We start from the raw sequence: 230,686 nt of genomic DNA, 5'->3' as shown, positions 1-230,686 counted from the left end.
GTGCTTGCACATATCGCACAGGATGAAAAGCTGATTACTGCCTTTAAAGAAGATATGGATGTTCATACGAAAACGGCCATGGATGTATTCCATGTAAGTGAAGAAGATGTTACTTCAATGATGCGCAGAAGTGCTAAAGCAGTTAACTTCGGAATTGTATATGGAATTAGTGATTATGGACTATCACAAAGCCTGGGGATTACTCGTAAGGAAGCAGCAAAATTTATTGAGCGTTATTTAGCGAGTTATCCGAATGTAGCAGAATATATGGAACGAATTATAGAAGAGGCGAGAGAAAATGGTTATGTATCTACATTGCTTAACAGACGCCGTTATCTCCCTGAATTAACAAGCCGTAATTTCAATCAGCGCAGCTTTGCTGAGCGAACCGCAATGAATACACCTATTCAAGGAACCGCAGCAGATATCATTAAAAAAGCCATGGTCGAGATGGCTCTTCGTTTAGAAGAGGCAAACCTAAAGAGCAGACTGCTTTTGCAAGTGCATGATGAACTAATATTTGAAGTGCCGCCTGAAGAGGTGGACGAGATGATGAAAATAGTTCCTGAAGTGATGGAGAATGCAGTAGAGCTGGCTGTTCCCCTAAAAGTTGATATATCAGCCGGTGATACTTGGTATGATGCGAAGTAAGGAGAGAGGACAACATGCCTGAATTACCTGAAGTTGAAACGGTCAAACGGACGTTAACAGAATTAGTGATCGGTAAAACGATAGCCGGAATAACCGTTAAGTGGGCAAATATAATTAAAGAGCCGGCGGATGTTTTGGAGTTTGAAACACTTCTTATGAATCAAACGATTCGGAGCATACGAAGAAGAGGGAAGTTTTTACTTTTTGAGTTCGATGATATCGTAATGGTTTCTCACCTTCGAATGGAAGGTCGTTATGGTCTATATGAAAAAGAAGAGCCGCTGCCTCCTCATACTCATGTTATTTTCCATTTTACAGATGGGGAAGAGCTAAGGTATCAGGATGTGAGGAAGTTTGGCACGATGCATCTATTTCCAAAAGGCTCAGAAGAGAAGGTCCTGCCTTTAGCTCATTTAGGGGTAGAGCCATTTTCTGAGCAATTTACCTCAGAGCTTTTAATGAACGCATTTCAGAAAACCAATCGGAAAATAAAGGTTGCTCTCCTAGACCAAAAAACGGTGGTAGGGCTTGGAAACATCTATGTCGATGAAGCATTATTTAGAGCTCGTATTCATCCTGAGAGATTAGCACATTCTTTAAGCAAAGAGGAAATGGCTGTATTGCATAAGGCGATTGTTTCCACTTTAGAAGAAGCAGTTGAAATGGGAGGAAGCTCGATTAAGTCCTATGTGAATGGTCAAGGTGAAATGGGAATGTTTCAACAGAAATTAGGTGTGTACGGAAGAAAAAACGAACCTTGCCGTCAGTGTGGTACGGACATTTTAAAGACCGTTGTGGGAGGCCGAGGCACTCATTTTTGTCCAAATTGCCAATTGTAACGTACATCGGATAGGCTTTTGCCATATACTATCGTATCGTCTAGGTGGGAGGAGCTTATCACGATGGTTGAGATTCTTTCATTACTTGCGCTCGCACTTGCTGTGAGCTTAGATAGTTTCGGTGTAGGGTTAACGTATGGACTTAGGAAAATGAAACTGCCATTCAAATCTTTACTTTTTATTGCTTGCTGCTCTGCAACCTCCATTTTACTAGCTATGGCATTTGGAAGTGTAATCCAGCGAGTTCTGCCAGCTGAGGTCGCGGGCTCTATCGGCGGGATGATCTTGATCTTGATTGGAGCTTGGGCCATGTATCAAGTGTTCAGGCCGGCAAAAGCTTCCGAGAAAACAAAAGAAGATGAGATCATTATGAACTTTGAAATTAAAATGTTTGGTGTCGTTATTCGAATACTGAGAAAGCCGATGGTTGCTGATATTGACAATTCCGGTACCATTACTGGCCGTGAAGCCGTGTTGCTTGGGATTGCTCTGTCCCTTGATGCGTTTGGGGCGGGGATAGGAGCGGCTTTAATTGGTTTTTCTCCGATTCCAATGGCTGTAAGTGTGGCCTTAATGAGTGCTTTATTTGTCACGCTCGGCATGAAGAGCGGATTCCGTTTTTCAGAGTCGCGCATGATGAAGAAATTTTCATTTATTCCTGGGTTGCTTTTAATTGTTTTAGGAATTTTAAGTCTGTAAGGAAGAAAGGGTACGGATATGCTGATTGGATTAACAGGGGGTATTGCCAGCGGGAAATCTACCGTTTCCAACTGGCTGAGTGAACACGGTTATCCCATAATTGACGCGGATAAAATTGCAAGAGATGTGGTAGAGCCAGGCATGGGTGCTTACGAAGCGATTGTAGGGCAGTTTGGACGTGAGATATTATTTGAAGATGGCACGATTAATCGCAAAAAGCTAGGTTCTATAATATTTAAGGATGAGAAAAAGCGGTCGGAATTAAATCAAATTGTTCATCCTGCGGTTCGGCGTGAAATGCTTGCCCAAAAAGGCAGGTATGAAGCCGAAGGTCACGAGACAATTATTTTTGATATTCCGCTTTTATTTGAGAGTAACTTGTTTCATCTTGTTGATCGGGTGATGCTTGTGTATGTTGATAAACAAACACAACTGAACCGTTTGCTAGACAGAGACCAGGCAGGAAGTGAAGATGCAAAAGCAAGAATCGCCTCGCAGCTGCCATTAGAGGATAAAAAATCGCGTGCAGATTACATTATAGATAACAGCGGGTCACTTGAAGAAACCTTTCAACAATTACAAAATGTGATACAACATTGGTCAAAAGAACCCTTCTAATCAGTTAGAAGGGTTCTTTTTATAGTCAGACACACATTTTCCACAGTTTTTTTCAAAAAGTAATCGTCCTTTTATGGTATATATGATATACTAATTAACATAAAAACAATATTGAGTATAACATATATTTGGAGAGGGGAATTCTAATGAAGGTTAAAGTTGCCATCAATGGATTTGGTCGTATTGGCCGTATGGTATTTCGTAAAGCAATGCTTGAGGATGAAGTGGAGGTTGTTGCGATTAATGCGAGCTACCCGGCAGAAACACTTGCTCACTTAATTAAATATGACAGTATCCATGGAACATACACTCTTCCTGTAGAAGCGAAAGACGATACGATTGTAGTTGATGGAAAAGTAGTCCAACTGCTTCATTCACGTGACCCTCGTGAGCTGCCATGGGCAAAGCTTGGAGTAGACATTGTTATTGAAGCTACTGGTAAATTTAAAACACAAGAAACGGCTGGATACCATATTGAAGCTGGTGCAAAGAAAGTATTAATCACAGCTCCAGCAAAAGATGAAGATGTAACGATTGTGATGGGTGTAAATGATCATGAATATGACCCAGGTAATCACCATATTATTTCTAACGCATCATGTACAACAAACTGCCTTGCACCTGTTGCAAAGGTTATTGATGAGACGTTTGGAATTGAAAGCGGTTTAATGACAACGGTACACGCTTATACAAATGATCAAAAGAATATTGATAATCCGCACAAAGACCTTCGCCGCGCTCGTGCATGCGGACAATCAATTATTCCTACTTCAACAGGGGCTGCAAAAGCAATTGCTAAAGTTCTTCCGCAGCTTGAAGGCAAATTAAACGGGATGGCATTACGTGTTCCTACACCTAACGTGTCTTTAGTGGACTTAGTAGTTCAAGTGAAAAAGGACGTGACTCAAGAAGAAGTGAATACTGCTCTTAAGATGGCTGCAGAAGGATCACTTAAAGGTATTTTAGGTTTCTCTGACGAACCGCTTGTTTCCATTGATTTTAACGGTGAAGAGCAATCATCTGTAATTGACGGTTTATCAACAATGGTGATGAGCGATCGTCAAGTGAAGGTTCTTGCTTGGTATGATAACGAATGGGGATACTCTTGCCGCGTAGTCGATCTCATGAATCTTGTGGCAAAAAAAATAGCTGAACCTACTCATGTGAGCTGATTTTAACGTTTGTACGATTGCTTTATCGTATATAAGCTCATAGCAATGTCCTGTTTGGTTACCCTAACAAAAGAGAAGTGCTCATGAAATGAATGTATACCTATGTTTGCACAAATCCTGGTTATTGTTTCACTGCACATTAAAAAATGTAGCAAAAATTTCTTTTAAAAAAATGACAAGGATTGGTTGCATTCAATTTATAAAACAAGTATACTGATTTTCGTGAACTTCAATTAAAGCAAACCAGGATGCGTTTACTTGCAGAAAGGGTTAGGACCTCTTTGGACTAACTTTCCCCCGTGTAACTGAACGATCCTACATGCTTGAGAAGGCATGAATTTTTTGTGAAGGGGGATTCAACTTATGGACACTATGGGTCGTCACGTTATTGCAGAACTTTGGGGATGTAATATTGAGAAGTTGAATAATATGAGTTTTATCGAACAAACATTTGTAGATGCTGCACTTAAAGCAGGTGCAGAAGTACGTGAAGTAGCATTTCACAAATTTGCACCACATGGTGTTAGCGGCGTAGTCATCATTTCAGAGTCTCATTTAACGATTCACAGCTTCCCAGAACATGGATATGCAAGTATTGATGTCTATACATGTGGAGATCGTATTGATCCTAATGTAGCATCTAATTATATTGCTGAAGCGCTTGGTGCTAGTACAAGTGAAGTGATTGAAGTACCAAGAGGAATGGGACCAGTCAAAGTAGAAAAAACAACAGTAAATGCGTTCTAACATAAAGAGAACATTTGGCGCAGGTTAGTTTGCGCACATAAAAAGAGGGGCATAGATGCTCCTCTTTTTTGTGTATACTGAAACTGATTTGCTTAGATGAGTGTGGTATGATTAATGAAAGAAAAAGAAAAGTTAGGTGAATATAATGTCTATTCGTCAGTTTATTGGTCAATTTATTAATAATCATACTGAAACAGCTGAATCTCATTATGATGAACGGTTAAGAACTCGTTACTATAAAACTTCTAAAGATAAAGCCATGCATGCAGTTGAATCTGTACTTTCTTCATCCGGATGGAAAATCAAAGAGGCAGAAACCGGCCGAGGAGAAGTGATTGCCGAGCCCCAAAAAGGTGGACAGTCCCTTCTAGTCGCCACTATCGTAACGGTAAAGCCTTACCGAACGGCTATTGATATTTCTTGTTCAAGCGGTACAAGCCTCCCAAGTGATTTTGGAAAAAGTAAAAAGATCGTTGTGGCTATTTATGAGAAATTAGATAAGGAACTGCCGTATTTAGGTACCGGAATGGCAGATGAATTTGTGTAGAGAATAAGGCAAATTCATTAGCTTGGCTTGTCAGATACCTTCTTTTTTTATATGATAGAGTTAAGAACCAGACTGTATCGGTGTAGGTGACACGTGTTAGGGTACAGTAAGTGGAGATGATTACATGCGGTGTCCAGCTTGTCAATATAATGGAACAAGGGTGCTTGACTCAAGACCAAGCCACGAGGGACGTTCAATTCGAAGAAGACGAGAGTGCGAATCATGCAGCAATCGTTTTACAACATTTGAAATGGTTGAAGAAGTTCCTTTAATTGTAGTAAAAAAAGATGGCACACGCCAAGAATTTAATCGTGATAAAATATTGCGTGGCCTTATTCGTGCATGTGAGAAGCGTCCAGTACCTCTTGAGACGTTAGAGCAGATTGTTAACGAAGTGGAGCGGGAACTTCGAGGCAGAGGCAAAAATGAAGTCAACAGTCAAGATGTAGGCGAGTTAGTGATGGAGAGACTCGCAACAATTGATGATGTAGCTTATGTGCGTTTTGCTTCGGTTTATCGTCAATTTAAAGATATCAATGTTTTTATAAAAGAATTGACCGAATTAATGAATAAAGGTTAAAGATCAAAGAGCTGTAGTGTTGTTGCGCTATAAGCTCTTTTTTACTCATGATTTTTTTAGGAAGGGAGGAATAAATATGAGCTGGCATTGGAAGGAACTGCTTCCTGTTGATCCTTTTACAGTACGTGTTTCAGATTATTTGACGGACCTGGATCAAAAAGTAATGACATTATTGTATCAGCCGCTGGTTGGAGCAGTAGCTCATAGTTTATATATGACATTTTGGGCTCAGTTAGAAAGAGATCAATACTGGAGTGAACGTCAACCTCACAGACAGCTGATGCTCATGATGAATATTCCTCTCCAAACGATTTTTGAAGAGCGGAAAAAGCTAGAAGCTATAGGGTTAATAAGAACATTTAAAGAAACAACAGAGGAAGGCTCTTCTTATTTATATGAATTACAAAAACCTATGAATCCTAAGCAGTTTTTTGAAAATGATGTGCTTAGTGTTTATTTATTAAATCGTTTAGGCAAACAAAAGTACAGACAAATGAGAGATCGTTTTGCTGTTGAAGTTGTGAAAGAAGAAACGTATACAGAATTAACTCATTCCTTTGATGAGGTGTTTACCTCTCTACATCATTCAGAAATTGTCTCAAACCTTCAATCTGAAACATCAGATGCTATGAAGTTTAGCGGGGAGATGGAATTGTTAGGGGAGGAAAGCGATTCTTTATTATTTAGTGAGGATGAATTTGACTTTGAACTAATGAAAAAAGACTTATCAAGCTTCCTCGTTCCAGAGCGCCTTCTTACGGAAGGAGTGAAAAATGCCATTCTTAAACTGGCATTTGTGTATCGGATCAAGCCTCTTGAGATGAGCCGCATTGTAGGCCAGGCTGTTTTGCATGATGATGAAGTAGACCTTGATGTCTTGCGGAAAAAAGCTCAAGAATGGTACAAGATCGAACATAGTTCAGAGCCTCCTGCGCTTGGATTAAGGACGCATCCTGCAGAGCATCAGACGATGCGTGAAAAGGAACCTGAAACAGAAGAAGAAAAAATTATTAAATTTTATGAAACAATACCGCCGTTAACCTTACTAGAAATCAGGTCAGACGGGGCGTATGTCGCGCCAGCTGATGCGAAAATTGTAGAATCATTGCTCATTGATTATCATTTACTTCCTGGTGTAGCGAATGTCTTAATTGACTATGTGTTGTATCAGCATGATATGAAGCTGCAAAAAGCATTCATTGATAAGATCGCTGCTCACTGGGCACGAAAGAAGATCCAAAAAGTGAAAGATGCTATGCTTTTAGCGAGAGAAGAACAAGAGAAAAAGGCATTAGCAAAAGAAAAAGGCCAGAGTACTCCAGCTGCAAAAAGAAGTCAAGGTACAAGGAAGACTACAAGACGCGATCGTTTACCTAAATGGCTGATAGAAGAAAAAGAAAAAGAAAAGAATAAAGGTACGCAGCAGAATAAAAATAAGCAAGAGGACGAGAGTGAAGGTGCAAAAAGCGGTCCATCATCAGAAAACCTTTCTAATGGAGCGGGTAAAGAGACGACAGATGCCCAAAAGCGTTTTGAGAAGATGATGGAAGAGCTTAGGGCACGAAAAAGGGAGAAAGGAGAAAGCTGATAATGAAATCCATTCAATCAACGCTTAAACAATGGGCCAAAAGCACAGGATTAAAAGAACGTTTAGATAAACAAAGAGAAGAGCTTCTAACTGACCCCTATATTAAGGCATTTATTAGAGAGAATAAAGATTCCGTGACAAATGAGATGATCGATAGCGGAATGGTTAAGCTTTATGAATTTAAAAAAGAGCGCAGAGCTTGTGCAAACTGTCCCGGGCTTAAAGAGTGTCCTAACATGATGAAGGGGTATCAGCCCTCTTTATCAATTGAGCGGGGGCACTTAGAGCTTCATTATCTTCCTTGTGCCCTAAAAGTACAGGAGAAAAAGCAGAAAGAACAAAGTCAGCTCATGAAGTCCCTTTATATTCCTAAAGATATCTTATCTGCTCGTTTTGAGGAGATTGATATGGACGGCGAGAGAGGAGAAGCGGGAGCGGCAGCGCTTGAGTTTGCGTTAAAGGCAAATCCGGGTGAGGACGGTGGAGGTTTATACTTTTACGGGAAATTCGGTGTAGGAAAAACGTATTTAATGGGTGCTGTAGCAAATGAATTATTCGACCGGGGGATTGAATCGTATACGGTTTATACCCCTGATTTCTTTCGTGAGATGAAGCAGTCTCTTGGGGATGGGACCTTTCAAGAAAAGCTCGATACGATTAAAAAGGCTCAAGTATTGATCTTAGATGATATTGGAGCTGAAACGACTTCAAGCTGGGTGAGAGATGATGTGCTCGGAGCGATCCTGCAGTACAGAATGCTTGAGAAGCTGCCTACATTATTTACATCTAATTATGACTATGATGAACTTGAAGATCACCTTTCCTACTCAGACCGTGGTGGAATAGAAGAATTAAAGGCAAAGCGGATTATGGAGCGGATTAAGCACAACACGACATTTGTGACAGTGGCTGGGCATAACCGCAGAGAGAAGCGATAATACAGAAATTAATTTGAAACTTTTGGAACAGGGAGCGCCGTTGCTTCCTTAAGGGTTTCATGTATGATAGGATGAAGGTATCTTATTTTGATAGATTGTGAGGGTCATAATCATGAGCATCGATGCAATTCTTGAACGAGCGGTAAATGGGGAGCGCATCTCAATGGAAGATGCGATTGCGCTATATGAAAGTGATGAAGTTGAGAAAATGGGTGAAGCAGCCAACAAGATAATGAAAAAATGGCACCCAGAACCTGTAACTACCTTCGTAATAGGTAGAAACGTAAACTATACAAATTTCTGCGATACGTATTGTCGTTTCTGTGCATTCTATCGTAAGCCAGGACATTCAGAAGGGTATGTACTTGACAACGAACGTATCTTTGAGAAAATTCAAGAAACAATTGATGTTGGCGGTACAGAGATTCTTATGCAAGGCGGAACGAATCCTGACTTGAAACTAGATTACTATACAAATCTTCTTCGTGAAATTAAGGAACGTTTTCCAAACATCTGGATGCATTCTTTCTCACCTGCTGAGATTTGGAAAATTGCAGAAGTTTCTGATATGACAGTGGAGGAAGTTCTTCGTGCCCTGCATGAGGCTGGATTAGATAGTATGCCAGGCGGTGGCGCTGAAATTCTTACTGAGGAAACGCGCCTTCGTGTCAGTCGCTTAAAAATTACCTGGGAACAATGGATGGAAGCAATGAAAGCTTCAAAGCGTGTTGGAATGCACGGCTCAGCAACGATGGTTATCGGCTTTGGGGAATCGAACGAGGAGCGTGCTCTGCACTTACAACGCGTAAGAGATGCACAAGATGAGACTGATTGTTTTAAAGCCTTTATTTCATGGACATTCCAGCCTGAGAACACGGGTATGTGGAAGACAGAAAAGCTAGGGGCTCGTGATTATTTGAAAAATGTTGCGATTTCAAGGATTTTCCTTGATAATATTGCGAACTTCCAATCATCATGGGTTACAATGGGTCCTGAAGTTGGAAAGCAGTCGCTTGAATATGGCTGTAATGACTTCGGAAGTACAATGATTGAAGAGAATGTTGTATCAGCTGCAGGTACGACTCATAAAGTAAATACGAATGAAATTCTTCGTCTCATTCGTGAAGCCGGTAAAATTCCAGCTCAACGTAATACAAAATACGATATTGTTCGTATGTTTGACGGGGAAACTGCAGCAGAAAAAGATTTTACGATGCAGAACTAATCCTAAACCGTTTCTTTGCTATTAGCAGAGGAGCGGTTTTTTTGTTTTTCTTCCATACTGACTCGTGCATGTGAAAAACTAATCATTATTTCTACGCTCATGCATAGGATGGAATAAGGCCTGTCTAAATGACTTCATGAGTATGTAACTATAGATCAGTTTTTTAGTTGAGTTGGTTAGGGGGAATAGGTGTGATAGCCATTCATTTTGAAGAAGAGCGAGATTGTAAGCAATTATATGAACTGCTTCGTGAGTACATTGAGCGATATGCAGATCTTGGACTAGGAGGGAAAGTGGAGTCAAATGGTGTAGAAACAATTTTGCTTGATTATACAAATAAGCAGGTTAGTTTCTATGATTCGTTTCACCCCTTGTTGTCCTCTGTATTAACTGAACATGTGATAAAAACAAGAGAAGATGATTGGCTCTTAGATATTATTGAATCGATGTTTTATTTTACAGATGAAGAAGAGCAGCAGCAGATTCTGATGATCGCAAGGTCGATTTTAGAAGGAGATCGAAATGACCTGCCTTCACTCGTACCGTTCTTTAATCGTTATGCTTATATTTATGAGGCGTTTGCTAATAGTCTAGAAGAAGAAACTAATTTTTATTATGACCCATTTTTAACATTCCGGTTGAGAGATTATGGGGAGATGCTGATTGATTGTGTGGAAATTGCTATTGATGAGTATATGCTCGAACAAGAATATCAAAATATGATTGAAGATTTCCGGCAATACGTTCAAACGAAGCCTTCTAAATATAATGAAATCTATGTTGTCCATGACGGAACATTTTCTTTTTATGATCAGCATTTTAGAAAGCTTGCAAAAGATGAGGTATTGTTCCATTTGCAGGAAGAACTTATTTTCGAACATTCAATTGAGCTTGAAGAAATGGTGATAAGTCCATTGGTTAGTATGGTACCAAACATAGTTCATGTATTCTCCGATCAACCAGATCACGGGGTCGTAGTGACCATTCAAGCAATATTTCAAGAACGGATGAAGCTATATCCTTATCACCATTATGAGAAAAAAAGATTAGAATAAATGAGATGCCCTCTTGATTTTCCAATTCTGCATCCATATAATACTACATATCAACCTATTTGATATGAAACAACACTTTGGATATGAATGGTTATGATGAGGACAAGAGGCATTATATATGACTTACAGAGAGGGAGGCATTCGCTGCAAGCTTCCTAGCTCATATTAGTGACCTTACCACCTCTGAACTGCGCAGGGAAACACGTATGTGGATTAACTAGCGCCGGCGCACAGCCGTTATCTTGTATGATGAGTTGCTGCACTTGCAATGTTTATTTGCTGCAGCGTAACAAGGGTGGAACCACGAACTACACTCGTCCCTTCTATGATGAAGGGACGAGTGTTTTTTATTTACACAAAAAAAGGAGTCGAGAAGAATGGCAGATGTACTAAAGATTACATTTCCAGATGGTGCGGTAAAGGAGTTCCCTAGAGGCACGACAACAGAAGACATTGCGGCATCTATCAGCCCTGGTCTTAAGAAAAAAGCGTTAGCTGGAAAGCTTAATCATACATTAGTTGACTTACGTACACCTCTAACTGAAGACGGAGAGATAGCAATTGTCACTCAAGATTCAGAGGAAGCACTGGAAATCATGCGCCATAGTACGGCACACTTAATGGCACAAGCTGTTAAACGCCTGTTTAAAGGGGTAAAGCTTGGAGTCGGCCCTGTGATTGAAGGCGGTTTTTACTATGATATTGATTCAGAAGAATCGATTACGGCTGAAGATCTGCCGAAGATTGAAAAAGAAATGAAGAAAATCATTGCAGAAAACCTTGAAGTAATACGTGTGGAGTTAAGCCGCGGGGAAGCTATTGTTCGTTACAAAGAAGTTGGTGATGAGTACAAATTAGAACTGATTGAAGCGATCCCTGAAGGGGAAAGCCTTACTATTTATGAACAAGGGGAATTCTTTGATCTATGCCGAGGCGTGCATGTCCCTTCAACAAACAAAATTAAAGAGTTTAAACTGTTAAGTCTGGCAGGCGCATATTGGCGCGGTGACAGCAAAAACAAAATGCTTCAGCGTATTTACGGAACGGCATTCTTCAAAAAGGCTGATCTAGAGGAACATTTACGCTTGCTAGAAGAGGCTAAGGAACGTGATCATCGTAAACTTGGCAAGGAGTTAGGAATTTTCGCTCTTTCACAAAAAGTAGGACAAGGCCTCCCGTTATGGCTGCCAAAAGGAGCAACTGTTCGTCGTGTAATCGAGCGCTACATTGTTGATAAAGAAGAGCGTCTTGGCTATCAGCATGTGTACACGCCGATTTTAGGAAGCTCTGAACTTTATAAAACATCAGGCCACTGGGATCACTATAAAGATGACATGTTCCCTGTTATGGAGCGCGACAATGAAGAATTCGTTCTTCGTCCAATGAACTGTCCTCACCATATGATGGTATACAAACAAGACATGCGCAGCTACCGCCAGCTTCCATTGCGTATTGCGGAACTTGGCATGATGCACCGTTATGAGATGAGCGGTGCTGTATCAGGACTTCAGCGTGTACGTGGAATGACGTTAAACGATGCTCATATCTTCTGTCGTCCTGACCAGATTAAAGAAGAGTTCTTGCGCGTTGTGTATTTAATTCAGGAAGTCTACAAAGATTTTGGCTTAGATGATTATAAATTCCGTCTATCTTATCGTGACCCTGAAGATAAGGAAAAGTATTTTGATGATGATGCGATGTGGGAAAAAGCGCAAAGCATGTTAAAAGAAGCGATGGATGAGTTGGATGTGGATTATTATGAAGCAGAAGGTGAAGCAGCGTTTTACGGCCCGAAATTAGATGTGCAGGTTCGTACTGCCTTAGGCAAGGATGAAACATTATCAACGGTTCAGCTGGACTTCTTATTACCAGAACGATTTGACTTAACGTATGTTGGTGAAGACGGCCAGCAGCACCGCCCTGTGGTCGTTCACCGCGGAGTTGTTTCTACGATGGAGCGCTTCGTTGCCTTCTTGCTTGAAGAGTACAAAGGAGCATTCCCAACATGGCTTGCGCCTGTTCAGGTACAAGTTATACCAGTATCGCCTGATGTGCATCTTGACTACGCGAAAAAAGTTCAAGACGCACTTCAACAAGCAGGTGCCAGAGTAGAAATTGATGAGCGTAACGAGAAGATTGGATATAAGATACGTGAAGCACAGATGCAAAAAATTCCTTACATGCTCGTACTAGGAGATAAGGAAATGGAATCTGGTGCTGTTAACATCCGTAAATACGGAGAGCAGGCTTCAGAATCAAAAGAACTTCAAGCATTTATTTCTGATTTAGCCGAAGAGCTGAAAAAATAATCTTTTTGTGTCAATGAGGGAGTAGAAATCATTTCAATTATTTTCTACTCCTCTTAAAATAAAAAAAGGATTGCAAAGTGACTGGACATTCGTTAAAATAACGAAGTCGGACATATTGTGTTGACACCGCAAAAAGGATTATGCTATAGTTATCTAGGTAATCGAATAGAAGGACACAAAGCAAGCAGAAGCGCCCGCTTCTCACCTGATTGACGCATGAAGCTGTTGCCAGGTATGATGGGATTCATTTTTAGTAAATGACCGAAGTGTGGGCGTATTGTGCGCCCGCACTTTTTTTCATGAATCGGTGCATGTTCTGTAATCATTTTTGATGAACAGTTATGCTTATAAATTGCTTTGATCCGCGAAAATCCTTTGGAGGTGGCTCATTATTAGTAAAGACATGTTGGTCAATGAAGGGATTCGTGCCCGTGAAGTACGACTCATTGGAGCGAATGGCGATCAAATTGGAGTCAAGTCAAAACAAGAAGCGCTTGAAATGGCGCAAAATGTAAATCTTGATCTCGTATGTGTTGCACCTGCTGCGAAACCACCTGTGTGTCGCATTATGGACTACGGTAAATTCCGTTATGAGCAACAAAAGAAAGACAAAGAAGCACGTAAGAAACAAAAGGTCATCAACGTTAAAGAGGTTCGCTTGAGCCCGACGATTGAAGACCATGATTTCAACACGAAGCTTCGCAACGCTCGTAAATTCCTTGAAAAAGGAGACAAAGTAAAAGCAGCGATCCGTTTCCGCGGTCGTGCGATTACTCACTCTCAAATAGGAAGAGTAGTATTAGAGCGTCTTGCAAAAGAATGTGAAGATGTTGCTGTCATTGAAGCTAAGCCTAAGATGGAAGGTCGTAGCATGTTCCTTATCTTAGCGCCTAAAACTGAAAAGTAACATCGACTAGCTTGAAGAAGATTAAAGGAGGACCTTAGTTATGCCTAAAATGAAAACTCATAGAGGCGCTGCGAAGCGTTTTAAAAAGACTGGATCTGGAAAGCTTAAGCGTGCGCACGGCTTCACTAGTCACTTATTTGGTAACAAGTCTCAAAAGCAAAAGCGTAAGCTACGTAAGTCTGCTATTGTACACTCTGGAGACTTCAAGCGTATTCGCTCAATGTTAACGTACAAAAAATAATTGATTCGTTCGGATGATTAAAAGGAGGGAACTTCGATGCCAAGAGTAAAAGGCGGTTATGTCGCTCGTCGTCGTCGTAAGAAGGTATTAAAGTTAGCAAAAGGATATTTCGGTTCTAAACACTTATTATTCAAATCAGCACAAGGACAAGTAATGAAGTCCTTACTATATGCTTACCGTGATCGTCGTCAAAAGAAACGTGATTTCCGTAAACTTTGGATTACACGTATCAACGCAGCTGCTCGTATGAATGGTCTTTCATACAGCCGTTTAATGCACGGACTTAAGCTTGCTGAAATCAACGTAAACCGTAAGATCCTTGCTGACCTTGCAGTGAACGATGCTGAAGCATTTGCACAATTAGCTGAAAAAGCTAAGTCAAGCCTAAACGCATAAAACAATGAAAAAGCGCGGCATTCTTGCTCGCGCTTTTTTTTATGAATACATAAAAGGTTACTAAAATAGAGGTGAGTCGATATAATGGAGTGGTTCATATATTTGTTGCTCATTAATATTACGTCTTATCTAGTGATGGGATACGATAAACGGCAAGCAATAGCTAAAAAAAGACGTGTATCTGAGAAAAATTTATTTTTATTAGCCCTTATTGGCGGCGGCGTTGGTATGTATATTGGGATGAAGGAATACCGTCACAAAACGAAGCATCGTACATTCACAGCTGGAATTCCTATCATTATAACCATTCAAATTATAGGAGTCGTTTTCATCATCCTGGGTCGTTAAACATATACTATTTAATAGACGCTAACGAAATGATATACAAAGAGAGGGGGAGCTTGCATGAATGAATTTTTAGATCGTTCGCTGTTATTTATTGAACAAAGCGGCTGGCTGGCTCCACTCTTCTTTATTTTGTTGCATGTGTTCAGACAAGCGTTTTTTATTCCCGTATTAATTGTTTGCTTGATTGGTGGATATCTATTTGGAACGCTGTATGGGTCGATTTATTCTATTATTGGTTTGACAGCTGTAAGTGTAGTATTCTATGGATTAGTGCGAATTGCTCCAGGACTTAAAAGAAAGCTGACGAATATTAAACAACATTTCTTTAAAGGACGCCAAGACTGGAACCTGCCGCAAATGATGATTATTCGAATGATGCCTTTGGTTCATTTTCATGTCGTTTCACTTTATTTAATTGAAACATCAAAAGGATTAAAAGAATATACAAAGAAATCATTTCTAGTCAGTATCCCTCCAGCAATATTATATACAGCCTTTGGCGATATGATTCATGAGCTGCCTTTAGCAGGAACGATCGTATTTGCTGGGTTCCTGCTTCTATTATTTATGCTTTTTAGAAAGAAACAATCAAGTATGAGCTGGGAAGAGTTTTTCCAGACGAAAAAACCGTAGCATTTCCATAGTCAATGGAATGGTACGGTTTATTTTTATCTTTTCAGAAATTCTTTAATCGGGCTCTTCCATTCAATTTTTGCATTAGGGTATCTAAGTCTGATATCCTCTTCAATAAACTCGAAATCTTCACGATGCAGCCCTTTTAACCGCTCAGTATCTCTTGCCCAAATATAGATCGAAACAATTTCAAACGATTGCTCCGTCGTCCCTAAATATTTTTCCCCTTCAAACATAACTCCTTTGTAAGTAAGTAAAAAATTCTTTCTTACATTCTTTTCTTCATCTAAAAAGAAATACTGTCTGCGATCATGAGCTTGTTCAAGTTTCCTTCTTGGATGAAATACATATTTAATAGCGGAATATACAATAAACGCAATGGCGATAAGCAGTAGTAATCGAAATAAAATAACCATTTCTAGAAGCCCCTTTCGTGCGGGTTTTTTGTCTACTTACTAGTTTATACGAATCAGCCCTTCTTTGGTTGCAAAATGATGAAAAAAAATTGGTATAATAAATAAGAATGAATAGGAGTGATATGCATGATGAAGGATAATAATTTAAATGTAAAGCAATTATTTCAAACTCAAAAAAATCTTAATGACCGTATTTTAGAGGAGCATAATCTGACTGGGCATGACCTTTTTCAAGAGAAGCAGCTTGCATTTCTTGTGGAATTGGGAGAACTAGCAAATGAGACAAGATGCTTTAAGTATTGGAGTAAAAAAGGACCGGCTGAGAGATCTGTTATTTTAGAAGAATATGTTGATGGTCTTCACTTCGTTTTAACGCTAGGATTGTCTTTAGGGTATACCACTTTTGCAACGGATGAAAATGGTCAAGCCGAGCGAACGCTTACAGAACAATTTTTATATGTAATGGAATCCACTCATCATTTGAATAGAAATCGAAATGAAGAGGATTTTCATATGCTCACGGCATCATTTATGAAACTTGGTGACATGCTTGGGTTTAGCGGCCAAGAGATTGAACAAGCGTATTTTGAAAAAAATAAAGTGAACCATGAAAGACAAGATCAAGGCTATTAACATTCTTTCGAAATAATTTGAGTTGCGAAACAATTTCATTTATACTAGTCGTATAGTACATACTAGTTATGGGTGAGCATGCATACCCATTGAAGGGGGAAATACATAATGACAAAGCTTGATGAAAAGTTGCAAATGCTAAAAGATTTGACGGATGCAAATGGGATTCCTGGTAATGAAAAAGAAGCTCGTGATGTGATGTCTAAATACATCAGCCCTTTTGCAGATGAAGTAACGACTGATGGGTTAGGAAGCCTTGTTGCTAAAAAGGTCGGATCAGAAGCTGGTCCTAAAATTATGGTAGCGGGACATCTAGATGAAATTGGTTTTATGGTCACAAGTATTGATGATAAAGGCTTCCTTCGCTTTCAAACAGTAGGCGGCTGGTGGGAACAGGTGATGCTTGCACAACGCGTTACGATCATGACAAAGAACGGTAATATTCCAGGGGTTGTCGGTTCAAAGCCACCGCATATTCTGCCTGCAGAAGCTCGTCGCAAGCCTGTTGATAAGAAGGATATGTTTATTGATATTGGTGCGACAAGCAAAGAAGAAGCAATGGAGTTTGGTGTTCGCCCAGGTGATTCTGTTGTGCCTGTATGCGAGTTTACGGTGATGAAAAATGAAAAGTTACTAATGGCAAAAGCATGGGATAATCGTATCGGTTGTGCAATTGCGATTGATGTATTACGTGAACTAAAAGATGTAGATCATCCAAATACAGTATATGGTGTAGGAACAGTTCAAGAGGAAGTTGGGTTACGCGGAGCCCGCACATCAGCTCACCTTATTGAGCCTGATATAGGCTTTGGTGTGGATGTAGGAATTGCTGGAGACACGCCTGGTGTCACAGAAAAAGAAGCATTAGCTAAAATGGGAGAAGGTCCGCAGATTGTATTGTACGATGCTTCAATGATCTCTCATAAAGGCTTGCGTGACTTTGTAGTAGATACAGCTGATGAACATAACATCCCGTATCAATTTGACTCTATGGCTGGCGGAGGCACAGATTCTGGTGCGATTCACTTAACAGCTAACGGGGTGCCGGCTCTATCGATTACGGTGCCTACCCGCTATATTCATACACATGCTGCGATGCTTCACAGAGATGATTATGAAAACACAGTAAAGTTAATTGTTGAAGTCATTAAAAAGCTTGATAAAGAAACGGTAGAAGCCATTACGTATAATTAAGACCTAAGATAAAATCCAGTCGGCCGCGGCTGGATTTTTTTATACACAGATCATACAGTAGCAGAAAGGAGATCACTCGGGTGGATAAGAACAAATGGACATTCTGCTTTAAACTTATCGTCATTTTTGCCTCATTATATTTGCTAGCTGGTATACTTGCTCCCTTGTTTAGAATGTAGCACAAGGGAATGGCATAAAAAAAGCATGAGTGAACGTCATCACTCATGCTCTCGTGTGTTATTGCAATCCTTGTGAAATTTGCTGGCAAAGCTGATCTTTTTCCTGCTCGTTCGCATTTTTCCAATACACTTCAAATAATACACCTAATCCAGGAAGCATCTTTTCTTCGCCTTTTTGGATCGCATCAACAATGGTTGCTTCTACTTCTTCCTCACTGCTGCCTTGAATATTAGCCATAATCGCTCCACGTAAATTAAAACCCACCTGAAACCACTCCTTTAATATGGAAATAAATTTCTTGCTTGCATTAGTATGTCACAAGCCGGACTGGATTATGAGCAAGAAAATCGGTATGATGTTAATAGAGATGAACGTAAAGGAGAAAAGCATGAAACGAATCGATTCTGTGAAAAATGAACAAGTAAAAGGCTGGAAGAAGCTGCATACAAAAAAAGGCCGTGATAAGGCAGGAAGATTTCTTATAGAAGGTTTTCACCTTGTGGAGGAAGCCCTAAAAGCGAAGTTCCACATAGAAGTTATTTTAATGACGGAACAAACGGTGCTGCCGCTTACTTGGGAGGTCTATGAAAATGACATCATTATTGTCAGTCCACAAGTGTTAAAAGAAATATCTGAAACAGAGACTCCTCAAGGCATCGCTGCGGTTTGTGCCATTCCAGCGCCCCCGTCTATGACTACATTAAGCGGACAGTTTTTATTAATCGACCGAGTTCAAGACCCAGGGAATATAGGCACGATGATCCGTACAGCGGATGCAGCAGGTATGACAGGTGTCGTACTAGGAGAAGGAAGTGTTGACTTATTTAACAGCAAGGTGATTCGTGCTTCTCAAGGATCCATTTTCCATATGCCTGTTATACGAGGCTCACTGATCGAATGGGTTGAAAAGTTAAAAGAAAAAAACATCCCTGTGTTTGGGACGTCTTTAACAGAAGCAAGTTCTTATACAGCGATTGAGCCGCAGCCTGAATTCGCTTTGATTGTTGGGAATGAAGGAGAGGGCGTGCAAAGCGAGCTGCTAGAGGGCAGTGATCAAAATATCTACATCCCTATATATGGACAGGCAGAGTCTTTAAATGTAGCAGTTGCGACAGGCATCCTGCTTTATTATTTAAAAGGCTAGGATGAGATATAGAGGATAGTCGCTTTTCGTTAACGAACGGTTGCATAAGCACTTAGAATTATCTATAATATAGAAGCAATTAAATAAGGGATATGCGACGAAAGAGAGTAGTACGTGTTAGACCGCCAAAAAGGGAGGGAATGCCTTGACTGAAAGCATTTCTATGGTAGGAATCACTGAATTCACTCTGGAGCAGACATCGGAGGGCAGCAGATTTTTCTGGATGTTAAGATGTTCCGGCAATGTGCCGTTATGACAATGAAGAATGTAATGAACAATTGTTGATTACAAATTAAGGGTGGTACCACGGTCTTCGTCCCTTTTGCGGGAGGCGAAGGCCTTTTTTTGCGTTCGTATTAGAACGACATACTATAGATGATTGGTAAAAAAGGAGGAATTAGCATGCGTGAGCGTTTACAAGAGCTTAAAGAGCAAGCATTAGCACAAGTGACTGAAGCACAAGATGTGAAAGCGTTGCAGGAAGTCCGTGTTGCTTATCTAGGTAAGAAAGGGCCTATTACTGAGGTACTTCGCGGCATGGGTAAATTATCAGCTGAAGAAAGACCGCTGATCGGCCAAATGGCAAATGAAGTCCGGGATGAGATTAAATCTGCGATTGAAACAAAAGAGGTGGCGCTAGAAACAGCGGCTGTAGAAGCGAAATTAGCGAAGGAAAGCATTGACGTGACTCTTCCAGGTCGTCCGCAAAAAACAGGAGCGCGCCATCCACTAACGGCTGTAGTTGAAGAAGTGGAAGATGCCTTTTTAGGACTTGGGTTTTCTGTAGCGGAAGGTCCAGAAGTGGAGACAGATTATTACAACTTTGAAGCACTAAACCTGCCAAAGGATCACCCCGCACGTGATATGCAGGACTCTTTCTATTTTACAGATGAATTATTACTAAGAACTCATACTTCGCCGGTACAAGCTCGTACGATGGAGAAGTTTGAAGGAAGAGGACCAGTGAAAATTATCTGCCCTGGTAAAGTATTCCGCCGTGATGATGATGATGCAACACATTCTCATCAGTTTATGCAGATTGAAGGGTTATTCGTTGATAAAAATGTACGCATGAGTGACTTGAAGGGTGTGCTTGAAGCCTTTGCACAAAGCTTCTTTGGACCTGATCGCAGCATTCGTTTGCGTCCAAGTTTCTTCCCATTCACAGAGCCTTCTGTTGAAGTAGATGTTTCTTGTGGAATGTGCGGAGGAGAAGGCTGCCGCGTATGTAAAAACACTGGATGGATTGAAGTGCTAGGAGCAGGGATGATCCATCCGAAAGTTCTTGAAATGAGCGGTTTTGATTCAAAAGAATACAGTGGATTTGCTTTTGGAATGGGTGTAGAGCGATTAGCGATGCTTAAATATGATATTGATGATATTCGTCATTTCTATACAAATGATGTACGCTTTTTAGCGCAATTTAAACGGGTGTAAGGAGGAGAAGTGAATCATGTTAGTTTCTTATAAATGGCTGCAAGATTACGTAAAAGTAGATGATGTGACACCAAAAGAAATCGCTGAAAAAATGACACGCGGCGGAATTGAAATTGATTTTGTTCATGAATTGAATCAAGGAGTGCGCGGTGTGGTCGTAGGGTATGTCCGTTCATGTGAACAGCACCCAAATGCAGATAAATTAAATGTCTGCCAAGTAGATATCGGAGAAGAGGAACCAGTTCAAATTGTCTGCGGTGCAAAGAATATAGCAGCAGGTCAATATGTAGCGGTAGCCAAAGTTGGGGCAGTACTTCCTGGCAACTTCAAAATTAAAAAGGCTAAACTTCGCGGTGAGGCGTCTCACGGTATGATTTGTTCACTTCAGGAACTAGGAATTGAGAGCAAACTTGTACATAAAGATTTTGCAGAAGGTATTTATGTATTCAAGGAAGAGGTTGAAGTAGGGGCAGATGCTCTTGCTCTCTTGAATTTAGATGATACAGTGTTAGAGCTTGATCTTACACCGAACCGTTCAGATTGTTTAAACATGTTAGGTGTCGCGTATGAGGTTGCTGCACTTTATGATCGTGAGGTAGAGTTACCTGCTGTTTCCCTGCAAACTAATGACGAGCATGCCTCAGATTACATTGATGTAAATGTGGAAAATACCGATGACAACCCTTATTACGGTGCAGCAATTATAAAAGATGTAAAAGTAGGGCCATCCCCGTTATGGCTGCAAAACCGTCTGACAGCTGCTGGAATTCGTCCAATCAGCAATGTGGTTGATATTACTAACTATGTGCTGCTTGAATATGGTCAGCCGCTTCATGCCTTTGATTATGATAAGTTTGGATCAAAAGAAGTAGTGGTTCGCCGTGCCCGTGAAGGCGAGAAAATGATTACACTTGATGAGGCAGAACGAGCGCTTAGCACTGATCACCTTCTTATTACAAATGGAGAGAAACCGATGGCCATTGCTGGAGTTATGGGCGGCCAAACTTCAGAAGTAAGTGATGAAACGACTACCATTCTTCTTGAAGCAGCCTACTTTAATCCGGCTGCAGTGAGAAAAGCTTCTCGTGACCTTGGACTACGCAGTGATTCAAGTGCTCGCTTTGAAAAAGGCGTAGACCCGAGCCGTGTAAAAGCTGCCGGAGAACGCGCTGCAGCCCTTATTGCGGAACTATGCGATGGTACCATTGTATCTGGTGTGGTGGAGTCTGATCAATTAAACAGAGAAGAAGTACAAGTGCATCTTAACTTACCACGCATGAATAATCGTCTAGGTACAGACATCTCAAAAGCAGATGTGGAGGGTATTTTTAACCGTCTGCAGTTTACGTATGAGGATCAAGGAGAAACCCTTGTGATCAGTGCTCCGACTCGCCGTGGTGATATTCAGATTGAGGAAGATTTGTTTGAAGAAGTGGCAAGGTTGTACGGTTATGATACGATCCCAACGACATTGCCTGTAGGAGCAACGACTCAAGGAGCATTAACACCTTATCAAGCAAAACGCCGCCGCGTTCGCCGCTACCTTGAAAGCGTGGGTCTTACTCAAGCGATTACGTATTCATTAACAAGTCCTAAAAAAGCAGAGGGATTTGCAGAGGAGTCTCCGGCAGAAACAGCTGTACGTTTAGCGATGCCGATGAGTGAAGACCGCAGCACAATGCGCACAAGCTTAATCCCGCATTTATTTGATGTGTTAACCTATAATCTTAACCGTAAAAATCAAGATCTTCATTTGTATGAAGTTGGATCGATCTTCACAAGTGAGGAAAAGGTGCTGACAAGCCAGCCGGTAGAGCGAGAAATGGTAGCAGCAGCATTTACGGGGTTATGGCTTGAACATCCATGGCAAGGCGAGAAAAAGCCTGTAGATTTCTTTGTAGTAAAAGGAATTGTCGAAGGATTATTTGCTGAATTCGGGTTAGAAGATCAGGTAAGCTTCAAGCAAGCAAAGCGTCCTAAAATGCACCCAGGCCGTACGGCTGTGATCATGCTGAATGATGTAGAAGCAGGATTTATCGGTCAAGTCCACCCTTCTACTGAAAAAGAAGAGGACTTGCGTGAAACGTATGTCTTCCAGCTTGATTTAGAAATGTTATTAAACGTTGATGTTGAAGATGTGGTGTATCAAGGCCTGCCAAGATTCCCGTCCATCCAAAGAGATATTGCCCTTGTAGTAAACAGTGAAGTACAAGCAGGGGAAGTTGAAAAACTGATCAGCCAAACTGGAGGATCTCTCTTGCGCTCTGTTCAGTTATTTGACCTTTATCAAGGTGAGCATATGGAAGAAGGCAAGAAATCATTAGCTTTCTCATTAACTTACTTAGATCCAGAAAAAACGCTGACGGATGAAGATGTTACTCTTGTCCATGAAAAAGTGCTGGAGGAACTGCAAGCACAAATCGGAGCTTCTTTAAGATCTTAATATAAGTGGTTTGAACCCCCTGCCTAAAAGGAAAAGATAAGGCAGGGGGTTCTTTTAAATTGGTTGAAGGAGAGTGGCATCACTGAAAAAGCGTTATGGACTTATTGTAATATTATCTATTCTAGTTATCGTTACACTTTATGGGATCTACCGTCCGCTTCCTGAAGGGGTTTCTTATGAAAGTGACTCTTATTACGTGAATAATATAGATTTTTTATACGATTTAACGTATCAAAAGGATGGTCTCATCCAGATGGAGCATGAGATTTTCACAGCAATTGAAGAGGCTGTAAGTGAAGCTGAAGAGTTTATCGTATTTGATATGTTTTTGTATAATGACTTTTATGATCCAGAGCTGGATTTCCCCCCTCTTAGCCAGCATATGACAGATGTATTAATTGAGAAAAAACAAGCAGAACCTGATATTGAAATGCTTGTGTTATCAGATGAAATTAATACAACGTATGGCTCGCATAAGTCACAGCATTTTGAGCAGCTGCGTGATGCAGGGATTGATGTGGTTGTTGTTGATGTAACGCAGCTGCGTGATTCAAACCCTTTATACTCAGGCATTTGGAGAACCTTTATACAATGGTTTGGTCAATCAGGCAGCGGCTGGCTTCCTAATGCCTTTAGTCCGGAAGCTCCAGACGTGACATTAAGATCTTATTTAAAGCTATTTAATGTAAAAGCAAATCATCGTAAAGTAGTAGCAACAGAGAAAACAGCGATTATTTCTTCAGCAAATCCTCATGATGCCAGTGCTTATCATTCAAATATTGCTATTCAAGTAGATGGGCCGATTATTGATGAGCTTGTGTACACTGAAAATGCTGCAAGCGAATTTTCAGATGGTCCGACAATTGATGTTGAAGCTCGTCCGGCAGAAGAAGGGGAAGCAGAAGTTAGGGTGATTACGGAAGGCAGAATATATGAACGTACGTTAGAGTTAATAGAGGAAGCAGAAAGCGGAGATGAGCTGTGGTTTGCAATGTTTTACCTATCTGACCGCGACGTTATTAACTCCCTCATTGATGCTTCAAACAGGGGTGTTCAAGTACGCTTAGTGCTAGACCCTAATAAAGATGCGTTCGGACAAGAAAAGGTGGGCTTGCCAAATCGTCCGGTAGCAGCGGAATTACTAGAAGAAGGTCAAATCGAGGTTAGATGGTACGATACGATTGGCGAACAATTTCATCCAAAATTAATGGCAAGAATAACTGAAGATCAAACTACTGTTATTGGAGGATCAGCTAACTTTACAAGCCGTAACTTACGCGACTATAATTTAGAGACAAACCTATGGGTAAAGGCACCGAATGAGCAGGAATTCTCACAAGATATCACCAGCTATTTTGAGCGGGTGTGGAACAATGAACAAGGGCATTATACAGTGCCGTACGAAGAATATGAAGATAATACAACATGGCTGACGAGGTTCTTATACCGCATGCAAAAAATTACAGGCTTAACAACTTATTAAGATGCGATCAACCACTGCCGCAAGACTCGGCAGTGGTTTCTTTGAAACCTTTCTTTTTTTTCCAATAGAAGAAACTAGGATATTTCCATCAACCCTTCTTCGTGTTATGATAAACGGAGGATTTTGTCGGCTTTGTATACCGTTTGTGTATAATGGTATAGAAGACACTGTGCATAATGCTTTAAAGTATTGTGCAAGTTGAGTGAATAAATGAAGGAACAATGTCGAGATAGGAGGCTTCTTTTGTGTCTAAGAAAAAAGAAAAGCAACGGACAACTGTTTCAATCTATGGTCAAAACTATACGGTTGTCGGTCAAGAATCTCCGGCACATATAAAAGAAGTGGCGCAAGAGGTTGACCAAAAAATGAGAGAAATAAAAAAAAGAAATCCTTATTTAGATACAACGCGTCTTGCTGTACTAACAGCTGTAAATGTAGTGGATGAATGTAAAAAGTTACAGTTGAGATTAGAGCAAGAAATAACCGAGCGAGATAAATCAGATTTAGGTCGAAGGGAATTAAACCGATCCGAACCAAGTCGATCTGAATCAAACGAAACAAAGGGATCAAACCGTACGACAGGAGACGAATAATATGTTGAGCTTTCTTATCCTTCTACTCTTATTAATGAGTTTCTTTATAGGACGTAGACGTGGACTTATTTTGCAGCTGATTCATCTAGTTGGATTTATAGTATCCTTGTATGTGGCTTATACTTACTATCAAGAGGTCGCATCCTATATCCAGCTATGGATTCCATATCCTCAATTTTCACAAGACAGCACTGTAGGAATGATTATTAATTCCTTTAATGGCGAGAGCGTGTATTACTCTGGGATTGCTTTTGCTATTCTATTCTTTGGAACAAAAATTCTACTTCATATTGTAGGGTCAATGCTAGATTTTGTAGCACATCTACCAATCTTAAGATCAATTAATCGTTTACTAGGAAGCATTTTTTGTTTTGTAGAAACCTACTTAATTCTATTTATTCTGCTGTATGTGGCGGCATTGCTGCCGGTTGATTTGGTACAAGATCAATTGCAGCGCTCGATTGTTGCTCAAACAATGATGAATTACACGCCGTTTTTATCTGATTGGATCCGTGACTTATGGATTCGAAATGATTTAGGGGCATAAAACGAAGAGGTCTGACCGAAATGGTTAGACCTTTTTCTATGATTGCTTGAATTCTTGATTTTACCTGTTAGAAATCGGTATGATGGTGAATAGGAGAAAGGAACGGTGAGTGTATTGAACAAAAAAGAGGTTATTAAAACACTGGAGACCATTGCGATTTATTTAGAAATTAAAGGGGAAAACCCGTTTAAGATATCTGCCTATAGAAAAGCAGCCCAAGCTCTTGAGACTGATGAGCGGACACTTGATGAAATTGAAGACCCTGTAAAGTTAAACGGTATTGGAAAAGGGACTGCCGAAGTCATTAACGAGCTTAAGGATACAGGAGAGTCCACATTATTAAAAGAGCTAAGTGAAGATGTCCCGGCAGGTTTAATTCCATTGCTAAAAGTTCAAGGGCTGGGCGGTAAAAAGATCGGCAAGCTCTATCAAGAGCTGGGGGTTGTAGATGCCGCCACATTAAAGCAAGCGTGTGAAGATAAAAAAGTACAAGCTTTAGCTGGGTTCGGCAAAAAGACGGAAGAGAAAATTTTGGTGGCGCTTGAAGAGGCTATGACAAGACCGGAACGACTGGCTCTTCCTTTAGTATTGCCGGTTGCTGTATGGGTTGAAGGGCAGCTTGCGCAAATGTCAGATATTGAAAAGTATTCTAGAGCCGGCAGCTTACGCAGGCTTCGCGAAACGGTGAAAGACCTTGATTTCATCATTGCAACTAATAACCCTGCTAAAGTAAGAGAGCAGTTAGTGTCACTTGAAGGAGCGGGGAAAGTGATTGCAAACGGCGACACCAAGGTCTCGTTAGAAATCGAACAAGAATTCCCGATCTCAGTTGATTTCAGATTAGTGAAGCCAGAGGAATTTGCTACGACGCTTCATCATTTTACTGGCTCAAAAAATCATAATGTGAAAATGCGTCAGCTTGCAAAAAAACGAGGCGAAAAGATTAGTGAATACGGGGTAGAAAATAGTGAAACGGGTGAAGTGAAGACATTTGAAGATGAAGAAGCTTTTTTTGCCCATTTCGGTCTAGCCTACATCCCGCCGGAAGCTAGAGAAGACCAAGGTGAGGTTGAGTATTTCGAGTCGGAGAAAGAGTATGTCGATTTAGAGCATATCCACGGAGATCTCCATATGCATACGACGTGGAGTGACGGAGCCAATTCAATTCAAGAAATGGTAAAAGCAGCTCAAGCTAGAGGGTATGATTATATTGCAATTACAGATCACTCAAAGTATTTAAAGGTGGCAAATGGGTTAACGGTAAAACGCCTTAAAGAGCAGCATGAAAAGATTCGTGAACTGAATCAGCAATACGAGGATTTTACGATTTTCACCGGTATTGAAATGGATATTCTGCCTGATGGAACGCTTGACTATGATGATTCTATTTTAGCAGAAGTAGATTTTGTGATTGCCTCGATCCACTCTTCTTTTTCACAAAAACAAGAGGTGATTATGGATCGGTTGAAAACGGCTTTAACGAATCATCATGTGGATTTAATTGCCCATCCGACCGGTAGAGTACTTGGCAGACGAAAGGGCTATGACGTTGATCTAGAAGCTCTTATTCAATTAGCAAAAGAAACGAATACGGCTCTTGAGCTGAATGCAAATCCGAACCGTCTTGATTTAGCGGCCGAATGGCTCAAAAAAGCTGCTGAAGCAGGAGTTGTTCTTTCAGTAAATACAGATGCTCATCATATAGATGGGTTAACTGATATGAAATATGGTGTGGCGCAAGCAAGAAGAGCGATGCTGAAAAAAGAACAAGTACTGAATATGTGGGGCGTAAAAGAAGTGAGGGCATTTTTAAATCGCCATGACAACTAAAGATATAAAATGGTTTTATAAAGGAGTAAATAGATGGAACGTGTATTAAGGGTATTAGAATACAACAAAATGAAGCAGCAGCTGCAAGAACATGTGGCCTCTTCTTTAGGCAAGCAGCTTGTTCATACACTTAAGCCGCATGTGGACCTAGAAGACGTTGCACGCAGCCAAAAGGAAACGTCTGAGGGGGCTACTGTTTTAAGATTAAAAGGTCACGTGCCTCTAGGTGGTATTTTTGATGTGACTGCACATGCGAAGCGAGCGCAGATTGGCGGAGCATTGGCTGCTGGTGAATTAATTGAAATTGCGAGTACCATTTACGGAGGCAGACAATTAAAGAAATTCATTGAGACGATGGTCGAAGAAGAAGAACTTGAACTGCCTCATCTTTATTATTACACACAACAAATAGAGCCTTTAACGGATGTAGAACGTGCGGTCAAACAATGCATTGATGATAATGGACATGTGCTGGATTCTGCAAGCCCGGCCCTTAGAACGATTCGACAGCAAGTAAGAAGTTATGAGTCATCGGTCAGATCGAAGCTTGAAAGTATCACACGTTCTTCTAACACTCAGAAAATGCTCTCAGATGCGATTGTAACGATTAGAAATGACCGCTTTGTTATTCCAGTAAAACAAGAGTATCGCAGTGCTTTTGGCGGGATTGTACATGATCAATCTGCTTCTGGAGCAACCCTTTTTATCGAACCGCAGGCAATTGTTACTATTAACAATCAATTGCGTGAAGCAAAAGTAAAAGAAGCACATGAGGTTGAGCGGATTTTAGCAGAGCTGTCTGCCCTCATTTCAGAGCATGCAGAGGCAATTTTAATTAATCTTGAGCAATTAGCTCAGCTTGATTTTATCTTTTCAAAAGCTCATTATGCAAAACGAATTAAAGCAACAGCCCCGCTGCTTAATGATCGTGGCTACATTCATTTGAAAAGAGCAAGACACCCGCTGCTGGCTGATGAGGAAGTTGTTCCGATTGATGTGATCCTCGGAGACGAATACCGTTCATTAATTATTACAGGACCAAATACGGGCGGTAAAACGGTCACTTTAAAAACAGTAGGACTCTTAACATTAATGGCTCAATCAGGATTGCATGTACCGGTTGACGAGGAATCTGAAGTAGCCGTATTTAAGCAAATATTTGCTGATATCGGTGATGAGCAGTCAATTGAACAAAGTTTAAGTACGTTCTCAAGTCATATGACAAATATTGTGGACATTTTAGGTAAGGTTGACTTTCAAAGCCTGGTCTTATTTGATGAGCTTGGTGCAGGGACAGATCCGACAGAAGGTGCTGCACTAGCGATTTCTATCTTAGATGATGTGTATAAAAGAGGGGCATGTGTTGTTGCGACCACCCATTACAGTGAGTTAAAAGGCTATGCATATAACCGAGAAGGGGCAATGAATGCAAGTGTTGAATTTGATGTAGAAACACTGCGACCAACTTATCGTTTACTTATAGGAGTTCCTGGCCGCAGTAATGCCTTTGCCATTTCAAGACGGCTTGGCCTTGATGAGCGCATTATCGAATCAGCGAAAGAACAAATCGATAGTGAAACGAATCAGATTGAAAATATGATTGCCTCTTTAGAGACAAGCCAAAAATCTGCTGAATCTGAATGGGCAGAGGCAAGCGAGATCAGGAAAAAAGCTGAAACATTAAGAAATGAGTTAATGGCTCAAATAGAACAATTAGAAGAACAAAAGGAACGTGTCTTAAAAGAAGCCGAAGATAAAGCGAAAGCTGCAGTTGAGTCTGCTAAAGAAGAAGCCGAATTTATTATTGGTGAACTAAGAGAAATGCAAAAAGAAGGCCTGAATGTTAAGGAGCATCAATTAATTGATGCAAAAAAACATTTAGAAGAAGCAGCACCAAAACTGACGGCAAAGCAAAAGAAAGTGAAAAAGGAAGCTGCGAGAGCGAAAGCGAAGCAGACAATTAAAGCCGGCGACGATGTTAAAGTATTAAGCTTCGGGCAAAAAGGGCATGTCATTGAACAGGTCAATGAGAAAGAATATAACGTTCAAATCGGCATTATGAAGATGAAAGTCAAAGCAGATGACTTACAGCTCTTAGATAAACCAAAACAAGTAGAGACAAAACCTCTTGCTACTGTCAGAGGCAGCGAGCATCATGTGAAACCTGAACTTGATCTTCGCGGAGAGCGGTATGAAGATGCTATGTTAAAGGTAGAAAAATATATTGATGATGCGCTATTGGCTGGTTATCATCAAGTGTCAATTATTCATGGGAAAGGGACAGGTGCTCTCAGAAAAGGAGTTAAGCAATTAGTGAGTAAGCATCCAAGAATAAAAGCAGCTCGTGACGGCGGGATGAATGAAGGCGGTCTTGGCAATACGGTGATTGAATTAAAATAGACCTTTGAAAAAACGTGCTTGTAGAGATTGAACAGGTTATAAGTAATTGACTAGAGTTAGAAACGAGTGAAGGAGAATAGGATGGAGTCTTTTTTCGAGCTTGAATTAATCAAGACTGCGGCATATTACAGTGTTTCCTTGCTAGCGCTAATCGTCTTTTTAGCTGTATTTGAAACGGTAACGAAATACAAAAACTGGGATGAAATCAAAAATGGCAACATTGCAGTGGCACTTGCAACTGGAGGAAAGATCTTTGGTGTAGCCAACATTTTTAGGCACTCCATTGAACACTCCGACTCACTTTTAATGATGCTAGGATGGGGAGTACTTGGCTTTGCGCTGTTGCTTTTTAGTTATTTTATATTTGAATTCTTAACGCCAAGCTTCAAAGTGGATGAAGAGATTGCTCGCGATAACCGTGCTGTTGGCTTTATCGCGATGGTGATTTCAATTGGTCTGTCTTATGTCATAGGAGCGAGTATTATAAGCAGAAGTTAAAGGGGAGAAGGTACGTTGGAAACGTTAATGAAAATATTGTATGTATGCTGCGGGGCGTTCATTTTAGCGGGTATCATTTACATGATGTTCTTTGCAGCTTCATAAAATAGATAAAGGCTGTGCGGATGTATTTTGCACAGTCTTTTTTATCGGATAAATAAGAACTAGGAAAAAAGTTCAGAAAATTTTAAAAAAAAGATTCAAAATTGTAAGCGATTACAATACAATAGTATTAGAGGAGAGTGGCACACAAGAAAGGAGAATGGAGAAAGGGGTAAGGAGATGACTGTTATGACGCATGAAGATAAGGTTTGGCTCAAGCACTACCCAAAGGAGATTCCTCATACGATTCCATATGAGGACAATACGCTTCATGACTACCTAAAGCAAGCTGCAAGTAAGTATGCTAGTACATCAGCATTGCATTTCCTTGGAAAAGAGTTAACGTATGAAGAGCTTTACAATCAAGCTAAACAGTTTGCAAATCAGCTTCAGTCTCTAGGCATTCAAAAAGGAGACCGTGTCGCGATTATGCTTGCAAACTGTCCCCAATCGGTTATCAGCTATTACGGGGCTTTAATGATTGGCGCCATTGTAGTGCAGACGAACCCTTTATATGTTGAAAGGGAACTTGAGCATCAACTGGTTGACTCAGGTGCAAAAGTAATTATTTGTCTTGATTTAGTATTTCCAAGAGTGCAGGCCGTTCGCAGTAAAACCAGCTTAGAACATGTCATCGTAACGAGCATTAAAGATTACTTACCATTTCCGAAAAATCTCTTGTATCCACTCGTGCAAAAAAAGAAAATGGGTATTAAAGTTGAAGTTGTGTACGACGATAAGACGCTTGCTTTTAAAAATTTCTTAAACCAAGGGTCTACAAAAGAGGTAAATGTAGAAGTGGATCCTACCGTTGATTTGGCGTTATTACAATACACAGGAGGTACAACCGGCCCTGCTAAAGGTGTAATGCTGACACATGCAAACCTCGTCATTAATACATCTCAATGTATGGCGTGGATGTATAAGATGCGCCCTGGCAATGAAAGAATGCTTGCAGCTTTGCCGTTCTTCCACGTGTATGGTATGACGGTCATCATGAACTTCTCAATTATGGGAGGGTTAACAACTGTTATCCTGCCGAAGTTTGAAGTGAAAGATGTACTAAAAACAATTGAAAAGCAAAAGGTTACACTATTTCCAGGTGCTCCTACCATGTATGTGGCACTCATTAATGATCCTAATATACAGGAATATGATTTATCATCAATTGAAACTTGTTTAAGCGGAGCTGCACCTCTGCCGCTTGAAGTTCAGCAAAAGTTTGAGAAGCTCTCAGGTGGTAAACTCGTAGAAGGGTATGGGTTAACTGAAACCTCTCCAGTTGCTATTTCTAATTTAATATGGGGAGAGAGGAAAACAGGAAGTATCGGTCTGCCGTGGCCGGATACCGATGCTGCAATTATTTCTGCGGAAACAGGCGAAAAAGCTGATTTTGGAGAAGTTGGTGAAATTGCCATCCGCGGTCCTCAAGTGATGAAAGGGTACTGGAACAGGCCTGAGGAAACGGCTAAAGTGTTTAAAGATGATTGGTTCTTAACCGGTGATATGGGTTATATGGATGAGGAAGGCTATTTCTACATTGTTGATCGTAAAAAAGATATGATCATTGCAGGCGGCTTTAATATTTACCCACGGGAAATTGAAGAAGTGCTTTATGAGCACGATGCGATTCAAGAAGCTGTCATTATTGGGGCTCCTGATGAGTATCGCGGGGAAACCGTCAAAGCATTTATTGTATTAAAGCAAGGGAAATCTGTAACAGAAGAAGAGCTTGATCAATATTGCCGCAAGCATTTAGCTGCCTTTAAAGTACCGAGGCTGTATGAATTTAGAGAAGAACTGCCCAAAACACTTGTTGGTAAAATCCTAAGACGTGTCTTAGTTGAAGAAGAAAACAAAAAGCATGAAGCCAAAAAAGCAAGCAGTGAATAGTGTGAAGAGTGAAACTGTCCGACTTTCGGGCAGTTTTTTTTATGTGAGTAAGTAAAAAAAAGACAAATTCCGACTAGATCGCAGGAAAATTTTAAAAAATCACAAAAATCTATTTAAAATTGAATCATTATTCATTACAATGTAGAAGAGAGAGAGGAAACGTTTATAAGGAAAGGGAGCGATGAGGAGGCCAATTAATGTCGACAGTAACTGAACATGCATGGGTTGGACGTTATCACAAGGAAATTCCAGCAAGTATCGAATATCCTAATGTTTCACTACACGAATTAGTTGAGCAAGCTGCACATAAATATCCGAACAATACGGCGTTAGAGTTTATGGGGAAGTCGCTTACATACAGTCAATTTGACTTAGAAGTAAGAAGGCTCGCCAACCACCTTCAGTCCTTAGGGCTTAAAAAAGGTGAACGCGTAGCGATTATGCTGCCTAACTGCCCGCAAGGAGTCATTGCTTATTTTGCAACATTACTAGCCGGAGGAGTAGTTGTTCAAACGAATCCGCTGTATGTAGAGCGAGAATTAGAACATCAGCTGTCTGATTCAGGCGCCAAAATTATCTTATGTTTGGACTTGTTATATCCTCGGGTAATGAAGGTGAAAAATGCAACGTCAGTCGAACATATTATTGTAACCGCTATCAAAGACTACTTGCCATTTCCGAAGAATTTGATTTATCCTTTTATCCAAAAAAAGAACACAAAGATGACGGTCAATGTAGAATATTCTTCTACTATTCATCCGTTTCTGCCGTTTGTTAAGGAAGGATCTGACAAGCGTCCTGATGTAGAAGTAGACCCTATAGAGGACCTAGCCTTGCTGCAATACACAGGAGGAACAACGGGCCTTGCAAAAGGAGTTATGCTGACTCACCGTAATCTTGTTGCGAATACGATTCAATGCCGCCATTGGATGTACAAAATGAAAGAGGGCCAGGAGCGTACGTTAGCTGTGCTGCCATTCTTCCATGTATACGGTATGACTGTATCAATGAATTTGACGCTGATGAACGGGAATGCACTTCATATTGTGCCGAAGTTTGATCCAAAAGAAGTCTTAAAAATTATTAATAAAAAGCGCATTACAATCTTTCCAGGTGCGCCGACGATGTATATAGGCTTAATTAATCATCCTGATGTCAAGAAGTATGACCTTTCGTCGATTGAGGCGTGTATTAGCGGCTCTGCTTCATTGCCGCAAGAAGTTCAACAGAAGTTTGAAGAGCTGACAGGCGGACGGCTTGTTGAAGGATATGGTCTGACTGAAGCATCACCGGTAACACATTGTAACTTATTATGGGGGGACCATCGTCAAGCAAGTATCGGTCTGCCGTGGCCGGATACAGAAGCTGTCATTCTCTCAATGGAGACAGGAGAACCTGTGGAGCAAGGAGAAGTAGGGGAGCTTGCCGTTCGAGGCCCGCAAATTATGAAAGGGTATTGGAACCGCCCTGAGGCTACTCAAGCAACGATGCAAGATGATTGGCTTCTAACGGGTGATATGGGATACATGGATGAGGAAGGCTATTTTTATATCGTTGATCGTAAAAAGGATATGATTATTGCTGGTGGTTTTAACATTTATCCTAGAGAAATTGAAGAAGTGTTATATAACCATGAGGATATTCAAGAAGCAGTAGCTATTGGTGTACCGGATGAATACCGCGGGGAAACCGTGAAGGTATTTGTCGTCCTTAAAGAAGGCAAGCAGCTTACTGAAAAAGAGTTAAATCAATACTGCCGTAAACATCTGGCTGCTTATAAAGTACCAAGGTTATATGAGTTCCGTGAAGAGCTCCCAAAAACAATTGTAGGTAAAATTTTAAAGCGAGTACTTATCGAGGAAGAAAAAGAGAAAACCGCTGCATTGAATCAAGAAAAATCTAGTTGATGACCATTCAATTATGAAAATGGTGGATTGACAGTCTTGGTTTTTTCCACTAGAATAAGAGATATGAATGAATACTCATTCATTTTAAAGGAGCGACAAAAGTGGGAAAGAAAAAAGGACCAAAATACAACCAGATTATCGATGCAGCTGTAACGGTTATTGCTAAGCACGGTTATCATCAGGCACAAGTAGCGAAGATCGCCAGAGAGGCAGGAGTTGCGGATGGAACGATCTATCTTTATTTCAAAAATAAAGAAGACATTTTGACCTCTTTATTTGAAGAGAAGATGGGACGTTTTGTAGAGACCATTCGAACAAAGATTGAGTCTTGCCAAACCGTGGATGAAAAATTCCTCCTTCTAATGACCACGCACTTTGAACAATTAGAAGCAGATAAGCAGCTCGCTATCGTCACACAACTAGAGCTTAGACAATCAAATACGGACCTTAGACTAAAAATTAATGATATCTTAAAAGGGTATTTAACCTTGATGGACGAATTAATTACTGAAGGGAAAGAAAGCGGTTATTTTGACCCTGAGTTAGACAATCGCCTAGCGCGTCAAATGATTTTCGGCACGTTAGATGAAGTAGTTACAAATTGGGTTATGAAAGACTGCAAGTATGACCTGAGTGCTCTAGCAAAACCCTTACACCAAATGCTTTTGGGAGGTTTTTGTAAAAGGTAGATAAGAATGGAGTGGAAGGAATGGATTATATCAAGCTTTGTGTTAGCGAACATATTGCGACCATAACGTTAGCTCGTCCGCCGGCAAATGCCTTGTCACGCGGCGTTCTATCGGAACTTGATGAAGCCTTTACTCAAATTGAACAGAATAATGATGTTCATGTTGTCCTCTTATGCGGCGAAGGAAGATTCTTTGCCGCAGGAGCTGACATCAAAGAGTTCACAGAGGTAGAGGATGGTGCAGCTTTCACCAAACTAGCCCTGCAAGGTCAAGTTCTATTTGATCGTATTGAAGCATTTAAAAAACCTGTTATTGCAGCTATTCATGGTGCAGCACTTGGCGGAGGATTAGAACTTGCTATGGCTTGCCATATTCGTCTGGCAACAGAAGATGCAAAACTTGGTCTTCCAGAATTGCAGCTTGGATTAATTCCAGGATTTGCAGGAAGCCAGCGATTGCCGCAGTATGTTGGCCGTGCTAAAGCGACCGAAATGCTTTTGACTAGTGATCCGATTACAGGGTCTGAGGCAAAAACATTAGGTCTTGTTAATTCGACTCATTCTGAGCAAGCGCTCATTGAAGATGCAATGGCGTTAGCGAAAAAGATTGCCAAGAAAAGCACAGTCACAACACGTTTAACTTTAGAGCTGCTGCAATTTGGCATTGATGAGCAGTACAAAGCTGGAGCGAAGCGAGAAGCTGAACTTTTTGGACTTGCATTTGATTCAGAGGATGGAAAAGAAGGCATACAAGCCTTTATTGAAAAGCGAGCACCTAAATTCCAAAATAAATAGTTTACTAATTCTAGGAGGGAATAAAGCATGAACATTTTCGTCTTAATGAAACGTACTTTTGACACTGAGGAAAAAATTGCGATCTCAAACGGTCGAATTGATGAAGGTGGAGCAGAATTTATTATTAATCCATACGATGAATATGCCATTGAAGAAGCGATTGTACTCCGTGATGAACATGGCGGAGAAGTAACGGTTGTAACAGTTGGTGAAGAAGAAGCAGAAAAAGAACTACGTACTGCTTTAGCAATGGGTGCAGACAAAGCTGTATTGCTTGATAGCGAAGATGTAGATGAATTGGATCAATTTACAACAGCTTCAATGCTTGCTGCTTACTTAAAAGAGCAAGAGTATGACATTATCTTAGGCGGAAATGTAGCGGTTGACGGAGGAAGCGGACAAGTTGGTCCTCGTGTAGCTGAACTATTAGAAATCCCGCAAGTGACAACGATTACAAACCTTGAAGTGGCGGACGGAGCAGCAACGATTGTTCGTGATGTTGAAGGAGACGAAGAAACAGTAGAAGTATCTCTTCCTGTGCTTGTAACTGCTCAACAAGGTTTAAATGAGCCACGTTACCCATCACTTCCTGGTATTATGAAAGCGAAGAAAAAGCCATTAGAAACACTTGATTTAGATGATCTTGACTTGGATGAAGATGATGTAGAAGCAAAAACAACGACACTTGAAATCTTCTTACCACCAGAAAAGCAAGCAGGAAAACTATTAGAAGGCGACCCGCAAGCGCAAGTAAAAGAGCTCGTATCACTTCTAAAATCTGAAGCAAAAGTCATTTAATTGGAGGGATTATCATGGCAAAGAAAGTACTTGTAATCGGAGAAGTTCGTGACGGAGAATTACGTAATGTATCATATGAAGCAGTTGCTGCCGGAAAAGAAGTGGCAGATGGCGGAGAAGTAGTAGGGGTTCTTTTAGGAGAAGATGTAAGCGGTTTAGCTGAAAGTCTTATCCACTACGGTGCAGATCGTGTAATCGTTGTGAACCATGCTGATCTTAAAACATACACAACAGATGCTTATCAACAGGCATTATTGCAAGTTCTTGATGTAGAGAATCCAGAGGGAGTTCTTCTTGGACACACTTCATTAGGTAAAGATGTTTCACCGCGTCTTGCAATGAAATTAAATGCGGGTCTGATCTCTGATGCGATCTCTGTTGAGATGGACGGAGGAGATGCGGTATTCACGCGTCCAATCTATTCTGGTAAAGCATTTGAGAAAAAGAAAGTAAATGAGGGCGTTGTTTTTGCAACGATCCGTCCAAATAACATTCCGCCGCTTGAAAAAGATGAGTCAAGAAGCGGAGATGTGTCGAACTTAACAGTAGATATTAAAGATCTACGCACAGTCATTAAAGATGTGGTTCGTAAAGCAACAGGCGGTGTTGATCTTTCTGAAGCAAAAGTAATCGTAGCTGGCGGCCGTGGAGTAAAAGGGAAAGAAGGCTTTGAGCCGCTTCAAGAATTAGCAGACCTACTAGGCGGTGCGGTTGGAGCGTCTCGTGGGGCGTGTGATGCAGACTATTGCGATTACTCACTGCAAATTGGTCAAACGGGTAAAGTCGTGACCCCAGACTTATATATTGCGGTTGGCCTTTCAGGTGCGATTCAGCATTTAGCTGGTATGTCTAACTCTAAGGTCATTGTAGCAATTAACAAAGACCCAGAAGCTCCTATTTTTGAAGTAGCTGATTACGGTATAGTCGGCGATCTATTTGAAATTCTTCCAATCCTGACAGAAGAGCTTAAAAGCACATTAGTTTCTAACTAATGACCCTTTAAGAAAGTCCATGGACGCATGGGCTTTCTTTTTTTATCACCTAGATTATAGCGGGGCATGTTTTAAAATTATTCATTCGGTTATTTTAATACTAGGCAGGGGATAATAATTGCGAGCAACTTATTCGCCAATTTAATACGTCAAATGGTATAATCAGACTGTAAATTAATTTGTTGAGAATTAAAGGAGGCTTTTTTGATGGCTATCGTAAACGTAACAGATCAAACATTCGCAAGTGAAACAAGTGAGGGAGTCGTTCTTGCAGACTTTTGGGCACCTTGGTGTGGACCTTGTAAAATGATTGCACCTGTTCTTGAAGAATTAGATACAGAGATGGGCGATAAAGTAAAGATCGCTAAGTTAGATGTAGATGAGAACCAAGAAACAGCTGGTAAATACAGCGTCATGAGTATCCCTACTCTTCTTGTTTTTAAAGATGGAGATGTAGTAGATCAAGTTGTTGGGTTCCAGCCGAAGGAAGCATTAGCTGAACTTCTAAACAAACACCTATAATTCATTATGAAATCGCGCTCTCAAAAGAGAGCGCGATTTTTTGCTGTGCTTGCTGCTTCATACTTGATATTTTTTTAGATGTCGCTAACAATAGAGTGAGAGAACATATGTTTAGATCTTGCAGCCAATAGGTTAGAGCTATCGGGTTTACAGCAAAAAGTTTCGCTGTAATGGAGAGGGGGAGACATGTAAGTGAATCAGAAAGATGGAAATTACCTGAAGGAAAAGCTAGCGGTCTTGCCTGATCAGCCTGGCTGTTATTTAATGAAAGATCGTCAAGGAACCATTATCTATGTAGGAAAAGCAAAGGTTTTGAAAAATCGAGTGCGATCTTATTTTACTGGTTCTCATGATGCGAAAACACAACGGCTTGTTAGTGAGATTGTGGACTTTGAATATATTATGACCTCATCAAATATCGAGGCACTGATTCTCGAGATGAACTTAATAAAAAAACATGACCCAAAATACAATGTCATGTTAAAAGATGATAAATCGTATCCGTATTTAAAGATTACGAGTGAAGAGCATCCGCGGTTGATTACAACAAGAAACATAAAAAAAGACGGCGGGAAGTATTTTGGTCCTTATCCTAATGCAGGAGCGGCTAACGAGACGAAAAAGTTATTAGACCGCTTATATCCATTGCGTAAATGCAGAACGATGCCCGATAAAGTGTGTTTATATTATCATATCGGTCAATGTTTAGCGCCGTGTGTTTATGAGGTCACAAAAGAGCAAAACCAAGAGATGGTTCAAGAAATCACTAAATTTTTGCGTTCAGGTCATGATGAGATTAAAGAAGATCTTACTGAGAAGATGATGAAAGCCTCAGAAGAGTTGAATTTTGAGCGGGCCAAAGAATTAAGAGATCTATTGCAGCATATGGACCAAGTCAGAGAAAAGCAAAAGATGACCATTAATGATCATATTAATCGAGATGTATTTGGCTTTGCTTATGATAAAGGCTGGATGTGCGTGCAGGTGTTCTTTATACGTCAAGGAAAGCTGATCGAGCGTGATGTGTCGATTTTTCCATTTTATAAAGAAGCCAAGGATGATCTGCTTACATTTGTAGGGCAGTTTTATCTTCAAAAAGATCATATTAAGCCAGCGGAAATACTCCTTCCAGAAGAGGTGGATAGGGAGTTGGTGGAACAGTTATTAGAAGTTAAGACCGCACATCCTAAACGAGGAAAGAAAAAGGAATTACTTGATTTAGCCAATCAGAATGCATCCTTTGCATTAAAAGAAAAGTTTTCCCTTATTGAACGGGATGAAGATCGAACAATTAAAGCAGTAGAACGATTAGGAGAAGCGATGGGGATTGCAACTCCTTATCGCATAGAAGCCTTTGATAACTCAAACATTCAAGGAACAGATCCTGTCTCCGCAATGGTGACCTTTTTAGATGGGAAACCAAGCCGCAAAGATTACCGGAAATACAAGATCAAGACAGTGACAGGTCCAGATGATTACGGTTCAATGCGCGAGGTTGTAAAAAGGCGCTATGTGAGGCTGCTGCAAGAAGAAAGACCGCTGCCTGATTTAATTGTCATTGATGGAGGAAAAGGCCAGATTGCTGCTGCGCAAGAAGTAATCGAAGATGAATTAGGGCTCTTCATACCGGTTTGCGGACTTGCTAAAGATGAAAAGCACCGTACCTCACAATTATTAATGGGCGACCCTCCGGTAGTCATTCCGTTAAAAAGAGACAGCCATGAATTTTATTTACTTCAAAGAATACAAGATGAGGTTCACCGGTTTGCGATTACCTTTCACAGACAAACGAGGTCAAAAACCTTCTTTCAATCTGTGCTTGATGAGATCCCTGGTGTAGGAGAGAAACGAAAACGCCAGCTGCTCAAGCATTTTGGGTCCGTGAGAAAAATGAAGGAAGCGACGATTGAAGAATTAGCAGTAGAAGGGGTGCCAAAGAACGTAGCAGAAGCTATATATGAAAAGCTGCATGAGAAAGATTAAATTTCTTGTTGCAACATACGTAATCCTCTGCTAGAATGAAAACCAATTAAATATGCCGCACTTCAAAAGAATGAAGTGATGGTAGAGGAGCGAAAACCATTAGTAAACCAGTTGAGAGCGATGAGGTTCTAAGACACTGGTTAAAAGGGGAATTCGCCGAAGTTTGTATAGAGCTCATAGCTATGCATGCTGGACTTATCTCGAACAGAGATAAGGCTGTCACTTGACTATACCCAATAGTCTTGTGGAGAACTATCTCACGTGAGAAAGGGAGTAGTGTGGTACCTGTACGGTATGACAAGCAACGGTGAGGGGTTTTCCTTATTGTTGCTTTTTTTGTACGCAAAAAAGGTATAACACATCCAGTCGATCAAAAGTATCGCGCGTGAAGAGATTGAAAGGATGAGGCGAAATGGCAAGAATTGTACAAAAATATGGCGGAACTTCAGTTGGTTCTGTAGAAAAAATTGAAAATGTCGCAGACCGTGTTACACGAGCAGCGGAGGCAGGGAGTGAGCTGATTGTTGTTGTTTCAGCGATGGGAAAGTCAACGGATCAGCTAGTCGGTTTAGCAAATGATATTACGGAGCATCCAAGTAAAAGAGAAATGGATATGCTTTTATCCACAGGAGAACAGGTCACGATCTCCTTACTTACAATGGCTCTCTTAAAGCGCGGGGTAGAAGCCGTATCTTATACAGGCGGTCAGGCAGGAATTTTAACAGAAGCAACTCATGGAAATGCAAGAATAAAAGAAATTGATTCTGAACGTTTAACGAATCAGCTTGAAGCAGGAAAAGTACTAGTTGTAGCAGGGTTTCAAGGTGTAACAGAAGATGGCAGCATTACAACGCTCGGAAGAGGCGGTTCAGATACAACAGCGGTTGCGTTAGCTGCAGCTGTAGGGGCCGATCGTTGCGAGATTTATACAGATGTAACCGGAGTATTCACGACGGACCCACGTTATGTGAAGAAGGCACGTAAACTGCAGGCGGTATCCTACGATGAAATGTTAGAAATGGCAAACTTGGGGGCAGGCGTACTTCATCCAAGAGCGGTAGAGTTTGCGAAAAATTATGAAGTTCCATTAATGGTTGCATCAAGCATGGTAGAAGAAACGGGAACAATGATTGAGGAGGAAGTTACAGTGGAGAAAAATTTAATTGTAAGAGGGATTGCATTTGAGAATGACGTCACAAAAGTAACGGTTGCAGGCCTGCCAAACCGTATGGATACCCTGCCAAAACTATTTTCGATTTTATCTAGCAACGGAGTAAATGTAGATATTATTATTCAGAACCAATATGACGAAGATCATGTTAATATCTCATTTTCTATTACTCAATGCTCACTGAAAGAAACGGTAGCATGCTTAGAGCAAGCAAAGAATGAACTCGAATTTGAACACTTATATCATGAAGAAGATCTAGCGAAAGTATCAATTGTAGGGTCAGGCATGATTTCAAATCCTGGTGTTGCTGCTACAATGTTTGAGGCTCTAGCTAAAAATGAAATATTTATTAAGATGGTCAGCACATCTGAAATTAAAGTGTCAGCTGTTGTTTCTGAAGATGATATGGTGATGGCAGTTGAGGTCTTACATGATGCGTTTAAATTAGATGAAGTACATGAGGAACAAGCGGCACAATTAGTATAAAGGAAAAGCGATGCACATGTGCATCGCTTTTTTTAGGCTTCAATCGCATCATGCAAATCCGACTCTACTTGAATGTGAATGATTCCTTTTTTCTTTGTCTGAGTAGCAGCTGTATAAGAGGACAGCCATGTTTCTACTTGCTGCGCAAGAAATCCAGCCTCTAATTGATAACAGCGATCATCTTTTTTATCCATCCATTCGCCGCGCAGTTCAAATAACCGCTCTTGCTTTTTTTCTTTTACTAATGACAGGGTACCCCAATTTGCTTTTTCAAAAAAATCGATGGTTTCCTCGATTGTATGTAACGGGTACTTGCGAGCAAGGGCTTTTCCAACCCAGTACAAAATAGAGTCATGCTCTTGCCCGAAGACCTCCTTTAAAATATCATTTCTAAGTAAATCGTAACCGAATGTCTCATCTCTAGATTCCATGTAGAAAAACACCTCTCCTCTTCTTATATTATAAAAGGTCTCTTTCTAGCTGTCCAAATGAATATAGAAGGAATCTCAGAAGTATTGGGAGGTAATCGTAGGGAAAGATAAGGAAAAGTGCTTACTTTTTTCCTAGCGCTTATAGTTTCTCCTATACAGAAATGGTATACTTAAGCGCGAATGAATACGGAGGTACTACGCGATGAAATTAGGGTTAAGTCAATTTCTTTCCCCCTTTAGGGTTATTATCATTTCTTATATCGTAGCAATGATTGTCTTTAGTATCCTTCTTTATCTACCTATCTCACATAAAGAAGGAGTCGACCTTACATTCTCTGAAGCGTTATTTACGTCTGTAAGTGCGGTAAGTGTGACTGGGTTAACGGTGGTAAATGTGTCAGAGACGTATAGTTATATCGGTGTATTTTTTCTTGCATTGGCTATTCAGCTTGGCGGAATTGGCATTATGACACTTGGCACATTTGTATGGATGCTTTTCGGAAAGAAAATCAATTTATCTCAGCGAATGCTGATTATGGTCGATCAAAACCAAAATAAGTTTTCAGGCCTTGTGAATTTGATGAGAGGTATTCTTTTTGTAGCTTTAATCATCGAGTTAATTGGGGCATTGATTCTGGGTACATATTATATACGCTATTTTGATACGGTTGGCGAAGCCTTCTATCAAGGTGCATTTGCTTCATTAAGTGCATTTACAAATGCGGGGTTTGATGTCACAGGGCAATCGTTAATTCCTTTTGCGAACGATTATTATGTTCAGCTTGTTGTGATCCTGCTGATTTTTGCAGGAGCGATTGGATTCCCTGTGTTAATGGAACTGAAGGAGTATTTCTCTAAAGATAACCCTCATTTTAAATTCAGCTTGTTTACGAAGATTACAACGACTACTTATTTTGCTGTTTTTATTATTGGGGTTATTGGAATTTGGGCGCTTGAAACGGGATCATATTATGTAGGTCTTGAGTGGCACCAGCAGTTATTTTATTCTATTTTTAACTCAGCCACTACTAGAAGCGGCGGACTTGCGACAATGGATGTGTCAGAATTAAACATGGCGACTTTATTATTCATGTCAGCACTCATGATTATAGGGGCCAGCCCATCAAGTGTGGGCGGGGGAATTCGAACGACCACCATCGCGGTCATGTTTTTGACGATCAAAAGCTTTGCTTTAGGTAAAGATGACGTTAAAGTATTTGGACGGGAAATCCACCCTGAGGATCGTCAAAAAGCTTTTATCGTGCTGTCAGTATTTCTTGTGATGTTGTTTGCAGCAGTTACCTTAATCGTGGCATTTGAATCACAAAATGATATTACGCTCTTGGCCATTATTTTCGAGACAGCCTCTGCGTTCGGAACATGCGGATTGTCAATGGGGATTACACCTGATTTATCGTTGCCTAGTCAGTTTGTATTAATGGTATTAATGTTTATTGGGCGGGTTGGACTAATCGCCTTCTTATTCTCTATTAGACGAAGAGAAACGAAGAGTCATTTTAAATATCCAACTGAGCGGATTATTATTGGTTAAAGAACAAAAAGTCCTGTTTTATCCTGAGAAATTCAGGGTAAACAGGATTTTTTTTATAATTTTTTTCAGAAGATTGAGTTAGAGCCATTAAAATTAACAGACTATTTTCTACAAAAAGTGCGAAATACCAAGGGTTTCTTGCCCAGTAAGGGTTACAAAGCGCGAAAAACTTTGTATAAAAGACTTGTATACGTTTTCTTGACGAGGCAAACTGATGGGAGTACAATTAATTTGTCGGATTTTTTTCACAGAAACTTTACGTAAGTTTCACAAATTTCGTTTAATTTCCATATCACGTTGTTTTCACAGTGGGGAGGTACACGTTATACGGAAAAAGAGAGAATGTACACAGGATTTTTGTATGGGTAGTCAAAAAACAATTGTGGGGGGACAAAGGTATGGCCGGTAATCGAGAGTTTTTTAATCGTAAGTTGCATTCTTTACTAGGCGTAATTCCAGTTGGATTATTCTTAGTACAACACTTAGTAGTCAATCATTTTGCTACAAGAGGAGCTAGTTCATTTAACCAAGCATCACATTTCATGGAAAGCTTACCTTTCCGTTATGCGCTTGAGATCTTCATTATTTTTATTCCACTATTATACCACGCTATCTATGGTATCTATATTGCATTCCAAGCTAGAAATAACACGGCACGTTATGGTTTCTTCCGTAACTGGATGTTCCGTTTACAACGTACGTCAGGTATTTTCTTATTAATTTTCATTGCATGGCATGTTTGGGAAACTCGTATCGCAGCTGCATTTGGTGCAGAGGTTAACTACAATATGATGGCCGATATTTTAAGCAGTCCATTTATGCTTGCTTTTTATATTTTAGGTGTCGTTGCTGCTACGTTCCACTTTGCTAATGGTTTATGGTCATTTGCAGTATCTTGGGGACTTACAGTTACACCACGTTCACAGCAAATTGCAACATATGTAACGATCGGTATTTTCGTCGCATTAACGTTTGTTGGGATTCGCGCAATCCTCGCATTCATTAATCCAGACTTAGCAAACATTTAAGGAGTGGATCAGGATGAGTAAAGGCAGAGTTATTGTTGTCGGAGGCGGACTAGCTGGTCTGATGGCAGCAATTAAAGTAGCAGAAAAAGGGGTACCTGTTGATTTATTTTCATTGGTACCGGTAAAACGTTCTCACTCTGTGTGTGCACAGGGCGGAATTAATGGTGCGGTAAATACAAAAGGTGAAGGGGATTCTCCTTGGGAGCACTTTGATGATACGGTATACGGAGGAGACTTCTTAGCAAACCAGCCTCCTGTAAAAGCAATGACAGAAGCAGCACCAGGAATTATTCACTTAATGGACCGTATGGGAGTTATGTTTAACCGTACTCCAGAAGGTCTTCTTGACTTCCGTCGCTTTGGTGGAACTCAGCATCACCGTACAGCATTTGCAGGTGCTACAACAGGACAGCAATTACTGTATGCACTAGATGAGCAGGTTCGCCGTCATGAGACAAGCGGTCTTGTTACAAAGTATGAAGGATGGGAGTTCTTATCAGCTATCGTTGATGATGAAGGTACCTGTCGTGGAATTACAGCACAAGATCTGAAGTCTTCTGAAATTAAGAGCTTCCCAGCTGATGCTGTAATCATGGCAACAGGCGGCCCTGGAATTATCTTTGGTAAGTCAACAAACTCAGTAATCAACACTGGTTTTGCTGCTGCGAAACTTTATCAACAAGGTGTTCATTATGCAAACGGTGAATTCATTCAAATCCACCCTACAGCAATCCCAGGTGATGATAAGCTTCGCCTAATGAGTGAGTCAGCACGTGGTGAAGGTGGACGAGTATGGACGTATAAAGATGGTAAGCCGTGGTACTTCCTAGAAGAAAAATACCCTGCATACGGAAACCTTGTACCGCGTGATATCGCAACGCGTGAAATCTTTGACGTTTGTGTTGAGCAAAAGCTTGGTATTAACGGAGAAAACATGGTATACCTTGACTTATCTCATAAAGATCCTAAAGAGCTTGATATTAAGCTTGGCGGTATCATCGAGATTTATGAGAAGTTCATGGGGGATGACCCACGTAAAGTACCAATGAAGATCTTCCCTGCTGTTCACTATTCAATGGGTGGAATGTGGATCGATTACGATCAAATGACAAACATCCCTGGTCTATTTGCTGCAGGTGAGTGTGATTACTCTCAGCATGGTGGAAACCGCTTAGGAGCAAACTCACTGCTTTCTGCGATCTACGGTGGAATGGTTGCTGGTCCTAAAGCTATTGAATACATGAACGGACTAGAGAAGTCTGCAGAAGCTATGTCTTCATCATTATTTGATAATGAAGTGAAGAAAGAGCAAGAAACATTTGATAACATCATGAAAATGGATGGTAAAGAGAATGCTTACATCCTTCACAAAGAGCTTGGTGAGTGGATGACAGATAACGTAACAGTAGTACGTTACAACGAAAAGCTTCTTAAAACAGATGAAAAGATTCAAGAGTTGATGGAACGTTACAAAAATATCAACATTAATGATACGGCTAAATGGAGTAATCAAGGTGCATCCTTCACACGCCAGCTTGATGGTATGTTAAGCCTTGCACGTGTAATTACTCTTGGTGCTTACAATCGTAACGAGAGTCGCGGAGCACACTATAAGCCTGAATTCCCTGAGCGTAATGATGAAGACTTCTTAAAAACAACAAAGGCTACGTTCAACCCAGCGAAGAACGCACCAGACTTTACGTATGAAGAAGTTGATACATCACTCATCAAACCTCGTAAACGTGACTACTCACAAAAGAAGCAAGGAGCTGTTAAATCATGAGTGAAAAAACAATTAAATTCCAAGTGACTCGTCAAGATGACCCAAACAGCAGTTCTTATGTGGAAGAGTTTGAGGTACCATATCGTCCAAATATGAACGTTATCTCAGCGTTAATGGAGTTCCGTCGTAACCCAGTTACTACAAAAGGGGAAACAACAACTCCAATCGCATGGGATATGAACTGTCTAGAAGAGGTATGCGGAGCGTGTTCAATGGTGATTAACGGGAAGCCCCGTCAATCATGTACGGCACTAGTGGATCAGCTTGAGCAGCCAATTCGCCTTGAGCCAATGAAAACATTCCCTGTTGTACGTGACTTAATGGTTGACCGCAGCAGAATGTTTGATTCATTGAAGAAAGTAAAAGCATGGATTCCAATTGACGGAACATACGATTTAGGGCCAGGGCCACGTATGGCAGAAACAAAGCGTCAATGGGCTTATGAACTTTCTAAATGTATGACTTGTGGGGTTTGCTTAGAAGCATGTCCGAATGTAAACAGCAAATCTGAATTTATCGGACCTGCGCCGTTATCTCAAGTTCGTTTATTCAATGCTCACCCAACTGGTGAAATGAATAAAGCAGAACGTTTAGAGACTATTATGGGTGATGGCGGACTTGCTAATTGCGGTAACTCACAAAACTGTGTACAAGCTTGTCCAAAAGGGATTCCTCTTACGACATCCATTGCGGACCTAAACCGTCAAACAACATTACAATCATTTAAGAACTTCTTTGGTGGACAATAAGAATTATTCTTAATCGGTTCATGATTGAAATTTAACACTCACCCTTTTATTGAGCTATTACCCGTAAGTAGGTACATAGGTCAATAGAGGGTGAGTTTTTTTAATAGACTACTTGAAGTGAGGGACTAACATGAGACTGCCAGCGTATATTACTGATTTTGATAAATGGAAAAAAGGGTTCACTTTCTCAAGCGAGGTTCGTGTGAGATTTTCAGAAACAGATGCTTTCGGGCATGTGAACAACAAAAATGCCCTTGTTTATTTTGAAGATGCAAGGCTTGAATATTTCAGCTCGTTAGGGTTAATGCAAAAATGGGCCAATGCCGATTTTGAGACGATGATCGTAGCAGCTGACCTTCAATGCGACTATGTAAGACAAATTAAATTCAACGAGCAGCTAAGAGTATATGTAAAAGTAGAAAAATTAGGAAGTTCATCAATGGATCTTCACTATCTTGTTCTTAATCAAGATCAAGAGGTGTGCTTAACAGGAAGAGGAGCCATTGTCCAGATAGGTAAGGAAAGCGGCAAAGCAGTACCTTGGAATGAAGAAATGCGTCAAGCCCTCAAAGGAGAAATGGTTTGTTCATAAGCAATGGTAAAAGTGTGGTTACAGAGGCTTTATAATTAGTAAAAGTCAGCTTACTTCCAAATTAGGAGGTAAGCTGACCGAGAAGGCTGTCATATGATGTTTGTGCACCTGCTGCGTTTAATGCTGTTTAGATTTCGATTTCACCTAATCTGATCAGTTCAATAACAGCTTGAGAGCGCCCCTTAACCCCCAACTTTTGCATTGTATTAGAAATGTGATTTCGTACTGTTTTCTCACTTATGAAAAGTTCTTGTGCAATTTCTCTCGTTGTTTTATCTTGTACAAGTAGTTCGAACACTTCTCGTTCCCTTTTCGTAAGTAATGGTTTAGGTCCGAATTCTGCTCCTTTCAATGAGTTCACTCCTTCTTGCTCGGGCTAAGAGCGAATTTGGGTAACTCAATCCCACTGTTGAAGGGCTTTAGTCTTGATAGTATATGTAAAGAACATCTAACATGTGAGCATAATCTCTAAATAAATAAAGCATTATACGAATGACTATATTTATTGACGGTGATTTACTCCTTAGATAAGATGGTATATAGAATGTATGCAAAAGAGGGCAGTTCATGAATGGAACTTATCGAATCGAGAAAGTAGTTAATAATAATGTGGTAATCGCACAAAGTCCTGAGCTTAATGAAGTGATTCTTATTGGCAAAGGGATTGGCTTTGGCCGAAAAAAAGGACAGCACATACAAGCCGATGCAATTGATAAATTATTTGTGTTAAAAGACAAAGAAGAACAAAAGCAATACAGGGAGCTCCTAAGTGATCTAGATGAAGCATTAATCGTTCATATCAATGAGATTATCCGCATGATTCAAAGAGAGCTGCCTAAGCCTCTTTATGAACGGATTCATCTTGCTTTAACGGATCATATTCAATTTGCAATAAGAAGGCTGGAGCAGGGGATCGAAATTTCTAATCCATTTTTAACTGAAACAGAAATGATGTTTCCAAACGAGTTTCACCTTGCTAGAAAAGCGGTAGATTACTTAAACGCTCACTTGACTGTCGAACTGCCAGAAGCTGAAATTGGATTTGTCGCGTTGCATATTTATAGTGCCTCATCTAATCAGCCATTATCTGAGATGAATGAACATCCTCAGCTCATTTCAGAGCTTGTAGAAATTATTATGGAAAAAGGCAATGTCAGTTTGAATAGGCGCTCAGTTGAGTATATGCGTTTAGTTAGTTTTTTGTGCGAACTGATTGATCGTTTTCAATCAACTGACATAGTCAACTATTCTCCCAAGCTATCAGATGTGTTGAAAGAAGAATTTGAGTTGTGCTATACTGTGTCTAGTGAGTTAATTAACGTTTTAAATCAACGTTTTAACACACATTACAAGGCAGAACAGCTGCCGGAAGTTGTGTTTTACTTACAACGATTTATTAAATAAATAATATGTTGTCTTATAAAATAAATAATATGTTGCACTTAGTTACGTGTTACTGACAAGATCAGGCATGAGTATGGAAGTGTATATGAGGTTTAAATGGGGTACGATACAAGTGTAGTCCATGTTATCATCATGTGCGTTTCTTTACTGATGCCTGTTTTTTGTAGGATTCCCTTTAAAACGTTTTCATGCAGATGTAAATTGCATAGTTAACGTTAGGAGGATGCAAAGAGCAGCAACAAAATTATGAAACAGAATGGGTGCATCAAACCAACCCCATTCTAAAATAAATGAAAGAGGTTGATGAACAATGGCAGAAAAAACATTTAAAATTACAGCAGAAACAGGAATTCACGCTCGTCCGGCAACACAATTAGTAAACAAAGCAGGACAATTCTCATCAGATGTAACTCTTGAGTACAAAGGTAAGTCTGTTAACTTAAAATCAATCATGGGTGTTATGTCACTAGGTGTAGGTCAAGGTGCTGAAGTAACAATTAAGGCAGAAGGTTCTGATGCAGATGAAGCATTACAAGCAATTGAGGATGTTATTAAAGAAGGGTTAGGCGAATAATGTCATTAAAATTAACTGGGATTGCTGCTTCTAGCGGAGTAGCAATCGCCAAAGCTTTTGTCCACGTTGAACCTGACCTGAATATTGAATTAAAAAAAGTGACTGATCGTGATGCGGAGATTGAGCGTTTTGATGCGGCCCTTAAAACAGCTAAAGATGAGCTGACTGTCATTAAAGACAAGACTGAAGCTGAAATGGGTGCTGATAAAGCCGAGATCTTCGCGGCTCACTTGCTTGTTTTAAGTGATCCTGAGCTTGTTGATGCAGTAAAAGGGAAAATTAACGATGAAAGTCAAAATGCCGAATACGCATTAAATGAAATCGCTAATATGTTCATCGATATGTTTGAGAACATGGATAATGAATATATGAAAGAACGTGCGTCTGATATTCGTGATGTATCAAAGCGTGTGCTTGGACATCTTCTAGGTGTTGAAGCTCAATCATTAGCAACTATTGCTGAGGAAACGATTGTTATTGCAGAAGATCTAACGCCATCAGATACAGCGCAGTTAAACCCTGTATTCATTAAAGGATTTGCTACAGATATCGGCGGAAGAACATCTCATTCAGCTATTATGTCTCGTTCACTTGAAATCCCTGCGGTCGTAGGGGCTAAAGAAGTAACGGCAAAAATTGAGAATGGAATGACAATTATTGTAGATGGTATCGATGGTGATGTCATTATTAACCCATCTTCTGATGAGTTGGCTACATACGAAAAGAAGAAAGCTGATTATCAAAAGCAGAAGGAAGAATGGGCTAAGCTTGTAAATGAAGCATCTGTTACAAAGGATGGTCAGCATGTAGAGCTTGCTGCAAATATTGGTACACCAAAAGATCTTGAAGGTGTGATCAATAACGGTGCCGAGGGTATTGGTTTATACCGTACCGAATTTCTTTATATGGGACGTGACGCACTTCCGACTGAGGATGAGCAATTCGAAGCTTATAAAGAAGTGGTTGAGCGTATGGACGGAAAACCAGTCGTTATTCGTACTCTTGATATCGGTGGAGATAAAGAACTTCCGTATTTAGACCTTCCAAAAGAATTGAATCCTTTCTTAGGATACCGTGCTGTTCGACTATGTCTTGAAAAAGATGATATGTTCCGTACTCAGCTGCGTGCGCTTCTACGTGCAAGTTCTTTTGGTCAATTGAAAATTATGTTCCCAATGATTGCTACTCTTGAAGAACTTCGCGAAGCAAAAGCTTTACTTGCTGAAGAAAAGGACAAGCTTACTGCTGAAGGTGTAGAAGTTTCAGATGAGATCGAAGTTGGAATCATGGTTGAGATTCCTTCGACAGCAGTAGCTGCAGATCGTTTTGCCAAAGAAGTTGATTTCTTCAGTATTGGTACAAATGATCTGATTCAATATACAATGGCTGCTGATCGAATGAATGAGCGAGTATCTTATTTGTACCAGCCGTATCATCCTTCCATTTTACGATTAGTAGATATGGTGATTAAAGCAGCCCATAAAGAAGGAAAATGGGCTGGAATGTGCGGTGAGATGGCAGGAGATGAGATTGCTATTCCACTACTTTTAGGTCTTGGTCTTGATGAATTCAGTATGAGTGCAACATCAATCCTTCCTGCGAGAAGTCAATTACTTGACCTTTCGAAAGAAGAATTAGCAACGTTTGCACAAGAAATGCTTAACTTAGATACAGCAGATGAAGTAGAAGCTCGTGTTCGTGAAGCATTTGTTAAAGCATAAAATATCTAGAGTAACCGTTTAAGCGGTTGCTCTTTTTTTATGAGTAAAATCATTTGACATTTCTCGTAACAGTTAGAGGAAAGCTTGCAATTCCTGCAGAAAACAGAGACAATGAGGGAATAAGGTACATATTTTAAGGGACAAATTAAGTGTTTTTAGAATGATATGAGCTTGTGAACTAAATCTTAGAGCTTACCGGCTGCAGGTTTGAGAAAACGTATAGTATATAAAATAAATTAGGACGATTTTCGTCTAGACGTTATAGACGAAATCACGTTTAATAGACGGAGGTACATTAGATGGACCATCAACAAATTGAACAAATTGAACGATCTTTAAGAAGAGTTTCAGAAATGGTTAAGCAAAAAGGAAGAGAAATTTTAACGCAGTTTCCTATTACTCCTCCTCAGTTTGTCGCATTACAATGGTTGAACGAATATGGTGATATGACAATAGGAGAGCTATCGAACAAGATGTATTTAGCGTGCAGTACTACGACTGATCTCGTTGACCGGATGGAGAAAAACGAGCTGGTAGAACGTGTGAAAGATAAAAATGATCGTCGTGTGGTAAGGATTCACTTGTTAGATAAAGGAACGACAATTATTAATGAAGTGATCAATAAAAGACAAGAGTATTTAGAAAATATTTTGCAGAATTTTTCTCAAGAAGAAGTTAATTTTCTCGAGAAGAGCTTGCATGTACTACATGAAGAAATGAAGGCTAAAGTGTAGAACGTCAAGGTTGCATAGAAATTGAGGGAAACATAGTGGATAGACCGATAGGAGTGATTGATTCGGGCCTAGGGGGATTAACAGTAGCTAAAGAGCTGATGAGGCAGCTTCCTAAAGAGGAGATTGTTTATCTGGGCGATTCAGCTAGATGTCCTTATGGTCCGAGAACGAGCGAAGAAGTTCGCACGTACACTTGGGAGATGATTAACCGGCTGCTTGAAGAAAACATGAAAATGTTAGTCATCGCATGCAACACAGCGACAGCGGTCGTTTTAGAAGAAGTGAAAAAGGAACTTTCCATTCCTGTAGTTGGGGTTGTACATCCTGGTGCAACAAGTGCACTCAAAGTGACAAAAAAGGATCATGTGGCTGTGATTGGGACGGTTGGGACGATTGAGAGCGGTGCGTATGAAAAAGCCTTAAAGTCAATTAATCATGAAGTGAAAGTGGAAAGTCTAGCTTGTCCTCCATTTGTTCCGTTAGTAGAACGTGGAGTATTTGAGGGAGCAGAAGCTGATCTGATTGTAAAAGAAGTATTAGAGCCATTACAAAATAGAGGTTTTGATACGATGATTTTAGGCTGTACTCATTACCCGCTGTTAAAAGACACGATTCAAAAGCAGATGGGGCCGGATGTGCAATTGATCTCATCTGGGGATGAAACCGCCAGAGAAGTGAGCGGGCTCCTCTATCATAATAATTTACTGTTTACAGACCAACGAAAACCAACCCACCGCTTCTTTACTACAGGAGATAAAGACCAATTTAAAACACTTGCTGATAAATGGCTTGAAATCGATATTGAAGTCGAGTCGATTCATCTAGGCAGACAAGAAACCGTCTAACATTACGTTAGGTGGTTTTTTTGTGCTTGTTATTTTTTGTAGACAAGTGGTCTAAAGTTCAAAAGTGCTCGTATACATGTAGTACAAACCATCTTTTTTTAGGAGGGGAAACAATGCGTAAGTTCTTTCGTAAAGGTGTTCCAGTATTAGTCATTTCAACCCTTGTAGCTACAGGGTGTTCATTTGGAGCAAATGAAGCAGCAAATGAAATGGATGCGCCGCCAGTTAGTTATATTGATGAAGGAGATTCGCTTGAATTAGAAGAGAGTGAAGAAGGGGTAGACGGGGAAGGGGATGCCGAAGCTCCTAGTAAAGGTGAAGAAGGCGAAGATGGTGATGAGGGTGAAGCTGAGGCAGATGCAGTTGTAGAAGATGTGCAGCGAGAATTATATCTAATCGATGAAAATGGCTTAGTCGTCCCTCAAACGTTAACATTGCCTAAAACGGAAAGTGTCCTGCGCCAGTCTCTTCAATATTTAGTTGACGGTGGACCTGTGACTGAGTTATTGCCAAATGGATTTAAAGCGGTTATACCTGCTGGGACAGAAGTCGATGTACATTTAGATGATGATGGAGTCGCTATTGCTGATTTCTCGAATGAATTTAAAGAGTATGATCCTGAACAAGAACAGCAGATTCTTCAAGCAATCACGTGGACATTAACACAGTTTGATACAGTTGAAAAAGTGAAAATTAGAATTAATGGTTATGATCAAGAGATGATGCCGCAAAATGGCACTCCAATTGGTGAGGGGGTAAGCCGAGCTAACGGGATTAATATTGAATCAAATGGTGTAGCAGATATGGTTAACAGTAAAAGCGTTACGCTCTATTTTCTAGATCAAAAAGGTGAAAACACGTATTATGTTCCTGTCACAAGAAGGGTAGGACTTGGTGAAGACTCATTGAAAGCAGCAGTCAATGAACTCTTGCAGGGGCCTTCTTATAAGTCTAATCTATTAACGGATTTTAGGAACGGCGTTGAGCTGTTATCCGACCCTTTATATGAAAATGGGGTCGTAACATTAAACTTTAATGAATCATTGTTAAGCCAGCTGGATGCCAAAGCAGTATCTGATGCAGCTTTGAATATGCTCGCGCTTACCCTGACAGAGCAAGAAGGAGTCGAGCAGGTCGCAGTACAAGTAAATGGGGAAACGAATATATTACATGAATCCGGTCAGATGACGCAGCCTGTATCTAGACCGGAAAAAGTGAATACAGGGAGTTTCTAATTGAGTGAGACAGCAAAATGCTGTCTCTTTTTTAAGTATGGTTTTAGATAATCATCTGATTTCATTGATTTCGATGGATAGGAGATAGGATATTGTGTGATTCTACAAAGGGATAGATGTTATGATATGGTAGAGGAGGAATGCAATATGAGATCAGATGGAAGACAAGTAAATGAACTTAGAGCAGTCCAGTTGGATACGGACTATTTAAAACATCCAGAGGGATCAGTACTTATCTCGATGGGTGATACAAAAGTGATTTGTACGGCAAGTATAGAAGAGAGAGTCCCCCCTTTTATGAGAGGACAGGGCAAAGGTTGGATTACAGCAGAATATTCTATGCTTCCGCGCGCGACAGAACAACGTACAATACGAGAATCATCAAAAGGGAAAGTGACGGGAAGAACGATGGAAATCCAGCGTTTAATTGGTCGTTCGCTAAGAACCATTTTAGACTTAGACCAGCTCGGTGAGAGAACGATTTGGATTGACTGTGACGTTATTCAAGCAGATGGTGGAACGAGAACCGCTTCAATTACAGGAGCTTTTGTCGCATTATCAATTGCTGTTAACAAAGCAGTCGAGCGAGGTCTGATCAAAAGCTGGCCAATTAAAGACTATTTAGCAGCTGTTTCAGTCGGAGTGGAGCCGACTCATGGAGAGGTGCTTGATCTATGCTATGTTGAAGATGCTGCTGCAGAAGTAGATATGAACGTCATCATGACTGGCGCTCATCAATTTGTTGAGCTTCAAGGTACGGGTGAGGAAGCTACGTTCTCAAGGGAGCAGCTGAATCAACTGCTTGACTTAGCTGAACATGGAATTGACGAGTTAATCTCCCATCAAAAAGCTGCATTAGGTGAGATTTCAGAGAAGATTGATACATATAAAAAGGATGAATAATTAATGAAAAATCAATTCATAATTGCGACTAAGAACAAAGGAAAAGTAAGAGAGTTTGAGCAAATGTTTGCCCATGATGGCTATCAGGTTACATCTCTCCTTGAGTATGATGAAATACCTGACATTGAAGAAACAGGGAAAACGTTTGCAGAGAATGCGGCTCTAAAGGCAGAGACACTTGCAAAAGCTTTGAACCAAAAAGTAATTGCAGATGATTCTGGCTTAGTGATTGACGCCTTAGATGGACGTCCGGGTGTTTATTCGGCGAGATATGCCGGTGAGGAAAAGAGTGATAAGGCAAACAACGAAAAAGTGTTGAATGAAATGAAGGATATCCCAAGCGAAGATCGAACGGCACGATTTGTTTGTACGATAGCCGTAGCCTCTCCAGGAGAGCCGACTTATGTTGTAGAGGGAACTTGTGAAGGAATCATTGCACTAGAACCAGCAGGAGCAAATGGATTTGGCTATGACCCTATTATGTTCTTGCCTGGATTTAATAAAACGATGGCTCAACTTTCAGCGCAGGAAAAAAATCAGATCAGCCATCGAGCCAAAGCACTTGAGAAGCTTATGAAGCAATGGAAATAAAGAAAAAATGGCAATCAAGGGAGGAGATCGTTTGAAGCTGTTAATTATGAGTGATAGCCACGGGTGGGCAGATGAGGTTGTTCAAGTGGTCGACCGCCATAAGCATGAAGTTGATGAGCTCATTCATTGCGGGGATTCTGAATTACAGGTTGATTCCAAAGAGCTTAGTGGAGTGAAAACAGTGAAAGGAAACTGTGATTTTGGAGCAGATTTTCCTGAAGAAATAAAAGAAACTTATGGTTCGCTAACGCTGTATGTTACTCATGGTCACCATTATAACGTGAAGATGACGTATGTTCCTCTGAGTTATCGTGCAGAAGAAGTAGGAGCAAACTTGGTTTGTTTTGGTCATTCCCATGTAGCAGATTGTTTTATGGAGCAAGGAGTGCTATTCATTAATCCGGGCAGCATGCGTCTGCCACGAAAGCCTAAAGAGCAAACATATGTTATCTGTGATATAACGGATACTGAGGTAGAGGTTAGCTTTTATGAAAGAGTAAGCGGTGAGAAGTTAACTGATCTATCCCGCACTTACTCGAGATGAAGAAGCAGTGGGAAGACGGTCTATTTTGACCGTCTTCTTAATAAGTAAAATTTTATCCAAAAAAAGTATAGGATTTTTGTTGACACTTACTGTTTTATAAGGTATATTTATAAGCGTCGTCAGTAACTGATCTGACCGACTTAAATGAGTAACATGCGGGTGTAGTTTAGTGGTAAAACCTCAGCCACGAGCAATACTACTATGAATCATCTGCGAGTTGTCTCGACGCATTCATCTTCTTGATATACTAGAAGAGGAAGAGACATGATTTTCGGCGAGAGCTGAATAATGCAACGATTAATTTAACATGCGGGTGTAGTTTAGTGGTAAAACCTCAGCCTTCCAAGCTGATGATGTGAGTTCGATTCTCATCACCCGCTTTGTCCCAGTAGCTCAGCAGGATAGAGCAACGGCCTTCTAAGCCGTCGGTCGGGAGTTCGAATCTCTCCTGGGACGCCATTTCTGTAATACATAATAATAAATATGATAAAACGTCTCCGTATTTATACGGAGACGTTTTTTGTTGGCCTTGCTTGCTGTCTAATTTCTCTCAAGTAATTGTGTGTGTCAGAAAGCATTGTGTCTTCCTCGTAAAACAATACACTCCAGCCTTTTTTCTTGAACGACCTTACAAGCTTCTTTTCATCTACTCCTGATGTACGTTCCATCAAAGCAAGCCTGAATGGAACAAGAGCCATGTTTACCGTCCTGCCAAACATCTTATAGTGCGGGGTCGGATAATATCCAGATTCTCTTAATTTCTCATAGAGGATTCGTTCCCCTTTTGTCCGGCAGCTATTCTCGTTTTCTTGAACTAAAATTAAAGAGGCTTTCCTTTTTTGTCTCAATCGAATATAAGGAAAGCGTTTAGATAAGTAAACCAAACGGAACAGTTGCTTACATTTCATCTTCATCACCCAACTATATCTTTTCCGCTTTCGACAGATTCTATGAATAAAAATAAAAAGAATTTTAAAGAGCTGTAACGCAAGCAGGATATAAGTGTAAGCGTATACAATAGTTCGGACAAATCTAAATTGTCAAATTATTTTACCAAAAGTGGTTGACCCTTTCCCAAAATGAGCGTATTATAAACCTCAAATAAACAACTTAGAAAAAACAAATGTCCGCTCAGGGAAGATACATTCTAGGTTCCTTTTTAGTTGTAAAACGAGCTTGGCAACATGGTTTGTGACATTGTTTTGCCTGATTGGAGAGTGAGCAGCATGAGTGAACAGTGGATCTATTTAAACGGACAATTTGTTTTGAAACATGAAGCCAAAGTGTCTGTTTATGATCACGGATTTCTATATGGTGATGGCGTATTTGAAGGCATTCGTGTCTACGATGGAAATGTCTTTAGACTAGACGAACATCTTGACAGATTGTATTATTCAGCAAAGTCAATCATGTTAGAGATTCCTCATTCAAAAGAAGAAATGACGGACATTGTTGTCCGAACATTAAGAAAAAACGAATTAAAAAATGCTTATATTCGTTTAGTGATCTCAAGAGGTGTAGGCAATCTCGGGCTTGACCCATCATCTTGTGCAAAGCCGCAAGTCATAGTGATTGCAGAGGAATTAGCTTTATTTCCTAAAGAACTCTACAAAACAGGACTTGAAATTGTAACGGTTGCTACGAGAAGAAACCGGCCTGATGTACTAAGTCCAAAAGTGAAATCACTGAACTATCTAAATAATATCCTCGTAAAAATTGAAGCAAGCTTAGCTGGAGTAAGTGAAGCACTTATGCTGAACGATCAAGGCTATGTTGCAGAGGGATCTGCGGACAATGTATTTATCGTAAAAGGCAACAAGATTCTCACACCTCCAGGATATATTGGAGCTCTAGAAGGCATTACTCGTAATGCAATTATCGAGCTCGCTAATGAGCTTGGTTACGACATGAGGGAAGAACCTTTTACTAGACACGATGTTTATGTTGCTGATGAAGTCTTCTTAACAGGTACAGCTGCAGAAGTGATTGCTGTTGTAAAAGTAGATGGGAGAGTCATCGGAGACGGGACGCCAGGAAAGGAAACGAATAAGTTGTTAGCGGCCTTCCGTAAGCGTGTTGTAGAAGATGGAGAGAAAGTATATACAGAAAAAGAACAGATAGAAGTCAGTTGAGACTAGTTAGTCTTATATAGAGATAGTAATAGACGAGCGGAGTGGAGAGAAGCAAGGGGAATTAGGGGCGATAATATGAGAAGTGACATGATTAAAAAAGGCATCGATCGCGCACCGCACCGAAGCTTACTGAGAGCCGCTGGTGTACGAGAAGATGAAATGGATAAACCATTTATCGGAGTGTGTAATTCATATATTGATATTATTCCAGGCCACATGCATCTTAATAAATTTGCAGAAGTAGCTAAGCAAGCAATTAGAGATGCAGGTGGAATTCCATTCGAATTTAACACGATCGGCGTAGATGATGGAATTGCTATGGGGCATATCGGGATGCGTTACTCGCTTCCGAGCCGGGAAATTATCTGTGATGCAGCAGAAACAGTAATCAATGCGCACTGGTTTGACGGAGTGTTCTACATTCCAAACTGCGATAAAATCACACCAGGGATGTTAATGGCTTCTGTTAGAACGAATGTCCCTTCTGTATTTGTATCAGGAGGACCGATGGAAGCAGGGCGTACAAAAGATGGCAAAAGCCTTTCACTCGCTTCTGTATTTGAAGGAGTCGGGGCATTCTCATCAGGGGCTATGACAAGAGAAGAGCTGCTTGAAATTGAACAGAGTGCTTGTCCGACTTGCGGATCTTGTTCTGGAATGTTCACAGCAAACTCGATGAACTCCTTAATGGAAATGCTTGGTGTAGCCCTGCCTGGTAACGGCACTATGGTTGCGACAAGCGAAGCTCGCCACCAATTAATCAAGGATGCAGCTAAGCATTTAATGAACTTAATTGAAAAAGATATTAAGCCTCGCGATATCATTACAGAAGAAGCAATTGATGATGCTTTTGCTCTAGATATGGCCATGGGTGGATCAACAAATACAGTTCTTCATACATTAGCTATTGCGAATGAAGCAGAAATTGAGTACGACTTAAATCGTATTAATAAAGTGGCTGAGAGAGTGCCTTACTTATCTAAAATCAGTCCTGCTTCCGATTATTCAATGGATGACGTTCATCAAGCCGGGGGAGTAAGTGCGATCATGAAAGAGCTTTGTCATATCGACGGAGCGATACACCCTGATCGAATTACGATTACTGGCAAGAGCTTATATGAAAATGTAGCACATGCAGAAATTACAAACGACGATGTTATTCGTCGCAAAGATAATCCTTATAGTCCTGTCGGCGGCCTTTCCATTCTTTATGGAAACCTTGCACCGGACGGGGCAGTGATCAAAGTAGGGGCAGTTGATCCTTCGATTAAGGTATTTGAAGGAGAAGCAATTATCTTTAACTCTCAAGAAGAGGCTCAAAAAGGAATTGATGAAGGAACCGTTAAGGAAGGTCATGTAGTGGTTATCCGCTATGAGGGACCTAAAGGCGGACCGGGGATGCCAGAAATGCTAGCCCCGACATCATCGATTGTAGGTAGAGGACTTGGTACAAAGGTTGCTCTGATTACAGACGGAAGGTTCTCAGGTGCATCTCGAGGAATATCGATTGGTCATATTTCTCCAGAAGCAGCGGAAGGCGGTCCGATCGCATTCGTTGAAAACGGGGATAAGATCCGCATCGATTTAACGAACCGTACGCTTGAATGGTTAGTTACACCTGAAGAACATGCAGAGCGTAAAGAAGGCTTTGTAGCACCGGAACCTAAAGTGAAAAAAGGATATTTAGCACGTTACTCAAAATTAGTTACATCCGCGAATACTGGCGGAGTTATGAAAATTTAATAGTTAAAACGAAGAAGAGGAAAAGTATTCATTAGAAGTAGCAACTACAGAGAGCTGCTGGTGCTGATAGGCGGCGTTGCTCTAATGAAGAAGCTCACCTCTGAGTGTCAACCTGAACGAATATTCTACTAGGGTTGGTCGAGTGTTAAAAGCACTCGTTATCAAAATGTGATAAGCCTGGCTTGTCCAAGAGGCTGAATGCATGTTATTCAGCGAACAAGGGTGGTACCGTGAAAAGAATCTTTTCACCCCTTCAGTCGTTACCTTAACGGCTTGTTGTGGAGTGGAAAGATTTTTTTATTTGATAAAAAAGATGCAAGATATTCATTCACAATAAAAATACAGAATGTTCAAAAAAGATAGTTTGTGAGGAGGAAGAGATGTGAGCACAAAGTTGCAAAGTATGGAAACCGAAACAAATGCACAAGCAAAAGAAATGTCGGGTTCTAGTATGCTGATTAAAGCATTAGCCTGTGAGGATGTTGATGTCATTTTTGGATACCCAGGAGGAGCTATTCTTCCAACCTACGATGAAATCTATAAAACAGGAATCAGACATATTTTAGCAAGACATGAGCAAGGTGCGATTCACGCAGCTGAAGGGTATGCAAGAGTATCTGGAAAGCCGGGTGTATGTATCGTGACATCAGGGCCGGGAGCGACAAATGTTGTGACAGGAATTGCTGATGCGATGATTGATTCCCTGCCGCTTGTAGTCATTACGGGACAGGTAGCAACAACAGTCATTGGAACAGATGCTTTCCAAGAGGCGGATATGATCGGAATTACCATGCCAATCACTAAACATAACTACCAAGTACGCTCTGTTGATGAGCTGCCAAGAATTATTAAAGAGGCTTTCCATATTGCAACGACTGGAAGACCAGGACCTGTACTAATCGACCTCCCTAAAGACGTATCTTTAGCAACAGGATTATTTGATTACGATAAAGAGGTTGACCTCCCGGGGTATCAGCCGACGGTTATTCCAAATAAACTGCAAATTCGCAAGGTGGTTGATTCGGTCACAGCTGCTAAAAAGCCAGTCATTCTTGCAGGGGCAGGAGTTCTGCACGCAAAAGCTTCAGAAGAACTCGCTCAGTATGTAGAACAACAGCAAATTCCAGTTGTAAACACTCTTCTTGGTTTGGGCAGTTTCCCAGGTGAAGATGAATTACATCTCGGAATGGCCGGGATGCACGGGACGTATACAGCGAACATGGCTCTCCATGAAGCTGATCTTTTAATCAGTATCGGTGCAAGGTTTGATGATCGATTAACTGGAAACTTGGCACACTTTGCTCCAAACGCAAAAGTGGCTCATATTGATATCGATCCTGCTGAAATTGGCAAAAATGTTCCGACAGAGATTCCAGTAGTAGGGGATGCCAAAGAAGCGCTGAAAATGTTGATTGAAGAAGAGGGAGAGCGCGGTGAACATCAGGAGTGGAAAACATGGTTGAGCGGGCTGAAGAAAGAGTATCCATTATGGTATGTCCAAGACGGTGAAATAATCAAGCCGCAGCACCTAATCGAAAAGATTTATGAAGTGACAAAAGGTGAAGCGGTCGTGACAACAGATGTTGGTCAGCATCAAATGTGGTCTGCTCAGTTCTATAAGTTCAACCATCCTAACCAATGGGTAACCTCAGGCGGCCTTGGAACAATGGGATTCGGCTTCCCGGCAGCCATTGGAGCTCAATTTGCAAAGCCGGATAAACCGGTTGTAGCGATCATTGGAGACGCAGGCTTTCAAATGACAGCGCAAGAGCTTTCTATCCTGCAAGAGCTGAACCTGCCAATCAAGATCATGATTGTTAACAATGCCGCTCTTGGAATGGTTAGACAGTGGCAGCAATTATTCCATGGGGAGCGTTACTCAAACTCTTTATTCCCGGTTCAGCCAAACTTTGTTAAGCTGGCTGAAGCCTATGATATTAAAGGGATGCAGGTAAATGAGCTGCACGAGCTGGAATCTGCTCTAAAAGAAATGTTTGACTATCCTGGGCCAGTCTTAATGGACTGCAGGGTAGCAAAACAAGAAAATGTCTATCCTATGATTTCACCAGGGAAAGGACAGCACCAAATGGAGGGGGTTAAGCCATGAAACGTACGATCACAGCCCTAGTAAACAATACATCTGGTGTGCTGAATCGAATTACAGGTTTATTTGCAAGAAGGCATTACAACATTGAGAGCATTACGGTTGGCGTGACAGAGAATCCTTCCATTTCACGAATGACCTTTGTCGTAAACGCTGATCAAATGGAAAATGTAGAGCAGGTCATTAAACAGCTGAATAAGCAAGTAGATGTGTTAAAAGTAAAAGACATCACAGATGAGGCAATTGTAGCTAGAGAGCTTGCTCTAATTAAAATTGTGGCATCTACGGCTCAAAGGGGAGAAATTGCTGCTCTAGTGAATCCATTTAGAGCATCGATTATAGATATCGGCCGTGAGAGCATGACGATCCAAATTACTGGAGACCATCCAAAAGTGGAAGCTTTTATTGATCTTTTGAGACCGTATGGGATCAAAGAATTGGCCCGTACAGGGATCACAGCATTTAATCGCGGTCATAAAAAACCGCTCAATGATTCCTATCGTTTAACCTTAATTAACTAATAAATTAAAAAACTAAAACAACCAAAACAAGGGAGAGATGAGAAATGGCAAAAGTATATTATAACGGTGATGTAAACGAGGCAGTATTAAACGGGAAAAAGGTAGCAGTAATCGGGTATGGTTCACAAGGGCATGCACATGCGCTAAATATGCGTGAGAGCGGAGTAGATGTAATCGTAGGTCTTCGTCAAGGAAAGTCTTGGGCTCAAGCTGAAGAAGATGGTTTTAATGTTTACACAGTAAGAGAAGCAGCAGCACAAGCTGACTTGATCATGATCCTTCTACCAGATGAGCATCAGCCAAAGGTGTACAAAGAAGAAATTGAACCAGAGCTTACAGCAGGAAAAGCACTAGCATTTGCGCACGGATTTAATGTTCACTTCAATCAAATCGTACCTCCTGCGACAGTGGATGTATTCCTAGCAGCACCAAAAGGACCAGGTCACTTAGTTCGCCGTACGTTTGAAGATGGTGCAGGCGTTCCTGGTTTAATTGCAGTATTCCAAGATGCAACAGGCCAAGCAAAAGAGATTGCACTTGCTTATGCTAAGCAGATTGGTTCTGCTCGTGCAGGTGTTCTTGAAACTACATTTAAAGAAGAAACAGAAACGGATCTATTCGGTGAGCAAGCGGTTCTATGCGGTGGTACAACAGCTCTTGTTAAAGCAGGATTTGAAACGCTTGTTGAAGCAGGCTATCAACCAGAAGTTGCTTACTTTGAGTGTCTGCACGAATTAAAATTAATTGTTGATTTAATGTATGAAGGCGGATTAGAAGGCATGCGCTACTCGATCTCTGATACAGCTCAATGGGGTGACTTTGTAGCAGGTCCGCAAATCGTGACTGAAGATACAAAGCAAGCGATGAAGAAAGTATTAACAGATATCCAAACAGGTAAGTTTGCAAAAGGCTGGATCCTTGAGAACCAAGTGAATCGTCCAGAATTTACTGCAATCAACGAAGCGGAGAAAAATCATCCGATTGAAGTAGTAGGGCGTGAACTGCGTGAAATGATGCCATTTGTAAAAGCGAAGCCAAAAGCAAAAGGAGTGGTAGCTAGTGCGAAAAATTAACGTCTTCGATACCACGCTTCGTGATGGTGAACAATCGGCTGGCGTCAATTTAAACTTTGAAGAAAAACTTGAGATAGCTAAGCAGCTTGAAAGACTTGGTGTAGATGTGATTGAGGCTGGATTTCCAGCCTCCTCTCAAGGAGATTTCCGCTCTGTTCAGGCGATTGCCCAAACGGTAAAAGGAAGTTCCATTACCGGTCTTGCTCGATCTGTAACAAAAGATATTGATGCGGCTTGGGAGGCACTAAAAGACAGTGCAGAACCTCGTATCCATGTTTTCTTGGCTACTTCGCCTATTCATATGACTTATAAGCTGCGTATGACGCCTGATGAGGTGGTTCGTACGGCGGTTGAATCAGTCAAATATGCTAAAGCTAAATTCCCGCAAGTCCAGTGGTCCGCAGAGGATGCGAGCCGATCTGAACTTCCTTTTTTGGCTAAGATCATTGAAGAAGTGATCAATGCTGGAGCAACTGTAATTAATCTGCCGGATACAGTTGGATATACGACACCTCATGAAATCGGGAATATGTTCCGTTACTTAACAGAGAACGTACCGAATATTGACCGTGCAATTTTATCTACTCATAACCACGATGACCTTGGAATGGCTGTATCAAACTCGCTGGCAGCGATTCAAAACGGGGCAGGCCAAGTAGAATGTACAGTAAACGGCATTGGAGAGAGAGCAGGAAACGCATCGCTTGAAGAAATAGCTGTGGCTCTTAATATCCGTAAAGACCATTACCAAGCTGAAACAGGCTTAACATTAAAAGAAATCAAACGTACGAGTTCACTAGTGAGCAAGTTAACAGGTATGGTTGTACCAAGCAATAAAGCAGTGGTAGGTGCGAATGCGTTCGCTCACGAGTCAGGCATTCACCAAGATGGTGTGTTAAAAAATAAAGAAACATACGAAATTATCACGCCAGAGTTAGTCGGTGTGTCTTCTAACCGAATGGTTCTTGGAAAGCATTCTGGACGTCATGCCTTTAAAGAGAAAGTCGTTGAACTTGGTTTTAACGGCACAGATGAGCAGCTTCAAACAATCTTTACAGCTTTTAAAGATTTGGCTGATAAAAAGAAAGATGTGACAGAGGACGATTTATTTGCCCTGATGACTGAAGCGACTGTAGGCGGTTCTGTTGCTCATTACGAGCTAGAGGCATTGCAAGTAAACTATGGTACGAACAATATCCCAACTGCAACAATTACATTAAATGTACCAACTGAGGGAACGATTCAAGAAGCTGCAACAGGTTCGGGTAGTGTTGAGGCGATCTATAATACGCTTGAGCGTATGATTGAAGGCCCGGTTGTCTTAGAAGATTACCGTATTCAGTCTATTAACGGCGGGCGCGATGCACTTGCAGAAGTGTTCGTCAAAATTCAATATGACGGGGTAGAATCAACAGGACGCGGTACAGCGCATGATGTATTAGAAGCATCTGCTAAAGCGTATATTCACGCCATTAACCGTACGATTAACCGCCGTGCTTATAATGAAGAGCGGATGAAACAGTTAAACGCCTAGGAGGGCTCAGTATGAAGAAGACCATTGCTGTCCTTCCTGGAGACGGGATTGGACCAGAAGTAGTAGGCTCAGCACTAAGAGTGTTAGACCAGCTTGCTGAACAATTTAATCATCAATTTGACTATACGTTTGCAGATATCGGCGGGTGTGCTGTTGATCAGCATGAAAACCCGCTTCCTGATCAGACTCTTGATGTTTGCCGTCAAAGTGATGCGATCATCCTTGGCGCAGTCGGAGGCCCTAAGTGGGATCAATTAGCACCTGAAATGCGTCCTGAAAAAGGGCTGCTCAAATTAAGAAAAGAGCTGCAATTATTTGCAAATCTTAGACCAGTGACATGTTTTGAAAGTTTACTGGATGCTTCGCCTTTAAAGCCTGAGAGAATCAAAGGAGTAGATTTTATTATCGTACGGGAATTAACAGGGGGCATCTACTTCGGCGAACCACGTGAGCGTAAAGGGGAAGGCAGTGATGAATTAGCCATTGATACGCTTACCTATACACGTCATGAAATTGAACGTATCGTTCGTAAAGGCTTTGAACTAGCTCAAGTCAGACGCGGAAAAGTAACCTCAGTAGATAAAGCGAATGTACTTGAATCAAGCCGTTTATGGAGAGAAGTAGTGGAGCGGGTAGCAGCTGATTATCCAGATGTAAGCTATGAGCATATGCTTGTAGATAATGCTGCCATGCAGTTGATTCGTCAGCCGGCTTACTTTGATGTCGTTGTGACAGAGAATATGTTTGGCGATATTTTGAGTGATGAAGCTTCTATGTTGACTGGATCTCTTGGGATGCTGCCGTCTGCCAGTCTCTCTGCAGTTGGACCAAGTTTATATGAGCCAATTCATGGATCAGCTCCTGATATTGCTGGAACAAACAAAGCGAATCCGCTTGCGACAATTTCGTCTGTTGCCATGCTATTAAAATATGAATTCGGATTAGAAGAGGAAGCTCGTGTGCTTGATGAAGCTGTTAGCGCGGTGCTTGAAAGCGGGGTTCGTACAGCTGACCTTGCAAAAGAGGGAGAGGCGCAGGCTTCAACAGATGAAGTGACAGATGAAGTCATTAAGCAATTAAACCATATTCGTGTGTAATAAAAGCAGGTGCAGTGGATTCATCCATTGCCCTCTTTTAATACCTTGATCATCTAAATGATACATTTGGACGTGAAATATTTGTACGTAAAACATTTATATTAAACAATTAATAAGTAAAGGGAGGGAAATCATATGACCCCAAAAACGATTATAGAGAAAATATGGGATCAGCATGAAGTCATTAAAGAGGAAGGTAAGCCGAGTTTGCTCTATATTGACCTGCACATGGTACATGAAGTGACATCTCCTCAAGCATTTGAAGGCCTAAGGCTAAACAATCGAAAGGTAAGGAGACCGGATTTAACATTTGCAACGATGGATCATAATGTTCCAACGGTGGATCGTTACAATATTACAGATCAGATTGCCAAAACGCAGATTGAAACCCTTCAGAAAAACTGTGATGAATTTGGAATTGATGTAGTTGATCTTGAACATCCGGAGAATGGTATTGTCCACGTAATTGGTCCTGAACTGGGCCTTACTCAACCTGGGAAAACGATTGTTTGCGGAGATAGTCACACATCCACTCACGGGGCTTTTGGGGCGCTTGCCTTTGGTATTGGTACAAGTGAGGTAGAGCATGTCTTGGCTACACAATCCCTTTGGCAGTCAAAGCCAAAAACATTGGAAGTGAACATTGATGGCAAGCTTAAACCTGGCATTTCAGCAAAAGATGTTATTTTAGCGATTATCGCAAAATTCGGGGTCGATGTCGGAACGGGTTCGGTCATCGAATTTACAGGCGAAGCAATTCGCGGAATGACAATGGAAGAGAGAATGACTATTTGTAATATGTCCATTGAAGCTGGCGCGAAAGCTGGCTTAATCAGCCCAGACCAAGTTACATTTGATTACTTAGAAGGCCGCGAATATGTTCCAAGTGGGGAAGCGTTCAAAGAGCTAACGCAACAATGGAGCAAACTAGCAACGGATGAGGGAGCAAAATACGACCGAACAGTAACGATTCGTGCTGAAGAAATTGAACCAATGGTTACATGGGGCACAAACCCGTCGCAAGGGATCGGTGTTTCGAAGTTGATTCCATCCCCAAGTGAAGCGGTATCTGAGGCAGATAGACGTGGGATCGAGCAAGCATTGGAATATATGGATCTAAAACCTGGAACACCAATTCAAGAAGTAGCGGTTCAGCATGTCTTTATCGGTTCCTGTACAAATTCCCGTCTAAGCGATCTTCGTGCAGCAGCATCAATCATTAATGGAAGAAAAGTAGCGGACGGCGTGCGTGCATTGGTGGTACCTGGTTCTCAAAAAGTAAAGAAACAAGCGGAGAAAGAGGGCTTGGATCAATTATTTATTGAAGCTGGTTTTGAGTGGCGCGATTCTGGGTGCAGCATGTGTTTAAGTATGAACCCTGATGTCGTTCCAGAAGGAGAACGCTGTGCCTCTACATCCAATCGTAATTTTGAGGGGCGTCAAGGGAAAGGTTCTAGAACGCATTTGGTTAGTCCTGAGATGGCAGCTGCAACAGCTCTTGCTGGCCATTTTGTTGATGTACGTGATTACAAAAAAGGAAAAACACTAACAACATAGGAGGGATATAGGATGGAACCATTAAAAGTGCACGAAGGTAAGGCGGCAACGATGAACCGAGTGAATGTGGATACGGATCAAATCATTCCTAAGCAATTCTTAAAAAGAGTTGAACGTACGGGATTTGGTCAATTTTTATTTTTTGATTGGCGCTTTAAGGCAGATGGTAGTGAAAACGAAGAATTTGAGCTTAATCAACCTCATGCAAAAGGAGCGACTATTTTAGTAGCTGGTCATAACTTTGGCTGTGGATCGTCTCGTGAGCATGCACCTTGGGCATTGCATGATTATGGCTTCAGAGTCGTGATCGCTCCTAATTTTGCCGATATTTTTTATAACAACTGCTTAAAGAACGGGATGCTTCCGATTCGACTAGATGAAAAGTATGTATATCAGCTGTTGCAAAAAGGGGAGAACGAAGAATTAAGATTGACCGTAGATCTTGAAAACCAAACGATCCAATCAGAGGATTTTGAGACTTCTTTTGCCATTGACCCATACTGGAAGGAGATGCTCCTAAATGGCTGGGATGAGATCAGCTTAACGCTGAAATACGACGGGAAAATCAAAGAGTATGAAGACAAAATGACAGGTCAGCCTGTATAAGAAAGAAAAAGGACTGGGAGAGAGCATACACGCCGCACCTGAAATCTACTACGATTTTGGTGGGGAGCCAGTGAGCTTCCTCGGGCTTTGCCCTATGGGATCTCACTCCTGCTCTAGTCCCCACAAAGTCTACGTATATTTCATCCACTAAGTTATTGCTTTGGGTGGTGATATCGTGGAGGATTTAGTTATCGCTCTAACCATTTATGATCAATTAAATCAGGCCCTTATCGCGTACTAAAATGTCCTTTACAAAGGGTACACTTTATACCGCGATAAGGGCCTTTCTTTGTTGAACCACTTAGCGTGATTACTGCTCCGTTGATTGGAGCGGAAGGTACTCGACTCCTGCGGGAAGAGCGTTGGCCATGGGAGACCCCGCAGGAGTGTAACGATGAGGAAGCTTCCGGCCCGCCCGCGGAAAGCGAGTACCTGCAGCGGAAATCAACAACCATTGTAAGGAATATAGTTCACCAGAAAAAGTCATGGGTTGTATGCTTAGGAGAACTCTTCTGACCAGGCACCCTTCTTCCTTTAATATTCAACCCTAATTGGCTGTTATTTCCTCTGCTTTTCGCTCCAGCTCAGAACTGAGAGAAGCCATTTCATGCGCCGTCTCGTGAATATGCTCTATAGAAGAGATCACGTAGTCAACATCTTCTTTATTTTTCTTAAATAATTCAATATAATGTTCCATTTCCATTTGAACGGTTTCAAGACCATATTTAACAGTCGTCATCTTTTCACTAGAACCTGATCTTGCGGTATTCATTGTCGTCATTTGCGAGACGAGAGCTTGTATCGTTTTGTTACTGTCATTAATTAAGTGTGAAATGGAGCTGCTCATTTCTTTAGATTGTTCAGCAAGCTTTCTAACTTCGTGCGCTACGACTGAAAAACCCTTTCCATGTTCTCCTGCTCTAGCAGCTTCAATGGAGGCATTTAATGCTAATAGATTCGTTTGGTCAGAGATTGTTTCGATTTCGTTCGTCATTTTCATAATGTTTTTTGAGATGTCTTTTAATTGATCTGTTTGAGTGATCGTTTGTATGACTTGTTCTTCTAACATTTCAAAAGTAGTGAACATACTGTTTACATCATTTACATTTTTATGAAGCAGACCTTGTAAATTCTGACTCGATTTCACCGTATTGTCTGTTTCTAGTCCTATTTGCTTCGCTTTGTGAGTCGTTGAAGTAGTCGAAGCCTCTGTTTTGTTTATCGTTGATGCGAGCTCCTGGCTAATAGATAAGAGTTCTTGCTGCAAGACTTGATTTGACTCGTGTAAATCGTTTAGCTGTCTCATTTTTGATTGAAGATACTCCTCAACAATTAATTGAGAATCAAAATTAAATCGCCCTGTTAAAGCAAGAATGTAATTTGTTAGTTTATCTGGTTCCTTAAAAAAGTTCGATACCAGCTGTGGAATGATTAATTGTAAAAAGACTTGATACGTTGCTAAAAACCACGCAATCGGAAGGTCACTATTATTATGAACACTTCCTACTTTTTGTTTCTTTCTTATATCTTCTAAGGATACATCCCCTTCTACAACGTTTTTTAAATAATAAAGAAAAACCCCTTTAAGCCGCTCTCTAGTTGAATGTGTTTCAGCTATCTTCTTTAAGTGTGGAAAAGAATACACATGATCTAATATTGCTTCTAAAAGAGCATCTGCATGTTCATCAACAAACGCCTGCAACTCCTGCAAGTACTCTGTACTTTGTGTTGAAAATCCCATATAGGCCATGCGCATATCTATTTCTTTATCGTTGATTGTATGAGGCAGTCCTGTATTGATTGTTAAGCTTGGTTTGTAATCGGATTTTTTCGTTTTAAATGGGAAAACCATTTGTCCATCTCCCTTATGCACGAGTTTCATTTATACACTCCGTACAAGTTTTATTTATTTTATGTATAATCATTATGAATTTAGACAGGGATGTTTGTCAAAGGAAATAGGTCAAATGACTCGTTTGTTTTTAAATTATTGGTAGGGATGTTTTTTCTGAACGCTCCTAAAGGTCTGTTCTCGTTGTAATTCAGGGATCAAGCTGATAAACTGAAAAGAATAACTTAAAATAAATGGTTAATGCTAGTAAACACAGAATAGTAAGCAACATGTCAAAAAGAGTGGAGCGATTCCATGGACGGCAAAAAAACGAATAAAAAAGATACAAATGTAATCTTATACCCAGGTCTTGTTAAACGCTTAATTGAAAAGGGAATGGATGCTCTAAAAGCGAAGGATGCAACGGCAGCTTATAATCATTTCCTTACAGCAGAGCAATATGAACCAGATCACCCGCAAGTAAGATTTGGAAAAGTATTGAGTCTTGTGGAGCTTGGTAGATTAGAAGAAGCGGTTACTCATACGAGTGCTCTTTTAAATGAAGGAATTGGGGAATATTACGATAATCTTCAAGTACATATTTCTTTGTTGGTCCAATTAGGCCACTATCAAGAAGTAGTAGATATGCTAGAAGCAGTTTTGAGTGAAAATAATGTGCCTGCTCAATTTGCTGAATCGTTTTATCAGCTGCTTCATTTCAGCAGACAGATGATCGATGATTCTGTATTACTTGCAAATATTGATGACGAAACGATGAATGAAAGTCAAGATGATGAGCAATCTGTCATCCAAGAAATAAGCAATGATTTAAAAAGCGGTTCAATTGAAATACAGTGGAAGGCCTTGCAGGTTTTAAAGGATCGCCCATATAAGGATGCCTTGGAAGTGTTAGTTACATACATAGAAGATTCACAAAAAGATTGGCTGCTGCGAAGCTTTGCCTTAGAGATTTTACATACAAAGAACTACCACGCGGAAGTCTACATAAAAAAATCTACAAAAGAACAAAAAGTCATCCCTAGTCAATTAAAAGCAGTGAATGAGCAGCCTTTTGCGGTAGAAGTAAAAGAGGCGCTGCAAGACAGCTTAGAGCATAAAGATCCTTTATTAAAAGAGATGGCAGAACAAATTGGCGGCTTGCATTTATTTGCCTGGTATCCATTTATTCCGACCCCTGAAAATGCTTCCTTATGGGCTGCCGTTTATCACCTTCTTGCAAGTGAGAGACTTGGGCTTGATGAATCGATCAGTGAAATAGCCGATTTGTATAGTACTGATGATGAGGCATTAGAAAAAAGAGCTAGAGAAGTTGCTAAACTAGAAGAAAAAGTATTTGAGGCATATACTCATTTTATGCAATAAAAGATGGGTAAACCTCATCACTAAAAAGTAGATTTTAGTCAAGGGGAGAATCAAAACAAGATTGATTTGAAAACACATAGTGTTATGTTATAATAGAATGGTTGTAAATCATGAACAGTATAAAAATCGTTCGCATTGCGAACATGTGTATAGTTGGAGGGAAAGAGTTATGACTGCAAAATGGGAAAAGTTAGAAGGAAACGAAGGCGTTTTAACAATTGATGTTGAAGCAGAGAAAGTAGATGCTGCACTTGATGCTGCATTCAAAAAGGTAGCAAAGAAAGTAAACGTACCAGGATTCCGTAAAGGAAAAGTACCTCGTTCTTTATTTGAAAAACAATTTGGTGTAGAAGCTCTATATCAAGATGCATTAGATATTCTTCTGCCAGAAGCGTATGCTGCTGCAATCGATGAGACAAACATTGAGCCTGTAGATCGTCCTGAGATCGATATCGAAACAATGGAAAAAGGAAGCAACCTTGTTTTCACTGCTAAAGTTGTTGTGAAGCCAGAAGTTACTCTAGGCGAGTACAAAGGTCTTGAAGTAGAAGAGCAAGATACAACAGTAACAGATGAGGATGTAGAAGCAGAACTTACTCAGCTTCAAAACCGTCATGCTGAACTAGTTGTTGTTGAAGACGGCGCAATCGAAAACGGCGATACTGCTGTTATCGACTTTGAAGGTTTCGTTGACGGCGCTGCTTTTGAAGGCGGACAAGCTGAAAACTATTCACTTGAAATTGGTTCAAACCAATTCATCCCTGGATTTGAAGAGCAATTAATTGGTCTTAAAGCTGGAGACGAAAAAGATGTAGAAGTAAACTTCCCAGAAGAATACCATGCTGAAGATCTAGCTGGTAAAGCTGCTACATTCAAAGTGAAAGTACATGATATTAAGCGTAAAGAGTTACCTGCACTTGACGATGAGTTTGCTAAAGATGCAAATGAAAATGTAGAAACTCTTGATGAGCTTAAAAAAGAAATCAAAGATAAGCTTCAAAAAGAAAAAGAGCAAGCGGCTGACACTGAAATCCGTGACACTCTAGTTGAAAAAGCAGCTGAAAATGCTACAGTTGACATTCCAGAAGCTATGGTAACAACTGAAACAGACCGCATGCTTCAAGAGTTCGAACAACGCCTGCAAATGCAAGGTATGAACCTTGAAATGTACTACCAATTTGCTGGTCAAGATGAGGAAGCGATGCGTGAGCAGTTCAAAAAAGATGCAGAAAAACGTGTACGCATTAACCTTACTCTAGAAGCAATTGCTAATGCAGAAAACATTGAAGCAACAGATGCAGATGTTGATGCTGAACTAGAAAAAATGGCTGAAATGTACCAACGTTCTGTTGAAGAATTAAAAACAATCTTCGCTGCGCAAGGCGGAACTGAAGGCATTAAAGGTGACCTTAAAATCCAAAAAGCTGTTGAACTGCTTGTTGAAAACAGCAAAAAAGCATAACTTTAGGTTTGAGTTTAATCAAAAGGTGATAAATAAGACAAGGCGCACAATTTGTGCCTTGTCTTTATCTCATTTAAAAGACTTCTAAGAAATCTGTCCGTTATGAGGTATGTTTCTAATCTCTTATGAACAAGATGTATGTAGCGCTTCAAGTAATCCATACATGTATACTCGTCAGATCAATATTCTCCTAAGGTGATAATCGTATCAATCTTTAAGACTTTGAACGAAGAAAGTTTGAATGAAGAAAGAGGATTTTTTAGGGTGAATCTTGAATGTATACTAAATCCACACATAAACTAAATAAAGAAAGAACTTGTCAGCATGATAGGGTAAGTAGTTTGAATTATTTGTACATAGCAGCAGAGCTTTTTTAACGGGTTTTACGGGTTATGTGTTACAATGGCTTGACGAAGCTAATGAACCATGCCCATCATACTTTCATTTACGTCGTGTATAACTCTCCATGAAGGGTCATCGATAGGCAAAAGATGACACTTGATGGTAAAATATTCGTGAGGGGTGATTTGATGTTTAAATTTAATGAAGATAAAGGACAGCTTAAATGTTCTTTTTGTGGAAAAACTCAAGATCAGGTCCGTAAGTTAGTTGCAGGTCCTGGTGTGTATATATGTGATGAATGTATTGAACTTTGCACGGAAATCGTAGAAGAGGAGCTTGGCGGTGAAGAGGAAGTTGAATTCCAAGAGGTTCCTAAGCCTCAAGAGATCCGTCAAATCTTAGATGATTATGTAATTGGTCAAGATCAAGCGAAGAAGTCGCTCTCAGTCGCTGTTTACAATCACTATAAGCGTATTAACTCCATGAACCGCTCTGAAGAAGTGGAGCTGGCTAAAAGTAATATCGCGATGATTGGACCGACAGGAAGCGGGAAAACTCTTCTTGCTCAGACGTTAGCCCGCATTCTAAATGTTCCTTTCGCGATCGCTGATGCAACATCGCTTACAGAAGCAGGTTATGTAGGGGAAGATGTCGAGAACATCTTACTTAAATTAATTCAAGCTGCTGATTATGATGTGGAGAAAGCAGAAAAAGGAATTATCTATATTGATGAGATTGATAAAGTAGCTCGCAAATCTGAAAATCCTTCGATTACAAGAGATGTTTCAGGTGAAGGCGTGCAGCAAGCATTACTGAAGATCCTTGAAGGAACAACAGCAAGCGTTCCTCCTCAAGGCGGACGTAAGCATCCTCATCAAGAATTTATTCAAATTGATACAACGAATGTATTGTTCATCTGCGGCGGCGCATTTGATGGAATCGAGCAGATTATCAAACGCCGTTTAGGTAAAAAGGTGATCGGTTTTGGTTCAGAAGTGAAGCAAGAAGAATTGAAGCCAGGCGAATACCTAAGCAAAGTATTACCAGAAGATCTTCTGCGCTTTGGTCTGATCCCAGAATTTATCGGCCGTCTTCCGGTTATCTCAAGTCTTGAGCCGCTTGATACAGACGCTCTTGTTGAGATTCTGACGAAGCCTAAAAATGCTCTAGTAAAGCAATACCAAAAATTGCTTGAGCTTGATGATGTCGAACTAGAGTTCACTGATGAGGCATTAGTGGAAATTGCGAAAAAAGCGATCGAGCGTAAAACAGGAGCACGTGGCCTTCGTTCGATTATTGAGGGAATCATGCTAGATGTAATGTTTGATCTTCCTTCGCGTTCAGATGTTGTAACATGTGTGATCCATGATAAATGTATCACTGAAAACGCACTGCCAATCTTAAAAACAGAAGATGGTACTGAAATTTCGCTGTCTAAAGAAGAGCCTAAGGAAAGTGCTTAATGCTTCTTAAACACATCTCCCAATGCGGAGATGTGTTTTTTTATATTGTAATCTCAGGCTTCCTGCATGAATTTATAGAAGTAATGAGTTTTGTGGTTAGTGTCGTTGTTGTCGGTCATACTAATAAAAACAAATTAAGCAACAAATCAATTTAAAGTAAAAAGACAATTTAACTGAGAAGAACAATCGAATCAGAAAAACAATTTATGACGACATCAGGAGGTTACAGGATGAATTGGACAGGTATTGCTTTAATCATTCAGTTAGTGTTTGGCGTGATTATCGGGGTGTACTTTTGGAATTTGTTAAAAACTCAACGCAACCAACGTGTGACCATTGATAGAGATTCAAAAAAAGAGATGGAACAATTAAGAAAGATGAGAGAAATTCAGTTAAGCGAACCTCTATCGGAGAAAGTAAGACCGATCAGTTTTGATGATATTGTAGGGCAGGAAGAAGGAATCAGGTCATTGCGTGCGGCTTTATGCGGACCTAATCCTCAACACGTTATTGTCTATGGACCGCCTGGTGTCGGTAAGACAGCTGCTGCACGTTTAGTATTAGAAGAGGCAAAAAAGAACAGCCAATCCCCATTTCGTCAAGATGCTGTGTTCGTTGAATTAGATGGAACCACAGCAAGATTTGATGAAAGAGGAATTGCTGATCCGTTAATTGGATCGGTTCATGATCCGATATATCAAGGAGCAGGAGCGATGGGACAAGCCGGAATTCCACAGCCTAAGCACGGAGCTGTGACGAAGGCTCATGGCGGGGTATTATTTATTGATGAAATTGGTGAGCTTCATTCCATTCAGCTAAATAAATTATTAAAGGTGCTAGAAGACCGTAAAGTATTCCTCGAGAGTGCGTATTATAGTGAAGAAAATCAGCAAATTCCAAAACATATTCATGAGATTTTTCAAAAAGGACTGCCGGCAGATTTTAGAATGATCGGAGCAACAACAAGAACACCTCAAGAGCTGCCTCCGGCCATCAGATCAAGGTGTCTTGAAGTGTATTTCCGTGCCTTAAAGCCACAGGAAATTATCTTGATTGCTCAAAAAGCGATTAATAAGCTTTCTTTTAAAGCAGAAGAAAGTGCACTAGAGAGAATCGCTAAATATGCAACAAATGGACGTGAAGCTGTAAATATTGTTCAAATCGCTTCTGGTGTCGCGACCTCAGAAGGGCGAGAAGAAGTCACACTGCGTGATGTAGAATGGGTGCTGCATGCCAGTCAGCTTACACCTCGTCCGGAGCGGAAGATTCACGAAGATTCTGCGGTAGGGTTAGTGAATGGTCTTGCTGTATTTGGACCGAATATGGGCGCCTTGCTTGAAATTGAAGTGAATGTGATCGATAACCCTGGCAAAGGAACGGTAAATATAACAGGTATTGCAGAGGAAGAAAGTACAGGCAATCAAATGCGTTCAATAAGAAGAAAAAGTATGGCTAAAGGCTCTGTGGAAAATGTCGTAACGGTTCTTAGAAGAATGGGCATCCCCACTCAGGATTATGATGTCCATGTGAACTTTCCAGGAGGAGGACCTGTTGATGGTCCGTCTGCCGGAATCGCCATCGCCACTGGTATTTTCTCTGCCATTCAAAAGCAAAAAATAAAAAATACTGTAGCGATGACAGGAGAGCTTGGGATCCATGGCTCAGTTAAGCCGATCGGTGGAGTGGTAGCCAAAGTAGAAGCGGCTAAGCTTGCCGGTGCAACAACCGTGATTATCCCTAAAGAAAACGAACAAGCAATCTTGCAAGAGGTAAAGGGCATTGAGATTGTTGCAGTCACTCATTTAGATGAAGTGTTAGAGCTTGCGCTAGAAGCAGTTGAAACAGAGGAAGCTGTTATTCCAGCGAGTACAAGTCTTGATTCTTCGATTACCCCTGTATAGGCCAGAAACTTTGTTCTGACGACTATCATTAGACAAAGAATGGGGGATAAGATAAAATTAATGAAGATCAAATTCGAATCTTTTAGCAATTAAACCAGAACAATCCAACAACATTTTACACTTAAACGATTTGTTTAGGTTAACGTATGGGTGATTAGGGTATTGATTCGGAACTAGGAAATTTGGAGGTGTATGCGGATGGTCGCAGAAAAGACAAAACGACGAATTCCGCTTCTGCCTTTACGCGGGTTGCTCGTCTTTCCATCGATGGTTCTGCATTTAGATGTAGGACGGGCGAAGTCGGTACAGGCATTAGAATTTGCAATGAATGAAGATGAAGAGATCCTTTTATCTACTCAAAAGGAAATTTCAATTGATGAGCCGACTGAAGATGAGATTTATTCAATCGGGACGATCGCTAAAATCAAACAGCTGTTAAAGCTTCCAAACGGTACGGTTCGTATTCACGTAGAAGGACTTTACCGGGCTGAAATTGAACAGTATGTAGAAAACGCGGAATTTCTTGAAGTAGATATTTCTCCGTTAACAGAAGAACAAAAAGAGCGTACAACAGAAACGCAAGCGATTATGCGAAGCTTGTTAGAGATGTTTGAACAATATACAAAAGTAAGTAAAAAAGTTTCTCAAGAAACACTTGCAACGGTTTCTGACATTACAGAACCACATCGCTTTGCAGATGTATTAGCATCTAATCTTCCATTGAAGCTTGCTGAAAAACAAGAACTTCTTGAGATGAATAATGTTGTTGAAAGACTTCTTCATTTAATCGATATTTTAAATAACGAACAAGAAGTGTTAGGTCTAGAGAAGAAGATCGGCCAGCGAGTGAAGAAATCAATGGAAAAGACGCAAAAGGAATATTATCTGCGTGAACAAATGAAAGCCATCCAAAAAGAACTTGGAGATCGTGAAGGACGAGGCGGAGAAGTCGCTACGCTGCGTGAGAAGATTGAAGAAGCTGAGATGCCTGAATCAGTTGAAGAAAAAGCATTAAAAGAGCTTGATCGGTATGAAAAAATGCCTGCTAATTCTGCAGAAAGCTCTGTGCTGCGAAATTATATTGAATGGCTGATTCAACTCCCATGGGTATATGAAACAGAAGACCAATTAGATGTTAACCGCGCAGAAGAGATTTTAAATGAAGATCACTACGGGCTTGAAAAAGTGAAAGAACGTGTGCTTGAATACTTAGCTGTTCAGCAATTAACGAATGAGTTAAAAGGACCAATTCTTTGTTTGTCCGGCCCTCCAGGGGTAGGTAAAACGTCGTTAGCCCGCTCAATTGCACGTTCTCTTGATCGGGAATTTGTACGAATCTCTCTAGGCGGGGTAAGGGATGAAGCAGAGATCCGCGGACATCGCCGTACATATGTGGGGGCTATGCCTGGCCGTATGATACAAGGGATGAAGAAAGCCGGGTCCATTAATCCTGTTTTCTTACTAGATGAAATAGATAAGATGGCTAATGATTTTCGTGGGGACCCTTCGTCTGCCTTGCTAGAAGTGCTGGATCCTGAACAAAATCATAATTTCAGTGATCATTATATTGAAGAGCCGTATGATTTATCTAAAGTAATGTTTGTGACAACAGCGAATAATATTGCAACGATTCCAGGACCTCTTCGTGACAGAATGGAAATGATTCATATTGCAGGATATACCGAAGTCGAAAAGATGCAAATCGCCAAAAATTATTTGCTGCCAAAACAAATGAAAGATCATGGTATTAAAAAGTCGATGATGCAAGTAAAGGATGAAGCAATTCAAAAGGTAATTCGCTATTATACCAGGGAAGCAGGGGTTCGTAATTTAGAGCGTCAGCTGGCAACCCTCTGTCGTAAAGCAGCAAAAATGATCGTAACTGGTACAAAAAAGCGTGTTATACTTACAGCTAAGACAGTAGAAGACATGTTAGGAAAACCTCGTTTTCGTTATGGTCAGGCAGAAGAAGAGGATCAAGTGGGAGCAGCTACTGGTTTGGCTTATACTTCTGCAGGAGGAGACACCCTGTCTATTGAGGTTTCATTAGCCCGAGGAAAAGGGAAGTTAACTCTGACTGGAAAATTGGGAGATGTGATGAAAGAGTCTGCTCAAGCGGCCTTTAGTTATATTCGAGCAAGATCTAAGGAGCTTGAGATCGAGCCTGACTTCCATGAGAAAAATGATATCCATATTCATGTACCTGAAGGAGCAACGCCTAAAGATGGCCCTTCAGCAGGTATAACGATGGCCACCGCTTTAATTTCTGCATTAACAGGCAGAGTGGTTAAAAAAGAAGTGGGGATGACTGGAGAAATTACGCTAAGAGGCCGTGTTTTGCCGATTGGCGGTCTAAAAGAGAAGTCAATGAGTGCTCACAGAGCAGGGCTTAAAACCATCATCATCCCAAAAGATAATGAGAAAGACTTAGAAGATGTGCCAGAGAGTGTACGTGAAGATTTAAACTATATTCTTGTAGGGCACTTAGATGACGTCTTAAAGCATGCGTTGGGAGAGAAGAAATGAAAGTAACAAAAGCAGAATTATTTACAGTCGCTGTAAAACCTGAGCAATATCCTAATACACCGTTACCGGAGATTGCTTTAGCAGGGCGTTCAAATGTAGGAAAGTCCTCGTTTATTAATAAGATGATCAACCGCAAAAGCCTTGCTCGTACATCGCAGCGGCCTGGTAAAACACAAACGTTAAATTTTTATGCGATTAATGAGCAGCTCCATTTTGTAGATGTTCCGGGATACGGGTTTGCAAAGGTGTCGAAAAAAGAACGTGAAGCATGGGGGAAGATGATTGAAACGTACATCCAGCAACGTGAACAGCTCCGCGCTGTTGTTCAGTTAATTGATGTTCGTCATAAGCCAACAGAAGATGATAAGCTCATGTATGAGTGGTTAAAGCATTTTGACATTCCCGTAATTGTCATTGCAACGAAATGCGATAAAATTCCTAAAGGCAAGTGGCAAAAGCATTTGAGGGTCATCTCAGAAGAGTTGTCAAAGCATGAGGAAGACCCGCTGCTATTATTCTCATCTGAATCAGGTCATGGGAAAGAACAAGCATGGAAAACAATTATGCATTACGCAACGAGATAAAAAATCAAAAGGTCTGCATCAAATTGATGCAGACCTTTTGATTTTGGTATTACTTTCGTTTTAAAATAAAGACAACGCCAAGAATAATCAGGACAACAGGCCATAAATCTAGTAAAATGGTTGGTATTGATCCGATGGTTGATTGAGTGGTTGACTCAATAGCCTCGAGTGGGTTAAATGACATAAAACCAATGACGGCAATAACCGTGAGAAGGAGACCTGGGATCAACCCTTCTTTTTTTGTGCGGATATAGACGATTAAAAAAGAAATACCGACAATGAGGGTATACATTCCCCAATGATCGGGCCATGATGGAAGAAGAGCTAGTCCGTGAAAATGAACCCCTAAGCCGGTTAATAAGAGGCCAGGGAATAAGGAATGAGTTTCTTTTCCGAGCGTGGCCTGCAGTAAGAAAGCGACCCCTATGATGACTAATATCGACGGCCAGCTTGCTAGCTGTTCTTTATAAGGGAATTGATATTGATTCACGAGAAAATAGAGCCCAAGTCCTATAAGTAATACTCCAGGAAAGATTCTTTTCGGCTTTACGATTCGTTGCTGCTTCATATTAAGGTCCTCCCAAAAATAATCAGTTATTAATTTGGTCACATTTCATATGTCATAAGCGGATCATTCCTATGGTAATCTGACATATAGTAACAAAGAAATGGTTATGCTAAAAGGAAAGAATTCACTAACGTGCCAGTGTCTTTATGTAATACCAACATAATAGCATAGGCTTCATGATCTGTTCACAAATTCTTTTTTGTGTGTTTAGACAGACATGTTATAATAAGTTCAGTAAAGGGTAAAGGATAAACTATTACCTAATTTGATCGATTTTTGTAAGATCCTGTAATGCTCTCACTTGAGTGTATGAAGGACATGATAGATATTAATTGAGAGATATCGAACGGTGGGGGTGTAGGAAGAATGCATATTATAGTTGTTGGTTTAAATTATAAAACAGCCCCAGTTGAGATGCGTGAGAAGTTTGCCTTTCAAGAAGCTGAAATGCCAATTGCTCTTAATCAATTACGTAATATGAAGAGTATTTTAGAGTGCACGATTATCTCTACGTGCAATCGAACGGAAATTTACGTAGTGGCTGACCAGCTTCATACAGGACGTCATTTCACGAAAACCTTCCTTGCAGATTGGTTTCAATTATCTAAAGACGAAGTGTCTCCGTATTTAGATATTCGTGAAGACCATCATGCGATTGAGCATTTATTTAGAGTCGCATGTGGACTAGATTCTATGATCTTAGGAGAAACGCAGATTCTAGGACAGGTTCGAGACAGCTTCCTCTTAGCGCAAAAAGAACAAGCAACTGGAACGATTTTTAATCATTTATTTAAGCAGGCAGTAACATTAGCCAAGCGTGCACATTCTGGTACAGAGATCGGACAACATGCAGTATCAGTCAGCTACGCAGCTGTCGAGCTTGGTAAAAATATATTCGGGGATTTTACTGGCAAGCATGTTCTTATATTAGGGGCCGGTAAAATGAGTGAGTTAACTGCAAAGCATTTGCATGCGAACGGGGCAGAGAAGATTACGGTTATTAACCGTACAGAAGCTCGTGCCGCGGAACTTGCTGCTCGTTTTCTCGGACAAGCAAGACCTTTTGAACAGCTTCAAGAGGCGCTCGTTGATGCTGATATCTTAATCAGCTCAACGGGGGCTCGTGATTTTGTTGTGTCTAAAGACATGATGGCTCAAACATTGAAAAAGCGTAAAGGCAGTCCGCTGTTTATGGTGGATATTGCTGTGCCGCGTGATCTTGATCCTGCCTTAGCAGAGCTTGATGATGTATATTTATATGATATTGATGATCTTCAAAATATTGTAGAGGCTAACTTAGAAGAGCGTAAGCGCGAAGCTGAAAAAATTGAGCTTATGGTTGAAATGGAAATTGATGAATTTAAATCTTGGCTTAATACGTTAGGAGTTGTGCCGATTATTACGGCTCTTCGTACAAAAGCGCTTGCAGTGCAAGCGGAAACGATGGAGAGTATTGAGCGCAAGCTGCCTGATTTAACAGAGCGTGAGAAGAAAGTTCTGCGTAAGCATACGAAAAGTATTGTTAATCAACTGCTAAGAGACCCTGTTACAAGAGTAAAGGAACTTGCAGGTGAGCCTGGTTCTGATGATGCGCTTGAGTTATTTACTAAGATCTTTGCGTTAGAAGATGAGCTTGAAGCTCATGAGCGTGAGGTTCGTGTGCGCGAGGCTGAGCAGCAGTGGGAAGCACAGAAGAAAGAGTATGCAGCCATTTCAAAAGAGCAAGATGCAGTCGTTCGCTCCTAATGAAAGGAGTGACCTTGGCGGATGAATTGGATTTATCCATTAACGATTGTTTTATATAGTTTAAGTGTATTTGGCTATTTTATTGATTTCTTACAGCAAAACCGGAAAGTCAATCGACTGGCTTTCTGGTTACTTTCTATAGTATGGGTCTTGCAAACGGTGTATTTCGTGTACCGAGCATTTGAGTTAAATCGATTGCCGTTAATTACCCCGTTTGAAGGGCTCTTTTTTTATGCATGGGTTGTTGTTAGTTTATCGTTGTTAATTAACTGGTACTTTAGAGTCGATTTTCTTGTGTTCTTCACCAATGTGATTGGCTTTAGTATGATGGCATTCAGTTTATTTGTAGGAGACAGCGGGATCCCAGAATCTCTTTACACGCTGCTTGTATCTGAGCTGTTAATTATTCATATTACCATTATCCTTCTGTCGTATGCAGCTTTTACTTTATCATTTGCTTTTTCTATTATGTATGTCATCCAACATCAAATGCTGAAGAAAAAACTGTGGGGAAAACGGTTAGTGCGGTTTGGTTCCTTAACAAATCTTGATACACTCGCTAATCGAATGACGATCTTTGCTTTCCCATTTTTTTTAATTGGCTTAATCCTCGGTTTTGTGTGGGCATACAGTCAGTTTGGCTTTATTCCATTAATGGATGCAAAAGTCATCAGCTCATTGATCGTGTTAGCGGCTTATGCGGTTTATCTCTATCAGCGAGCTGTTCACTACGTGCGAGGATACAATATGGCATTGCTAAATATAGCATGCTTTTTATTACTATTAATTAACTATTTCTTATCTGGTCAATATTCAGAGTTTCATTTATGGGTGTAACTAATTTTTTACAGGTTCTGCTCATATGATCCTATCATAATACTTGACCGGTGTATTAATTGGAGGTTTATGAAATGCGTACGATTGTTATTGGTTCACGCCGCAGTAATTTAGCATTAACCCAAACAGATTGGGTTATCAATCAATTAAAGAAAAAAGAAGTGCCTTACAACTTTGAAGTGAAGAAGATTGTCACAAAAGGAGATCGAATTCTTGATGTCACTCTCTCAAAAGTAGGCGGAAAAGGTCTCTTTGTAAAAGAGATTGAGCAGGCACTTGAAAATAAAGAGATTGACATTGCTGTACACTCTATGAAGGATGTCCCGTCTGTTATGCCAGAAGGCTTTTCATTAGCAGCAATTACTGAACGTGAAGATGCACGTGATGCATTTATTTCTCTTGATCATGTTAAATTAAAAGACTTGCCTAGCGGGGCGATTGTTGGGACAAGCAGCCTTCGTCGTTCTGCTCAGTTGTTAGCAGAGCGTCCTGATCTAGAAGTGAAATGGATCAGAGGGAATGTTGAAACTCGTTTACGTAAATTAAAAGAAGAGGATTTCTCTGCAATTATTTTAGCAGCAGCTGGACTTAATCGTTTAGGCTACTCAGAGGAGCTAGTAACGGAGTATTTAGAGCCTGAAATGTGTGTACCTGCTGTAGGTCAAGGGGCACTAGGACTTGAATGCCGCAGTGATGACCAAGAAGTGATTGAGTTAATTCAAAAGTTAAATGATGAAGCAACAGCTCTTACAGTTACAGCAGAGCGAACGTTCTTGCACAAGATGGAAGGCGGGTGCCAAGTACCGATTGCCGGATATGCAACGATGCAGGAAGACGGGCAGGTTTCTCTTACAGCACTAGTGGGCTCGCCTGATGGTAAGACGATCCTAAAAGACACTGTAGTTGGACAGGATCCTGTCAAAGTGGGCGAAGAAGTCTCAGAGCGCCTTCTTGAAAAAGGGGCTAAAGAAATTTTAGATAAAGTAAAACGTGAGCTGGACGCATAATGGCTACAAATGCACTGTCGGGTAAACATGTCCTTGTAACACGTGCAAAAGATCAAGCTGAACCATTCATTAACCAAATCGAGGAGGCAGGCGGAATTTCTCATATAATTCCGCTTCTCTTATTTCAGCCAGTCAAGAGTGATCAGCTTGAGAAAGCCATTACGTACATAAATGAATTTGATTGGCTTGTGTTTACTAGCGCGAACGGGGTACGTTTTTTCTTAGAGGAATTTAAAAAAAGGCATTTACCATCCTCATTGAAAGCACGTATTGCGGTAGTAGGTGAAAAAACAGAAGCCGTATTAGATGAATACGGATTAAAAGCAGATCTGCTGCCTGACCGTTATGTAGCAGAAGATTTAGCAGTAACATTAACCACACATATCACTGCTGGTGAGAAGATTCTAATGCCTAGAGGAAACCTAGGACGCACTCTATTGCCAAAAGAGCTCGAAAAGGCTGGGATTGAAGTTTCAGACCTTACCATATACGAAACGGTCTGTCCGCCTGAAGCTAAAGATCAGTTTAGAGCTTTTATAAAAAGCGGCCAGGCTATAGATGTCATTACGTTTACAAGCTCATCTGCGGTTAGACATTTTGCTCAGGTTCTTCTTGAGCTTAGAATAGAAGAGCCTTTTAAGGATGCTAAGATTGCTTGTATTGGTCCGATTGCAGAAAAAACGGCAACAGAGTATCATTTAAACGTAGATATAACAGCTAGTACATACACAATAGAAGGTTTAATTGAAGCGATCATTACCTATTATAAGGAGGCCAAAAAGGTATGAAGCATGTAGAATTTAATCGTCACCGCCGTCTGCGCATTTCAGATAGTGTTCGCCGCATGGTCCGAGAAACGCATGTAAGAGCAGATGACCTCATTTACCCAATTTTTGTTACAGAGGGCGAAGGTGTTAAGAATGAAGTAAACTCAATGCCTGGTGTCTATCAGTGGTCACTTGATCTTGTTGATGCCGAAGTAGAGGAAGTAGCAGCCCTTGGCATCCCGTCGATCATCGTGTTTGGTGTGCCAGATGTAAAAGATGGAGTCGGCACATCTGCTTATCATGATCACGGAATCGTCCAAAAAGCGATTCGTCAAATTAAATCAAACCATCCGGATTTGACTGTCATTGCGGATACTTGTCTGTGCCAATTTACAGATCATGGCCATTGCGGAGTGATTGAAGATGGGAAGATCTTAAATGATCCAACTCTGGATCTACTAGCCAAAACGGCTGTTTCGCAAGCAGAGGCAGGAGCAGATATTATTGCACCTTCTAATATGATGGACGGGTTCGTTGCAGCGATCCGCCACGGACTAGATGAAGCAGGGTACCATGATGTACCGATCATGGCTTACTCCGTTAAATACGCTTCAGCATTTTACGGACCTTTCCGTGACGCAGCTCACAGTTCACCTAAGTTCGGAGACCGTAAAACGTATCAAATGGACCCTGCAAACAGACTAGAAGCCCTGCGTGAGGCACAGTCTGATATGGAAGAAGGAGCAGATTTTCTCATTGTTAAACCGGCCCTTTCTTATTTAGATGTGATTCGTGAAGTGAAAGACCATTCAGGCTATCCTGTAGTTGCGTATAATGTTAGCGGGGAATACTCGATGGTTAAAGCAGCTAGTCAAAACGGCTGGGTGGATGAGAAAGCCATTGTCCTAGAGAAGATGACGAGCATGAAGCGTGCTGGAGCTGACCTTATTTTAACGTACCATGCAAAAGATGTGGCGCGCTGGCTTCAAGAAACGAAGTAAGCTTTGGGCGTTGGGTCAAATACGTAAAATGAAAACGTAAAAATAAAACGTGGAATCGAAAGGAGAGATGAAAATGCGTTCGTTTAAAAAATCAGAAGCTGCATTTCAAAAAGCAAAACCATTAATGCCAGGTGGCGTAAACAGCCCTGTTCGTGCATTTAAATCAGTGAAAATGGACCCTGTTTATATGGAGAGCGGAAAAGGGTCAAAGATTTATGACATCGATGGAAATGAATACATTGATTATGTTCTTTCGTGGGGGCCGCTTATTTTAGGCCATGCAGATGAGCAAGTAGTGGAGTCGCTTAAAGCAGCTACGGAAAAAGGGACAAGCTTTGGTGCTCCGAGTGAGCTTGAAACCAAACTAGCTGAATTAGTGATCGAGCGAGTACCGTCGATTGAAGTTGTGCGTATGGTGAACTCAGGAACAGAAGCAACAATGAGTGCGCTTCGCCTTGCACGCGGCTATACAGGCCGCAACAAGATCTTGAAGTTTGTAGGCTGCTATCATGGCCACGGCGATTCCTTGTTAATTAAAGCTGGGTCGGGTGTGGCTACACTTGGTCTGCCGGATTCACCTGGAGTGCCGGAATCCGTTGCACAAAATACGTTAACGGTGCCGTATAATGATTTAGAAAGCGTGAAGTATGCGTTTGAACAATTCGGCGATGACATTGCTGGTGTAATCGTTGAGCCTGTAGCTGGCAACATGGGGGTTGTCCCTCCAGAGCCAGGATTTTTAGAATCTCTTCGTGAGATTACAGAAGAAAATGGCACGCTGTTAATTTTTGATGAAGTTATGACTGGATTCCGTGTAGGATACAACTGTGCACAAGGAGTTTTAGGCGTGACACCTGATTTAACATGCCTTGGAAAAGTTATTGGAGGCGGCCTTCCTGTAGGAGCTTACGGCGGGAAGCGAGAAATTATGGAACAAATTGCCCCGGCAGGACCAATTTATCAAGCGGGAACCCTTTCAGGAAATCCTTTAGCCATGACTGCCGGATATGAAACACTGTCACAGCTGACGCGAGAAGATTATGATCGCTTTGATGCCCTAGCAGCTAAGCTTGCAGATGGTTTATCAGAAGCAGCGACAAAACACGGCATCCCTCACTCTATTAACCGAGCGGGATCGATGGTAGGATTTTTCTTTACAGATGAGAAGGTAACGAACTTTGAAAAGGCATCCTCTTCAAACTTAGATTACTTTACTCGTTACTTCCAAGAAATGCTCAAGCAAGGCATTTCTCTTCCTCCTTCTCAATTTGAGGGTATGTTCTTATCGACAAAACATACAGATGAGGATATTGAAAAAACGATTGAAGCGGCAGAGGCAGCCTTCGCTGTCTTAAAATAATGAGAGAAACGAATCCTTTAGCGAGGGTTCGTTTTTTTATTGACTGAAAGCTCTTCTCTTACAAACTGTGGTCATATTTACAAAGGCTTGCTCATAAAGTGATATTGTACTGAATAGTGTAGACATAAGCGGTTGTAGATTGATCATGTTAGAGGAGGAATGTAATGTGACACAAGAACATCCAACGAAGCTATCGTTTTCAATTGAGGAATCAGTTTGGTTAAATAAAGGGCAAGAAGTACAGGAAATTGTAGGAATGTCGCTTGAACCAGATATCTCCATAGAGGAGAGGGACCATCATGTATATATTAAAGGCGGTCTAAGGTTAGTTGGTGAGTACCATCCTGCAAAAACGGAATCAGGAATTGATCTTGAAGGGTCGATTGAAGACCAAGTTGCCTTTCGTTCTGTCGGTGATGTCTCACTGTCTGAGGATGGAACCGGGAAGATCACTCATTTTTTTCCTATTGACGTAACGATCCCAATCAGCAGAATTCATAATTTAGATGATGTCTATGTTCAAATCGATTCGTTCGATTATGATCTGCCTGAGAGAAGCTGCATTCAATTAACTGCAGGTATAAGTATCAGCGGAATGAATCATCACCAAGAAGTTGCAAAAAAGAGAGAGGCTCCTCCTGCAGCACAAAAGGTAAAGAAAGAAGAAAGTGTAGATCCATCTTTTGCATTTGATGCAAAGCGAGCGGGTTCAAACGAACATTTAATTAGTCCGCCGCAATTTCACCCAGAACAACGAGCGAAGCCCCCACAAACACAAATGTGGCAGCCATCAGCCTTCTCTCAATACGGTTATCAGCAGCCTCTGCCAACTGAAGAGGATACAGAAGAAGCAGTTGAGCCACAAGAGCGGGTTGAGGTGGAGAATCACGAAACCCGGGACTATGAACTCGATGGGCAGCTAGATGAATCGGAGTATGAGGACGCTTATGAAGAAACTGAAGAGGAACAACGAGCAGAAGAGCAAGAAGGCGCTGACGTATATGAAGAAGAAATAGAAGTAGTAGATGAAGGGCAAGAAGATGTGGAAGAAGATATGGAAGAAGATATGGTATATAAGGTAGAAGATGATCGGCAAGATGAAGTTGAACCGGCGGCAGAAGAAAGAGTAGAAGAAGTAGAAGAACAAGTGTTGGAAGAGGTAGAAGAACAAGTGGTGGAAGAGGGAGAAGAAATTGAACAAGAGATAGAAGTAGAAGCGGAGGAAGAATCGGTTGGTCCTCTCACTAAAATGGTAGCAAGAGCGCCAGAGCCTGTTTATGTTGAAGCAGAAGCAGAAGCAGCAGAGGCAGAGGAAGCAGAGCAAGTTGTTGCAGCGAATAAACCGCGTGAAGAGAATGCATTGTATTTAACAAAAATGCTGACTAAAGGTGAAGAGCGCTTTTCTAAATGGAGAATGTGTATCATTCAACCGAATGAAACCATCAATACGATTGCTGACCGCTACAACATCAGTACGAGTCAAATTGCTCGCATGAATCAATTAACAGAAGAGAAAGTGGAAGAAGGTCAAATTCTCTATATTCCAACAAGCGCCAAGTCCTAAAAGGAGCTGCTATGATAGAACTTGTGGATTGGCTAAAAAAACAATATGGATTTAAGCAAGTTGAATTTATTAACGAGGCAGTCATTCTTACCGACCAAGGACGGAAGCGAATTCGTTCTTGGTCGGATTCTTCCTTACTTGACTGGCATATCAAATGGCGTGACAACTGCATCCAAACACCCCTTGTTTTATGTGATCGCATGATCCGCACCAAAGAGGAAGAAGCCTCAGCTAAATGGCGCGACCAATGGATTACTCTTCATGACGAATTAGAAGAGCCATATCCGCAGCTAGGTCATGAACAAGCATGGGGGGTATTATTTGGACTAATGATCACGAACGGCATTCAAACAAAAGGTGAACAAGCTGTTAGAAGACCGGCTGACCAAAAAGTTGAATGGAAGGACGATCATTGGAATCCTGTTCTGTTAAATGGATTAAGACCAGACATTCAAACTCAAATGAGGAAATACCATAAAGAAGCGTTAGACCGTAGAAAGAAAGCAAAAGCTCTTTCGATTAAAGTAAGTCATATAAAAAAGCCAGTCCTAGATCCTATTCATACTGCAAAGCAAGCCAGGTGTATTTATGATGTCTTAGTATGGCAAGGCACAAATGAACAACCAGAATCAGGCTACCATTCCTTAAGATCTTTTCTAATGCAATGGCATAAAGAGAATGGCACTAACTCCCTTAGAGACCTCATTCATTCGATGGGACAAACAGAAGGGTTTAACAAAGATCAAGCGTTGCTCTTACTTCAAGAATGTCTTGAACCCTATGAATGGGCAAGTGCAGCAAATGCGCTGATGAACAATAGAAGTGAACGAGAAATAGAAGAAAAGCTTACACAGATGAGACTTGAATGGGATGCTGCTAAACATCTTGTCGTTATTTTAGCCAGGTGGATAGATGAACAAAAGAAGGTGGTTATATGAGGCAACACGTTGTTAGTCCCTATGCCTCTATTTTGTTTTATTACGACCTTTACCCAGATCATATTGAAGATTTCGGTAAGGTCAAAAAAGTTACCACATCTAGAGGAACATTTGCCCTGAAAGAAACAACGATGAACCGGATGGAAGCGGATGAATTTATCCATGCGATGAGAAAGCTTTCGAAATTAAACTATAAACAAGCAATTCCGATCATGCCGACAAAATACGGGGAGTATACGGTTGCCACGAATACTCATACGTATTATGTGATGCCTTGGTATGAGGGAGTAGAATATATGGGCCGGGAATCTCAGGAAGAGAAGCTCGCTACACAAATGGCTGTCATTCACCGTTTGACAGTAAAAACACAACCATTTGTAAAAGAACAAGTAGATCAGTCCTTTAATGAGCTGCAGAAAAGATGGGAAATGAAGCGGCTTGAGCTGAATCGCTTTGCTGATTTTGTAGAACGAAAAAATTATATGTCGCCGTTTGAGCTGACATTTATCACTCATGCGCATATGCTCGATCAAATGGCTGTTAAAGCGAGCGAACATTTGCAAAACTGGTATGAAGCATGTCTTGAAAAAGAAAAGTACCGCACGGTTTTATGCCACGGCCGGATCTCTCGTGCGCATGCCATTTTCAATATGGAAAATGAACCAACACTTATAAATTTTGAAAAGGCCAGCATCGATACGCCAGCTAGAGACCTAGCGAGCTTCTGCCGTCAAAATTTTCGTTATACGATGTGGAATGAAGATGAGGTATTAAGGTGGTTTATGAGATATGAGCGCCATCTCCCTTTACTTGATGAAGAGAAAGAGCTGCTTTGCGGGTATTTAATGTTTCCTGAACCGGTGGTGTTTGCAGTGGAATCATACATTAATAAGCGTTCTGAGCTTAGCGAGCTGCAGCATGTCCAACGTTTAGAGAAACGACTCATCTCTTTGCGTAAAGTTCAACGATTAAGCCAAAAATTAATTATTCCGCCAGAAGGAAGCTGACGTTCTCTGCCTAAGCGTAGAGAACGTTTTTTTATAAAAAAACTCTCTTATTAAGCTAGAATAACTTTAATAAGAGAGAACAATATAGAACGAACATTAATGTAAGCAAGATGACGTCAAAAGTCGTTGGAAACAGCAGCGTACGTAAAAATTGAAAGCAGATTAACGGCAGCAATATCTGGGCAAACATCGCTCGTATTTTAAGCCACCAAGGGGGACGATGATAATGACGACGGTATTTTCGGCCCATCATGTTGAGCCCTCCTTCAATTGAACCAATCTTTGAACCAATCTCTCATTACTGTACTCTATGCGTATGCCGCAGTATGTGTGCAAGCTGCTTTTAGTCATTCTGCCGTAGCGCTTCTTAGGTTTTGTACATAGAATAGTATATGATTTAGTAAGAGTGGAAAAGCTGATATTGACGAATGAATAACAAACAAGCTAAAATAGATGAGAATTGTCCTACGGGAATATACAATTAAGTTAACCACATGAGTTAACCTATACAGTTAACCATACAGTTGAAAATAGATGCGTAGAATGGGAAGAGTAAATTCTGAACCTTTCAGAGAGAGAAATCATTAGCTGTGAGATTTCTTAAGATGTAGGAATTGAATGTCGCCCAGGAGCAGCCCCGCTGAACGATTAGTAAGCGTGGTCGGTTAGATGCCGTTATCAAATGAAGTGTGCAGCCGCACTGCTTACTATTGAAGTAGGTTAAATGGCAGCTGCAAACAAAGGTGGTACCGCGAATACAAACTCTCTTCGTCCTTTGGAGGAAGAGGGTTTTTTCTATTTTCATAAAGATGGATGAATAAGTTAGAGCAAAGAAAGAGGGATACTTAATGGAGAAAAAAGAGCTGACAATGCCTACAAAGTATAATCCGCAAGAAACGGAATCAAAGTGGTATTCATATTGGCTAGAGGGCAAGTATTTTGAAGCAACAGGAGATTCAAAAAAACAACCGTATTCGATCGTCATTCCACCGCCTAACGTAACAGGAAAACTACATTTAGGTCATGCATGGGATACGACGTTACAAGATATTCTTTCTCGCGTTAAACGAATGCAGGGTTACGATACGTTATGGCTGCCGGGAATGGACCATGCGGGTATTGCGACTCAAGCGAAAGTAGAAGGGAAACTCCGTGAAGAAGGTGTGAGTCGTTATGACCTTGGCCGTGAAAAGTTTCTTGAAAAGTCGTGGGAGTGGAAAGAAGAGTATGCAGACTTTATTCGCAACCAATGGTCAAAGCTTGGTCTTTCACTAGACTATTCACGCGAGCGCTTTACGCTGGATGAAGGTTTATCAAAAGCAGTTAATGAAGTATTTGTTAAGCTTTATGAAAAAGGCTTAATCTATCGCGGCGAGTATATCATCAACTGGGATCCGCAAACGAAAACAGCACTATCTGATATTGAGGTTATTTACCAAGACGTACAAGGTGCCTTCTATCATATGAATTATCCTTTAACAGATGGAAGCGGAGAAATTGAAGTTGCGACGACTCGTCCTGAAACGATGCTTGGAGATACAGCTGTAGCGGTTCACCCTGAAGATGAGCGTTACAAGCACTTAATTGGAAAAACAGTTACTCTTCCAATTACAGGACGCGAAATTCCGATTGTAGCTGATGATTATGTCGATATGGAATTCGGTTCTGGTGCAGTGAAAATCACTCCAGCTCATGACCCGAATGACTTTGAAATTGGAAACCGCCATAATCTAGAGCGCATTCTTGTGATGAATGAAGATGGAACAATGAATGCGAAAGCTGGAAAATATGATGGCATGGACCGCTTTGAATGCCGTAAGCAAATCGTCAAAGATCTTCAAGAAGCAGGCGTTCTGTTCAAAATCGAAGAGCATACTCATTCAGTCGGACATTCTGAGCGAAGCGGCGCAGTAGTAGAGCCTTATTTATCAACCCAGTGGTTCGTCAAAATGCAGCCTCTTGCTGATGCAGCAATCGAACTGCAAAAATCAGAGGATAAAGTGAATTTTGTTCCAGATCGCTTTGAGAAAACATATTTACGCTGGATGGAGAACATACGTGACTGGTGCATCTCTCGTCAGCTATGGTGGGGACACCGTATTCCGGCTTGGTACCATAAAGAAACAGGCGAAGTGTATGTAGGCCACGAAGCTCCAAAAGATCCTGAAAACTGGAAGCAAGATGAGGATGTACTAGATACATGGTTCTCTTCTGCATTATGGCCGTTTTCAACAATGGGCTGGCCGGATACAAACGCTGCTGATTATGAGCGTTTCTATACAACGAATGTCCTTGTAACCGGCTATGATATTATTTTCTTCTGGGTATCACGTATGATCTTCCAAGGTCTTGAGTTTACAGGCAAGCGTCCGTTTAATGATGTATTAATTCATGGTCTTGTTCGAGATTCAGAAGGCCGCAAGATGAGTAAATCATTAGGCAACGGAGTTGATCCAATGGATGTTATCGACAAATACGGTGCAGATGCTCTGCGTTTCTTCCTTTCTACAGGAAGTTCCCCGGGAAATGACTTACGTTTTTACTGGGAAAAAGTCGAATCTACTTGGAATTTCGGCAATAAAATTTGGAATGCTTCACGCTTTGCCCTAATGAATATGGACGGGTTAACGTATGATGAGATCGATCTAAGCGGTGAAAAATCAATTGCTGATAAATGGATCTTAACTCGTCTTCAAGAAACGACAGAAGATGTGACACGCTTAATTGATGCGTATGAGTTCGGTGAAGTAGGCCGTCTATTGTACAACTTCATTTGGGATGATTTCTGTGATTGGTATATTGAAATGGCTAAATTACCTCTTAATAGTGATAATGAAGAAGCAAAACGGACAACGCGTTCTGTTCTCGCTTATGTGCTTGATCAGACAATGCGACTTCTTCACCCGATTATGCCATTTATTACCGAGGAAATATGGCAGCATTTGCCGCATCAAGGCGATTCCATCACTGTTGCAGAATGGCCTGTGCGTAAAGAAGAATATATCTTCGCAGATGCAGTAAAAGATATGGAGCTTCTTAAAGAAATGATCCGCTCGGTTCGTAATACTCGTGCAGAGTTAAATGTACCAATGAGTAAGCAAATTGAGCTGATTGTCAGCGCAAAGGATGCAGATACACTGGCTCAACTAGAACGTGGCAAGAGCTACATTGAGAAATTCTGTAACCCAAGCAAGCTTGAATTAGGTACAGCCCTTAAAGCTCCTGAAAAATCAATGTCTCAAGTTCTTACAGGTGTTGAATTATTCCTTCCATTAGCAGGACTCTTAGACCTTGATGCTGAGATTAAGCGTCTAGAAGGAGAACTTAAGAAATTAGATAAAGAAGTAGAGCGTGTAGATAAGAAGCTAAGCAACCAAGGCTTTATTGCTAAAGCTCCAGAAAAAGTAATTGAAGAAGAAAAAGCAAAACAAGCTGATTACAAAGCGAAACGCGAAACCGTTAAAGAACGTATTGCAGAATTAAAAGCATAATAATATCGAGTCGTCGATCTCATAGAGGTTGGCGGCTTTTTAAAAATTGAGTTTTAGTTTATATGTTGGGTTATATGCGCAATAGCTGACAGCTGATGAGCATAAAAACACGCAGTCTATCGGTTCCTTAGTATTTAAGGTGTCGAGAAACAAGTAAAGGGGTCAGATTACGTGAGAACTTAGTTCAACATAAAATGACCGGGTATAGAATAAGACAATATTACTAAGGAAGAGGAATGAGAGTAGGTTTAATTGAGAATGCCAGAAACAAAATGTTTAACTCATTATACGAACGATAAGCGACTCTAGCGAAGTATCTTTCAGTAGCGGTATACGTTCCTGCATGTCTAAAGGATTTGGATTTAGTCTCTCTCACATTTGACGTGGTATCTATATATTTCTGATAAGACGAGAGGTAATTATTAGATAATAGATGCAGTTATTGAATTGATAGAGGAGTCATCGCTATAATGAGAGATAGTAGATTGATCGCGCACAGACAGATAGGGGAGTTGTAGCATGAGAAATGTAGAAGAGGCTATAGAATGGATTCATAGCTTGCTGCCTTTTGGAATAAAGCCAGGCTTAAAGCGGATGGAGTGGATGCTTGCGCGTCTCGGACACCCAGAGCGAGAATTAAAAACGATTCATATTGGAGGAACAAACGGGAAAGGGTCAACCGTAAGCTATCTTCGTCATATGTTAGAAGCAAGCAGCTATAAAGTCGGTACCTTTACTTCACCATATATTGAATGTTTTGAAGAACGGATTTCTGTTAATGGTGAGCCGATCCCAGGCGATGACTTGCTTGAGTGTGCGAGTAAAGTGAAGCCGCTTGTAGAAGAACTTGAGAAAACCGAACTAGGTTCTCCAACAGAGTTTGAAGTGATTACGACAATCGGCTTTTTATACTTCGCAACAGTAAGCAAGCCGGATTTCGTGTTAGTAGAAGTAGGGCTTGGAGGCAGGCTTGATTCTACCAATGTGATTGATCCTTTGCTATCAATCATTACATCCATTGGTCATGATCATATGCATATTTTGGGTGATTCTCTTGAGGACATTGCATTTGAGAAGGCTGGGATTATAAAGTACGGCAAACCGGTTATTTCTGGTGTCAGTCAACCAGAGGCAAAACAAGTACTGAAAGAAAAAGCAGCGGAGGAAAAGGCTGCACTTAAACAGTTAAATGAAGACTTTGAACAAGTACTTATTACACGAAATGCAGCAAGTCAGATGTTCTCTTTCTATTCGCAACGTCTTTCATTCGACACTTGCACAATTCAAATGGCTGGCAAGCACCAACGCAATAATGCCGCACTAGCACTTGAAGCAATGATCACGCTAGGAGAGCTGGGAATTATTGAACTCGATACAGACCTCGTGTTAAAGGGGTTGAAAAACGCAAGCTGGGCAGGACGGTTTGAAGTGGTTAACAAGGAGCCGGTCATCATTCTCGATGGAGCTCATAACGAGGAGGGGATGAGTGCACTCGCTGAAACGCTGACCTCTCATTATCCAGATAAGCATTATAAGCTCGTTATGGCTGCAACGAAAGAAAAGGATATGAAAAAACTGCTCGCTCCTTTTGAGACAATGGATGCAGATTTCACGTTTACAACCTTTGATTTCTTCAGAGCCGCTTCTGAGCGTGAGTTGTATGAACAAGCATTAGTGCCGCATAAGAGGATGTCTATTTCATGGAGTGAAGCGATAAAGGATGCTGTTGGAAATATAAATGATAATGAAATCATTATCGTATCAGGTTCGCTGTATTTTGTATCAGATGTGAGAAGGTGGCTGAAGGAATCACCTGCTTTATCTCCGGATTTAATAGAAAATAAATAAGAGAAAGGAGAACCACATTTCTAAGAAAAGAAATGTGGTTCTCTTTTTTTAGGGAGAATCTGACTCTTTTATGATCATTTCGTTCTTTTTCATTTTTTTTCTTGCTTGGTCTCAATTGATCTACTATCATCAACTTAAGGAGATGAAGTGACTATCATACTATGATGATAGTCAGTTTTTATAGAATGATTGAATGATATTAGAAGTCATTTGAAGAAGAAGGAGACGTTAACTCGTATGTATCCGATCGTAATGTTAGCAGCAGGTATGATACTGCTCGTTATTTTTTTCTGGAAGGTTCCTTTTAACCTTTCAATGAAGCAGCGCGTTCAAGTGATTATGATTTCAAGTTTACTTGTTGGTTTAACGCTTTTACTCGCTGCTCTTTATACATGGATCATTGCTGCGTTAGCTTTTATGGGACTGCTTTTGTTGTTTATTGTCGTATTAGGAAAGCAATTTGAGATAGACGAATGGGAAGAGGAGCAAACGGAAGAAACGGAAGGTCACTCTGAAAAGGGAGAGCCAGTCTTTTCTTTTAGTAGGGCTCCTGAAAAAAAGCTTCCAGAAACCGAATCAGCAGCTATGCTAGAAGAGGTCAGACAAGAAGAAATACCACCTTCTAATGAAAAAGAAGAAAACCAGCCAATTACGCAATCAGAAGAGACAGCTATGGAAGAATCTACAACGGCTCTAGATGAAAAGGGAGACGTAGAAGAAGACGTATTTGATTTCTTTGAACATCGCCCCAAAAGTTTATTGACTGAAGAGGAGACCGATTCAATGGAAGAGGACGAGGACCTTGGTATAAGCAGATTAGGTCTTGCTTCATCAATAGAAGAAAGCCATGAAGAAAGTAATGATCATGATCTACCGATACGAGTGGCACCAGAGGTTGATTGGATGAATGAAGAATCGCCGCTACATAGAGATGAAACGAATGATGAAAATCTTGCAAACTATGATCAAAAAAATACTGAGGAAGACTTCGTAACGGCGAGACAGCGATTGTTTGAGGAATTAGAAAATGACGATAAAAAGGACTGACGAATGTTGATGCAGCAACCATTCTTGCGCGCTTTTTTGCTTCTAATAGGATCTACTGCTTTTCTTTTTACTGTAACAGTTGGCGGGTCTGCTGTTTTAGGAGACTTGTGGTGGAAGAAAGGGGCTTATGAAACGGGAACGGAAATTGCTGGTGTATCAGTAGCCGGTATGGAGCAAAATGCGGCCAAACAAGTAATAGAAGATGAAGTGAATACGTGGTATGAGCAGGCGAGCCTCACTTTGTATCTATTTGAAGAAACAGCCATCCTGCCGAGTGATGTCATTGAATTTCAAGTCGATCAGGCTCTAACGGAAGCCGCTTCCCACAGGCAGGCAGAGATTTATGCTGTTGTGAATAAACAACGTTTGCGTGATGCGGTCAAGTCTCTATCCCGCTATCAAATATCGGAGTGGATAGATTACGACTCTTTGGCTTCATCGATTGAAGAAGAACTTCAGTCGATGAAGGAGAAGCGAGTGTCATTTGAATTAAGCAGACATTTTGAACAAGCTTTTCAATTAGAAGAGGTGAGTGTCGCATCCGTGCAGCTTTCTCAGGTGGAATCTACTTATCTGCCGCAATGGACAGAGGCATTAAACGGCTATGAAGTAAGCGGAAGAAGTGTATTTTCTGTGCAAGAAACGCTCAGAGAACTGCGACAGCCTTTAGTTGATAGTCAAGGACTCGATATGCTGGCAACTGTCCTGTTTCAATTGTTTGGCCAGACGAATATTCAAGTCGTTGAACGTCATACGGGGCTGACTTTGCCGGATTACACCGAAGCAGGCTACGCAGCAAGTGTGTCGGCTCAATCGATGGATTTTAAAGTATACAACCCTAACTACTATGATTATGTCCTGCAAACGAGCTATGAAAATAGTCAATTATCAATTGAGTTAATTGGAAAATCCTTTATCCATGACTATCAGCTGTTACTAGAGCAGCAAGAGGAGATCGCTCCGCGTACAATCGTTCAATTCTCACCTGACCGCCGCATTGGGGATAAAGAGGTTATAAGTGAGGGTGCGCCAGGATATTCTGTTCATGTGTATCATATTGAACGCTCGTTAGACGGCGACGTCATTGTGAAAAAGAAAATCGGCATTGATTACTACCCGCCTCAGCACAAAATTGAAGAGTGGAGCTTACAAGAAACGCCTGTTGACGAAGAACTGATTGAGGACACTAACCCAGCTCTGCCGCCGTCTGTCATATACCCATTGCCGCCAGGAGGAGATGCAGTCATAACTCCTGTACCGCCGGTAGATAATGGTTCGGGTGAGGCAAACCCGCCATCTGATAGACCAAGCAGCGGAAATGAGGGTGCTGATGGGTCTGAGAGTGGAAACGACAATGGGAACAGTAGTGGAAGCGGGAGTGGAAACGGAAATGGAAATGATACAAACAAAGTCCCGGAACAGTCTGATAATGGAACTTCCCACGATGAGAATGGTGAGTCAGAGAAGCCTAAAGTGAAGGGTGAAGAATAGAGGTGAATAAAGATGGCTCGTGTACGCAAACGGATAGGGGATTTATTAGTAGATGCCGGCTTTTTAACAAGCGAGCAGTTAAAGCAGGCGCTTGGGAGTAAGAAGCCAGGGCAGAAATTAGGTGATGCCCTCTTAGAATTAAATTATATATCAGAAGCACAGCTGATTGAAGCACTTGAGGTCCAGCTTGGCATCAAGCATGTCAGCCTTTTTCGTTACCCAATTGATACCTCATTGATGAAAATGGTGCCAAAAGAATTTGCGATGAGAAATCAACTGATCCCTCTTAAAAAAGAAGGGAACATGATGTATGTCGCGATGGTCGATCCGATGGATTACTATGCGATAGATGATCTGAGAATGTCGACGGGGTTTCAAATAGAGGCGGCTATTGCGACAAAAGATGAGGTTGAACAAGCGATTGAACGCCATTATCAATTAGACGATGCATTCTTGCAGGCAGAACTCGATGAAAAGGATCTAGAAGCGCTTGCAAATGCGAATCCTGCTGATGCAGATGAGGAAGATGCTCCTGTCATAAAGCTTGTTAATCAAATTTTACAAGCGGGTCTCGTTCAAAAAGCGAGTGATATTCATATTGATCCAATGGAGAAGAAAATAGTTATTCGCTACCGTGTGGACGGGGTGTTAAAAACGGAGCGGGTGTATCCAAAGCGGATTCAAAATTCACTTGTAGCCCGTTTGAAAATCATGGCGAACCTAAACATTACAGAAGTCCGCCTTCCGCAAGACGGCCGGATTAAGACATCGATTCAAATGACACCGATTGATTTGCGGATCTCAACGCTGCCTACCGTGTACGGAGAAAAGGTAGTGATCCGGATTTTAGACCTTGGCAGTACGCTGAATAAGCTTTCACAACTCGGCTTTAATAAAATTAATCATCAACGGTTTCTTAAAATGATTGAACAGCCGTCGGGGCTTATTTTAATTACGGGGCCTACTGGGTCTGGTAAATCATCAACACTGTATGCGGCACTTAACCACGTGCACTCAGAGCAAGTGAATATTATCACGATTGAAGACCCAGTTGAATATCAAATTGAGGGCATCAATCAAGTGCAGGTGAACGCTCAAGTAGGGCTGACATTTGCTGCCGGCCTGCGCTCAGTATTGAGGCAAGACCCTAATATCGTTATGGTCGGGGAAATCCGTGATACTGAAACAGCTGAAATAGCGATCAGAGCTTCATTAACTGGACACCTTGTCTTAAGCACGCTTCATACGAACAGCGCGATTGCAACGATTCCTCGTCTGATTGATATGGGGATTGAGCCGTATTTAGTCGTCTCTTCGTTATCTGGTATTGTAGCGCAGCGTCTTGTGAGAAAAATATGTCCGATGTGTGCAGAAGAATTTGAGCCGACTGAAATGGAGCGGAATTTATTTGAAAAACGCGGCATCAAACCTTCTAAAGTAAAAAGAGGGAGCGGCTGTCCGTCTTGCAATGCGACAGGGTATAAAGGAAGACTGGCGATTCAGGAAGTGTTAATGGTAACCGATGATATTCGTCAAATGATGATGAATAACAAATCAATGAGCACGATCCGTGATTATGCGATGAAACAAGGAATGATCTTCTTAATAGATGATGGTTTGCTCAAAGTAAAGCAGGGGTTAACGACAATCGAAGAAGTACTGCGTGTGGCGATGGATGAGTAAAGGAGAGATATGAGGAGTGATATGATGAAAGAGAAGCTGGAATCTTTACTAATTGAAGCATTTGAAATGGGGGCATCTGATATTCACCTAACCGTTGGGGTGCCACCTGTGATCCGTATAAACGGGGAACTTGCTCATCACGGTGAAGCGGTGCTAAAGCCGGCTGACACGGAGGGGATGGCGCGTGCGATTTTGTCGGAGCATCTATGGAAGGTGTTTCAAAAGCGGGGAGAGCTTGACTTCTCACATGGCATTCCTAAAGTGTCGCGTTTTCGTATCAATTCTTACTTCCAGCGCTCGTGTGTATGTCTTGCAATCCGAGTTGTGCCGACGAAAATCCCTACCCTAGATGACCTTTCGATGCCTGAAGTCTTAAAAGAGATTGCCCAAAAGCCTCAAGGACTAGTGCTTGTAACAGGTCCAACAGGAAGCGGGAAATCGACTACTCTTGCTTCAATGATTAATGAGATCAATGAGCATACGAATAAACATATTATTACGCTTGAGGACCCGATTGAGTATCTACATAAGCATAAGCGCTCAATTATAAATCAGCGTGAAGTAGGATTTGATACACAAAACTTTGCAAACGGGCTAAGAGGCTGCTTAAGGCAGGACCCTGACATTATTTTAGTAGGGGAAATGCGTGATTTAGAAACAATCTCGATTGCAATCACGGCAGCAGAAACAGGACATCTTGTATTAGGGACATTGCATACAACAGATGCCCCGGCAACGATTGACCGTGTGATCGATGTGTTCCCGCCAGAGCAGCAGCCGCAAGTTAGAATTCAGCTAGCTTCCGTCTTAGGAGCGGTCATCTCTCAGCGTTTATTTAAAACAGCAGATGGTAAAGGCAGGCGAGCGGCAACGGAAATTCTCGTCAATAATGCAGCTGTGAAAAACCTGATCCGCAACGAGAAAATTCACCAGATTCCAAGTGTGATGCAAACAAGCAGGGCAAGCGGGATGCACACGCTTGAGATGTCGATTAAAGAATTAGTTGACTCAGGTGCGGTCGACTTTGAAACAGTGAGCGCGTACGTAAGTGAAAGTGGGATGTAAATGGGCGTTTATAAATATTCAGGACGCGACCGGCGCGGACAAGTGAAAAACGGAAAAGTGAAAGCACCTTCAGAAAAGCAGGCCCGTCTCATGCTTAGAGAAGACGGGGTAGCCGTTAGGGAGCTGAGTGAGTCCAAAAGTATTCTTGATATGGAAATCGAGCTAGGTGCGGGCAGAGTGCGCTCACAAGACTTTGTCATTTATTTAAGGCAGTTTGCGACGCTCTTAAAAGCCGGGATCTCGGTGGTCGATGCTACTGTGATCTTGCGTGAGCAGACGTCTTCTAAAAAACTTAAAGCAGCCTTGCATGATGTAGAGGATGAATTGCGTGCAGGAAATCCGTTTTCTCAAGCGGCTGAAAATCAAAAAAAAGTGTTTCCGCCGCTATTTGTTAATATGGCCAAAGCAGGCGAGCTTGGCGGTAACTTAGACGATATCCTAGAGCGGCTTGCGAGCTATTATGAGAAACAACATAAAACTAAGCAAAAAGTGATGTCTGCGATGTCGTACCCGATTGTGGTTGGATTTGTGGCGATCATCATTGTGATTTTTCTATTATCCTATGTTGTACCAACATTTGCTGATATGTTTGCAAGCTTTAATGCCGAGCTGCCGATGATTACAGTGCTTGTACTCCAGGCAGGCGAGGTGTTCAGCAGACTATGGTGGCTTCTGCCGCTGGCCGTTATTTTAGTTATCGTGCTGTTGAAAATCGTGAACGATCGAGCGGAGCTTAGGTATTACCGTGACCTGTTTATTCTGCGGATGCCGATATTCGGGAAGCTGCTGCAAAAAGCAGCGCTCGCGCGAATGACGAGAACATTAAGCTCGCTGTTTTCAAGCTCTGTGCCGATCTTGCAGTCTGTTGCTATTGTAGAGCGGATTGCTGGAAACGAAGTGATTGCCCGAGTGATCCGCGAATCTCGTAATTCATTAGAGCGGGGGGAATCGATTGCAGAACCCATGCATAAGCATTGGGTATTCCCTCCTTTAGTAACGCAGATGATTGCGGTCGGTGAAAAAACAGGGTCACTAGATACAATGCTTGATAAAGTGGCAGATTTCTATGAGTCAGAAGTAGAAGCGGGAACAGACCAAATCAAAGCCTTAATTGAACCGGTCATGATCGTCATTTTGGCAGCTGTGGTCGGTGTGATTGTCGCAGCGATTGCGATTCCGATGTTTGAAATATTTGATGCGGTTGGATAGAAGATTTTTCTAGACAAATGAAGGATTTGCCAGTATGATTTCTGTAGAACCAATCTACTAGACATTTATACTTATAAAAGTATACGAATTTCATATGGAACGTGATGAAAAGCTATCTGTACATGGGCACTTGGGTAGTTTGGAGCAGCTAGTGCAACCGGCCAATTTTGTCATGACTACATGCAGGATTGGTTTTTTATATGCAGAGAGTTACTAAAGACGCGTGAACAGATGAAAATTGAAAAATGGAGGACACGATGTTGATGAAAAAATGGTTAAAACAAACGAAAAATGAAAAAGGCTTAACGCTGGTTGAGCTGTTGGCAGTTGTTGTGATTTTAGGTATTATTGCTGCGATTGCAGTACCGAGTATTAGTGGGATTATTGAGAATAGTAAGAAGGATGCAGCAATTTCGAATGCTCAGCAGGTATTGAGTGCTGCCAGGTTGTATGCTGCTAGTGGGGGAGATACGGATGACGATTTTAATTTTACTGAGAGTACGGAGAGTAGTACAGAGGAGGAGAGAACAGGTATTGCAGAATATCATGAGCCAATTACAAACCCTTGGGGAGAAGCTGATAGTGGTGTAGAATACACAATATCATTTACTGGAACTGTGCCAGCAATAATAATTGAATTTCCAGATGGTAAATGTGATATTGGAAATGATGGTGCACAAACTGCTACAGACTTATCTCAAAAAGGTAGAGATGCTTGTAACGAGTAATCATACACTTAACTACTAAAAAAGCCTATCCCTTCGATAGGCTTTTTCACTACACAAATTCTGAAAATCGTTACACCTTAGGAGGCCTTGATGGTTGATTGGTTGTTTATTGGTTATTTATTTGTATTCGGCCTGACGTTTGGGTCCTTTTTTAATGTCGTTGGGCTGCGTGTGCCGGCGGGTGAGTCGATTGTGGCCCCGCGCTCGCATTGTACGACGTGTGACCGTGATTTATCGACGCGGGAGCTGATCCCGGTTTTCTCTTATCTTTTTCAAAAAGGGAAGTGCCGCGGCTGCGGAACGAAAATTTCTCCGCTTTATCCGTTTGTAGAACTCGCAACTGGGTTGGCGTTCAGCGGGGCTTACGTGTTGCTTGGCTGGTCGTATGAATTAATTGTGCTTCTTTTACTTATTTCGCTTCTTGCTATTATTTTCGTCAGCGATATTCGCTACATGTTAATTCCAGATAAAATCCTATTATTTTTTACGCCGTTCTTTCTGCTTTTACGTTTGACCGTAGCACCGCTTGATCCATGGTGGTCCAGTCTTGTGGGAGCGGCTGTTGGATTTGGGTTGCTGCTCCTTATTGCGGTGATCAGCCGAGGTGGAATGGGCGGCGGAGACATTAAGCTGTTTGCTGTGCTTGGACTTGTTCTTGGCTGGCAGGACGTGCTGCTTGCCTTTTTCTTTTCATGCTTATATGGAACAATCATTGCTGGTATCGGGATGGCGGCTGGAAAAGTAAAACGCAAAAAGCCGATTCCATTTGGTCCTTTTATCGTACTCGGAGCTCTAACGGCTTATTTTTATGGAAATTCTCTAGTCCAATGGTATATAGGTCTATTCTTATAGTAAACTACGTATAAGAAGTTATTTTTAAAGAGAAATGGTGAATAGAAGATGAACCTTTTTCAACAAACGAACCAAAAGCGGCATGCCTTTATTATTAAAGATCATGTTATTCGCTATATAGGAAGCAAGCAGCCAGATCTCCTGCAAATCACTCAAATAAAAGAGCGCTACTTGCCTCTTGGGATTGTCGTGAACGGTCAGATTGAAGACATGACGACCTTTGTGACGATTTTGACTGAATGCGTGGAAGAATGGAAGCTGAAAAGACAACGAATTCAATTTTGCCTGCCGCAGCAGCATACGATTATTCGCACCCATTTTATTGATGGAACAATTCCGGATGAAGAAGTGAAGGGGCAGCTTTATTTGGATTTAGGAGAAAGCCTTTTGCTGCCGTTTGATGATCCGATTTTTGACTTTAAAGTAATTGGGATGCATGACGGTCAGAAGGAAGTGCTGCTCTTTGCTTCAAGAGAATCCGTTCTTAATCAATATATAGATGCCTTTTCTGAAGTCCATTTGAAACCCAATGCAGCTGATCTATCAACGCTTTCAGCTTACCGATTGTTTTTTGAAAATGGACAAGTTCAGACGGGGGCCTATGTGATTCAAGTGCAGATTGACGCGATGGTCACAACGATTACTATTTTTAAAGATCATCATCCGTTATTTTTAAGCACGATTCTCTCAGAACTTGACCAGGAAGGCTGGTCTTTAACAGGTGAAGGGGATGTGACCCGTCTAACGTGGACAAAGGAAGAGGAAGAAATGGAAGAAGCCATTGAAGAATGTGTCCGTGAAGTGGAAAAAGTGATGAATTTCTATCAGTTCAATGTGTTAAAAGGCGAGGGAGAAATGGGCCAAATGCTGCTTTGTGGCGATCATCCTTATCTCACTCAATTTGAGGCGGCGTTTAGTGAACGGCTCATGCTTGAAATTGTTGGTTTGTCTGAGCAAACGAAAAATGATGCGCCGGTAAGGTACTATGATGCCCAAGGCCTTGTGTTGAAAAAAGAGGTGTATCGTTAATGCTCGTTGAAGTGAATTTATTACCCGAGAAGCCTAAAAAAAATTATACGAGTATTTTATATGCGGGGGCCTTTTTATTTCTACTGCTTCTAGCGGTGTTAACAACGTTCTTATTCCAGCGCCATCTGACACAAGAAGTGCAGGAGGTAAATGAACAAGTCTACAATGTTCAGCTTGAGTCTGCTCAAATAAGACAGGAGCTGACAGGGCTTGAATGGACAGATGCTAAGCAGATTGACTCGGCAGCTTCCGCTGTTGAGGGGCAGATCGTCCCTGCATCTTCTGTCGCGAGCTACATTGTATCTCTTTTGCCTGAGCGCGGTTTCATTCAATATTTCACTTACACACAGCCGCATTCCATTCTAGTGGATGTGCATTTTGATAGATTAGAAGAAATTGCCCAGTACCATGAAGCCTTAGAGAGCAGTTCACTCACGACTTCTGTTCGTCTCTCTGTCATTGACAGCCATGAAATGCTTGATGATGAGCAGCATGAGATAAACTTTGATGAAGTGAAATCACGGTACCTTGCAAGCTTTGAATTAACTTTAGACCGAGAAGAAGGTCGGGTTTTAGGTGATGAACAATGAGAGAAATACGGCTTGATAAAAGAATATGGATTTCTCTTTGCGGTTTGCTGTTAATCGGCTTTCTAATCTGGTTGTTTTTTAGTTTTATTCGTCCAATCCAGCTAGAAAAAGAAGCGGCCCTTGTGGAGCTTGAATATGAACAGGCGCAGTTAGCTGGGGTGATTGAAGAGGCGGAAGAGAAACCGTTAGAAGTGATCGAATCCTCCATGATGATCCAGCGTAAGCTTCCGGTGCGTCCGCTAGTTGACCAGCTGCTATTGACCTTTGCGAGAGCAGAAGGCATTGCTGATGCCTACATCCTCTCTATCGATATACAAGATGAAGCTGAAGGGGTCTGGTTTGGCGAGACAGGAGAGACATCTATCGAGGTTGAGCAGGGTCAAGAGCAAGATAATGAGCCCGAAGAATTAGAGGACTTTATCGAGCTTGAGGAGGAAGAAGAACCTGTACCTTCAACACCTCCTGCAGCTGCCTCGTCAATAGAAGGGCTAGAAGTGATTCGTTTTGTGCTTCGGGTCCGTACAAATGAATATGCAGGGCTGGCACGATTTGCTGAAGAACTAGATCGCAATGATCGATTAATGAGCATTGATTCGATTACGTACGCGGCTCCAAGTGAGCGAGTGTTAGTCGAAGATGAGCAGGAAGCGCTTGAATTTTTGATGACGGTATCGGCTTTTTATTACCCAATAGATGAGCCTGATTTAGAGCAAGAACTTCCGCAAGTAGATTATCCAAGACCGGCTAATAAGAGTTCGCCATTATACAACCAGTAGACGAAGACATCCTTTTCTTCGTCTCTTTTTTTAATTAGTTTATTCTAGTTTTTTTATTCTCTCGTTCTATCATTTCACCTCCGTTAATAGACTAGGAGTAAGAACATGTTGAAAGGAGCAGGTGCTGTATGGAGAGGGACAAGCGCACCATATCAATTCGCTTGAACAACAAAGAACAAGAATACAAAGAACATGAATATGATCTACATGAAGAAGAACAAGAATACAAAAGCCAAGACCGAGTGTTTAGTGAAGCAAAGGAAGAAATTACGGCGGCTCGGGATGAACGGTATGAAGCAGAGCTAGAGGATGCACCGATACCAAAGCCTGATAATGTGATCGATTTTACCGAGCGGCAAACAGAGCGAGAGAAGGGGAAAGGTCCTTTTTGGGATGATGGAAACCGTGAAAGCGGACCGAAGCTTCCGGTCAACCGAAAAAAGAAATCACAGCGTTCGTTTACGTTTTCACTTCCCTCGCTGCCTAATTTTTCTTCGCTGAAATCATTTTCACTCATACCTATAGCCATTATTTTATCTGCCATTATTGTCGGGGTTAGTTTCGGAGTCGTTGTGTTAAATGTCTTTACAGGGGGAGGGGAAAATGCAGCGGTAAGTGAGCCCATTCAACAAGCGAGTCCTGAGGCAGCACCTACTTTCCAAGCGATAGACGGCGGGTTGCCCTCTTTAAGTGTAGAAGTGATTCAAGGAGGAGCATTCTCCACCGTTGAAAAGGGGCAAGAAATGGTGTCAGTGTTTCAAAACAGCGGACTAGCTGCTGTGTTAACAGATACGACGGATCCTCTTTATTTGTTTGTCGGACTAGGGGCTGACAGAGGAGATACGACGTCGCTTGCTGCCATTCTAGAAAACGAAGGTAAAGAAACGTATTTAAAATCTTATCAAGTCAGCGGAGAAGGGTTAGCTGCTGCTAGTGAGAATTCAGCGGCATGGTATACCGATGCCTTATCTATCTTTAACAGCATGCTGACCCTCACGACAAACAGCCTTGCAAAAGGCTCTGGTATTTCAGATGCGGACATTCAAGCTGTTACAAAAGAGCTGACGACTCTTCATGAAGGTAGAGAAGAGGCTCTTGCAGAAATTCCTGAGGCGGCGCAAGCTTCGACATTGCTGCTTGGTACCGAGCTTGATTCATCACTAGGACATCTCGCTGGTTTTATGAATTCAAACGACCAAAAAGAATTATGGAAGGCTCAACAGTCGTTGCTGCGTGTATTACTGGCATACGAGCAGGTGGTAGAATTTTATTAAGATCATTAAGCCTGAAAAGAAGACTTTATCTTCTTTTTCAGGCTTTTTCGTTTGAATGTTCTGAATTCGATTGTGGTTATTAGGATTATTTGGTATTCTGTACATAACCTTGTACAATGAAGAAAAACATTGTTGAGGTGACCCTTCATGAAACCCTTTATTTTAGCCTCCGGTTCCCCAAGGCGCAAAGAGCTTCTTAAGCAGGCTCGTTATACATTTTCCATTCAAACAAGTGATGTAGATGAAACCGTAAATCCCCAGTTAACCCCAAGTGAAGTTGTTTGTGAACTCGCACGTAAAAAAGCTGAAGCTGTGGCACAGAATCATCCTGATGTGGTTGTGTTAGGTTCGGATACGGTCGTAGTGTGTAATGATCAGATTTTAGGTAAGCCTAGTGACGCCAAGGATGCAAAAGCGATGCTCACTTCCTTATCTGACCGTGATCATTCCGTTCTGACAGGTGTAGCTATTTGTGAAAAGGGAGAAGTGACGACGTTTTTTGAAGAAACCGTTGTTCATTTTTATCCATTATCTGAAGAAGATATCGATCAATATATCGAAACAGGTGAACCCTTTGATAAAGCAGGAGGATATGGAATCCAAGGATTCGGTGCCTATTTAGTGCATTCGATTTCAGGAGACTACAATACAGTTGTCGGTCTGCCTTTAGCGAAAACGATGAGAGAACTCAAGCACTTCAATATATACCCTAATATTAATTAATAAACGAACTGAACTGACCTTTGACAACCCCATACTCTTCTATACCGAAAGGAGAAAGCCATGACGCTGCCCACCCTCCTCATTAGAGATCTTCCTACCCATCAAAGACCAAGAGAGAGAATGCTTAAAGAAGGCGCCAATGTATTAACCAATCAAGAGCTTCTCGCGATCCTTCTTCGAAATGGGACAAAAAAAGAGTCTGCTCTGCAGCTTGCCGGCAAAATGTTAGATTCGTTTGACGGACTGACTTTATTGCGGACAGCGACGATCGAAGAATTATGTCATATAAATGGAATTGGAACAGCGAAAGCAGTAGAAATCCAAGCAGTGATGGAGCTCGGCAGACGGATCCACGCAGTCCCGACTGAAGAAAAATATGTGATACGTTCTCCTGAGGATGTGTCCAATTTCGTCATGGAAGATATGCGATTTCTAACGCAAGAGCATTTTATCGCTCTCTATCTGAATACGAAAAACCGCGTGATTCATCGTCATACCTTATTCATTGGCAGCCTGAACGCGAGTATTGTACACCCTAGAGAAGTGTTTAAAGAAGCGTTAAGACGCTCTGCTGCCTCAATCATTTGTTTGCATAATCATCCTTCAGGCGACCCCACTCCAAGCCTTGAAGATATAGAAGTGACTAAGCGGCTGAATGAAGCAGGCAAGGTATTAGGTGTCGAATTATTAGATCACGTCATTATCGGCGATCGCAAATTCATTAGTTTAAAAGAGCAGGGCCATATCATTTAGAAATAGATCATAGGTAGTAAAGGGTCTCATCAAGGGGAGATAGCCCTTTTGGTAGAAGTTCACGTGTTTCACATTATTTTAAAATGAAACAAAAGGTGGAAATTTTGTGTCGGGGAACTTAAGGCTATTTTTTTTGAGAAATGTTCGATATAATAAAGGTTATGATTTCAGATCAGTCTGAAGGGAGATACATAGATGTTTGGTGGGTTTTCAAAAGATATTGGAATTGATTTAGGAACAGCTAATACACTTGTTTATGTTAAAGGGAAAGGCATCGTAGTGCGTGAGCCGTCAGTGGTTGCATTACGTACAGATACAGGTTCAATTGAAGCAGTAGGAAATGATGCAAAGAATATGATTGGCCGTACTCCAGGAAATATTGTGGCTGTGCGTCCGATGAAAGACGGCGTTATCGCAGATTTTGATACAACAGCTACAATGATTAAGTATTTTATTCGCCAAACAGTTAAGAATCGTTCAGTTTTCACTCGTAAGCCTTCAGTGATGGTTTGTGTACCAACAGGGATTACAGCGGTTGAGAAACGCGCGGTAGAAGATGCAACCAAACAAGCGGGTGCAAAAGAGGCTTATACACTTGAAGAGCCGTTTGCAGCAGCGATTGGGGCAGATCTTCCTGTATGGGAGCCGACCGGGAGCATGGTTGTTGATATTGGCGGAGGTACAACTGAAGTAGCCATTATTTCACTTGGCGGAATTGTTACGAGCCAATCAATCCGTGTGGCTGGTGATGAGATGGATGATGCAATCATTCAGTATGTGAAAAAGAGATACAATTTGATGATTGGTGAACGTACAGCTGAGACGTTAAAGATGGAAATTGGAACAGCAGGAGCACCAGAAGGCGTAGATGATATGGATATCCGCGGACGTGATCTTGTCTCAGGACTTCCTAAGACCATCTCTGTAACAGCAGAAGAAATTTCCAAAGCTCTTGAAGATACAGTTACGACGATTGTAGAATCAGTGAAAAATACGCTTGAGCAATCACCGCCTGAGCTTGCAGCTGATATTATCGACCGCGGAATTGTACTAACAGGCGGCGGAGCTTTATTACGCAATCTTGACCGCGTATTAAGCGATGAAACAAACATGCCGGTAATCGTAGCTGAAAATCCGCTAGATTGTGTGGCCATCGGAACAGGCAGAGCGCTTGAAAATCTACATTTATTCCGTTCAAAAGCTGGGATAACGTCTCGTTCTGATAGAAAATCGTAAGTAGGTGTCTAGCATGCCATCCTTTTTCTCAAACAAAAAATTAATTATTCTTCTTGTCAGCATTATCATTTTGATGGCGCTGATTGGTTATTCGCTTTCTGATCGTGAGAATACAACACGGCCAGAGCAGTTTATGAGAGATACGGTTGGATGGGTGCAGTCTATGTTCTCAAAACCCGCACATTCTGTCGCGGGTTTCTTTGAGAGCGTATCTGATATTCGCAGCGTGTATGAAGAAAATAAACTTCTCAAATCACGTCTTGAAGAATACGCCCAAATCTCCGTAGAACGTAATTTACTTCGCGATGAGAATGAAACCTTGCGCGAAATGATCGACCTTGAAGAAAGTTTAAGTGATTACTTAATGAGACCAGCCGTTGTGATTCACCGTAATCCTGACCGCTGGAATGATTTTATTGCCATCAACCGCGGAAGCCAGCATGGTATTGAACCGAATATGGCGCTCGTTGATTCTCAAGGCGGCTTAATTGGTAAAGTGAAACGGACAAGTCAATTTAGTTCATTTGTGCAATTATTATCTGATAATGACAGGACCAACCGAGTCTCAGCGAAAATTGTCGGTGATCAAGCATTAAATGGCTTTATTGAAGGCTATGACGAGGATCGTGGTCTCCTCATTATGCGGAAGCTCGATATTGAGGCCGAGATCGAAGAAGAGCAAATGGTTACCACCTCTGGACTTGGGGGAGTGTACCCTGAAGGTTTATTAATTGGTGAAGTGGTTGAGGTAGAGCCGGATGAATACGGCTTGACTCAAAATGCCTACATTAAACCGACAGCAGATTACTATTCATTAAATTATGTTTACGTAATCGAGCGTACGAGTACCTCTGTTGATCCAGAGATATTAGAGGAGGATCAGTAGTGAGCCGTGCCTATCTTCCCACACTTTTATTGCTTGCTCTAGTCATTGAAGGAAGTTTATATCCATTTTTCATGCCGGAAAGATACGGTTCTGATCTCATCATGGTTCCGAGATTTCTTGTTGTTCTGCTTGTGTTTATTGGTATCTATACAGGAAGAAGCACCAGCTTAGTATATGCGCTGTGCTTTGGGGTCATATATGATGTGGTGTATACCGAACTTTTAGGTGTGTATGTGTTTGGGTTTGCTGTTGTTGGTTACGTCTTTGCTTTGTCTTATAAGCAGATCCAAGATAGTATTCTCGTGCCAATCCTTCTTGCCCTTGTCGCTGTGGCATTATTTGATTATTATCAATATGGATTGTTTCGTTTAATCGGCATTACAGATATGGGCGGCCAAGCCTTTGTGTTTGACCGGCTTTTGCCTACCCTGCTTTTAAACGGAGCTTTAGCCATTTTGGTGCTCTATCCGGTGAAGAAACTTTGCATGCATGTTCAGCATAACTCGAGGCTTCGTGAGCGTTAAGGCTCTAAATCGACAAAAACAAAAAAATATTAACAGAGTTCTAGTTAGGAAAGAGGGATTAGCCCCTTACATGTTGAATAAAACTATCAATCACCGATTTGAGCCTTTTTACTCATGTTCTTACTTGTTGAATAATTTGGTTGAACGAATGGGTCGAAGTAGACGGTCGAACGAATGAATGGAAACGACAGAAATCGATGCGAGATTCTTCCGATATTTTAGTAGTAAATAGATTTGAGACAGGCTTTAATGCGTGTGTGTCTGAGGTGAACGTTGAATGACGCAGAAAAAACAACATGTTACGATAAAAGGAACGAAAGATGGTCTGAACTTTTTATTAGATGACCGCTGTTCCTATGAAAGTTTACTAGAGGAACTAAAAGAAAAGCTTTCAACAAAGCATTACCAAGGATCAGATGAACCTGATGTGATGGTCAATGTGAAAGTAGGACATCGGTATTTAACAGAAGATCAAGCCGAAGAAATATCAAGCATAATAACGGAAGGCCGAAACCTGGCTATTGAAGAAATCCATTCAGATGTATTAACGAAAGCGGAAGCTGAGCTGTTAAGGCAGGAATCACAAGTCGTCACCCTTACGAAAATGGTTCGTTCCGGACAAGTTCTAAAAGTCCGAGGCGACCTGTTGTTAATTGGAGATGTGAACCCGAGCGGGACTGTGATGGCGACAGGAAATGTGTATATAATGGGTGCTCTAAAAGGAGTGGCTCATGCAGGTTTTGAAGGAGATACGAAAGCAGTTGTTGCAGCAGCACTTATGAGTCCCACGCAACTCAGGATTGCCGATCAGATTCACCAGTTTGATGAGGGTGACAAAGGAGTGGCAATGGCGAGTGCTTATCTTGATAGCGAGGCCGAGAGTTTTAAGCTTGAGAGAGTTCAAGACTTGATGCGTCAGCGTCCTAATCTTCAAAAGAATGATTCACAAATTATTGATGGATGAAGCGTGGTATAGAAAGGGGTCATGAGCATGGGAGAAGCAATAGTCATTACAAGTGGTAAAGGTGGCGTTGGAAAAACAACAACCTCTGCCAACATCGGTACTTCCCTTGCGCTTAATGGTAAGAAAGTTTGTCTTATTGATACTGATATCGGACTCAGAAACCTTGATGTGGTTATGGGGCTTGAAAACCGAATCATTTATGATTTAGTTGATGTCGTTGAAGGCCGCTGTAAATTGAAGCAAGCGTTAATTAAGGACAAGCGTTTTGAATGTTTATATTTGCTTCCAGCAGCTCAAACAAAAGATAAGCTTTCAGTTGAACCTGAACAAATGAAAGAAATCGTAAACGAATTAAAACAAGAATACGATTATGTATTAATTGATTGTCCGGCAGGGATTGAACAAGGATTTAAAAATGCAGTAGCCGGAGCAGACAAAGCAATTGTTGTCACCACTCCTGAGGTTTCTGCAGTTCGTGATGCCGATCGTATTATTGGACTTTTAGAACAAGAAGAGATTGAAGCTCCTAAGCTAGTTGTAAATAGAATCCGCGGGCATATGATGAAAAACGGAGAAATGCTTGATGTGGATGAAATTTCTTCGATTCTAGCAATTGATTTAATTGGAATCGTTGTAGATGATGAAGATGTCATCAAATACTCCAATAAAGGAGAACCGATCGCCTTACATACTGGAAGTAAAGCATCTATTGCATACCGCAATATTGCTAGACGAATTTTAGGTGAAGCTGTTCCATTAATGTCTTTAGAAGAGGAAAAGGGACTCTTTGCAAAAATTAAACAATTTTTTGGCGTTCGTTAAACCACCTGTTCTCGGGTGGTTTTTTCTTGCTTATCTTTATGTTTAATCACTTCAACAAAGGGTATTCTATCTCTAGAGTTAAACTAGAAGGAGTGATTATGTTGGGTAAGAAGATTGCAGTAGTTGTCACAGACTTATTTGAGGATGTTGAATACACAGATCCAGTTCATGCTTTTAAGGAAGCAGGACATGACATTGTAACGGTTGAAAAAGAATCAGGCAATAAAGTAACAGGCAAAAATGATGAAGAAACTGTAACAATTGATAAAGGGATTGACGATGTTTCTCCAGGTGACTTCGATGCCCTCTTCATTCCAGGAGGCTTCTCACCTGATATCCTTCGCGGTGATGACCGTTTTGTTCAATTTGCTAAATCATTTGTAGATGATGGCAAGCCTGTTATGGCGATCTGTCATGGTCCGCAGTTACTCATAACAGCAGAAGTATTGAAAGACAGAGATGTGACTGGATTCAAGTCCATTCATGTAGATTTGAAAAATGCAGGAGCGAAACTGCATGATGAGGAAGTAGTCGTTTGCGGCGGTAACTTAGTCACAAGCCGAACGCCAGATGATCTTCCAGCATTTAACCGAGAATCATTAAAGGTATTAGGATAAAAAGATGCCCCCATTTTATTGGGGGCATTCGTTCTGTTAAGCGCGGTGATAGTCGCCATTTTTACCGCCGCTCTTGTGGCTTAAGTACGTTTGACCGATCATCATTCCTTTATCTAATGCTTTACACATGTCATAAACGGTAAGAGCCGTAGCACTGGCAGCTGTTAATGCTTCCATTTCTACTCCCGTTTTCCCTTTTGTCTTCACCTCAGCTTCAATCTTGAGCACCCATTTTTGTTCTTGCTGTTCCCATGAAAAGCGGATATTGATGCCAGTAAGGGAGAGCGGGTGGCACATCGGGATCCATTGTGACGTGTTTTTAGCCGCCATAATACCAGCCACTTGGGCAACAGAGAGAACATCACCTTTTCCAATCTTTCCTTCCTCAATCTTTTGATGAATCTCATTTGTTACTTCAATGCTTGTATGAGCAATGGCTGTTCTTGTTGTTTCTTGTTTATCAGAAATATCAACCATTTTGGCGCGTCCTTGTTCATTAAAATGGGTCAGTTCACTCATCCTAGTTCATCGCTCCTTTTTAACCTGCTTTCCCGTCATTTGAGGGGATTGCCTTTTGTTGTTGGATATCTGTGTTATCATAATGGAAAAGTTATTTTTTTGTCAATTTAGGGGGAATCAACATGTCAGTAGAACAACATAAGAAAGAAGCGCCAGCTGAAGTGCGTTGTATGATTTTAACAGTTTCAGATACAAAGTCGTATGATACAGATAAAAGCGGAACGTTAATCCGTGAAATGTTAGAAGAGGGCGGACATAGTGTAACAGAATACCAGATTGTCCGTGACGAGTACAGTCAAATCCAGCATTGGTTAAAGATTGCAGCGAGCCGTGCTGATATTGATGCCATTTTAATTAACGGCGGTACAGGAATCGCATTGCGTGATACGACGTATGAAGCCGTTCGTGACAGTTTGGATAAAGAAATGCCAGGGTTTGGGGAAGTGTTCCGTTATTTAAGCTTTGTCGAAGATATTGGAACAGCAGCTATTTTAAGCCGCGCGATTGCGGGTGTCAGAGATGGAAAAGCCATCTTTTCAATGCCAGGATCACCAGGTGCGGTGAAGCTTGCAATGGACAGAATCATTGTGCCAGAGCTTGGCCATGTGATGAGAGAGATTTTAAAAGATCGTTAATAGTAACGATACAGATGAGGCCGCAACGATGATTTGCGGCCTTATTCCGCTTTAATAAAACTATTTTCTTTTGTATAATAAAAGGAATTTCTTATGTGTAAAAAAGAGAGTGTTGTTGATAGAAGGATAGAAAGATAGAAAGATAGAAAGATAGAAAGATAGAAAGATAGAAAGATAGATAGATAGCGAGGTGTTTCACTTGGTAGAAAGAAGAAAGCCGATCGCAGTTTCTGAAGCGGTTACACGAGTGATGAAGTACATAAAAGAAGGAAGAGTAAAGATGATATCCATTGATGAGTGTGATGGATACTATTTAGCGGAAGAAATAAAGGCAGATCATGATGTGCCGCCTTTTGACAAATCTCCATATGATGGATTTGCCATCCGTGCCGAAGATACGATTTCTGCCACAAGAGAACACCCTGTCACTTTAGAAGTAATTGAAGAAATAGGGGCAGGGTCGGTTGCTTCCAAATCCTTAAAAAAGGGAGAAGCAATCCGGATTATGACAGGCGCTCAAATTCCAGCTGCTGCAGATGCGGTGGTGCAGTTTGAGTTAACAAGAGAATGTAAAGAAGCTGAGCGGGATTTTATAGAAATTAAGCGTTCGTTTCTAGCAGGGGATAATGTGTCAAAGCAAGGTGAAGATACGACCAAAGGATCTAAATTAGTTTCAAAAGGAGCTAAAATCACACCCGGGGTCAAGGCGCTGCTTGCAACGTTTGGATATGCAAAGGTACCAGTGTATCAGAAACCCAAAGTGGGAATCTTTGCGACAGGAACAGAACTGCTTGATGTGGGTGATGAGCTTGTACCTGGAAAGATTCGTAACAGCAATGCCTACATGACAGCTGGACAGCTAAAAAAAGCGGGAGCAGAGCCTGTTTATTTTGGGAAGCTGGTAGATGATTTTGATCAATGCTATGAAGCAATAAGCAATGCGATCGATCAAGTTGATTTTTTAATCACAACTGGTGGAGTATCTGTAGGCGATTATGATTATCTGCCTGCCATTTATAAGAAGTTAGGAGCAGAGGTGTTATTTAATAAGGTTGGGATGAGGCCAGGTAGTGTGACAACGGTCGCTGCGCTAGGCGATAAACTGTTGTTCGGATTATCGGGCAACCCGTCGGCATGCTATGTCGGCTTTGAGCTTTTTGTTCGTCCGATCCTTCTATCTAGCTTCAGCCATGACAAGCCTCATCTGCAAAAAGAGCGAGCAGTGTTGGATGCTGACTTTCCTAAACCTAACCCGTTTACACGTTTTGTGCGCAGCAGGGTAAGCATTAAAGAGGGGCGTCTTCACGTGATTCCTACCGGTCTTGATAAATCAGGTTCTGTTACCTCGCTTAGTGATGCCAATGCTTTGATCGTACTGCCGGGCGGGACAAGAGGATTTACAACTGGAATGGATGTTGAGGTGCTGTTATTAGATGGTGAGGGAAGCAAGTGGCCGTGGGAGTAAATTCTATCATTCAAGTGGTAGGGTATAAAAACAGCGGAAAAACAACGTTAATCGAAAAAGTCATTGCTGACCTAGCCAAAAGAGGTTTGAGGATAGGGACAATCAAGCACCATGGACATGCGACCAAGCTTGTATCTCTAGATTCTGGCACAGACTCATGGAAACATCGTCAAGCTGGTGCGGCTGCAAGTCTCGTTATGAATGAAGATGGGGCTCTGCAATTGCAGGCGGCCCAAGAACAAAAGCCATCACTAGATCAACTGCTGGCAATGTATCAAACTCTTGATCTTGATGGAGTCCTTGTGGAAGGGTTTAAGCAAGAAGATTACCCGAAACTAATCATTGTAAAAGAAGAGAGTGATCTTAAGCTAGTCGCTACACTAAAACAGGTAGAAGCAATTGTGACTGCCTTGCCAATAAAGAGAGTGGACTTGCCGGTGTTTCATTTGAATGATGCCGCACGGATTAGTGAATGGATTATAACGCGTTGGGAGAAGAAATAATGGAGAATTTATACGAGATTACAAGAGATCCAATTAGTATAGAAGCAATTGTGAAAAAAGTAGAACATCCTCATGCAGGTGCGATTAATACATTCATCGGCACGGTTCGAGAGCTTACACATGGAAAGCGTACGATTTATTTAGCCTATGAAGCGTATGAGTCAATGGCTGTTAAAAAGCTTGCCCAAATTGGGGAGGAAATTAAAAAAAAGTGGCCGGATACAAGAGCGGCCATCACTCATCGGATCGGGCAGCTTAAAATTAGTGAAATAGCTGTTGTGATTGCAGTTTCTACTCCTCACCGTAACGATTCCTATGAAGCAAGCCGTTATGCGATTGAGCGCATTAAAGAGATTGTGCCGATCTGGAAAAAGGAGCATTGGGAAGACGGGGAAAAATGGATGGGCGATCAGCTTGAAAAAGTAGCCTATCCAACTGGTAAACCACCTAAAGGAGACGAATGATGATTACGTTATTATTATTTGCTGAGTTAGCTGAGCGTCTGAACACAAAAGAAATGCAAATCGATGCTTCAGGAAAAAGCCTTAAAGAAGTGAAAGAAATGGTAAAAGAGCAGCATGAGGGAATTGCGCATGTTATTGATCAATCGATGATTGCTGTAAACGAAGAATATGCAGAAGGTACAGAAGTCCTTAAAGACGGTGATGTGATTGCGTTTATCCCTCCAGTTAGCGGCGGGTGAAAATGAATAGAAATAAAAGCAAGGTTTCTGAACTCAGAAACCTTGCTTTTTTTGTTAGCTGCGATGCTGCTCATAGGTAGAGGCTTTTGTAAGAGATTTTAGCAATGTTACCTGCTCTTCTGTTAACGGATTTGTTTCTACTGCGCGCACATTATCCTCAATTTGTTCGATACTGCTAGCCCCGCATACGACAGCGGCCACAGTAGGGTGCGCCAGACAGTAATGCAAAGCAAGCTCAGACAATGGGCGCTTGAATTCATCATGAGATGAAAGTTTATCGAGAACCACTTTTAATTCCTCAAATGTGTAGTCAAGATAACCATCTTTTTGGATTTTTTCTCCTGCGGCGCTTAGAGGTTTTTTGGCTAATAATCCTTTAGCGAGCGGCCCTCTTGCGACAACAGAGGTTTGGTGGTCATCTAATAGAGAAAACCACTCCTCAGCGCGGCGGTCAAGCAAGCTGTACTGCATCATCACGCTTTCTACATTCGAACGTTTCACATATTCCTTAATCACATTCGGTCTAATCGAAGAAATTCCATAATGGCGAATTACCCCTTCTTGTTTCAATTCTTCAAACGCTTCAATGGTCTCGTCAATCGGGTCTTCAATGGTTCCGCCGTGAAGCTGATAGAGGTCAATGTAATCTGTTTGCAGACGGGTTAAACTGTCTTTCACGGCTGATTTAATATGCTTTTTAGAAGGGTCCCATTCCCAGCCTTCCTTGTCCCTCTCAAACCGATTGCCAGCTTTTGTTGCAAGGATCAGATCATTTCTACGATGCTTAATGGCATTGCCGACAAATTGTTCGTTTAATCCTTTATCATAAAGGTCGGCTGTATCAAAATAATTGATACCAGCATCTAGAGCCGCATCGATAATTTGAGTGGCATAATTTTGGTCTGTTCCAAGCGACATACAGCCAAGTCCTATTTCACTTACTTCTAAATCTGTTGTTCCTATTTTTCTTTTTTTCAACATATATCTCTCCTTTAATCTAGTTTTGCTTCTGGCCAGTCTTCTGGTTTGTTGACATTGTGAAACGCTTCCGGGTCGAATGAAGCATCAGCTGCTAAGTAGGTATCTGCCGCTTCTAGCAAGGCTCCTACTTTATATATTTTTTGATCTAGCAGCTCGCTGATCGTATGCTGCAGACTTTTATGGTAGAGACCGATTAATGGCTGTTTTCGTCCTTCTATAATCGGAATAATGGCTTGTGAAGTTGTTCCCTGTTGGATCTTAATCAGCTTTTCATAGACATCTGTATGTATATAAGGTGTATCACAAGGAGCTGTTACATACCACTCAGCATCTTTTGTGCTCATTGCTGTGTATAATCCGGCTAATGGTCCTAACCCTTGATATTTAGGGTGATCTAGAACAACGGATGTTTCTGTCTTGGCTTTAATGTCTTTTAAGATAGCAGGATGGCAGATAATGAGCTGTTCTTCAGTAAGGTCCTTCAATGCGTCTAAACTATGCATAAAAAATGGCTTGCTCTGATAGTGTGCTAGGGCTTTTTGACGTCCATATCTTCGTGACTGCCCTCCAGCCAAAACAACTCCAAGATATTTTCTCTCCATAAGACCCCTCCTTATTTCCTATTCCCAATTCTGTCATATCAAAAACGGACAAGTCATATAGTTATTGTAACAAGTTAAAGGTAAAGGTGGAATGAGGGATGTCTAAGCAGCTGAATAAAGTCAAAAAGCGTTTAGAATCAAGGAGAAGAGAGATACAGGGGAATGTTAAACAAAGAGAAAGAACCGCTCCGATGCTCGTTCATAAGCATGAGGATGCAAGAGAAGAGCCTGATTTTTACGTCGAACCAGGATCGTTTAAAAGTACTCCGCCATTAAAGAAGGGACAAGATCATTTCTTAATCCGGGCTATGCTCTCTGTCTGCATCTTTCTTATCATTGCCATCATGTTTAAAACAGGAGCTCCTCAATTTGAAGGAGTCAGACAGTTTGTGAAAGGTTCGTATGAACAAGAATTTCAATTTGCTGCTGTGGCCAATTGGTATGAAAATCAATTTGGACGGCCGCTGGCTCTATTGCCAGAGCCAAGAGATGTGGCGTTAGGTGACGTAAATGAAGAGGAACCGGAAGCGGAGATGGTCTATGCCGTACCAGCATCCGGCCAGATTAGTGAAGGCTTTGAACAGAATGGACGAGGCGTCTATATTGAAACAGGCGCTAATACAAGTATAGAAGCGGCAAAGGGCGGCTATGTAATTACTGTAGGCGGCATCGATGATGAGGAGATTGGCAAGGCTGTTGTCGTGCAGCATTATGATGGAACCGAATCAATCTATGGGCTGTTAAATGACATTCATGTAAATATGTATGACCACATTCAAGCCGGCCATGAGATTGGCACGGTATCAACTAATGAGGAAGGGAGAGGAGTCTATTACTTTGCTTTAAAACAGGGAGATCAGTACATTGATCCCAGTGATGTGATTTCATTTGAGTAGTCTATGGTATCTGCTCTCTAAAATGAAGATCAATCCCTTCTTCTGGGTCGTGCTTGGAGGAGGGGTAATCACTGGATATTTTCGTGAAGTGCTTCTCGTTTTTGCGATCGTCTTTATACATGAAATGGGTCATGCGATAGCAGCTCATTCGTTTAAGTGGAGGATTCACAAAATTGAGCTGCTTCCTTTTGGCGGAGTAGCGGAGGTGGAAGACAGCGGGAACCGGCCGATAAAAGAAGAGTTGATTGTCATTCTCGCAGGGCCGCTTCAGCATGTTTGGATGATTGGATTATCTTATATCCTGCTTTATCTGGACGTATGGTCGCAGTCTACACATGAATTATTTGTTTGGCATAACCTCACCATTTTGCTCGTTAATTTAGCTCCTATCTTGCCGCTTGATGGAGGAAGGTTCATTCAATTGCTGTACATGAAGTATTTCTCTTATCATATGGCATTAATAAGATCGTGGTCTGCCTCTTGTGCAGTGTTGGGAGTGGTTACGATCTTTAGTGCAGCGCTATTTCCCTTTCATTTAAATTTATGGGTCGTATTAAGCTTTCTGATGATCGTTCATTATCTGGAGTGGAAGCAGAGGCATTATCGAATGATGCGATTTTTAATTGGAAGACCTCAAACCCAAAAGGTTCCAAAAAAGAAAATCAAATCTGTGGCTGTATCAGGACAGCTCTCCCTGTTTGACGGAATCAAAAAAATGTATAGAGGATATATTCATGAATTTCACTATCTTGATCCTGCGACGAAAAAGAGGGTCACGGTTTGCGAGGCACAAGTGTTGGATGCCCTTATTCAAAAAAAACAGTGGCAGATAACATTTGCTGAGCTGGCATCAAGGTAAGAGAAGCGGCTGATTGCTGACCGCTTCTCTTTGTTGTACTGTTATTAGTTCTTTGGATTAGTTGTGTAATCCTGTAATCGAAAGACTGCATAAAAGGCTGTGATAAGGTACAATGAAAGGGACGGAATTGGACGTAAGGAGGGTGGCCTGTGAATCGAAAAATCTATTTTAATACAGCGACAAGAGAACGCCGCGCTGCAATAGTGGAGAATGGGCAGGTAGTGGAGTTACTAGTAGAGCGCCCTGCAGAAAATCGAATTGTAGGTAATGTATACATAGGCAGAGTCGTTAATGTTCTGCCAGGCATGCAGGCAGCATTTGTCGATATCGGGCGCGAAAAAAATGGGTTCCTCTATCGGGATGATCTTCTAAGTTTTCATTTATCAGAAGAAGCGGATGAGGTGAAAAAACAACGAAATATTACGGAATTTGTGACCAAAGGGCAAGAACTTTTAGTTCAAGTCACAAAGGAAGGATTCGGGCAAAAAGGACCTCGTTTATCAGGAGTGGTCTCAATGCCTGGTAAATACACTGTGTATATGCCAGAAGGCGGGTATGTTGGAGTGTCCCGCCGAATGGGGACAGAAGAAGAGAGAGAGCGGCTGCGCGGGATTGGAGAAGATCTTCTTAAGGAAAACGAAGGAATGATTATCCGAACAGTTTGCGAAGATGCGAAGCCGGAGGTGATCGAGCAAGATCTTCATTTTCTCCGAACGAGCTGGGAGAGTGTGTGGCAGGAGGGAAAAGAAAAGAGAGCTCCTGCTTTAATTCATCAGGGCTCGAGTTTAATTGAGAAAATGATGCTTGATTTTTCTTTGAATCAAATTGATGAGATCGTAATTGATGATGCTGATGACTATCAGACGTTGAAAGCTCTCCTTGCTCCCTACTCTGATGTTCATGAAAAAGTAAGGCTCTATCATGACAAAGAAAATATCTTCTCGGTATTTGGAATAGATAAAGAGCTAGATAAGGCATTAAGAAGGCAGATATGGCTGAAAAACGGGGCCTACCTCATCGTTGATCAAACGGAGGCATTAACAGTCATTGATGTGAATACCGGCAAGTTCACGGGGAAAACGGATCTTCAAGATACGGTGCGGAAAACCAACCTAGAAGCAGCTAAGGAAATTGCAAGACAGCTTAGACTTAGGGATACTTCAGGTATTATTATTATTGACTTTATTGATATGAAACGAGAAGAAGATCGTGAATATGTGTTAGAAGCTTTTAAACGAGGGCTGAAGCAGGATCGGACGAAGACGAATGTGGTAGGCTTAACAGGGCTTGGGCTTGTTGAGATGACGCGGAAAAAAGTGCGTCAAAGCTTGCAGGCAAGTCTTTCAAAAGCATGTCCAACTTGTAAGGAGCAGGGATCTGTTTTATCAGATGAGGCACAGGCTTATAAAATTGAACGACTAATATGGGAGTACCGCGGCATGGACCATGAAGCCATTCTGATTGAACTTCCTTCTGCCGTGTCTGCTGTTCTGGCCGGGCCAAAAGGGGAATTATTAAAGCAGCTTGAAGAAGCGACAGGCTTTAGGATTTTACTTATGCCAAATAAGCACATGCCAGAAGAAGCCTTTGCGATTCGCTTTATGGGAGATTTAGAAGAAGCAGCAAGCCAGCTTGAACGGGTAAAACAGAAAAAAGGGTAAATAAAAGGTTCAACCGTAAAGTTGCGATTGACACCCTGAATTTTTATGTGATAAAATAGCTTTTGTTAGTTATTTGGTCGCACCCAAACAACTACAACCGCGCAGATTAGGTTTTTAAAAGGCATAGCCCTTACCTATAATGGCGAGTCTGAGTATATGAGGAGGTGCAGGTATGTACGCAATTATTGAAACTGGTGGTAAACAAATCAAGGTTCAAGAAGGTCAAGAAATCTACATCGAGAAATTAGATGCTGAAGCTGGTGATGTTGTTAGCTTTGACAAAGTACTTATGATCGGTGGTAACGATGTGAAGGTTGGTGCTCCTTTAGTAGAGGGCGCAACTGTTTCGGCTAAAGTTGAAAAACACGGTCGTCAAAAGAAAATCATCGTTTACAAGATGAAGGCTAAGAAGAACTATCGTCGTAAGCAAGGTCATCGTCAACCTTACACTAAAGTAGTTATCGACAAGATCAACGCTTAAGGTGTAGAGATGATCACTGTTCTTATTGAACGTAATGCTAATCAACAGATTGATTCTTTTACGATGAGTGGACATGCTGACTCCGGTCCGCATGGTCATGACCTCGTTTGCGCTGGAGCTTCAGCTGTTTCTTTTGGAGCGGTCAATGCGATTGCTGCCCTGTGCAGTGTAGAGCTTGATATCCATATGGAAGAGGAAGGCGGGTTTCTCCGCTGCGGTGTTCCAACTGGTTTGGATAACACCACATATGAGAAAGTCCAGCTCCTCCTTGAAGGGATGATTGTCTCTCTTCAATCGATGGCTGAAGAATACAGCGAGTATATTGAAATAAAGTAAATATCCAGGAGGTGAATTCCATGTTAAAAATGAACCTTCAATTTTTCGCATCGAAAAAAGGGGTAGGTAGTACAAAGAACGGACGTGACTCACGTTCTAAGCGTCTTGGTGCTAAACGTGCTGACGGTCAAACCGTAACAGGCGGATCTATCCTAGTTCGTCAACGCGGTACACGTGTTTACCCTGGTACAAACGTTGGTAAAGGCGGCGACGATACTCTTTTCGCGAAAGTAGACGGCGTTGTAAAATACGAGCGTGTAGGACGCGATCGCAAACAAGTGAGCGTATACCCTGCATAATTGTAAAGAAAACTCTCAGTTAGTATATCTAATTGAGGGTTTTTTTGTTGTGTTTAAAAGTTATTATTTTCTATAAAAGGGTAAAGTTTTATCTGGGAACGTTATCAACAGCTCAACATTCAAAGGTTTTTTGGGCAGTCTAGAAGGTATAGAATGTTGTAAATGAGAGGATAGAGAGCGCCTTTACAATTCCTTTACAAAATCTTAATAATAATATCGTTTACTTCTTAATAAAAGTTTCTTACTATGGTCAAGGGATGAGTTATTGAAGACAACTTCAGACAACAACTAAAGGGGATGTAGTAATGGATTTACAAGAACTGTTGTTTATGTTCTTTGGAGGACTAGGTATTTTCCTTTTCGGGATTAAGTACTTAGGGGATGGCCTTCAAAAGGTCGCTGGAGACGGCCTGAGAGATCTACTTGACCGTTTTACAACAAATCCAATTATGGGTGTGTTTGCGGGTATTTTTGTTACGATTTTACTTCAAACAAGTACAGGGACGACTGTACTGACGATCGGGCTTGTTAATGCCGGTTTTATGACCTTAAAGCAAGCAATTGGGGTCATTATTGGAGCGAATATTGGTACAACAGCTACGGCGTTTATTATCGGGATTAAAATTTCGGCATACGCACTTCCAATCATCGCAGTAGGTACATTCTTAATATTCTTCTTTAAAAATCATAAAGTTAATAATTACGGACAAGTTCTATTTGGCTTTGGTGCTTTATTCTTGGGACTGAATTTAATGGGAGATGGAATGAAGCCTGTCCGCGATCTGCAAACATTTGCTGATTTAACGGTCAGTATGAGTGATAACCCATTACTTGGTGTAGCAATTGGAACGATTTTCACAGTCATTATTCAAAGTTCTTCTGCTGCTATTGGTTTATTACAAACATTGTTTGCTCAAGGAGCTTTGAGTTTAGATGCAGCTCTTCCTGTTTTATTCGGGGATAATATTGGTACAACGATTACTGCTGTACTTGCAGCAATCGGTGCATCAGTTGCAGCAAAGCGAGCAGCCTTAACACATGTTATTTTTAACGTAATTGGAACGATATTAGTATTGATTTTACTAGTTCCTTTTACGAGAGTCGTTGAATATTTCCAAAACAGCTTAAATCTAAATCCTGAGATGACGATTGCTTTTGCTCATGGTATTTTTAATGTCTCAAACACATTGATTCAACTGCCGTTCATCGGTGTACTAGCATGGATCGTTGTGAAATTAATCCCAGGACAAGATTCAGCCATTGCATACAAAGCAGTTCACTTAGAAGAACGGTTCATTAGGCAATCTCCTTCTATTGCTCTTGGCCAAGGGAAAAAAGAAGTATTACGTATGGCAGAGCTGTCTGAAAAAGGAATTGAAGAGGTTGGTCAGTATTTTAAAACGCAAGGGAAAAAGCACAGAGAGCTTATTCCCCAATATGAAGATGCGATTAACAATTTAGATAAAAAGATTACGGATTATCTAATTCAAGTCTCTTCTCATTCACTAACAGATGAAGATTCAAAAACTCACTCTACATTAATGAACACGATCCGTGACCTAGAGCGTATTGGTGATCATATGGAGAACATTATGGAGCTTGTTGAATATCAAATTACGAATAAAGTGAAATTCTCAGACTCAGCCGTTGCTGATCTAGATGAGATGTTTGACCTGACATTGTCTACTTTAAGACAAGCTGTTAAAGCATTAGAAACAGACGATATTGAAGAAGCGAAATCTGTTTTACTGAAAGAAGAACAAATTGATAAGATGGAACGTGACCTTCGTAAGAAACATATCATTCGTTTAAATGAAAATAGATGTACAGGTGCTGCTGGTGTTATTTATGTTGATATGGTAAGTAACCTAGAGCGTGTTGGTGACCACGCAGTGAATATTGCAGAAGTGGTTATTGGAGAAGAATAATCGAACGTGAAAATCCAACCGATAAATCGATCAGTCAAAACATGGCTGGTCGATTTTTTTATGGGTAGAAGTTATTCTCTAAAGCATGTATAGTTTAAGTATTCAAACTTTTCGGTATCCGAAACAAGGAGTGACTAAGCATGAAAGCATATGTTGGAGCGACGATAATAAACGGAACAGGTGAAGTATTAGAGAAGGCAGCCTTATTAGTTAATAAAGGAAAAGTAGTAGATGCGGGAGAGAGGATTGATCTTCCTGAAGAAGCCGAAGTCATTGATATGGAAGGGAAATACATAACTCCTGGTTTAATTGATGTCCATACACATATTGGCGTATTTGAAGAAGGGATTGGGCCTGCAGGACATGATTTTAATGAAACATCTGCTGCAACGACGCCGCATGTAAGAGCGATTGACGGTATAAATCCATTCGATCAAGGGTTTCTAGATGCACGTGCAGCAGGAGTTACAACTGTTCAGATTATGCCTGGCAGTGCGAATGTCATCGGCGGTGAAATGTCAATCTTAAAAACAGCTGGAACGATCACAGATGAGATGATCGTTAAATCTCCATCAGGTATGAAAGCAGCCTTTGGTGAGAATCCAAAACGAGTCCATGGAGGAAAAGGGAAGGAGCCGATGACTCGTATGGGTGTAGCTGCAATTTTTCGCAGTCAGCTGATGAAGGCTCAGGATTATGTAAAGGAGCAAAAGGAAGGCACCCTAAAACGGCGCGACCTTGGAATGGAGCAATTAGCTAAAGTCATAAAAAAGGAAATTCCGCTCCGAATTCATGCGCATAGATCTGATGATATTGTAACCATCCTTCGTTTAATAAAAGAGTTTGAAGTAGAGGCAACTATAGAACACTGCACAGAGGGACATCTTATTGCAGAATATCTTTCAAATCATCCAATCCGTGTTTCAGTTGGGCCGACAATGACCTCTCGTACAAAGGTAGAGTTGAATGATAAAGGCTGGCATACCCTGATTGAGCTTGAGAAACACGGGGTCCCTTTTGCGATTACAACGGATCATCCTGTTGTAACGATTGAGCATCTTATTACATCTGCCCATACTGCAGTGAAAAACGGGTTGTCTGAGCAATCTGCCTTAAAAGCAATTATGATAAGAGCAGCAGAGCATCTAGGGATTGCCGATCGTGTAGGATCACTTGAACCAGGCAAGGATGCTGACTTTGTTATTTGGTCTCATCATCCATTTAATGTTCATGCTAATGTGATGCAAACCTTTATTAATGGAAAGACTGTGTACGGAGAGTTATAAATAGAAAGAAAGCGAGGAGTGCTGATGAACATTACAGTCGTTGGGTATTGGCATGCTTATCCTGAAAGAGGCGAAGCGACCTCTGGGTATTTACTAGAACATGGCAGCACAAAGCTGTTACTCGACTGTGGCAGCGGAGTCGTCTCCAACGTGCAAAAATACATAGATCTTAATGATTTAAATGGTGTTGTGCTTTCGCATTATCATCATGATCATTTCGCCGATATCGGCCCGCTTCAGTATGCCCAGATTGTAAACAAGGGAATGGGAAAGCGGAAGAAGGATTTTACGATATATGCCCATCAAGAAGATACAGCTTCTTTCAATAAATTAGCATATAAAGATCTTGTAAAATCAGTAGCATATAACGAGAGAGCACCGCTTAAAATTGGGCCTTTCACGTTCTACTTTTTCAAGACGCAGCATCCTGTTCCGTGCTATGCGATGAAAATAACATGTGAGGGAAAACAGATTGTTTATACCGCTGATTCTAGTTATTTTGCAGGGTTAGCTGATTTTGCAAACGGATGTGACTTAGTCATTACAGAATGCAGCGGCTACAGCGGGGATCATGTAGGACAATATGGTCATATGAACAGTGAAGATGCAGCGAAGTTAGCTGTCAATTCAGGTATAGAAAAGATCATTCTCTCCCACCTTCCTCATCATGGGGATCATGAGCAATTAAAGCGGGAGGTAGAAGAGAGGTTTAACCGGATTGTTCTATTAGCAAAATCAGGGCTTGTGCTTGAATTGTAAAAAGAGGCTGGGACATAATAAAAGTAAGTAACCGAAATCCCGAATAAAGCGATAAATGAGTGGATGAAATAGACGTAGACTCCCTCAGGAAAAGTTAATCTGACGGGGGTTTCTTTGGTTTTTAACACTACTAAAAAAAATTTTTTAAGACTATACTCCGATATCCATATACACATTACGGAAGATTAAGAAGGATATGGCTGTTATGCTTACGCGTGGCGTTGGCAGTTTGTAAACTACTACCAATTCAAATGGTATTTGCACGAGTGATCTCTGCTGCTTCAGGGGACGTACCCTCCCATATCTCCTGGCATCAAGTGCCTACATTCCTTCGTTGGGTCTTTCCTGACGCAGAGCTCGGCTTCTACTCCTGCATGGACTCACCTATCCTAGGCGGTCTTAAGTCTACGCTTGCCGAGTCTCTGTGCATATGTTGTTAAAACGAAGAAAGCTTAACACTTACGCTGCTCTACTCTCTGTGATATAGGAGAGGTCCGCTAACATCCTTTCAGGATTGAAGCTTGCTTGATTCCTACTCAGTCCATGAAACACTTGAATGAGCTTTCTGCATAATACGACCATCGCTTCTTTCTTCTTCAATGGGTTATACTGGCGCGAGTGATAATAGGTATACACGCTGTTGAACGCCTCATTATTATGAATCAGCGGAAGGATGGCTTTGTAAAGAAGTGCCCTTAATCTTCTTCTGCCACGCTTAGAAATTCTCTTGGTTCCTTGATGGTTCCCTGAGCTATTCTCTCTTAATGTTAACCCCGCTAGTTTAATAATTTGGCGTGGGTGTTCGTAGTTCTGAAGAGAACCCGTCTCAGCTAACAGCTCACTGACCGTGTTTTCACTAATTCCTTTAACAGAAACAAGGTATTCAAACTCCGGTAAGTATCTTGCCTGTTCAACCATTTGAGTCGTGACTTCTTCGAGTTGAGCATCTAATAGCTCTAATTGATGAACCAAGCTTTGGATTTCTAACCGCGCCATTTGCGCTCCTTCTGTTAGTCCAATCGAATGACGGGCCAAATTAATGAGCTTCGCCATTTTAGGTTTACCCGCGTACTTAGCTCCAGCCTCTTTCTGTTTGAGGACTAACTCCTCTGCAGAGGCTTCTTTGATATCTTCTGGAAGGGGAGTAAGCTTTAGAACCGTCAGTTCTTGTTTTCCAAAATTCTTAAAGGCTTGTCGAAATTCCGGAAAATAAAGGGCAATCCAACGCTGTATTCTATTTTTTACTGCCCCAATGTCTTTTCGTAGACGTTCTCGAATGGCTGATCCTTGACGCAAAGAATGATCTACCGGGGTCATGTCTCTTGGTACACTAAAGTAGCCGTTTGGAAGTAATTTCGCAATGACTCGGGCATCTTTGGCATCATTCTTTGTTTGAAGGTTATCATCCATTTCCTTCGAATTTTTCACGTGTAGTGGGTTCACTAAGACGAATGGAAAGTCAATTGCCTTTAAGAAATGAGCTAGGTTCATCCAGTAATGACCGGTTGCCTCAAAACCAATCAGAACATCTGTCTTTTGATGTTGGTTCATTAACATGTGAATGTACTCTTCAAACTGGATAAAGCCTTCTCTAGATTGATGAATCCTCCACACTTTAGCTAATTCTCGACCGCGGCTATCAATCGCGCAGGCATAGTGGTTCTCCTTTGCGATATCAATTCCAATGACAAGAGTGCTTTCTTGAACTTGATTAATTCGTTTCGTTCGATTATCCTTCATGTGAGGATCCTCCTTTTTTAATGTTTGTTTTGAGACACAAGCATCATATCGGAGGATCCTTTTCTTTTCAATAGGTTAAAACTCATCTGACAGGAATGCTCCTGCAGGATGTAAAAGCCAAAGGTGAGACCCCGCAGTGCCATAGCACGAGGAGGCTCACCGGCTTCCTGCGGAAAGCGAAGTCTATTTCAGGAACGGCTTATGTCCACATCTATCATTATTCGGATTTTCATTTAGTTAAATAACTTTTTGTCCCAGCCTCATTTTTCTTCCGCTTGTGCAGAATGATTTATTTCTTTAATTTCAATTTTGCAGCATGATGAGGATTTTTTGGGCTGCTGTTTTTGGTTGAGTGTTTTTAATATTTTTTTCCACATAAGATCACCTCCTATATAAAGTAAAATACAAAGCCTGAGATCGTTGACATACTAAGCACCGATAAGACAAAAGCAACAATAAGCTGCTTTTTAAATATGGACTTTAGTAAAACAAGTTCTGGTAAGCTTGCACCTGAAGAGCTGATCATCATTGCCATGACAGGGCCGATTGCCATTCCATTCATGATAAGAATGTGAGAGAGCGGAATCATACTTGAGAGTCTAATATATAAGGGGATGCCGACTATTGCAGCAAGTGGGATAAGCCACCAAGCATCGCCGCCGAAATAGTTGCTGATAAATTCAGCTGGCACCAGACCATGTATGACAGCTCCGATAGCCGCACCAATTAATAAATACGGATAAACGGTTTTCATTAACTGCCATGTCTCTAGCCAAGCAGCTTTAAAGGAAAACGCCTTATTCGATTGTTCATATCCACTCATCATCACTTGTTTGACATAACGTTCACACCCCAGCTTTTCTAGCAACAGTCCAATGATTAATGAGAGGGACGATGTAATAAGAATATAAATCATCGTCACTTTCCATCCCATAATGACTGTCATAATGGAGAGAATTGTAGGGTCAAGTACGGGGGAAGCAAATAAGAAAACCATCACTACACCGAAGCGGACATTGTTTTTTAGAAGATTAATAATGACGGGTATAGTGGAACATGAGCAAAATGGTGTAAGGAAAGCAAAAAATAAAGCGATGACACTTGCTAAAATAGGATGAGATTGCTTGAGTTTGTTTTCAATTCGTTCGTAAGGTATGTAGGATTGAAGGAAGTTCAGTAAAAATGAGATACCGATAAACAATACTGTTAACTGCAGAGCGATCATACTAAAGCTGATAACTGTTTCTTTCATTTAAACCCCTCTTTTAAATCAATTTTTTTTGATTAATAGGCCACAATACATCAAAATATTTTGATGTAGACTGTAAAAGTAATCCCAGCTAATTTTATTATTCAGCTGGGCGGAGCAAGCAGCATAACTCTTCTGATAATAAATGATTGATTACTCCTGAATTGATACTGTAATAATTCCAGGTCCCTCTTTTCTCTTTTGTGATGATGTCTGCATCAAGTAAGATTTTTAAATGGTAGGAAAGCTTAGATTGCGTAAGATTAAGAATGTCAGTTAAATCACATACACAAGAGGAACCGTGTTCGCAAAGAATGGATAATAATTGTAATCGTTTTTGATCAGCTAATGCTTTGAACTGCTTTTCATACATCGTAAAGTCTGGTTTTTCTTCAGAAATAGTTAGAGGAATGGTTAACTTCATGTTTCTTGCCTCCTTATTGTTAGATCAAAATAAATTGATTTATAGATAGGTTATTACCTAATTTTACTAAATGCAACTAATAAATCAAAAAAAGTTGATATAATGAATTTTTATCTCTAAAGAAAGTATGTTAAGTTAATGTAAAGAATATGATTATCACTTGCGTATATAAGTATATGCTTATATACTAACTTTGTACTTAAGAAAGGGCTGAGAGATATGGAGGAAACAAAATCTCAAGTGGAAATAGAAGAAGCAGCAAAAGTTCTTAAGCTTTTAGGAGATAAGACACGTCTTTCGATGATGGCGCTTATGGAAGAAGATGAATGCTGTGTATGTGAATTTGTCGAACTATTTAACATGAGTCAGCCTTCAGTGAGCCAGCATTTACGAAAATTAAGGGATGTAGGGCTCGTTGTGGAAGAAAGACGCGGCCAATGGATTTTCTTTAGGGTAAACCCTGACCACTTGGCGTACCCTATGGTCAAAAGTTTACTACAACACCTGCCTAGTCAGCAGGTTAAATTAATTGAACTAGAACAACGCGGGTTACGAGTGTGTTGTGATTAAAAAGTAATAGATAAAAAAGAGAGTGGGGGAAACAATGACATCTGTGATATTAGCATCACTGATTTTCGTGTTCACGCTTGTTCTCGTCATCTGGCAGCCGAAAGGTTTATCTATCGGCTGGTCAGCAACAATTGGAGCGATCTTAGCTTTAATCGTTGGAGTGGTTGATTTTGGCGATGTCGTGACGGTAACAGGAATTGTGTGGAATGCAACATTAACATTCGTTGCCATTATTATCATTTCATTAATATTAGACGAAATTGGTTTCTTTGAATGGTCAGCCTTACATATGGCCAGGTTTGCAAATGGTAATGGTTTAAAAATGTTCATATATGTCTCATTACTAGGAGCAGTTGTTGCCGCATTGTTTGCAAATGACGGTGCTGCCTTAATTTTAACACCCATCGTATTAGCGATGGTCAGGGCATTGCGTTTTAAAGAAGCGATGGTGCTTCCATTTATTATGGCAAGCGGATTTATCGCAGATACGACAAGTTTGCCGCTGCTCGTAAGTAACCTCGTTAATATTGTATCTGCTGACTTTTTCGGAATTGGATTTGTTGAATATGCAACAAGAATGATTGTGCCGAACTTCTTTGCACTTGGGGCAAGTATTCTTGTATTGTATCTATTCTTTAGAAAAGACATTCCACTAAAATATGATATGTCTCAATTAAAGGCGCCTGTTGAAGCAATTAAAGATCAGAAGCTGTTTAAGCTTTCATGGTATATCTTGGCTGTCCTTTTAATTGGGTACTTCGTAAGTGAATTTATTCACTTGCCAGTCTCATTTGTAGCTATGCCGATCGCCATTATTTTCTATATTATTTTCCGGATCATGAGTGCAGACAATCCAAGCTTAAGCTCAGCAGGCATAATTAAAGGTGCTCCGTGGGCGATCGTTGTTTTCTCCATCGGTGTGTATGTCGTTGTATACAGCTTACGAAATGTTGGATTAACAGATGTTCTAGCTGGATTTATCCAAATGACAGCTGATCAAGGATTATTTGTTGGAACGATCTCGATGGGCTTTATCGCGGCCATTCTTTCATCGATTATGAATAATATGCCGACGGTGATGATCAATGCTTTGGCGATTGCAGACACGAATACAACAGGTATCATGCGTGAGGCATTAATCTATGCTAATGTGATCGGCTCTGATTTAGGTCCTAAAATTACGCCGATAGGCTCCCTTGCGACACTGCTATGGCTGCATGTCCTTTCGAAAAAAGGGATGAAGATTTCATGGGGCTACTACTTTAAAGTCGGTATTATCTTAACTGTGCCAACACTATTTATTACCTTAGTCGGACTATACCTCTGGCTAATTATTATCTTGTAGCTTAAAGCTGCACATACATTACTACTACTATAAACAAAGGGGTTTTAAACATGTCAAAACCAATTATTTACTTCTTATGTACAGGAAACTCTTGCCGCAGCCAAATGGCAGAAGGCTGGGGAAAGCATTACCTTAGTGATAAATATGACGTGTACTCAGCTGGAATTGAAGCACATGGCGTCAATCCAAATGCAGTGAAGGCGATGAAAGAAGTAGATGTGGACATTACAAATCAAACATCTGATACGATTGATCAAGAGATCTTAAAGAAAGCAGACCTTGTAGTGACATTATGCGGTCATGCAGCAGACGTTTGTCCGGCTACACCGCCAAATAAAGAGCGTGTACATTGGGGCTTTGATGACCCTGCAAAAGCAGAAGGAACAGAAGAAGAAAAATGGGCATTCTTCCAACGTGTTCGTGATGAAATTGGCGACCGTATTAAAACATTCGCTGAAACAGGTAAATAAACAAGTTCGAAGGGTCGACTGAAATGGTCTGACCCTTTTCCTACACATGAGAATAAAGGAGATGACTGTAATGGCTAAGATTCGAATTTATGACCCTGCACTATGTTGTCCGACCGGAGTATGCGGACCAAGTGTAGATCCTGAGTTAACAAGAATTGCAACCGCACTTTTTATGCTGGAAAAAAAGGGAGCAGATGTTGCCCGCTATAACCTAGGAAGTGAACCGCAAGCTTTTATTGATGAGAAAAATGTAAATCAGCTTCTTAATGATAAAGGAACGGAGGCTCTTCCTGTTGTCGTTGTTAATGATAAAGTTGAATTAACAGGTAAGTATCCTACTAACGAGCAGCTGGCAAAATGGACTGGAATAAGCGTGCAAGAGCTGACCAAAGAGCCTAAAAAAATGAAAGGAATTGAGTTATTATAATGACACAATTTCAATTAACTTCTCATCGCTTTAACCCAGTAAAAGAAGAGCTTACTCCTTATTTATTTTTTACAGGTAAAGGGGGAGTAGGGAAGACTTCTACAGCTTGTGCGACAGCTGTTGCCTTAGCTGATCAGGGGAAGAAAGTGCTCTTGGTTAGTACAGATCCTGCCTCTAACCTACAAGATGTCTTTGAACAGGAAATTGGCTATCACGAAACGAAAATCGATGAACTTCCTAACGTTACAGCGATTAACTTAGATCCCGAGGAAGCAGCAGCTGCTTATCGAAATAAAATGATTGGGCCGTTTCGAGATAAGCTGCCAGCACCAGTGATTGATCAAATGGAAGAGCAGTTATCGGGTGCATGTACTGTAGAAATTGCCGCATTTGATGAATTTGCTACGATCCTGACAAATCCGGAACGAACAAATGAGTATGATCATATTCTTTTTGATACGGCACCGACCGGACATACCCTTCGTCTCTTACAGCTGCCAACTGCTTGGTCTGGCTTTTTAGATACGAGCACTCATGGAGCTTCATGTCTTGGTCCATTATCAGGGTTAGCTGAGAAGAAGGCACTGTATGAACATACAGTTAAAGCCCTGTCAGATGCAGCGAAAACAACACTTATTTTAGTGGCAAGACCAGAACCGTCTACACTTAAAGAGGCAGCCCGTGCATCAGAAGAGCTGAAGGAGATCGGCCTTGTTAATCAATGGCTGCTTATAAACGGGAAAATGCAATCCTATGTAAACGATGATCTGACATCAACTGCGTTTTATAAGCGCCAAGAACAAGCCCTGCAATCAATGCCTGCAAAATTACAAGAAACAAAGCAATATGAGCTGCCGTATGTCCCTTATCAGCTGACGGGAATAGAGTCGCTGCGATCTCTTTTTAATGAGCTGCCTAAGTGCAATGCGCGATTGGTGCCTCGTGCAGACGTTCAGGCTGATTCTCTTTCTGTCCTGATTAATGACCTTGCGAAAAAAGAGCAAGGAGTTATTTTAACAATGGGAAAAGGTGGAGTCGGTAAAACGACGGTCGCTGCCGCCGTTGCAGCAGGCCTTGCAAACAAGGGGCTTAAAGTGAAATTAACAACGACAGATCCGGCTGCGCATGTAAGTGATTTATTCTCTAAAAAAGAGGATCAGCTTATAACGATCAGCCGAATTGACCCGAAAGCCGAAGTAGAGGCGTATAAACAGGAAGTGTTGTCTGCATCTAGTGAGCATTTAGATGAAGATGGACTTGCCTATTTAGAGGAAGATTTAAACTCGCCATGTACAGAAGAAATCGCAGTCTTTAGAGCGTTTGCTGATGTAGTTGAAGAAGCCGATGATGCATTTGTCGTCATTGATACTGCGCCAACCGGCCACACTCTGCTCTTATTAGATGCGGCACATTCCTATCATAAGGAAATGGAACGCAGTACGGGGGAAGTGCCTGAATCTGTGAAGAAGTTACTGCCAAGACTGCGAAATCCAAAAGAGACAGATGTGCTTGTCGTCACCTTGCCAGAAGCCACGCCGGTATTTGAGGCATCAAGGCTGCAAGATGATCTTATTCGTGCTGATATTACACCAAGCTGGTGGGTGATTAATCAAAGTTTTGCTGGCACGAATACAATCGACCCAATCTTATCTGAGCGAGCACAAAGTGAGTTCAAATGGATCAACGAAGTCATCACCACTCACGCAAAACATACCGTCGTTATTCCTTGGCAGTCTGAAACCATTGAGGGCAGAAAACAATTAACCTCATTATAAAAAATTTATTTTGATGTATTGACAGAATATCTTATGTCCTGTAAAGTTATCGATGTAATTAAATAGTTCCTCGTTAGGTGAGGCTCCTGTGCTGGAGATACGCTGCTGCCCAAAAATGTCCAAAGACGCCAATGGGTCAACAGGAACCATCGACATAAGGTGGTTTTTAATGTAGCTGGAATGAGATTCCTATGCCGCACAGTGCTAAAGCTCTACGAATGGAGGGTTTCGGTATACTGATGATCAAGAAATTGATATCTGTTATTTAGTATTGGCATCTTCTTTCGTAGGAGGTGCTTTTTTGTTTTATTTTCCCTTTTTAAAGGAATAGAGAGAGTGAGGTGGTGCGGAAATGGATAGCAGGATAAAGCAATCAGATACAATCGTAAAATCAAGCAATGAAACGAATCAAGAAGATCCATTTCCCCCCTCACGAATGAGAAGGGAAGTGGATCCCATAATAGGGGGTCTACAACATGGTAAAATTAAACGAACAAAAAAGATTGACGTATGCAAAGCAAATATATGATTTATTAAAAAGTGGAGATGTTGAACAGTTTCGTGAGTGGTTTCTTGCGCTCCACCCAACAGACCAAGCAGATATTTTCATTGAGCTAGCAATTGAAGCGCGCCAAAAAGTGTATCAATTCCTATCTCCGAATGAATTTGCCGAAGTGTTTGAAGGACTTGAAAAGAAAGAGCAGATGTATGTGTTTAAAGAGCTTGATCCAACATACGGATCAGCAATGTTAAATGATATGTATGCCGATGACGTCGTAACTTTTTTATCTTTTTTGAGTGAAAAGGAAGTTACAGCCATCTTACATTCAATGGAAGAATCAGAGGCAAGTGAAGTCCGGGAATTATTATCCTATGAGCCTGAGACTGCCGGAGCGATTATGACTAAAGAGTTTATTCGCGTTACTGCTGTAGAGACGGTAGCTGAAGTCATTGGCAGGCTTAGAAAAGAAGCACCTGATGCGGAGACGATCTACTATTTATATGTAGTAGATGAGCGAGAGAAACTAGTCGGGGTTGTTTCTTTACGAGATTTAATTGTTGCTGAGGAGGTCGATTTAGTACAGGATGTTATGAGCCGGGAAGTCGTTTCAGTTTCGGCTAAAACCGACCAAGAAGATGTAGCTCGCTTAATTAAGAAATATGATTTCTTGGCAGCACCTGTTATTTCAAGTGAAGGAAAGCTGGTCGGGATTGTTACGGTGGATGACATCATCGATATTTTAGAAGAGGAAGCAACGGAGGACTTAGGAGAATTTTCTGCATCTAAAGGAGCGACAGATGTGGATGTGTCTTCTTTTCAAGCAGCTAAAAAGCGCGCACCTTGGATCATTTTATTGATGTTTTTTGGACTTATTACGGCTGAAGTGATCGGCCAGTTTGAAGAAACATTAGAAGCGATTGTTCTGTTGGCTGCCTTTATCCCGCTGTTAATGGACTCTGCGGGCAATACTGGTACACAGTCACTGGCTGTAGCGGTTCGTGGTCTAGCGCTTGGCACTGTTGAGCGAGATGGTGTCTGGAAGATGTTAAAGCGTGAACTTGGGACAGGTTTGATGCTTGGGTTCATCTGTATGCTTGTTATCGCAGGGATTGTGACAGTGATGCACGGAAATATGATGCTTGCATTCATAGTTGGTATCTCTATCTTTCTTACATTAAGCATCGCTACAATTATTGGTACAATTGTGCCTCTCATTATTAATAAAATGAAACTCGACCCAGCCATCGCATCTGGTCCATTTATTACAACTGTTAATGATATATTAGGATTGCTCATTTACTTTTCCATCGCAACAGCATTACTAGAGTATTTATAGAAAGTATTATTAGATCATTAGGTATGCTGAAATAAAGAAAACGACTAGTTCAAAACAGTTTGAACTAGTCGTCTTTTTTATGCAAGAACGCCACAATTAAGGAAACGAATGAAAAAGTCCTCTTTGCAGTGGTTGTTGATCTCCTCTGCAGGCAGCGGTCCGGGAGTTTCCTCTGCGCCTTGCTTTTTTGAATAACTACTGGCCACGCATAAACTGAATGAGTTTACCTTGCGATAGTGGTTGACTTCCGCTGCAGGTGCTCGCTTTCCGCGGGCCGGTCCGGGAACTTCCTCGTCGCTTGGCTCATGAGGGATCTCCCTGGTCACGCACATCCCGCAGGTGTCTCGCACCTTCCGCTCTAATCAACGGAGGAAGGATGTTGTTTAGTGCTCCCCTTTTATAATTATCTGTTCAGAGACCCTTACAGATGAACCCAAGGGTATTTGCTTTTATATAATTTGAAATGAACCCTAACTAAATCGCTACACACAATAATTATATAAAGCAGCACCCCAGCGGATGAAATATACGAAGACTCCTAAGGGAACTAAAGCAAAGCTGAGACCCCACAGGGCCTAAGCCCGAGGAGGCTCAGCAGCTTCCCTTGGAAAGCGTAGTATATTTCAGGAGCGGCCGCTATGCTATAACCCATTTTAAACACTCTTTGTAATTAAGTTTTGAAGCTATAACCCTTCTTTGAGACACTTAATGTTTAATAGCTTTTAAACCATTACTAAATTGCTCCCTGCGGAAAGCGAAGTATATTTCAGGAGCGAATAAAACCACTTACCAACCATTATTAGATTCGCAATTTTCATCTAACAATTTCTTTCGTGTCAAAGCCTCTCTTCATTTAATGAAGCATTGCCCGTTTCAATCGATTATCCTTTCTTGCAGCTGCTGTTTTGAAGAGCTGTTTCTCCTCATCCGTTTCAGGAAGGATGCTAGCAACAGGCAAGGGTTTCTTCTGGTCATCTACAGCCACCATGGTCAAAAAGGACTTGGTCGTTAACGTTTTCACTCCTGTTAAAAGGTTAGTAGAATGTACTTTTACGAACACTTCCATTGATGTACGGCCTGTTGAAGTAATAAAGGATTCAAGCTCTAATACATCACCGACTGTAGCTGATGAGAGGAAGTCAACGGAGTCGATTGAAGCTGTCACAACAACACTTCCTGCATGTTTCATCGCGGTGATTGCCGCAATTTCATCGATATAGGAAAGAACCTGTCCTCCAAAGATCGTCTTAAGGTGATTCGTATCGGGTGGAAGAACGAGTCTTGTTTGAATCGTCCTCGAATAACTAGTAGAGTGTGATGTCGTCATTTTGAGGTCCCCACCTGTAAGCTCGTGCGTACTTCTTCAGCCGCTTCTACCATAACTTTTAAAGCATCAATCGTTTCTTCTGTTGTTCTTGTTTTTAAGCCGCAATCGGGATTAACCCAGAATTGTTCCTGGTTAAGTACACGAAGCGCCCTCTCAAGATTTCTTTTCATTTCTATTTTACTAGGGATACGCGGACTGTGAATATCATACACCCCAAGACCGATATCCTTTTGATATTCATACCGTTCAAATGTATGAATAATTTCTCCGTGGCTCCTTGAAGCTTCGATTGAAATCACATCGGCATCAAGTGCATCAATCGTTTCAATAATTTCATCAAACTCGGAATAACACATATGCGTATGAATTTGAGTTGTAGGCTCTACGCTGCTCGTTGCGAGTCTAAATGCATAAGTGGCATTTGCTAAATAATCAGCTCTTTCATTTTCTTTGAGCGGCAGTCCCTCTCGCAGTGCAGGCTCATCTACTTGGATCATTTCAATACCGTTTGCCTCTAGCTGACGAATTTCTTCCTGGATAGCTAAGGCAAGCTGATTAAGCATTTCTCTAAGTGATATGTCATCTCGTTCAAACGACCAATTTAAAATCGTAACGGGTCCGGTCAGCATCCCTTTCATTGGCTTTGTAGTCAACGACTTCGCATACAGAGTTTCCTTTAATGTCATCGGTTGGTCAAAAGAGATATCGGCCGCAATAATAGGTGGCTTAACACAACGAGAACCATAAGATTGCACCCAGCCGTTTGTAGTGACTTCCATACCATTTAAGCGTTGACCGAAAAATTCGACCATATCTGTGCGTTCGAATTCTCCATGAACAAAAACATCAAGCTGAAGTTCTTCTTGAATGTTTACCCACTTTTGGATTTCTTCTTGAATAAATGTTTCATAATCGGCTTCAGACAAAGAGCCTTTTTTAAACTTTAAGCGGGCAGCTCTTACTTCTTTCGTTTGTGGAAAGCTTCCGATGGTTGTAGTAGGCAGGGGAGGAAGCTGCCACTTTTTCTTCTGTTGTTCTTTTCTTACTTCAAAAGAAGTTCTTGTTGCTGTTAATTCGTTTAATTGAGAAAGCTTTCTTTGCACATCTGTATGAACTCTGCCTGTATCTTTATGAAACTCAGAGATAGCATAACTGTAAGCTCGGAGTTCATCTTTCTTCTCAGGAGATTTGAGTGACCCACTAAGCAAGGCTACTTCCTCTAGCTTTTCATCAGCAAAGGCAAGTGCCTCAACTAATTGCTCTGGCAGCGACTTCTCATTAGCCGTCGTAACAGGTACATGGAGCAATGAGCATGAAGGCTGAATGATCAATTGGCTTGGCTGGATGTAGGATGTAATTTTTGCTGCTTGCTCTTGTTTATCTAACAGGTTGCTTTTCCAAATGCTGCGTCCATCAATGACCCCGCATGCTAACAGCTTATCACTAGGAAACCCAGAGGATCTTAATTTCTCTAGGTTGGATCCTTTATCGTGGACGAAATCAAGCCCGATACCATCTACAGGTAATTGAATCACTTCTTCATAGCGTTCAACCGAGCCGTAATATGTCTGTAAAAGAATTTTTACCTCTGGCAGCTCCTTATTAAAGCGACTATACACTTCTTGAAAAACCTCAATCGTAGGCTGAGCGATATCTTGAACAAGAATCGGTTCATCAATTTGGATCCATTCGGCTCCCGCTTCGGCTAATTCTTGGAACGCTTTGATGTAATGAGGGGTAAGTTCAGCTACCTTGTCTTTAAATTCACTGTTTTCATATCCTTTTGATAAGGCAATCAATGTAACCGGACCTAAGATGACTGGTTTCCCTTTAATGCCCAGCTCATATTTTGCTTCATTAAATAAATCTAACAGTCTGTTATGTGTTAGTTTTGGTGCTGCGCCTTGTAATTCTGGAACAATATAGTGGTAGTTCGTGTTAAACCATTTAGTCATTTCAGAAGCAACATGTTCATCTGTTCCGCGGGCAATTGCAAAATATTGTTCCAGGGAAGCTTCTTCCATTGATTGAAATCTCTCTGGGATAAGCCCGAACATTACAGCTGTATCAAGAACTTGATCATAGTAGCTGAAATCACCGATCGGAATAAGTTCAATGCCTTTACTTCGCTGTTTCTTTAAATAATTAATGCGAAGCTGTTTCATTTCAAGTTCAAATGCCACTCTTGTTATTTTCTTTGTCCAATACTTTTCTAATATATGTTTCCATTCTCTATTTTCCCCAATGCGTGGATAGCCTGTGTTTGATGTCACTATATTCATCGTTAAATCCCTCCAGATTGTCGTCTTTATTGATGTGTTGAACTTAGCTGATGTGTTAAATCAGCAAATAAAAAAACTCTCTTTCATGATTGAAAGAGAGATCACATACATAGACTCAACCTGGATGATCGTAAACCATCGGCCAAAACATATCGATCACTCCTCCCTAATAAACGCGTAGGTACTAGTGCGTACAAAAGGCAGGTCTCCTGACTCAAGTTCATCGCTTGCTTATCCCTTCCCATTCAACTTAGCTAAGATCACTAAATGATGAATAGTGGCAATGATAAGCAGCTCGCTCTTACAGTGGCGCGACCGTGCCGGATTCTCACCGGACTTCCCTTTTAAGGTTTAGAAGGCAAACTCTAAACCACCTCTTGCATGTACTTATAAAATTAAATTGATCAAATACTTAGACTATATCCTAACTCAGTTTATTTTATTAATCAAGATTTTTCTAAAAGAAATTTCCCCCCTGAGATTAGTCACATCCAATAATACTACATGCTATATTTACCCAGACTTTACAATCACTTAATAATAGATTGGTATAATTTATCCGGTATTAAAGACTTAGTTTAAGTGGGGGTTTGGTTGTGTTTAGGAAACGATTAAATAAGAAAAAGAGTGGTTCGAACAAACAAAAAACAGAGAGAACAAGGCAAAATAGCAAGTTTGTAGAAAAATTCTCCATGCGCAGCAGATTACTTCTATTATTTATGATGCTGCTAACAGTATCTTTATCAATAGGAGGGTTTGCTTCTTATTTAAAAGCAAAAGAGATGACAGTCAACTCTATTGAAAACAGGCTGATGCGCGAAGTGGACTTAATGGAAGTCATTGCTCAAAATCTTCAATTCCTCTATGTGAGTGATGAAGAGTATTTTATGCAGCAGCTAGAGTCAAATATTAGATCACAGCAGGATAAACTTGAAGAAGACGGAATTAGTGCTGAATTTTTTTCTGTTATTAATCAAGAGGCTGTCCCGTTTCAAGTAAGTCAAAATACTTTGCCACTTATCCCTGGTGAAGTGATACATGAAATGGAACAAAGTGATCATGGAGTAATCCATGTGGAAATAGACGGATCCAGGTATTTGATTTCCTTTCAAACAATGAATGAAATCAGCGGAATTTTTGCCTTAGTCCTTCCAGAAGCCTCTTATATGGGTGCGGTAGTAAACATGGCTTATTTTAATCTGCTTGTTGTATTAATTAGTGTATTGATTTCAACCATATTTATATTACTCTTTGTTCGATCCATTACTAAGCCTCTGACAGATTTACGAGAGACAATGAGAGCAGTAAGAAATGGTCAATTTAGAGAACCTGATCCAATACAAACGACTTTACCAGAAATACAGTCTCTACATAAAAGCTACCGTGCGATGATTGTACATATGCGAGAGTTATTACTTGAGTTAACAGATACTACGAAAAATTTAGCAGTAACAGGTGATAAGTTAACCTTTTCTTCAAAGGAATCTTTAGAAACAAGCTTTGAATTAGTAGATTCGATCCATGTAGTGAAAGAAGGAGCCCTGCAAACCGCATCAAGCTCTGAGGTTAGTGTGTATCACTTTAAAGAGATGAGAGAAAAGGTGAATGCTTTAACTAGTAACATGGATATGGTTGTAAACCGCTCAAAACAGATGAACGAGTCTGCCTTTAAGGGTGAAAAAACGATGATGGAATTGATTTCTACGATTCAAATGTTTGAAGCAGATTTCGGACATCTAACAACAACGGTCAAGCAGGTAAGAGAGTACTCCGTTTCAATTTCACAGCTAGTTGGATTAATTCAAGGGATTGCTGAACAAACAAAGCTTCTTGCTTTAAATGCAACGATTGAAGCAGCGAGAGCTGGAGAATCTGGCAAGGGGTTTGCTGTGGTTGCTAATGAGGTGCGTAAACTTGCCGAGCAATCATCAGGGGCAGCGGTAGAAATTACACAAGCAATCGATACAATGGACACAGTTACAATAGAAGCGAATGAAGAATTTACACATATGCTAGAAAAAACTAGGATTAATCTCGGGAAGGCGAATCAATCAAGAGATTCGTTTGATGAATTAATGGGAGGCATTAATGGAGTAAGCAATACGATTAATGGGATGCAGCTGAAATTAAGTGAGTTAAAAGAAATGGTACCAGAACTAGAAGCTGCAGCTGTTAGTTTTGCCTCCGTATCACAGGAAACATCAGCGAGCTCTGAGGTGATGTTAGAATCTAGCAAGGAGCAGATTGAACAATTGAAATCTACTCATGCGATCGGACTGCAATTAACTAGTCTCTCACAATCTCTTTCTGATCTATTAATGAAATTTCATATAAAGTAGGCCTGTCTCTGGTCAAAAAGTCTCTCTATGTTTGTTATAGAGAGGCTTTTTATGCTTTTTATCTATCAAGGTTAGGCATATTTCACTCTATTTTTACATCGGTTTACAAAACATTTACACAGCAATCATACCTGCTTAATATTACCCGACTATACTAGCAATTGTGAGAGGGAGAACCACTTACGCAACTATTTTTCCTAGAGAAAAGGGAGGACAATGAAGTGAAGAAATTTTTAATGCTCTTAGTAATGGCAGCACTAATGGTTGTTGTCGCAGCTTGTGGCGGGGGATCTAATGAACCGGCTGAGACAGATAACACAGGTTCAGAGGATACGACAGAAGATAATGCAGCGGAAGCAGCGGAAGATCTTGACGGAAGCGTAGTCGTTGATGGTTCAGGTACGGTTTATCCATTAATGTCAGTGCTTGCTGAAGAATACATGATTAATGAACAACCGAACGTATCAGTTGAAGTAAGCCGCTCTGGTACAAGTGCTGGTTTCGGTAAATTCTTAGTTCCAAACGGTACAGATTTTAATGATGCATCTCGTGAAATTAAAGATGAAGAGTTAGAAGAAGCAGAAGCAAATGGAATTGAAGTACAAGAATTTAAAGTAGCATTAGATGGTCTTACGTTTGTTATTCACCCTGAAAATGACTGGGCAAAAGAGCTGACTGAAGAAGAGTTAATCAGTATCTTCAGTGCTGATGGCGGCGTTACGAAGTGGTCTGATATTCGTCCTGAATTTCCAGATGAAGAAATTAAGCCAATGGGTCCAAATGAAAACCACGGAACATATGAGTTCTTCTATGAGAACATTCTTGATAAAGGTGACTTAGTAGATGGTGTTAACCTGCAGCAAGAATATTCTACATTAGTAAATCTAGTAGCAGAAGATAAAAATGCAATTGCATTCTTCGGATTTGGCTACTATGTAAATAACCAAGATCAAATTCAAGCAGTAAACGTTGATTTCGGTGAGGGTCCAGTTGAGCCATCACTTGACACAATTGCTGAAGATGGTGACTATGCACCATTCACTCGTCCGGTATTCACTTACTTAAACGTTGATATGGCTAAAGAAAAGCCGCAAGTACTAGATTTTGCTAGATACGTTGTAAACAATGTTAATGAATTTGCTGGTGAGACTGGATTTGCTCCACTGCCAGAAAGTGAAATTGAAGAGTATAACAGTTTCTTAGATGGTCTAAATTAATTTGATTGTACTGCATGGGTGGATGGGAGCTTGTGAGTTCTCATCCACTTACATGTAAAGTATATGGTTACAAGCCAAAAGGGGTGCCACGTGCAATGGATGTAAACAGCGAAATGAATAAGGGGAACGCTGTGAATGTAAGAAAAATGATTGAACAAAAAAAGAGCTCAAGAAATCTTAACAATCTCATTGAAAAAGTAATGCCAAAATTACTTTTTGTGATTGCGAGCATTTCAATCCTTACCACAGTGGGAATTTTGTATACGCTATTGAGTGAGACGTTCGAATTTTTTCAACGTGTTCCAATCGTTGATTTCTTTACAGGAACAGTATTAAGGCCGTTAAGTCAAGATCCGCAATTTGGAGTTCTGCCTTTATTAACAGGGACCATTATTTCGTCTGTCATCGCGATGTTTGTGGCGATTCCAATTGGATTAATGACAGCTATTTTCTTAAGTGAATATGCTTCAGATAAAGTAAGAAGAACATTAAAACCAATGCTAGAAATCTTAGCAGGTATTCCAACAATCGTTTATGGGTTTTTTGCTTTTACGTTTGTTACACCGATTTTAAGAGATATTATTCCAGGGCTGCAGGCAACAAATATACTAAGCCCAGGTATTGTCATGGGGATCATGATTATTCCAATGGTTGCCTCATTATCAGAGGATGCGATGAGTTCTGTGCCGCGTGCCATGCGTGAAGGGGCACTAGCATTAGGTGCGACTAGACTTGAAGTAACAGGGAAAGTCGTTATTCCTGCTGCGATCTCAGGCATCATTGCTTCATTCGTTCTTGGTATTTCACGTGCAATTGGAGAAACGATGATTGTAACGATTGCAAGTGGAAGTACCAAAAACTTTACTTTTGACATCACTCAATCGATGCAGACTATGACTGCATACATTGTTGAAGTAACTGGAGGAGATGCTCCTGCCGGTTCGACTATATATTACAGCTTATATGCTGTAGCAATGACGTTATTTGTTTTTACTTTCTTAATGAATCTTCTAGCAAGATATATCTCTCGCCGCTTTAGGGAGGAATATTAATATGAACATTGATACGACAACACAAACCAATACAACATCAAAGTACATTGATCAAAATACCGTTCAAAAACGGATGAACAAAAGATTAATAAAGAATAACTTGGCAAAAGGATTGTTCTTTGTTTCAACAATGTTCGGGTTAGTAGTATTAGCGATTCTTATCTTCAGAGTGTTTTCGCAAGGGATCGGATGGATTAATGTAGACTTTTTGACTGGACGTCTCTCAAATAATCCAGATCGTGCGGGGATTATGGGAGCTATTCTTGGTACGTTATGGTTAATGGCAGTCGTTGCTCCAGTCACCATGCTGCTTGGTGTAGGGACCGCTATTTACCTTGAAGCGTATGCAAAAAAAGGCAAGATCCATTCCTTTATTCAAGCGAATATCTCCAACCTGGCCGGGGTTCCATCAATTGTATTTGGAATTCTCGGGATGACGATTTTTGTTCGTGCACTAGATTTAGGCGGAGTTGTCCTGGCAGGGGGATTAACGATGTCCTTACTCGTCCTTCCAATTGTTGTTGTGGCGAGTCAAGAAGCGATCCGCGCCGTTCCTAATCATTTAAGTGAAGCCTCATACGGTATGGGGGCTACTAAATGGCAGACGATCAAAAATGTCATTCTTCCAGCGGCATTACCTGGTATTTTAACCGGTGCGATTCTTTCATTATCGCGAGCGATAGGGGAAACAGCTCCGTTGATCGTTATTGGGATACCAGCACTTCTGATCCCGTTTCCAGGAGGATTAATGGACCGATTCACCATTCTTCCTGTACAAATCTATTACTGGACAATTGATGCATCTCTTGTCGCAGAATATGCAAATCTTGCAGCTGCAACAATTATCGTCCTCTTGATTGTGTTATTTATTCTTAATTCAACAGCGATCATTATTCGAAATAAGTTTCAACAAAGGTATTAATAGGGGGTATTTATAATGGGGATGTTAACAGCAGAAAAGAAGGTAAATGTTGAGATTAAATCTAATTCAAGTGTCGAAACCGTTCCGGCTGAGAAAAAAGTAGTGTATGATACGAAGAACTTGAATCTTTGGTATGGCAAGGATCACGCGCTTAAAAATATTAATCTAGAAGTATATGAAAAAGAAGTAACAGCAATTATCGGACCTTCTGGCTGCGGGAAATCAACCTACATTAAAACGTTAAACCGCATGGTACAGCTCGTACCGATTGTTAAGATTTCGGGTGATATTGAATACCGCGGCCAAAATATTTTAGACAAATCATTTAAAGTAGAAGACTTGCGTACAAGAGTAGGAATGGTATTTCAAAAGCCGAATCCATTTCCGAAATCAATCTATGATAATGTGGCGTACGGTCCAAGAATTCACGGGATTAAAAATAAGAAAGTATTAGATGAAATTGTTGAACGCAGCCTTCGTGGCGCTGCGATTTGGGATGAGGTAAAAGATCGTTTAAGTGAGAATGCATATGGGCTGTCTGGTGGTCAGCAGCAGCGTCTATGTATTGCCCGCTGTCTCGCTATTGAACCTGATGTGATCTTAATGGATGAACCGACCTCAGCACTCGATCCAAAATCGACATTAAAAGTAGAGGAATTAATCCAAGAACTGAAGAAGGAATATTCGATTGTCATTGTCACTCACAATATGCAGCAAGCAGCTCGTATCTCTGACAGAACGGCATTCTTTTTAAACGGAGAAGTTGTTGAGTATGACAAAACGGACACCATCTTCTCAAATCCATCTGATAAGCGTACAGAAGACTATATTACCGGTCGATTCGGTTAAGGATGATGTCATATGACGATTAGAACGTTTCACTCTCAGTTAGATTATGTGAAGCAAGAATTATTAACAATGGGAAATAAAGTAGAAGAGGTTATTGCCGAAATGAAGGAAGCTTTTGAATCTGATAATAAGGCCCAGATGAAGATGCTTATTGCAGAGGATTCAGCTATTAATCAATTAGAGCTTGATATGCATGATAAAGTCACCCTTCTTATTTCTAAGCAGCAGCCCGTAGCGACAGATTTAAGAAAATTAATTGTAGCATTGAAAATTTCAAGTGATTTAGAGCGAGTAGCAGATCTTGTTGTGGATATGGCTAAACAGTCGATCCGAATGAATAAACATAGTCTGCCAGTATATAAAGAACAGCTTCTTGCTATGTTACGAATTGCAGAAGATATGATTACTAAGTCATTAGAGGCTTATGAGAAGTCTGATATTTTAATGGCCCAAAAGATAGCGTTAACTGATGATAAGGTAGATACACAGTATGGGGATTTGATTCGTGAATTATTTAAAGTAGAGGATGCAAGTGTTGAAGTGGATCAAATTACACAGCTGGCATTCATCGGACGCTATATTGAACGGATTGCTGATTACGCAACGAATATCTCGGAATGGGTTGTCTATGAAGTGAATGGCAAGCATTTTGATTTAAATTAAAGAAAAAAGCCTGTGCATGTGCACAGGCTTTTTTCGTGCAAAAAATATTGCGCCTTTTTGATGAAAAGTTTGCACCTGCAACATTTTTTGCATGCTGATCTAGAGACAAGCCTAATGATAACGCTTACTTCAGAAAGATTCATAATTGGCACAGTTTTTGCACTATAAATAGGGTGACTAGACTTAAAGGAGTGGTTATACATGTCAGTACCTTACAAACACGAACCATTTACAGATTTTACGGTAGAGGAAAACCGTAAAGAATTCCAGGCGGCTTTAAAGAAAGTTGAAGCAGAACTAGGTCAAGATTTTCCGCTTCGTATTGGCGGCGAACTTGTTTATACGGATGATAAAATCACATCAGAAAATCCTGCTAAGAAAGAACAAGTAGTAGGAAGAGTTTCAAAAGCAACAAGAGATCATGCAGAACAGGCTATGCAAGCAGCCCTGACGACATTTGAAGATTGGAAGCGCTGGGATCCTGTGGCACGTGCTGAAATTTTATTTAAAGCAGCAGCGATCATCCGCCGTCGCAAACATGAATTTTCCGCATATCTTGTATATGAGGCAGGTAAACCTTGGAATGAGGCAGATGCAGATACAGCAGAGGCGATTGACTTCTTAGAGTATTATGGCCGCCAAATGATTGAACTTAAAAATGGGATCCCTGTCTTAAGCCGTGTCGGCGAGAACAATCAGTACGGCTATATTCCATTAGGTGTAGCTGTTGTTATTTCACCTTGGAACTTTGCTTTTGCGATTATGGCAGGAACAACAGTTGCAGCAGCAGTAACAGGAAACACAGTTCTTCTTAAGCCGGCTAGTACAACCCCTGTAGTCGCTGCGAAATTTATGGAAGTGCTTGAAGAAGCGGGAATGCCTGCAGGTGTCATCAACTACATTCCAGGAAGCGGATCTGAAATTGGTGACTACATCGTTGATCACCCGAAAACTCGTATGATCAGCTTTACTGGTTCACGTGAAGTAGGAGAACGTATTTATCAGCGTGCTGCAAAAGTAAATAAAGGACAGTATTGGTTGAAGCGTGTAGTTGCTGAGATGGGTGGAAAAGACACGATCGTTGTAGATAAAGATGCTGATCTAGATCTTGCTGCAAAATCGATTGTCGCTTCTGCATTCGGATTCTCAGGTCAAAAATGTTCAGCATGCTCACGTGCAGTCATTGTTGAAGATGTATATGATGAGGTTCTTGAAAAATCGATTGCCCTTACAAAGGAATTATCAGTTGGTGAAACAATTAACGATACAAATATGGGGCCGGTAAATGATCAAGCGGCATTTGATAAAATTATGAGCTACATTGAGATCGGCAAGGAAGAGGGCCGTATTGTAGCAGGTGGAACAGGTGACTCTTCTAAAGGTTACTTTATCCAGCCAACCATTGTGGCTGATGTGGCAGCAGATGCCCGCCTGATGCAAGAAGAGATTTTCGGACCGGTTGTTGCTTTCTCTAAAGCGAAAGACTTTGATGAGGCTCTAGACATTGCTAATAACACGGAATATGGATTAACAGGCGCTGTTATTACGCGCAACCGCCAGCATATTGAAAAGGCAAAAACAGATTTCCATGTAGGAAATATGTATATTAACCGCGGTTGTACAGGTGCAATTGTCGGCTATCACCCATTTGGCGGATTTAACATGTCTGGTACGGACTCTAAAGCAGGTGGTCCAGACTATTTACAGCTTTTCTTACAAGCAAAGACGATTTCTGAGTCGTTATAAAATGATACAGTGAGTGCACGGCAGGCTTTGCCGTGCCTCCTACCTTATGAATATGAAGAATGGAGATGTGGTTAGCATGGTACTTAAACCCATGTTTCTGTATTTGTCAAAAAATAAAGTGCTAAACCGTGGAGCTAAGCGTTGGGGACTTAAGATGGGGGCAAAGCAGGTTATCGCGGGGGTAACAATTAATGATGCAATGATTGCAGTGAGAGAACTTAATGATAAAGGGCTCGTAGCAACAGTCGACCATGTAGGTGAATTTATTACAACACGTGAGGAAGCATTAGAATCTGCAGATTATTGCTTGCAAACTTTGAAAGCGATTTCAGAGACTGGCGTGAAATGCAATTTATCATTAAAGCTCACTCAGCTAGGTCTTGATGTAGAGCGAGAGCTTTGCTATCAGAATATGAGAAAAATCGTAGGGAAGGCAGAGGAGCTAGGAAATTTTGTTCGTATTGATATGGAAGATTCTGCTCATTGTCAGCAAACGCTTGATTTATTAAACGAGCTGCGCGAAGAATTTCCACATTCAGTAGGAACGGTCATTCAAGCCTATCTATACCGTGCAAGCCAAGATGTCACTGATCTTCAAGGTGTTAACTTAAGGCTTGTAAAAGGGGCTTACAAAGAACCTAGTCAAATTGCTATTCAAGATAAAAAAGAGATTGATGACAACTACCTAGCAATCATTAAGCAGCACTTGCTTAGCGGCAGTTATACAGCAATCGCAACTCATGACCATATGATTATTGATAAGGTGAAAACGTTTTGTGCAGAAGAGGGGATCCCTAAGACGCAATTTGAATTCCAGATGCTCTACGGGTTCAGAAAAGAACTGCAGGAGACGATTGCAAAAGAAGGATATACGATGCGTGTTTATGTTCCTTATGGGACGGATTGGTATGGCTATTACATGAGACGTCTGGCAGAAAGACCGCAGAACGTCAGCTTCGTCTTACGAGGTCTATTATCTAAATAAAGAGCGACTATCGAATAGTCGCTCTAGTATTTATAAATCCTCTTCAGATAACGTCATTTTCTTTAATCGGTACTGAAGGTTTTGGCGGCTGATTCCAAGCGCTTTAGCTGCTTGGGAGATGTTGCCTTTATGCACCGTTAAAGCCTGTTTAATATAGTAATTTTCTACTTCGGCAAGATGTTCTTTAAGCGGCTTGTGTAAGAAAGTTTCCTTAGCTTCACTCACATGTTCGGCTTTACCTTCTGTGGGCTCTGTTTGTGCGGTGAACCTTCTTCTAATATGCATAGGCAAATGATAAAGCTCCATTTGACGCTCTGTTGACATAATGTTCATGGCTGATTCAATCACATGCTCTAATTCACGCACGTTGCCAGGCCATTCATACTGCTCAAATAATTCAAGAACATCTGCTGAAATCCAATCAACCTGCATTTGAAATCGTTTATTAAATTTAGCTAAAAAATGTTCGACCAGTAAGGGGATATCCCCGTATCGATCCTTAAGCGGCGGGATGTACAAGGAGACGACACCGAGCCTGTAAAACAGGTCTTTTCTGAGGCGGCCGTTTGATACGGCTTCAAATGGATCTTCATTCATCGTTGAGATGATCCGCACATCAACCGGAGTATCTTTCGTATCGCCGACCCGTCTAATGGTTTTCTCTTGAATTGCTCGTAATAACTTTGCCTGCAGGGGCAGGTTTAATGAATTGATTTCATCTAAAAGAAGGGTCCCACCTTCTGCTTGCTCAAATAAGCCAGGGTGTTCAACGGCTCCTGTAAAAGCACCTTTCTTTGTACCGAATAAAATACCTTCAATAAGATTATCAGGAAGGGCTGCGCAGTTTTGAGAAATAAACGGACCTCCAGCCCGTTCACTGCCATTATGGATGCTTTGAGCAAAAATTTCTTTGCCAGTGCCGGTCTCGCCAGTTAACAGAACAGAAGAACTCGTCCGGGTCGCACGCTTTGCTTCGTGAATGATTTGTGAGATTGCTTCACTTTGGCCGATAATCTTAGAGAACGTATAGCGGGTTTGATCGGATTTGTGCAATTGATCTTTCATTAATACTTCTAGACGGGTGATATCTTTTGATAACTCAAACGCACCAATGATCTCCCCGTCCTTATCTTTAAGAGGGTGAGTGTCATTCACAGCCGTTATTGGAAACCCTTTATTATTATAATATTGCTGCTTAATATTATAGGAATGCTGACCTTTATGTAATGCTTGCAGGAGCGTGCTGGTTTGCTCTTCTTTAAAGAGAAACACATCTAATAAATTTTTATGTAATACCTCATGCGGGGGCATAGACTCAATTTCTGTCATTTTCTTATTGTACATAATGGTTTCCCCATGAGAATTAACGATATGAACACCGACATCGATGGTATCTAACACTTGTGTAAGAATGTCTACAGTTTGCTCTAGTTGTTTTGGACTAACACGGTTCATATGGCACCTCCTACTGTAAGTATATGAAAGGCAGGACAAAAGTGCAAAAAAATTTGCAGAAAAGCGCAAACTTTTTAGTATTGTTTGCACCTGTTTAGCTGTGGAATGAGGAGATATTCCCTTACTATCACCTTTACGATATTGGCATTAATCTTGCATTTAGTTTTATAGAGACATTGCGAAATTTTGAGAGGAGATGTGTATCATGACAAAAACATCAACTATTATTGAAAAAACAGAGCAATTTGGGGCGAAAAATTATCACCCGCTTCCGATCGTTATTTCAAAAGCAGAAGGAGTTTGGGTAGAAGATCCAGAAGGTAATCGTTATATCGATATGCTTAGTGCCTATTCTGCGGTAAATCAAGGACACCGCCATCCGAAGATCATTCAAGCACTAAAGGATCAAGCGGACCGTATTACATTAACTTCACGTGCATTTCACAATGATCAATTAGCTCCTTTTTATGAGAAAGTAGCGAGCCTTACGAATAAAGAGATGGTCCTTCCGATGAATACTGGGGCCGAGGCTGTTGAGACAGCTGTGAAAACAGCACGCCGCTGGGCTTATGATGTGAAAGGTGTGGCAGATAACCAAGCAGAAATAATTGTTTGTGAAAATAACTTTCATGGCCGTACAATGACAGCTGTTTCGCTATCTTCAAGTGATGCTTACAAGCGTGGATTCGGTCCGATGCTGCCAGGTATTAAAATTATCCCTTATGGTGATGCGAATGCTTTAAGAGAAGCGATCACACCAAATACGGCTGCTTTCTTAGTTGAGCCGATTCAAGGAGAAGCAGGAATTATCATTCCTCCAGATGGCTTCTTAAAAGAAGTGCGGAAGATTTGTACGGAACAAAATGTATTATTTATTGCAGATGAAATACAATCAGGTCTAGCTCGTTCTGGTAAACTATTTGCATGTGACTGGGAAGAAGTAGAGCCTGATATGTATATTTTAGGAAAAGCATTAGGCGGCGGAGTAATGCCTATTTCTGTCGTATGTGCAAATCGTGATGTATTAGGTGTATTTGAGCCAGGCTCACATGGATCAACATTTGGCGGAAATCCCCTTGCATGTGCCGTTTCTATTGCAGCGCTAGAAGTAATCGAAGAAGAAAATCTTGTGAAACGTTCTCATGACCTAGGAGAGTATGTGATGGAGGAACTTCGTAAAATTCCTCATGCTGATATAAAAGAAATTCGCGGCCGAGGGTTATTTATTGGAATCGAACTTCATGTCCCTGCTCGTGAGTATTGTGAGAAGCTGAAAGAACTTGGATTATTATGCAAAGAGACACATGAGAACGTGATTCGTCTTGCACCGCCGCTTATTATTTCAGAAGAAGATTTAGAGTTTGCTTTATCTAAGATTAAGCAAGTATTTGCATAAGTTCAGGCTAAAAGCAGGGTGATACATTCACTCTGCTTCTACATACATACTAGGAAAATAGGAAAAAGGGGCGTTTTTTATGCAGCATTTAAAAATTGGTGTCATTGGAGTACCTATGGATTTAGGACAAAACCGACGTGGGGTTGATATGGGACCAAGTGCGATACGATATGCAGGGCTCCTATCAAGACTTGAAGCTTTAGGGCATGAAGTGAAAGACTTTGGTGATATTACCATTGAGCGAAGAACAGAAGAGGAAGTCTCCCCTGGACTTAAAAACCTATCCCAAGTAATAAAAGCAAATGACCTTTTACGTATGAAGGTAGAAGCGATCGAAGAGGAAGGGTATTATCCTCTTGTTTTAGGCGGTGACCATAGTATTGCCATCGGTACACTTGCAGGAGTAACAAAAGATCGCAAAAATCTGGGCGTGATCTGGTATGATGCTCATGGAGATTTAAATACGAGTGAAACCTCTCCTTCTGGCAACATCCACGGCATGCCCCTTGCAGTAAGTTTAGGATTGGGTGATGAGTCTCTTACTTCTATTGGAGGGTTTGCTCCTAAAATTAAGCCTGAGCACATTGTTATTATCGGCGCCCGTTCATTAGATGAGGGGGAGAAGGAATTAATTAAAGAAAAAGGGATTAAGATTTTTACGATGCATGAAATTGACCGAATCGGTATGACAAGAGTTATGGAAGAAGCCATCGAGTATGTGAAGACGAATACGGACGGTGTTCATTTAAGCCTCGATTTAGACGGGCTTGATCCAAACGATGCCCCTGGTGTCGGTACCCCTGTACTTGGCGGGATTTCGTATAGAGAAAGTCACCTTGCAATGGAAATGCTTGCTGAGGCTGGCATTTTGACGTCTACTGAATTCGTAGAAGTAAATCCCATTTTAGATGAGCGTAATAAAACAGCAGAAGTGGCCGTTGCCTTAATGGGTTCATTATTCGGTGAGAAGCTTCTATAAACTAAGGAGGAGAGAGTGATGAGCTCTCTCCTTTGGGTTTTCGGTCATCTTATGGCAATTCAGCAAACATTCTTTAGTTTTATGAGGAATTCTTTTTCATTCTTTCTTTTTTAGATTATAATGGGAACGAGTGATGGAAGGAAAAGAGGTGAATAGGATGTATAATGCGCTTTATCAATCTCATATCGGTTCTTGGGCCATTTTAGTTATACTGTTTTTTATCTGTTATTTCTTAATGAAATCAGGTAAAGCAAAAGGTGCAAAAATCGTACATATGGTTCTACGTTTGTTCTATATTATTATGCTTGTTACAGGAATCGGCATGCTGATCAATTTAGGTTTCCCGCTTATGTATGTAGTGAAGGGAGCACTTGCCTTTTTCTTAATTTATGCAATGGAAATGATCCTTGTTCGCACAAAGAAGGGAACACTTGGTTCACAAGCGACAATGTACTGGGCGATTCTTATTATTACCCTTGTATTAGTTGTCCTTCTTGGGTATGGAGTTATTTCATTTTAATCAAAAAAACACACAGTCAGCTCAGACTGTGTGTTTTTTGATATGCAAATTAATGATAGGACTTTTGATCAGCAACAACTTGATCGATCAACTGATTAATGCTCCCAATGCATTGAGTTACCTCTGGCAGATGATAGAAGGTGCTCGTAACCTCTAAATCATTTATTTGATCATCTGGAGAATAGAGATAGATGCGCTTTTCTAGGCTGATTGCCATGCCAAGTTCAATATGAGTTCCTTTTCCTCCTGGCAGCAAAATGATGACAAGGTCTGCCTCTCTCACACCATCTCTTTCATGCTGGCCAATCGCGATTAGGTCCTCTTTTGTTTTGGCGCGGCCATTTTTCGTCCAATCATATGTATGAATGAAACCTTCCTTTCTTAACTGTTCACTAACATGCTGAACGGCTGCGCTATTACTGAAACTTGAAGCAACATAAAACTTCATAGATTCCCTCCTTAACCCATTTTTTCTATTATTCTACCACGTAAATACCTGCCTGAGACTACAGGATCAACAGGATGAATGGTAAACTGTTAGAAGGATTGTATACAGGCAGGAGTGTTACGTATGGAATGGATGTTAAAGACATTTAATGAGCTGACAATTAATGAACTATATGAATTGATTCAATTACGAATTGATGTGTTTGTTGTAGAACAAAATTGCCCCTATAAAGAGCTTGATAATAAAGATCAAGCTGCGCTTCACTTATTAGGCTACGTAGATGGTCGTCTTACAGCATACAGTCGTCTGTTTAAGCCCGGTGATTCCTACGGCGAAGAAGCTTCAATCGGGAGAGTAATTGTACGCCGGGATGCGCGTTCTTTTGGATATGGAAAAGAGCTGCTGATGCAATCGATCACTCGCTTAGAACAGTTTGCAGAGGGCGCTAATATTAAAATACAAGCTCAAGAGTACCTGCATCGCTTTTATCAGTCGTTCGGTTTTCATTCGATCTCTGACGTATATGATGAAGACGGTATTCCACATATTGATATGATTCGATCTGTCCGCCATAGAGAGGAGTGAAGTGAACGTGCGACTAATTAAACAAACGTCTTTTAAAGATGTTGCTAAGATTGACCGTTTAAAAGAAGCTTGTGCGAAACAGCAGGAGGAGAAAGGTTCCGTATTTTATCTCTTGCCATCAGGGAGCTGGCTTAAAGAAGCTAGGAAAAGACAGCCTGGTGTTCGCTATACGACATTTGATGATCTGGCGGCGTTTATTGTTAATGAGGCAGAAGGGGAGCCTATTTACCTCGATGAACATGAACGAGCGTTATTTTTCCAAAATATGATGAAAACAGATGAAAGGTACCGTTCATTTAATCAAAATCAAAGCAAGGTCCGTGGACTTGCTGACACGTACGGACAAATCAAACGTCTAGGGCTGGAGTTAGAAGATGCTCCTCGGTCTCTAGAAGAGTTTATGCCGCTCTTTAAGCAATATGAAGAGCAAACGGTTCATAACCAAAAAATGTACGACCCTGAGAATACCGTATTAAGAGCAATAGAGCTTCTGGACAATCAAAAGCCACGTGTAGCCAGCGTATATATTGATGGCTTTATTGATTTTGGTCCGCTGCAATTTATTCTGCTAAAAGCGCTTGTGTCAGCTGGAATACCGGTTACGATCTATCTGCCAATCGATCAGGAGTTTGCTATCATTCAACAAACGCAAAAAGAATTAACGGCATTAGGGTTTCAGATGCATGCAGAAACAGATCTTTCTGCCGAGCCAGCAGAGGATGTTGATGTGATCGCTGCAAGCACGAAAAATGAAGAGATACGTGCTGTTTTAGAAGAAATTAGAATGTCGCCACTTTTATATGAGGAAACAGGGATTATCGTGGTAGATGAAAAAGATGGAGCTTCCTTACTGCGATATTACGCCGAACAATATAAAATTCCTTTAAATGTGCCGATAAAAAAATCACTTGATTGCTCCATATCCTTTCAATTTATTCATAAGCTGCTGACATGGGATTATTCTAAAACCAATCGCTTCGAGCTATTGCCGCTGATCGATCAAATCTTTACTCTCCATGGCTTAAAAGGAATAGATTATGTAAAGGCAAAAGAAGCATTCCTAGCTACAGGTGACATTATTCATCAGGAATCAAGAGAACTCTATCAAAGGATTAAAGAGTTCAATTGGCGAAAGTCCTCAAGCTTCTACCATTATTTAAAACAGCTCAGTCAAGCTGTTATCCAACTTGAATTAGATGGAAAATGGAGACAGAGGCAAGGACAGGAAACTAGGACAAGTGAATTAAAAGACATCGTATTTGAACTTAAGACCATCGAACGACTGACTGAATTAGTGAGTGATTATGCCGAAAAGCTCGAAGCAAAACATTTAACTGATCTTCATATGACACTTGATGTATTTGCTGATTGGGTATTAGAGCTTGCAAAAAGAACAGAGTTGTTTACAGCCAGAGGCTCAAAAAGGGGTATTCAAGTTCATACATGGCGTGATATTGGATTATTCGAAGGAAAGAAAATGTATGTCATTGGAATGAATGAAGGAGCCTTTCCTGCTGTTCATCAGCTTGGCGGATATGTTCATGAAAAAGATTTATACAATCTTCCTGTTGAAGGAGCACTCCCGACGCAAGAGCATTTTAGACACAAGCAGCAAGCTTATTTTGGGCAATTACTGCTTGCAGCCAAATCAATTGTATGTACGTACACAAAAGGGCTTGACCCCAATCACCCGCATCTTCCTTCCCCGTTTATCGAACAATGGCTGCAAAAGGATGGAAGAGAGTGCACGTTTGAAGCTAGAATGAAGCATTCAATAAGCTTTTCAAAAGAAGACCAAATAGAAAAGACCGCCTATCATATGGGGCTTGGCATGAAGGTTTTAGAACCGGCCGCTGAACTCGTACAGCTTTCACAAAGGCATCAGTACTTAAGTGAGGGCGAGGAGAAGCTAGAAGAAGCTCATCAAGATTCCCTCATGAAGAATACTGTATCGATTACAGAGCTTGAAAGTTACGCTAGGTGTCCATTCAAACATGGCTTAGAGAGGGTGCTTCAGGTAGGGGAAGTAAAGAGTATACAAGAGCGGATCTCTCCCATCGATATCGGCCAGATGATTCATACGTTGATAGAGTCGATCTATAAAGAGCTTGATTTGATTGGGGTTCCGTTTGGTGAGTGTACAGAAGAAATAAAAAATGAGGTCCCAGTTCTTTTAAAAGAGAAATTTGAAGAGTTATGGGAACAAATTGAATCAACCGCCTTTGAGATTTCTAGGCTTGATTTACTTCTTGAGAAAGAAAAGTGGTGGCGGAAGATAAACAGGTGGTGGCAGGCAGAGCGAAAACATTTTTGGGACAATCCTCATCTTAGTGAAATGAAGATTCATTCGCTTGAAACGTCCCTTCGTTTAGAACTTGAATTAGATGAAGGTACAACGCTTCATTTGACCGGTAAAGTTGATCGTGTTGATCTTGATCAGGAAGGGTTCACGATTTATGACTATAAAACAGGGTTTGCACATGTGAAGCTTGAAGAGGAAGTGCGAAGCGGGCTAAAGCTTCAATTGCCGCTGTATGCTAGAGCTCTAAAAGAGCAATTAAGCACAACTGATGCTGCCCTTCGTGCTCACGGTGCCTCGTATATTTCACTGCGAGAGCCGGAGAAGCGTGCAGGTAATGGTATTTGGCGTTCAGATCAAATTGGAAAAAGCTCTAAATTCCTTGTTCATCACTCTTGCAAAAACAAAGAGGATGATCTTGGAGGGGATGAATTTATGGAAGTCTACGAATTAAGAAACAAAGTGCATTCCTTATGGAAGGGCACGCATACGGAATTTTCAGTAAGACCGCTCGATTGTTCGTCTTATTGTCCCTACAAATCGGTCTGTCGAGTGACAGAAGATCAAAAGGAGGGGCTTTACTAAATGGAATTTAATAAAGCACAAACATCCGCCATCACCAATGAGCAATCTCTTGTGGTCATCGCTGCAGGGGCAGGTTCTGGTAAGACGCGCGTATTAACAGAGCGGATCATGTACTTGCTCGAAAAAGCATTTCATGAGCCTTCCTCAAGTATAGCCGCTACGATCGAAGAGGTTGCAGCGATTACGTTTACCGAAAAAGCAGCTCGTGAAATGAAGGATCGAGTTCGCAAACGTATTAGTGAGAAAGAGGTTTTAGCACAGACGGAAGCAGAGGCAGCGTTTTGGAGGGAACAAAAAGAACTAGTGGAAAGAGCTCATATCTCCACTTTTCACAGCTTTTGTCAGCAGCTGCTAGGTCAGTATGCGATGGCCGCAAAGCTCCCCCCTAAAATACGAATTATTGATGAGGTGGAAGCAAAGCAGTTAAAAAGAGATGTCTTAAAAAAGCATCTGCAGGATGTTGAATTTACAGCTTCAGCGAAAGAGTTTTTTTCTTATATGAGCAAAGATCAATTTATCTCTACGATGGAAGACATTCATGCTTCTATATCAGAGCTCGTGATAGGAGAAGATGCTGTACTCCAACTGCAAGCGGACGACATGCTTCATTCTCAAGCGGAAGCCGTGAAAGAAAAGCAAATAAAGACAGTTGAAGCTTTCCATAAGGCTGCACTTGATCTGATCCCTCAATTTCCGTCGGCAGAAGGGTTAACTAAAGCTCAAGCCGGACATGTTGATAGGCTTCAAGAAGCTTTTTTATCGCCGCCTTCCCCGTCTGGTCCGAATGAGTATATGGATTGGCTGATCGGAGTAATGCCTAAACGTACTGATAAAAAGTGGCAAGAAGCGATCCCAGCCCTATTTCAGCTGTTTGAAGAGCACTGGAAGCCATTAAAGGATGACTGGAAGGCGGTTGGTGGAGAAGTGGAGATAGATGAAGCCGCCAGCTTGCTTTTAGGGCGTTTTATTGATTTACTGTGCGACTTTCATCTTGCTTATAAGAGAGAAAAGGAGCTTAGGGGAGTAGTGGATTTTAGTGATCTCCAGCAAAAGGCGGTATCGCTCCTAGAAAATAAGGAGATACAAGAGGCTTGTCAAAAGCAGTTTCGCCATATGCTTGTAGATGAATTCCAAGATACGAACCGTCTGCAGCTTGAGATGCTTGAGCGGATTAATCCTTCCTACCGCTTCATTGTCGGTGACACGAAACAATCGATCTATCGTTTCCGCGGGGCGAATGTAAGATTGATGAATGAGCTTGAACAAGATGCTGTCGAACAAGAAAATGCCGAAGCCATTGAAATGAATATCAATTATCGAACGTGTAAACCGATTATTGATGGAGTGAATGCCTTGTTCCAAAGTGCAATGACTGATCACATTACAGAAAGCTACCAAACCCGGTATGCAGCTCTTAGTGCCAATAGAGAGGCAGAACAACCTGATCAAAAGCAAATGGAATTACTGCTTCTTAACAAGGAAGAAACAGATGAGGAAGCGGGCTCGTACGAAGCTCTCGCTCACCGGATCAATGAGATGATCACATCACAACAGCCGCGTGTCTTTAAAGGGGAGAGCTGGCAAGCACCAGCATTCAAAGACATGGCGGTACTCATACCTGCTCGTACAGATTTATTAAAGCTCGAGCGTGCGTTTAGTAAGCAAAACATTCCCTATACAGTGTATGGGGGTATTGGATTTTATGAGCGGCAGGAAATCATTGATTTCCTTACCCTTTTGCGTTGGATGAACAGGCCGTTTGAAGATGTGTATGTATTATCTCTATTAAGAAGTCCGCTTATTGGTCTTACGATGAATGATTTTGTCACGATTGCAAAACAAAAAGAAGCGACACAAAGCTTTGCAGATTATCTGTATCAACTATCTGAATCAATGCCTCAAACGGGTCTAGCTGATTCAAGTGATCTTCCCGCTCAACAAATTTTGGATGCTGCCCTTAAACTGAAGGAATGGCTCCTGAACTATGTACCATTCTCTATTAAAGGATCCCCTGGTGAAACCTTTGATAGGATGATCAAAGAAACAGGGCTTGTGCATAGTTTGCTTATCCAATCAAACGGCCTCCAAAAGGTGAAAAATGTAGAAAAATTAATTCAAATGATTGAGCAATCACACTTAAGAAGCTTAGAGGAGATTATTCATTTTATTGATGAGAGAATGGCTTTAAATGATAAAGAGGGCGAAGCGGAAATGGAACGCACAGAGGGAGACGCGGTCAATATTATGACGATCCATGCCTCAAAGGGATTGGAGTTTCCAATTGTGTATCTGCCGCAATTAGAACGTTCTGTACAAGGAGACAAGGGTTCAGTTCGGTTTGATGCGAAGCTGGGTATTGTCTGGAGCTTAGAAGAAGAGACAGATAACCTTGAGGCCCGACCTAAAAAGCTTGTCACCCCTGGCTTTGAACTTGTTAAGGAGGCGGCAGGTCTTGAGTCAGAAGAAGAGTCCAAACGACTGTTTTATGTGGCAGCGACACGTGCAAAAGATTACTTAGTCATGATTGGGAACGGGGATGGCGCAAAAAAATCCTGGCTTCACCTTATTGAAGAGGCAAGAGACTGTGGGCCATTAGAAGACTATATAACGGTCGTAAATGAGATCTCTGAGCAGCTCCCGCATCATGCAGAGAACCATTTGTATAAGGGAACGGAGCTAGCGGCGAAAAAAGAAGTTCTCTATCCTCTGTCAGTGTCTGAGATCATGACGTTTATTCATCAACCTGAAGAATACTATGAGAAGTATGTGTTAGGAGTAAATGAGTCTCGCCGCTTAAGAAGTGATGCGGATGCCGATCAAGAAACACGAGTGCAGCAAGTAGACCCTGCAGTTGTCGGGACGCTCGTTCACAGGGCTTGTGAACTAAGGGATTATGGCTTTGGAGCCCAAGAAGCAGTCACAGAAGCGATGAACTATGTGGATGAGCTTAATGACACAGCTTCTGTTAAAGTTTCTTACGAACAAGAAGTGAGTGAACTAATGGAAACATACAGTGAAGCTCAGCAAACGGAACTCGGTACTCCTGTTGAAAATGAATGGTCATTTGCAACAGAAATTGCCGGCGCTGAGGTCATTGGAGAGATCGATAAAGTCGTTGAAAGAGACGGCTGCTTGCATATTATTGATTTTAAAACGAATCGAATTAAGCGGTCAGGCAGTGAGTGGCTTGCAGTATATGATGTCCAATTATACCTTTACAAAATGGCTTATGAACAAGAGACAGGACACACCATTTCTACCATGTCTCTCTATGTGTTAAGAGATAAAGAAAAACCTCTGCACACCATTCATGTAGAAGAAGAAAAAGAAGTATCAATTAAAAAAGCTATTCAAAGATTGGTTTATTTACGTAAAACAAATGCAGATCTCATAGACTATATAATGTAGAAGAAAGCGGACAAACCACTGGTTTGTCCGCTTTTTCTATACAATCCGTTTTCTAATCATCGCACTTAACGTGTCAATGATCGTGACGACCACAACGATAACGACAAGAATCATTCCAACTTCGTCCCAGTTACGATTTTGTGTAGCGATCGTAATTAATGTTCCAATACCGCCGGCTCCAATAATACCTAAAATCGTCGAAGCACGAACATCAATTTCAAATCGGTAAATCGCATACGATAAGAACTCAGGAATAATTTGCGGAATAATCCCGTAGAAGAGGACTTGAAGCTTATTTGCCCCATTAGCTTCAAGAGCTTCGACTACATTCATATCAATTGATTCAATGACTTCACAATACAATTTGCCAAGCATCCCGATCGAACCAATAGCAATTGCTAGAACCCCTGCAAAAGGAGAGGGGCCGATTGCAGCAACAAACATTAATGCAAGAACCAGCTCCGGGAAGGCACGAATGGCGTCTAGCAGCCATTTTGAAAAGGTATTTAATAGTTTGCTTTTAACCATATTACTCGCAGCAAAAAAACCAAAGGGAATGGCTAATATGGCTGCAAGCAGAGTTCCGGTATAGGCCATCTGCAGCGTTTGCCACATCAGCTCCATTACTTTTCCAAAAGCGGACCAATCGGGTGAGAACAGCTGGGGGATCACCCGGCTGAAATTGTCAATCGAACGCTCGCTGAATACCCGAGTCCATCTAATATCAATTCCTATAAAGGTCCATAAATATAAAGCGATCACTGTTGCTGTAATAAGACTAAATCCAATCCATTGTTTCTTCGTTCTTTGTTTCTTAAGTGTCAGCTTATGTTCCATTAGACAAGTCTCTCCCTTATTTTATTACTGATGTAATCAATGATGACAACAGCAATAAAGATGATGAGAATAATCGTCATCACTCGCGGGTAATTGAAGAAGCTTACTTGCTGTTGAAGAAGCAGCCCCACACCGCCAGCCCCGACAAATCCGAGAACGACAGAGGCCCTCACATTAACTTCAAATACATACAAACCAAATGAAACAAACTGAGGCAGTACTTGCGGCATGACCGCATACCAAATCACTTGCAGCGTGTTCCCTCCTGATGCGCGAATGGCTTCAAGCGGATTGGTGTCTATAGCTTCAATCGTTTCATACATTAACTTTGCTAAAATCCCTAATGAGAATATAAAAAGGGCCATAATTCCAGGGAAGACTCCTACACCAAAAATCCCTACAAAAATAACTGCTAATAGAATATCCGGGATTGTACGCAAAACATTCATGATAAAGCGGACAGGCTGGTGAACCCATTTACTAGGAAACAAGTTGGCAGCAGATAAAAGAAAAATAGGAATGCTTGCGAGCGCTGCAAAAGTGGTTGCGATGATCGCCATTTGAATGGTCTCAGCAAGGTATTCCCACACTTGCGGAGCATAACTCCAATTGGGAGGGAAGAGGTCCTTTGCTACTCGCTCAAATCCTGACCAGCCGTCAATAAAATCGATAAGAGATGATTCTGTTGCAATTGAGGTATAAATATATAAACCAATAATAGCAAGGAGAATAACCGACATTTGACGTTTGACTTTTACAGAATAGAGCGCAATAGATGTTCTGTTATTCGTTTCATTATTTATTCCGTTACTCATCATCTTGACCTCCTACAAGGTCATCCTCTCTGATCTTTCGTCCATATATCTCTTCAAATGTTTCTTCTGTTACTTCACTTGCGGGGCCGTCAAAAACAACTTCGCCAGCACGCATGCCGATAATACGGTCAGCATACTCCATTGCCATATCGATAAAGTGTAAATTGACGATCGTTGTAATCTTGTCTTCTTGGTTTACTTTTCTAAGATACGTCATTACCTGATGCGATGTCGGGGGATCAAGACTAGCTACCGGTTCGTCGGCGAGAATGATTTTTGGCTGCTGCGTAAGAACCCTGGCGATCGCTACGCGCTGCTGCTGGCCGCCGCTAAGTTGATCGGCGCGCTGGTGCATTTTTTCAGTGATGTTCACACGTTTTAGGCTGCGATGAGCGAGTGCAAGATCTTCTTGAGAATAAAGGCTTAATAAACTTTTGAGAGTTCCCGTATGACCGAGGCGGCCTGAAATGACATTTTTCATCACAGTTGATCGTTTGACGAGATTGTAGTTTTGAAAGATCATCCCTACTTTTGTGCGAAGTTCACGAAGCTTTCTCTGATTAAATGAAAGAATATTTTCATCATCTATAAGCAGCTCCCCCTCAGTTGGTGTAACAAGGCGGTTCATGCTGCGGATGAGAGTCGATTTTCCCGCACCGGATAATCCAACAATGACGACAAACTCTCCTTCATTGATTTTGAGATTAATATTTTTTAAGCCTTGTGTACCATTTGGATAAACAAGAGATGTCTGTTTAAATTCAATCATGATCGTACCCCTTCCTGATGTAAGCCTGGCAAATAAAAAGGAGGAGAATCATTCCTCCCCCTTCGTCATGTTAAAGGTTATTTGTGAACCTTGTTAATCTAATGAAATTGCTCCATCATCTTTGAACTTTTCATAGGTGCTGCGGACCACATCGTAGTCGCTGTCAGCTGCTTCATCAATGCCTGTCCAGTTATACACTTCATCCATAATCGTAAGCATTTCTTCGTCGTCATTGAAAGATAAGAAAGCGGCACGAATCTGCTCGATAAAGTCAGCCGGCATGTTTGTGTTAGCGCTGATCGTGTCATTAGGAATATCAGCTGTGAAATCAAGCTGCACTAACTCATCCATTGCTTCAGGATAATCGCCCTCAATCGCTGTACGTGCATCTTCAAATGTAGTGGCAACATCAGCATCGCCTTCAAGAACCATAATCATGGCATTGTCATGTGAACCAGCTTGGATTAAATCACTGAAATAATCTTCTACAGCTTCTACACCATACTCATCCATTAATTGAGCAGCAGGGAATAAGTAGCCGCTTGTTGAAACGTTATCTGGGAAGGCCCATACTTTGCCTTCAAGATCTTCGATTGATTCGATGCCAGAATCTGCACGAACAGTATATTGTGCTCGGTATGTAGAAGAACCGTGGCGAACAGATTTTAGAATAGCTTCAACGTTGTCATAACGCTCGGTTGCAAGAACATAACCGAAAGCTGGGATAAAGCCGATATGAACACGATCATTTCCCATTGCTTCAACTAATGCTGTATAGTTCGTCATTACTTGTCCCGATACTGGGATTCCTAATTCCTCAGAAAGACGGTCAGCTAGCGGTGCTACTGTGTCAGCAATCTTGTCTGAATCTTGTGATGGTACAAAGCCCATAATCAGTTCTTCAGGCAGGTCTTCAGCAGCTCCTGCATCCTCTTCAACTTCTGTATCTTCCTCTTGTGGCTCTGGATCTTGAGTTGCTGTTGTTTCCTCATTACTCTCCCCGCAAGCAGCGAGCATTAATGCGAGCAGCATCATAAGTAAAGCTGTCATCACTTTTTTCATTTCTTTTCCCCACCTCGTATGTATTTGTGTGTCTTACAGCTGTGATTATGGAGGATAGACAATGACAAATCTACACATTGTACCGTATTTTTACACATTGTTTATAATCGGTTTACAAATTTACACCTTTAACAATATCTTTACCTTTTTTGTAGAAAACTGTAAAAGAACAGCGTGTGATTAATGTTACGATGACTATATGTGTTTGATTTTTTTGAAAGGAGAATGTCTGTGCTAGAACGGTATGATTTGATTATTTTTGATTTAGACGGAACGTTATATGAGGGTGGGGAGCATTTTGAGTATTATGCGAATCACTTAAAACAAAAAGTAAAAGAGGATCAGCAAAAAGAGTTTGCTTCTGATTACGAGAAGATGAAAGAAGGGGAGCACCCCGTTACGATTGGGAAAGCCTATGATGTAGAGAAGGATCTGGTTTTAACAATCGACCCTATGACTCTCCTTGTGACGCAGGCCTTGAGATGGGATGGGTCTCTTTTATCAGAACAAGCAACGCAGGATCTTTATCAAGAAAACCTTAATTTTGATTTTGAGTCGATGATTGCAATAGGAGATGGCTGGTGGCTTCCTTTTGTATGTGCGAAGCATTACGGAGTAGAAGATTGCTATTCAAGTTATGTAGCAACAAAAGAATTTATGGTGACTGATGCCTTCACTCTCGATCCGCTGCCGGGGTTAAAAGAATCACTTGAAAGACTTGCCGCTACAACCTCGGTCGTTCTTGTGACAAATAGCGATATCGATGATGTCAACCGTCTATTACATGAACTGCAATTAACAGATATGTTCAAAGAAGTGATTCCGTCGGCTAAAAAGCCAGCTGAGACGAGCAGGTTATTCAAGCAGCTGCTTGCTGCATATCAAGTCGAACCAGCTCGTACGGTATCAATAGGTGATAATTACATTAATGATGTGGCTCCCGCTGTTTTACTAGGCATGGATGGCTTGTACATACACCCGGATACGCCCCCTTCTTTTCATAGGAATGTAAAAGTCATCTCGTCTGTTTTAGATTGTTTTCACTGAAGCTAACCTGTTGGTTGGCTTTTTTTAGTGAGTTCTGATCATGGTATAATGAAGTATATAATGAATGGAAAAGATTTCTAAGGAAAGAGTGGATAACACGATGAAATTCGATGAAACACAAGCCGGGTTCTCCGATTTAGAAAAAGAATATATGTCTTTATTTGAACACAGCCCCTATCTGCTGCTGGTGATTAATGCAGCAGGTGAATGTGTGAGGGTAAATGAAGCAGGGCTACATATGAATGAGTGGACCCGTAAGGAAATTATCAATCAAAAGATTGAACATCTGACCGATATATATGATGAGAAGGCGTGGGATGAGGTGATGAGTGGGAACGTATCCCACTCGGAGAAGGCTGGTAGTGTTGATTACACTCACTCTTATGTATATACCTGGATCCCAACCATCATTGAGCATAAGGCGGCAGGGGCAGTTGTTCTCGGAATGAAAAAATCAGCAGCTGAGTGCAGCGAACAACAAGATGAAGTCTATCGTCTCGCAAACGAAGACCCATTGACGAACCTTCCGAATAGACGCTGTTTTATGAACTATCTAGAAAATAAATTACTTCATGCTGCTAGCAGCAAAGAGAAACTAGCCGTTCTGTTTATCGATCTAGATCGTTTTAAATATGTTAATGATACGCTTGGTCATCTATTTGGAGACCGGGTACTCAAACATATTGCTGAACGCTTGCAAGCTCATCTCCCTGAGAAATCTATGATCGCACGTCTTGGTGGAGATGAATTTGTGGTAGTGATGACAGATGTGAAGGAAAAAGAAGAGCCTGTTTCATTAACAGAAGATCTCTTAACGATTATTCGTGAACCTCTGATTATGGATGGGTTTGAATTTACCTTAACAGGCAGTGTCGGGATTGCATTGTCTCCTGAAAATGGAATCGATGCAGAAGCTTTGCTTACTTCAGCGGATGCTGCCATGTACCGTGCTAAGGCTAAGGGGTCGGATCGGCTGGAAGTTTATAATCGCGATGTGTATCAAGAGTTCTCAAGGTATTTTCATGTGGAGAATGATTTGAGGAAAGCAATTGACCGAGGAGAATTTGCTCTCTATTATCAACCACAATTCTGTTTAGAATCAGGGGATGTTTGTGGTGAAGAGGTGCTTGTCAGATGGAAACACCCAATAGAAGGAACGATTAGCCCTGGTGAGTTTATCTCGATTGCAGAAGAAACCGGTCTTATTATTCCAATTGGAGAATGGATTTTAAGAGAAGCATGCCGGCAGAAAGCTAAGTGGATTAATGAAGGCTACCCTAAAGTACCGATGTCAGTCAATCTTTCTTTGAAACAATTCCTCCAACACAATATTGTTCATACCATCGAAAAGATCTTAAAAGAAACAAAACTGCCTCCAGAATATTTGGATTTAGAGATTACAGAAAGTGTAACCGTTGATTTAGATAGAACGCTGGATATATTAAACCAATTAATTAAAGTTGGGGTCAGGATCAGTTTAGATGATTTTGGGACTGGATACAGCTCTTTGCAGTATGTAGGGCAGCTGCCCGTCCATGAATTGAAAATTGATCAGTCATTTGTCAAGAAGATCGGGAAGGGGAAAGAAGGAGAGGCGATCATATCAATGATCATTCATCTAGGCCGTTCCCTGGAGTTAAAGGTTATTGCAGAAGGAGTGGAGACAAAAGAGCAGCTTGATTTCTTACAAAAACAAGGCTGTGATCTTGTTCAGGGCTATTATTATGCGAAGCCGCTTTCTACAGAGGAATATGAACAATATTTAAGGTATAAAGACCTATGTTGATGGAAGATCACCTTAAAGGATAAAACCGCAGCTGTCAGGAGTTTTTTACCGTAATGCCTTTTGTGAGGCAGTATATCCCCTTTATCTACAAGGATGAGTCTTGAAATCGGAGAGAAAAGATATTCAATTTTTACTATGAATAAATACTCATGTTTTAGGAAAATGTGCTATGATAAAAGAAACAGCAGTCGGCAGGTTCCTCTTAACATGAAGGACTAAGTGACCATTGAGGTGAACAAGAGCTTGATGAATTCAGAGTATTTAGATGTGTTTCTTGATGAGAGTCAAGAACATTTACAATCGATCAACGACCATTTACTAAAATTAGAACAAACTCCGGATGATCTATCCATTGTCGGTGAGGTCTTTCGTTCTGCTCATACACTTAAAGGAATGGCAGCAACAATGGGTTTTGAAGATTTAGCACACTTAACTCATAACATGGAAAATGTACTCGACCTTATTCGCAATCAAAAATTAAGTGTTACGTCCGAAGTGATGGATGTCGTTTTTTTGGCAGTAGATGACCTTGAAGCGATGGTACAAGACATTGCTTCTGGCGGAGAGGGCAAGCGTGATGTATCTGCCGTTGTTTCAAAGCTTGAGGCAATTGAGAAGGGTGAGAGCCTAGAAGCAGCATCCCTTGCGGAAAAAGAAACGGCAGCGGCCGCAGCAACTCCAGCTGCTGCTAATGTTCAACTGACTGAAGTGTATGATGAATTTGAAAGAACCGTGCTCGAGCAGTCTTTTGAACAAGGGTATTATGCCTATCAGATTGAAGTAACATTAGATGAACAAGCGATGTTAAAAGCAGCGCGGGTATTCATGGTGTTTGAAGTATTAGAGCAGGTTGGGGAAGTCATTAAATCAACACCAAGTGCTGATCAATTAGAAGAAGAGAAGTTTGATGAGACATTTATGGTAACGCTTGTCTCAAAGGTTGAAGCTGAGGAAATAAAGCAGCGTATATTAAAAGTTTCAGAGATTACGAATGTTGTGGTCCAGCCGGTTGAAAAAGCTGACTTGACGAGTAAAGAAGAAATGCTCGCAGCCGGTGAGAAAAGCACCAGCTCTGAACCGACAGAGCAAGCAGCACCGTCTAAACAACCAACCGATAAAAAGAGCCCGGCAAGAAAAGAAGCAGGAGTTCAAACTAAAGCTGAAACTAAAAAAGCAGGACATGAATCAAATAAGACGATTCGAGTGAATATTGAACGTCTTGACGTTCTAATGAATTTATTTGAAGAGCTTGTGATCGACCGAGGAAGACTAGAGCAAATAGCTAGTGAATTAAAGAATAATGAACTTAATGAAACGGTTGAGAGAATGTCACGAATCTCTGGAGATTTGCAAGAGATCATTCTAAATATGCGAATGATGCCTGTTGAGCAAGTTTTTAACCGATTTCCTCGTATGGTTCGCAGCTTGTCAAAAGACTTAAACAAGAAAGTGAGCCTTGAGATTGTTGGTGCCGATACAGAGCTTGATCGAACAATTATTGATGAAATCGGCGATCCATTAGTTCATCTGTTGCGAAATTCAATCGATCATGGAATTGAAACGCCTGATGTTCGTTTGGCTAATGGAAAGTCTGAAGAGGGTACGGTTAAATTAAAGGCCTACCATAGCGGAAATAATGTGTTTATTGAAATTGAAGATGATGGAGCCGGGATTGATCGTCAAAAAATCTTAAATAAAGCTTTATCTAATGGAGTGGTAACAGAAGAAGAGGCAGAAAAGATGACAGATCAGCAGGTCTTTGGACTGTTATTCTCCTCTGGATTTAGTACAGCTGAGAAAATAACAGATGTGTCAGGCCGAGGCGTGGGTCTTGATGTTGTTCGGAATACATTTGAATCATTAGGCGGCATCGTCACGGTTAATTCCGTACTTGGCAGAGGTTCTATTTTCTCTATTCAACTACCGCTTACGCTATCTATTATTGATGTCATGTTAGTAGAAGTAGAAGAAGAGAAATACGCTATTCCGTTATCCTCTATTGTTGAAACAGCCATTGTTAATAAGCAGGATGTTTACAGCGCTCACAATCAAAAAGTGATTGATTTCCGCGGTAAAGTGGTCCCGCTTGTGTTCTTAAAAGATATATTTGAAGTTCCTGGTGAGCAGCAAACGGAAGACTTTTATTCACTTGTTATCATTAATAAAGGTGATAAAGTAGCAGGACTTGTCGTTGATTCATTAATTGGACAGCACGATATCGTACTAAAATCTCTAGGAAACTATCTGACAAACGTGTTTGCTATTTCAGGAGCTACGATTTTAGGAAATGGCCAAGTGGCTCTTATTGTAGATACCAACGCATTAATTAAGTAATGAACGAGTGAGGGGGCCTTCGTGTGTCTAATGAAACAGCTGCGAAAACAGAAATGAAAGTCATTGTTTTTCAATTAAAAGACGAGGAATATGCCATCGAAGTAGATTATATTCAATCGATTGAACGGATGCAGCCCGTTACTAGAATTCCAAGCACATATCCCTTTGTCACAGGTGTAATGAATTTAAGAGGTGTTATTACACCAATTATTAACCTTAGAAAGCGATTTGGCATTGAAGAAAAAGGGTTAGATGAAGCGACGAGAATTCTTGTGATCCAAAAAGGTGACATTGAGATTGGTTTTATCGTTGATGGGGCAAACGATGTCATTGATATTCCAGTTGATAAAATAGAGCCGACCCCTGAAGTGGTCGGCGGCGTTGAAGCTGAATACTTACGAGGTGTAGTCAAGCTTAATAAGCGTTTATTTACGCTCTTAAACTTGGAAAAAGTGATACAAGAATCGTAATGAAAGAAATAAATACATAGAGCAAAGGTGAAGAGGTGATTTAGATGGCGTCTGTATTAATTGTAGATGATGCGGCATTTATGCGAATGATGATTAAAGATATCTTATCTAAGAATGGGTTTGAGATTGCTGGAGAAGCGGCTAATGGAGCAGAAGCAGTCAATCAATATAAAGAATTAAAGCCCGATTTAGTCACAATGGATATTACTATGCCTGAAATGGATGGAATTGAAGCTCTTAAAGCGATTAGAGAGACAGATTCTTCTGCAAAAGTGATTATGTGTTCTGCAATGGGACAGCAATCAATGGTTATTGATGCCATTCAGTCTGGTGCAAAAGACTTTATTGTTAAGCCATTTCAAGCAGACCGTGTGCTAGAATCCATTAATAAAGTTTTAGGATAAACGTCAAAAAGAAATCATAGCCAAGTGCCATGATTTCTTTTTTTCTTGTATAATTAATGATTGTAATGAATCAAGCTTTGATATAGACAGGCGAAAAAAGGGTAGGGAGATTGAAATGAGGACGGTATTATTTACGATTTGTTTGATGCTGCTGCTGAGTGGATGCAGTGAGATAAGTCAAACCTCTGAAGAAAAAACGGTAAAGGAGATTGGCGAAAAAGAACTGATCGTAACGTTTCTAGACGTAGATCAAGGAGATGCAACGTTATTGCAAACGAAAGACTCGACGGTTTTAATTGATGCAGGCAGACATGACAGAGATGAAGTGGTCTCTCTTCTTAAAGAGGCGGGAGTTACTGAAATTGACTTGTTTGTTGGAACTCACCCACATGCTGATCATATCGGCCAAGTGGCTCAAGTACTAGCTGAATTTCCCGTCGCAGAAGTGTGGATGTCTGGTGACGATCATACGACTAGAACGTTTGAAAGAGCGATTCAGGCTATTGCAGATTCGGTTGCTGACTATTATGAGCCGCGAGCAGGTGAAGAGTTTGAAATTGGTTCTTTAACGATTGAAGTGATTAATCCCACTGAATTAACAGGTGATTTTCATGAAGGAGCTATTGGGCTTCGAATGGTGCATGGTGAGATAGCGTGGCTGTTTATGGCTGATATTGAAAAAGAAATTGAGTTGGAATTAGTGGATAATGGAGTGAACCTTCAAGCCGATGTTATCAAGTTAGGGCATCATGGCTCTTCTACCTCAAGCGAGGAGGCGTTCTTACGTAAGGTGGATCCAATGTATGCCGTTTACTCTGCAGGAGCAGATAATGAATATGGTCACCCTCACCGGGAAGTGATCGAGAGAATTGATAGATTAAATCTTGAGTGGTATGGAACAGATCTTCATGGGTCGATTCAAATGATCAGTGACGGCAGCAGTATATCAATACATACGGAAAATAATCAGCAGTCTGCTCTAAATGAGGACGTACCTAGTGACAGCTGTATAAATATAAATGAAGCTTCTATAGACGAGTTAACAATGATTGTTCATATCGGAGAAGAAAGAGCCCAGCAGCTTATAGACATGCGACCTATTACAAATTTGAACGAATTAACAGATATTAATGGGATTGGTGATGGGAGACTCTCTGAGATTATAGAAGAAGAGCTAGCTTGTTTGAAGAACTAACTGCTGATTGTATAGGAGGGATAAAATGATTGCTGTACTTGATCGCATTGTAGATAACAAAGCAGCTGTGCTGCTTGTTGGTGAAAGCGAAAAAGAATACACTATACCACTAAGTGATCTACCGCCTGATGTATGTGAAGGAGATTCCTTTGAAGTAGAAGTAAACATGCAAGGTGAGAGGGAGCATGCACCTCTGGTCATTAATAAGCATATGAAAAAAGAAGAGCGAATTTCCGAATCTCCTGTCACTGATATGCTTAAGCAGCTAAAAGCGAATCAAAAAAGCCGTTTTAAGAAAAAATAAACCTAAAAAAGCAGGAAGGTGAGTCACTTTGCGTGATTCACTTTCTTTTTTGTCAGGAGTGTAAGAAGGGGGTTTTTAATTAAGAAGGCTTTCTAAATGTAGTAAAGCAGGATGTAACATAATCATGCACTTGGTTTTTTAAATGAGCATTTAAAACCCTAGTCACTCCTTCATATCCTTTATGGCGGTAGTAATATTCACTAAATAACCCCTCTTGTTTTCTGCTGTCAATGGTAATGTGATGGGCATGCAAATAAGTCTTCATCGCTTTTAGTTCTTTACTGATATGATCAAGAACGGATTTAGTTAGTTCGAGATAAGGGTGAGCTAATTTTAAATTAGCCTGCTCTAGGTACGAAAAGTCGCGTTCAAGAACTTGCCTGGCTACTAAAAGTAAAATATAGTGATGAAGGGCTTGATGCTCGTCACTAGTCAGCTTCGCCATCATCTTCATCCTCCTCATACGAACTTATGTTCTTATTATATGCAAAAGGCCTTAAAAAAACAACTAGTTAATAATGGAAAAAGCAAACTAATTAAAAATGAATGAATTAAAAATAAACTAATTAAAACTGAACTCTTTTGCACAGCTCCTGCATGATAACGTTGAATCGATTATGATATAGTGTAAACGAAAACATTAATCTTAAAAGGTTGGTAATAGAGAAAGAGCAATACTTAAACGAAGGGAGCTGCTAGTATGATTGATGGTGAACCATTTAACCAAGATTTAAAAAAAGAGCTTGAGGCAACATTCTTTATTAAGATAAATCAATTAAACAAAGAAGCGGATTCATATTATAAGTTAAATGAACTTCAAAAAGAAGCGGTAATGAATGAGGTCATGAAAGAGCGAACAGCAGCATGCAAAGGGCTTGATGAAAGAGCAGGCGGCGCGAATATGATGAAGTGGGTCGCTTATTTATGTACAGCTCATCAATACACCGTATCTCATTATGACTCCTGGCTTGACTATGAAGATCTGGCCTTCTATGTAAAAGGAGATGAAGTTGGCTTTTCCTTAATTAAAGCCGACTGCACTAAGCTTCCTGAAGGTGATCGAGAAAAAGTGTTAACTGAGAAGTATAAAGCATTATTTGACCGTCTTCGTCCGGTAATAGAAATGGTTGCCCTTACCTCGACTTTACCTATTCAGCAGGCTTTTGGGCTTCTATGTAATCCATTCTATAAGCAGCAAGAGGCGTGGATGGTGACCGCTGATGATGAGAGAAAGAAACAAATAAATGACGATCTGCACACGTTAAGAGAGGTCGACTGCGAGGTTTTCGGCTTAAAAAGAAATCCATATGATGTAACCTTTCGCTATGTGGACAGCTGGTGGGAGCCCATAGAGCCGGTTAGAGTGAAAGCAGCGTGCTGCATGAGTTATGTGAAGGAGGGCGGCAAGAAGTGCTATGCATGTCCTAAACTAACGAAAGAAGAACGGAAAGCCCGCGGCGAAGAAATAAAAAGAGAAAAATCAATGTAATTTTAACGGCAGACAGGCAGGCTTAGAAATAAAGCTGCCTGTTTTTTAGTAGTTTTAGGCAGGTTAAAGAGGATAATTTTTTCACAAGAAAGATGTGTGAATGGTTTGAAAATAGCAGTGAAGGGTATAGTAGAACAAAGAGAAAGCTAAGGAGGGATACGCAATGAATAATCACTTTGCGATGGATAACAACGTTTACCGACAATTAGAAATTATTAAGTCACTTCAAAAACGTACAGAATCAACAGTCCAGTCTCTTTACGCCCAGGCCGTTCTTGAATATTCAATGTACCACTTTAAGAAATCTCAATTACTGATTTCAATCGATCAAGCACTAGAGTCCGGAGATCGAGAAGCGTTCTCTGCTCATTCCCTAGCATATAAAGAGCACATCGAAAATCATAAAAATGGGAAAATGATTATAGAAAATGGATATGAGCTTCACCTCACATTTGAATAGTTTACACTTGAAAAAGCATCTGCTCATACATACGATGCTTTTTCAAGCTGTCAGCCGCTATGTGCAGCTATTATTCTTTCTGCGCCTCTTCTAGCTCCGGATATATTTCTAGCAACTGGTCCTAAGGATAATTCTGCTAGTGCCCCTAAGACAAAAAGATTTTCACTCCATTCTAGCGTATGATCATCTACAATTGGATAGCCGCAAGTATGACAAGTTAAATGCTCTTCTTCTATCGTTTGGGTGAGCCAGTCCATACCAGGTGGATTAGGATGAAAGCCTGTAGCTAAAATTACTTTGTCGCCGTACCAAGAAGTGCCATCTTGAAAGGTCAAATGAATACGCCCATCATAATACGTTTCAGCTATTTCATTCACTATCGACTGCACTAGACCTTCTGATTCAGCCCTTCTTAGCATAGTGCGCAGCTCAGCCGGAAGCGAACCGCGGTTTCTAGCCTGTTTAATCAGCGATCTTCTTTGATCGTATGATTTTTTCTTCAAGAAATGCCGCATATATTTTGGTCCGAGCCATCCTGGATGTGAATCAAACTGCTTTACTCGAAATGGATGTCTAGTCAAAAGGGTTACCGGGTTTTTTAACTCACTACTTAATTTTAATGCGGTTTGAACACCGCTGATTCCCCCTCCTGCTACTAATACTTGACCTTCTTCGGAGGTTATGCACTTGGTCTGATCAAATATATGCTCGATTTTCGCTCCTTCTTCTTTTAAGCTATAGGCAAAATCTGGCCAAATAGGCTGTTCACCTACTCCTATAGCAAGAACAACATGTCTGCTTGTTATCACCTCCCCGCTCTCTAATTGAATCATCCAGAAATCCGTATTCTTCTTTAAGCCGTTTACACGCCCCTGAACCCAGCTTTGCTTAATTTGATGATCTTTAATTAGATGTTCACAATGCTCGTTGAATAATGAGAGCTTTGGCCGGTCATAAGGAGGAACAAAAGCTTGTTGCTTATGTAGATTTTTTTTCTTCGCAAAGGCCTCTAGTCCAAATGGTTCTGGCTGCAAATGATGAATAGAAGGAGAGCGCAAATAAGACATCCCCACTTTTTTCGTACAATGTTTCCACATCGCTAAAGGTTCTTCGTGCGGGTCGATAATGGTTAGCTGCTCAATCGGAACACATTTTTTAGCCAAGAGGTAGCTGGCTAACGTAATCCCTTGAATACCGCCACCGATAATTACCCAATCTTGCATAACGGACACCCCTTTCAAAACGTAATAATTACGATTTAATTTCTAATCTTACAGAAAAATGATTGATTTGCCAAGCATAAAATGATAAAGTTTAAATCGTAATTATTACGTATTAGGGTGTGAGTGAGAATGAATAAACTGCCTGTAACGGTGTTAAGCGGCTATTTAGGAGCAGGGAAAACAACGATTTTAAATCATATACTACATAATAGAGATGGACTTAAAGTAGCTGTTATTGTAAATGATTTGAGTGAGGTAAATATTGATGCATCCATGGTGAAGAGTGGCGGAGGGGTTTCGCGGGTCGATGAGAAACTAGTGGAAATGTCGAATGGCTGTATTTGCTGTACATTAAGAGAAGACTTGCTCGTTGAAGTCGAAAGACTGGCAAACGAAGGAAAGTACGACTACATTCTGATCGAATCTACAGGAATCGGCGAACCTATGCCAGTTGCTCAAACATTTTCCTATGCAGACGAAGCAAGCGGTATTGACCTAACAACAGTTTGTCGCTTAGATACAATGGTTACAGTTGTTGATGCCTATCGCTTCTGGCATGACTATGAATCAGGAGAATCATTGCTTGATCGAGGACAAGCCGTCAATGATGAAGATGAACGTGAAATAGTTGACCTTTTAATTGATCAAATTGAATTTTGTGATGTCTTGCTATTAAATAAGTGTGATCTAGTAAGCAATGAAGAGTTAGATGAGATGGAGCAAGTGCTGCGTACGTTACAGCCTCAAGCAAAGTTCTTAAGGATTTCAGAAGGAAAAGTAGATCCAGAAAATATTTTAAATACTGGTCTGTTTGATTTTGAGAAATCCAGTCAATCTGCTGGCTGGTTAAAAGAGCTTCAAACAGAACATACTCCTGAAACAGAGGAATACGGTATATCAAGCTTTGTCTATAGAAGGCGTAAACCATTTCATCCTGAAAGACTTATGAATGCTATCCAAGATTGGCCAAGTATGATCGTGCGTGCTAAAGGGATCGCCTGGATTGCGACAAGAAATAATATTGCCGCTCTATTAAGCCAGGCAGGGCCATCTATGGTATTTGAACCTGCCGGGTTATGGGTGGATGCTATGAACGATGCGGATAAAGCAATCATCCTTGAAGAAGAGCCTGAGATTCGTGAGCGGTGGGATAAGGAACATGGAGATCGAATGACCGAGTTAGTATTTATAGGTCTTGAATTGAATCGAAAGGAAATAGAAGCGTATTTTGATCAATGCTTAGTAACAGAGGAAGAAATGAACCAAGACTGGACAACATTTAACGACCCAATTCCAGCATGGACAGATATTGTTGAAGTGCAATCATGAAGTGCAATCATGAAGTGCAAACATGAAGTCCAATCGTTTTAAAGAAACAAACGGCAGTTTATCATTGCCGTTTGTTTTTTTAGGTTTCAAAATGTGTAATGAGGGAACAAACAACATAAGAACAAATGATAACAAAGGAGTGAAACTGTATGTGGACAATCCTCATTATTATTTTAATACTATGGCTGTTGGGCTTTAGCTTTGAGATAGCCGGAAACCTAATTCACATTTTATTAGTGATTGCACTTATTGTCTTTATCGTTCGCATGTTAACGGGTAGAAGGGCTTAGCGGTCCTATCGTAGGCAGGAACAGCGAGTAGGCTTGGACAGAAGTGTTTTACAAGAAGTGAACCTTACTTAGAGCAAAAAAAAGGCCCTTATCGCGTACTTTCTTAATTGAAAAGTAAGCGATAAGGGCCAGACTTTATTGTTTTGTAAATGGGTTGGATATCTAGATCACTCCACGACATCACTATACAAAGCAATAACTTAGCGGATGAAATATACGTAGACTTATGCGGTGACTAGAGCAGGAGTGAGATCCCACAGGGCAAAGCCCGAGGAAGCTCACTGGCTCCCCGCGAAAAGCGAAGTATATTTCAGGAGCGGTGTGTATGCTCCTCACATTGTTCACATTTCTCAGTTAGAGCCTTTGTTTTCCCAGCCACTTCTCTCTAATCTACGCTTAATCGTTTGTTAAATGATTGTATGCATTAAGCAAAATTGGCTCAGACTGTACATATACTTTAAACAAATAATGAAGAGCTGCATCTTCATTCATTGGCTTTACATGCAAGTTACTCTCTAACAGGTCCCTATAGGCGGACATTAAAAAGCGATCATGCTCGATTAATTTTTTCATACGATTGGCTTGAAATTCCATTGTCGATCTAGCCTCCTTACGAACACCCTCTTCTCATTATCATATGAGATTGAAAAAAGATACGTGCCCTCCCTACATATAAAAAGTAAACGTTTTAATAAAAATCATGATGAAAAGGTGAGAATGATGAAGCAAAAAGGATGCCAAACAGAATATGACACGTTAAAAACCGTCTTACTTTGTGAACCAGACTATATGAAAATAGAAGAAGCGATTAATGATACACAAGAGCATTACAAAGAAGAGAATATTAACGTTGAAAAAGCGAAAAGACAGCACGAAGCACTTGTTTCAACATTAAAGAGAGAGCAGATCGATGTCCATTTACTTCCCGCAAGAAAAGATTATCCAGAACAGGTCTTCACAAGAGATATTGGTTTTACAATTGATGATACGATTTATGTAGGAGCGTTGAAAAGAACGATTCGTCAAGGCGAGGAGAAAGTTTTAAAACAATTCCTAGAAGATCATGAGTACTCCTATACAGAGGTAGAAGGAGGAACGATTGAAGGTGGTGACGTCATAATAAATGGAAGCCACATTTATGTTGGGGACAGCAGCCGTACATCAAGGCTGACCGTCGACCAGCTCAGAGCTGCTCACCCGAATCATGAGATCCACTTAATAAAGTTTGATGAGAAGTATCTTCATCTAGATTGTGTATTTAATCCCCTTTCCAATGATACGGCATTAATTTACCCGGAGGCAATTGATGATGAGGCGGTGAGATTGTTAGAGGAACGATATCAATTAATTGAAGTATCAGAAGAAGAACAATTTACTTTAGCGACAAACGTATTGAGTATAGGCAATAAAAAAGTGATTGCCTTGCCCCTTAATAAAGAGACAAATGCTAAAATCAAAGAATCAGGATTCGAGATTATTGAAGTGGATTTATCTGAAATAATTAAATCAGGAGGAGCATTTCGCTGTGTGACGCTGCCTCTTTACCGAAAATAATGTATGTAGAAAAAACCGCTATTTCCTCGGAAATAGCGGTTTTTTAGAGTGAATAAAAATAAAATTGCAAGCGATTACAGAAACAATATTGACAATAGTCGGAACGTTTCGTACAATTTTGTTAACAGACTGACCAGTCGGTCGAAAATAACAGAGAGAGGTGAAGTGAACGAGATGAGTGTTAAGCCGACAAAGGATCGGATTATTGAAGCTGCTTTATTATTGTTTGAAGAACAAGGGTTCCATGCTGTTACTGTTGATAAGATTGTGAAAGAAAGCGGGACCTCAAAAGGTGGATTTTATCATAACTTCAGGTCTAAAGATGAACTCTTATATACGATCCATGACTCGTTTATTACATACATCTTAACCAAAGCAGAAGATGCATACACACGCTATAATACACCAGCAGAAAGGCTGTACGAGACCGTAAAGTCCTTTGTTATGATGTTTGAATTATATCGTCCTCACGTAACGGTTTTTTACCAAGAGTCCCTATATTTGAGCTCAGATTACTTTCAAACGATCAAAGTTAAGCGTGATCGTTATAAAAAAATGATGTTTAGAGTGGTAGAAGAAGGCATTCAGCAAGGAGAATTTAGAAAAGAAATACCAGTTCCAATTACATCTATGGCCATTTTTGGAATGACGAACTGGACGTACAAGTGGTATAAGGATACAGGTAAATATTCAATAAATGATATTGCCTTAATTTATGCTGACTTAGTAATGCACTCTGTTTTAACGCCAGAAGCACTGCAAAAACCTGAAAATCAACGGTTCTTTTTGAAACCGGATTCATTGAACTGTTAAATAAAATTGTTAAATAAAATTGTTGAATAAGCAAAGGAGATGACCAACATGTATAAAGTGAGTGAAATCAAAGAACTTATCCGTGCGCTTGACCGTTCTAATTTATCAGAAGTAACCGTAAAAGGAGAAGGAAAGGAACAGATCACTCTTAAAAAGAACAGCGGAGTACAGCTAGTTGATGCTGCCGAGCCTGTTACAGCAACCGCCCCAGAAGCACAGTCTGCTGCCAAAACAGTACCTGCCGCGCCGCCGGTAAAAGAAGAAACACCAGTAAAAGAGGAAGCATCTGCACCGAAAGATGCTGCAAAAGAAGATGTAGAACACATCCTTTCACCAATGGTAGGTACGTTCTATTCATCCCCATCGCCTGATTCTAAGCCATATGTAGAAGTAGGGGCTGAAGTGAAAGAGGGGGAAGTGGTTTGTATTGTCGAAGCGATGAAGCTAATGAATGAGCTGGAAGCAGAAATGAACGGTAAAATTGTTGATATTTTAGTAGAAAACGGGGAGCTTGTTGAATACGGTCAGCCGTTGTTCGCACTTCAATCTAAGTAAATCAATCTAAGTAAATCAAACCTAAGTAAACGTAAGTCAATCTATTAAGTAAGAGATCGTTCAACCATAGGAATAGGAAGGAAGATGACGTATGGATATGCTTGATCGTATCAATGAGTTAGAAGAGCGAAGAGAAAAAGTGAAGCTAGGCGGCGGTGAAGCAAGGATTGATGCCCAGCATGATCGCGGCAAAATGACAGCAAGAGAACGTATTGACCTATTAGTAGATGAAGGGACATTTGTTGAATTAAATCCTTTTATTGAACATAGAGGCCTCGATTACGGATCTGCAGAAGCGCCGGGTGAAGGAGTTGTCACTGGGTACGGTAAAGTAGACGGACGCTTAATCTTCTTGTTTGCCCAAGACTTCACTGTATTTGGAGGAGCCCTTGGTGAGATGCATGCTAGAAAAATTGCTAAGGTAATGGATCTTGCAGCTGAAAACGGTGCGCCTATTATTGGGTTAAATGACTCAGGCGGAGCACGTATTCAAGAGGGAGTGCTTTCACTTGATGGGTACGGTCATATCTTCTACCGTAATGCGATTTACTCAGGTGTAGTACCTCAAATTTCCGTTATTATGGGACCTTGTGCAGGAGGAGCAGTTTATTCTCCAGCAATTACTGACTTTGTTTTTATGGTGGAGAAAACGAGCCAAATGTTTATTACCGGTCCAAAGGTCATTGAAAGTGTAACTGGTGCAAAGATTAACAGCGAGAATCTTGGGGGAGCTAAAGTTCATTCAAGTGTGAGCGGAAATGCACATTTCACGTCTCCTTCTGAAGAGCAGGTTTTAAAGGATGTTAGAAAGCTTATTTCATTCTTGCCGCAAAATCATGAAGAGCGTACACCAGTCAAAAAGCCAGTGAACACTAAACCTCTTGATGAGAGAATTGAAGAATTAATTGATATTGTACCTGTAGATGGAACAAAAGTGTATGATGTTCGTCACGTGATCGAAAAAATTGTAGATGATGAAGATTTCTTAGAAGTTCAGCCTAAGTTTGCTAAAAATATTGTATGCGGCTTTGCTCGTATTGAAGGAGAGACCGTAGGAATTGTTGCAAACAACCCGAAAATGATGGCGGGCGGGTTAGATATTGATTCTTCTGATAAATGCTCACGTTTTATCCGTTTTTGTGACTGCTACAACATCCCTCTCATCACATTTGAAGATGTAAGTGGGTTTATTCCAGGAGTACAGCAAGAGCACGGAGGTATTATCAGGCATGGGGCAAAAATCTTATATGCCTATTCAGAAGCGACTGTACCTAAAATTACGGTCATTTTAAGAAAAGCATTTGGAGGCGCTTATGTTGCTTTAAATAGTAAAGCGATCGGAGCCGATGTTGTGTATGCATGGCCAAATGCTGAAATTGCTGTTATGGGTCCTGAAGGCGCAGCTAATATTATTTTTGCTAAAGAAATTAATGAAAGCGATGATCCAGAAGCGACTCGAGCGGCTAAAATTGCTGACTACCGCGAACGTTTTGCCAATCCATATGTTGCAGCCAGCAATGGAATGGTAGATGACGTCATCGATCCACGAGATACACGTAAGAGTCTAGCGCAAGCATTAGATATGCTGCGTAATAAGAAGAAAGAACTTCCAAAGAAAAAGCATGGGAATATTCCTCTATAAATCGATTAGATCAGACCTAAGAAGAGAAGGGAGTGAGCAGGTGAGCCTCAAGTAGGCTCCCGGAACGCTATGAAGCCTAAGGACCTGGATAAGTTTAGCGAATTTCCGATACCAACATATGAAGAATGGCGGCAAGCAGCCGAACGTTCCTTAAAGGGTGCTCCATTTGAAAAGAAACTTTTAACAAATCTTTATGAGGGCATTACGACTGAGCCAATGTATCAAGAAAAAGATGTAGAAAGCCTAGCTACTCTATCTGAGCAGCCCGGACAGTTCCCTTTTACGAGAGGTACTGAGCATAAACGAGATAAATGGAGAGTCAGTCAAGAGTTGAGCGGTGCCACTCCAGAGGTCTTAAATGAACATGCTCTTAATGATCTGGCAAGAGGTCAAAATGTACTTCATCTAGTGCTTGATGAAGCAGCAAAAGGCAATCCCAAAAAAGATGATGATCGTGGAGTGAAAGTAGAATCAGCTGCAGATTTTCAACTGATTTTTGAAGGGATCGATGTAGAAAAGTACCCGATGCATCTATATACGGGTGCTCTATTAAGTCCGGTGTTGTCTACAGTTGCTGCTTCTATTGATGAAGGAAAATTATGTGGAATCATTGCTTGTGATCCTTTAAGTGAATTAGCTAAGCAAGGTGAGCTTTCATTCAGTCTATCAGCAAGCTATGACGATATGGCGGAAGCGAGTAAGTGGGTCATCGATAAGCAAAAAGACATCCGTACGGTTCTAGTGCAGAGTGATGCCTATCATAACGGGGGAGCATCGGCTGCGGATGAGTTGGCATGCGCTCTTTCAACAGGTGTGGAGTATGTGTCAGAGTTAATGAATCGAGGGCTCTCAGCAGATCAAGCCGGAAGTGCGATGGCTTTTTCATTTTCGATTGGAAGCCAGTCATTTGTAGAGATAGCTAAGATTAGAAGCGCCCGTTTATTATGGGCAGCGATTATGAAAGCGTTCGGAGCAAGCGAAGAAGGATCTAAAATGTTTATCCATGCCCGGACATCTGCTTTTACAAAAGCAAAGCTTGATCCTTATGTGAATATGCTGCGTGGGACAAGTGAGGCATTTAGTGCAGCGGTAGCAGGAGCAGACAGCATTCAAGTAAGCCCGTTTGATGAGCCGATTCAGCCGTCTACTTCATTTTCCAGAAGAATTGCAAGGAACACTTCCTTAATTCTTATGGAAGAGAGTCATCTTGCAGCTACTCAGGATGCATCAGGCGGTGCATGGTATGTGGAGCACTTAACAGATGAGATCGCTAAAAAAGCATGGCAGAAATTCCAAGAGATTGAAGCGTGCGGAGGGATGTCTCAAGCATTAGCTGAAGGTCTGCCTCAGGCTTGGATTAATGAGACATGGGAAGCAAGGCTTGAGGATGTTGAAACAAGAAAGCAAACAGTAGTTGGAGTAAACCAGTATGCTAATTTAGATGAAGCGTTGCTTCACGAAAATAAAGAGGCCGCAGAATGGGCCATTGATCGCACAAGAACGGCAGAAAAGTCACTTGAGGTACAGCCTGCTTCTTTTGATGAATGGTTACATGCTGCAAAAGAGGGATATTCACTGTCTGCCATGTATAAGGTGATAGTTGAAGACAGCAATGAGCAGGCTAGAATTTCCGAGCCGGTTGAATCTAGAAGACTATCTATGCCGTATGAGCAGATGAGAGATTTGAGTAAGCAGTTTGAACAGAAAAAAGGAGAGCGTGCATCTGCTGTATTAATCGGAATCGGGCCTTTAGCAAAATATAAGCCTCGAGCTGATTTTGCTGCGGGATACTTTAGAGCAGGAGGCTTTGAAGTAGAATCACCATTTAATGCAGACTCCATTAAAAATAGTGCAAGCGACTTAGCAAAAGAACATGTCTTTGTTATATGCGGCACCGATGAAGATTTGAAAGAGCATGCACCTGCTCTAATTAGCGAGCTGAAACAGATGATTTCTCATGATGTACGCATTTATATAACGGGGAAACAAAAAGATGAAGCAGCAGCAACGGAGTATATACACATGAGGGCCAATCATTATGAGCAGCTGATGAATCTATGGAATTGGAGGGCCAGACAATGACAAAACCATCCTTTGAAAAGATGGCGTTTCCTGTATTTGACGGCCAGTCTGTAACAGAGAGTCAAGTGGAACAAACGGTTGACACAATCGAAACGATGGAGAAGATTGCAGTTAAATCTAGCTACTCCAAAGATGATACACAGGGAATGAAGCATTTAAATTATGTGGCGGGACTTGCCCCGTTCTTTCGCGGACCTTACCCAGCTATGTATAAAACAAGACCTTGGACGGTTAGACAGTATGCCGGGTTCTCAACAGCAGAGGAAAGTAATGCGTTTTATCGCAGAAACCTAGCAGCCGGCCAAAAAGGATTGTCGATTGCTTTTGATTTAGCTACCCACCGTGGTTATGACAGTGACCATGAACGAGTAGTTGGAGATGTTGGTAAAGCAGGTGTGGCCGTAGATTCTATTCTTGATATGAAAATATTATTTGACGGGATCCCGCTTGATCAGATGTCTGTTTCTATGACGATGAACGGGGCTGTACTGCCGATCTTGGCATTCTACATTGTTGCAGCAGAAGAGCAGGGCGTTAAGCCAGAACAGCTGACCGGTACAATTCAAAATGATATCTTGAAGGAGTATATGGTACGTAACACGTATATTTACCCTCCAGAAGCTTCTATGAAAGCAATTGCTGATATCTTTGAATATACTTCAAAGTACATGCCGAAATTTAATAGTATTAGTATCTCCGGTTATCATATGCAGGAAGCTGGTGCGACAGCGGATATCGAGCTTGCCTATACACTAGCTGATGGTCTTGAGTATGTAAGAACGGGTATAAAAGCAGGGCTTGATATTGATTCATTTGCGCCTAGGCTGTCCTTTTTCTGGGCAATCGGCATGAATTATTATATGGAAGTGGCGAAAATGCGCGCAGCTCGTTTAATTTGGGCGAAACTGATTAAGCCGTTTAATCCTAAAAATGATAAGTCACTTGCGCTTCGCACCCACTCACAAACATCAGGATGGAGCTTAACGGAGCAAGATCCATATAATAATGTTGTGCGTACTTGCATTGAAGCGATGGCAGCCTCAATGGGGCATACGCAATCCCTTCATACGAACGCATTAGATGAAGCCATTGCCCTACCTACGGATTTCTCTGCAAGGATCGCTCGTAATACTCAGCTTTACTTACAAGATGAAACCGGTTTGACTAACGTACTTGATCCGTGGGGAGGTTCTTATTATGTAGAGTCTCTAACGGCTGAGCTTCTAGAAAAGGCATGGGCTCATATTGAGGAGATTGAAGAGCTTGGCGGGATGGCTAAAGCAATCGAAACAGGGCTTCCGAAAATGCGAATTGAAGAAGCTGCGGCTAGAAGACAGGCGCATATTGATTCTAAGAAAGAAACAATCATTGGGGTAAATACTTATCGTCTGGACGCAGAAGAGCCGTTAGATATTTTAAATATCGATAATACAGTCGTTCGCGAGGCGCAAATCCGCCGTTTAGAAAAGCTGCGTGCACAGCGTGATGAAGCGAAAGTAGAAGCCGCTTTAGCTGCAATCACCAAAGCTGCAGAAACAGGTGAAGGAAATCTATTAGAATTAGCAGTAGATGCTGCTCGTGCACGTGCTAGTTTAGGTGAGATTTCTATGGCTTATGAGAAAGTAGTAGGCAGACATAAAGCGGTCATCCGATCAATTAGCGGGGTGTACCGTTCTGAGTTTGGAGAGAATGAAGAGATGGAAAATATCCGCAAATTAACGGATGAATTTGAACAAGCAGAAGGACGCAGACCGAGAATTATGATTGCAAAAATGGGTCAAGATGGTCATGATCGCGGAGCAAAAGTGATTTCTACCGCATTTGCTGATATGGGGTTTGATGTTGATATCGGGCCATTGTTCCAGACGCCAGCAGAAGCCGCTCTGCAAGCAGTAGAAAATGATGTCCATGTGATTGGAATGAGTTCCCTTGCTGCTGGTCATAAGACGCTATTGCCACAAGTAGTAGAAGAATTAAAGAAACATGGACGTGAAGATATTTTAGTGATTATAGGCGGAGTTATTCCTGCTCAAGACTATGAATTCTTAAAAGAAAACGGAGCGGCAGCCATTTTTGGCCCTGGTACAGTGATCCCGGTTGCAGCAGCGCAGATTCTTGAAGAATTAAAAGAGAGCTCGGCTTAGAAGAAGAAGTGGAGTAACACTTCTTCTTTCTTTTTAGATTTAGTTTTTTCGTTCGAAAAGGGAGGAGAAAAGGTATGGCACAGCCCCCTAAAAGAAAGCAGTTAACAGTTGATGAGTATGTAAAGGGTGTAAAAGAGCAAAATCGAGCCGTCTTGGCAAGAGCGATCACCCTAGTGGAGAGCAATGCAAAGAAACATTTGAAATTAGCTCAGGATGTCTTAACAGAGTTAATGCCTCATACAGGAAACTCTATTCGGATTGGCTTTTCAGGTGTGCCAGGAGCAGGAAAAAGCACCCTGATTGAAGCATTCGGAATGATGCTCTGTGAGAGGGGGCATAAGGTAGCGGTATTAGCCGTAGACCCTTCTAGCACTCTAACTGGAGGCAGTATTTTAGGTGATAAAACTCGAATGGAGCAATTATCGCGCCACCCTAATGCCTATGTCAGACCTTCCCCTGCAGGTGGCACTCTTGGCGGGGTAGCTAGAAAGACCCGCGAAACGCTTCTTTTATGTGAGGCGGCAGGCTATGATGTGATTATTGTAGAGACTGTCGGCGTTGGTCAAAGCGAAGTAGCTGTCCGCTCAATGGTAGACTTCTTTCTTGTATTAATGCTGACTGGAGCAGGAGATGAGCTCCAAGGAATGAAAAAAGGGATTATGGAAATGGCCGATGCGATGTTTATTAATAAAGCGGATGGACCTAATAAACAAGCAGCACAACAAGCCAGGGTGGAATTGAATCGAATGCTTCACCTGCTGCCGCCGATCACAGAAGGATGGGCGACGAAGGCCTACACTGTTTCTGCTTTGACAGGTGAGGGTGTCGATCATATCTGGTCTGTTATAAAAGAACATAAGGAGCATATGCAAGAGAATGACCTTTTCTTAAAAAGAAGAAATGAACAAGCTCTCAGGTGGTTTAAAGATTTGATTGAGGAGCAAGTTCTTGCACAGTTTTATGAACAGGAGATAATTAAAAGCCGCCTTCCTGAAATGCAGCACCAAGTCTTATCAGGTGAGGCTGCAGCTACTAAAGCAGCTTTAGAGCTGTTAGAAATGACAAAAAAATAGCCTCATCAGGGAGCAGTAATTAAAAAGTGAAAGCCATGTATAAAAAACATGGCTTTTTCTAGTGCATCAAACATGTCAAAACAGAATAAACATATTACAATAGTATTAGTTTGAAATAACTATAAAGGTGGTATAGTACTTACAATATACATTAGAGGAGGAGTTCGTTTGAACAGTTGCACCAGATGTGGTCATATTCCTGATCTTCCAGATAAAGGCCAGTTGCTTGTGAGAGTGAAGGAAGAACATAAGATGATGAAACTCATTACGAGATTACAGCATGAGAAGTTTACATACATAGTAAATGAAAATGATATCTTTTATATCGAGTATGCTGGCAAAGAAGAGCTGCTTCAATTACTAGAGCAGCTAGATGCAGAGTTACTTTTAAGTGAAGAAGTGCAAGCGACATATTCAGCATACGGGGAGGAACATTTTGCCCGATTTATTCCCTATGTCCAGTTAAGAGAACGGATTATGCAGTGGCCTCTAGTCAAAGTTATTAACGAAGGGCTATTTACCCAGCATATTCAGCCTGTCATCAAATTACAAACGAATGACGTGTACGGGTATGAATTTCTAGTCAGGCCTACACCGCCGCATCTATCATTTAATCCAGGCAGTCTGTTTTCTTTCTCTCAAAAAGCAGGTTTACAATCTATTCTAGACAGCCAAGCACGGATTTCGTCAATTGAAATCAGCTCGAAATTGTTAGAAAATGGGATGAAACGATTCATTAATTTTCTGCCTTCTTCGATCTATGATCCTGCTCACTGTTTGAAGAGCACGTTAAAAGCAGTAGAACGCCATCAAATTCGTCCGGAAGATTTAGTGTTTGAAGTGGTGGAGACAGAAAAAATTCATGATGTAAACCATTTGAAAAAGATTTTTACGGTTTATCAAAGTGAGGGAATTCATGTGGCTCTAGATGATTTAGGAGCTGGTTATGCCACAGTTGATGTGTTAAAAGAACTTAAGCCTAATTTTGCCAAGATTGATCGTGCCATTATCGATTACTGTGATCAAAATGAAATCAAGCAGGCTAAAATCAAAGAAATAGTCAGTGTGGCAGACGCGTACGGCATTACGTTACTTGCAGAAGGAATTGAAAGGATGGAAGAGGCAGAGTTCTGTCTAGACTTAAAAATTCCGCTAGCTCAAGGGTACTATTTTGGTCGGCCTCAAAAAAATCCTGTTACAAATGTATACCCATATGCAAATTAAAACCCGCAGAGCTCTGCGGGTTTTCTTTAATCATTATTCTTTAATGTTTTTACATGTAAAGCCTTGCTTCTCAAGCATTTGGGCAATAGACGTATAGTAAGGTTTCTCGTAAAAGCTTGAAACCCGCTCGCTCCACGAAGTAGATTGGGCTCCGTTCGTCCGCTTATGCATGTATGCACTCATAGACTGATCATATGATTCAATCAATGGCGCTACATCTGTTTGGTAGCTTTCCTCATGATAGATCGCTTCTTTTGGGAGACGAGGTTTTAAGCCAGGGTCTTCACCAGGGTATCCTAAGCATAAGCCTGCAATGGGTATCACATACTTTGGGAGCTCTAGCAATTCAATCACCTCAAGCGGATTTTTGCGTATGCCTCCGATCGGCACGGTGCCAAGGCCAAGAGATTCAGCAGCAGTAATGGCATTTGACATAGCTAGTCCAACATCTGTGGCACCAACTAGAAGGGCATCGACATCATTGATGGCTTCAAGCGTTTTACCATGCACCTCTCCTGCAAGTTGAGCTCTATAAAAATCGGCACAGAATATGAGAAACACAGGAGCTTGTGCAACATATGCTTGATTGCCGACTAATTCAGACAAGCGCGTTTTTCGTTGTTCGTCAAAAACAGCAATGATTGATACTTGCTGGCCATTAATCCATGAAGGGGCAGCTTGTGAAGCTTTAATAACCGCATCTAATTTTACTGGTTCTACTTTTTTTGAAGTGTAAGAACGATAGGAACGATGATTTAACTGAGTGTTAATAATTGTATTCATTTTATCTGCCTCCTGAACGAATAAGTTAATCGTTTCATTATTACACAAATAAACAGCTAACCCAAATCAAACGCAATCAAACGCAATCAAACGCAAAAACCAATGCCTTTAGGACATTGGTTTTTACAGTGTTTTTAAAGTGAGTTTAACGTACGGCCATTGATTTGAGAGGTGCTGTATATAATAAGCTTTTTTCGACCTTAGGATTGAAATAGGCAATTAACAGCTCTTCAGTCCCTTCAATTGTGCCATCCTCTTGGTACGATTTCAATGAGAATGGCAGAACTTCGATCATTGTATGCTTGTGAAGTTCTTTTTCATTCAACTTAAATGAACTGAACTCTTCGCTTACTTGCTCGGGTGCTTCTGCTAAGCGGCGTAAAATAGCACTTTGCTGTTCTTTAGATAAAGAAAAGCCCCACCATGTTTTACGAGGTTTATGCTTATGATTTTTAAAGTAATCAATCATCATGAGCCCTTTAATAAAATCGAGGCTAGCCGTCGATCTCGCTTCTAAAAACTGATAAAGACGTGTAAATAAGTCTTCTAATTGATGGCCGATTCTAGACCAGCCTTTTGATTCCCAGAAATCACCAAACTCTTGAAAGAAATCAAAAGGAGAGTCGAACACTTTTTCCACAAGGTATTCAATTGTTGTATCCATCCGGTGGGCATTCCAATACTTCTCTAATACATCTTCTACTCGTTTAATACGTACAATATCAGAAAACGGAAGAATATTATTGCTTAAAATCTCATATGGAGCATGGTTCATATACACATAATTATGGTCATCCGCACGAAGACGAAGGCCGGTACCTCTTAGCATCTTTAAGAAACCTAGCTGCAGTTCCTCGGCACGAAGAGCAAATACATCATTAAATGTATTCCTAAATGAGTTATAATCTTCTTCAGGAAGGCCAGCAATTAAGTCTAGATGCTGATCAATTTTGCCGCCTTCTTTAACCATCGTCACAGTACGAGTGAGTTTTTGGAAGTTTTGACGGCGCTGTACAAGTTCATTTGTCGCATCATTTGTTGACTGAACACCGATCTCAAAACGGAAAATGCCTTTAGGAGCATGTTCGTTTAAAAAGGATAATACTTCCGGACGCATAATATCTGCGGTGATTTCAAATTGAAAGACGCAGCCTTGATGGTTATCAATTAAGAATTGGAAGATTTCTAGCGCATAGTCTCTTTTTATATTAAACGTGCGGTCTACAAATTTGATCAGCTTAGCCCCGTTTTCAATCAAGTACAATAAATCACTTTTTACCCGATCTATATCAATATATCGCACGCCTACTTCAATAGAAGATAAACAGAATTGACAGCTGTATGGGCATCCGCGGCTTGTTTCAAAATAAGTCACCCTTTTTGTCAACCCGTCTAAATCTTCATCAAAGCGATAAGGGGTAGGAACCTCATCTAGCTTTAACTTCGGACGGGGAGCATTAATAATCACTTCTTCCCCTTTACGATAAGCAAGGCCAAAGACCATATGATACTTAGCTGTTGTTGATAATTCTTCAAGCAGCTGTTTAAAGGTCTCTTCCCCTTCACCGACGACAATAAAGTCTGCATCAGGGGTCATCTCAAGCCACTCTTTCGTGTCATAAGAAACTTCCGGTCCCCCTAATACGATTTTCACCTCAGGCATGACCTTTTTAAGCATTTCAATGACTTTAAGTGTTTCTTCTATGTTCCAAATGTAACAGCTGAAGCCGATCACATCTGGTTTACGCTCAAACAAATCAGAAACAATATTCATGACAGGATCTTTTATCGTATATTCAACCATTTCAATTGGAAATTCAGGTTCTGCATAAGCTTTTAAACATCTAAGTGCCAAACAAGTGTGGATATATTTGGCATTCAACGTCGTAACGACGGTTTTCATTGGTTTATCCCTCAATTCTCTGTTTTCCTTACGTACTGTATGATACCATACGACTAGGCATGTTGCGAAATAATCATGAGAGTGGAGTCATTTTTCAACGAATGGATTAGACAAACGTAATTGCAAGCATTATACATAAGGAGACACCAGGATGAATGCACCCAAACTAGTTATATTTCTCCTAGCGGCCTTGCTTCTATTGAGCCCAAGCGCAAGAGCAGAAGAAGCAATCAGGATCGCATATGACCCTAATTTGCCCCCCCTTCATATGTTAGAGGGAAATCAGCATGAGGGTTTTCTAATTGATTTGATGGAGGAGTTAAATCAATATCTCGGAAAAGAACTCATTTATAAACCGATGACACAAGAAGAAGCCTATCATGCTCTTGAAAGTCAAGAGGTTGATATCGTCTTATCTGCTTCTTTTCATGAGCAGCGAACAGCGACGATGAATTATACAGATTCAGTACTCAACACATCTGTCGGTCTTGTAGTCGCGGAAGCCGATGAAACGATCGAGGGGATTTCGCAGCTGACAAATGTGAAAACAGCACTGCAAAAAGAGACAACAGAATATGAATTCCTGCGAACAATTAGACGGATACAATATCATGTGACAAGCAATCAAAGAACAGCGATGCAATTATTATTAATGGGACGTGCGGATGCTTTTGTTGGAAATGTCTTAACCGCTGATTATCTGCTTAAAGAAAGCGGCACGGACACTGAATTCCGAATTGTCGGAAATTACCTTCTGCCGATTGATTATGCTATGGCTGTTCAAAGAGAACGGCCTGATTTAGTCGATGAATTAAACCGAGCAATCAGAACCGTCAAACAAAACGGAACGTATGCCGAAATACATGAACAGTGGTTTGGGAATGAAAACCTCTTAACCGACCGTTTATGGCTTGCAGTAAAAGTAACCGTCGGACTGCTTCTCGCTGTATTAATCATTACGTTTTTAGCGATAAGGTGGAATAGAAGGCTCCAAGCAGAAGTAGATAAAAAAACACATGTCTTAAAAGACTTAAATAAAACATTGCAAGAGCAAATTACTCAGACGAAAAATAGTGATGAGTACCAACGTCAAATATTAGACAGCTCACCAAGGGGAATTGTGACAGTGAATGAAGAGGGTATGATTACTTCTCTTAATTCAAAAGCTTTAAATATTGCAGGAGAAGATAAGAGTATTCTAACCAAATCGTATCAATCAGTAGAACTTATATCACAGTTGTTACAAGCGGCCTTTCATCAAGTATTTGAAAAGCAGGAATCCATTCTCGGAAAAGAGACAACATGGAGACGGCAGGATGGCCGGGTCTATTATTTACGTTATTATATTTACCCCTTATTTAATATTCAGCGGGAAATGATAGGGGTCATTGTAACGTTTGAAGATATAACAGAAGAGCGGCAGATGAGACTTCAAGTGTTTGAACAAGAAAAAAGCCAGGCACTAAGCAGAGTAGTGGCCGGTATCGCCCATGAAATTCGGAACCCGCTTACTTCTATAAAGACATTTGCAGAACTCATTCCAAAAAAGCTTCATAACGAACGATTTCAAAGGGAGATCTCGACGTATGTTCCTAAAGAAATCGATCGAGTCAATCAGTTAATTGAAGGGTTAATTGACTATGCTCGTCCAAGAGAACATGAAAAAGAATCGGTCCAGTTGACAGATCTAGTGAGGGATTGTGCCATTCTTTTTGAGCGAACGTTGCTTAATAAAGGAATTAATTTACGTCTAGACTTACAAGAAGAGCAATTTATTTATGCTAATTCGAACCAAGTAAAGCAAGTGATTATGAATTTAATCATAAACGGAATTGACGCGATAGAGGATGTCGACGAAAAAAGAAAAGAAGCAAGAGACGGAGAGTTGTGCTTACGTTTGGATGTTAATGGAAGTGATGTAGTCTTTATGATTGAAGATAACGGAATAGGGATGACAGAGGAGGAGACACAAAAAGTCTTAGAGCCTTTTTATACAACAAAAACAAAAGGGACAGGGCTTGGCTTAGCCATTGCACACCAGTATGTGCATGAGAATGAAGGCAGTTTATTAATTGAAAGCAAAGAAGGTATTGGGACAAAGGTAACACTACAGTTTAGGAGCGATAATTCATGAAAAAAATCGTAATCATTGATGATGAAGCATCGATTTGTTCGTCACTGACATTTGCCCTTGAAGATGATTATCACGTAGAGGCTATGACCGACCCGGAGGAGGGGAAAAAGAGGATAGACTCTATTCTCCCTGATTTAGTTTTGCTGGATTTGAAAATTGGCGCAGTGGACGGGTTAAACGTTTTAGAAGAGATCAAAGGCACGCATCCATCGATAGTAGTGATTATGATTACAGCATATGGCACTATTTCTTCATCTGTTGAAGCGCTTCAAAAGGGAGCATATTCGTATCTAACGAAGCCAATCAATATGGATGAATTACAAACGGTCATAAAGCAAGCGCTTCATTTTAAATATTTGCATGAGCAAGTGGAGCAATTAAGCAATGAACTTGAAAAGAAGTACCGATATGAGGAGTTAATCGGCCAAAGTGATGGTATGCAGCAAGTATTCAAATTAATTGATAAGGTAAGAAATGTGGACTCTAATGTGCTGATAACAGGAGAAAGCGGGACAGGAAAAGAGCTTGTCGCCCGTGCGATTCATTATTCAGGGAAGCGCAAGCAGCAGCACTTAGAAACGGTAAACTGTGCAGCTATCCCAGAGCATCTCTTAGAAAGTGAACTGTTTGGTTATGAGAAAGGGGCATTCACAGGAGCTGTCTCGAGCAAAGATGGGAAATTTCAACTGGCGAATGGCGGGACGATCTTTCTAGATGAAATTGGGGACATGCCTCTTGCTCTGCAAGCAAAGCTGCTTCGAGTGTTACAGCGCAGGGAAGTAACAAAGCTTGGTTCAAATTCTACCCAATCATTAGACGTGCGAGTGATTGCTGCTACAAATAAAGATTTAGAGGAAGCAGTGAGGGAAGGGGAGTTCAGAGAAGATCTTTATTTCAGGCTTCATGTCATCCCGATTCATCTTCCGCCCCTAAGGGAAAGAAAGGAAGATCTGCAGCTGCTCATCTCTCATTTAATAAAAACCTTTAATAAGGAGATGAACACAGAAGTAAGCGGGATCTCAAAAGACGCATCCCGAATCCTCTCATCTTATTCTTATCCTGGCAACATACGTGAACTTGCCAATATTTTAGAGTCTTCGATGGTATTCGCAAGCGGAGCAACAATTGAAGTGGAGGATTTACCGCTCCATTTAAGATCTGCTAAACCACAGGTTAAATCAGGTGATGGTGATCTTTCTGTATTTGTTGGACTGACTTTAAAAGAACTAGAACGGCAATTTATCCTTGAGACGTTAGAATACAACGACGGGCACCGTAAAAAAACAGCTGAAATGCTGCAGATAAGTGAAAGAAGCCTAAGGGATAAACTTAAACAATATACATCTTCGACGACATAAAAACCGGCAAAAAATGCTCCATCGGCATTTTTTGCCGGTTTTTCTATGTGTGGAAATACAGAGATTCGTTGAAAGCGTTAACAAATTGTCTATTTAAAAAATTGGCACACTTATTGCATTATAGTTAAGTGTACAAAACAAAATGGGGGGATTTTTTATGAAGAAATTTATAGCAAGCTTATCAATGGCATCCTTACTTGTTCTTGCCGCATGTGGGGGAGACGATGCAAATACAGAAAACGGTGCTGAAGAAAATGGTGCAGATACTGGAGAGCAAGCAGAAGGAGCAGACCTTAGCGATTTATTCGTAACGGTTGCTACTGGCGGTACATCTGGTGTGTATTATCCGATTGGAGGAGCGATCTCAACAATCCTAGAGTCAGAGCTTGGAATTGATTCTTCTGTACAAGCAACGGGAGCTTCTGTAGAGAACATTAACTTAATTGATACCGGCCGTGCTGAACTTGCTATTACAATGGCTGATTCGGTCTTACAAGCATATGAAGGCAGCGGCGAGTTTGAAGGGAAAGATCCGATTGAATCAATGGCTGGATTAGCTGCGCTATATCCAAACTTTGTTCAAGTGGTCACAACAGAAGATTCTGGTATTGAAAGTGTCGAAGATCTTCGCGGGAAGAGTGTTGGAGTAGGGGCACCAAACTCTGGAGTTGAGCTGAACGCACGCATGGTGCTTGAGGCACATGGGATGAGCTATGACGATATTAACGAAGACTACCTGTCATACAGCGAAGCGATTGATCAAATTAAAAACGGAATGATCGATGCAGCGTTTGTTACAAGCGGTGTACCGAACGCAACTGTAATTGACTTAGATACAACTCATAATGCGAAGATTATTCCAATTGAAGGCGAAGCAATGGAATATTTAGAAGAGAACTACCCGTTCTTCTCTGCTGAATCCATTCCTGCAGGGTCTTATGATAACGAAGAAGATATTCCGACAGCAGCGATTACAAACTTGTTAATTATGTCCACTGAAATCTCTGAAGAGGCTGGTTATGAAATTACAAAAACTCTATTCGAGAACTTAGACCAAATTCAAGGGTCTCATAATGCAGCACAAGAAATTACATTAGAAACAGTAGATGTTGGTATGCCGATTCCATTCCACCCAGGTGCGGAGCGCTATCTTAAAGAAGTTGGTGCGATTGAATAAGTAAGAGTTAAATAAATTAGTCTAAGCGCCTGTTCAATAGAAAGAGAACAGTGCGCTTAGATCATTTGTTAGGTGATAAAATGAAAAACCTCGTTCTGGCAATCATACTTGTTTTTTTGTTCACGGCTTGTTCTCATCAAGAATATACGGGATCAGTGCAGATTCAGCGTACGGATAATGTGTTAATTGAGATTCCTGACATGGAGCCTGGGGATGAAGTGACAGTGAAATGGATTCATTCTGTAGAGAAAACCCCATGGGAAGAAACATATGAGCTGCAGGAAGATGGCACTCTACGTTTGATCGAAGCCATTTTTTATTCATTTGGAGCAGGAGTACCGCACGAAAAAGGAAGTATGAGTGTAGAAGAAGGAAAAGTTGTCAGTCGGGATATGGAAGAAGAAACAATCGAAGCGTTTCGCTGGATTCACTCGCATGATGCAAAGTTTGAGGTGTATGTCAACGACGAGTTATCTATTGAGGCAGAGGAGCTGCCTCATCACGAAGCGTTAGAGTTAATCTTTAAGTGAGGTGATCAAAATGGATAAACAACAAAATCCACAACCAGAAGAATTAACAAAAGAACAAGCAGAACTGCTTGAAAAATATGATGCTGAATCAAGGTTCCGTACATTTAAAAGTAAGTCGATTGCTATCATTGTTTCTCTTTTAGCGATATCATTATCCGTTTATCATATGTATACTTCTTACTTTGGTACACCTGTAACGCTGCAGCATCGCTCTTTGCACGTGGCGGCGATTCTAGCTTTAGTTTTCCTGCTTTATCCGCCATTTAAAAAATCAAGCCGCCAAACCTTGCCGTGGTATGATTTTCTATTTACGCTGATGGCGTTCTCGACGACGATTTATATTTTTATTGATTACGTTGGGATTGTAAACCGTGGCGGACTGCCTAACAACCTAGACCTCCTGTTTGGAGGGATTCTAGTCGTTCTAGTTCTTGAAGCAGCAAGACGTGTGACTGGCTGGGGGCTTCCGGTACTTGCTATTCTATTCTTTCTTTATGGACTCTTTGGAAGAGAGCTCTCAGGTATTTTCCGTCATAGAGGGTACACATGGGATGAACTCGTCAATTTCATGTACGTAACGACTGAAGGAATTTACGGCACAGCAATTGGCGTATCAGCTACGTATATTTTCTTGTTCATTTTATTCGGTGCATTTTTATCAAAATCAGGGATGGGACAGTTTTTTAATGATATGGCGCTTGCAATTGCCGGTCAGACCAGAGGAGGACCGGCAAAAGTAGCTGTTATTGCCAGTGGATTCCTTGGAAGTATTAATGGTGCTGCGGTAGCAAACGTGGTAACAACAGGATCATTCACGATCCCGTTAATGAAAAAAATCGGCTACCATCGTAACTTTGCTGGAGCGGTAGAGGCTGCGGCCTCTGTAGGGGGGCAAATCCTGCCTCCAATTATGGGTGCTGCTGCGTTCATTATGGCAGAGATGCTTGGTATTCCATATAGTCAAATCGCCCTTGCAGCTTTGCTGCCGGCGCTATTATTCTATTTAGGCATCATTGTACAGATCCATTTACGTGCCACAAAAGAAGGCTTAAGAGGAATATCGAAAGAAAATCTTCCTCAAGTAATGGCTGTTTTAAAAGAAAGAGGACATTTATTAATTCCGTTATTTTTCCTTTTATACATGTTGTTCTTTAGCGGACGTACAATTATTTATTCAGCATTCTTAACGATTCTTGTAACGATTGTCGTAGCAATGCTTAGAAAAACAACAAGAATGAGCATAAAAGATATTGTTGAGGCACTTGAGTCAGGGGCAAGAACTGCGGTTGGTGTGGCTGTAGCCTGTGCGACTGTTGGTATTGTCGTAGGGGTAGCAACGATGACTGGATTTGGTCTAAAGCTAGCTAATGGAATTGTAACACTTGGAGGCGACAGTTTATTACTAACCCTCATATTCACAATGATTGCATGTATTGTTCTTGGGATGGGTCTCCCTAGTATTCCAACGTATATTATTACAGCGACAATGGCAGCGCCTGCTCTTATCTCATATGGAATCGAGCCGCTTGTTGCTCATTTATTTGTGTTCTACTTTGGTTTATTTGCAAATATTACACCTCCTGTTGCGCTTGCTGCCTTTGCGGCCGCGGGGATATCAGGCGGCGATCAGATGCGGACTGGTTTTGTCTCAATGAAACTTGCGATCGCCGGGTTTATTGTTCCGTTTATGTTTGTTTACAATGACTCACTATTGTTAATTAATACGACCTTTGCTGAAGGAGCTGCGGTGGCAGTTACAGCCATTTTAGGCGTCGTAATGCTTGGTACTGCTGCTGAAGGGTACTTGTTCAGGTCGATTCACTGGGTGCTGCGGATTGTTCTGTTTGCCGGTGCAATTCTGTTTATGAATCCAAATATGGTGCAAGACATCATCGGTCTTGCAATCATCTTAGTTGTCGTATTATGGCAGTGGAGAAAATCAAAGAAAACACCAGAGACAGCACCTGGCCTAACTGCATAAAGGGAGGATAAGAAGAAATGAATACTGATTTAAAAGGGAAATCTGTTATTGTACTCGCCTCTAGTAAAGGCTTAGGAAAAGCCGCTGCGAAACTGTATGTAGAAGAGGGGGCACAGGTCTTACTCTCTAGCAGAAGTGAAAGCGAGCTTGAGAATGCGGCCCTTGAAATAGAAGAAGAGACAGGGACAAAGCCTGCTCATGTTGTCTGTGATATTAGGAATGCTGATGAAATTAAGAAATTGGTCGAGACAGCGACGGCTCTTCATGGCGGGGTTGATGTGTTAGTTAATAATGCTGGCGGCCCTCCTGCAGGTGGATTTGATGCGTTCGGTGATGAGGAGTGGCAAGGAGCGTTTGAACTTAACCTGTTAAGCTTTGTGCGAGCGATACGTGCAGTGCTTCCTTCGATGCGAGAACGCGGAGCAGGTCGTATTGTAAACATTGCTTCTTCATCGATCAAAGAGCCTGTAGAAGGGTTGATCTTATCGAATACGTTTAGAACGGCCATTGTAGGCATGTCAAAAACGTTAGCAAAGGAACTTGGCGGGGAAAATATTTTGATTAATACCGTAGGACCAGGAAGAATTGCAACAGATCGCGTTGAGGCCTTAGACCATATCAGAGCAGCTAAGCTTGGTCTTAGTTATGATGAGGCTAAAGAGCAATTAATGGATGCAATTCCGATGGGAAGATACGGAACACCTGAAGAGTTTGCACGGACGATTGTCTTCTTAGGATCCTTTGCAAACACCTATGTAACAGGCCAGTCCATTGTAGTGGACGGGGGAGCAACAAAAGCGTATTAAATAACGTAAAAAGCTTGAGAATTTATTATTCTCAAGCTTTTTTATTATGGAGATGGAATAGGTGTACTTAAGTGAAATGTCCAGATAAGGTCGTCTAATTTAGGACGTTGAAGCTTTAGATTGAATGGCTCGCTTATAGGTTGAGTAAATTCATACGTGCCATGTAATAGATTAGTAGTTTCCTCAACATTCGTTGTTTGAAAGGCAGGATAAATCGTTTCATCATCAATGAGCAGCGTCACTTCTAAGCCCTTCATTTCATGTGCATCAGAAGCAATCAAATTCAGCGTATGCTGCTTGACCTCAAGGGAGATAATCTTAAAATCATTATGCTCAATATGGTTTGATTGGTGGCTCAACTCTTTAAATGTAATATTTCTGTTGTGATAAAGCGGCTTTGCATAAAAGGGAACATGTAATACGTGTGCAGTTTCTTCTAGTCCGGGAGTATAAAACTGCCTAATAAGAATTTGATCAGGTTCAAGGGAGTGAGCAGAAGCTGTGTAATCGAAGGTGTAAATCGATGCTGCTTCATGCTTTGTATCTAGTGATGTGGTGATAACCTTATCCATCGCATAGTTGAAATCTGTTCTAACATCATAGGAAGGATGAAGAGAAGTGACGATCACATCTACAAAGAAGCCAGCTTGATTGTCTTGCACAGCTGATGTTATATCCACTAATTCTACTTTTAAATGACTATTTTCTACGGTGGCTTCAGAAGAGAGATCTTCCTCTTTATTGCTTTCGCATCCAGCGATAACTATCAGGAACATTAAGAAATAGCTTACCAATAAACTTTGACGTCTCATACAAACTACACCTCTATTATCTATACCCGTTAAATCATACTAACTCGTTCTATTCTAGCATGATGCAGTTTTCTGCTTAAATGAAAATTTCATTATTTTTTAGAAAAAAAGAGTGTTAATTTTGAAAAGGAATAACTATAATGAAATATATATTTCATTTTAATATATCGTGAAATAAATACTTCTTTTTAGGGGAGTGACAAAAGATGAGTATGACATCTTCTGTTGATGAAGGATATCGGTATAGGGAAAGAACCCTTAAGTCTCAATCGTTTATGAATGAGGCCTCGGAATACATGCCGGGCGGAGTGACAGCGAACATCAAATATTTCACGCCTCATCCAATCGTGATGAATAAAGCAAAAGGAGCTTATGTGTACGATGTAGATGGGAATGAATATGTAGATTATCTGCTATCTTACGGAGCTCTCAAACTTGGTCATGGTCATGAAGCTATTACAAAAGCAATAGGTGATCAATTAGAAGAGCAGGGTACATGCTTGTTTGGCACACCTCATCATTACGAGGTTGAGATGGCTAAGCAAATTAAACAGCTATATCCCAGTATGGAGAACATTCGTTATACAAATTCAGGTACAGAAGCGACTCTTTTAGCACTGCGTCTAGCGAGGGCTTATACAGGTAAAGAGGGAATTGCAAAGTTTGAAGGGCATTATCATGGTGGATTTGACGAAGTGCTGGTCAGTGTAAATCCATCCCTAGAACAAGCCGGTCCAGAGCAGGAACCAAACTCTGTGTTAGAATCAAAAGGGATGAGTGAACGCCACAAAAACACAACGATTACACTGCCTTTTAATGACCTTGCAAGCTGCGAGGAAATCTTAAGAAAGAAACATCAGGAAATAGGAGCGGTCATTATTGAACCTCTGCAAGGCGGATTTATTAGAGCCAGCCAATCGTTTATTGAAGGTATGCGTCAATTAACGAAAGAGTTCGGGATATTGTTCATTTTTGATGAAGTGAAAACAGGATTCAGGGTAGCCTTAGGCGGTGCGCAGGAATTATATGAGGTGCAGCCAGACCTTACAACCCTTGGAAAAGTCATTGGCGGTGGATTTCCGGTAGGTATTGTAGGAGGCCGAAAAGAAATCATGAATATCACTTCACCATCTCATTCAGCTGACGTATTTGATATTAGTCAAAGTCAAACTTCTAATGCTTCAGACGTGTTATTCCACAGCGGAACCTATAATGGGCATCCAACGATCTTAGCTTGCGGTCTTGCTACATTAGAAGTGTTAAAAAAGGAAACGGCTGATGTATGCAATCTGACAAGTGAGTTGAAAACGGAGCTAGAACATTTATTTAAACAGTATTCGATCCCAATGCTCGCAGTCGGCGAAGGGTCTATATTCAATATTGTAATAACAGATAAAAAGAATATTTCTCATTACCGTGATCTACAGGCAAGTGATTTTAAACTTCGTAAGAAAATGGATCTGCGCCTTCTGCTTGAAGGCATCTATACAAAGCCCCTGAATCGTTACAGCGTATCAACAGCACATACAGCTGTTGAAGTGGAAAAGACGATTGAAGCGTTTAGGAGGGTGCTAAACGATTTATAACTAAGGAGTTCATAATGATAAAAAATGAAGTATATCAACGCATGGTTGACAAGCAAGGGGAGATGAGCAAGTCTCAAAAAAAGATTGCAGCCTATTTATTAAAACATACAGAAACAGCCCCTTTTCTAACAGCTTCTAAACTAGCTAAATTAACGGAAGTAGGAGAGGCGACAGTTGTAAGATTTGCTGTATCACTAGGCTTTAGCGGCTATCCTGAATTACAAAAAGAGATGCAGAATGCCTTGCAAATGAAGATGACATCTGCTGAAATGTTTGCTCAAACAATTCCAGATCATAATGAAAAACAGAACTTGCTCACCGAGATGGTTAAAGATGATATCACCAATCTTCAGTTAACACTCAATCAAATAGATCACACAGCTTTCAATAAGGCGGCAGAAGAAATTGTAAAAGCGAATCGAATCTATATCCTTGCCTATAGGAGTGCTGTTAGTCTAGGCAAATTCTTAAGCTTCTACCTTGATCTCGTTTTGCAGAATACGGAATTAATTGAGCATGCTGACGGGATGAGCGAACATTTACTTGATATTAAAGAAGGGGATTTGGTCATTGCTTTTGGGTTTGCCAGATATACAAAGAGAACAGTAGATGCGTTGAAGTATGTAAAGGAAAAAGATGTGAAGACAATTGTGATAACGGACCATCCGCTGTCACCGCTTGCTCCTTATGGGACCATAACCCTTCATACATCTACAGAAATCAATTCCTTTATTGATTCGTTTACAGCTCCGATGAGTGTGATTAATGCCCTGCTTACGGCGGTAACGAGAAGTGAGCATGTCAAAGTTGAAAAGAGGCTTCAAGAGCTTGAAGAACTATGGGAAGCATTTGATGTATTTTACGATTAAGAAGGCCTGACCTAAATATAAAAAAGAGGCTTGCACATGGCAAGCCTCAATTAAGATATTAAGAAGTAGCTAATCCTTTATCTGAGTCGTTTTTACGATTGCGTAAGATGTGAAGAGCAGCAATCACTACAAAAACTCCTAAACCAGATAGAGAAATGACTAAGTTATTTGGATAAATCAGTGCAAGACCAGATGCAAATAATAAAATACGCTCGATCATATATGGTTTTGCAACAAAGTAGTTCATTAATGAAGCACTCACAGCAGCCATTCCTAACAGAGCGGTAATAAGCGCCGGTACTAATGTAGCAAATGTCCAATCCTGAAGTAATAAAACAGGATTTGAAACAAAGGCATAAGGAATGATAAATGCTGCGATTGCAAGCTTAAAGGCGGTCACACCGGCTTTCATTGGATTGGCCTTCGCTATACCGGCTCCGGCATAGGCGGCCAGACAAACAGGCGGCGTAATATCAGCTACAATTCCAAAGTAGAATACAAAGAAGTGAGCTGCAATAATTGGAACATCAAAAGCGACAAGAGCAGGTGCAGCCATTGAAGCTGTAACTACGTAGTTCGCTGTTGTTGGAAGTCCCATACCTAATAAAATACAAGCAATCATTGTAAAGAATAGAACTAGGAAGAATACACCGCCGGCAAGATCAATAATTCCACCGGCAATCTTTCCGCCAAGACCAGTCATCGTCACGATACCAGCAATAATACCAGCTGACGCACAGGCAGCAATAACTGGCAGGGCAACACGCGCCCCTTGCTCAAGAGCATCAAGAATGTCACGAGGTCCCATTCTTGTATCTTTGCGGAACAAACTTACAAAGAATGCAGCCCCAATTCCCCAAAGGGCAGCTGTTGTTGCTGTGAAGCCCAGATAAAGCATAACGATAATCGTAATAAGCGGTGCAAGTAAATCTAATCGCTTAGCAATGCCTCCAAACGTAGGAAGCTGATCTTTAGGAAGACCTAGAATTCCTTGTTTTTTGGCTTCGAAATGTGTACCCATAAACACACCAGCGAAATAAAGTAATGCAGGGATAATAGCTATTAAGATAATTTCGCGGTAAGGAACGCCTGTATTACTTGCCATGATGAAGGCTGCAGCTCCCATGATCGGCGGCATGATTTGACCACCTGTTGAAGCAGAAGCTTCCGCGGCAGCTGAGAATTCTGGTTTAAACCCGGCGCGTTTCATCATAGGGATCGTAAATGATCCCGAACTAACTGTATTGGCAACAGATGATCCTGTTACCATACCTTGCAGTCCACTAGCTGTAACGGCAGCTTTTGCTGTACCGCCGGTCATTCGTCCAGTTGCACCAAATGCAAGGTCATTAAAGAATTTTCCGATTCCTGTTTTCGTTAACATGACTCCAAAGAAGAGGAAGAGGAAAATAAATGTAGATGAAATTCGTATCGGTGTACCAAAAATGGCTTCAGTGTTAAAGAACATACTTGTCATTAATCGATCGAAAGTAAAGCCTGAGTGCTGAAAGGCTCTAATTGGAAAAACATTCCCTAAATACCCATATAGCAGGGCGATTAATGCAATAATGACAATTGGCAGACCTACAGCTCGTCTTGTTGCTTCAAGCACTAAGGCAACACCGAGTGTGGCAACAATAATATCTAGATCAGAATAGCCTAAGATCGTTACCTGATTACTTGTTAAACGGCTGTATTCAAAGACGATATAGAAATTGACCGCAAGTGCAAGCAAGGCCAAAATTCCATCATACCAAGGTACTCCACGCTTTTTTAAGAATGATCGTTTAGCCGGATATAGGATGAAAATAAGAGAAAGTCCCCCAGCTAAATGGATTGCGCCTTGAATTAAAGTTACATAAGGACCGCGAAAAGACGTGTAGAGCTGAAAGATTGTTAAGGAGATGGCTAGAATCGTAACAATCCACGCCCACTTTTGTAAGTCGGTACGATAGGCTGATTCTTTATCGTACTTAGCGAGCAGGTCTTGATTTTTATCAGTTGTTTCTGTCATATATCTTTCACCACCTAGAAAAAATTGAAATCTCGAAGAAAAAGTACGCGTCAATCAAGTCGATGGTTGACTTGATTTTTGACAAAACGTACAACACGGCATTCACGTATTTCGGTAAAATCAATTATCTGTTTACATATTCTTTTACTTTAAACAGACCAGTCGTTTCTCTAGAGCATCGTATCGTGCTTACCCTTTCTTCGGGCTTCATTCTAGAAGTCGAGCCTTCTTTATGTGAAGTTGGGTTTAATTAAATTAAAAGCAACGTCCACGTGTCGTGAGCAGGCTGTGAGGTCAGTGCTGATAACGCCGAAAATCCGTTCGTTCCATTATTTTCAAAAAATGATTTGTACCTAAAAAGGGACTGAACAGATTGGATGCCCAGTCCCTATGTTATCTTATTAGTTAATAATGCCTTGTTCTTTGAAGTACTTTTCTGCACCAGGGTGGAATGGAAGACCATCAGAACCATTTAAGATGTTCTCAGGATCTAAGTGCACACCTTGTGGGTGAGAAATGCTGTCAACGTTCTCGTAAAGACCTTTTACAATCTCATAACCAAGGTCTTCGCTGATTTGGTTTGTAGAACCAACAAGAATCGCATAAGCAGTAATCGCATCAACTGGACCATCTAAAAATTCATACGTATCAGCAGGAATTTCTAAGTGTCCGTAGTCACTGTTATCAAGAATTGTTTGAAGCGCTTCACCTTCAACAGGAAGTAATACTACATCACGTTGGAAAGCAAGTTCTTCAATGTTACTAGCAGGAAGACCAAGTAAACCGAATGAAGCATCTAACTGACCATCTTGAAGACGGGCAGCAGCGTCACCAAAACCTTCTTCAAAAGCTTGATAATCACCATCTTCTAAACCGTAAGCACTAAGAATTAATTTAGCAGCAGCTTGTGTACCACTACCTGCAGGTCCAATCGCTACACGCTTGCCTTCAAGGTCAGCAATTGAAGTGATTCCAGTGTTTTCAGTCGTAACAACTTGCATAACCTCTGGGTAGATATGACCCATAAATCCAAAGTTCTCAACAGCAGCACCTTCAAAATCAGCTTCACCGTTAAGAGCTTCTAGAGCAGGGATGTGTACAGTCATACCAAGCTGCATCGTTCCTTGATAAATTCCTCCAAGGTTTTCAACAGATGCACCAGATGCTACTGCACTTACATTAAAGTCTTCGAAATCAACATTGTCATTCATGACATTAGCCATCTCTTGACCTAATGGATAGTACGTACCACCTGTACTACCTGTTCCCATTTGCAAGTCTGTTTTGAAATCTTCGTCCCCGCCAGCATTATCAGAGCCGCCACAGGCACCAAGAAGCATTCCTACAGAAAGCAATGCAGCTGATAAAAAAGCAAATTTCTTTTTCATCGAATTTCCCCCTTATATATGTAGTTATCAGTATGAAGGCGTGTTCATACCACATTATCATTTAATCAAAAATCTAAAAGAATGTCAAAGTGTAACGCGAAATCTCTTTGTCATGTAAACTAACAATGTGAAAACAAAGAAAAAAAGAAGCTGCCTTCATAGACAGCCTCAAGATGATTTATTCCATTGTTGGAATATTTTCTGTGTTTTCAGCTTCAATGGCAGCGCTTGTATCAATGTGGCCGAACATTTCAGGATGTTCTTCACCATCAATTAATACCTTCGTTTGATTAAAGCCGAATTGTTTCATTGTAAGAGCAATTTGCTGCATAAGCATAGCTTCTGTACCAGAGCCAAGCTGAGCATCTAATAGTGCAGAAGAGAAAGATACGTGAGCTGTACCTTCATGCTCTTCAACAGATTGGACTTCTACGTTGCTAGGGATGAGAGAAACAAGATTAGCATGTTCTGGTCCTTCTACCCAAGCTTCGAATGTCGCTTTAAAAAGCTCTTCATCTGTTGCTTCAATAGAACGTTCTTCTTTATAAATATCCATTACCTGATCATCTGCAAAGAATAGATATACTGGAGTAGCTGTTGCTTCTTCAACAGCAGGTGTTTCATCCGTCTCAACAGACTCAGAATCTTCAGCGGCTGTTTCCTCTTCTACACCATGTTCCTCTTCGACTGGTTCTTCAGTTGATTCTTCCTCCGTACTTTCATCAGCAGCAGGCTCTTCTTCTACTTCAGTTTCTTCTTCAACAGCATCTGCATTTTCCTCAGTTTCGATATTTCCAGTCGATTCATTTGAATCGATGGCGTTCTCCCCTTGGCCGCATGCTGCTAAAAAGATAACAAGTAGTAATGCAGCTAGCATTAGTGTGACTTTTTTCATTGTAGGTCCTCCTATTCAAGCCAATCAATTAATATCTTACAAGGTTAATAGAGAAAGCTTCCTCATATGGTAAGACAACCCTGTAATTAAAGTTTACAACATCGCCGTTCATTTTCAAATCATTAATTAAGACTCAAACTTTAGACCTATGCAAGTTGATCTTCTTTAGAACGACGCACAAAGGACATTTCTCTCCAATGACCTTGACGCCAGCGCCATAACATTAATAGGCCCCTCAGCCATTCATCCGCAATAAAACCTATCCACACTCCAACCAGTCCAAGACCCATGTGTACCCCAAAGAAGTAAGCAACAGGGATACTTACTCCCCACATCGATAAAATCCCAAGGTACACAGGAAACTTAACATCTCCAGCCGCTCGTAAACAATTGATGACAACGAGATTGAAGGCTCTTCCTGGCTCTAAAATGATCGTTAGAAGTAAGAGGGTTGCTCCCGCTGTGATAATCTGTTCGTTATTTGTGAATATTGAGAGAAGAGGGCGGCTTGAAAAGTAAACGATCACAGCCATCGAGGTTGAAACCGCAATCGCAATCTTTAAGCTTCTAATACATCGCTCGTATGCCTCGTCTAACTTTTTTGCCCCTACTTGATGGCCAATGATTATTTGAGTTCCTTGTCCTATAGCAATCGCAAATAACAAAATAAACATCATAATGTTTTGTGTATACACTTTTGTTGTCAGGGCTTCTGTACCCATCATTACGATAAAAAAGGTAATCACAAGTTGTGAGCCATTATAAGAAAGATGTTCACCTGCTGACGGAATTCCGATCTTAAGTAAACTTTTTAATTCGTATGAAGGGAAAGAACGACGCATAAAAGAAAAAGGCAGACGCCCTTTTAGTCGGTAAAACAGGACAAATGCAATAACGATTAACCCCAAAGTTCGACTAATTGTAGTTGAAATCGCTACCCCTGTAACCCCTAGAACCGGGATCCCGAACGGTCCGAAAATAAATAAATAATTTCCTATTACGTTTAAAATGTTCATACCTATCGTAATGTACATCACATCTTTAGTGAACTGATGACTTCTAAGCACTGCTCCAATCGTCATAAGAACTGATTGAATAAATGAAAAGCCGCCGACAATTTGTAAATAGAGAGTTGCTTCTTTTAAAAGTTCCTCTGGAAGCCCCATCATAAGAAGGATGGCGGGCCCTGCAGCGAATAATAGCAGACTTAAAAATAAGCCGAAGATAAAGTTCCCTATAATCGAAACGGTTGCTACTCTGCCGGCATCTTCGTCTTGATTTGCTCCTAAATGCTGAGCGACGAGTACACTCGTTCCTGTGGCTATAAAGCCGAACATGACGATGATCACCATCAGAAGCTGATTTGAAACCCCAACCGCTGCAACCGCATCATCAGAGTACTGGCTAAGCATTAACGTATCGGCGTTACCCATCAGCATATGTAGAAGAATTTCAATGAAGATCGGCCATGTGAGAGCGAAGAGGGTGGCATTACGTGCTGTTTTTGCTTTCTTGGTCATATGACATCCCACCTATATGGACTAGGGTATTTTTGGAATGAAATAACAAAGCAAGAAGAACGGGAAGAAACCGTTCTTCTTGCTGCTGCCTCATTCCTTTTAAAGCTTCTTTAAAACAATGGCTTGTTTAGAGCCTATCCTGATTTTAGCAGATGGCTCCATAACCTGCTCAGAAAATAATTCCTTCATTGGCAGGTTAATAAACTCATCAGGCAACTCGAATTCATGACATTCTCTTTCTGCATTTATGATAAATAACAGCTGCTCATTCTTTGTGACCTTTATATAGGAGAGGAGCGGGGAGGTAAGGTTTGTTGAAACAAACGTTAAATCACCTCTCGTGCCAAAGGCTTCAGACTGAGTACGAAGTTGAATGAGCTGTTGTACATATTTGAATAATGGTTGGTTTTGCTTCTCTTCATCCCAAACCATGCATTCTCTGCACCCAGGGTCAGCACCGCCAGTCATCCCGATCTCATCTCCGTAGTAAATACAAGGCGTTCCAGGCAGAGAAAATTGGAGTAACAACTGAAGCTTAACCAGATCTTCATCGTTGGCTGAGAGCGTTAATATCCTTGGTGTATCATGACTTCCCAATAAATTAAAAGCAACTTCTTGAACAGAACGAGGATACATATGCAGTAATTTTGTCAGCTGTTCAATGAACGCTTTATTATTAATTGAATGTTTTCCTGCAAAGTCAATAATGGCGTTAGTCACAGGATAGTTCATTACTGCGTCAAATTGGTCTCCTAGAAGCCAAGGCATTGAATCATGCCAAATCTCTCCTAATATATACGCATCAGGTTTTATATCTTTTACTACTTTCCTGAACTCTCTCCAAAAGGAATGATCAATTTCATTTGCAACGTCTAAACGCCAGCCGTCAATATCAAATTCACGAATCCAATAAGCAGCTACGTTTAGCAGGTATTCTTTCACCTCTGGATGTTCTGTATTTAACTTAGGCATTGTTGGAACAAAAGCAAACGCATCATAATTTGGACGTACGTCACCATCAGCTTCTTCTATTTTTGTGATGGGAAACTCATGAATATGAAACCATTCACGGTAGTTCGAATCCTTCCCATTTTTTAAGACGTCTTGAAAAGGTTCGAAATAGTAGCCTGAGTGATTAAATACAGCATCTAACATGACTCGAATTCCTCTAGCATGACAAGCTTTGACAAAGTGTTTAAACGTGTCCTTAGTACCAAATTGCGGATCAATTTCCATGTAGTCAATCGTGTCATACTTGTGATTGGAATGGGCTTTAAAAATCGGAGTGAGGTAGATGCCGCTAATTCCTAATTGTGATAGATAATCTAGATGATTCTCAATTCCTACAAGATCGCCGCCAAAGAAATTTGTCGGTGTAGGAGACGTGCTTCCCCAAGGCAAGGTGCCGTCTGGGTTAAGAGACTTATCACCATTAGCAAATCTTTCAGGGAAGATCTGATACCAGACTGTGTCTTTTACCCATTCTGGAGGCGCGAAAACGTCAACCTCATTTAAAAAAGGAAAACAAAAGTAAAATCCAGCATCAGCTGGTGAATCCTCATAAAACCCTCGTTCTGTATACGTTAAACACTCATTCTTTGAATGAAGGCGAAATCCGTATCTTAAGCGGCGAAAAGGAAGAGAGACTTCTTTAAACCAATAATCAAAAAGCTCATCACTTCCTGTTTTCATCATCTTTTCGGCTTGAAACAGCCAACCTGCCTCGTTATCCCATTCATATGGATCTCCGTATAGGAGTTCGACATCTTCTACATCATCTTTTTTTGTCTTTAAACGAATATGTAAATCTTTTTCATTATAAGCATAAGCAAATTCGTTTTTTGGACGGTGATAAATGGCTTCCTTTTGCATCCAACCCCTCCTTAATAATTTAAACCTCTAACTTATCTAAGTCTATGTATATGATTGTATACTGTCACGTAAAGAATGCAAACGTTTGTCATTGCGTTTTTTTACGAAATAAAAAATATGTGAAAACGGTTGCTTAAATCTATGACTCTATGTATAATTGCCTATAAAGATATATGAAAGCGATTGCATATTTTTTTGTCGGAGTGTGCAAACGATTGCTCTAATTATGGCATAAAGGTTGTGACGAAGTGATGAGCAAACAATGGTGGAAAGAAAGTGTGATTTACCAAATATACCCCCGCAGCTTTGCTGACAGCAATGGTGATGGGATCGGCGACTTAAAAGGAATAATTAGTAAGCTTGATTATCTAGAATGGTTAGGGATTGATGTGATCTGGCTAAGTCCTGTCTATGATTCTCCTAATGATGATAACGGGTATGATATTCGTGATTATTACGGAATTATGAAGGAATTTGGGACAATGGACGACTGGGAATTGATGCTAAGTGAAGTCCATAAACGAGGGATGAAGTTAATTATGGACTTAGTCATTAATCACTCGAGTGACGAATGTGAGTGGTTTGTAAAGTCAGCTTCATCAAAAACAAGCCCGTATCGGGATTACTACATATGGCGCCCAGGTAATGGTGGTCAAGAACCTAATAATTGGGAATCTCATTTCAGCGGGTCTGCATGGAAGTATCACGAAGAAACGGATGAGTATTTCCTGCACCTATTTTCAAAAAAACAGCCTGATTTCAATTGGGAGAATGAAGCGTTACGTAGTGAACTATACAAGATGATGACTTGGTGGCTCGATAAAGGGATTGATGGCTTTAGGATGGATGTCATCAATATGATCTCTAAAGCAGAGGGGCTCCCTGATGCAGCTGAAGTAAGAGACACGCCGTATCAGCCGGCAGGCGATCTATTTCTAAATGGTCCGCGTGTTCATGAATATATAAAGGAAATGAATGAACAAGTGTTATCGAAATACGATGTCATGACGGTCGGTGAGACACCGGGAGTCACGCCAGACGATGCAGCATTATTTACCGGAGAAGATCGCAATGAATTAAATATGGTTTTTCAATTTGATCACATGGATGTGGATTCAGGACCTGGAGGTAAATGGGATATTCAACCATGGACCTTAAGTGAGCTTAGAAGAATTTTAGACGGCTGGCAGCTGGGACTTGAAGGGCGTGGTTGGAACAGTTTGTATCTGAATAACCATGATCAACCGAGAATGGTTTCAAGGTTCGGAGATGATAAAGAGTATCGTGTGAAATCTGCAAAAATGTTAGCAACCTTGCTGCATACATTGCAAGGTACTCCCTACATTTACCAAGGCGAAGAAATCGGCATGACGAACGTGGAATTTGATTCGATCGATGATTATCGCGATATTGAGACCCTTAACATGTACAAAGAAGCAACAGAAGAAAGAGGAATATCACATGATGAGGTCATGAGACGGATCTATATTAAGGGTCGTGACAATGCGAGAACACCTATGCAGTGGAACCAAACAAAACATGCAGGCTTTACAACGGGGGAGCCTTGGCTGGCTGTCAATCAGAATTATGAAGAAATTAATGTAGAGGAAGCTAAGACAGACAAAAACTCAGTCCTTCATTATTACAAAAAACTGATTGCACTAAGAAAAGAGAATCCAATCATGATTTATGGTGCGTATAGGCCATTAGATGAAAATAAAGAGGCTGTATACAGTTATGAAAGAGAATGGGAAGGCAAGAAGCTTTTAGTCATGCTAAACTTCACAGCCACACCCCAAGTATATAAGGTACCACCAGGATGGATGAAAAGCAGCTGTGAGTTGTTGATTAGTAATGAGGCCATCCATCCATCATTAGAAGATGGAACAATAGAGCTCTCATCTTATGAAGCTCGTGTTTATGTTAAGTAAGGCTGAATCAATGCACTTTTTCTTTTACTACATGAAGGGAGTGATGAAAGAGATAGCAAATGAATGATCTGCTAGATGGATTTAACGAATGATTCAAGGTATGACACAAACAATGAAAAGGTTAAGGGGGAAACAATCAATGAAAATGCGTTCATTTTTACTGTTGCTAGTAATGGGGCTGGTGTTAGCTGTTTTAGCTGCATGTGGTCCAGATCGCGAAGAAGAAGCTGCACCTGCGCCAGCAGAAGGTGAAACTGAAGGTGAGGTAACAGAGGCCGAAAAGCCTGATACATTAACAATGTGGGTAAATGATGAAGATGCACAACTTGATGCATATGAAGAAATTACAGAACGCTTCACAGAAGAAACCGGAATTAATGTAGACATTACTCCATTCTCTATGCTTGACCAAACAGATGCATTATCTCTTGATGCTGCATCAGGCGGCGGACCGGACTTATTCTTCCAGCCAAACGATCGTATGGGTGATATTTACCTGCAAGGTTTAGCTGCAGAGCTTGAATTAACAGAAGAGCAATTAGAAGGTTACCCAGAAGGAGCAATCACAGCTCTTAGCTACGAGGGTGCTCAACTTGGAATTCCAGCTGTTATCGAAACATACGGCTTAATGTATAACACAGAGCTTGTTGAAGATGCTCCTGCAACAATCGAAGAACTAGAGCAAATTGCAGAAGAACTGACAAATGCATCAGCTGATGAATACGGGTTTTTAATGGAAGGAACGAACTTCTACTACCTGTATCCTTTCCTAGAGGCATACGGCGGTTATGTATTTAACCAAGATGCTGATGGTGTTTATGATATTGAAGATATCGGTCTTGCAAACGAAGGTGCAACAGAAGGCGCAGAGCTTATCCAATCTTGGTTTGAAGCGGGATATCTTCCACAAGGAATCACTGGCGATATTATGAATGGTCTGTTTGAAGATGGAAAAGTAGGGGCAGTCGTTACAGGTCCTTGGAATATTCCAAACTACTCTGCTGCACTTGGTGACAATTTAGCAGTAGCTCCGCTTCCGACAATTGACGGTGAAAATATGGCTTCATTCTCAGGTGTTAAGGGCTGGCTTGTAAATGAGTACAGTGAAAACATTGAATGGGCTACTGAACTTGCTTTATTTATCACAAACCCTGAAAATGCATTAACATATTTTGAAGTTGCTGGTGAGCTTCCTGCTCGTACAGATGTTGAAATTGATGACGAGCTTCGTGCTGGTTTAGTGGAGCAAGCTGAATATGCAGTTCCTATGCCAAATATTCCTGCAATGTCTCAAGTGTGGGATCCAATGGGAGATGCGTTTGAATTTATTTCTCAAGGCCAAGATGCACAAGAAGTTCTAGAGGAAGCAGTGGATCAAATTAAGGAGCAAATTCAACTTTCTGAAGGTGCTAATTAATCTCTGACTGCCCTAATAGGGAGGCTGGAGGGTTCAAGTAGACCCTCCTCCTTATCCTAGCATTAGAGGAGGACACATAACATGAAAAATTCGAATCGTGAACCACGTTCGCACAACCCAAATCTTGCCACGCTCCTATCTGTTGTGCCTGGTTTAGGGCAATTTTATAACCGCCGTTATGCAAAAGGATCGGCCTTCTTTATTCTCTTTGCAGCCTTCTTTGGCGTATTTTATAACTTTTTGAATATAGGCTTTTGGGGATTATTCACATTAGGAACCATTCCCCGAGTTGATGATTCTAGACTTTTATTAGCTCAAGGAATTATGTCTTTAATTCTCACTACATTTGCCATTTTATTTTATGTGATCAATTTAGTTGATGCACGTAAGGATGCAAAGAGAATTCAACAAGGCTGGGCTGCCCCTAGTGTCCGTGAAGGGTTTCGCCATGCATATGACAAGAGCTTTCCTTATTTATTAACAGCACCAGGACTATTGCTATTAATTTTCACTGTCGTTTTTCCATTAATGTACATGGTAGGGCTCGCTTTTACAAACTACGGATTGTATAACGCACCGCCGAGAAATCTGCTTGAGTGGATTGGTTTTAAAAACTTTATCGATTTGGTGACTGTACCGATTTGGCGTGACACCTTCTTCTCTGTTTTATCATGGACGCTCGTATGGACGTTTGTAGCGACTACTTTACAAATCGCTCTAGCATTGTTTTTAGCACTGCTTGTTAACGATCCCCGTGTTAAAGGAAAAAAGTTTATTCGTACGATTTTAATTTTGCCTTGGGCTGTACCGGGGTTTGTTACAATTCTTATTTTCTCAGCAATGTTTAATGATAATTTTGGAACGATTAACCGTGATATTATTATTCCTCTCTTTGGTGGAGATGGTATCCCTTGGATGAGTGATCCATTCTGGGCAAAAACAGCTTTAATTATGATCCAAGTATGGTTAGGCTTCCCGTTTGTATTTGCACTATTTACAGGGGTGTTAACAAGTATTTCAAGTGACTGGTACGAGGCTGCGGATATGGACGGGGCAAATCGTCTGCAAAAGTTCCGCTTCATCACATTGCCGCATGTCTTATTTGCGACAGCACCGCTGCTTATTATGCAGTATTCGTTTAACTTCAATAACTTTAATATTATTTACCTATTTAACCAAGGCGGCCCAGCGGTAAGAGGACAAAATGCGGGAGGAACCGACATTCTCATATCTTGGGTGTATGGCCTGACTTTTGAGACAAAACAGTACGGTATGGCTGCAGCAATTTCAATTATTATTGGTATCATGGTGGCTGGCTTTGCCTTCTTCCAATTCCGTCGAAGTCGTTCCTTTAAAGAGGAGGGAAGCGTATAATGGATCGTAAATCAAACAGCCGGAAAAATAACCGGAAATTAAAATCAAATCTTGAGGTAGCTGGAATCTATGCCGTTCTTTTGGTTATGTTCATTATTATCGGTTACCCGTTATTGTGGACGATCGGCTTATCTTTAAATCCCGGAACAAGTTTATACGGGGCAAAAATGTTCCCTCAAAACTGGTCATTTACGCATTATGAATGGTTATTTACAAACCCGCGCAGTAACTATTTAACTTGGTATAAAAATACATTGATTGTTGCTGTATGTACGTCTGTGTTATCTACATTTACTGTAGCTCTCGTTGCCTATGCATTCTCCCGCTATCGTTTTAAAGGGCGTACGTATGGATTATATGCTTTCCTAATGCTGCAAATGTTCCCTGTGTTAATGGCGATGGTGGCTCTTTATATCTTATTAAATACAGTGAACCTGCTAGATACGTTAACAGGATTAATTATCATTTATGTCGGTACATCGATTCCGATGAATGCCTTTTTAGTAAAAGGGTATTTTGATACCATTCCTAATGAACTAGATGAATCGGCTAAACTTGACGGAGCAGGACATTTCCGTATTTTCTTTACGATCATGCTGCCGCTTGCTAAACCGATCTTAGCGGTTGTTGCCTTATTTAACTTTATGACTCCATTTATGGACTTCATTTTACCGCGGATCATTTTAAGAAGTCCTGAAAACTTCACATTAGCTCTAGGGTTATTCAATTTTGTTAATGATCAATTTGCTAATAACTTCACACGATTTGCAGCAGGGGCTATTTTAATTGCGATCCCAATTGCAACAGTCTTCTTGCTTCTGCAGCGTTATCTTGTAACAGGCCTTACATCAGGAGCAACAAAAGGATAAACATAAAGCTGTAAAGATCAAATGCGGTGGAGGTTCCACCGCATTCTCTATGTAGGTATTTAGAGATCAGAATCATAACAAGCGGCCTAATCCAAAAGAAGGCATTGTTCTCGGGTAAGAAGCTCGCTACAATATAAGAATATGAGATGACAGGAAATTAAAGGTGGGATTTGTTATGGCGGTTACGATCAAGGATGTTGCAAAGCTAGCTAATGTAGCTCCTTCAACCGTTTCAAGAGTAATTGCAAACAGTTCAAGAATTAGTGAACGCACGAAAGAACGCGTGAGGGAAGCGATGGAAGAGCTTGGCTATCATCCAAACTTTAATGCGAGAAGCCTGGTTAATCAACAGACAAATACATTAGGCGTGATTATTCCAAGCTCAGCAAAGATAGCCTTTCAAAACCCATTCTTTCCTGAGGTCATTCGAGGGATCACCTCAAAAGCATATCTAGAGAAGTTCGGTCTTTATCTATCAACAGGGCAAACTGAGAATGAAATACTAGAGGAAGTTCGACAGATGGTCCAAAGCCGCCGAGTCGATGGGATTTTATTACTTTATTCTAAAGTGGATGATAAGGTTATCAATTACTTAATTGAAGAAGATTTTCCGTTTGTTTTAATCGGCAGACCTTATGAAGCGGAAGCTATGAATGTAAGTTATGTGAACAATGACAATCTTAAAGCTGCAAAAACAGTCACAGAATATCTACTATTATTAGGTCATGAGAATATTGGATTTATCGGCGGTAATTTAGATTACGTTGTAACACGTGATCATAAAGAAGGATATCAGCAAGCATTAAAGAAAGCGGGCGTAGAGTCTAAAGAAGAGTACATCGTTTATTACGATGAAATACAAGAAGGAGGACAGGAAGCTGTTATTGAGTTAATGTCATTAAAAACACCTCCGACTGCACTTGTTGTTGCAGATGATCTGATGGCCCTTGGAGTGTTGAGAATGCTTGATGAAATGGAGATCTCTGTGCCAGAAGAGATGTCGGTTGTAAGCTTTAATAATGTTATGCTATCTGAACTTTCATCTCCGCCTTTGACAACGGTTGATATTCATATTTATGAATTGGGATTTCAAGCGACTGATTGCCTGATAAAGAAAATTCATGATCCAAAGCAGCCGACGAAAAAAATAATCGTTCCGCATAAATTCATTAAGCGTCAAACTTGTAGAAAGCGTATACCAGAGAAGGAAATCAGCTCATAAGCTTTTCCTTCTTTTTTTATGTTTAGAGTTACATTTCTAAGGTATAGATACAAGGTACATTCTTTTGTTTCGATCAGTTAAGAAGTGCTGTGATATAATTAACGAAAAAGAATAAAGGAAGGAATTAGAAATCTATGCTGCCACAAAGTAAAGCATTTCGATTTGGAGTAGGCCTTGCTCTTGTTTTCTTAATTATCTATTTAGGATCACTAGTTGATTGGATCTTTAAGCCGATCGTAGTTCTTGTTCAAACTCTTTTTGCTCCTATTGTTCTTGCAGGAGTGTTGTTTTATTTATTAAGGCCATTTGTGAATTTATTATCAAAAAAAATGCCGAGAAGTATATCAATATTAATCCTTTACTTAATCGCAATAGGATTAATAACGTCGTTGATCTTACTTGTAGGGCCTGAATTACAGCGTCAGTTTACCAGCTTAACACGTAACTGGCCGACTTTTATGAATGAAATTAGAAACATGATTATAGCCATTCAGGAAAATGAATATATTTCAAGGTTTCAAGAAAGTGAAAACTTCTCACTAGAAGAGATCACATCGAACTTAGAAGAATATATGACCAATATAATGTCTAGCATTGGTTCGAATGTCGCTAGCTTTATTGGATTTATCGCAAATGTAGTCATTGTTTTGATTATTATTCCATTTGTTTTATATTACATGTTGAAAGAAGGAGAGAAAGCCCCTAACCAAGTTCTCAGGCTGCTGCCTAGAAAACACCAGAAGGAAGGACAGCGAATCCTATCTGATATGGATTATGCATTGAGCTCTTATATTCAAGGGCAAATTATTGTTAGTATTTGTGTTGGTGTGCTTGTATACATAGGCTACCTTATCATCGGGATTGAATATCCTCTTGTCTTAGCTTTAGTTGCCATGTTTACAAATGTTATTCCATTTGTAGGTCCGTGGATTGGGACGTTTCCTGGTGTGATCGTCGGGTTCCTTGATTCCCCGTTTATGGCGTTACTCGTAATAATAGTAGTAGTTGTGGTCCAACAAATTGAAAGTAATTTAATCTCTCCACAAGTTATGGGAAGAAAATTAGATATTCATCCGTTAACGATTATCTTATTATTGCTTGTTGCAAGCAGATTTGCTGGTCTGTTAGGCTTATTATTAGCCGTCCCGACATATGCAGTCGGAAAAGTAATTGTTCTGCACACTTATCGATTAATTATGCTGCGCAGACGTCCTATTGATTAATGATGATTAATGATTAAACGAATAAATGAAGCAGAGTAAGGAGAGAGATGAATGAGCAATGAATTAGATGGTATTATCCAAGTCGATACGGATGAATTAAAAGGAATGGTGAACGATTCAGCCTCACCTATTCTGATTGATGTTCGTGAAATAGATGAGTACGAAGAAAGTCATATCCCTGGCGTTCCTTTAATCCCTATGCAAACAATCCCTGCTCATCTTGAGAAGCTTGATAAGTCAAAAAGCTACGTATTTATTTGCCGCAGCGGGGCGCGAAGTCAAAATGTAGCACTTTATTTAAAAAACAACGGATTTAATGATGTTAGAAATTACTACGGCGGTATGCTGAGCTGGGATGGGGATCGTCAGGACGGCCTTGAATGGATGGTTGAAAATACCCAAGAGTTATATCGTTAAAAAGCTGCACAGTGTCAAAAGGCACTGTGCTTTCTTTTGAGTAATTTTAACGAGATGGGTGATGCTAAACATACTGAATGCAGAAAGGAGGAGGGTATAAATGTGGACAATCTTAATCATCTTGCTCATTTTATGGCTGTTAGGCTTTAGTTTTGAAATTGCAGGGAACTTAATCCATATCCTTCTGGTGATCGCATTAGTCTTGTTTATATTCCGTCTAATCACGGGAAGAAAAGCATAGTTGAATTCACGCTAAGAGCTCAGGTATCTGAGTTCTTTTTTTGATCAATAAAATGACATTAACCCCAAAAATAATGTAGATTGTTGTAGGAAAAAAGGTTAAATTCTAGTAAACTATTGACAATGGAGAATATTAATAGGGGTTGGAAAGAATGAATAAAATAAAAATAGGTATATTGTCTTTGGTCTTAAGTTGTTTGTTTTTCGTGTCACCTTCTCATTCTTACGCATCAGAAACAGCAAAGACTTGGTTTTATATAGATGGTCAAGAACAAAGGTACGTAGGAGAACCGGTAAAGATAAACGGTGAATGGTGGCTTCCTTTGAGACCGGTGTTAATGGAGGCAGCTCTTTTTAATGAAGAGCTTAATGATGGAGATAGATATGTCCAAAAAATTATCCGAGTGCTAAATGAAGAGCGCAAAAAAAAGTCCCTTGCAGATGAGGATTCAAGGATTGAAAGCATTGAAAGCATTGAAAGCATTGAAAACAGAGAAATGACAGAAGAAGAGAAAGAACATGAAGAGATCCTTTCTTTTTTATCTGGTTTTTCTCTTGACTATTTTCAAAACCGAGATGTGATTCGACTAGCAGATGTAGGAAAATTAGGCTTTGATTATTACATGTATCAAGACGCAGGGATCATTCACCTTAATTCGCCAGGTCTGATGGAATTGGCAGGCCTGTCTATCGGATTAAATAAAGAACAAGTAAACGGTGTGTTAGGAGCCATTCACTGGAATACTGGGTATGGAATGACTGCTGATTATATTGGTTTTTATGGATCAGAAAATGAGTTTACATATAGAGATCGGTACGGGCATGAACGAACAGAAAAAGCCTTTGATCTTCAAATTGAAATCACAGATAATGCTCTATCACATTTGATCGTCTCAAATGCTGGTTACGAAACGTCAAAAGGAATTTCTGTAGGAGACCGGTTAAATGATGCCATTCGTGCGTATGGTAATCAGTATGTGAGAGAATCGATTGATGGAAAACAAGTGATCATTTATGATGTGGAGTTTGGTTCCATATGGTTTATAGCAGGCAGTGATCAATCGATTGAACGTATCGGTTATTGGGATCACCAACTAAGAGGCTTTGGAGACAGTCAGCAAGAAGAAATAGAGGGAGCAGAGGAGATCTTTAACTAATCCTCTGCTTTGCTCTTTTATAGGTGGTCTGGTTCTTTTGAGTCAGTATGCTTGCCGCGGCGGGCATTTTCCATTGCTTGTTGATTTTTCTTAGCATTGATTGCATTATTATCTTTCTTTTTTTTGTTTGAATCTCCAGTGTGTGACATAATTCACCTGCTTTCATAAATGATATTATAGTGTGTGCATTCTCACCGGAAATCATGATAAATGTTTACTTTGATTTATTTAGGGAAAACATATTGTAACAATTTGAAAAGGTGGGAGATCATTTATGAATATGAAGCGAACTCTAGTCGCCTCTGTTGTCGCAGGAGTAGCAAGTGCTACAACTATGCTTCTAAAAGATGAAGAAAGAAGAGAAAAAGCAAAACGTCAATTAAAGCAAATGTACACAAAAGTGACCAAGCAAAGAGCAGAAAATCAAAATGGTCAAACTGAGATTAAAGCAGGACACCCTGACCCGTATGATGTAGATGATAATAAAATGGTGAATGAAGGTGCCCTCTACAGTGTTCAAAGATATAATGAAAAACAACAGCAGAATCAATATTAAGTCACCAATGCGGGTGGCTTTTTGTTTGTTTTTTGATAAATAAGGGCAGGTTGTGTAGTAAAGGTAACTTAGGCTCTTATCGTAAGAATTGTTTTAATGAAATAATTAAATTCCAGTGCTATAATAATCCGTATCACAAATGGAATCTAATTATTGGAAGGAGCAGACAAATTGATTACAATAAAAAATGAAACGATCCATAACATCCCTACGTTACATGTAGTGAAAGCAGAAAATGATCATACCAAACAACTTCCTACAGTCTTTTTCCTTCATGGGTATACAAGTGCTAAAGAACATAATTTAGCGATAGCCTATTTATTAGCAGAGAAAGGATTTCGGGTGATCCTGCCTGATGCACTCCATCACGGGGAACGTGAGGGGGATGTGCGCGGAAAAGATCGTGATGTTCTTTTTTGGAATATTGTCTTACAATCAATTAAAGAAATCAGCTTGATTAAAGATAATCTGCAGCAACGAGAATTGATTGATAATGAACGCATCGGCGTTGCAGGAACCTCAATGGGCGCGATCACAATGTATGGGACACTCAGTCAATATTCTTGGATTCATTCGGCTGTTTCGTTTATGGGTACTGCCTATTTCCAGTCATTTGCTAATGCCCAAATTAAAATGATTGAAGACTCTGGGCATACGCTTGAAGAGAAAATGAAGCAAGCGATGTTAAGTCAGTTAAAAGCAGTAGACTTATCACAAAATCTAGAAGCATTAAATGAGAGACCGCTTTTGATTTGGCACGGGGAACAAGATCAGGTTGTACCTTTTGATTATTCAAAAGCCCTGTATGCACAGCTTTATGATCAATATGATCAAACAGATCGAATTCAGTTTATTCAAGAACCGAATACATCTCATAAGGTAACGAGACACGCAACGTTGCAAGGTGTAGATTGGTTTTGTACTCATCTCTTAAATGAAAAAGTGAAAGCATCTGTATGGTGATCGTATGGTAAACGAATTAAAGAAACTGTTGGTCATTATCTTTTCAGCGTTTTTATTAGCAATCTCTTTGAACTTTTTTCTGATACCAGCTAATGTGTTTGCAAGTGGTTTTACAGGGGTGTCCCAATTATTGGCAACGATTTTACCCCTATCAACTGGTATAATGTTATTCTTGCTGAATATTCCTGTAGCAATTATCGGATGGTTGAAAATTGGAAAGAGCTTCACCGTTTATAGTTTTTTAAACGTCGCTTTTACTACATTATTTCTTGAAATTGTACCTATTACAAACTATTCAAGCGATATTTTATTAAATGCCGTATTTGGAGGTGTGATTGCCGCAATAGGAGCAGGCATCACTTTGAAAGTAGGTGCATCCACAGGCGGTATTGATATCATCGTGTTAATCTTATCAAGGTTAAGTGACCGCCCCGTAGGAATCTATTTCTTTTTACTAAACGGAGTGATTGTTCTAGCTTCCGGCTTTTTGTTTGATCCTGAAAAAGCATTATATACACTGGTTACTCTTTATGTGACATCACGTGTTATTGATGCCATTCATACACGTCATGTGAAGCTGACAGCAATGATTGTGACGAAGAAACCAGAAGAATTAAGACAGGCGATACACGAACGCATTACCAGAGGAATAACGAGACTGCCTGCTAAAGGTGGGTATATGGCGGATGAAAAAGAAGTTCTAATGACCGTGATTACTAGATATGAATTATATGATCTTAAGCATGTCATCGATTCTGTTGATCCTGAAGCATTTACAAATATAATCGAAACAACAGGAATTTATGGTTTGTTTCGCAAAGAGTAAAAAGGAGGATGTACATGAAACATATATTTTCTATTTTTATGGCGCTTGGATTGATCTTTATGACAGCATGTGGACAAACAGCTACCAGTCCAGGAGGAGACCAAGCAGAAGGGGACGATGCGGCTATGAATTCAGATTGGGCTGTTAATGTTACTACTGAACAAAATGGTGAGGGCGAGGTCGTGGTAGATATCGAGATAACAAATCAGATGGATGAAGCAGCTACATTGGACTTTACCTCGGGTCAGAAATATGAATTGGTTGTTGTAGATGAAGAAGGAAATGAAGTATACCGTTACTCAAATGAGATGATGTTTACCATGGCGTTAACCTCTGAGACATTTGAGCCGGGTGAAACAAAGTCTTATCAAGAAACACTTTCAACTGATCAGTGGTCATCAAGCACTCATACCATTTATATTGAAGTGGTTGCTGCTGCAGTTGACGGAGAAGAAGTAGAGAATAAGGAACAATTTAAAGCAGAAAGTACAATTGAATTAGAGTGATCAAATAAATGTAGAGAAAAGACTAAGCGAGTTTATATCGCTTAGTCTTTTTTGGGATGTATTATTCATCTACAATATTCCATTTTTTCTTTGCGGCTTCTTGAATAGACTGCTTCATTTTACTCCACATCTCAGAGTGATGGGCAGGCGTTGGAGTTGTAGAGTTAGGGGAGTTTTCGGTGGTAGGCATATTTTTTGAGCCGATCCAATAGCTTTTATAGGGCTCTTCATATTCTGCTTTCATCTTATTTTATAAACTCCTTTCTGGACTAGTAGTCAAACGTATTAAATGATGAATCTCTTCATTGGACAATTCTGTTACCTGCTGTTCTCCTGCTTGCAGCACTTGATCTGCCAAGGATTGCTTTTGAGTTAACATCTTATCAATTCTCTCTTCGAGTGTACCTGAAGTCATTAATTTATGAACTGTCACATCTTTTGTCTGACCGATCCTAAAGGCACGGTCAGTTGCTTGATTTTCGACTGCAGGATTCCACCATCTGTCATAATGGATCACATGATTTGCCGCTGTTAAGTTTAGGCCAACTCCTCCTGCTTTAAGAGAAAGAACAAAAGCAGTGACTTCCGGGTCTTCTTGAAATCTTTCAATAGCCTCTTGCCGCTTCGGTCTTGTTAGACTGCCGTGTAGAAAAGGGACGTCTTTTTGATAGCGGCGCTCTAGCTCCTCAGCTATTAAACGGCCCATTTCTTTATATTGAGAAAAAATTAACACCTTCTCGTTTCGATTGTGAATGTCTTCAATTAAAGCAAATAATTCATCCCACTTTCTTGAGTCATGCCTGCTTACTTCATCAGTTTTAAGAAATTGGGCAGGATGATTACAAATTTGCTTTAATTTTGTAAGGCTTTTTAAGATTAAAGCGCGTCTCTCGAGCTGTGATACTTGATTCAGCCTTGATAAAATATCATCCACTACTGCCTGATACAGGGCAGCTTGTTCGACCGATAATGTTACCTTATGGACCTGCTCTAGTTTCTCCGGCAACCCTAACTGCAATAATTCATCCGATTTCTTCCGCCTTAAAATAAATGGATAAATAAGCTGCTGCAGTGTCTTAAGCTTATCCTGATTCTGATCTTTTTCAATCGGCTTGATAAAGGAATCTTGAAACGACTTGAAAGAGCCGAGGAATGATGGGTTAATCACATCAATTAACGACCATAATTCTTTTAGTCGGTTTTCAATAGGTGTTCCAGTCAGGGCTAATCGATGAGCGGCTTTAATTTGCTTAATAGCGCGCCGTTGCTTTGTATCCACATTTTTAATGTGCTGAGCCTCATCTAAAATGAGCCCATTCCAAGTAACGTTCTTTAATAACTCTGTATCTCTGACTGCTAATTGATAGGAAGTTAAAATGATATCCCATTCTTCCATCGAATCAACTTCTTGTTCTGTCAGGCGTGACTGCCCGTGATGAACAAAAATTCGCGCACTAGGAGCGAATTTTTCACACTCTTTTAACCAGTTGTAAATAAGTGAAGTTGGACAAATGAGCAGGAATGGTTTTCGTTGCTCTTTCGTTTGATTTTCTAACGTAAAAAGGATATAAGCAATCGTTTGAATCGATTTTCCAAGACCCATGTCATCAGCTAAGCAGCCGCCAAATCCTGTGTGTCGTAATTGAGCGATCCAAGAGACACCTTGATGCTGGTAAGGACGTAGTTCCCCGTGAAGGCTGTCAGGAAGCTCAATTAAAGGGGGGGCTTGTTTATATAATAATTCTAAAGATTTCTCAAGCGTCTCTCCCCAGTTAAAATCCCATTCTACGTCAAGTTCATCTATCCATTCTTCTGCATCTTGATCCTTTTTAAGGGCCTCAAAATACGTCGTCTCATTTAATGTACTGTTAAGGTAGGATTGAAGCTTTGCGGCAAGCTTTGGGTCCCAGCTGATCCATTCCCCGTTCGCATATATAAATGGTTTGCTGCCTTTAACAAATTGATCAAATTGTTCCGCTGTTAAGGTGCTATCTCCAATAGCAATCTGATAAGTAAATGAAGCCAGGCTTTGCCAGTCGAGTAAAGGTTCACTTGTTGCTGGTTGATGAATGCCTTCTACTGTGAGCTCAACTTTAACTTTTTTGCGCTCTTTTAACCATTTAGGCACAATAAGGTGAATGCCCATTGATTTAAGCAATGAGTGATGGATCGTAAAAAGTTCATACGCTTGATCAGCGCTAAGTTTTAAGGTTGGGGCAGAAACAGATAAAGAATCAAGAATGGGAATCTTTGATTGCAGCTCTGAAACGTCCTTTTTTAGTTGGCTGATAGGATTGCTTCTCCACGGATGTTCCCCGCGCTCTAACTCACTCATCTCAATGACTTGGCTCGGATATTCACGGTCAATTACACAAAGCGAAATGCTCCAGTCGTCATCTTGGTCATTCGGTTCAACGAGGGCAAGGGCTGTTTTGAAAGGTTCTACCTTAACTGTACCAAGTCGCTCTCCAAAAGCTTGTTCAGATAAATGGACATGCACTTGATTGCTTGTGGCTAATGCTTCTAGTGATGGTTTTAGCTCCTCGTCTGCTGCATGAATCCACTCTTGATAGGCAGCTTGACAATTAGGATCATTAAGAAGAGAGCGGATCGCCGAATCAGCAAAACGCCATAGAACGTCCTTAAAGTCTTCTAACAAAGTAGTCTGGGTTGATTTGGATTGAATATATGCTGTTGTCGGCCTTAACGAAAAGCTTACCTTAGGCAGAGCTTCTGACCACTCATTCCAGCGAAATGATGACAGATTCCATTCTCCGCTTGCTTTAGGCTCGATATCTCCACGCGCGATCAAGGATTTAACTTCAGAAAAAAGACTCATCCAATACTTTAAATCTGGTGAAAGGACAAGGTCTTCTTGCTCATCCCAATGGTCGATGAGCTCCGATTGATCTAGAAGCTCATTAATTGATAATCGAATACCTTCAATAGGAAAAGAGTAAGATTTCATTTGTTCTTGTGCTTGATAAATCGTCATTTGACCTGCAGGAGAAACAAACTCCCTGTTTTTTAACGGTACATCAATAACCGCTTTTTCTGTTTCAACAAACGTCCCATAGAAACTATTTTGATCATGGCGGTAAAGCGCTAATTTGAGTTCAAATGCAGGAACTAAAAAAGGGTATTGAAAACTAACGATTTGATCGAATTTCGATCGATTCAGTTTTTCTGCCCAAAGAAAAAAGTTCCCTTCTAACCATCCGCAATGTACCATGATTTGTTTATTCAATCTTTTTCAACTCCTCAACAAACGCCCGATACGTTCGATACTGCTTCCTCATTTTAGCTATATAATGATAGAATTGTTCATTTTCCTCTAATCTCTCATAAATTTTCTGCAATATCTTAATTGATGAGACCGCTGCTTCATAATGTACACGTGATTTTTTCTCCACCAGCCTGACAATAAATTGATGATGTATCGGCTTTGCGAGCTGTGGATAAGTAAGCTCTATATCTTTAAGCAAATCTTTTTTCTCCTGATGCAGCCTGAGCGGATCATGTTCAAAGATCAAAAAATAAGAGGCGGCTTCGTCAAACATTTTGTACTCCCTTAGTATGCGTAGATAGGTAAGAGTTGTTTCTGTTTGATGCAAGGATTTTTTGAGCTCAGCTAACAATTCGTAGAGTAACGTTTCCTGGTCTTCTTCTGGTACATGGACAAATAGAGACTGAAATCGTGTGAAGCTGGGTGATAATAACCACCTTCTCCAAACCGTTGACATTTCGTTTGCGGATTTATGAAGGGAAGCATTCATCTCATCAGCGATTCCTTGAAGAGAACCGTAACCTCTTTCGACTCTATTAGGAAATAATTGATTAAACCATAACTGAATGGTCTTAAAGCGCTCTCGTTTTTTTAGACAAGTAAAATGTGGTGTAACTTCCTGCTGACTTAGATGCTGTTCTTTGCGTAACAAGGATAATGATTTAGACTCCTTGCCGACTAATAAGAGAATGTAGCTATAGGCAACTAAGGTAGACCTTGCACACTCAGCTTCATGTAAAGTTTCTTGTAAAAAACTCTCTATCGCTTCAAGCTGTCTAGGTAAAGCGAGATCAGCAAGATTTTGTACTAAATATGGCCAAGGGGATTTACTTAACCCGGCATCATATACGAAGTAAAACAGGATACGCTGAATTACCTTGTCAACTGCTTTGAAATCTTCTGTATCTTCCTTTAATAATAGGAGAATGTCGCTCATTAAGGAAGTGAAGTAATGGGAAAAGCGGCGATCATACTCCTCATATGTTTGCAACCTGTTGGCTAAGGAGAAAACACCTTTAATATAAATTAACATTTTCTCTGCTTGCATTAGAAAATGATCTGTCTCCATACTTTTTTGTGTTTGGATAACAATTTGTTCAATTTGACTTTTGGTGAAGTAGCGTGAGGTAATAAGTGATTTATACGTTTTTATGATGTCTTGCTCTAATTCTTGTTCTAAAAGGTTATCTTCTGGAAAGTCTTTGTCAATTGAAAGGTGGTCCAATTACCTTCACCCCGTTTCATTCTAAGTGCATTCTTTTATTGTATCGTTTTCGCTCTAAGAATGAAAGGGGAGAGGCGGTGAGGAGGGGCGTTGTATACTTCTAAAAAATGATTTAGAAATAGATCTAGGAAAAGATCTAAAAAATCAGGGTCAAGGTCATGAGCATGAGGATGCTGCTTAATACAACAATAATTAGATTAGCTCCAAGATAGGCAGCTGTGATAGCTGTTAGTGCCCCTATTAAACTGAATAACACATTTTCATGGGCGGTTAAAATACCAGGAAATATGAGTGCTCCTAAGGCGGCATATGGTACATTTTTTAAGATAGCTTGAAGCCAAGGAGGAATCGGCAGGGAATCCATGAACGTCAATGGGAGCATTCTTGGTATATAGGTTACGATTGCCATTCCAGCTATAATAACAAGCATAGTCATATTCATATTAAGAAACTCCTTTCTTTGGACGTATGTATTCAATGGCTGTTGAAGCGATTAATGTAGCTAAGATAATCGACCAACCACTTGGTATAAATAAAGAAAGGAAACTGTTCAGGGTTGCAGCACTGATTGCAAGCCACACTATTTTTCTTTGCTTTTTAAGGGAAGGGATTAAAAGGGCGATGAACATGGCATAAAGCGCAATCGCCATGCTTTCTTGGAGGGACTGAGGCAGCGCAGACCCCATGAGATAGCCAACTCCTGTATTTAAAACCCAGCTGGCATAGGCCATGACAGCCACACCTATAATAAATCCTGACTTCACCTTTCCTTCCTGCGTCGAGGTAACAGCGAACACCTCATCTGTCAGCCCAAAGGAATAAATGGCTTTAGTAAGAGGGTGGGCATTTTCAACTTTTTCATTGACTGAGGCGCTCATAAGTAAATGACGGATGTTAACAATAAAGGTCGTAAAAATAATTTCAAATGCACCTGTTCCAATCGCTATTAAATTTAGAGCCATATATTGTGCCGCCCCTGCAAAGACGAACATACTCATAGCCATAGATTCAAAAAAGCTTAATCCAGTACCTTTAGCTAATAACCCGAATGTAATCGCAGCAGGTAAATATCCGATCGCGATACTTGTGCCGGCTAAAAGTCCGCGTGAAAATTCAGTTTTTTCTTGAGTGAGTACAGTTGAACTCATATTGATCTCCCCTACTATTAAATGATCATGGTACACTTGTTACAAAAGTTACTCTCAAAATGTATGTTATGTTATATGATTGTATGTTATAAAATACATTTGCACAAGGAGATTTTTGATGGAGAAGGAACAGTTATCGAAATTAATTGGAGTTCGTTTAAAGGCTTTAAGAGTAGAGCAAGGATACAGCCTAGATCATTTAGCGCAAATCACAACTGTTAGTAAACCGATGCTAGGTCAAATCGAAAGAGGTGAATCGAATCCTACGGTAGGGACTTTATGGAAAATTGCTAAAGGGTTGAATGTTTCATTTACATCTTTTCTTGAGGAAGAACAGGACGCAGTGACCGTGGTAAAAAAAGAAGAGATAGAACCACTTACAGGCCATGATGAAGCGTTTAAAGTGTATCCAC

213 protein-coding genes, 2 tRNA genes, 1 pseudogene, 4 riboswitches and 4 other annotated features (2 of these 224 running past the window's edge) are annotated in these 230,686 nt (G+C 40.8%); of the genes and pseudogenes, 176 read left to right on the top strand and 40 right to left on the bottom strand.

All coding sequences use genetic code 11. The features are described 5' to 3' along the window. The 13 genes from polA to thrS form a co-directional block, all read left to right on the top strand. Window positions 1-651, top strand: the 3' end of a protein-coding gene (gene polA, locus BPOF4_RS14835) for a DNA polymerase I (protein ID WP_012960009.1). Its footprint begins 1,977 nt before the window's first position; only the last 651 of its 2,628 coding nucleotides appear in the window; the start codon falls outside the window, past its left edge; its stop codon occupies window positions 649-651. Between the two features lie 14 nt (window positions 652-665). Then, window positions 666-1,490 carry a DNA-formamidopyrimidine glycosylase gene (gene mutM, locus BPOF4_RS14830; RefSeq protein ID WP_012960008.1) on the top strand — a complete coding sequence of 275 codons (825 nt, stop codon included), beginning with the start codon at window positions 666-668 and terminating at the stop codon, window positions 1,488-1,490. 63 nt (window positions 1,491-1,553) lie between these two features. Further along, entirely contained in the window at window positions 1,554-2,189 is a 636-nt protein-coding gene (gene ytaF, locus BPOF4_RS14825) for a sporulation membrane protein YtaF (protein ID WP_012960007.1), read from the top strand. A gap of 18 nt (window positions 2,190-2,207) precedes the next feature. Next, window positions 2,208-2,807, top strand: coding sequence for a dephospho-CoA kinase (coaE, locus tag BPOF4_RS14820; RefSeq protein WP_012960006.1), 600 nt, complete (start codon window positions 2,208-2,210; stop codon window positions 2,805-2,807). Between the two features lie 146 nt (window positions 2,808-2,953). Next, window positions 2,954-3,979: a glyceraldehyde-3-phosphate dehydrogenase gene (locus tag BPOF4_RS14815; protein ID WP_012960005.1), complete on the top strand. Its 1,026-nt coding sequence runs from the start codon at window positions 2,954-2,956 to the stop codon at window positions 3,977-3,979. Between the two features lie 363 nt (window positions 3,980-4,342). Further along, window positions 4,343-4,726 (top strand): adenosylmethionine decarboxylase, encoded by a 384-nt coding sequence (gene speD / locus BPOF4_RS14810; protein ID WP_012960004.1) that lies wholly within the window; start codon window positions 4,343-4,345, stop codon window positions 4,724-4,726. A gap of 145 nt (window positions 4,727-4,871) precedes the next feature. After that, a complete protein-coding gene (locus BPOF4_RS14805; RefSeq protein WP_012960003.1) occupies window positions 4,872-5,273 on the top strand; it encodes a hypothetical protein in 402 nt (133 codons plus the stop codon). A gap of 124 nt (window positions 5,274-5,397) precedes the next feature. After that, entirely contained in the window at window positions 5,398-5,853 is a 456-nt protein-coding gene (gene nrdR, locus BPOF4_RS14800; RefSeq protein WP_012960002.1) for a transcriptional regulator NrdR, read from the top strand. A 76-nt stretch (window positions 5,854-5,929) separates the two neighbouring features. Further along, complete coding sequence (locus BPOF4_RS14795; protein WP_012960001.1) at window positions 5,930-7,441, top strand: replication initiation and membrane attachment family protein; 1,512 nt, start codon at window positions 5,930-5,932, stop codon at window positions 7,439-7,441. Window positions 7,442-7,443: 2 nt separating this feature from the next. Further along, the gene (dnaI, locus tag BPOF4_RS14790; protein WP_012960000.1) at window positions 7,444-8,379 is read left to right on the top strand and encodes a primosomal protein DnaI; all 936 of its coding nucleotides are present in this window, start codon (window positions 7,444-7,446) and stop codon (window positions 8,377-8,379) included. Window positions 8,380-8,491: 112 nt separating this feature from the next. Then, window positions 8,492-9,604 (top strand): cyclic dehypoxanthinyl futalosine synthase, encoded by a 1,113-nt coding sequence (mqnC, locus tag BPOF4_RS14785; protein ID WP_012959999.1) that lies wholly within the window; start codon window positions 8,492-8,494, stop codon window positions 9,602-9,604. Window positions 9,605-9,795: 191 nt separating this feature from the next. Next, window positions 9,796-10,659, top strand: coding sequence for a putative sporulation protein YtxC (gene ytxC / locus BPOF4_RS14780; protein WP_012959998.1), 864 nt, complete (start codon window positions 9,796-9,798; stop codon window positions 10,657-10,659). 377 nt (window positions 10,660-11,036) lie between these two features. Beyond that, window positions 11,037-12,968: a threonine--tRNA ligase gene (gene thrS / locus BPOF4_RS14775; RefSeq protein WP_012959997.1), complete on the top strand. Its 1,932-nt coding sequence runs from the start codon at window positions 11,037-11,039 to the stop codon at window positions 12,966-12,968. A gap of 149 nt (window positions 12,969-13,117) precedes the next feature. On the opposite strand, the gene BPOF4_RS22540 is transcribed toward thrS, so the two are convergent. Next, window positions 13,118-13,294 carry a hypothetical protein gene (locus BPOF4_RS22540; protein ID WP_218959095.1) on the bottom strand — a complete coding sequence of 59 codons (177 nt, stop codon included), beginning with the start codon at window positions 13,292-13,294 and terminating at the stop codon, window positions 13,118-13,120. Then, window positions 13,145-13,271: a sequence feature (ribosomal protein L20 leader region), on the top strand. Its footprint overlaps the gene before it by 127 nt. 77 nt (window positions 13,295-13,371) lie before the next feature. Here BPOF4_RS22540 and infC point away from each other — a divergent pair. From infC to BPOF4_RS14750, 5 genes are all read left to right on the top strand, one after another. Then, on the top strand, window positions 13,372-13,875 hold the full coding sequence (gene infC, locus BPOF4_RS14770) for a translation initiation factor IF-3 (RefSeq protein WP_012959996.1): 504 nt from the start codon (window positions 13,372-13,374) through the stop codon (window positions 13,873-13,875). 40 nt (window positions 13,876-13,915) lie between these two features. Continuing rightward, window positions 13,916-14,116 carry a 50S ribosomal protein L35 gene (gene rpmI, locus BPOF4_RS14765; RefSeq protein ID WP_012959995.1) on the top strand — a complete coding sequence of 67 codons (201 nt, stop codon included), beginning with the start codon at window positions 13,916-13,918 and terminating at the stop codon, window positions 14,114-14,116. Window positions 14,117-14,152: 36 nt separating this feature from the next. Further along, complete coding sequence (rplT, locus tag BPOF4_RS14760) at window positions 14,153-14,512, top strand: 50S ribosomal protein L20 (protein ID WP_012959994.1); 360 nt, start codon at window positions 14,153-14,155, stop codon at window positions 14,510-14,512. An 84-nt stretch (window positions 14,513-14,596) separates the two neighbouring features. Further along, complete coding sequence (locus tag BPOF4_RS14755; RefSeq protein WP_012959993.1) at window positions 14,597-14,860, top strand: DUF1294 domain-containing protein; 264 nt, start codon at window positions 14,597-14,599, stop codon at window positions 14,858-14,860. Between the two features lie 57 nt (window positions 14,861-14,917). After that, entirely contained in the window at window positions 14,918-15,493 is a 576-nt protein-coding gene (locus BPOF4_RS14750) for a TVP38/TMEM64 family protein (protein WP_012959992.1), read from the top strand. 35 nt (window positions 15,494-15,528) lie between these two features. On the opposite strand, the gene BPOF4_RS14745 is transcribed toward BPOF4_RS14750, so the two are convergent. After that, window positions 15,529-15,909, bottom strand: coding sequence for a hypothetical protein (locus BPOF4_RS14745; protein ID WP_012959991.1), 381 nt, complete (start codon window positions 15,907-15,909; stop codon window positions 15,529-15,531). 126 nt (window positions 15,910-16,035) lie between these two features. Between BPOF4_RS14745 and BPOF4_RS14740 the strand changes: the two genes are divergently transcribed. Both BPOF4_RS14740 and BPOF4_RS14735 read left to right on the top strand, forming a co-directional pair. Further along, the gene (locus BPOF4_RS14740; protein ID WP_012959990.1) at window positions 16,036-16,542 is read left to right on the top strand and encodes a dUTP diphosphatase; all 507 of its coding nucleotides are present in this window, start codon (window positions 16,036-16,038) and stop codon (window positions 16,540-16,542) included. Window positions 16,543-16,650: 108 nt separating this feature from the next. Then, window positions 16,651-17,736, top strand: coding sequence for a M42 family metallopeptidase (locus tag BPOF4_RS14735; RefSeq protein WP_012959989.1), 1,086 nt, complete (start codon window positions 16,651-16,653; stop codon window positions 17,734-17,736). A 237-nt stretch (window positions 17,737-17,973) separates the two neighbouring features. Here the strand turns inward: BPOF4_RS14735 and sspI are convergent, their stop codons facing one another. After that, entirely contained in the window at window positions 17,974-18,180 is a 207-nt protein-coding gene (gene sspI / locus BPOF4_RS14730) for a small acid-soluble spore protein SspI (protein ID WP_012959988.1), read from the bottom strand. Window positions 18,181-18,304: 124 nt separating this feature from the next. Here sspI and BPOF4_RS14725 point away from each other — a divergent pair, with 124 nt between their 5' ends. The 18 genes and pseudogenes from BPOF4_RS14725 to BPOF4_RS14640 all read left to right on the top strand — a co-directional run bounded on the left by BPOF4_RS14725 (window position 18,305) and on the right by BPOF4_RS14640 (window position 41,628). Further along, window positions 18,305-19,060 (top strand): TrmH family RNA methyltransferase, encoded by a 756-nt coding sequence (locus tag BPOF4_RS14725; RefSeq protein ID WP_041822494.1) that lies wholly within the window; start codon window positions 18,305-18,307, stop codon window positions 19,058-19,060. A 402-nt stretch (window positions 19,061-19,462) separates the two neighbouring features. After that, window positions 19,463-20,497: a phenylalanine--tRNA ligase subunit alpha gene (gene pheS / locus BPOF4_RS14720; RefSeq protein WP_012959986.1), complete on the top strand. Its 1,035-nt coding sequence runs from the start codon at window positions 19,463-19,465 to the stop codon at window positions 20,495-20,497. A 16-nt stretch (window positions 20,498-20,513) separates the two neighbouring features. Beyond that, a complete protein-coding gene (pheT, locus tag BPOF4_RS14715; RefSeq protein WP_012959985.1) occupies window positions 20,514-22,940 on the top strand; it encodes a phenylalanine--tRNA ligase subunit beta in 2,427 nt (808 codons plus the stop codon). 73 nt (window positions 22,941-23,013) lie between these two features. Next, window positions 23,014-24,423, top strand: coding sequence for a phospholipase D family protein (locus BPOF4_RS14710; RefSeq protein WP_012959984.1), 1,410 nt, complete (start codon window positions 23,014-23,016; stop codon window positions 24,421-24,423). 245 nt (window positions 24,424-24,668) lie between these two features. Beyond that, window positions 24,669-24,917 (top strand): annotated as a pseudogene (zapA, locus tag BPOF4_RS14705) (cell division protein ZapA); the annotation flags it as partial. 100 nt (window positions 24,918-25,017) lie between these two features. Next, window positions 25,018-25,563 (top strand): CvpA family protein, encoded by a 546-nt coding sequence (locus BPOF4_RS14700; RefSeq protein ID WP_012959982.1) that lies wholly within the window; start codon window positions 25,018-25,020, stop codon window positions 25,561-25,563. Between the two features lie 114 nt (window positions 25,564-25,677). Beyond that, the gene (gene polX, locus BPOF4_RS14695) at window positions 25,678-27,393 is read left to right on the top strand and encodes a DNA polymerase/3'-5' exonuclease PolX (RefSeq protein WP_012959981.1); all 1,716 of its coding nucleotides are present in this window, start codon (window positions 25,678-25,680) and stop codon (window positions 27,391-27,393) included. A gap of 33 nt (window positions 27,394-27,426) precedes the next feature. Then, window positions 27,427-29,793 (top strand): endonuclease MutS2, encoded by a 2,367-nt coding sequence (locus tag BPOF4_RS14690; RefSeq protein WP_012959980.1) that lies wholly within the window; start codon window positions 27,427-27,429, stop codon window positions 29,791-29,793. A gap of 81 nt (window positions 29,794-29,874) precedes the next feature. Then, a complete protein-coding gene (locus BPOF4_RS14685; protein ID WP_012959979.1) occupies window positions 29,875-30,291 on the top strand; it encodes a DUF350 domain-containing protein in 417 nt (138 codons plus the stop codon). Between the two features lie 291 nt (window positions 30,292-30,582). After that, window positions 30,583-32,286, top strand: coding sequence for a long-chain-fatty-acid--CoA ligase (locus tag BPOF4_RS14680; RefSeq protein ID WP_012959978.1), 1,704 nt, complete (start codon window positions 30,583-30,585; stop codon window positions 32,284-32,286). A gap of 197 nt (window positions 32,287-32,483) precedes the next feature. Next, window positions 32,484-34,193: a long-chain-fatty-acid--CoA ligase gene (locus BPOF4_RS14675; RefSeq protein WP_012959977.1), complete on the top strand. Its 1,710-nt coding sequence runs from the start codon at window positions 32,484-32,486 to the stop codon at window positions 34,191-34,193. A gap of 101 nt (window positions 34,194-34,294) precedes the next feature. After that, entirely contained in the window at window positions 34,295-34,882 is a 588-nt protein-coding gene (locus BPOF4_RS14670) for a TetR/AcrR family transcriptional regulator (RefSeq protein ID WP_012959976.1), read from the top strand. A gap of 20 nt (window positions 34,883-34,902) precedes the next feature. Next, window positions 34,903-35,676 carry an enoyl-CoA hydratase gene (locus BPOF4_RS14665; RefSeq protein WP_012959975.1) on the top strand — a complete coding sequence of 258 codons (774 nt, stop codon included), beginning with the start codon at window positions 34,903-34,905 and terminating at the stop codon, window positions 35,674-35,676. 27 nt (window positions 35,677-35,703) lie between these two features. Beyond that, a complete protein-coding gene (locus BPOF4_RS14660; RefSeq protein WP_012959974.1) occupies window positions 35,704-36,474 on the top strand; it encodes an electron transfer flavoprotein subunit beta/FixA family protein in 771 nt (256 codons plus the stop codon). Window positions 36,475-36,488: 14 nt separating this feature from the next. Next, a complete protein-coding gene (locus BPOF4_RS14655) occupies window positions 36,489-37,466 on the top strand; it encodes an electron transfer flavoprotein subunit alpha/FixB family protein (protein WP_012959973.1) in 978 nt (325 codons plus the stop codon). Window positions 37,467-37,673: 207 nt separating this feature from the next. Further along, entirely contained in the window at window positions 37,674-37,988 is a 315-nt protein-coding gene (gene trxA, locus BPOF4_RS14650; RefSeq protein WP_012959972.1) for a thioredoxin, read from the top strand. Window positions 37,989-38,180: 192 nt separating this feature from the next. Continuing rightward, on the top strand, window positions 38,181-39,971 hold the full coding sequence (gene uvrC, locus BPOF4_RS14645) for an excinuclease ABC subunit UvrC (RefSeq protein WP_012959971.1): 1,791 nt from the start codon (window positions 38,181-38,183) through the stop codon (window positions 39,969-39,971). Between the two features lie 74 nt (window positions 39,972-40,045). After that, a riboswitch (Lysine riboswitch) is annotated at window positions 40,046-40,234 on the top strand. A 149-nt stretch (window positions 40,235-40,383) separates the two neighbouring features. Beyond that, window positions 40,384-41,628 carry an aspartate kinase gene (locus BPOF4_RS14640; protein ID WP_012959970.1) on the top strand — a complete coding sequence of 415 codons (1,245 nt, stop codon included), beginning with the start codon at window positions 40,384-40,386 and terminating at the stop codon, window positions 41,626-41,628. 32 nt (window positions 41,629-41,660) lie between these two features. Here the strand turns inward: BPOF4_RS14640 and BPOF4_RS14635 are convergent, their stop codons facing one another. Continuing rightward, window positions 41,661-42,059: a YslB family protein gene (locus tag BPOF4_RS14635; protein ID WP_012959969.1), complete on the bottom strand. Its 399-nt coding sequence runs from the start codon at window positions 42,057-42,059 to the stop codon at window positions 41,661-41,663. Window positions 42,060-42,261: 202 nt separating this feature from the next. Between BPOF4_RS14635 and BPOF4_RS14630 the strand changes: the two genes are divergently transcribed. The 5 genes from BPOF4_RS14630 (at window position 42,262) to BPOF4_RS14610 (ending at window position 47,763) form a co-directional block, all read left to right on the top strand. After that, a complete protein-coding gene (locus tag BPOF4_RS14630) occupies window positions 42,262-43,611 on the top strand; it encodes a TrkH family potassium uptake protein (protein ID WP_012959968.1) in 1,350 nt (449 codons plus the stop codon). Between the two features lie 398 nt (window positions 43,612-44,009). After that, on the top strand, window positions 44,010-44,639 hold the full coding sequence (locus BPOF4_RS14625) for a succinate dehydrogenase cytochrome b558 subunit (RefSeq protein ID WP_012959967.1): 630 nt from the start codon (window positions 44,010-44,012) through the stop codon (window positions 44,637-44,639). A gap of 13 nt (window positions 44,640-44,652) precedes the next feature. Beyond that, window positions 44,653-46,422, top strand: a complete 1,770-nt coding sequence (gene sdhA / locus BPOF4_RS14620) for a succinate dehydrogenase flavoprotein subunit (RefSeq protein ID WP_012959966.1) — start codon at window positions 44,653-44,655, stop codon at window positions 46,420-46,422. Beyond that, entirely contained in the window at window positions 46,419-47,171 is a 753-nt protein-coding gene (gene sdhB, locus BPOF4_RS14615; protein ID WP_012959965.1) for a succinate dehydrogenase iron-sulfur subunit, read from the top strand. The genes sdhA and sdhB overlap by 4 nt, the downstream gene beginning before the upstream one ends. A 130-nt stretch (window positions 47,172-47,301) precedes the next feature. Next, window positions 47,302-47,763, top strand: a complete 462-nt coding sequence (locus BPOF4_RS14610; protein WP_012959964.1) for an acyl-CoA thioesterase — start codon at window positions 47,302-47,304, stop codon at window positions 47,761-47,763. A gap of 127 nt (window positions 47,764-47,890) precedes the next feature. Here BPOF4_RS14610 and BPOF4_RS14605 read toward each other — a convergent pair whose 3' ends face one another. Then, window positions 47,891-48,115, bottom strand: coding sequence for a helix-turn-helix domain-containing protein (locus BPOF4_RS14605; RefSeq protein ID WP_012959963.1), 225 nt, complete (start codon window positions 48,113-48,115; stop codon window positions 47,891-47,893). Between the two features lie 215 nt (window positions 48,116-48,330). Between BPOF4_RS14605 and BPOF4_RS14600 the strand changes: the two genes are divergently transcribed. From BPOF4_RS14600 to BPOF4_RS14550, 11 genes are all read left to right on the top strand, one after another. After that, window positions 48,331-49,167 (top strand): PRD domain-containing protein, encoded by an 837-nt coding sequence (locus tag BPOF4_RS14600; protein ID WP_012959962.1) that lies wholly within the window; start codon window positions 48,331-48,333, stop codon window positions 49,165-49,167. A 310-nt stretch (window positions 49,168-49,477) separates the two neighbouring features. Beyond that, window positions 49,478-49,741 (top strand): phosphocarrier protein HPr, encoded by a 264-nt coding sequence (locus BPOF4_RS14595; protein WP_012959961.1) that lies wholly within the window; start codon window positions 49,478-49,480, stop codon window positions 49,739-49,741. Then, window positions 49,741-51,462: a phosphoenolpyruvate--protein phosphotransferase gene (ptsP, locus tag BPOF4_RS14590; RefSeq protein ID WP_012959960.1), complete on the top strand. Its 1,722-nt coding sequence runs from the start codon at window positions 49,741-49,743 to the stop codon at window positions 51,460-51,462. The genes BPOF4_RS14595 and ptsP overlap by 1 nt, the downstream gene beginning before the upstream one ends. A gap of 299 nt (window positions 51,463-51,761) precedes the next feature. Then, window positions 51,762-52,196 (top strand): MarR family winged helix-turn-helix transcriptional regulator, encoded by a 435-nt coding sequence (locus BPOF4_RS14585; RefSeq protein ID WP_012959959.1) that lies wholly within the window; start codon window positions 51,762-51,764, stop codon window positions 52,194-52,196. Between the two features lie 35 nt (window positions 52,197-52,231). Continuing rightward, a complete protein-coding gene (gene racE, locus BPOF4_RS14580) occupies window positions 52,232-53,041 on the top strand; it encodes a glutamate racemase (RefSeq protein ID WP_012959958.1) in 810 nt (269 codons plus the stop codon). Between the two features lie 113 nt (window positions 53,042-53,154). After that, entirely contained in the window at window positions 53,155-54,276 is a 1,122-nt protein-coding gene (locus BPOF4_RS14575) for a GerMN domain-containing protein (protein WP_012959957.1), read from the top strand. A 147-nt stretch (window positions 54,277-54,423) separates the two neighbouring features. Further along, the gene (gene rph, locus BPOF4_RS14570; RefSeq protein WP_012959956.1) at window positions 54,424-55,179 is read left to right on the top strand and encodes a ribonuclease PH; all 756 of its coding nucleotides are present in this window, start codon (window positions 54,424-54,426) and stop codon (window positions 55,177-55,179) included. A 3-nt stretch (window positions 55,180-55,182) separates the two neighbouring features. Next, the gene (locus BPOF4_RS14565; RefSeq protein WP_012959955.1) at window positions 55,183-55,770 is read left to right on the top strand and encodes an XTP/dITP diphosphatase; all 588 of its coding nucleotides are present in this window, start codon (window positions 55,183-55,185) and stop codon (window positions 55,768-55,770) included. Window positions 55,771-55,801: 31 nt separating this feature from the next. Then, window positions 55,802-56,314: a metallophosphoesterase family protein gene (locus BPOF4_RS14560; RefSeq protein WP_012959954.1), complete on the top strand. Its 513-nt coding sequence runs from the start codon at window positions 55,802-55,804 to the stop codon at window positions 56,312-56,314. A 309-nt stretch (window positions 56,315-56,623) separates the two neighbouring features. Further along, a tRNA-Gly gene (locus BPOF4_RS14555) sits at window positions 56,624-56,694 on the top strand. A gap of 2 nt (window positions 56,695-56,696) precedes the next feature. Continuing rightward, a tRNA-Arg gene (locus BPOF4_RS14550) sits at window positions 56,697-56,773 on the top strand. A 44-nt stretch (window positions 56,774-56,817) separates the two neighbouring features. Here BPOF4_RS14550 and BPOF4_RS14545 read toward each other — a convergent pair. Then, on the bottom strand, window positions 56,818-57,222 hold the full coding sequence (locus tag BPOF4_RS14545; RefSeq protein WP_012959953.1) for a hypothetical protein: 405 nt from the start codon (window positions 57,220-57,222) through the stop codon (window positions 56,818-56,820). A 318-nt stretch (window positions 57,223-57,540) separates the two neighbouring features. On the opposite strand from BPOF4_RS14545, the gene ilvE reads away from it, so the two are divergent. The 9 genes from ilvE to leuD all read left to right on the top strand — a co-directional run bounded on the left by ilvE (window position 57,541) and on the right by leuD (window position 68,681). After that, window positions 57,541-58,446: a branched-chain-amino-acid transaminase gene (ilvE, locus tag BPOF4_RS14540; RefSeq protein WP_012959952.1), complete on the top strand. Its 906-nt coding sequence runs from the start codon at window positions 57,541-57,543 to the stop codon at window positions 58,444-58,446. Window positions 58,447-58,521: 75 nt separating this feature from the next. Further along, window positions 58,522-60,189 carry a dihydroxy-acid dehydratase gene (gene ilvD / locus BPOF4_RS14535; protein ID WP_012959951.1) on the top strand — a complete coding sequence of 556 codons (1,668 nt, stop codon included), beginning with the start codon at window positions 58,522-58,524 and terminating at the stop codon, window positions 60,187-60,189. Window positions 60,190-60,191: 2 nt separating this feature from the next. Then, window positions 60,192-60,445, top strand: a binding site (T-box leader). A 147-nt stretch (window positions 60,446-60,592) separates the two neighbouring features. Beyond that, a complete protein-coding gene (gene ilvB, locus BPOF4_RS14530; protein ID WP_041822958.1) occupies window positions 60,593-62,296 on the top strand; it encodes an acetolactate synthase large subunit in 1,704 nt (567 codons plus the stop codon). Beyond that, window positions 62,293-62,814, top strand: coding sequence for an acetolactate synthase small subunit (gene ilvN, locus BPOF4_RS14525; protein ID WP_012959948.1), 522 nt, complete (start codon window positions 62,293-62,295; stop codon window positions 62,812-62,814). Before ilvB ends, ilvN begins: the two co-directional genes overlap by 4 nt. 44 nt (window positions 62,815-62,858) lie before the next feature. Further along, the gene (gene ilvC, locus BPOF4_RS14520; RefSeq protein ID WP_012959947.1) at window positions 62,859-63,887 is read left to right on the top strand and encodes a ketol-acid reductoisomerase; all 1,029 of its coding nucleotides are present in this window, start codon (window positions 62,859-62,861) and stop codon (window positions 63,885-63,887) included. Next, window positions 63,874-65,421 carry a 2-isopropylmalate synthase gene (locus BPOF4_RS14515; RefSeq protein WP_012959946.1) on the top strand — a complete coding sequence of 516 codons (1,548 nt, stop codon included), beginning with the start codon at window positions 63,874-63,876 and terminating at the stop codon, window positions 65,419-65,421. The genes ilvC and BPOF4_RS14515 overlap by 14 nt, the downstream gene beginning before the upstream one ends. A gap of 11 nt (window positions 65,422-65,432) precedes the next feature. Then, on the top strand, window positions 65,433-66,518 hold the full coding sequence (leuB, locus tag BPOF4_RS14510) for a 3-isopropylmalate dehydrogenase (protein ID WP_012959945.1): 1,086 nt from the start codon (window positions 65,433-65,435) through the stop codon (window positions 66,516-66,518). 135 nt (window positions 66,519-66,653) lie between these two features. Continuing rightward, window positions 66,654-68,075 carry a 3-isopropylmalate dehydratase large subunit gene (leuC, locus tag BPOF4_RS14505; RefSeq protein ID WP_012959944.1) on the top strand — a complete coding sequence of 474 codons (1,422 nt, stop codon included), beginning with the start codon at window positions 66,654-66,656 and terminating at the stop codon, window positions 68,073-68,075. A 12-nt stretch (window positions 68,076-68,087) separates the two neighbouring features. Next, window positions 68,088-68,681: a 3-isopropylmalate dehydratase small subunit gene (leuD, locus tag BPOF4_RS14500; protein ID WP_012959943.1), complete on the top strand. Its 594-nt coding sequence runs from the start codon at window positions 68,088-68,090 to the stop codon at window positions 68,679-68,681. A gap of 547 nt (window positions 68,682-69,228) precedes the next feature. Here the strand turns inward: leuD and BPOF4_RS14495 are convergent. Continuing rightward, window positions 69,229-70,563 (bottom strand): globin-coupled sensor protein, encoded by a 1,335-nt coding sequence (locus BPOF4_RS14495; protein WP_081457679.1) that lies wholly within the window; start codon window positions 70,561-70,563, stop codon window positions 69,229-69,231. 264 nt (window positions 70,564-70,827) lie between these two features. Here BPOF4_RS14495 and BPOF4_RS14490 point away from each other — a divergent pair, with 264 nt between their 5' ends. From BPOF4_RS14490 to yihA, 7 genes are all read left to right on the top strand, one after another. Further along, complete coding sequence (locus BPOF4_RS14490) at window positions 70,828-71,895, top strand: tetratricopeptide repeat protein (RefSeq protein WP_012959941.1); 1,068 nt, start codon at window positions 70,828-70,830, stop codon at window positions 71,893-71,895. Between the two features lie 169 nt (window positions 71,896-72,064). Beyond that, window positions 72,065-73,357, top strand: a complete 1,293-nt coding sequence (gene tig, locus BPOF4_RS14485; RefSeq protein ID WP_012959940.1) for a trigger factor — start codon at window positions 72,065-72,067, stop codon at window positions 73,355-73,357. 530 nt (window positions 73,358-73,887) lie between these two features. Next, on the top strand, window positions 73,888-75,162 hold the full coding sequence (clpX, locus tag BPOF4_RS14480; protein ID WP_012959939.1) for an ATP-dependent protease ATP-binding subunit ClpX: 1,275 nt from the start codon (window positions 73,888-73,890) through the stop codon (window positions 75,160-75,162). Next, window positions 75,162-75,317: a hypothetical protein gene (locus BPOF4_RS22265; protein ID WP_012959938.1), complete on the top strand. Its 156-nt coding sequence runs from the start codon at window positions 75,162-75,164 to the stop codon at window positions 75,315-75,317. The genes clpX and BPOF4_RS22265 overlap by 1 nt, the downstream gene beginning before the upstream one ends. A 75-nt stretch (window positions 75,318-75,392) precedes the next feature. Beyond that, window positions 75,393-77,063 carry an ATP-dependent protease LonB gene (lonB, locus tag BPOF4_RS14475; RefSeq protein WP_012959937.1) on the top strand — a complete coding sequence of 557 codons (1,671 nt, stop codon included), beginning with the start codon at window positions 75,393-75,395 and terminating at the stop codon, window positions 77,061-77,063. 198 nt (window positions 77,064-77,261) lie between these two features. Beyond that, window positions 77,262-79,589: an endopeptidase La gene (gene lon, locus BPOF4_RS14470; protein WP_012959936.1), complete on the top strand. Its 2,328-nt coding sequence runs from the start codon at window positions 77,262-77,264 to the stop codon at window positions 79,587-79,589. Then, a complete protein-coding gene (gene yihA / locus BPOF4_RS14465; protein ID WP_012959935.1) occupies window positions 79,586-80,173 on the top strand; it encodes a ribosome biogenesis GTP-binding protein YihA/YsxC in 588 nt (195 codons plus the stop codon). Before lon ends, yihA begins: the two co-directional genes overlap by 4 nt. A gap of 49 nt (window positions 80,174-80,222) precedes the next feature. On the opposite strand, the gene BPOF4_RS14460 is transcribed toward yihA, so the two are convergent. Continuing rightward, window positions 80,223-80,741: a LiaI-LiaF-like domain-containing protein gene (locus BPOF4_RS14460; RefSeq protein WP_012959934.1), complete on the bottom strand. Its 519-nt coding sequence runs from the start codon at window positions 80,739-80,741 to the stop codon at window positions 80,223-80,225. Between the two features lie 366 nt (window positions 80,742-81,107). Here BPOF4_RS14460 and hemA point away from each other — a divergent pair, with 366 nt between their 5' ends. The 9 genes from hemA (at window position 81,108) to ysxE (ending at window position 90,968) form a co-directional block, all read left to right on the top strand. Then, window positions 81,108-82,487 carry a glutamyl-tRNA reductase gene (gene hemA, locus BPOF4_RS14455; protein WP_012959933.1) on the top strand — a complete coding sequence of 460 codons (1,380 nt, stop codon included), beginning with the start codon at window positions 81,108-81,110 and terminating at the stop codon, window positions 82,485-82,487. Window positions 82,488-82,508: 21 nt separating this feature from the next. Next, window positions 82,509-83,324, top strand: a complete 816-nt coding sequence (locus BPOF4_RS14450; protein WP_012959932.1) for a cytochrome C assembly family protein — start codon at window positions 82,509-82,511, stop codon at window positions 83,322-83,324. A gap of 74 nt (window positions 83,325-83,398) precedes the next feature. Beyond that, window positions 83,399-84,331, top strand: coding sequence for a hydroxymethylbilane synthase (gene hemC / locus BPOF4_RS14445; RefSeq protein WP_012959931.1), 933 nt, complete (start codon window positions 83,399-83,401; stop codon window positions 84,329-84,331). Next, complete coding sequence (locus tag BPOF4_RS14440; protein ID WP_012959930.1) at window positions 84,331-85,119, top strand: uroporphyrinogen-III synthase; 789 nt, start codon at window positions 84,331-84,333, stop codon at window positions 85,117-85,119. The genes hemC and BPOF4_RS14440 overlap by 1 nt, the downstream gene beginning before the upstream one ends. Continuing rightward, complete coding sequence (hemB, locus tag BPOF4_RS14435) at window positions 85,116-86,099, top strand: porphobilinogen synthase (RefSeq protein ID WP_012959929.1); 984 nt, start codon at window positions 85,116-85,118, stop codon at window positions 86,097-86,099. The genes BPOF4_RS14440 and hemB overlap by 4 nt, the downstream gene beginning before the upstream one ends. Window positions 86,100-86,172: 73 nt before the next feature. Beyond that, window positions 86,173-87,459, top strand: coding sequence for a glutamate-1-semialdehyde 2,1-aminomutase (gene hemL, locus BPOF4_RS14430; protein ID WP_012959928.1), 1,287 nt, complete (start codon window positions 86,173-86,175; stop codon window positions 87,457-87,459). Between the two features lie 166 nt (window positions 87,460-87,625). Next, window positions 87,626-89,023 carry a stage VI sporulation protein D gene (gene spoVID, locus BPOF4_RS14425; RefSeq protein WP_012959927.1) on the top strand — a complete coding sequence of 466 codons (1,398 nt, stop codon included), beginning with the start codon at window positions 87,626-87,628 and terminating at the stop codon, window positions 89,021-89,023. An 11-nt stretch (window positions 89,024-89,034) separates the two neighbouring features. Continuing rightward, window positions 89,035-89,961 carry a hypothetical protein gene (locus BPOF4_RS14420; RefSeq protein ID WP_012959926.1) on the top strand — a complete coding sequence of 309 codons (927 nt, stop codon included), beginning with the start codon at window positions 89,035-89,037 and terminating at the stop codon, window positions 89,959-89,961. Further along, window positions 89,958-90,968, top strand: a complete 1,011-nt coding sequence (gene ysxE, locus BPOF4_RS14415; protein WP_012959925.1) for a spore coat protein YsxE — start codon at window positions 89,958-89,960, stop codon at window positions 90,966-90,968. The genes BPOF4_RS14420 and ysxE overlap by 4 nt, the downstream gene beginning before the upstream one ends. 55 nt (window positions 90,969-91,023) lie before the next feature. Here the strand turns inward: ysxE and BPOF4_RS14410 are convergent, their stop codons facing one another. Continuing rightward, complete coding sequence (locus tag BPOF4_RS14410) at window positions 91,024-91,221, bottom strand: hypothetical protein (RefSeq protein ID WP_022628698.1); 198 nt, start codon at window positions 91,219-91,221, stop codon at window positions 91,024-91,026. Window positions 91,222-91,498: 277 nt separating this feature from the next. Further along, window positions 91,499-91,747 (top strand) — a binding site (T-box leader). 69 nt (window positions 91,748-91,816) lie between these two features. Here BPOF4_RS14410 and BPOF4_RS14405 point away from each other — a divergent pair. The 22 genes from BPOF4_RS14405 (at window position 91,817) to BPOF4_RS14305 (ending at window position 114,576) form a co-directional block, all read left to right on the top strand. Further along, window positions 91,817-94,459: a valine--tRNA ligase gene (locus BPOF4_RS14405; protein ID WP_012959923.1), complete on the top strand. Its 2,643-nt coding sequence runs from the start codon at window positions 91,817-91,819 to the stop codon at window positions 94,457-94,459. Window positions 94,460-94,978: 519 nt separating this feature from the next. After that, window positions 94,979-96,307 carry a bifunctional folylpolyglutamate synthase/dihydrofolate synthase gene (locus BPOF4_RS14400; protein ID WP_012959922.1) on the top strand — a complete coding sequence of 443 codons (1,329 nt, stop codon included), beginning with the start codon at window positions 94,979-94,981 and terminating at the stop codon, window positions 96,305-96,307. 189 nt (window positions 96,308-96,496) lie between these two features. Continuing rightward, the gene (locus tag BPOF4_RS14395) at window positions 96,497-97,354 is read left to right on the top strand and encodes a hypothetical protein (RefSeq protein WP_218959094.1); all 858 of its coding nucleotides are present in this window, start codon (window positions 96,497-96,499) and stop codon (window positions 97,352-97,354) included. 3 nt (window positions 97,355-97,357) lie between these two features. Then, entirely contained in the window at window positions 97,358-98,845 is a 1,488-nt protein-coding gene (locus BPOF4_RS14390; RefSeq protein ID WP_012959920.1) for a VanW family protein, read from the top strand. Between the two features lie 12 nt (window positions 98,846-98,857). Then, complete coding sequence (locus BPOF4_RS14385; protein WP_012959919.1) at window positions 98,858-100,528, top strand: GspE/PulE family protein; 1,671 nt, start codon at window positions 98,858-98,860, stop codon at window positions 100,526-100,528. Window positions 100,529-100,552: 24 nt separating this feature from the next. After that, window positions 100,553-101,593 (top strand): type IV pilus twitching motility protein PilT, encoded by a 1,041-nt coding sequence (locus tag BPOF4_RS14380; RefSeq protein ID WP_012959918.1) that lies wholly within the window; start codon window positions 100,553-100,555, stop codon window positions 101,591-101,593. After that, window positions 101,594-102,802 carry a type II secretion system F family protein gene (locus BPOF4_RS14375; RefSeq protein WP_012959917.1) on the top strand — a complete coding sequence of 403 codons (1,209 nt, stop codon included), beginning with the start codon at window positions 101,594-101,596 and terminating at the stop codon, window positions 102,800-102,802. A gap of 88 nt (window positions 102,803-102,890) precedes the next feature. Then, a riboswitch (cyclic di-GMP riboswitch) is annotated at window positions 102,891-102,974 on the top strand. A gap of 85 nt (window positions 102,975-103,059) precedes the next feature. Further along, window positions 103,060-103,530, top strand: a complete 471-nt coding sequence (locus BPOF4_RS21685) for a type II secretion system protein (protein ID WP_081457677.1) — start codon at window positions 103,060-103,062, stop codon at window positions 103,528-103,530. 90 nt (window positions 103,531-103,620) lie between these two features. Next, entirely contained in the window at window positions 103,621-104,382 is a 762-nt protein-coding gene (locus BPOF4_RS14365; protein ID WP_012959915.1) for a prepilin peptidase, read from the top strand. A gap of 48 nt (window positions 104,383-104,430) precedes the next feature. Continuing rightward, window positions 104,431-105,411 carry a type IV pilus biogenesis protein PilM gene (gene pilM, locus BPOF4_RS14360; RefSeq protein WP_012959914.1) on the top strand — a complete coding sequence of 327 codons (981 nt, stop codon included), beginning with the start codon at window positions 104,431-104,433 and terminating at the stop codon, window positions 105,409-105,411. Beyond that, window positions 105,411-106,001, top strand: a complete 591-nt coding sequence (locus tag BPOF4_RS14355) for a hypothetical protein (RefSeq protein WP_012959913.1) — start codon at window positions 105,411-105,413, stop codon at window positions 105,999-106,001. Before pilM ends, BPOF4_RS14355 begins: the two co-directional genes overlap by 1 nt. Continuing rightward, window positions 105,998-106,777: a hypothetical protein gene (locus BPOF4_RS14350; RefSeq protein WP_012959912.1), complete on the top strand. Its 780-nt coding sequence runs from the start codon at window positions 105,998-106,000 to the stop codon at window positions 106,775-106,777. The genes BPOF4_RS14355 and BPOF4_RS14350 overlap by 4 nt, the downstream gene beginning before the upstream one ends. Window positions 106,778-106,905: 128 nt before the next feature. Next, complete coding sequence (locus tag BPOF4_RS14345) at window positions 106,906-108,051, top strand: hypothetical protein (protein ID WP_012959911.1); 1,146 nt, start codon at window positions 106,906-106,908, stop codon at window positions 108,049-108,051. Window positions 108,052-108,198: 147 nt separating this feature from the next. Further along, the gene (locus BPOF4_RS14340; protein WP_012959910.1) at window positions 108,199-108,774 is read left to right on the top strand and encodes a Maf family protein; all 576 of its coding nucleotides are present in this window, start codon (window positions 108,199-108,201) and stop codon (window positions 108,772-108,774) included. Between the two features lie 60 nt (window positions 108,775-108,834). Next, window positions 108,835-109,527: a RadC family protein gene (radC, locus tag BPOF4_RS14335; protein ID WP_012959909.1), complete on the top strand. Its 693-nt coding sequence runs from the start codon at window positions 108,835-108,837 to the stop codon at window positions 109,525-109,527. A gap of 195 nt (window positions 109,528-109,722) precedes the next feature. Further along, complete coding sequence (locus BPOF4_RS14330; RefSeq protein ID WP_012959908.1) at window positions 109,723-110,763, top strand: rod shape-determining protein; 1,041 nt, start codon at window positions 109,723-109,725, stop codon at window positions 110,761-110,763. 13 nt (window positions 110,764-110,776) lie between these two features. Further along, on the top strand, window positions 110,777-111,649 hold the full coding sequence (gene mreC / locus BPOF4_RS14325; RefSeq protein WP_012959907.1) for a rod shape-determining protein MreC: 873 nt from the start codon (window positions 110,777-110,779) through the stop codon (window positions 111,647-111,649). Next, window positions 111,649-112,173, top strand: coding sequence for a rod shape-determining protein MreD (mreD, locus tag BPOF4_RS14320; RefSeq protein WP_012959906.1), 525 nt, complete (start codon window positions 111,649-111,651; stop codon window positions 112,171-112,173). Before mreC ends, mreD begins: the two co-directional genes overlap by 1 nt. 140 nt (window positions 112,174-112,313) lie before the next feature. Further along, entirely contained in the window at window positions 112,314-112,454 is a 141-nt protein-coding gene (locus BPOF4_RS22260) for a hypothetical protein (RefSeq protein WP_158305574.1), read from the top strand. Then, window positions 112,451-113,137: a septum site-determining protein MinC gene (gene minC / locus BPOF4_RS14315; protein WP_012959905.1), complete on the top strand. Its 687-nt coding sequence runs from the start codon at window positions 112,451-112,453 to the stop codon at window positions 113,135-113,137. The genes BPOF4_RS22260 and minC overlap by 4 nt, the downstream gene beginning before the upstream one ends. A gap of 27 nt (window positions 113,138-113,164) precedes the next feature. Next, entirely contained in the window at window positions 113,165-113,959 is a 795-nt protein-coding gene (minD, locus tag BPOF4_RS14310; RefSeq protein ID WP_012959904.1) for a septum site-determining protein MinD, read from the top strand. A 101-nt stretch (window positions 113,960-114,060) separates the two neighbouring features. Next, complete coding sequence (locus tag BPOF4_RS14305; protein WP_012959903.1) at window positions 114,061-114,576, top strand: type 1 glutamine amidotransferase domain-containing protein; 516 nt, start codon at window positions 114,061-114,063, stop codon at window positions 114,574-114,576. A gap of 36 nt (window positions 114,577-114,612) precedes the next feature. On the opposite strand, the gene moaC is transcribed toward BPOF4_RS14305, so the two are convergent. Continuing rightward, window positions 114,613-115,095, bottom strand: a complete 483-nt coding sequence (moaC, locus tag BPOF4_RS14300) for a cyclic pyranopterin monophosphate synthase MoaC (protein ID WP_012959902.1) — start codon at window positions 115,093-115,095, stop codon at window positions 114,613-114,615. 122 nt (window positions 115,096-115,217) lie between these two features. On the opposite strand from moaC, the gene BPOF4_RS14295 reads away from it, so the two are divergent. The 5 genes from BPOF4_RS14295 to moaD all read left to right on the top strand — a co-directional run bounded on the left by BPOF4_RS14295 (window position 115,218) and on the right by moaD (window position 118,401). After that, the gene (locus tag BPOF4_RS14295; RefSeq protein WP_012959901.1) at window positions 115,218-115,730 is read left to right on the top strand and encodes a MogA/MoaB family molybdenum cofactor biosynthesis protein; all 513 of its coding nucleotides are present in this window, start codon (window positions 115,218-115,220) and stop codon (window positions 115,728-115,730) included. A gap of 199 nt (window positions 115,731-115,929) precedes the next feature. After that, on the top strand, window positions 115,930-117,195 hold the full coding sequence (locus BPOF4_RS14290; protein ID WP_012959900.1) for a molybdopterin molybdotransferase MoeA: 1,266 nt from the start codon (window positions 115,930-115,932) through the stop codon (window positions 117,193-117,195). Continuing rightward, window positions 117,186-117,698 (top strand): molybdopterin-guanine dinucleotide biosynthesis protein B, encoded by a 513-nt coding sequence (gene mobB, locus BPOF4_RS14285; RefSeq protein ID WP_012959899.1) that lies wholly within the window; start codon window positions 117,186-117,188, stop codon window positions 117,696-117,698. The genes BPOF4_RS14290 and mobB overlap by 10 nt, the downstream gene beginning before the upstream one ends. After that, window positions 117,698-118,162, top strand: a complete 465-nt coding sequence (locus BPOF4_RS14280) for a molybdenum cofactor biosynthesis protein MoaE (protein WP_012959898.1) — start codon at window positions 117,698-117,700, stop codon at window positions 118,160-118,162. The genes mobB and BPOF4_RS14280 overlap by 1 nt, the downstream gene beginning before the upstream one ends. Continuing rightward, window positions 118,159-118,401, top strand: coding sequence for a molybdopterin converting factor subunit 1 (moaD, locus tag BPOF4_RS14275; protein ID WP_238446468.1), 243 nt, complete (start codon window positions 118,159-118,161; stop codon window positions 118,399-118,401). The genes BPOF4_RS14280 and moaD overlap by 4 nt, the downstream gene beginning before the upstream one ends. 54 nt (window positions 118,402-118,455) lie before the next feature. Here moaD and BPOF4_RS14270 read toward each other — a convergent pair whose 3' ends face one another. Together BPOF4_RS14270 and mobA are read right to left on the bottom strand one after the other, a co-directional pair. Further along, window positions 118,456-119,379: an aldo/keto reductase gene (locus BPOF4_RS14270; RefSeq protein ID WP_012959896.1), complete on the bottom strand. Its 924-nt coding sequence runs from the start codon at window positions 119,377-119,379 to the stop codon at window positions 118,456-118,458. A 14-nt stretch (window positions 119,380-119,393) separates the two neighbouring features. Beyond that, window positions 119,394-119,984 carry a molybdenum cofactor guanylyltransferase gene (gene mobA, locus BPOF4_RS14265; protein WP_012959895.1) on the bottom strand — a complete coding sequence of 197 codons (591 nt, stop codon included), beginning with the start codon at window positions 119,982-119,984 and terminating at the stop codon, window positions 119,394-119,396. Between the two features lie 98 nt (window positions 119,985-120,082). On the opposite strand from mobA, the gene BPOF4_RS14260 reads away from it, so the two are divergent. The 9 genes from BPOF4_RS14260 to BPOF4_RS14220 all read left to right on the top strand — a co-directional run bounded on the left by BPOF4_RS14260 (window position 120,083) and on the right by BPOF4_RS14220 (window position 128,489). Continuing rightward, window positions 120,083-120,880: a M23 family metallopeptidase gene (locus BPOF4_RS14260; protein WP_012959894.1), complete on the top strand. Its 798-nt coding sequence runs from the start codon at window positions 120,083-120,085 to the stop codon at window positions 120,878-120,880. Next, window positions 120,873-121,739, top strand: a complete 867-nt coding sequence (locus BPOF4_RS14255; protein WP_012959893.1) for a M50 family metallopeptidase — start codon at window positions 120,873-120,875, stop codon at window positions 121,737-121,739. The genes BPOF4_RS14260 and BPOF4_RS14255 overlap by 8 nt, the downstream gene beginning before the upstream one ends. A 149-nt stretch (window positions 121,740-121,888) precedes the next feature. Continuing rightward, window positions 121,889-123,400: an Rne/Rng family ribonuclease gene (locus BPOF4_RS14250; RefSeq protein ID WP_012959892.1), complete on the top strand. Its 1,512-nt coding sequence runs from the start codon at window positions 121,889-121,891 to the stop codon at window positions 123,398-123,400. Between the two features lie 85 nt (window positions 123,401-123,485). Continuing rightward, window positions 123,486-123,560 (top strand) — a sequence feature (ribosomal protein L21 leader region). 12 nt (window positions 123,561-123,572) lie between these two features. Next, window positions 123,573-123,881 (top strand): 50S ribosomal protein L21, encoded by a 309-nt coding sequence (rplU, locus tag BPOF4_RS14245; RefSeq protein WP_012959891.1) that lies wholly within the window; start codon window positions 123,573-123,575, stop codon window positions 123,879-123,881. Between the two features lie 9 nt (window positions 123,882-123,890). After that, window positions 123,891-124,217: a ribosomal-processing cysteine protease Prp gene (locus BPOF4_RS14240; protein WP_012959890.1), complete on the top strand. Its 327-nt coding sequence runs from the start codon at window positions 123,891-123,893 to the stop codon at window positions 124,215-124,217. Between the two features lie 20 nt (window positions 124,218-124,237). After that, window positions 124,238-124,516 (top strand): 50S ribosomal protein L27, encoded by a 279-nt coding sequence (rpmA, locus tag BPOF4_RS14235; protein WP_012959889.1) that lies wholly within the window; start codon window positions 124,238-124,240, stop codon window positions 124,514-124,516. 305 nt (window positions 124,517-124,821) lie between these two features. Next, window positions 124,822-126,444: a Na/Pi cotransporter family protein gene (locus tag BPOF4_RS14230; RefSeq protein WP_012959888.1), complete on the top strand. Its 1,623-nt coding sequence runs from the start codon at window positions 124,822-124,824 to the stop codon at window positions 126,442-126,444. A 140-nt stretch (window positions 126,445-126,584) separates the two neighbouring features. Then, window positions 126,585-127,730 (top strand): amidohydrolase, encoded by a 1,146-nt coding sequence (locus tag BPOF4_RS14225; RefSeq protein WP_012959887.1) that lies wholly within the window; start codon window positions 126,585-126,587, stop codon window positions 127,728-127,730. Window positions 127,731-127,754: 24 nt separating this feature from the next. Then, window positions 127,755-128,489, top strand: coding sequence for an MBL fold metallo-hydrolase (locus BPOF4_RS14220; RefSeq protein WP_012959886.1), 735 nt, complete (start codon window positions 127,755-127,757; stop codon window positions 128,487-128,489). Between the two features lie 459 nt (window positions 128,490-128,948). Here BPOF4_RS14220 and BPOF4_RS14215 read toward each other — a convergent pair whose 3' ends face one another. The 3 genes from BPOF4_RS14215 to BPOF4_RS14205 all read right to left on the bottom strand — a co-directional run bounded on the left by BPOF4_RS14215 (window position 128,949) and on the right by BPOF4_RS14205 (window position 131,902). Continuing rightward, entirely contained in the window at window positions 128,949-130,229 is a 1,281-nt protein-coding gene (locus BPOF4_RS14215; protein ID WP_012958121.1) for an IS110 family RNA-guided transposase, read from the bottom strand. A 388-nt stretch (window positions 130,230-130,617) separates the two neighbouring features. Beyond that, entirely contained in the window at window positions 130,618-131,481 is an 864-nt protein-coding gene (locus tag BPOF4_RS14210) for a permease (RefSeq protein WP_012959884.1), read from the bottom strand. Between the two features lie 97 nt (window positions 131,482-131,578). Beyond that, window positions 131,579-131,902, bottom strand: a complete 324-nt coding sequence (locus BPOF4_RS14205) for an ArsR/SmtB family transcription factor (protein ID WP_012959883.1) — start codon at window positions 131,900-131,902, stop codon at window positions 131,579-131,581. A gap of 219 nt (window positions 131,903-132,121) precedes the next feature. Here BPOF4_RS14205 and BPOF4_RS14200 point away from each other — a divergent pair, with 219 nt between their 5' ends. The 6 genes from BPOF4_RS14200 (at window position 132,122) to mgtE (ending at window position 138,327) form a co-directional block, all read left to right on the top strand. Next, window positions 132,122-132,472, top strand: coding sequence for an ArsR/SmtB family transcription factor (locus tag BPOF4_RS14200; RefSeq protein ID WP_012959882.1), 351 nt, complete (start codon window positions 132,122-132,124; stop codon window positions 132,470-132,472). Window positions 132,473-132,506: 34 nt separating this feature from the next. Then, window positions 132,507-133,817, top strand: a complete 1,311-nt coding sequence (locus BPOF4_RS14195; RefSeq protein ID WP_012959881.1) for an arsenic transporter — start codon at window positions 132,507-132,509, stop codon at window positions 133,815-133,817. A gap of 50 nt (window positions 133,818-133,867) precedes the next feature. Continuing rightward, window positions 133,868-134,287: an arsenate reductase (thioredoxin) gene (arsC, locus tag BPOF4_RS14190; RefSeq protein WP_012959880.1), complete on the top strand. Its 420-nt coding sequence runs from the start codon at window positions 133,868-133,870 to the stop codon at window positions 134,285-134,287. 70 nt (window positions 134,288-134,357) lie between these two features. After that, complete coding sequence (gene arsD / locus BPOF4_RS14185) at window positions 134,358-134,714, top strand: arsenite efflux transporter metallochaperone ArsD (protein WP_012959879.1); 357 nt, start codon at window positions 134,358-134,360, stop codon at window positions 134,712-134,714. Further along, entirely contained in the window at window positions 134,714-136,489 is a 1,776-nt protein-coding gene (gene arsA, locus BPOF4_RS14180; protein ID WP_012959878.1) for an arsenical pump-driving ATPase, read from the top strand. The genes arsD and arsA overlap by 1 nt, the downstream gene beginning before the upstream one ends. A 62-nt stretch (window positions 136,490-136,551) precedes the next feature. Then, window positions 136,552-136,719: riboswitch (M-box (ykoK) riboswitch) on the top strand. A gap of 246 nt (window positions 136,720-136,965) precedes the next feature. Further along, entirely contained in the window at window positions 136,966-138,327 is a 1,362-nt protein-coding gene (gene mgtE / locus BPOF4_RS14175) for a magnesium transporter (RefSeq protein WP_012959877.1), read from the top strand. 853 nt (window positions 138,328-139,180) lie between these two features. On the opposite strand, the gene BPOF4_RS14165 is transcribed toward mgtE, so the two are convergent. Both BPOF4_RS14165 and metE read right to left on the bottom strand, forming a co-directional pair. Beyond that, the gene (locus BPOF4_RS14165) at window positions 139,181-139,654 is read right to left on the bottom strand and encodes an acyl-CoA thioesterase (RefSeq protein ID WP_012959875.1); all 474 of its coding nucleotides are present in this window, start codon (window positions 139,652-139,654) and stop codon (window positions 139,181-139,183) included. Further along, window positions 139,651-141,936 carry a 5-methyltetrahydropteroyltriglutamate--homocysteine S-methyltransferase gene (metE, locus tag BPOF4_RS14160; protein ID WP_012959874.1) on the bottom strand — a complete coding sequence of 762 codons (2,286 nt, stop codon included), beginning with the start codon at window positions 141,934-141,936 and terminating at the stop codon, window positions 139,651-139,653. The genes BPOF4_RS14165 and metE overlap by 4 nt, the downstream gene beginning before the upstream one ends. A gap of 182 nt (window positions 141,937-142,118) precedes the next feature. Continuing rightward, a riboswitch (cobalamin riboswitch) is annotated at window positions 142,119-142,329 on the bottom strand. Window positions 142,330-142,532: 203 nt separating this feature from the next. On the opposite strand from metE, the gene BPOF4_RS14155 reads away from it, so the two are divergent. From BPOF4_RS14155 to BPOF4_RS14120, 8 genes are all read left to right on the top strand, one after another. Continuing rightward, complete coding sequence (locus tag BPOF4_RS14155; RefSeq protein ID WP_012959873.1) at window positions 142,533-144,275, top strand: methyl-accepting chemotaxis protein; 1,743 nt, start codon at window positions 142,533-142,535, stop codon at window positions 144,273-144,275. A gap of 221 nt (window positions 144,276-144,496) precedes the next feature. Next, window positions 144,497-145,492, top strand: coding sequence for a PstS family phosphate ABC transporter substrate-binding protein (locus BPOF4_RS14150; RefSeq protein ID WP_012959872.1), 996 nt, complete (start codon window positions 144,497-144,499; stop codon window positions 145,490-145,492). Between the two features lie 95 nt (window positions 145,493-145,587). Beyond that, the gene (pstC, locus tag BPOF4_RS14145) at window positions 145,588-146,544 is read left to right on the top strand and encodes a phosphate ABC transporter permease subunit PstC (protein WP_012959871.1); all 957 of its coding nucleotides are present in this window, start codon (window positions 145,588-145,590) and stop codon (window positions 146,542-146,544) included. A gap of 1 nt (window position 146,545) precedes the next feature. Beyond that, window positions 146,546-147,466, top strand: coding sequence for a phosphate ABC transporter permease PstA (gene pstA, locus BPOF4_RS14140; protein ID WP_012959870.1), 921 nt, complete (start codon window positions 146,546-146,548; stop codon window positions 147,464-147,466). 15 nt (window positions 147,467-147,481) lie between these two features. Beyond that, a complete protein-coding gene (gene pstB, locus BPOF4_RS14135; RefSeq protein WP_012959869.1) occupies window positions 147,482-148,315 on the top strand; it encodes a phosphate ABC transporter ATP-binding protein PstB in 834 nt (277 codons plus the stop codon). Between the two features lie 12 nt (window positions 148,316-148,327). Continuing rightward, complete coding sequence (phoU, locus tag BPOF4_RS14130; RefSeq protein ID WP_012959868.1) at window positions 148,328-148,978, top strand: phosphate signaling complex protein PhoU; 651 nt, start codon at window positions 148,328-148,330, stop codon at window positions 148,976-148,978. Between the two features lie 201 nt (window positions 148,979-149,179). Next, on the top strand, window positions 149,180-150,724 hold the full coding sequence (gene pruA / locus BPOF4_RS14125) for an L-glutamate gamma-semialdehyde dehydrogenase (RefSeq protein ID WP_012959867.1): 1,545 nt from the start codon (window positions 149,180-149,182) through the stop codon (window positions 150,722-150,724). 67 nt (window positions 150,725-150,791) lie between these two features. Beyond that, window positions 150,792-151,709, top strand: coding sequence for a proline dehydrogenase family protein (locus BPOF4_RS14120; RefSeq protein ID WP_041822949.1), 918 nt, complete (start codon window positions 150,792-150,794; stop codon window positions 151,707-151,709). A 30-nt stretch (window positions 151,710-151,739) separates the two neighbouring features. Here the strand turns inward: BPOF4_RS14120 and BPOF4_RS14115 are convergent, their stop codons facing one another. After that, window positions 151,740-153,164 carry a sigma-54 interaction domain-containing protein gene (locus BPOF4_RS14115; protein WP_012959865.1) on the bottom strand — a complete coding sequence of 475 codons (1,425 nt, stop codon included), beginning with the start codon at window positions 153,162-153,164 and terminating at the stop codon, window positions 151,740-151,742. A 205-nt stretch (window positions 153,165-153,369) separates the two neighbouring features. Between BPOF4_RS14115 and BPOF4_RS14110 the strand changes: the two genes are divergently transcribed. The 3 genes from BPOF4_RS14110 (at window position 153,370) to BPOF4_RS14100 (ending at window position 156,059) form a co-directional block, all read left to right on the top strand. Next, on the top strand, window positions 153,370-154,560 hold the full coding sequence (locus tag BPOF4_RS14110; protein WP_012959864.1) for an ornithine--oxo-acid transaminase: 1,191 nt from the start codon (window positions 153,370-153,372) through the stop codon (window positions 154,558-154,560). Between the two features lie 79 nt (window positions 154,561-154,639). After that, entirely contained in the window at window positions 154,640-155,539 is a 900-nt protein-coding gene (rocF, locus tag BPOF4_RS14105; RefSeq protein ID WP_012959863.1) for an arginase, read from the top strand. Window positions 155,540-155,672: 133 nt separating this feature from the next. After that, window positions 155,673-156,059 carry a YisL family protein gene (locus BPOF4_RS14100; protein ID WP_235806188.1) on the top strand — a complete coding sequence of 129 codons (387 nt, stop codon included), beginning with the start codon at window positions 155,673-155,675 and terminating at the stop codon, window positions 156,057-156,059. 49 nt (window positions 156,060-156,108) lie between these two features. On the opposite strand, the gene BPOF4_RS14095 is transcribed toward BPOF4_RS14100, so the two are convergent. Beyond that, on the bottom strand, window positions 156,109-156,507 hold the full coding sequence (locus BPOF4_RS14095) for a nucleoside 2-deoxyribosyltransferase (protein WP_012959860.1): 399 nt from the start codon (window positions 156,505-156,507) through the stop codon (window positions 156,109-156,111). Between the two features lie 123 nt (window positions 156,508-156,630). Between BPOF4_RS14095 and BPOF4_RS14090 the strand changes: the two genes are divergently transcribed. The 3 genes from BPOF4_RS14090 to BPOF4_RS14080 are packed head-to-tail and all read left to right on the top strand — an operon-like array spanning window position 156,631 to window position 163,384. Continuing rightward, a complete protein-coding gene (locus BPOF4_RS14090) occupies window positions 156,631-157,092 on the top strand; it encodes a GNAT family N-acetyltransferase (RefSeq protein WP_012959859.1) in 462 nt (153 codons plus the stop codon). Between the two features lie 7 nt (window positions 157,093-157,099). After that, the gene (locus BPOF4_RS14085; RefSeq protein WP_012959858.1) at window positions 157,100-159,976 is read left to right on the top strand and encodes a PD-(D/E)XK nuclease family protein; all 2,877 of its coding nucleotides are present in this window, start codon (window positions 157,100-157,102) and stop codon (window positions 159,974-159,976) included. Next, window positions 159,977-163,384, top strand: coding sequence for a UvrD-helicase domain-containing protein (locus BPOF4_RS14080; RefSeq protein WP_012959857.1), 3,408 nt, complete (start codon window positions 159,977-159,979; stop codon window positions 163,382-163,384). Between the two features lie 36 nt (window positions 163,385-163,420). On the opposite strand, the gene phnE (BPOF4_RS14075) is transcribed toward BPOF4_RS14080, so the two are convergent. From phnE (BPOF4_RS14075) to BPOF4_RS14060, 4 genes are all read right to left on the bottom strand, one after another. Then, window positions 163,421-164,221, bottom strand: coding sequence for a phosphonate ABC transporter, permease protein PhnE (gene phnE, locus BPOF4_RS14075; RefSeq protein WP_012959856.1), 801 nt, complete (start codon window positions 164,219-164,221; stop codon window positions 163,421-163,423). Continuing rightward, the gene (phnE, locus tag BPOF4_RS14070) at window positions 164,221-165,036 is read right to left on the bottom strand and encodes a phosphonate ABC transporter, permease protein PhnE (RefSeq protein WP_012959855.1); all 816 of its coding nucleotides are present in this window, start codon (window positions 165,034-165,036) and stop codon (window positions 164,221-164,223) included. Before phnE (BPOF4_RS14070) ends, phnE (BPOF4_RS14075) begins: the two co-directional genes overlap by 1 nt. After that, a complete protein-coding gene (gene phnC / locus BPOF4_RS14065; RefSeq protein ID WP_012959854.1) occupies window positions 165,029-165,805 on the bottom strand; it encodes a phosphonate ABC transporter ATP-binding protein in 777 nt (258 codons plus the stop codon). The genes phnE (BPOF4_RS14070) and phnC overlap by 8 nt, the downstream gene beginning before the upstream one ends. Before the next feature lie 93 nt (window positions 165,806-165,898). Next, on the bottom strand, window positions 165,899-166,867 hold the full coding sequence (locus tag BPOF4_RS14060; RefSeq protein ID WP_012959853.1) for a phosphate/phosphite/phosphonate ABC transporter substrate-binding protein: 969 nt from the start codon (window positions 166,865-166,867) through the stop codon (window positions 165,899-165,901). Window positions 166,868-167,098: 231 nt separating this feature from the next. Between BPOF4_RS14060 and BPOF4_RS14055 the strand changes: the two genes are divergently transcribed. The 7 genes from BPOF4_RS14055 (at window position 167,099) to BPOF4_RS14025 (ending at window position 174,407) form a co-directional block, all read left to right on the top strand. Next, a complete protein-coding gene (locus BPOF4_RS14055) occupies window positions 167,099-167,914 on the top strand; it encodes an HAD family hydrolase (protein ID WP_012959852.1) in 816 nt (271 codons plus the stop codon). 64 nt (window positions 167,915-167,978) lie between these two features. Further along, a complete protein-coding gene (locus BPOF4_RS14050) occupies window positions 167,979-169,700 on the top strand; it encodes an EAL domain-containing protein (RefSeq protein WP_012959851.1) in 1,722 nt (573 codons plus the stop codon). A 246-nt stretch (window positions 169,701-169,946) separates the two neighbouring features. Next, window positions 169,947-172,034 (top strand): chemotaxis protein CheA, encoded by a 2,088-nt coding sequence (locus BPOF4_RS14045; protein ID WP_012959850.1) that lies wholly within the window; start codon window positions 169,947-169,949, stop codon window positions 172,032-172,034. Window positions 172,035-172,057: 23 nt separating this feature from the next. Next, window positions 172,058-172,504: a chemotaxis protein CheW gene (locus BPOF4_RS14040; protein ID WP_012959849.1), complete on the top strand. Its 447-nt coding sequence runs from the start codon at window positions 172,058-172,060 to the stop codon at window positions 172,502-172,504. Between the two features lie 44 nt (window positions 172,505-172,548). Beyond that, entirely contained in the window at window positions 172,549-172,908 is a 360-nt protein-coding gene (locus BPOF4_RS14035; RefSeq protein WP_012959848.1) for a response regulator, read from the top strand. Between the two features lie 115 nt (window positions 172,909-173,023). Then, window positions 173,024-174,103, top strand: a complete 1,080-nt coding sequence (locus tag BPOF4_RS14030) for an MBL fold metallo-hydrolase (RefSeq protein WP_012959847.1) — start codon at window positions 173,024-173,026, stop codon at window positions 174,101-174,103. Between the two features lie 25 nt (window positions 174,104-174,128). Continuing rightward, the gene (locus tag BPOF4_RS14025; protein WP_012959846.1) at window positions 174,129-174,407 is read left to right on the top strand and encodes a DUF3006 domain-containing protein; all 279 of its coding nucleotides are present in this window, start codon (window positions 174,129-174,131) and stop codon (window positions 174,405-174,407) included. Between the two features lie 79 nt (window positions 174,408-174,486). On the opposite strand, the gene BPOF4_RS14020 is transcribed toward BPOF4_RS14025, so the two are convergent. Further along, a complete protein-coding gene (locus BPOF4_RS14020; protein WP_041822492.1) occupies window positions 174,487-174,855 on the bottom strand; it encodes a YhjD family protein in 369 nt (122 codons plus the stop codon). A gap of 252 nt (window positions 174,856-175,107) precedes the next feature. Here BPOF4_RS14020 and BPOF4_RS14015 point away from each other — a divergent pair, with 252 nt between their 5' ends. Further along, window positions 175,108-175,896 (top strand): hypothetical protein, encoded by a 789-nt coding sequence (locus BPOF4_RS14015; RefSeq protein WP_012959844.1) that lies wholly within the window; start codon window positions 175,108-175,110, stop codon window positions 175,894-175,896. 163 nt (window positions 175,897-176,059) lie between these two features. After that, window positions 176,060-176,356, top strand: a complete 297-nt coding sequence (locus BPOF4_RS14010) for an IDEAL domain-containing protein (RefSeq protein ID WP_012959843.1) — start codon at window positions 176,060-176,062, stop codon at window positions 176,354-176,356. Window positions 176,357-176,406: 50 nt separating this feature from the next. Here BPOF4_RS14010 and BPOF4_RS14005 read toward each other — a convergent pair whose 3' ends face one another. Then, window positions 176,407-177,579 carry an FAD/NAD(P)-binding protein gene (locus BPOF4_RS14005; RefSeq protein ID WP_012959842.1) on the bottom strand — a complete coding sequence of 391 codons (1,173 nt, stop codon included), beginning with the start codon at window positions 177,577-177,579 and terminating at the stop codon, window positions 176,407-176,409. A 129-nt stretch (window positions 177,580-177,708) separates the two neighbouring features. Here BPOF4_RS14005 and BPOF4_RS14000 point away from each other — a divergent pair, with 129 nt between their 5' ends. Together BPOF4_RS14000 and BPOF4_RS22015 are read left to right on the top strand one after the other, a co-directional pair. Further along, window positions 177,709-178,908, top strand: a complete 1,200-nt coding sequence (locus BPOF4_RS14000) for a GTP-binding protein (protein ID WP_012959841.1) — start codon at window positions 177,709-177,711, stop codon at window positions 178,906-178,908. Window positions 178,909-179,057: 149 nt separating this feature from the next. Beyond that, window positions 179,058-179,198 (top strand): lmo0937 family membrane protein, encoded by a 141-nt coding sequence (locus BPOF4_RS22015; protein ID WP_012959840.1) that lies wholly within the window; start codon window positions 179,058-179,060, stop codon window positions 179,196-179,198. A gap of 396 nt (window positions 179,199-179,594) precedes the next feature. On the opposite strand, the gene BPOF4_RS13995 is transcribed toward BPOF4_RS22015, so the two are convergent. After that, window positions 179,595-179,792: a hypothetical protein gene (locus tag BPOF4_RS13995; protein ID WP_012959839.1), complete on the bottom strand. Its 198-nt coding sequence runs from the start codon at window positions 179,790-179,792 to the stop codon at window positions 179,595-179,597. A 126-nt stretch (window positions 179,793-179,918) separates the two neighbouring features. Here BPOF4_RS13995 and BPOF4_RS13990 point away from each other — a divergent pair, with 126 nt between their 5' ends. The 8 genes from BPOF4_RS13990 to BPOF4_RS13955 all read left to right on the top strand — a co-directional run bounded on the left by BPOF4_RS13990 (window position 179,919) and on the right by BPOF4_RS13955 (window position 190,285). Then, entirely contained in the window at window positions 179,919-180,752 is an 834-nt protein-coding gene (locus tag BPOF4_RS13990; protein ID WP_012959838.1) for a dimethylarginine dimethylaminohydrolase family protein, read from the top strand. Window positions 180,753-180,926: 174 nt separating this feature from the next. Then, window positions 180,927-181,565: a TetR/AcrR family transcriptional regulator gene (locus BPOF4_RS13985; protein ID WP_012959837.1), complete on the top strand. Its 639-nt coding sequence runs from the start codon at window positions 180,927-180,929 to the stop codon at window positions 181,563-181,565. Window positions 181,566-181,613: 48 nt separating this feature from the next. Then, window positions 181,614-182,120: an acetyl-CoA carboxylase biotin carboxyl carrier protein gene (accB, locus tag BPOF4_RS13980; RefSeq protein ID WP_012959836.1), complete on the top strand. Its 507-nt coding sequence runs from the start codon at window positions 181,614-181,616 to the stop codon at window positions 182,118-182,120. A 91-nt stretch (window positions 182,121-182,211) separates the two neighbouring features. Beyond that, entirely contained in the window at window positions 182,212-183,762 is a 1,551-nt protein-coding gene (locus BPOF4_RS13975; protein ID WP_012959835.1) for an acyl-CoA carboxylase subunit beta, read from the top strand. A gap of 69 nt (window positions 183,763-183,831) precedes the next feature. Next, window positions 183,832-185,844, top strand: coding sequence for a methylmalonyl-CoA mutase family protein (locus BPOF4_RS13970; protein ID WP_012959834.1), 2,013 nt, complete (start codon window positions 183,832-183,834; stop codon window positions 185,842-185,844). Then, window positions 185,841-187,988 carry a methylmalonyl-CoA mutase gene (scpA, locus tag BPOF4_RS13965; protein ID WP_012959833.1) on the top strand — a complete coding sequence of 716 codons (2,148 nt, stop codon included), beginning with the start codon at window positions 185,841-185,843 and terminating at the stop codon, window positions 187,986-187,988. The genes BPOF4_RS13970 and scpA overlap by 4 nt, the downstream gene beginning before the upstream one ends. A gap of 74 nt (window positions 187,989-188,062) precedes the next feature. Further along, window positions 188,063-189,061 (top strand): methylmalonyl Co-A mutase-associated GTPase MeaB, encoded by a 999-nt coding sequence (gene meaB, locus BPOF4_RS13960; RefSeq protein ID WP_012959832.1) that lies wholly within the window; start codon window positions 188,063-188,065, stop codon window positions 189,059-189,061. Between the two features lie 168 nt (window positions 189,062-189,229). Next, window positions 189,230-190,285 (top strand): EAL domain-containing protein, encoded by a 1,056-nt coding sequence (locus BPOF4_RS13955; protein WP_012959831.1) that lies wholly within the window; start codon window positions 189,230-189,232, stop codon window positions 190,283-190,285. A 33-nt stretch (window positions 190,286-190,318) separates the two neighbouring features. Here the strand turns inward: BPOF4_RS13955 and nfsA are convergent, their stop codons facing one another. After that, on the bottom strand, window positions 190,319-191,068 hold the full coding sequence (gene nfsA / locus BPOF4_RS13950; protein ID WP_012959830.1) for an oxygen-insensitive NADPH nitroreductase: 750 nt from the start codon (window positions 191,066-191,068) through the stop codon (window positions 190,319-190,321). A gap of 145 nt (window positions 191,069-191,213) precedes the next feature. Then, on the bottom strand, window positions 191,214-192,971 hold the full coding sequence (locus tag BPOF4_RS13945) for a B12-binding domain-containing radical SAM protein (protein WP_012959829.1): 1,758 nt from the start codon (window positions 192,969-192,971) through the stop codon (window positions 191,214-191,216). Window positions 192,972-193,122: 151 nt separating this feature from the next. On the opposite strand from BPOF4_RS13945, the gene BPOF4_RS13940 reads away from it, so the two are divergent. From BPOF4_RS13940 to BPOF4_RS13915, 6 genes are all read left to right on the top strand, one after another. Next, entirely contained in the window at window positions 193,123-195,105 is a 1,983-nt protein-coding gene (locus BPOF4_RS13940) for a transporter substrate-binding domain-containing protein (RefSeq protein ID WP_012959828.1), read from the top strand. Further along, on the top strand, window positions 195,102-196,463 hold the full coding sequence (locus tag BPOF4_RS13935; protein WP_012959827.1) for a sigma-54-dependent transcriptional regulator: 1,362 nt from the start codon (window positions 195,102-195,104) through the stop codon (window positions 196,461-196,463). Before BPOF4_RS13940 ends, BPOF4_RS13935 begins: the two co-directional genes overlap by 4 nt. A gap of 157 nt (window positions 196,464-196,620) precedes the next feature. Further along, the gene (locus BPOF4_RS13930) at window positions 196,621-197,640 is read left to right on the top strand and encodes a TAXI family TRAP transporter solute-binding subunit (protein WP_012959826.1); all 1,020 of its coding nucleotides are present in this window, start codon (window positions 196,621-196,623) and stop codon (window positions 197,638-197,640) included. Window positions 197,641-197,720: 80 nt separating this feature from the next. After that, complete coding sequence (locus tag BPOF4_RS21250; RefSeq protein WP_049779896.1) at window positions 197,721-198,170, top strand: DUF1850 domain-containing protein; 450 nt, start codon at window positions 197,721-197,723, stop codon at window positions 198,168-198,170. Between the two features lie 10 nt (window positions 198,171-198,180). After that, complete coding sequence (locus BPOF4_RS13920) at window positions 198,181-200,151, top strand: TRAP transporter permease (protein WP_012959824.1); 1,971 nt, start codon at window positions 198,181-198,183, stop codon at window positions 200,149-200,151. Window positions 200,152-200,168: 17 nt separating this feature from the next. Continuing rightward, window positions 200,169-200,957 (top strand): SDR family oxidoreductase, encoded by a 789-nt coding sequence (locus BPOF4_RS13915; protein WP_012959823.1) that lies wholly within the window; start codon window positions 200,169-200,171, stop codon window positions 200,955-200,957. Window positions 200,958-201,001: 44 nt separating this feature from the next. Here the strand turns inward: BPOF4_RS13915 and BPOF4_RS13910 are convergent, their stop codons facing one another. Further along, on the bottom strand, window positions 201,002-201,769 hold the full coding sequence (locus BPOF4_RS13910) for a hypothetical protein (protein WP_012959822.1): 768 nt from the start codon (window positions 201,767-201,769) through the stop codon (window positions 201,002-201,004). 206 nt (window positions 201,770-201,975) lie between these two features. Between BPOF4_RS13910 and BPOF4_RS13905 the strand changes: the two genes are divergently transcribed. Both BPOF4_RS13905 and BPOF4_RS13900 read left to right on the top strand, forming a co-directional pair. Further along, window positions 201,976-203,355, top strand: coding sequence for an aspartate aminotransferase family protein (locus BPOF4_RS13905; RefSeq protein ID WP_012959821.1), 1,380 nt, complete (start codon window positions 201,976-201,978; stop codon window positions 203,353-203,355). Between the two features lie 14 nt (window positions 203,356-203,369). Further along, window positions 203,370-204,224, top strand: coding sequence for a MurR/RpiR family transcriptional regulator (locus BPOF4_RS13900; protein WP_012959820.1), 855 nt, complete (start codon window positions 203,370-203,372; stop codon window positions 204,222-204,224). Between the two features lie 58 nt (window positions 204,225-204,282). Here the strand turns inward: BPOF4_RS13900 and BPOF4_RS13895 are convergent, their stop codons facing one another. The 5 genes from BPOF4_RS13895 to BPOF4_RS13875 form a co-directional block, all read right to left on the bottom strand. Continuing rightward, window positions 204,283-206,238: a TRAP transporter permease gene (locus BPOF4_RS13895; protein ID WP_012959819.1), complete on the bottom strand. Its 1,956-nt coding sequence runs from the start codon at window positions 206,236-206,238 to the stop codon at window positions 204,283-204,285. 401 nt (window positions 206,239-206,639) lie between these two features. Beyond that, a complete protein-coding gene (locus tag BPOF4_RS13890) occupies window positions 206,640-207,626 on the bottom strand; it encodes a TAXI family TRAP transporter solute-binding subunit (RefSeq protein WP_012959818.1) in 987 nt (328 codons plus the stop codon). A gap of 178 nt (window positions 207,627-207,804) precedes the next feature. Continuing rightward, window positions 207,805-208,521 carry a GerMN domain-containing protein gene (locus BPOF4_RS13885; protein ID WP_012959817.1) on the bottom strand — a complete coding sequence of 239 codons (717 nt, stop codon included), beginning with the start codon at window positions 208,519-208,521 and terminating at the stop codon, window positions 207,805-207,807. A gap of 146 nt (window positions 208,522-208,667) precedes the next feature. Next, complete coding sequence (locus tag BPOF4_RS13880) at window positions 208,668-210,041, bottom strand: MATE family efflux transporter (RefSeq protein ID WP_012959816.1); 1,374 nt, start codon at window positions 210,039-210,041, stop codon at window positions 208,668-208,670. A 99-nt stretch (window positions 210,042-210,140) separates the two neighbouring features. Beyond that, entirely contained in the window at window positions 210,141-211,913 is a 1,773-nt protein-coding gene (locus tag BPOF4_RS13875; RefSeq protein ID WP_012959815.1) for a glycoside hydrolase family 13 protein, read from the bottom strand. A gap of 251 nt (window positions 211,914-212,164) precedes the next feature. On the opposite strand from BPOF4_RS13875, the gene BPOF4_RS13870 reads away from it, so the two are divergent. The 9 genes from BPOF4_RS13870 (at window position 212,165) to BPOF4_RS13835 (ending at window position 221,763) form a co-directional block, all read left to right on the top strand. Beyond that, the gene (locus BPOF4_RS13870; protein ID WP_012959814.1) at window positions 212,165-213,844 is read left to right on the top strand and encodes an alpha,alpha-phosphotrehalase; all 1,680 of its coding nucleotides are present in this window, start codon (window positions 212,165-212,167) and stop codon (window positions 213,842-213,844) included. Window positions 213,845-213,983: 139 nt separating this feature from the next. Beyond that, window positions 213,984-215,261, top strand: a complete 1,278-nt coding sequence (locus tag BPOF4_RS13865; protein ID WP_012959813.1) for an extracellular solute-binding protein — start codon at window positions 213,984-213,986, stop codon at window positions 215,259-215,261. Window positions 215,262-215,342: 81 nt separating this feature from the next. Further along, a complete protein-coding gene (locus tag BPOF4_RS13860; protein ID WP_012959812.1) occupies window positions 215,343-216,635 on the top strand; it encodes a carbohydrate ABC transporter permease in 1,293 nt (430 codons plus the stop codon). After that, complete coding sequence (locus tag BPOF4_RS13855) at window positions 216,635-217,504, top strand: sugar ABC transporter permease (protein WP_012959811.1); 870 nt, start codon at window positions 216,635-216,637, stop codon at window positions 217,502-217,504. The genes BPOF4_RS13860 and BPOF4_RS13855 overlap by 1 nt, the downstream gene beginning before the upstream one ends. Window positions 217,505-217,679: 175 nt before the next feature. Beyond that, window positions 217,680-218,726, top strand: coding sequence for a LacI family DNA-binding transcriptional regulator (locus tag BPOF4_RS13850; RefSeq protein WP_012959810.1), 1,047 nt, complete (start codon window positions 217,680-217,682; stop codon window positions 218,724-218,726). A 137-nt stretch (window positions 218,727-218,863) separates the two neighbouring features. Beyond that, complete coding sequence (locus tag BPOF4_RS13845; RefSeq protein WP_148229592.1) at window positions 218,864-219,949, top strand: AI-2E family transporter; 1,086 nt, start codon at window positions 218,864-218,866, stop codon at window positions 219,947-219,949. A 51-nt stretch (window positions 219,950-220,000) separates the two neighbouring features. Beyond that, a complete protein-coding gene (locus tag BPOF4_RS13840) occupies window positions 220,001-220,366 on the top strand; it encodes a rhodanese-like domain-containing protein (RefSeq protein WP_012959808.1) in 366 nt (121 codons plus the stop codon). A 100-nt stretch (window positions 220,367-220,466) separates the two neighbouring features. Continuing rightward, the gene (locus tag BPOF4_RS22010; RefSeq protein ID WP_012959807.1) at window positions 220,467-220,607 is read left to right on the top strand and encodes a lmo0937 family membrane protein; all 141 of its coding nucleotides are present in this window, start codon (window positions 220,467-220,469) and stop codon (window positions 220,605-220,607) included. Between the two features lie 151 nt (window positions 220,608-220,758). Beyond that, window positions 220,759-221,763, top strand: a complete 1,005-nt coding sequence (locus BPOF4_RS13835; protein ID WP_012959806.1) for a hypothetical protein — start codon at window positions 220,759-220,761, stop codon at window positions 221,761-221,763. A 17-nt stretch (window positions 221,764-221,780) separates the two neighbouring features. Here BPOF4_RS13835 and BPOF4_RS22005 read toward each other — a convergent pair whose 3' ends face one another. Continuing rightward, on the bottom strand, window positions 221,781-221,912 hold the full coding sequence (locus BPOF4_RS22005) for a DUF3941 domain-containing protein (protein ID WP_075681162.1): 132 nt from the start codon (window positions 221,910-221,912) through the stop codon (window positions 221,781-221,783). A 125-nt stretch (window positions 221,913-222,037) separates the two neighbouring features. Between BPOF4_RS22005 and BPOF4_RS13830 the strand changes: the two genes are divergently transcribed. The 4 genes from BPOF4_RS13830 to BPOF4_RS21245 all read left to right on the top strand — a co-directional run bounded on the left by BPOF4_RS13830 (window position 222,038) and on the right by BPOF4_RS21245 (window position 224,614). Then, complete coding sequence (locus tag BPOF4_RS13830; RefSeq protein WP_012959804.1) at window positions 222,038-222,319, top strand: hypothetical protein; 282 nt, start codon at window positions 222,038-222,040, stop codon at window positions 222,317-222,319. Between the two features lie 171 nt (window positions 222,320-222,490). Further along, complete coding sequence (gene yjfP, locus BPOF4_RS13825) at window positions 222,491-223,282, top strand: esterase (protein ID WP_012959803.1); 792 nt, start codon at window positions 222,491-222,493, stop codon at window positions 223,280-223,282. Between the two features lie 4 nt (window positions 223,283-223,286). Continuing rightward, window positions 223,287-224,108, top strand: a complete 822-nt coding sequence (locus BPOF4_RS13820; RefSeq protein WP_012959802.1) for a YitT family protein — start codon at window positions 223,287-223,289, stop codon at window positions 224,106-224,108. A 14-nt stretch (window positions 224,109-224,122) separates the two neighbouring features. After that, complete coding sequence (locus BPOF4_RS21245) at window positions 224,123-224,614, top strand: BsuPI-related putative proteinase inhibitor (protein ID WP_012959801.1); 492 nt, start codon at window positions 224,123-224,125, stop codon at window positions 224,612-224,614. A 61-nt stretch (window positions 224,615-224,675) separates the two neighbouring features. Here BPOF4_RS21245 and BPOF4_RS13810 read toward each other — a convergent pair whose 3' ends face one another. From BPOF4_RS13810 to BPOF4_RS13790, 5 genes are all read right to left on the bottom strand, one after another. Beyond that, the gene (locus BPOF4_RS13810) at window positions 224,676-224,858 is read right to left on the bottom strand and encodes a hypothetical protein (RefSeq protein ID WP_012959800.1); all 183 of its coding nucleotides are present in this window, start codon (window positions 224,856-224,858) and stop codon (window positions 224,676-224,678) included. Window positions 224,859-224,864: 6 nt separating this feature from the next. Continuing rightward, window positions 224,865-227,861, bottom strand: a complete 2,997-nt coding sequence (locus BPOF4_RS13805; protein WP_012959799.1) for a DEAD/DEAH box helicase — start codon at window positions 227,859-227,861, stop codon at window positions 224,865-224,867. Then, window positions 227,854-229,125 (bottom strand): hypothetical protein, encoded by a 1,272-nt coding sequence (locus BPOF4_RS13800; protein WP_012959798.1) that lies wholly within the window; start codon window positions 229,123-229,125, stop codon window positions 227,854-227,856. The genes BPOF4_RS13805 and BPOF4_RS13800 overlap by 8 nt, the downstream gene beginning before the upstream one ends. A 136-nt stretch (window positions 229,126-229,261) precedes the next feature. Then, window positions 229,262-229,567 (bottom strand): AzlD domain-containing protein, encoded by a 306-nt coding sequence (locus tag BPOF4_RS13795; RefSeq protein WP_012959797.1) that lies wholly within the window; start codon window positions 229,565-229,567, stop codon window positions 229,262-229,264. 1 nt (window position 229,568) lies between these two features. Beyond that, window positions 229,569-230,273 (bottom strand): AzlC family ABC transporter permease, encoded by a 705-nt coding sequence (locus tag BPOF4_RS13790; protein ID WP_012959796.1) that lies wholly within the window; start codon window positions 230,271-230,273, stop codon window positions 229,569-229,571. 118 nt (window positions 230,274-230,391) lie between these two features. On the opposite strand from BPOF4_RS13790, the gene BPOF4_RS13785 reads away from it, so the two are divergent. After that, a protein-coding gene (locus BPOF4_RS13785; RefSeq protein ID WP_012959795.1) for a helix-turn-helix domain-containing protein crosses the window boundary here: on the top strand, window positions 230,392-230,686 show its 5' portion. The gene runs 272 nt beyond the window's last position; only the first 295 of its 567 coding nucleotides appear in the window; the start codon lies at window positions 230,392-230,394; the stop codon falls past the right edge of the window.

Source organism: Alkalihalophilus pseudofirmus OF4 (assembly GCF_000005825.2).
In the GTDB taxonomy this organism is placed as follows: Bacteria; Bacillota; Bacilli; order Bacillales; family Bacillaceae_D; genus Alkalihalophilus; species Alkalihalophilus pseudofirmus.
Note: the sequence above shows the minus strand (reverse complement) of the source record. Positions and strands in the feature narration are given on the sequence as shown.

Coding starts and splice junctions, on each gene's coding strand:
- BPOF4_RS13790 (WP_012959796.1), bottom strand. CDS start 230,273: ATGAGTTCAACTGTACTCACTCAAGAAAAAACTGAATTTTCACGCGGA.
- BPOF4_RS14600 (WP_012959962.1), top strand. CDS start 48,331: ATGAATGGAACTTATCGAATCGAGAAAGTAGTTAATAATAATGTGGTA.
- lonB (WP_012959937.1), top strand. CDS start 75,393: ATGAATTGGACAGGTATTGCTTTAATCATTCAGTTAGTGTTTGGCGTG.
- BPOF4_RS14675 (WP_012959977.1), top strand. CDS start 32,484: ATGTCGACAGTAACTGAACATGCATGGGTTGGACGTTATCACAAGGAA.
- dnaI (WP_012960000.1), top strand. CDS start 7,444: ATGAAATCCATTCAATCAACGCTTAAACAATGGGCCAAAAGCACAGGA.
- tig (WP_012959940.1), top strand. CDS start 72,065: ATGACTGCAAAATGGGAAAAGTTAGAAGGAAACGAAGGCGTTTTAACA.
- BPOF4_RS14220 (WP_012959886.1), top strand. CDS start 127,755: ATGAACATTACAGTCGTTGGGTATTGGCATGCTTATCCTGAAAGAGGC.
- leuD (WP_012959943.1), top strand. CDS start 68,088: ATGGAACCATTAAAAGTGCACGAAGGTAAGGCGGCAACGATGAACCGA.
- BPOF4_RS14045 (WP_012959850.1), top strand. CDS start 169,947: ATGAATTCAGAGTATTTAGATGTGTTTCTTGATGAGAGTCAAGAACAT.
- minC (WP_012959905.1), top strand. CDS start 112,451: ATGACGCAGAAAAAACAACATGTTACGATAAAAGGAACGAAAGATGGT.
- BPOF4_RS13875 (WP_012959815.1), bottom strand. CDS start 211,913: ATGCAAAAGGAAGCCATTTATCACCGTCCAAAAAACGAATTTGCTTAT.
- BPOF4_RS14210 (WP_012959884.1), bottom strand. CDS start 131,481: ATGAAAGAAACAGTTATCAGCTTTAGTATGATCGCTCTGCAGTTAACA.
- BPOF4_RS14230 (WP_012959888.1), top strand. CDS start 124,822: ATGGATTTACAAGAACTGTTGTTTATGTTCTTTGGAGGACTAGGTATT.
- pruA (WP_012959867.1), top strand. CDS start 149,180: ATGTCAGTACCTTACAAACACGAACCATTTACAGATTTTACGGTAGAG.
- BPOF4_RS13945 (WP_012959829.1), bottom strand. CDS start 192,971: ATGAAAACCGTCGTTACGACGTTGAATGCCAAATATATCCACACTTGT.
- BPOF4_RS14700 (WP_012959982.1), top strand. CDS start 25,018: ATGTTGAGCTTTCTTATCCTTCTACTCTTATTAATGAGTTTCTTTATA.
- BPOF4_RS13885 (WP_012959817.1), bottom strand. CDS start 208,521: ATGAAAAAAGTCACACTAATGCTAGCTGCATTACTACTTGTTATCTTT.
- ytaF (WP_012960007.1), top strand. CDS start 1,554: ATGGTTGAGATTCTTTCATTACTTGCGCTCGCACTTGCTGTGAGCTTA.
- rph (WP_012959956.1), top strand. CDS start 54,424: ATGAGATCAGATGGAAGACAAGTAAATGAACTTAGAGCAGTCCAGTTG.
- coaE (WP_012960006.1), top strand. CDS start 2,208: ATGCTGATTGGATTAACAGGGGGTATTGCCAGCGGGAAATCTACCGTT.
- sdhB (WP_012959965.1), top strand. CDS start 46,419: ATGAGTGAAAAAACAATTAAATTCCAAGTGACTCGTCAAGATGACCCA.
- ptsP (WP_012959960.1), top strand. CDS start 49,741: ATGTCATTAAAATTAACTGGGATTGCTGCTTCTAGCGGAGTAGCAATC.
- BPOF4_RS14345 (WP_012959911.1), top strand. CDS start 106,906: ATGGAGAGGGACAAGCGCACCATATCAATTCGCTTGAACAACAAAGAA.
- ilvN (WP_012959948.1), top strand. CDS start 62,293: ATGAAACGTACGATCACAGCCCTAGTAAACAATACATCTGGTGTGCTG.
- BPOF4_RS14340 (WP_012959910.1), top strand. CDS start 108,199: ATGAAACCCTTTATTTTAGCCTCCGGTTCCCCAAGGCGCAAAGAGCTT.
- BPOF4_RS13995 (WP_012959839.1), bottom strand. CDS start 179,792: ATGGAATTTCAAGCCAATCGTATGAAAAAATTAATCGAGCATGATCGC.
- BPOF4_RS14260 (WP_012959894.1), top strand. CDS start 120,083: ATGTCTAAGCAGCTGAATAAAGTCAAAAAGCGTTTAGAATCAAGGAGA.
- BPOF4_RS14665 (WP_012959975.1), top strand. CDS start 34,903: ATGGATTATATCAAGCTTTGTGTTAGCGAACATATTGCGACCATAACG.
- BPOF4_RS14630 (WP_012959968.1), top strand. CDS start 42,262: ATGAAATTAGGGTTAAGTCAATTTCTTTCCCCCTTTAGGGTTATTATC.
- BPOF4_RS14410 (WP_022628698.1), bottom strand. CDS start 91,221: ATGATGGGCCGAAAATACCGTCGTCATTATCATCGTCCCCCTTGGTGG.
- ysxE (WP_012959925.1), top strand. CDS start 89,958: ATGAGGCAACACGTTGTTAGTCCCTATGCCTCTATTTTGTTTTATTAC.
- pheS (WP_012959986.1), top strand. CDS start 19,463: ATGCGTGAGCGTTTACAAGAGCTTAAAGAGCAAGCATTAGCACAAGTG.
- metE (WP_012959874.1), bottom strand. CDS start 141,936: ATGAATATAGTGACATCAAACACAGGCTATCCACGCATTGGGGAAAAT.
- BPOF4_RS14690 (WP_012959980.1), top strand. CDS start 27,427: ATGGAACGTGTATTAAGGGTATTAGAATACAACAAAATGAAGCAGCAG.
- rplU (WP_012959891.1), top strand. CDS start 123,573: ATGTACGCAATTATTGAAACTGGTGGTAAACAAATCAAGGTTCAAGAA.
- BPOF4_RS14355 (WP_012959913.1), top strand. CDS start 105,411: ATGCTCGTTGAAGTGAATTTATTACCCGAGAAGCCTAAAAAAAATTAT.
- ilvC (WP_012959947.1), top strand. CDS start 62,859: ATGGCAAAAGTATATTATAACGGTGATGTAAACGAGGCAGTATTAAAC.
- BPOF4_RS13905 (WP_012959821.1), top strand. CDS start 201,976: ATGAGTATGACATCTTCTGTTGATGAAGGATATCGGTATAGGGAAAGA.
- BPOF4_RS14565 (WP_012959955.1), top strand. CDS start 55,183: ATGAAAAATCAATTCATAATTGCGACTAAGAACAAAGGAAAAGTAAGA.
- rocF (WP_012959863.1), top strand. CDS start 154,640: ATGCAGCATTTAAAAATTGGTGTCATTGGAGTACCTATGGATTTAGGA.
- BPOF4_RS13855 (WP_012959811.1), top strand. CDS start 216,635: ATGGATCGTAAATCAAACAGCCGGAAAAATAACCGGAAATTAAAATCA.
- pstC (WP_012959871.1), top strand. CDS start 145,588: ATGGATGTAAACAGCGAAATGAATAAGGGGAACGCTGTGAATGTAAGA.
- mobA (WP_012959895.1), bottom strand. CDS start 119,984: ATGGAGAGAAAATATCTTGGAGTTGTTTTGGCTGGAGGGCAGTCACGA.
- BPOF4_RS13850 (WP_012959810.1), top strand. CDS start 217,680: ATGGCGGTTACGATCAAGGATGTTGCAAAGCTAGCTAATGTAGCTCCT.
- BPOF4_RS14000 (WP_012959841.1), top strand. CDS start 177,709: ATGAATAAACTGCCTGTAACGGTGTTAAGCGGCTATTTAGGAGCAGGG.
- BPOF4_RS14095 (WP_012959860.1), bottom strand. CDS start 156,507: ATGAAGTTTTATGTTGCTTCAAGTTTCAGTAATAGCGCAGCCGTTCAG.
- BPOF4_RS14195 (WP_012959881.1), top strand. CDS start 132,507: ATGACATCTGTGATATTAGCATCACTGATTTTCGTGTTCACGCTTGTT.
- BPOF4_RS14405 (WP_012959923.1), top strand. CDS start 91,817: ATGGAGAAAAAAGAGCTGACAATGCCTACAAAGTATAATCCGCAAGAA.
- BPOF4_RS14035 (WP_012959848.1), top strand. CDS start 172,549: ATGGCGTCTGTATTAATTGTAGATGATGCGGCATTTATGCGAATGATG.
- ilvB (WP_041822958.1), top strand. CDS start 60,593: ATGGAAACCGAAACAAATGCACAAGCAAAAGAAATGTCGGGTTCTAGT.
- speD (WP_012960004.1), top strand. CDS start 4,343: ATGGACACTATGGGTCGTCACGTTATTGCAGAACTTTGGGGATGTAAT.
- BPOF4_RS14050 (WP_012959851.1), top strand. CDS start 167,979: ATGGAAAAGATTTCTAAGGAAAGAGTGGATAACACGATGAAATTCGAT.
- BPOF4_RS13920 (WP_012959824.1), top strand. CDS start 198,181: ATGGATAAACAACAAAATCCACAACCAGAAGAATTAACAAAAGAACAA.
- mreC (WP_012959907.1), top strand. CDS start 110,777: ATGCCATCCTTTTTCTCAAACAAAAAATTAATTATTCTTCTTGTCAGC.
- arsD (WP_012959879.1), top strand. CDS start 134,358: ATGGCTAAGATTCGAATTTATGACCCTGCACTATGTTGTCCGACCGGA.
- BPOF4_RS13830 (WP_012959804.1), top strand. CDS start 222,038: ATGAATATGAAGCGAACTCTAGTCGCCTCTGTTGTCGCAGGAGTAGCA.
- mgtE (WP_012959877.1), top strand. CDS start 136,966: ATGGTAAAATTAAACGAACAAAAAAGATTGACGTATGCAAAGCAAATA.
- BPOF4_RS13870 (WP_012959814.1), top strand. CDS start 212,165: ATGAGCAAACAATGGTGGAAAGAAAGTGTGATTTACCAAATATACCCC.
- BPOF4_RS14225 (WP_012959887.1), top strand. CDS start 126,585: ATGAAAGCATATGTTGGAGCGACGATAATAAACGGAACAGGTGAAGTA.
- nfsA (WP_012959830.1), bottom strand. CDS start 191,068: ATGAATACAATTATTAACACTCAGTTAAATCATCGTTCCTATCGTTCT.
- BPOF4_RS14030 (WP_012959847.1), top strand. CDS start 173,024: ATGAGGACGGTATTATTTACGATTTGTTTGATGCTGCTGCTGAGTGGA.
- BPOF4_RS14005 (WP_012959842.1), bottom strand. CDS start 177,579: ATGCAAGATTGGGTAATTATCGGTGGCGGTATTCAAGGGATTACGTTA.
- BPOF4_RS13810 (WP_012959800.1), bottom strand. CDS start 224,858: ATGAAAGCAGAATATGAAGAGCCCTATAAAAGCTATTGGATCGGCTCA.
- BPOF4_RS14490 (WP_012959941.1), top strand. CDS start 70,828: ATGGACGGCAAAAAAACGAATAAAAAAGATACAAATGTAATCTTATAC.
- leuC (WP_012959944.1), top strand. CDS start 66,654: ATGACCCCAAAAACGATTATAGAGAAAATATGGGATCAGCATGAAGTC.
- BPOF4_RS13895 (WP_012959819.1), bottom strand. CDS start 206,238: ATGACAGAAACAACTGATAAAAATCAAGACCTGCTCGCTAAGTACGAT.
- BPOF4_RS14755 (WP_012959993.1), top strand. CDS start 14,597: ATGGAGTGGTTCATATATTTGTTGCTCATTAATATTACGTCTTATCTA.
- BPOF4_RS14545 (WP_012959953.1), bottom strand. CDS start 57,222: ATGAAATGTAAGCAACTGTTCCGTTTGGTTTACTTATCTAAACGCTTT.
- rplT (WP_012959994.1), top strand. CDS start 14,153: ATGCCAAGAGTAAAAGGCGGTTATGTCGCTCGTCGTCGTCGTAAGAAG.
- scpA (WP_012959833.1), top strand. CDS start 185,841: ATGACAAAACCATCCTTTGAAAAGATGGCGTTTCCTGTATTTGACGGC.
- BPOF4_RS14215 (WP_012958121.1), bottom strand. CDS start 130,229: ATGAAGGATAATCGAACGAAACGAATTAATCAAGTTCAAGAAAGCACT.
- pstA (WP_012959870.1), top strand. CDS start 146,546: ATGAACATTGATACGACAACACAAACCAATACAACATCAAAGTACATT.
- BPOF4_RS13865 (WP_012959813.1), top strand. CDS start 213,984: ATGAAAATGCGTTCATTTTTACTGTTGCTAGTAATGGGGCTGGTGTTA.
- BPOF4_RS13940 (WP_012959828.1), top strand. CDS start 193,123: ATGAATGCACCCAAACTAGTTATATTTCTCCTAGCGGCCTTGCTTCTA.
- BPOF4_RS14110 (WP_012959864.1), top strand. CDS start 153,370: ATGACAAAAACATCAACTATTATTGAAAAAACAGAGCAATTTGGGGCG.
- BPOF4_RS13990 (WP_012959838.1), top strand. CDS start 179,919: ATGAAGCAAAAAGGATGCCAAACAGAATATGACACGTTAAAAACCGTC.
- nrdR (WP_012960002.1), top strand. CDS start 5,398: ATGCGGTGTCCAGCTTGTCAATATAATGGAACAAGGGTGCTTGACTCA.
- BPOF4_RS14815 (WP_012960005.1), top strand. CDS start 2,954: ATGAAGGTTAAAGTTGCCATCAATGGATTTGGTCGTATTGGCCGTATG.
- BPOF4_RS13910 (WP_012959822.1), bottom strand. CDS start 201,769: ATGAGACGTCAAAGTTTATTGGTAAGCTATTTCTTAATGTTCCTGATA.
- BPOF4_RS13915 (WP_012959823.1), top strand. CDS start 200,169: ATGAATACTGATTTAAAAGGGAAATCTGTTATTGTACTCGCCTCTAGT.
- BPOF4_RS14385 (WP_012959919.1), top strand. CDS start 98,858: ATGGCTCGTGTACGCAAACGGATAGGGGATTTATTAGTAGATGCCGGC.
- pheT (WP_012959985.1), top strand. CDS start 20,514: ATGTTAGTTTCTTATAAATGGCTGCAAGATTACGTAAAAGTAGATGAT.
- arsA (WP_012959878.1), top strand. CDS start 134,714: ATGACACAATTTCAATTAACTTCTCATCGCTTTAACCCAGTAAAAGAA.
- BPOF4_RS14200 (WP_012959882.1), top strand. CDS start 132,122: ATGGAGGAAACAAAATCTCAAGTGGAAATAGAAGAAGCAGCAAAAGTT.
- BPOF4_RS14010 (WP_012959843.1), top strand. CDS start 176,060: ATGAATAATCACTTTGCGATGGATAACAACGTTTACCGACAATTAGAA.
- BPOF4_RS14100 (WP_235806188.1), top strand. CDS start 155,673: ATGGAAGGAAAAGAGGTGAATAGGATGTATAATGCGCTTTATCAATCT.
- thrS (WP_012959997.1), top strand. CDS start 11,037: ATGGCAGATGTACTAAAGATTACATTTCCAGATGGTGCGGTAAAGGAG.
- pstB (WP_012959869.1), top strand. CDS start 147,482: ATGGGGATGTTAACAGCAGAAAAGAAGGTAAATGTTGAGATTAAATCT.
- BPOF4_RS13935 (WP_012959827.1), top strand. CDS start 195,102: ATGAAAAAAATCGTAATCATTGATGATGAAGCATCGATTTGTTCGTCA.
- BPOF4_RS14420 (WP_012959926.1), top strand. CDS start 89,035: ATGATAGAACTTGTGGATTGGCTAAAAAAACAATATGGATTTAAGCAA.
- BPOF4_RS14610 (WP_012959964.1), top strand. CDS start 47,302: ATGAGACTGCCAGCGTATATTACTGATTTTGATAAATGGAAAAAAGGG.
- hemB (WP_012959929.1), top strand. CDS start 85,116: ATGAAGCATGTAGAATTTAATCGTCACCGCCGTCTGCGCATTTCAGAT.
- BPOF4_RS22010 (WP_012959807.1), top strand. CDS start 220,467: ATGTGGACAATCTTAATCATCTTGCTCATTTTATGGCTGTTAGGCTTT.
- mutM (WP_012960008.1), top strand. CDS start 666: ATGCCTGAATTACCTGAAGTTGAAACGGTCAAACGGACGTTAACAGAA.
- BPOF4_RS14115 (WP_012959865.1), bottom strand. CDS start 153,164: ATGAACCGTGTTAGTCCAAAACAACTAGAGCAAACTGTAGACATTCTT.
- BPOF4_RS14390 (WP_012959920.1), top strand. CDS start 97,358: ATGTTGATGCAGCAACCATTCTTGCGCGCTTTTTTGCTTCTAATAGGA.
- BPOF4_RS14805 (WP_012960003.1), top strand. CDS start 4,872: ATGTCTATTCGTCAGTTTATTGGTCAATTTATTAATAATCATACTGAA.
- BPOF4_RS22540 (WP_218959095.1), bottom strand. CDS start 13,294: ATGATTACAGAACATGCACCGATTCATGAAAAAAAGTGCGGGCGCACA.
- meaB (WP_012959832.1), top strand. CDS start 188,063: ATGGCACAGCCCCCTAAAAGAAAGCAGTTAACAGTTGATGAGTATGTA.
- accB (WP_012959836.1), top strand. CDS start 181,614: ATGTATAAAGTGAGTGAAATCAAAGAACTTATCCGTGCGCTTGACCGT.
- phnE (WP_012959856.1), bottom strand. CDS start 164,221: ATGGAACATAAGCTGACACTTAAGAAACAAAGAACGAAGAAACAATGG.
- BPOF4_RS14725 (WP_041822494.1), top strand. CDS start 18,305: ATGAAACGAATCGATTCTGTGAAAAATGAACAAGTAAAAGGCTGGAAG.
- mqnC (WP_012959999.1), top strand. CDS start 8,492: ATGAGCATCGATGCAATTCTTGAACGAGCGGTAAATGGGGAGCGCATC.
- sdhA (WP_012959966.1), top strand. CDS start 44,653: ATGAGTAAAGGCAGAGTTATTGTTGTCGGAGGCGGACTAGCTGGTCTG.
- trxA (WP_012959972.1), top strand. CDS start 37,674: ATGGCTATCGTAAACGTAACAGATCAAACATTCGCAAGTGAAACAAGT.
- BPOF4_RS14080 (WP_012959857.1), top strand. CDS start 159,977: ATGGAATTTAATAAAGCACAAACATCCGCCATCACCAATGAGCAATCT.
- BPOF4_RS14350 (WP_012959912.1), top strand. CDS start 105,998: ATGAGAGAAATACGGCTTGATAAAAGAATATGGATTTCTCTTTGCGGT.
- BPOF4_RS14750 (WP_012959992.1), top strand. CDS start 14,918: ATGAATGAATTTTTAGATCGTTCGCTGTTATTTATTGAACAAAGCGGC.
- BPOF4_RS14440 (WP_012959930.1), top strand. CDS start 84,331: ATGGCTACAAATGCACTGTCGGGTAAACATGTCCTTGTAACACGTGCA.
- BPOF4_RS14585 (WP_012959959.1), top strand. CDS start 51,762: ATGGACCATCAACAAATTGAACAAATTGAACGATCTTTAAGAAGAGTT.
- BPOF4_RS14240 (WP_012959890.1), top strand. CDS start 123,891: ATGATCACTGTTCTTATTGAACGTAATGCTAATCAACAGATTGATTCT.
- BPOF4_RS14205 (WP_012959883.1), bottom strand. CDS start 131,902: ATGAAGTTAACCATTCCTCTAACTATTTCTGAAGAAAAACCAGACTTT.
- yihA (WP_012959935.1), top strand. CDS start 79,586: ATGAAAGTAACAAAAGCAGAATTATTTACAGTCGCTGTAAAACCTGAG.
- BPOF4_RS14375 (WP_012959917.1), top strand. CDS start 101,594: ATGGGCGTTTATAAATATTCAGGACGCGACCGGCGCGGACAAGTGAAA.
- BPOF4_RS14400 (WP_012959922.1), top strand. CDS start 94,979: ATGAGAAATGTAGAAGAGGCTATAGAATGGATTCATAGCTTGCTGCCT.
- BPOF4_RS14625 (WP_012959967.1), top strand. CDS start 44,010: ATGGCCGGTAATCGAGAGTTTTTTAATCGTAAGTTGCATTCTTTACTA.
- BPOF4_RS13880 (WP_012959816.1), bottom strand. CDS start 210,041: ATGACCAAGAAAGCAAAAACAGCACGTAATGCCACCCTCTTCGCTCTC.
- BPOF4_RS14595 (WP_012959961.1), top strand. CDS start 49,478: ATGGCAGAAAAAACATTTAAAATTACAGCAGAAACAGGAATTCACGCT.
- BPOF4_RS13820 (WP_012959802.1), top strand. CDS start 223,287: ATGGTAAACGAATTAAAGAAACTGTTGGTCATTATCTTTTCAGCGTTT.
- BPOF4_RS14655 (WP_012959973.1), top strand. CDS start 36,489: ATGGCAAAGAAAGTACTTGTAATCGGAGAAGTTCGTGACGGAGAATTA.
- leuB (WP_012959945.1), top strand. CDS start 65,433: ATGAAGAAGACCATTGCTGTCCTTCCTGGAGACGGGATTGGACCAGAA.
- BPOF4_RS14795 (WP_012960001.1), top strand. CDS start 5,930: ATGAGCTGGCATTGGAAGGAACTGCTTCCTGTTGATCCTTTTACAGTA.
- ilvD (WP_012959951.1), top strand. CDS start 58,522: ATGAGAAGTGACATGATTAAAAAAGGCATCGATCGCGCACCGCACCGA.
- BPOF4_RS13860 (WP_012959812.1), top strand. CDS start 215,343: ATGAAAAATTCGAATCGTGAACCACGTTCGCACAACCCAAATCTTGCC.
- ilvE (WP_012959952.1), top strand. CDS start 57,541: ATGAGTGAACAGTGGATCTATTTAAACGGACAATTTGTTTTGAAACAT.
- BPOF4_RS14165 (WP_012959875.1), bottom strand. CDS start 139,654: ATGACGACATCACACTCTACTAGTTATTCGAGGACGATTCAAACAAGA.
- BPOF4_RS14685 (WP_012959979.1), top strand. CDS start 29,875: ATGGAGTCTTTTTTCGAGCTTGAATTAATCAAGACTGCGGCATATTAC.
- BPOF4_RS13975 (WP_012959835.1), top strand. CDS start 182,212: ATGGATATGCTTGATCGTATCAATGAGTTAGAAGAGCGAAGAGAAAAA.
- BPOF4_RS14380 (WP_012959918.1), top strand. CDS start 100,553: ATGAAAGAGAAGCTGGAATCTTTACTAATTGAAGCATTTGAAATGGGG.
- BPOF4_RS13890 (WP_012959818.1), bottom strand. CDS start 207,626: ATGAAAAAGAAATTTGCTTTTTTATCAGCTGCATTGCTTTCTGTAGGA.
- rpmA (WP_012959889.1), top strand. CDS start 124,238: ATGTTAAAAATGAACCTTCAATTTTTCGCATCGAAAAAAGGGGTAGGT.
- BPOF4_RS14460 (WP_012959934.1), bottom strand. CDS start 80,741: ATGAAGCAGCAACGAATCGTAAAGCCGAAAAGAATCTTTCCTGGAGTA.
- arsC (WP_012959880.1), top strand. CDS start 133,868: ATGTCAAAACCAATTATTTACTTCTTATGTACAGGAAACTCTTGCCGC.
- radC (WP_012959909.1), top strand. CDS start 108,835: ATGACGCTGCCCACCCTCCTCATTAGAGATCTTCCTACCCATCAAAGA.
- BPOF4_RS14640 (WP_012959970.1), top strand. CDS start 40,384: ATGGCAAGAATTGTACAAAAATATGGCGGAACTTCAGTTGGTTCTGTA.
- BPOF4_RS22015 (WP_012959840.1), top strand. CDS start 179,058: ATGTGGACAATCCTCATTATTATTTTAATACTATGGCTGTTGGGCTTT.
- rpmI (WP_012959995.1), top strand. CDS start 13,916: ATGCCTAAAATGAAAACTCATAGAGGCGCTGCGAAGCGTTTTAAAAAG.
- BPOF4_RS13970 (WP_012959834.1), top strand. CDS start 183,832: ATGAAGCCTAAGGACCTGGATAAGTTTAGCGAATTTCCGATACCAACA.
- moaC (WP_012959902.1), bottom strand. CDS start 115,095: ATGAGTGAACTGACCCATTTTAATGAACAAGGACGCGCCAAAATGGTT.
- lon (WP_012959936.1), top strand. CDS start 77,262: ATGGTCGCAGAAAAGACAAAACGACGAATTCCGCTTCTGCCTTTACGC.
- infC (WP_012959996.1), top strand. CDS start 13,372: ATGTTGGTCAATGAAGGGATTCGTGCCCGTGAAGTACGACTCATTGGA.
- phnE (WP_012959855.1), bottom strand. CDS start 165,036: ATGAGTAACGGAATAAATAATGAAACGAATAACAGAACATCTATTGCG.
- BPOF4_RS21245 (WP_012959801.1), top strand. CDS start 224,123: ATGAAACATATATTTTCTATTTTTATGGCGCTTGGATTGATCTTTATG.
- BPOF4_RS14680 (WP_012959978.1), top strand. CDS start 30,583: ATGACGCATGAAGATAAGGTTTGGCTCAAGCACTACCCAAAGGAGATT.
- BPOF4_RS14575 (WP_012959957.1), top strand. CDS start 53,155: ATGCGTAAGTTCTTTCGTAAAGGTGTTCCAGTATTAGTCATTTCAACC.
- hemL (WP_012959928.1), top strand. CDS start 86,173: ATGCGTTCGTTTAAAAAATCAGAAGCTGCATTTCAAAAAGCAAAACCA.
- BPOF4_RS14635 (WP_012959969.1), bottom strand. CDS start 42,059: ATGGAATCTAGAGATGAGACATTCGGTTACGATTTACTTAGAAATGAT.
- phnC (WP_012959854.1), bottom strand. CDS start 165,805: ATGATTGAATTTAAACAGACATCTCTTGTTTATCCAAATGGTACACAA.
- BPOF4_RS14295 (WP_012959901.1), top strand. CDS start 115,218: ATGTCAGTAGAACAACATAAGAAAGAAGCGCCAGCTGAAGTGCGTTGT.
- BPOF4_RS13930 (WP_012959826.1), top strand. CDS start 196,621: ATGAAGAAATTTATAGCAAGCTTATCAATGGCATCCTTACTTGTTCTT.
- BPOF4_RS14740 (WP_012959990.1), top strand. CDS start 16,036: ATGATGAAGGATAATAATTTAAATGTAAAGCAATTATTTCAAACTCAA.
- BPOF4_RS22005 (WP_075681162.1), bottom strand. CDS start 221,912: ATGTCACACACTGGAGATTCAAACAAAAAAAAGAAAGATAATAATGCA.
- BPOF4_RS13795 (WP_012959797.1), bottom strand. CDS start 229,567: ATGAATATGACTATGCTTGTTATTATAGCTGGAATGGCAATCGTAACC.
- BPOF4_RS14280 (WP_012959898.1), top strand. CDS start 117,698: ATGGAGAATTTATACGAGATTACAAGAGATCCAATTAGTATAGAAGCA.
- moaD (WP_238446468.1), top strand. CDS start 118,159: ATGATGATTACGTTATTATTATTTGCTGAGTTAGCTGAGCGTCTGAAC.
- BPOF4_RS14660 (WP_012959974.1), top strand. CDS start 35,704: ATGAACATTTTCGTCTTAATGAAACGTACTTTTGACACTGAGGAAAAA.
- BPOF4_RS14025 (WP_012959846.1), top strand. CDS start 174,129: ATGATTGCTGTACTTGATCGCATTGTAGATAACAAAGCAGCTGTGCTG.
- BPOF4_RS13900 (WP_012959820.1), top strand. CDS start 203,370: ATGATAAAAAATGAAGTATATCAACGCATGGTTGACAAGCAAGGGGAG.
- BPOF4_RS14020 (WP_041822492.1), bottom strand. CDS start 174,855: ATGATGGCGAAGCTGACTAGTGACGAGCATCAAGCCCTTCATCACTAT.
- minD (WP_012959904.1), top strand. CDS start 113,165: ATGGGAGAAGCAATAGTCATTACAAGTGGTAAAGGTGGCGTTGGAAAA.
- BPOF4_RS14015 (WP_012959844.1), top strand. CDS start 175,108: ATGATTGATGGTGAACCATTTAACCAAGATTTAAAAAAAGAGCTTGAG.
- pilM (WP_012959914.1), top strand. CDS start 104,431: ATGAACCTTTTTCAACAAACGAACCAAAAGCGGCATGCCTTTATTATT.
- clpX (WP_012959939.1), top strand. CDS start 73,888: ATGTTTAAATTTAATGAAGATAAAGGACAGCTTAAATGTTCTTTTTGT.
- phoU (WP_012959868.1), top strand. CDS start 148,328: ATGACGATTAGAACGTTTCACTCTCAGTTAGATTATGTGAAGCAAGAA.
- BPOF4_RS14450 (WP_012959932.1), top strand. CDS start 82,509: ATGAATTGGATTTATCCATTAACGATTGTTTTATATAGTTTAAGTGTA.
- BPOF4_RS21250 (WP_049779896.1), top strand. CDS start 197,721: ATGAAAAACCTCGTTCTGGCAATCATACTTGTTTTTTTGTTCACGGCT.
- BPOF4_RS14735 (WP_012959989.1), top strand. CDS start 16,651: ATGACAAAGCTTGATGAAAAGTTGCAAATGCTAAAAGATTTGACGGAT.
- hemC (WP_012959931.1), top strand. CDS start 83,399: ATGCGTACGATTGTTATTGGTTCACGCCGCAGTAATTTAGCATTAACC.
- BPOF4_RS14060 (WP_012959853.1), bottom strand. CDS start 166,867: ATGAAAAAAGTGATGACAGCTTTACTTATGATGCTGCTCGCATTAATG.
- BPOF4_RS14330 (WP_012959908.1), top strand. CDS start 109,723: ATGTTTGGTGGGTTTTCAAAAGATATTGGAATTGATTTAGGAACAGCT.
- BPOF4_RS14365 (WP_012959915.1), top strand. CDS start 103,621: ATGGTTGATTGGTTGTTTATTGGTTATTTATTTGTATTCGGCCTGACG.
- BPOF4_RS21685 (WP_081457677.1), top strand. CDS start 103,060: ATGTTGATGAAAAAATGGTTAAAACAAACGAAAAATGAAAAAGGCTTA.
- BPOF4_RS22265 (WP_012959938.1), top strand. CDS start 75,162: ATGCTTCTTAAACACATCTCCCAATGCGGAGATGTGTTTTTTTATATT.
- BPOF4_RS14495 (WP_081457679.1), bottom strand. CDS start 70,563: ATGAAACTCGTGCATAAGGGAGATGGACAAATGGTTTTCCCATTTAAA.
- BPOF4_RS13985 (WP_012959837.1), top strand. CDS start 180,927: ATGAGTGTTAAGCCGACAAAGGATCGGATTATTGAAGCTGCTTTATTA.
- BPOF4_RS14745 (WP_012959991.1), bottom strand. CDS start 15,909: ATGGTTATTTTATTTCGATTACTACTGCTTATCGCCATTGCGTTTATT.
- BPOF4_RS14090 (WP_012959859.1), top strand. CDS start 156,631: ATGGAATGGATGTTAAAGACATTTAATGAGCTGACAATTAATGAACTA.
- BPOF4_RS13840 (WP_012959808.1), top strand. CDS start 220,001: ATGAGCAATGAATTAGATGGTATTATCCAAGTCGATACGGATGAATTA.
- hemA (WP_012959933.1), top strand. CDS start 81,108: ATGCATATTATAGTTGTTGGTTTAAATTATAAAACAGCCCCAGTTGAG.
- BPOF4_RS13835 (WP_012959806.1), top strand. CDS start 220,759: ATGAATAAAATAAAAATAGGTATATTGTCTTTGGTCTTAAGTTGTTTG.